Below are 225,748 nucleotides of genomic sequence, written 5' to 3' on the forward strand. Positions count from 1 at the left end.
TCGTGTCGCGCGATCCGCAGGATCGTCGCCTTGAAGTGTGTCGAGTGAGGGTGGTCAAAAAAGTCATTCGTATAAAGGTTTGTGGTGAGCTTCTTGGCTTGCCGCTTGTTCTGTTTTGACATTGTAAAGAGAAGATTTGTTCGAACTTCATGAGCCGAAAGGTTCGTGATTTGTCGCAGGAGACGCTCAATCTCCCGCATATGATGGGTTTGCCTAACCGCACCCTCGAACCGATCTCGAGAAGCTGGTCTTTTTGTGCCAATGACATCAAGCGCCAATCCCGCACAGGATTGCGCTTATGCGACGATCCCTTTGGGATCGCGCGGACGCTAATCCCGCAAGGGAGAGGCTGAAGCGACGATCTCTTCGAGATCGCGCGGGTGGGCATTGGCAATGAGAACGATCAAGTGTCTTAAGGGCAATTGGTGGATGCCTTGGCATGCACAGGCGATGAAGGACGTGATACGCTGCGATAAGCTACGGGGAGGTGCGAATACCCTTTGATCCGTAGATTTCCGAATGGGGAAACCCACCTAAGGTACTTGGAAAATCAGAGTAGCAGAGCGATCTGCTGCTGTGGTTTCCAAGTATCGATAATAGGTAACTTATCCTGAATACATAGGGATAAAGTGGCGAACGCGGGGAACTGAAACATCTAAGTACCCGTAGGAAAGGACATCAACCGAGACTCCGGAAGTAGTGGCGAGCGAACCCGGACCAGGCCAGTGGCGATTGAGAGACAAGCGGAACCTTCTGGAAAGTAGGGCCATAGTGGGTGACAGCCCCGTACGCGTAATGCAATCAATCGTCCTCGAGTAAGGCGGGACACGTGAAATCCTGTCTGAAATTGGGAGGACCACCTTCCAAGCCTAAGTACTCGTGCATGACCGATAGCGAACTAGTACCGTGAGGGAAAGGTGAAAAGCACCCCGACAAGGGGAGTGAAAGAGTACCTGAAACCGATTGCCTACAAACAGTGGGAGCCCGTAAGGGTCACCACGTACCTTTTGTATAATGGGTCAGCGACTTAGTGTGACGAGCAAGCTTAAACCGCTAGGTGTAGGCGCAGCGAAAGCGAGTCTGAACAGGGCGTTCAGTTCGTCGCATTAGACCCGAAACCGAGTGATCTAGCCATGAGCAGGTTGAAGGTAAGGTAACACTTACTGGAGGACCGAACCCATAACTGTTGCAATAGTTCGGGATGACTTGTGGCTAGGGGTGAAAGGCCAATCAAACTCGGAAATAGCTGGTTCTCCGCGAAATCTATTTAGGTAGAGCGTCGACCGAATACCCCAGGGGGTAGAGCACTGGATGGGCTAGGGGTCCTCACCGGATTACCAAACCTAACCAAACTCCGAATACCTGGGAGTACTAGTCGGCAGACACACGGCGGGTGCTAACGTCCGTCGTGAAAAGGGAAACAACCCTGACCTACAGCTAAGGTCCCCAAGTTATGGCTAAGTGGGAAAGGATGTGAGGATCCCAAAACAACCAGGATGTTGGCTTAGAAGCAGCCATCATTTAAAGAAAGCGTAACAGCTCACTGGTCTAAATAAGGGTCTTTGCGCCGAAAATGTAACGGGGCTAAAGCCATACACCGAAGCTTAGGGTTTGGTCCGCAAGGGCCAAGCGGTAGCGGAGCGTTCTGTAAGCTGACGAAGCCATACCCGTGAGGGGTGGTGGAGGTATCAGAAGTGCGAATGCTGACATGAGTAACGTAAGGGGAGTGAGAGACTCCCCCGCCGAAAGACCAAGGGTTCCTGCTTAAAGCTAATCTGAGCAGGGTTAGCCGGCCCCTAAGACGAGGCGGAAACGCGTAGTCGATGGGAACCACGTTAATATTCGTGGGCTTGGAGGTAGTGACGGATCGCGCAAGTTGTCCAATCTTATCGGATTGAACGGGCAGCGGAGCGGTTCCAGGAAATAGCTCCTCCTTATAAACCGTACCCGAAACCGACACTGGTGGTCAGGTAGAGTATACCAAGGCGCTTGAGAGAACTATGCTGAAGGAACTCGGCAAATTGCACGCGTAACTTCGGAAGAAGCGTGACCCTTTTCTACGCAAGTAGAGGAGGGTGGCACAGACCAGGGGGTAGCGACTGTTTATCAAAAACACAGGGCTCTGCGAAGTCGCAAGACGACGTATAGGGTCTGACGCCTGCCCGGTGCTGGAAGGTTAAGAGGAGGGGTGCAAGCTCTGAATCGAAGCCCCAGTAAACGGCGGCCGTAACTATAACGGTCCTAAGGTAGCGAAATTCCTTGTCGGGTAAGTTCCGACCTGCACGAATGGCGTAACGACTTCCCCGCTGTCTCCAGCATAGACTCAGTGAAATTGAATTCCCCGTGAAGATGCGGGGTTCCTGCGGTTAGACGGAAAGACCCCGTGCACCTTTACTATAGCTTTACATTGGCATTCGTAGTGGCATGTGTAGGATAGGTGGTAGGCTTTGAAACCTGGGCGCCAGCTCAGGTGGAGCCACCCTTGAAATACCACCCTTATTACTATGGATGTCTAACCGCGGCCCGTTATCCGGGTCCGGGACAATGTATGGTGGGTAGTTTGACTGGGGCGGTCGCCTCCTAAAGAGTAACGGAGGCGCGCGATGGTGGGCTCAGAACGGTCGGAAATCGTTCGCTGAGTGCAATGGCATAAGCCTGCCTGACTGCGAGACTGACAAGTCGAGCAGAGACGAAAGTCGGTCATAGTGATCCGGTGGTCCCGCGTGGAAGGGCCATCGCTCAACGGATAAAAGGTACGCCGGGGATAACAGGCTGATGACCCCCAAGAGTCCATATCGACGGGGTTGTTTGGCACCTCGATGTCGACTCATCGCATCCTGGGGCTGGAGCAGGTCCCAAGGGTATGGCTGTTCGCCATTTAAAGCGGTACGTGAGTTGGGTTCAGAACGTCGTGAGACAGTTCGGTCCCTATCTGCCGTGGGTGTAGGAATATTGAAAGGATCTGTCCCTAGTACGAGAGGACCGGGATGGACGGATCTCTGGTGGACCTGTTGTGGCGCCAGCCGCATAGCAGGGTAGCTATATCCGGACGGGATAACCGCTGAAGGCATCTAAGCGGGAAACCCACCTTAAAACGAGTATTCCCTGAGAACCGTGGAAGACGACCACGTTGATAGGCCGGGTGTGGAAGAGCGGCAACGCTTGAAGCTTACCGGTACTAATAGTTCGATCGGCTTGATCGTTCTCATTCCTTATGCTCATCGTGAACACGATGATCTGACCAGCGCTCACGCATGAGCGGCCCTTACGGGCCTATGCTCCGCGAGGGCGCCGGAAAACCGGCGACGCGCAGTCGCGCTTGCGGGCTTGCGCCCGAAAGCAAAACACAAACGTCGCCTTGGCACGAAAAAACAGCTTCTCGATATAACGTGCGTTTTGCCGACCTGGTGGTTATGGCGGAGCGGCTGCACCCGATCCCATTCCGAACTCGGCCGTGAAACGCTCCAGCGCTGATGGTACTTCGTCTCAAGACGCGGGAGAGTAGGTCGCTGCCAGGTCTGCAAAACGCACGTTGAACTCTCATCCGCAAACCGGATGAAACTGAAATCTTCTCTCTACGAAAAGGCCCGCCAAGGGATCACGGGCCGCGCAAGCGGCCCTTTCATTTGGTCAGCCATATACCTATCTGTAAGCCATCCTGTTCATAGGCTTACGTCCAGATAAGCAAGCAAACGCTTGCTTCAGATCCGGAGCAAGCAAGAGCTTGCCCTGGAGAGTCCGGAGCAAGCAAGAGCTTGCCCTGGAGGTGACGCGGGGTGGAGCAGCCCGGTAGCTCGTCAGGCTCATAACCTGAAGGTCACAGGTTCAAATCCTGTCCCCGCAACCAACATCAAAAACAGCCCGCTTCACGCGGGCTTTTTGCGTTCGGACCGTGATCGATGGCCGCGACCGGATATTCAACGATCGAGGAGGGCAGCAAGGCTGGCGTGCTCGACTTTATTGACAGGTCCGCGAACCGGGGGGTGATGCCGCCTCGGCGCATTTCGGCGAGAGCTACACGTCGAGCATTGGGAGTTCGCCAGCCCGTCATGGCAAGCGATCTGCACGACAACAGCATGATTCGAGCGGCGGAGAGATCGTCGTACGAAGGCGCGAACCGTTGATTTAAACAACCCGCGCCTTGCCGAAGCTTTTCGTCGCGGGCCGCGTCAGCCAGCTCGCCGCAATGACGCCTGGAAGACCAGCGAGGTCCAGCTGTTGCTCGAGGCGAGATGGCAATAGAGCAGCGCAAGCGCGCCGGATTTCCTGAGATCGAGAAACGCCTCGTCGCTCAATTTGTTGAAGGCCGGCTCGTCGATCACCTGAAAGTCGGTGAGGTTGAGGGTCTCGCCGCCCTCCAGCGTCACCTTGCTCTGCCGCGGCGCGAACAGGCCGTGCGCGTCGATCTTGTCGATCATGGCGCGAGTCGCATTGAAGTCGGTCTGGAACTGGCTGCAGAAGGCGAGCGCCTGCTTCGAGGCCTCGGCCGGCTCGTTGCCGTCGAAGAAGGGCGCGATCTCGTCGCTGTCCTTGGACGAAGGCATCTGCTCGACGACGCGTTCGCTGGCACGGTCGATGCACAACGTCAGGCGGCCGGTCGTTTTCGATTCATCGGCGAGGATGAAGGGGTAACGGCGGACATAGGCGGGAATGTAATGCGGCTCCGCCCATTTGCCGTCGGCGCCTACGAACAGGTTCTGGTCCTGGCGCAGACCGGTGATGATGACAGGCGCCTTGGCGTCGCCAATGAAAACGATCGGATAGGAGCGCATCGCCGCCGGCATTTCCGATGCGACGACGGGGATGGCGTGCGCGGTGCGGGCAAAGGAGAAATCGGCCCGCGCCGTAAGGCCGAGTGAGCCGTGCCGCAGCGGATTGAGCGCCTCGGGTTTTTTGTAGAACAGCGGCAGCGTGTTGGTCGCGGTGCTTCCGGCCGGGGCCGTGTCTGTTTTCGCGTCAGTCATCCCTAGTGTTCTCCTCTTATACCATTCCGGTTTAGGCCAGTGGCTGCCGGTGCGCAACGCGTTGACGGCTGCTTCACCCTACGTGGCCAAGATAAATCTATCTGTTTGTTTGATCGTGCTCTTTTGTACTTCTGGAGATCGAGCTCTATAGACAGCACGCCATGAAGCGGCGAGATTGGCTGACGGGATAGACATCTCAAGAGAGCCGTCTGAAAGACAGACGAACCAGGGCAGGCGCATGGCTTTCGGATTTCGAGCAGGGGCAGAGCTTTTCCGTCGAAGCCGGCGGTCAGACGCTCACGATGGAACTGAGCGCGGTGCAGCCCATTGCCAACAGCCCGCGCGACGGCGGTGGCTTCACGCTGCTGTTCAGGGGGCCGCGCGACGCGGCGCTGCCGCAGGCTATCTATCGGTTCAACGGCAAAAGCGGCGCCCATGAGATCTTCATCGTGCCGATCGCTGCCGATGAGGCAGGGCGGCTTTACGAGGCGGTATTCAACTGATTTTTTTCGACCGGATCGGCCACGGGGACGCTCCGGCCATCAGGGCGATTTGGCAGCGCGGCGGCTCGACATATGATCGACTATATCGAGATTGCGGACGTATTTGACGGAGCGGCGTGTAGCGCACTGTGCGCGGAAATTCGGGCGGCCTTGGGCCGTCCGGCCGGCCTGCTGGGGCGTGCCGACCAGAAGATGGCATGGCCGGAGATCCGAAAGACCGTGCGCGCCGATGTTTCGCAGGCCACTGAAGAGCGAGTGAGTGCCCTGTTGGCGCAGCAGAAGGCGGCTCTGGAGCGGCATTTCGGGCTGCTGCTCGGCCAGGTCGAGAAACCTCAGTTCCTTCACTATCGGCAAGGCGATTTCTTTGTGCCGCACCAGGATGGCAACACGCCGCTCATTCACGACGAGTCGCGGTTCCGAAAGATCTCGGTGGTGATCTTTCTCAACCGTCAATCGGACAACCCTTCGCCAGAAAGCTATGCAGGCGGCTCGCTGGTCCTGCATGGGCCTTACAGCGGCCCGGACCTGCGCATTGCCATGCCGGCATTGCCGGGCTCTCTCGTCGCCTTTCGCTCGGAAACGACGCATGAAGTCACCCCGGTCACGTGCAACGAACGTTTCACCATCGTCTCCTGGTATCGCGGCACGTGACGACCGGCACGGCCCTTACGGCGAACGGATCATCAGGTCGTAGACGCCCTTGTCCTCGGCAACGGTGAAGCCGAGGCGCTTGTAGAGCCGCCGCGCTGGATTGTTCTTCTCGACATGGATCGAGACCGACTTGCCGACGGCGGCGGCCTCATCGATGAGATCGGCGAGCAACGCACCGCCAGACCCCTTGCCGCGATGCGCCGGCAGGAAGGCGATATCTATGATGCAATGCTCGCTCGCCGAGCGCTCGATATACAGGCGACCGATATCTTGCCTTGCCTGCTCGATCACCAGCCAGTCGGCGTTGGGATAGTATTTCTGGTAATGCGCGTGCTGCGCTTGAAACTGCATGTCGAGGAACGCCGTTTTCTGCGCGTCGCTCCACGGCGTGACGGCAAGTTCTTCGGCGCGGGTCGAGGCGTAGAGCGCCGACAGGAACGGCAGATCGGTGTCCGCCATCGGGCGGAACGTCAGATCAATCCGCGCCGCGCGCACCCAGCAAAATATAACAGGCCCGTTGTCCACAATCGGAAGCTGGATCATGGAGTGGCGCTTACGGACGCGCCGGATAAACGCCTTGCATAGCAATGATGAACGTCATCGCCAGATAGGGAGGCAGGTTGTTGTGAGGCAACGTACTGCCCGTCATGCTCAGTGCCTGGGGGTCCATCTGGACCAGATTTTGCGAAGTGTTGTTCTGATACAGCGTTCCGCCCCCCGATTTCCCCAGAACAACCGCATCGGTAAGAGTTCCCTGGGCGCCACTCTCGGTGGATATCGCGACAAAATGATTATGTTGCGGCATTTCCGTTTGCAGAAGGGTGATGGACGTTTCGCCACCCGTCTCGCCGAGAAACCGCTCCGACAAGCCATTGCCCTGTCCTTGCCCCATGGGCGCGGAGCCAGCCATATTCGGCAACGCGAAGGTCGACTTGCCGTCGCCGCCGTAAACTGTGCCCAGCAGCGAAAACAGCGCCGTATTCTGCGAGATTGGCAGGAGCTGGCCATCGCAGGTCGCCCACCCCGTCGGGGCGAAATCTCCGGCAAAAATTCGAATTTCGGCGACGAACGGATTGGTCATGGCAAGTCTCTAGCTTTGCTGGGGGAAGATGCCAAATAGCGAGATGATGAAACTGACGGCGAGGAACGGCACCATATTGTCGTGAGGCTGGCTGCCGCCGGCCGGCGAAATGGCTCCGGCGGCCATGTTGCCATCAGGTGCGATACCCACATAGGGCGTCAGCAGGCTCGATGTCGCCAGGACACCGCCGGACGGACCCGGATTCTTGGCGATATTCGACGAACCGGTCCAGGTATGGGAATGGTTCGGCATTTGTTGGGTTGAAACAGTGACGGATTCGACCCCGCCCAGTTCTCCGATGATATAGGTCTGGCTGACCAGCGGGCCCTTGCCAGCATGGACGGGGATGCGGGATGCGAGGTTGGGCAGGGCGAATGTTTCCTCCCCGTCGCCGCCATAGGTCGTACCGATCAGATTGAACAAGGTTTCGTTCTCGGAGATCGGCATCAACTGGCCTTGGCAGAACGCCCAGCCATTCGGAGGGAAATTGCCACCGAACATCCTGATCTCGCCGACAAAAGGTTGGCTCATCGAAGCGTCCTCTTAATTTCGCGACGGGAATATGCCTTGCAGGGCAATGATGAAATTCAAGACGAGATAGGGCGATCTGTTCTCATGCGGCTGGCCGCCACCGACGAAAGTGATGTTTTCCTTCGCCATAGCCACCGCGCTGCCAGGCGGCTGATAGATCGGGCTGGCGTTCGCCCCCAACAGCGCGCCGGATGGATTGTTGACGTTGCCGGCAGTGTTCGATGCGTTGACGAAATGGTTGTGTGTCGGCATTTCGCCGAGCGTGAGCGTGTGAAACTCTTCGCCGCCCTGGCCGCCGACAATTGCACCAATAGGGCCGCCCGTATGAACCGGCGCACGTCCCCTCATATCCGGAAGGGCAAAATTTGTCTGGCCGTTGCCGCCGTACCTGGTGCCAAGAAGTGAGAACAATGGCTGGTTCTGGTTAAGCGGCAACAACTGGCCGTTACAAAATGCCCAGCCGCGCGGTGCATAGTTCCAGGAAATGATCTTGACTTCACCTAAATAAGGCTCACTCATCCCCGTTCCCTCCGTTGGCCGCTTACTGTCTGAATTCTTGTATTATGCCTAAGTAAGACAACAAGTCGATATCAAATTCATAAAATATATTTCCTAGGACGAAATCCAAGGTTGCTGACTACGGTGTCGCGGCAGGCAGCAGTGGCAGCGGCTGGTTGAAGAACGTCCGGGTGTCCGTCAGTGCCGTTGCCCCGCCATTGACGGTTTCGATACCGGCCTCGCTCGCCTGCGGTACGTTGATCGTGCCGTCGGCGCCGCCGAGGCCGTCCGCGAGGAAGCGGATGGCATTGGCGTTGTTGACGTTGGTGATGGTGTTGGCATGAACGTCGGCATTGATGATAGCGCCGGCAAATGTGGCGGTGACCGTGATGCCGCGGCTGTCGGCATTGTCGCGAATGGTGTTGTTGGTGACCGTCGCGTGCACGGTGCCCGGCTGCACGAGCTGCGTGATCGAGACGCTGTCGCCACCGCTTATGCCGTTGACGCCGATGCTCTGGATAATGTTGTTGTCGATCAGCACCTTGGCGACGCCGAGGCTTTCATGCCCAACCCTGATGCCGTTGCCGGTTCGCGATCCCGAGGTTGCTACGCCTTGCGTACCGATGACGTTGTTGGCGATTGTGCCGTCAAGCGTCCGTGCGAGGTCGCCGCTGCTGAACACGTTGATGGCCGTCGAGTCGCTGTTGGTGACGGTGTTGTTCCGGACGGTGAAATTCAGATTGCCGCCCGTGCCGGCGCCGGAATTGCTGCTCTGGGTAAGGTTGATGCCGTTGTTCAGATTGTTGAATAGATTTCCCGTGGTCTCGCCGATGTGAGCGTTGACGGTGCCGTCATTGGCAATGACGAACAGACCGGTTCCAGGGATGACTCCCGGTCCGGGATAGGCGTTGTTGCCGGTGAAGGTTGCGCCGTCGACGGTCAGCGTCATCGTCGGCGCGCCGGCGACACCGGCGCCGTCCGCCTCGAAGATGAAGTCGCTGCCGGCATTGTTTGAGGCGCCGTTGTTCGAGAACGTGCCGCCGCTCACCACCAGGTTCGCCAACGTGCCGCCGGAATTGATGACCTGCACGTTATGGGTGAATGAGTTGGAGACCGTGAGGTTGGTGAACGTGGCGACGTGCGAGGCGTTGCCGGTAAGTTCGTTGAACAGGATTCCGGACTCGGTGTTGGCATCGGCATTGCTGTTCAGGGTCAGACCGTTGAGCACCACACCGTTGACGCGCAGGCCCTTTATGCCGTTGCCCGCATTGTCGCTGATGATCATGTTGCTCAGGCTGACATCCTGAGTGTCGGTCAGGCTGACGCCATCGCCGGTCGAGTTCTGGATCGTGCCGCCGCTGCCCCCCGTCGCGCCGGTGCCGGTCACCACCAGATTGCCGCTGGTGCCGGTGTTGTTGAGCACGATGCCGTTGGCTGCACCATTGGACGCAATGCTCCTGAACGTCACGTCGCCGGCGCCGATCGTCGTGTTGGCGACATTAAGGGCCGTGCCCGTGCCGGACACGATGGTGTTGCCGGTGCCCTGCACCGTCATCGTGCCGCCGGTGGTGGCTGCCGGACCGGGGCCGGTGGCGCTGAAACCGGCGCCGCTGGTCGTGGCGATGACCAGCCCGCCATTGGTGAAGTTGATCGTCGCGCCGGCATTGTCGCTCAGGCTGACGCCAGCCGCCGTGGTCGAGGTGATCGATTTCGACGCGCCGGAGAAGGTGATGATGCCGGCGACATTGTCGTCCAGCAGGATGCCGATCTGGCCCGCCGCATTATGCGTGATGTTGCCCGACAGGGTGATGTTGCCGGCGGTCAGGGCGCGATCCTGGATGTTGACCGCCTGGCCGGTGCTGCCGCTGGTGATCGCGCCGGCATAGGTGAACGCCGCCGTGCCGCCGCTGTTGGCGGTGCCTAGGCCATCGCCGATACGGATCACGGCGCTTGTTCCGCCCACCAGCGCGCCGGTGCCGAGGTCGATCGCTCCCGAACCGGTGACGGAATCGAGGATGACGGCGCTGGTGCCGCCGGCGCCTTTGTTTGTGGAAGCGAAGGTCACGCCGCCCGCCGCGATAGCAACGCTGTCAAGGTTGACCGCGACGCCGCTGCCGGTCGAAATCGTGTTGCCCGAGCCGATAACGGTCACGGTGCCAGTACCGTTGCTCGTGGCGTTGAAGCCGGTGCCGGAGGTGGTGGTGATGGCTAGGCCGCCGCCGGTGAAGTTGACCGCGGTGTTGGTGTTCGCCGTCAGGTCGACGGCATTGTTGGCTCCGGTGGTCAGTATCTTGCTGGCGCCGGAGAAGTTGATCGTGCCGCCGGTGTTGGCGTTGACGAGGATCCCGTTGGCCACGCCGCCGGTGGCGCTGAGAGTGCCCGACAATGTCGTGGTGCCGGCGGTGCGGGTGGAGATGCTGACGACGTTTCCGGCCGTGGTCTTGGTGACCGAGCCGGCATAGCTGACATTGGCCGAGCCGCCGGTGACCAGGAAGGCCGCGCCGGTCGCGCCGCCGAGCGCACCGGAGCCGAGGCTGACAGTGCCGGCGCCGGTGACATTGGTCAGCGACACGTTGTTGGTGCCGCCGGTCGAATTGGTCGAGGTGAAATTGATGCCGGTGGTGGCGATGCCGTTGAGGTTGACCGCCTGCGCGGAAGTGGAGCTCACCGTGCCGGTCGTCACATTGACCGTGCCGCCATTGATGGCGCTGAATCCGGTGGTGCCGTTTGTGACGATGTCGAGGTTTGCGAAGCTGACGGTCGAGGCCGTGGCGCCGTTGTTGATTGCGACTGCGGTGCCGGTCATCGGCGTCGTGGTGCCGAGATCGACCGCACCGGTGAAGCTCACCGTATTGGCCGCCGTCGCGCCGGAAATGCTGATGCCGCTCGCAGCGCCGTTGGCGATCACCGAGCCGGCGAAGGTGAAGCTGCCGCCAGCGCGGGTCGAGATCGTGGCCGCCGCGCCCGACGTGCTGATGATGGAGCTGGCGCCGTCGAAGCTGATCACCGCGTTGCCGCCGGTCACCGAAAGGCCGCTGCCGCCCGATATATCGACATTGGTACCGGCAATCGTGCCGCCAGCGCCCGACGCGCCGCCGAAGGCGATGCCGGTGCCGGTCGCTGCGGTGGTGATGTTGACGTTGGTCAGCGTCGTCGTGCCGGCGGTGTTGTCGAGTTTGAAAGCAATGCCGGTGGCGCCGGTGCTGGTGACGTTGGTGATGGTGCTGTTGGACGCGTTCAGCCACACATCGCTGGCGTTGCCGGAGAAAGCAACGTTGTTGATCTTCGTGCTGTTCGGCGGCGTGATCTCGATACCCTGCGTGGCAAAATTGCGGATAGTCATGTTGCTGATGACGGTATTCGCAGCACCCGCGCCATTGTCCTTGACGCCACGCGCGGCACCCGCCGGGCTGCCATCGAGGATGAAGCCGTCGATGATGTTGCCGCTGGCGCCGAGCGTAATGACATTGTTGCCGGCGCTCGTCGTCAGCGTCGCGGCGCCATTGGGCGTCTGGTCGATGATCGAGATGCTGTTGCTGGCCAGCTGGATGGTGGAGGGCACCGTCAGCGCCAGGTTGATGTTGCCGTTGCCGAAGCCGCGCACCTGCTCGCCGATGGCGAGCGCCAGCGTATCGTTGCCATTGCTGCCTGCCGCGGTGATGACGCCGCCATCGTTGACGAGGACGAGAATGTCCGTCGACACTGCTGCCGCTTCGGCGGTGGTCAGCGTCGCCAGATTGTTCTGGTCGCGGCCGCTGCCGTCGCCGGTCGCGGAAGCGCCGACGAAATAGACCTTGCCGACACCGAAGCCCAAGCCCGGGGTCGACTGGAAGTTCACGTCCTGGAAGTTGTAGGTGCCGGCAACCGGCGCACTGGAGGCGTCGATGCCTACATTGGCGCCGATGGTCGAGAGCTGGTCGGTCGCCGATTCGCCGTCGCCATAGGTGAAAGCGAGGTTGGTGGCGCTGTTGAGGAACACGCCGGTGTTAACCCCGGCTATGCTCGAACTGGCGCCGCCGACCACGGCATCACCGAGGCGCACCGTCTGGCCGCCGATGGCGCCGCGCAGGTCGACGGCGATCGAGGTGCCGGCGGCGGCGGCATTGGTGACATCGAAGTCATTGGCCGTCACCGCCGCATTGATGGTGGCACCGTTGAGGTCGAAGGCCACGCCCGTGGTGCTGTTCAGGCCGATGTCGAGATCGTTGAAGGACAGCGCCGCGCCAAGCGTGCCGGAAACATCGACACCACGCGTGGTCATGCCTTGCAGGTTGACCGTGCCGAGAATGATGGCCCCGCCGCCCGACGAGGCGATATTGGTCAGCGAGATGCCGGTTGCGGCGGCAGTGGCCGAAACACTGTCGAAATTCATGCCCGCAGCGCCAATCGTAACGCCATTGAGGTTCAACGCGGTGCCGCCGGCCGTCGTGGTGATGCTGTTGTCGCTGAGGAGCGCGCCGACGCTGACCGTGCCACCGCCGCTGGCGTTGAAGCCCGTGCCGGAGGTGGTGGTAATCACCAGGCCACCCGTATCGAAGTTGATCGTCGCGCTGGTGTTGGTCGTCAAGTCGACCGCCGTATTGGCGCCAGTGGTCAGCGTCTTCGTGCCACCGCTGAGAGTGATGGTCCCGCCGGAGTTGCCGTGGACATAAATACCATTGTCGAAACCGCCGGTGGCGCTGAGCGCGCCGGACAGTGTGACCGTGCCGCCGGTGACGCCGGAGATGTCGACGATCTTGCCGGCGGTGGTCTTGGTGACCGTGCCGCCATAGCTGACGGTCGCAGCACTGCCATTGAGCAGGAATGCGACGCCCGAAGCGCCGCTCAATGCGCCGGATCCGAGGCTGACTGTTCCGGTGACATTGGCCAGGCCAACATTGTTGGTGCCGCCGCCCGACGAGGTCGAGTCGAGCGCAATGCTGGCGGCGACGCCGGAGAGGCTGATCGCCTGGCCGAGGGTCGAGTTTACCGTCTCGGCACCGCCGGTGGCGGTGATGCCCATCGTGCCGCCGGTGCCCACGATGGCCGTGCCGGAGGTGGTGTCGATGGTCACACCGCCGGTGAAGCTTGTCGTGCCGCCGCTCTGCGACAGGCCGACGCCGCTCGTCGTATCGATGTTGGCGAGGCCGGTGACGTTGACCGTGCCTGATACCACATGGATGCCGCCGCCGGCCGTGGCGGTGTTGTTGACCGTCACCGCGCCGAAGGTGAACGTGCCGGTGTTGGCGCCGGTGCCGTCTATGCCGAAGCTGCTGGTGCCGGTGATGCTGGTCGCGCCGGAGACATTCACCGCCCCGGTGACGCCGTTGAGGATGATGCCGCTTGTGCCGCCGCTCGAGGTGATGCTGTCGAAATTGACGCCGCCGGCGCCGAGTGTGCCTTGCAGCGATAGCGCTGTCTGGCCCGTAGCGTTGATCGTCGTCGAGCCGGCATTCGCGACGGTCAGGACATTCAGCCCCGAGAGGCTGAGGCCAGTGGCGAGGGACGTCGTGATGTCGAGGCCGCCATTGAAATTGACGGCGCCGCCGGCGGTGCCGCCCGAAATCGAGACGCCATTGCCGCCGGTGATCGTCACCTGGTCGGTGAAGGTCACCGCGCCGCTGGTGCGGTTGGCGATATTGATGCCGCCACCGGTCAGCGTTCCCGGAGTGGCGCTGTTGGGCAGGATGCCGCGTGACACCGAAATGGTGCCGCTGCCGCCGTTGACGTCGAGCAGCGTGCCGGCAACGTTGATGTTGTTGTTGATGATAGACAGATTGCCGTTGAGGCCGGCGACCTGGATGGCCGTCTGACCAGCGGCGACGTTGCTGATCGTCACGCCTTCGATGGTGATGCCGCTGGCATTGCTGAAGCCGACCGCGCTCTGGTCGATCAGGAATGCGGCACCGGTCGCGCTGCTGAAGTCGAAAGCGGTGTGGCGCACGGCGTTGTCGCCGAGCAATTGCATCAGGTTGGCCGTCCCGCTGACGACGGCCTCGTCGCCGGTGATGTTGCCGCCGGTGGCGCCAAGAGCACCTTGGACGTTGGCCGGCTGGATCGTGCCGGTCGAAACCACATTGCTGTTGCCGAAGCCGGTGATCGTCTGGCCGGAATCGAGCGTGAAGGCGGTGGCACCGAGATTGATCGTGCCGACAAAGGCGAAGTTCTGCGTGCCGGTCAGCGCATCGGCGGCGGCGAGCGAAATGGTGTTGACGCCCATGCTGAGATTGCCGGTCGTGCCGGCGGCGATGAAGCCGCCCGACTGCGAGACCAGCGTGACCGAACCGGGCGCGGTGGCGAGGTTGGCGCTGCCGGTGAAGAACACGTCGTCGAAATCGTAGTTGCCGAGCGTCGGATCGAGACCGACCGTGTTGACGGTGAAGCCGCCGGCGGCGGCGATGATGAAGGATTCCAGCCCGTCGGTCGAATCGCCGTCGCCGAAGGTGAAGTTGGCATTGGCGGAGGTCGCCGTGGTCTGGCCGGACGACAATTCGACGCCGATGCCGACATTGTCGATCTTCGAGCCCTGCAGGAAGGTGATGACCTTGTTGCCGGTGGTCGACGACAGGTCGATGCCGCGCGAGGTCAGGTCGCCCAGGCCGGTGATCGTCGTCAGGCCGAAATCGGCCGTCGTCGAGGAGCCGCTGAAGTCGATGCCGGTCTGGTTGGCGCCGACATCGTCGATGGTGGTCGTGCCGAAGCTGACATCGTTGTTGGTGCCGGCGAAGTTGATGCCGGCAGTGCCGCTCGTGGTGCCCAGCTTGACCTGGGTCGTGCCGAAGGTCACCGTGCCGGCATTGCCGACAATGTTGATGCCGATGCCGCCGGCGCCCGTCACGGTCACCGCCCCGAAGGTTGCCGATGCGGTGCTCGCGACACCGGAGATGGACAGGCCGGTGCCCAAGGCATTGGTGATCGATAGCGGGATGGTAACATTCAACGTTGCGGTGCCGATCAGGCCACCGACCACCGCGCCGCCGCCACCGCTCGCCGACAGGGTCGGGCCGGTGAAGCTGAACGCACCGCCTGCCGGGGGCAATGTCGAGCCGATGGCGAACAGATTTCCGGTGCCGGTTGACGTGACGCTGCCGCTGAACTGGGCCGAGCCGCCGATGGTGCCGTCGATCTTGACCGCCGTTCCTGGTGCTGTTGCCGAGCTGGAGATGTTGGCCGAGACCGTGATCGCGGCGCTGCCGCCAAAAACCACGACGCCGTTGCCGGTGCCGGAATTGGTGATGGTGCCGCCGATGTTGATCGTGCCGGTGTTGTTGGTCAGGCTGACGTCGTCGCCCGAAACCAGCGTCGTCACCAGATTGTTGACATTGACCGTCGCGGCGCTGCCTTGCACCACGAAGCCGGGGCCACCGCCAACAACCGTGTCGATCGTCGTCGTGCCATTGAAGGTAACGGCGTTGGCCACGTTGGTGAGGCGGATGGCGTCGCCATTGACGCGATTGATGTCGACCGCGCCGAAGGTGACGCTGCCGCCGCTGGTGTTTTCGATGAGGATGCCGGTCTGCACGGCGCCGCCTGAGCCGTCGACGGTGATGCTGTCGAAAATGACGCCGCCTGCGCCGATGGTCAAACCGCCGGCGCCACCGAGATGGATGCCGTTTTCGACAGGGCCGAGCCCAGATGCGGTCGTGTTGGTGCCGGTGACGGTGAGCGTGCCGCCATTGATGGCGCTGAAGGCAAGGCCGCCATCGGTGGTGAGGTCGAGCCCGCCGGTGAAATTGATCGTGCCGCCGGCATTGCCGGTCAGGTCGATGGCGTTGGCCGCGCCGGTGCTGGCGGTGATTTGGCCGGCGAAGGTGGCCGACCCGCCGGTCATGCCGCTGATCATGACCGCGCTCGCGGCACTCGTCTGATTGATGGTGCCGTTGTAGGTGAGGTTAGGCGTTGCTCCAAGAATGCTGAGCGCCGTGCCCGTCGTGCCGGCGATCGAACTCGCATTGTCGAAGGTCAGCGTGCCCGTGGAACCGCCCGTGACGCTGACGCCGATACCGGCGCCGGTGATGTCCAAATTGTTGAAGGTGCCGGTGCCGCCGAAGTTGCTGGCCAGCAGGCCAGTGCCGCTGACGCCGCCCATCGTCGTGTTGGTGATGTTGATCGCACCCGTTGCGCCGGTCAGGTCGATGCCGGTTACGGCGCTGCTGATCGTCACCCCGGTGATGGTGGCCGCGTTTACATTCGATCCGTTGATCGCCGAGCCCGAACCCGCATTGCTGACGCTGAGGTCGGCGACGCGGTTGCCGTTGGCGAGATCGATGGTGCTGCCGGCCGAGTTGTTGAGAGTGGCGGCGCCATTGCCGAACGGATCGACCTGGGTGCCCGACGTAACCACCTCGGCGCCGGTGACGTTGGCGGGCGGCCCGCCGAGAGCGACGGTGTTGCCGTTGGCGAAGGAGACGATCTGCTGGCCGTCGGCAAGCGTGAAGCCGTCGGCATCGGTGTTGATGGTTCCAGCGCCGCTGTTGACAAGGACGAAGATGGTGTTGGCGTCGGTCGTCAGACCGTCGGCGGCGTCGGCGTTGATAAGGTCGCCAACGCTCGCTCCGGAGCCGGTTCCGGTGTTTGCTGCGCCGACGAAGATGACGTTGGCGGTGTCGAACAGCTGCGGGCCGACCAAATGGGTGGCGTTGAAAGCATAGGTGCCGTTGCCGGCTAGCAGGCCGCGCATGTCGAGCGAGGCGGTCGTCCCGGTGATCGAACTGGTGCCGACACCGGCGCCGAACGAGAAGGTCGTGTTTGCGCTGGTGCCTGCCGCGCCGTTGGTGCCCATCTGGACGCCGGTGCCGGCGGAGATCACACCGGTGCCGATCGTCACCGAGCCGCCGGTGGCGCCGGAAAGGTCGATGCCCGTGGAAGTGCCAGCTCCGGCAATGTCGAGCGACGTGGCGGTGAAGGTCGACTGGCTGCCCGACAGGTCGAGCCCGGTCTTGCCTGTGGGCAGGCCGGTGATGTCGATGTTGGCGAAGCTGATCGTGCCGTTGGCGCCCTGGACGTCGATGCCGCTCTGGGTCGGCTGGCCGATGCTGGCGTCGCCGAACGTTACCGCGCCGGAATTGCCATTGAGGAGGATCCCGTTCACGCCGGCCTGGTTGATCGTCACCGTGCCGAACGTGGTGGCGCCGGAACTGTTGTTGATCGAGATGCCGTCGCGCGATGGCTGGGTGATGGTGGCCGCGCCGCCGAAATCAACCGTGGCGGCGCTGTTTGTGATGAAAATGCCGTCGAAAAGGGTGTTGGAGGTCGTCGTGGTGCCGGTAACGGAGAAATTGCCGCCGACGTTGCCCAGGCCGATTCCACTCTGTCCGCCGGACTGGCTCACCGTGTCCAGCGTGACATTGAGCGCCATCGGGTTGATTAGCCCGAAAGTGACGACATAGACGGCCTGGAGGCCGTTGCCCGAAACCGTGCCGCCGGTCGTCGTCAGGCTTCCGCCGCCCGTCGAGTTGACGAAGATGCCTAAGCCGCCATTGTCCTTTGCATCGAGCGTCTCGAATCCATAGTTTCCGCCGCTGACGATGAACAGGCCGTGGCCGGTATTGTTCGAGAGTGTCGTCGTGCCGGTGAAACTGTAAGTTCCGCCACCATTGTCGATGAGCAGGCCGCTGCCGGTATTGCCGCTTGAGTTCAAATTGTCGGCGGAAACATTGTTGATGGCGCCATCGAACAGCACGCCGTTCAGGCTGGCGCCTGAAACATTCAGCCCCGACATCGTGACATTGCTGACTCCGCTGCCATGCACGCCATTGCCGTTCGCCACACCGGCGATGTTGAAGTCGAGCAGCGACGTGTTGTTGGCCAGCGTCACGGCGTCGCCGGTGCCGGTATTGGTCAGCGTGGCTGCGCCGCCTGGATCCGAGACGACCTGGTCATGCTTGACGTTGTCACCGGTGACGTTGACGGGAATGCCGCCGAGCGAGAAAGTACGCCCATTGCCGAACGAAGCCATTGTCTGTCCGGCACTCAGCGAGAAGCCGCCAGAGGCGTCGATGGGCGTCCCGTCATTGACCAGCACGAAGATCGCGGTGCCGTTGGTGATAAGGTCAGCCTGGTTAATCGCAAGCAGACTAGACGTGGAAGAGCCGTCACCCAATGATCCGACGCCGCCGACGAAAATCACATTCTGCTGGTCGAACAGCTGCGGACCGCTGAAGGTCGTCGAGCCGAAAGCATAGAGCCCGAGCGTCTGGTTGAGCCCCCGCGCGTCGAGCGAGGCGGTGATGCCGGCAATCGAGCCGCCGCCGAAACTGAATTGGGCATTGGCCGAATTGGCCAGCGAGCCGGAAATGCCGAAGCGCACGCCGGTATCGACATTGGCGATCGCGCCGCCATCGGTGATGACGATCGTCGCCCCGCCCGCGCTCGGCGAAGACAGATCGATGCCGATCGAGCCGGCGGCGCCTGTGCCAGTGATGTTGAGCGACTGCGCCCTGAAATTGGTCTGGCTGCCGGAGAAATCGAGGCCGACGCCGGAGCCGAGGCCAGCAATGACGATGTTGCCGGCAATTATCGATGTGTTGGCGCCCGCAAACACCATGCCGTCGGTGCCGGGATTGGTGATGTTGATGTCGCCGAAGCGGATCGCGGCCGGCGAATCCGTGATCGCGATGGCCGGCCCGGTCGTGTTCGAGATCGTCGTCGCGCCGTTGACGGTGAGGCTGCCCGAAAGATTCTCGAGCACGACGCCCGATGTGCCGCCGGTCTGGGTGATCGAATCCAGCACGATATGGGCGGTGATCGGATCGATGAAGACACCGACGCCGTCGTCGCCGAGCGCCTTGTTGCCCGACACCTGGCCGCCGGTGATGGTGATCGAGCCGGCGACCCCGGTGCCCTTCACGGTAATGCCGGCATCGTTGTTGTCGAGCGCGTTGAGGGTGGCGAAAGTGTAGGTGCCGTGGCCGGTTATATCCAGGCCGTCGTCGCCATTGCCCTGCAGCAGAGTCGTGCCGGTGAAGTTATAGGTGCCGTCGCCTTCGATGTGCAGTCCGTCGAGGCCGTTGCCGGTCGCGGTGAAGTTCGAGCCATTGACGCCGGTCGATGTACCGGTGAAGTCGGCGCCGTGGCCGCCGGTGCCGGTGACCGTGACGTTGGTCAACGTGGCGCCGGTAATGTTGTTGCCGAAGATGCCGTCCTTGCCGCCTGTGATGATGATGCCGCTCAGCGTGTTGCCGTTGGCGAGCGTCAGGACGTTGGCGGGGTTGGTGCCCTGGAGGGTGCCGTTGGAGCCGCCGAAATTGTAGGTGCCGATGCTGCCGTCGACGAGCCGCGCCTGGACGCCCCCGCCACCGCCGATGACGGTCTGGCCGTTGACGAGCGTCACACCGGCTGTCGTAATGTTGCCCTTGCCGCCGAGCGCGACGATGACGCCGTTCGCGCCGGCGCCGGCGACTGCATTGTCGAGCGTGGTCGGGTCGCCGATCGTGCCGAAGCCGAGCGCGTCGTTGTCACCATCGGCGAAGAAGAACTGGCCGAATGCCGTGTTGGTGGCGGCATTGATCGCCACCCGCGTCGACGTGCCGGTAACTTTGTCCTGGCTCTCGATGCGAACGCCGATGTCGCCGCGCACGCGCTCGTTGACGCGTTTGCGCAGGCCGGGGCTGACCGGATAGACCGGCTCGGCGCCGTCATCGGCCGAAGACGAGCCCTTGTCGAAAGCGTTGAGTGGCACCGTCAGCCGGATGCTGCCGGCGAACTGGGTGTCATCGCGGTTGTCGTTGCGCACCTCGCCGGTGAAGGTCAGCGACGTGCCTTTGCCGACGACGTCGCCGATCGAATATTCCAGGCCGGCCTTGCCGCCGGTGATGCTGCCGTCGTCGCCGTCGGGATCGCCGAAATGATAGGCGCCGACATCGAAACGCAGTGAATGGTTCTCGGGCAGGTTGAGCGGCACCTGAACGCCGACCTCGCCCTCGATGCCCCAGGCCGCGTAATCGCGGTGGGCAATGGCCGATATCTGCTCGATCAGCTGATGACCGACCAGCGACAGGCTCGACTCTTGCCCGGCCGTGCTGCGGTCGCCACTGATCGGCAGGTAGACGTTTACGTGCGCGTCGTATTTTGAGGTGATGGCCTCGAGGCCGAGCGTCGAGGCGACGAACTGGTGGCTGTCGTGATTCTGGATGTTGAGATAGGCGTAGCCGCCGATCATCAGGTCCGGATTGACGATGCGGCGAACGCCGAGGCCGACATCCTGGCCGAAACCGTCGTCGAAATCGTATTTCGAGCGCACATCGAGAAAGAGAACGGATTCGAGGTTCTGCTTCAGCGGCAGGAAACCCTCGATCGCCGTGTTGCCGCCATTGTTGTTGGCGCCGATGATGGCGCGGACCTGCGGCTGCCACAGTCCGGTGTCGCCGGCATGGGCGGCTATGCCGGAAAGGGCAAGTGCCAGAGTGGACAGCGCAGTCGTCTTCCAGAGATGTCTGGAAAAACCTGACCGGCGATACTTGGTATTCGCCCGGAATCTTCTTCCGTGCGTCGCCATGTCATTGATCTGCCGAGTTTTCTCGGTCGTCTCCATCTCTTGCGAACCCCGACGAGTACACGCTCCGTCGATAATACTATGCGGATTCCAGTGTATAGCGAGCATCGATTGTTTGCTTTACACATACAAGATTTCAAAGTTGTTTATTGTGGTAATCCAGCAACAGTAATTTAGCCGGCGCTCATGTACCGTATTGGCTTCCCCGCCAGGCTCGGCTGTTGTATCAACGCGCTCGGCGAAACCCTGACACGAGGATCGGGTGGCTTCATTGCTGAGAACCGTTTGTGGGCGGGCCGCCTGGGTCGGCGCACTATGGCTGGTCGTGTCGGCAGGGTCGGTGCTTGCCGAAGAGCCGAAGTCAACCAAATCTGCCGAGACGAAGCCTGCAGAAGGCAATCCGTGGGCGCTAAACTGCGCCAGCGGATCGGCCGGCACCGAGCTTCAATGCCAGGTCTCCCAAAACCTTACCGAGGCCAAGACGGGGCAGCGCGTTCTTACCGTTACGGTTCGCCGCGACAACGGCAATGGCAACCTCGCCATGCTGCTGGCCTTGCCGCACGGGCTGTTCCTGCCTTCCGGCGCCTCGTACCAGATCGACCAGGGGCAGAAGACGACCATTGCCATCCAGACCAGCGACCAGAACGGCGCCTATGCCGCGACCCCTTTGTCGGCGGACCTCGTCAAGGCGCTGAAATCGGGAACCAACCTGAACATCGGCATGGAGTCGGTGACGCGCAAGCCGGTGACCATTCCGGTCTCGCTTGCCGGATTCACTGCCGCAATCGACAGGCTTCAAGCGTTGAAATAGCCGGCCTATCTCGGCAGATGCGTAAGCATCAGCTTACGTTATGGACTGGCCGGGCTCACACGTGCTTGCGGCCGCCTGTCTCGCGGAACCAGCTGTCGGGGTAAGGATACCACCAGTCCTGGATCGCCGGTCTGTGGTCGATGATGACCATCTTGGAGCGTCGGAAGGCGTCGAGTCCCTGGCGTCCCAGCTCGCGGCCAAGGCCTGATGCCTTCCAGCCGCCGAAGGGCAAGGCGTCATTGTCGATCAGCGGGTTGTTGACCCAGACCATGCCGGCCTCGAGCCGCTCGGCCGCCTCATGCGCCTCGGCGAGGTCGGTGGTGAACACCGAGGCGCCGAGGCCGAACGGGCTGTCATTGGCAAGCCGGATCGCCTCGTCGAAATCCTTGACGCGGCAGATCGCGGCGACCGGTCCGAAACACTCTTCGCGCACGATCGCCATATCGGGGGTGACGCCGGTCAGGATCGTTGGCTCGTAGAACCAGCCAGTGTTGTGCGCCGACGGAATGCGCCCGCCGGCAACGGCTATAGCGCCGTTGCTGATAGCATCATCGACCAGCCGCATCACTTTCGCCCGGGCGGCTTCGCTGACCAGCGGGCCGATCTCGGTCTTGTCCATGCCATTGCCGATGCGAAGCGCCCGCGTCTTCTCGGCGAACAGCTCGACGAAGCGATCGTGAACCGAGTCGACGACAAAGAAGCGTTCGGCCGAGGTGCAGACCTGGCCGGTCAGGTGGAAGGCGGCGGTGACGCTGCCGGCTGCCGCCACGTCGAGCGGCGCGTGCTCGCTGATGATCAGCGGATCGCTGCCGCCGGCTTCGATGACGCAAGGCTTCATGCGCTCGGCGCAGGCGACTGCCACGGCTTTGCCGGCGGCGACCGAGCCGGTGAAGGCGACAGCGTGGGTGCGCTCGGAGGCGATCAGCGCCTGCGCGGTGGCGGCCGTGCCGGGCAGGCAGGAGACCAGCCCTTCGGGCAGCGAGCGGAACACGGTCATGTAATCGAGTGTCGACAGCGTCGTGGCTTCGGCCGGCTTGATGATGCAGCCATTGCCGGCGGCAAGCGAGGCCGCAACGGTCCAGCACATCAGCAGGATCGGGAAGTTGTAGGGCATGATGTGGACGGAGACGCCATACGGCTCGTAGCGCGCATACTGGAACGAACCGGCCTGGGTCGTGCCGGCGATCTTGCCGGCATCGTCGCGCGCCATCTCGGCGTAGTAGCGGAAGATCGGTGCGCAATTGGCGATCTCGCCGATCGCTTCGGGATAAGGCTTGCCCATCTCGCGCACCATCAGCTCTGCGCAGCGGGTGAAGTCTGCCGCCTCGATAGCGTTGGCGACGGCGTGCAGGTGTTTGGCCCTGCTCTTGGCATCGAGCTTCTTCCAGGCGGCTTGTGCCGTGGTTGCGGCACACAGCACCGCATCGATCTCACCGTCCGTTGCGGCGGAGATCGAGCCGACGGTCTCCAGCGTCGCCGGATCGATCACCGGTTTTGCCGTGCCGGTCATCGGCCGGTAGTCCGGATTGACGAAGAAAGCCGGCCGGTCAGCGGAGAATTGCATGGTCGTCCTTTCAGGTCCGCTCAGCGGATCATGTAGACCTTCTTGATGGTCTCATGGACGGTGCAGACGCCTTTCCAATTCTGAGGAAAGAACGCCGCCGTGTCCGGCTCGATCTGGATGACCTCGCCCGATTCGTGCACATAGGTGCAGCGGCCCTCGAGGAAGTGGCAGAACTCGTCGCGGGTGACATGGCAGTGCCATTTGCCGGGGGTGCAGACCCACAGGCCGCATTCCGAACGGCCCTCCGGCCCCTTGTAGAGCAGCTTGCCCGAGGTGTGGGACTCGCCCTCGATCATGGTCGGGATGACGCCCCAGTCGACGAGGTCGGTGATGGCAAGTGGGGATTGCATGATTGGCGTGGTCATGGCGATTTCCTTTAAAAAAGTGCTCAGCGGCACATGAAGGCCTTGGTCAGTGTTTGTGTGATGGGTGGAGGTGCCGGCCCAGCCGGCGGGGAAGAACACCAGCGTGCCGGCCTCGACCGGGATCTCTTCGCCATTCTCGCGGACATAGGTCCCGCGGCCCGACAGGAAATGGCAGAACTCGTCGGCGGCAAAGGTAACCTTGCGGCTGCCTGGCGTGCACGACCACAGGCCGCATTCGCTTGAGCCGTCCGGGTTCTGCGAGAGGATCCTGCCCGAGGCGCGCGGCGAGCCGGCAAGCGTGTTGCTGCCCCCGCCCCAGTCCTCCAGTTTCACGGTCGAGGCCTTTGGCCAGTGCGGTGTCGGCATATTGGGAAGCTCCGTTGCTGTTCAAGCCAGCATGTAGACGTTGCGCATGGTCTCATGCACGGTGCATTCGCCTGTCCAGCCGGCAGGGAACATGACCACGGTCCCGGCTGCGACTTCTACCACCTCCCCGGCATCCGACCGGTACGTCGCGCGGCCGGCGACGAAATGGCACAATTCGTCGCGCGGAATCGAGAGTCGCCAGCGGCCGGGCGTGCACACCCAGATGCCGGATTCCGGCTGGTTGTTGGGTCCTTTGTGGACAAGCCTGCCGGTCGAGTGCGACGCGCCGTCCAGCGCGTCGGACTGGGCGCCCCAGTCGACGAGGTCGGTGCGGGTGGAGGCTTGGTAAAGGTGCGGGGCGGAGGAGGTCACAGCAACTTCTCCAGCAACCCTGCGGCCTTTTCCGGCCCGTTCTGTGCCCGCATCTGCGACGAGGTCTTCGCCAGCTTGGCCTTCATCTTCGGGTCGGTCAGGCAAGCCTCGATCCTGCTGACCAACTGGGCGTCGCTCCAGTCGTAGCGCGGCATGCCGAAGCCGTGGCCGGTTTCCTGGACGCGGGTGGCGTTGTCGTGGCCGTCCCAGACATAGGGCATGATGATGGCCGGCTTGCCGAAATAGAGGCACTCGGTGAACGAGTTGTTGCCGCCATGGTGGATTACGGCATCGACCTGCGGGATGACTGAAGGCTGCGGAAACCAGCTCTCGACGATGACGTTGTCCGGCACATCCGTGTACAGGTCCTTGTAGCCGCCGACATTGACCAGCGCGCGGTAACGGGTCTTGCCCAGTGTTGCGATTATGCGCTTCAACAAATCGACATCGCCGGCGCCGAGGCTGCCGAAGGAGACATAGAGCAGCGGCCCGTCATTGTTCTCGGCGAAGGTCGGCAAGGCGTATGGCTTTTCCTGCCGCACGCAGCCTTCGAGATACTGGAATTTCGTCGTATCAAGCGGATGGCGGCGCTTGAACTTTGCCGCTTCGGGATAGAGCAGCAGATTGAGATAGGGCGAGGCCTCGAAGAACTGACTGACCGGGTATGGCGCTTCATTGTTTGCGGTGAGGAAGGCGTTGAAGTCGTCGTGGATGGGCTTGATCACCGCATTGAAATGATCGCGATAGCGCTGTTGGCCGACATGGTCGTTCTCGCCGCAACCGGAGAGATGCGGCGGGATGTCCTCATCCTCGATCTCGTTTTCCGAGCAGGAGATGACGCGCACCCAAGGCTTGCCGAACTGTTTGATGGCCGGAAACAGGATGACGTTGTCGACGCAGATGACGTCAGGCTTGATGGCGGCCAGGACTCGCGGCAAATCCTTCTGCGCCCATTTGGCGCTGTCGACGATCGCGGTCCAGCAATCCTTCACGTAATTGTCGACCTGATCGTAGGGCGATTTGCGGAAGTTCGGGATGTGGCCGTTGATGAAGTCTTCCCAGAATTTCGCCATCTGCTCGGGCGGCATCGGCTCCGACAGGTTCACCGGATGCGCTTCGAAGCCGTAACCCTTGTAGACATCGACAAAGCCGGGGTCGGACAGGAACACTGCCTTATGGCCGCGCGCCTCGACGGCTTGCGCGATGCCGACCGAATTGAGCGCCGGGCCGTAGGCCGCTTCGGGAAAAAACGCGATCGTCTTCTGCGCCATCAAGCTCTCCTATTCCTGAAAAATTCTGACATTGGCGGCGTCCCAGCCGAGTTCGACCTGATCGCCCGACGAGACCGGCCGGCGGTCGGCGGCATCGGCGGTGACGCGCACCAGAAATGGTTTTGGCGACACAGGCGTGCGGACATGCAGCTGCAGGTCGAGCCCGTGATAGGCCAGCGCCTCAACCGTGCCGGCGGTGCGGTTGGCGGTCTCGGCTGACGGGAACAGCCGGATGCGCTCGGGTCGCACCGAAGCGACAGCGGAAGCGCCGGTTGTGAGCTTGGCGGGAACCTTGCCGGTGATGCGCGCGCCGTTCGCGGCGATCACGCCATCCGCAGACACCTTGCCCGGTACGAAATTCATCACGCCGATGAAGTCGGCGACGAAACGGTCGGTGGGATGCTCGTAGATCACGTGCGGCGTGTCGCATTGCAGCAGCTGGCCGTCCTTGAGCACCGCCATGCGGTCGGCCATGACGAGTGACTCTTCCTGGTCGTGGGTGACGATGACGAAGGTGATGCCGACTTCGTGCTGCAGGCGCTTCAGCTCCATCTGCATGGCGCCGCGCAGTTTCTTGTCCAGCGCGCCCAGCGGTTCGTCGAGCAGCAGCAACCGAGGCCGTTTGACCAGCGCGCGGGCGAGCGCGACGCGCTGCTTCTGGCCACCCGACAATTGCTCAGGCTTACGGTCGGCGAAGGGGACAAGCTCGGTGGTGGCCAGAATGGCCTCGACGCGGGAACGGATTTCAGCTTTCGGCAAGCGCTCCATCTCCAGCCCGTAGGAGACATTGGCGCGCACGCTCATATGCGGGAACAGCGCGTAGGACTGGAACATCAGATTGACCGGCCGCTTGTTGGGCGGGGTCCGGGCGATGTCCTTGCCATCGAGCAGTATGCGGCCGTCGGTTGGCGTCTCGAAGCCGGCCAGCATGCGCAGCAGCGTGGTCTTGCCGCAGCCGGAGGGTCCAAGCAGCGCGAAGAACTCGTTTTCGCGGATGTCGAGCGAGATGCCGTCGACGGCGGTGACCCGGCCGAACTTCTTCGAAACGTTATCAATGGCCAGCAGCGTGCGCGGTTCGCTCATTGGCCGATGATCCCACGGTTGAGCCGCTGCGACAGGGTCAGCGCGGTGATGGATACCGCCATGACGATGGTCGCCAGCGCGTTGATCTCCGGCGTGATGCCGAAGCGGATCATGGCGTAGATCTGCATCGGCAGCGTCGTCGAGGCGCGGCCGGCACCGGCGGTGAAGAAGGCGATGATGAACTCGTCGACCGACAGCGTGAAGGCAAGCAGCGCGCCGGCGATCACTGCCGGCGCGATGACCGGCAATGTCACACGCCGGAAGGTGGTCAGAGCCGAGGCGCCGAGGTCGGCGGAGGCCTCGACGATCGACCAGTCGAAGCTCTTTAGCCTTGCGCGCACCACCGAGCAGACGAAAGCGAGGTTGAAGACGACATGGGCGAGGATGATGGTGTGCAGGCCCATGGTCAGGTTTAGCATGGAGAAGAACGACAGCAGAGCGATCGCCAGGACGATGTCGGGGATGATCATCGGTGCGAAGATCAGCGCCTCGAGACCCCTGCCGTATTGCCGGCGCATCTCGATGCCGATGGCCAGCAGCGTGCCGAGCAGCGTGGCGATGGCCGTGGAGACCAACGCCACGATCAGCGTGTTGAGCGCAGCGGAAAGGATGGCGGAATTGCCGGCCAGCGAGGCATACCATTTCAGCGAAAAGCCCGACCATGCCGTCGGCAATCCGCCTTCGTTGAAGGACAGCGCCACCAGCACGGCGATGGGGATGTAGAGGAAGGCGAAGACGAGGGTGAGGATCGTCCGCATGCCGAGCGTACGGGTGAAGGAATGGGTCATCGCCGGCCTCCGACAATTGGAAGGCAAGCGAACGACCAGAGTCCTTCTCCCTGTTCACGGGTAGAAGATACCGGCAGGCAGATGAGGGGCAGCGCTGAGCGTCGCAAAGGTTGACGCCGCCCCTCATCCGCCCCTTCGGGGCACCTTCTCCCGGTGAACGGGGAGAAGGCAAGAATTGCGCAGCGCTCAGCCATCGGCGTCGCCCCTTGCCTCAGTCGCACGCCCCGCGGCGCGGTCGGCGGCGAGCGCCTGCGCCATCAGCACCAGAAGCATGATGGCGATCAGCGCCATCGCCAATGCCGCGCCAAACGGCCAGTCATTGGCGGTCAGGAACTGGTCGTAGACGAGGTTGCCGATCATCTGGAAGCGGCCGCCGCCAAGCAGCGCCGGGGTGACGAAATTGCCAATCGACAGCACGAAGACGAAGACGGCGCCCGCAGCGATGCCGGGCACGGTCAGCGGCAGGATGACACGTCGGAAGGTGGTGGCGGCCGAAGCGCCGAGATCGCGCGATGCTTCGGCCAGTTCCGGGTTGAGGCGCGACAGCGGCGCGTAGCAGGCGAGGATGACGAAGGGCAGATAGTTGTAGACGAGGCCGGCGATGACCGCGCCTTCGGTATAGAGCATCGAGGGCGGTTCGCCGGTGTAGCCGAACCAGCGCAAGAGCTGGGTGATCAGCCCTTCGCGGTTCAGCAGCACGATCCAGGCATAGGTGCGGATCAGATAGTTGGACCAGAACGGCAGCACGGCGAAGAACAGGAAAATTGGCTGCCACCGGCGCGGTGCGGCCGCGATCGCATAGGCTGCGGCATAGCCAATCACCACCGCAATCAAGGTCGCGGTGCCGGCGATACGTGCTGAGTTGAGGAAGATGCCGGCATAGAGCGGGTCGAAGACCAACCCGAAATTTTCCAGCGTCAAAGTGTAGTCGATGCCGCCATAGACGCCGCGCCGGAAGAAGGCGAGCGCCAGCACCAGGGCGCATGGAATAACCATCAGCGCGGTCAGCCAGACCAGCGCCGGGGCCATCAGCAGAGAGGAACGAAGGCGGGTCTGGGACAATTTCTCGGGTACCGCTCAGGGCCGGCGGCAGAAGTGCTGCCGGCCGTGAAGTCTGCGCCGCTTACTGCGCGGCCTTGATCTCGCTGACGATCTTGGAATAGTCGCGCTGGGCTTCGCCGACGTCACGCAACTGCTCGAACTTGACGAGATCGGCCACCGGCATCGCCATGTTGGGGAATTTGGCCAGGAAGTCGGCCGGCAGGCTTTCCATCGCCGGCTTGTTCGGCACCTTGTAGTCGATGTTCTGCGCCGCCCAGGCGTGGTTCTTGGCGTCGAGCATGAAGTTGATGAACTTGAAGGCGTCGTCCTTGTGCTCGGACGCCTTCATCACCACCATCGTGTCGACCCACAGGTCCGAACCTTCTTTAGGGATGACGTATTTGATCTCCGGCTTGTCGGCGATGCCGTAATTGCACCAGCCGTCCCAGGCCTGCACCATCAGCGCCTCGCCGGAAACCAGCTTGGAATAGAAGGTGGTGTCGTCATAGGCGAGCAGGGTCTTCTTGGCGGAGATCAAGAGGTCCTTGACCTCGGCCATCTTGGCCGGGTCGGTCTCGTTGACCGAATAGCCCTTGTCGAGCTGCCCGGCGGCCAGCAGCCAGCGATCGGTCGCCAGCATGGTGGTCTTGCCCTTCATCTCGTCGGAAGGGGCGAGCAGGTCGCTCCAGCTCGTGGGCGCCGTCTTGACAAGGTCAGAGCGGTAGCAGAGGCCCGTCGTGCCCCAGGTGTAAGGCACGGAAAAAGCGTTGCCGGCATCGTGCGGCAGCTTGGTCGCTTCGGGATAGAGGTTGGCGAGGTTGGGGATCTTGGCATGGTCGATCGGCTCGGTCAGGCCAAGCTTGTTTAATACTTCGGCGAAGGGCGAGGAGACGAAGACCACGTCATAGCCCTTGCCGCCGGCGGCAATCAGCTTGCCCATGATCTCTTCATTGGTGGCGTGCACCACCACTTCGCCGGCAACGCCGGTGGCGGTCTTGAAAGCGGCCATGGCGTCGGGTGCCATGTACCCATCCCAGTTCGAAATAACGAGGTCGGCTGCGGCGGCCGGCCCCGAGAGCGTCAGGGCGAGACCGAGAGCGATTGAGGATGTATTGAGCGCACGGCGCCGCAGGCTGGTAGCGGTCATGGCAGTCTCCCATTCGGTTTGCTCGTCGAAATCATTTGCCGGACCAAGGCCGGCGACGCGCGCGCCTGCCTCGATCCTGTTCCCTCGGTCTTTTCTCGCCGATTGTGCCGACAGTACTATTGCAGAAAAAAGTACGTCAATCCATAATCTGTCAACCGACGGAGGAATTTGGCCGATTGTCCCTGTTCCGGCGATCAGCCAGACCAATGCGCCACATTCGTATTCGAGAAAAGTCATGCAAGCCGTAGCCAGACGACCTCGCACCAACCATCTCGATCTGGCGCAGCGCATCCTGGATGTGGCGCGGCAGCGTGGCTTCGAGCCTGGCGCCCGCCTGCCCGAACAGCAGATCGCCTCGCTGTGCAATGTCTCGCGCACGCCCGTACGCGCCGCACTCGGCCTGCTCGCGGAACGGGGCGTGGTGCGTTGGGAGGCCGACAGCGGTTATCATCTGACGGTCGACCTCGCCGCCCAGCCCGCCATTGCCGCCGAACTACCCAATGCGGAGGAAGACGAGCTCGCCGAAGCCATCCTGCGCGACCGCTCGGCGCGACGGTTGGACCAGACGGTGACCATCGCGGGGCTGATGCGACGCTACGACGCTGATCGCAAGACGGTACTAAAAGCACTTAACAAACTGACCGACGAGAATCTTCTGGATCGTGCGCCTGGGCAATCCTGGTTGTTTCGCCGCGCGCCGGACGATCCGGAGGCGCAAGGCGAAAGCTACGAGTTCCGCCTGGTGCTGGAGCCGGCGGCCATCCTGACGCCAGGCTTTCGGCTGGACGGGGCGCGGGCAGCAATGTTGCGGCAAGGCATGGAAGCGCTTGCAGCGCTGCCGGACGAGACATTCGACACGCGCGAGTTCCAGCGGCTGGACATGGATTTTCATGGCATGATCGCCGAGGGCTGCGCCAACCGTTTTGTGTCGGATGCATTGGCCGATCATCTCCGCCTGCGCCGGCTGCCGGGCATCTATTCCGGCGTCAACGTGTTTCGGCTGCGGCAATCGTTGCGCGAACACTCGGGCATACTCGACTATCTTGAAAGCCGGCAGTATGAGGTGGCTGCCGATCTGCTTCGCATCCACCTGCGGCTCTCCCGCAGCCAGCGACCGCAAGCAGCCAGCCGCGGAGCTCCCGCACTGTTCGGCATGATCAGCCGGCCGGATTGAAGAGGAATAATTGACGCGTAAAGCCAGCCCGACCATCGCGCTGTTTCCCGAAGCCAGTTTCGGCGCCGCGTTGAATTGCGTCGGTATCGCACAGGCATTGCGCGCACGGGGCGCTCGCCCCGTCTTCATCTGCCATGCCGGCTTCTCCGGCGTCTTTACCGACTATGGCTTCCAGGAATACCATCTGCCGACGGATGAGCCGCTGAGCGACAGCGAGCGGCAGAGCTATTGGCAGGCCTTCGTGCGCCGGCACCTGCCGCATTTCCGGCTGAGCCCGATCGACCAGCTCGAGACCTATGTCGCGCCGACCTGGCAAGCGATCGTCGACACCGCCGTCAACGCCGAGGCGCCGCTGCGCCAATTGCTGGCGCGGCTGAAGCCGGATGTGGTGGTGCTCGACAACGTCATCATGTTCCCGGCGATCGCCGCCGCCGGCTGCCCGTGGGTGCGCGTCGTCTCCTGTGCCGAGACGGAACTGCCGGATGCCGAGGTGCCGCCCTATCTCTCGGGGATGGGTGCCGACGACCCGCAACGTGCGGCGTTCGAAGCGCGCTATCTCGCGGCCTCCGCACCCGCGCATGAGCGCTTCAACCGTTTTCGCGCGGATGCCGGCCTGGCGCCGTTGCCCAAGGGCCTGTTCCTCGAGACATCACCCGACCTCAATCTGCTGCTGACGCCAGCGATCGTACGGCGTGAGCGGGCCGAGCCGCTCGACCCCAAACGCTTCGTTTATCTCGAAGGCTGCGTGCGCTCGGAAGGGCCGTTCGAGGTGCCGGTGTTTCCGCGCAATGGCGGGCCGCTGGTCTATGTCAGCTTCGGCAGTCTCGGCGCGATGGATGTCGGGCTGATCGAACGCATGCTCGCCGTCTTCGACCGGCTGCCGGCGCGCTTCATCATCAATGCCGGCGGCCTGCGCGACGCCTACCGCGCGGTGCCGGACAATGTCTATCTCGACGCCTGGTTTCCGCAGCCTTCGGTGGTGGCGAAGTCGGACCTGTTTATTCATCACGGAGGAAACAACAGTTTTTGCGAGGCGCTGCGCTTCGGCGTGCCGTCGCTGATCATGCCCTATTGCTGGGACGGACATGACAATGCGCAACGCGCGGGAGAGACGGGCGTGGGCGACCATATCGGCCGCGACGCCTGGACCGAAGGGGGATTGGAGAGAGCCATTCTCGGCCTGCTGGCCGACGATGCGATGCGCGCCCGCCTCAGGGACAATGCTGCCAAGATGGCGCTGACCCCTGGAACGGATGTGGCCGCGCAAGCCATACTCTCTCTCATAGGTACGTGAACCAAAATGCAGGACAAAAATACCAACACCGCTCTCTTCACCGGCAACGATCCCAAGGCCTGGCTCGCCCAGCACGGCATCACGGAGGTCGAGTGCCTGGTGCCCGACATGAATGGCGTGCTGCGCGGCAAGGCGCTGCCGACAGCAAAATTCCTCAAGGCGCTGGAAGACCGCGCACTTTACCTGCCGAGCAGCGCTTTCCTGGTCAGCATAGATGGCCGCTACTCCGGTTCGATCGACGAAGGCTTTGCCTATCAAGACCCGGATATGCGCATGGTGCCTGATATGTCGACGCTGTGCCTGGCGCCGGGCGGTGGCGCTGGCAAAGCCTATGTCTTCGCCGACGCCTTCCACATGGAAGGCAAGCCCTGGATGGCCTCGCCACGACATGTGCTGCGCGCCGTGCTCGATCTCTACCGGAAGCGCGGTTGGCGCGCGGTGGTGGCGCCGGAAGTCGAATTCTATCTGACCGCGCCCAATCCGAATCCCGACCAGCCGCTGACGGCACCGGTTGGCGCCAATGGCCGCGCCGAGGGCTCGCAGCATCCCTATGACATGGTGGCGCTGGAAGAATTCGAGCCGGTGATAAGGCGCGTCTATGATTATGCCGCAGCCGCCGGCCTGCCGCTCGACACGCTGATCCATGAATCGGGCACCGGGCAGCTGGAGATCAATCTGCTGCACGGCGACGCGGTGCCACTCGCCGACCAGGTGCTGCTGTTCAAGCGGCTGACGCGCCAGGCAGCGCAGCAGAGCGGCATGCACGCCACCTTCATGGCCAAGCCGATCGCCGCGCAGGCCGGCAGCTCGATGCATCTGCACATGTCTGTCGTCGATGAAACGACAGGCGCCGCGCTGTTTGCCGACAGAGATGATGCAGACACCGAAATGTTCGGCCATTTCATCGGCGGCCTGCAGAAATATGTGCCCGAGATCATGCCGCTATTCGCACCCAACGTGAACTCGTTCCGCCGTATCCGTCCAAACCACAGCGCGCCGGCCAACATCGAATGGTCGCACGACAACCGCTCCTGCGGCCTGCGCGTGCCGGCCGGTGGCCGCGCCGCCCGGCGGGTAGAGAACCGCTTGCCGGGTGCGGATTGCAATCCCTATCTGGCGATCGCCGGTTCGCTGCTTGCCGGCTATCTCGGCGTCGAGCAGAAGCTGGCGCGCTCGGCTGAGGCCTCGGGCAATGCCTACAGGATCAAAAGCACGCTGCCGAAAACGATGGAGGAGGCGCTTGATCGTTTCACTGCTTGCGAGCCGGTGCGGGTATTGCTCGGCGAGGATTTTTTCCAGACCTATCTGCGCGTCAAGAGCGTCGAACTCGACCTGTTCCAGAGCGTGGTGACGAGCTGGGAACGCGACCATTTGCTGCTGAAGGTGTGATCATGGCCTCCGGCTCAACGGGTTTCAATTCGAGCCTCGATATCGGCAATTCCTATTATGTCGCCACCGCCAATCCGGCGCCGGACCATCCGGCGCTGGCGGGAGATGTCGACGCCGATTTGGTGGTGGTGGGCGGCGGCTGCACCGGCCTGTCGGCCGCCCTACACGCCGCCGTGCGCGGCCTGAAGGTGGTGCTGCTCGAAGGCGGCAAGATCGGCTGGGGGGCATCGGGCCGCAATGGCGGCCAGATGATCCCCGGCCTGCGCAAAGGCGCCAAGGGGCTGGTCAAGCTCTACGGCCCCGAGCGGGCGAAGGCGCTGTTCGACCTCGCCTTCGAGGCGCGGGGCCTGGTGCTCGACATCATCGAGCGCCACGCCATCGACTGCGATCTGCGGCTGACCGGCCATCTCGTCGGTGCCGTTAATGGCTCCGACCTCAGGGATCTCGAAGACGAGGCCAAATGCCTCGAGAGCGTGATGAAGTTCCGCGACGTCGAGATCCTGTCGGCGGCGCAGGCACGCGGCAAGGTGGACACGCCCTATCATGGCGCGATGTATGAGCCGCTCGGCGGCCATATGCATCCTCTGAACTACACGCTTGGCCTTGCCCATGCCGCCGTGGCGGCCGGTGTCGTCATCCACGAAAATTCCGTCGCGGTGAAGCTGGAGCGCGAGCCTTCGATCCGGGTCTCGACGGCGCAGGGGTCGGTAAGGGCCAATCATGTCGTGCTGGCCGGCGACGCGTTGCTGCATGGGCTGGAGCCGCGCGTCAACAGCCGCATCATGCCGGTCGGCAACTACATCGTCGCCACCGAACCGCTGGAGGGCAAACACAATGTCATCCCGGCCAATGTCGCGGTGTCCGACACACGCTTCGTCGTCAACTACTACCGCATGTCGGCGGACGGTCGGCTGCTATTCGGCGGCGGCGAGCGCTACACGCCATCGCCGCCGGCCGACATCGCCGGCTTCGTGCGGCCGCACATGGAGGCCACCTTCCCGCAACTGAAGGGCTGCCGCATCGATCATGCCTGGGGCGGTCTGGTGTCGGTGACCACGTCGCGGCTGCCGCATGTCGGGCACTATGGCGAGGTCTATTTCGCGCATGGCTATTCCGGCAAGGGCGTCATCCTGTCAACGCTGTCGGGCAAGCTGCTGGCCGAAGCGATTACGGGCGACGCCTCGCGGCTGGACCTGTTCTCGACTTTGACCCCGATGCCGTTCCCGGGCGGTACGGCGCTACGTGGTCCGCTCTATGTGCTGGGGATGTTGTGGTACGCCATGCGCGACCGTATCAAGCATTGAGGTTACTACCGGCGGGTGGATCATCAGAGGATTGCATGCGTGATTTTCAACTCACCGGACGCTCGCCGGTTCGCGCGACAGAAGCGATGGCGGCGACATCGCATCCGTTGGCGACGCTGGCGGCTATCGACATGCTGCGCTCCGGCGGCAACGCCATGGATGCCGCCGTCTGTGCGGCGGCAGTGCAAGGGGTGGTCGAGCCGCAATCGACCGGCATCGGTGGCGACTGTTTTGTGCTCTACTCCCCCAAAGGCGAGGGCGAGGTGCTGGCTTTCAACGGCTCGGGGCGGTCGCCTGCTGCTGCAAATGCCGATTGGTATCTGGAGCAGGGCCATAGCCAATTGCCTGGAACCGGTCCACACGCCGTCACCGTGCCGGGCGCCATCGACGCGTGGTGCCGGCTGCTTGAAGATCACGGCAGGAAGGGCATCGACGCCGCGCTGGCTCCGGCCATTCGCTATGCCGAACAAGGCTATGTCGTTCATGATCGCGTCGCCTTCGACTGGGCTGACGAGGTCGCCCTGCTTTCAGCCGATGAACATGCCGCGCGCATATTCCTGCCCGAGGGAAGGGCGCCGCAAGCCGGCGATGTGCATCGGCAGCCGCACTTGGCGGACACCTTGCGCATCATCGCCAACCGAGGCCGTGCAGGGTTTTATGAAGGTGCGGTCGCGGACGATCTGGTGGAACGTCTTCGCGCGCTGGGCGGGCTGCATGCATTGGAGGATTTCGCCGAGACCCAAGGCGACTACGTCACGTCGGTGAATACGTCCTATCGCGGCTACGATATCCATCAGATGCCACCGAACAATCAGGGCATGACGGCGCTGATCATGCTGAATGTGCTTTCGGGCTTCAGCCTTGGTTCGTTGGAGCCGAACAGTGCCCAGCGGCTGCATCTCGAGATCGAAGCCGGCCGGCTTGCCTACCAGGACCGCGATACTTTCATCGGCGACCAGGATTTCGTCCAGGTCCCCGTCGAACAACTGCTGTCGGCAGCCTATGCGGAGCGGCTGCGCGCCGCCATCGATCCGGCCCTCGCCATGACGCATCTGCCGCGGCTTGAGCTGCCGCGCAGCGACACCGTCTATATCTCCGTGGTCGACCGCGACCGCAATGCAGTCAGCTTCATCAACTCGACCTTCGGTTCCTTCGGCAGCGGCGTCGTCGGTCCCAAGACAGGCGTCGTGCTGCAGAATCGCGGCAGCAGTTTTCGCCTCACGGAAGGCCATCCAAATCGTATCGCGCCGCGAAAGCGACCGATGCACACCATCATGCCTGGCATGGCGACGCGAGGGGGTAAGGTGGTGATGCCGTTCGGGGTGATGGGCGGCGGCTACCAGCCGTTCGGCCATGTCCATCTGCTGACCAACATGATCGATTTCGGGATGGACCCGCAGCAGGCACTGGATGCGCCACGGGTGTTCTACAAGGACAATGCCGTGCTGGCCGAGCGCGGGATTCCGGCTGAGGCGATCGCCGGCCTGCGTCAGCGCGGCCATCAGGTTTCGATCGCCGAGGAGCCGCATGGCGGCGGGCAGCTGGTGCTGATCGATTGGGAAAAGGGCACGCTCACCGGTGCCTCCGATCCGCGCAAGGACGGTTGTGCGCTGGGCTACTGATCTGCGTTGCTGGAATGCGCATTCAGAACCAGATCAGCCAGACAAGCTGCAGGATTACCAGTGCAATGGCGTCCCAGAAGATGAGTTCGCACATCGAGAACCAGCGCCGCGACCGGTTGAAGCTGTAGAACAGCCGCCAGACCAGAGCAGCGGCGGCCAGCGGCACCAAAGCGAGCAGCGTGCTCACGGCAGCCGCGCTCCCGACACCGCATCGAATGTGTGCAGCGCTGCCGGCGGAAAGCGTAGATAAAGCGGCTGGCCGGGATCGAAAGCGCGATCGTCATTCACGGTCCTGACGATCAGCGCGTTGGCCTCGCTCTTGGCGAAGATCAGGACGTCCGGCTCGACCGGTTCGACGACGTCGACGGCAAACTGGATGGCATCGCTTGCGGAGGCGTCGACCAGCTGGATCTGTTCCGGGCGAATGCCGAGCACGATCGGGCCGTCAGGCTTTCCCGGCAGCGGGCAAGTGAAACCGCTGGCGTGGAAGACGCCGGCGCGGACATCGCCATCGAACGTGTTCATCGCTGGACGGCCGATGAATTCGGCGATGAAGCGATTGGCAGGCCGCCGATAAATCTCGCGCGGGTCGTCGTACTGGATCAGTGCGCCTTCGCGCAACACCGCGACCCTGGTCGCCAGCGTCACCGCCTCTTCCTGGTCGTGTGTGACGAAGACGAAGGTCTTTTTCAGCTCGCGATGCAGACGCTTCAGCTCGGTGCGCATGTGGAGCCGCAACAAGGCGTCGAGATTGGACAGCGGCTCGTCCATCAGACAGAGGCTAGGTTGCCAGACCAGGGCGCGGGCCACAGCCACGCGCTGCGCCTGGCCGCCCGACAATTGCGAAGGGCGGCGGTCTAGGTAACGGGTGATCTCAAGCAGCTCGGCCATGGCGCGGACGCAGCGGTCGAGCTCGGCAGCCGGCATCTTTCGGATGCGCAAGGGATAGGCGATGTTCTCGTAGACGCTCTTATGGCTGTAGAGCGCATAGTTCTGGAACACCATGCCCATGCCGCGCAGGCGCGGCGGCAGGTCGGTGACATCGAGGCCCTCGACCATGATGCGCCCGGCGGTCGGCCGCTCCAGCCCGGCGAGCAGCCGGCAGGCTGTCGTCTTGCCGGAACCGGACGGGCCGAGCAGAACCAGGAATTCGCCGGGCTCGAAAGCAAGATCGAGCGCCTGCAGCGCCACCGTCCCGTCCGGGAAGGCCTTGGTGACGCCGTCGAAAACAATTGCCATACAAGATCCCTTCAACCCTTGACCGCGCCGAAGGTGAGGCCGCGGACGAGCTGTTTCTGGACAAGGAAAGTGAAAAGCACGATCGGCAGCGTTGCCACGATCGCGACTGCCGCGACTTGTCCCCAGAGCGTGCCATGCGGCGTCACCAGTCCGGGTATGCCGACGGTCAGCGGCCGCCCGTCGAAAGCGACGAGGATGAAGGCATAGAGGAACTCGTTCCACGACAGGATGAAGCAGAGCACCGCTGTGGCGCCGATGCCGGGTGCGGCCAGCGGCGCGACGACGAAGAAGAATGCGCCGAGCCGCGAGCGGCCGTCCATCATCGCGGCTTCGTCGATCTCCCTGGGGATTTCGGCGAAGAAGCCGCGCATCATCCAGACGACGAGCGACAGGTTGAAGGAGGTGTGGGCGATCACAACGGCGTAGATGGTGTCGATCAGGCCCAGCGAGGTGAAGAACAGGAACAGCGGCACGGCGATTGAGATCGGCGGCGCCATGCGCGTGGTCAGGAAGAAGAAGAACAGGTCTTCCTTGCCGGGAAAATCCGAGCGGGCAAAGCCATAGGCCGCTGGCGCGCCGATGACGATGCAGAGTATGGTCGACGACACCGAGATCAGCACCGAATTGATCGCCAGCGGCCAGTATCCCTTGTCGATGAAGACGGCGGGATAGTTGGCAAGCGTCGGCGAAAAAATCCATTTCGGCACAGAAGACAGAAGATCGACGCGGTTCTTGAACGACGCCAGCACCATCCAGACATAAGGCGTCAGCGACACCACGACGGCGACGAGCAACACCGCCCAGGCAAAGCTTTTCCAGGCGCGGTTGGTGGATTGATCGATCATCGCCGCGCCCTCAAAACGCCGCCGCCTGCTTGCGGCTCGACCAGTAGACGGCCTTGTAGAAGACCGAGCACAGGATCAGCACGACGAGGTAGATCATGAAGGCGACCGCGGCGCCGTAGCCGAGGTCCCAGTTACGGAAATTGACGCGGTAGGCGTAGATCGAGACCAGCTCGGTCAGCGTTCCCGGACCGCCGCCGGTCATCAGGAAAACCTTGTCGAACTCCTTGAAGGCGTCGATGCCGCGCAGCAGCAGCACGAGCGCGATGACCGGCCGCAGCAGCGGCAGCATGACGTCTCGGAAAATCTGGAACGGTTTGGCGCCATCCATCATTGCCGCCTCGAACGGCGCGCGCGGCAGGCTCATCATGCCGGCGAGCATGATCAGGGTGACGAAAGGCGTCCACTGCCAGACATCGATGGCGACGATGGTCGGAAACACCAGGTCGGGTGCCGAAAGCACCGCCGAATTCTGCGCCAGCAGGCCGACCTTGCGCATGTAGAAGGTGAGCATGCCGAAATCGCCCTGCAACAGCAGCCGCCAGATCAGCCCGACGGCGACCGGCGCGATCATCATCGGGATGAGCAGCAGTGTGGTGAGAAGCCGCTGGCTGGCGACGAAGCGGAAGATCAGGAAGGCCAGCGCAAAGCCGAGCAGGAATTCCAGGCCGACGGCGATGATGACGAATTTCAGCGTCAGCAGGAACGATGCCCAGAAGAATGGGTCGTTGCGCATCAGCTTGCGGAAATTGTCGAAACCGACGAAGGCGCCGGCATGGCTGGCGTCGGCGAAGCTGAGGTCGGTCAGCGCGGTGTAGGCCATGTAGTAGAACGGGCCGACCAGGAAGACGACGACGAGCAGCGTCGCCGGCAGCATCAAGAGCGGCCCCACCCCACGGTCGAGAAGCGGCATTCCGCGCGGCGATGGAGTGCGGTTCGTCACGGGCGTTTCCTGCGGACAAGAACGGCTACCCGCTTGTGCGGGTAGCCTCTGCGCGACATCTCAAGGCCTATCGTGCCGGATAGGTCATGGGTGCGCAAGAACCGAGCAATGTCGAGATGTCGGTGGCGGCGGTGTCGAGGGCGGCCTGCGCCTCCTTTTCGCCGGCGAGGTAGGATGACAGTTCGCGCACTAGTATGTCGGTCATCTCGGCCGATTGCGGCAGCGTCGCCTTCGGCACCGCATGCTCGTTGGCCTCCATCGAGGCCTTGGCGTAGGGCAGTTTCTGCACCTCCGCCGAGGCATAGACATCGGGCCGGCCCGAGGCGCCGCCATTGAGATGCTGCTCGAGCTGGCGGTCATAGCCCATCATCCACTGGACGAAGAGGAAGGCGGCCTGTGGGTTCTTCGAATAGATAGGGATGAGATAGGTCCAGCCTTCGACCTGGCCGATCTTGCCGCCTTCGCCTTGCGGCACGAGATCGAAGCCGACCTTGCCGACGACGGTGGAGGCGGTTGTGTCGACCGACACGGCATAGGTGGCGTCGTTCCACATGATCAGCTCGGCGACCTTGGCTTGCTGCATCAGCGCCATGACATCGTCCCAGAAATAGTTGAGGCTGTCCGGCGGGGAGAATTGCAGCAGGCTCTTGTAATATTCGAGCGAGGCGACGGCCTTGGGGCTGTTGACGATGACCGGGCCGCAGGCCGAGCCGCTCTTCACGTCGAGCACGTCGCCGCCGAAGGAATAAAGGAAATTGAGCCACTCATACCACAGTGCCTCATGGCGCTTGCCCTGCAGGGCGGTGCCGTAAAAACCCTGGTCGGGGCGATAGAACCATTCGGCGATATCGCGGTATTGCTTCCAGTCCTTGGCGGGAGCGAGGTCGTAGCCATACTTGGCCTTGAAGCCTGCCTGCTCCTTGGGATCGGCGAGCAGGTCCGAGCGATACCACATGAACATGTTGAGCACTGTGAAGGGGAAGCCGTACTCCTTGCCGTCATACCAGGAGATTTCGTGCCAGGCGGTCTGGTAGAGCTGCTTCTCCGGCTCGAAGCTCGGATCGCGCAAAGCCGGGTCGGCCATCATCTTGGCGATTTCGACCAGATGGTTGTTGGTGGCGAACTTGCCGAGTTCGCGATGCGGCTGGATGATGACGTCGTAGCGGCCGCGGTGCGAGTTGAGATCGAGCTGCACCTTGTTGACGGCTTCCGAGTGCTCGTACATCTCGACTTCGACATGGATGCCGGTCTGTTTTTCAAACTCCGGCGCCATCTTCTTCAGCGCTTCGAGCGGCGGCAGCGCCTCGCCGACCATGCGGATGGTCTGGCCGCTATAGCGTTTCGACGCCTCTTTCAGATCCCACGCGGCCGCTTGTGTCACTTGCCACGTCAGGGGCCACACAAATACGACTGCGACGAGCAGTCTGGACGCGGTACGTCTCAGCGGCTTGAGCATTCTTCCCTCTCCCTAGAAGTCGTGCCTGGCGGGCCGGCGCCCGTTTTGTCATAAAATGTGTGGTACTGCAAATCAAAATGTGGCACCTTGCAACAAATGGTTGGGAGGTGTTAACAGACCGGCAGCAAACCGGCTTTCCCGACCAGGCGAGGGACCTTTCGGATGGACTTCATCTTCATGCTGACGCGCAACGATCGCACGGTCGAGGACTGTCTCGACCTGGTCGGTTTGATTGAGCCGGTCGGCCTGAAGCATGTCGGCTTCAAGGATATTGGCGTCGCGCCGGATGTGCTGCGCAAGCTCGCTGTCGCCATTGGCCGGACAGGCGCCACCACTTACATGGAAGTTGTCTCGACGACGGCTGAGGCCTGCCTTAATTCCGCGCGCATCGCCAGGGATCTCGGCATCCAGCGCCTGCTCGGTGGTACCCAGGTCGACGAGATCATGGCGTTGCTGGAGGGGAGCGGCACCGAATACTACCCTTTTCCCGGGCGGCCGGTCGGCCATCCGACCAAGCTCGGCGGTTCGGCTGAGGATGTCGAGGCCGACTGCCGCGCCTTTGCCGAGAAGGGTTGTGCGGGATGCGACATCCTCGCCTATCGCGCCACCGAGGCCGACCCGGCCGAACTGGTGCGCGCAGCCCGGCGCGGGCTTGGTCCGTCGCGGCATCTGATCGTCGCCGGCGCTGTGGCATCAGCCGATCGCATCAAGGCAATCAAGCTGGCCGGCGCCAACGCTTTTACCATTGGCACAGCGGTTTTCGATGGCTCCTATTCGCCGACGAAAGGTTCTATCCTCTCGCAACTGCGGGATGTCCTCGCGGATTGCGAGCGTGTCTAATGCCAGTCATCGGCATCGATCTCGGCACACAAAGCCTAAAGGCGATCGTTGTCGATGACGAATTGCGGCTGCGTGGCGAGGCCGCTGTGTTGTACCAGCCGGCCTTCCCGGCGCCCGGCTGGGCCGAACAGAACCCGGCGCTGTGGCTGGCGGCGCTCAAGCCGGCCATTGCCGGCGCGCTCGACAAGGCTGGGCTTGCGCCGTCCGACATCAAGGGTATTGCCATTGCCGGCCAGCTCGACGGCTGCGTCGCGGTCGATCGCAATGGTGAGGCGCTGGCTTCGTGCATCATCTGGATGGACCGGCGGGCGGCAGGAGAGATCGCCGGCATCGACCCGGACTTCATCCGTGAGCGCACCGGTCTCGTTCTGGACGCCACCCATATGGCGGCGAAAATCCGCTGGGCCGCGCGCAACCTGCCCGAAGCGCGCCGAGTGGCGCTCTGGCATCAACCTGTATCATTCGTGGTCGCAGCGTTGTGCGGTCGTGCCGTCATCGATCACGCGCTGGCCTCGACGACCATGCTCTATGGGCTGAAGGAGCACAATTATGCCGGCGATCTGCTGGCGGCCTTCGACATCGATGCAGATAAATTGCCCGGCATCGACGATGCATCTGAGATCGCCGGCGCCTTGACCCACGCCGGCGCCGAGCTCACCGGTCTTCCTGTGGGCACGCCGCTGGCGGTCGGCACCGGCGATGATTTTTCGGCCGCCATAGGCGCCGGGGTTGTCGTGCCCGGTGTCGTCGCCTGCAATCTCGGCACGGCCGAAGTGGTCGGCGCGGTGTCCGGCACGCTTCGCCTCGACCCCGGCGGCCTGGTCGAGACCCATGGCTTTCTCGGCGACGGCTATTTCATCTCCAATCCCGGATGGCTCTCGGGCGGGGCGGTGACGTGGTTTCTAACAACCTTCGGCGTCGATTCGCCGGCGGCGATGTCGGAACTGGCGGCGACGGTGGTTGCCGGCAGCGACGATTTGCTGTTCTTGCCCGCGTTGTCCGGTGCCATGGCGCCGCGCTGGATCGCCGAAGCGCGTGCCGCTTTCTACGGCCTGACATCCTTCCACGGCAAAGCCGCTTGTGCCCGTGCCGTGCTGGAGGGCTGTGCCTTTGCCATGCGCGACGTGGTCGACCGGCTGGACGATCTCGATATCGCGACGGATCGCATCCGGCTCTCAGGCGGTGGCGCGCGCAGCCGGGTATGGGCGCAAATCCGTGCCGATGTCAGCGGCAGGCCGGTCGAGATCGCGGGTGCGGCCGATGCCTCGCCGATCGGTGCGGCAATCCTTGCCGCCGCAGCCATCGGCCTTACCTCCTCAGTGCAGCAGGCGGCTGAAAGGCTGGCCGGCCACGTCGAGACGATCGACCCTGATCCTTCCGCCAAGGCCGCCTACGACAGAAGTTACCGCCGGTATCGCACCTTGTTCGATGCCCTGACCCCGCTTCATGCTGACTGACCGGACTGCATCCTATGTCCAGACAAATGCTCGATCGCCTTATTGCCGGCACGCTGCCTGACCCGGATAGCCAGGGAATGCTGTCGGTGCCGCTGAAGACCATCGTCATAGGGCGCGGTCTCGGCGATGAAGCCGATGCGCTGGTCAAGCCGCTGCCGCTCGGCCGCAGGCTCGCCGTTGTCATGGATCCCGACACAAGGCTGGCTCTCGGCGAGAGAGTGTCGATTGCGCTGCGCGGCTCCAGCGATGTCGACAAGATCATCCTGCCGCGCCATCCGCATCCCGACATGGACACCGTGCGATCGGTGATCGCCCGCACGAAAGACGCCAGCGGTCTGGTCGCGGTCGGATCGGGCTCGATCAATGACATCACCAAATATGCCGCCCATCTGACCCAAAAGCCCTATGCGGTGTTCGGCACCGCGCCGTCGATGAACGGCTACACCTCGGTGTCTGCGGCAATCACAGAGGACGGCCTGAAGAAATCGCTGACGGCGAGCCTGCCGGTCGGTGTCTTCCTCGATCTCGATGTCATGGCGCGAGCGCCGCACCGGCTGATCGCTGCCGGGTTCGGCGATTCGATGGCGCGGCCGACCGCGCAGACCGATTGGCTGATGGCGCATCTGTTGCTCGGCACGCCCTACCGGGAGGCGCCGTTCATGCTTCTGGCCGAGGACGAGGAGGCGCTTATCGCCAAAGCCGGCGAACTCGGGACCGGCGACCTTGAGGCGACGGAAGTGCTGGTGCGCACGCTGGTCATGTCGGGCCTTGGCATGACTTTGTGCGGCGGCTCCTATCCGGCCAGTCAGGGCGAACATCTCATCGCCCACTATATCGACATGCGGGGCCAGGGATTGCCCGAGGCGCATCACGGCGAGCACATAGCGGTGACGACGTTGACGATGGCGCGGCTACAGGAACGCGTGCTGGCGCTGCGGGAGCTGCAGCTCGCGCCGTCCGCCGATACGCCAGACCGCTTCATCGAAATCTTCGGCGAAACGCTCGGACGTTCCTGCTGGGCGGCATTCAAGCCCAAGCTGCTGGACCGCGAACGGGCGGACGCTGTCAACACCATGCTGGCCAGGCAGTGGCGCTCGCATCGCGAAAGGCTGCTGCGGGTGGCACGCCCGGCGCGCGAGATCGCGGCAGCACTGCGTGCCGCCGGCGCCCCGACCACGCCGCAAGAGGTCGCCATACCGGCTGGCTTCTACGACGAGGCGGTCGCCAATGCGCGGCTGATCCGCGACAGGTTCACCATGCTCGACGTCGCTGCTGCCTCGCTCGAAACGGTTGCGGCGGGAGCCTGAGCGGGTGCTGCGTCCGCTCACCGACTTCACCGCGCCGGACCGGCGCAACATCGCTGTCGTGCTGACCGACATAGACGACACCTTGACCGACAAGGGGCGGTTGCCGGCAAAAGCCTATGCGGCGCTCGAGCGGCTGAAGCAGGCCGGCTTCATTGTCGCGCCGGTTACCGGCCGCCCTGCCGGCTGGTGCGACCTGATCGCCCGGCAATGGCCGGTGGACGGCGTGATCGGCGAGAACGGCGCCTTCTATTTCCGCTACGACGACGCCAAAAAGCGGATTGTTCGCCACTACGCCAAGAGCGCTGCCGAACGGCAGGCCGATGCCGCACGCCTCAAGGAGATCGAGCAAACCGTTCTGAGCGAAGTTCCGGGTGCGGCGGTCGCGGCCGACCAGGCCTATCGCGAGGCCGATCTGGCGATCGATTTTTGCGAGGACGTGGCGCCGCTGCCCAAAACCGAGGTTCTGAAGATCGTCGGCATCTTCCAGCGCTATGGCGCGACGGCGAAAATCTCGTCCATCCACGTCAATGGCTGGTTCGGCAAATACGACAAACTGTCGACAAGCCGGCTATTCTTGCGGGACTGTTTCGGTATAGATATCGACCACGACAAGGACAGCATTGTCTTCGTCGGCGATAGTCCAAACGATGCACCAATGTTCGGCTTCTTCCCCAACAGCGTCGGCGTCGCTAATGTGCTGGACTTCGCCGGCGAGCTTCCTGCGTCTCCCGCCTTCGTCACAAGCGGGCGCGGCGCGGAGGGATTTGCCGAGCTTGGCGACGCGCTGATTGCTGCAAAGGGAATGGAATAGTCATGGACCAAGGCCGACTGACGAAGAAGGAGCGGCACGCGCTTATCCTTTCGGAAGTGCGCCGGTCGGCGTCGATACGCATCTCCAAGCTCGCACGGCGCATCGGCGTCGCCGGCGAGACCATCCGCCGCGATCTCATCGAACTCGGCGATGCCGGACTGATCAACCGCACCTATGGCGGTGCGACGATCTCGCTGGTGACATCAGAACCGGTGATTTCCGAGCGTGGCCTGACCCTGATCGAGGAGCGCGCCCGCATCGGCCGCGGCGCGGCAAGCCTTGTCGAGAAGGGCCAGATCGTGATGATCGATGGCGGTTCGACCACCTATGAGGTGGCGCGCAACCTTTCGCAGCTGAAGCGCGACCTGACCATCATCACCAATTCCACCGGAGTGGCCTCTGTGGCCGGCGCCAATCCGACCTTTCGGGTGCTGCTCTGCCCCGGGACCTATGATAGCCGGGAAGGCAGCGTGTTGGGCGAAGACACCGTCGAGTTCCTGCGCCGCTACAATGCCGACGTCGCCATTATCGGGGCATCGGGGATAAGCGCCGATGGTCCGAGCGACATGATCTCGGGCGCCGCAGCCGTTAAACGCGCGATGATATCGCGTTCATTGTCGACGGTGCTGGTGGTGACCCACGACAAGTTTGGCCGCAGCAGTCTCGAACGCATCTGCGGGCTCGATGACATTGCCGATATCGTCACCGACAGCGAACCGAAGGCCGACCTGCGCACTGCTGCCGAACAGGCGGGCACGGAGCTGCATGTGTTTGCCGCCGGCTGATCAGCAACTGCTTATTCGGCGGCATCCCGGTTGGTCAGCGCGATGTGGCAGCAGCCGGAGCCGTGGCCCGGCGTCCAGGTGACATTGTCGAAGCGCACGCCCGTTGCCTCGAACAGACCACGGTCGAAAGCGCCGGCGATGCGGCAGAGCGTGGCGAGTTTTTCATCACCGACACCGGCCTCGACCCAGGCGTCCTTCAGCGGACAACGCTTCACCTTGAAGGCGATGTGGTCCGGCCCGCGCTCGACATCGGTCGGATACATCAGGCCGCCATCCGGGCTGACGGCCAAAAATGCCTCGCCGATGGCCGGCGCGTCGTTAGGTCCGAAACGGACGAAGGCGGCCGCCGCCACCTCCTTGCCGCGCTGCTCGATGGTGCGGATCATGATCGCCTCGGCCTTTTCCGCGCCGAGTTCGCCGGTCAGCTCGTCGAGAAACAGACGGTAGAGATCGGCGCGGTTACGGAAGGCGGAATCGAGTTCGCGCGAGAGTTTTTCGGCTCTGGCTTCTGGTTCGGTCATGGCACTTGCCTGCTGCTTCTGTCCAATCTTGGCGCCGCCGCAACCAGCGCCTTGCCGATTGCCGATTGCGGCGCGTCGACTACGTTGCGGGCGTCGCCGCTCTCGGCGATCCGCCCGGCGTCGAGAAGAACGACGCGGTGGGCGATGGCCCGTACGACGCCGAGATCATGCGAAATGAAGAGATAGGCGATCCGTTCCCTGGCTTGCAGGTCGAGCAGCAACGCAAGGATCTGTCCGCGGACCGAAACGTCGAGCGCCGACACCGCCTCGTCGAGCACGATCAGCGACGGTTTGGTTGCGATGGCGCGGGCGATGGCGACGCGCTGGCGCTGGCCGCCGGAGATTTCGTGAATAGCGCGCGGGGCGAGATCGGCTGCCAGCCCGACGCGATCCAGCAAGGCAGCAATGCGGGCCGGCCTCTCGGCGCGGGAAGCGATGGCATGGATGCGCAAGGGATCGTCAAGCACGCGAGCCACCGTGGCGCGCGGGTTGAACGCGGCGAGCGGATCCTGGAACACCATTTGCAGGCGCGCGCGCTTGGTGCGCAGGGCCGCACCCTTCAAGAGCAGAAAGTCGTCGCCTTCGAACTGGACGGTGCCGGCGTCGGGCTCGATCAACCTAAGCACCAGCCGCGCGATCGTCGACTTGCCGCTGCCGGAGGGCCCGGCCAGCGCCAGCGTCTCGCCGGGTTCGATGGCGAAGGAGACACCGTCGACGGCCGCGATGGCCTTGCCGCCACGACGGTATCGCTTGGTAAGACCGGAGACGGTGAGCAAGTTCATGCCGGCGCCCGTCGTAGCAGCGGATCGGCGTCGAGGCCGACATGGGCGTCGAGCAGCGTTCGCGTATAGGCATGGCGCGGGGCGTTTATGATTTGCTCCGTCGGGCCGAGTTCGATCAGTTCGGCGTTCCGGAATACAGCGATACGCTCTGCGAGTTCGGCGGCCAGCGCGATGTCGTGGCTGATGAACAGCAGCGTCATGCCGTCCTCCGCCACCAGTTGCCGAATGAGGCTGACGATTTCCGCTTGCACAATGGTGTCCAGCGCGCTGGTCGCCTCGTCGGCGATCAGCAGTTTCGGACCGGCTGCAATGGCCGCGGCAACAGCAACGCGCTGCTTCTGGCCGCCGGAGAGCTGGTGCGGGAAAGCACGCATGGCGGTTTGTGGGTCGGGCAGCCGGACACGTTGGAGCAGGGTTTTGGCTTTGGCGTAAGCTTGTGGCCAGTCGAGGCCGAGGTGGGTGCGGGCGACTTCGGCGATCTGTTTGCCGACGGTCATGACGGGGTCGAGGCTGGCGGAGGGGTCCTGGAAGACGAAACCAATGTCGCGACCGGGAAGGGGGAGCGTACTGGGTTCGGTTAATTTGAGAGGTCGGCGTTCCGTCACACCCCCCTCTGTCCTGCCGGACATCTCCCCCTCAAGGGGGGAGATTGGCAGCTTTGCGGCCAGCGCTCTTCCTGCAATGCCAGTGATTGGCGAAAGCGCAGATGAGAGCTTAATCTCCCCCCTTGAGGGGGAGATGTCCGGCAGGACAGAGGGGGGTGCCTTGACGCCTGCCTCTCCTGTCGATCTCAGGAACCAATCGATCCCTCCCTTAACCTTGGCTGACCCCGGCAGCAGTCCAGCCACCGCCAGCGCCAGCGTGCTCTTGCCCGAACCGCTTTCGCCAATGATCGCCAGCCGCTCGCCGGCAATAACATCCAGGCTGACCCCCTTCAGCGCCGTCACCTCGCTGCCATCTCGCCGATAGCGCACTGACAGATCGCGTATCTCAGCCAGTGCGGTCACGACAGGCTCCTCCGCACCGCCGTCGTTTCGACCACGCCTTCGCCGGTGAGATAGACGCCAAGCACGGTCAGCACCAAGGCGATGCCCGGAACGATCGACAGAAAGGGCGCGGTGCGCAGCACAGTGCGGCCCTCGGCGATCATGCCGCCCCAAGTGACGCGATTGGGGTCGCCGAGACCGAGGAAGGACAGCGCTGCCTCGGTGAGGATCGCGGCGGCCACGATCACCGAGGACAAGGCCAGCACCGGCGGCAACGCGTTGGGCAACACCTCGCGAAAAGCGATCTCAAGCGGATGCATGCCGATGACGCGAGCGCCGGCGACGTAATCACGCTCGCGGATCGACAGCACTTCGGCGCGCGCTACACGCGCCGGTCCGGTCCAGGCGCCAAGCGCTATTGCCGTGACGACGACGCCGAGCGACGGCCCGACGACGCTGACGAAGGCCAGCGCCAGGAGAAAACTCGGCACGGTCTGGAAGGCATCGGTGATGCGCATCAGCCCCTCGTCCACAAGGCCGCCGGCAAAGCCGGCCAGCGTGCCGACGACCGCGCCGATGAAGAGTGCCGCCGCTGCCGCCGCCAGGCCGACCGCCAGCGAGGTGCGGGCGCCGTGGAACAGTTCGGCCAGCACGTCACGGCCGAGCCGGTCGGTGCCGAGCGGCAGCGACCAGTCCTGGAAGGGCGGCAGCAGTGCTGGTCCGGCAATGGCCTGCGGGTCGCCGGGGAAGAGCAGCGACGCAAACAGCGCCATGGCGAACAGAAGCGCCAGGATGATCGCGCCGGCGACCGCTTCCGGCCGGCGCAGGAACCGCGGCAGCGCGCTCACGCGCTGGCCTCGCCGGCGCCGACGCGCGGGTCGAGGAAGGCGTAGGCGATGTCGACGGCAAGGTTGACGGCAATGACGAGGACGGCGCTGGTGAGGATGATGCCGAGCAGCAGCGGCGTGTCGCGCGAAGCGACCGCTTCCTGCGCCAGCCGGCCGAGCCCGGGCACGGCAAAGACGCTTTCGATGACGACGCTGCCGCCCAGCATCTGCGCCGATTGCAGGCCGAGCATGGTGACCAGCGGCAAGAGCGCGTTGCGGGCGACATGGGCGAGCACGATGCGGCGGCGTGACAGCCCCCTGGCGCGGGCGGCGAGCACAAAATCCTGCCGCCACGCCTCGGCCATGCCGGCGCGCATCATGCGCAGATAGAGCGCGAGATAGATGAAGCCGAGCGCGGAAACCGGCAGGACGAGGTGGACGGCGATGTCGGTGGCGCGGTCAAAACCGGTCTTGTCCGAGGCCAGGCTCTCGATGCCGCCGATCGGCAGCCAGCGCAGGCCGACGGCAAAGACGACGATCAGCACCAGGCCAAGCCAGAAACCCGGCACGGCATAAAGCGCCAGCGAGCCGATCGACAGGAAGCAGTCGCGAAAGCTGCCGGGTCTGGCGCCGGCGTAGATGCCGAGCGCCGAGCCCAAACCGAAGGAGAGCGCGGTGGCGGTCACCATCAAGAGCAGTGTCGTCGGCAGGCGTTCCAGGATGACATCGCGAATTGGCCGCGAGAAGGTAACGGACTGGCCGAGGTCGAAATGCAGCAGCGCCCAGAGATAGTTCGCGAGCCGTGTCAGCTCGGACTGGTCGAGGCCCCAGCGATGACGCAGCAATTCGATCATGCCGGCGTCGCCGCCGGTCGAGACGATGTAGGCGTCGACCGCGTCACCGGGGGCGGCTTCCAGGAGGAGGAATGTGCCGATGATGACGATCAGCAGCACGAAGATGCTGCCGACGAGGCGACGGCGCATGAGGGTGAGGGCGCGGGTCATGGGAAAGGCATAGCGCTGCGCCAGTCGGGAGAGGTGCGGTGTCTAGGCACCCCCCTCTGTCCTGCCGGACATCTCCCCCGCAAGGGGGGAGATTGGATGTCGCCTCTGCCTTCGCCAATCTTCGATGCCGAATGTACGCGACAGCGAAGCTGCTGATCTCCCCCCTTGCGGGGGAGATGTCCGGCAGGACAGAGGGGGGTGTGATGAAACGCGGCCCTACGCCATGCCTTCACACCAATTTCTTTGCGAACTTTCATCCGCGCAAATGTGTCACGATTCCAGATAGGTGTCCGCCCAGTTCGACGCCGCCCATCGCGGGTTGTTGGCGATGTTGCCCACGGTATCGCGCGCGACGCTGATGAAGCTCCATTCGGCGACGTTGATCAGCGGCAGGTCCGCCGCGACCTGTTTCTGGAATTCCTTGTAGAGGTCGGTGCGCGCTGACGTATCCAGCGTCTCCGAAGCCTTGGCGATCAGCGCGTCGAGCGCGGCGTTCTTGTAGCCGCCCTGGTTGGAGAACGGCACGCCGTCGGGAATGCCGCTCTGCACCAGGATGGTGGTCGAGATCGCCGGGTCGCCGCGGAACACCGGCGGGCCGACGGCGAGGTCGAAGGTGTGGTCGGTGTAGACGGCCTTGATGTGCGCGGCCGAGTCGTTGTTGACGATCACGGCGTCGATGCCGATTGCCGCCAGCGCCTGGCGCAGATAGTCGCCGAACTGCTTCGTCTCGTTGAAATAGGGTGCCGGCAGGAGTTTCAGCGCAAAACGCTTGCCGTCATCGGCGCGCTTGTACCCCGCGTCGTCGAGCAAGGCGTTGGCCTTGGCGACGTCGAATGGATAGATCGGCACGTCGGCAGTGTAGAATTGCGGATCGTTCTTCGGCACCGGGCCGGTGGCGGTGGCGGCATAGCCGAGGAACACCGTCTTGACGACGAAGTCCTTGTCGATGGCATGCGCGATCGCCTGGCGGACCTTCACGTCGGCCAGTTCCTTGCGGCGATGGTTGATCTCGACGACGAGCTGATAGGTCAGCCCCTCATAGCCCTTGGAGATCACCTTCAGGCCCGGCACCTTGGAGATGCGGTCGAGGTCGGCCAGCGGCACGGCGGAGAAGGCGGCGAGCTGGATCTCTTCCGCCTCGAGCGCCGCTGCAGCCGACGTGCGGTCGGGTAGCACCTGGTAGATGATCTCGTCGAGATACGGCTCGTCCTTGGCCCAGTAATCCGCATTCCTGGTCAGCTTGTAATACCGGCCGGCCTTGTATTCGCCGAACTTGAACGGCCCGGTGCCGATGGGTGCATTGTTGGCCGGGTTTTCCTCGATCTTGCCGACCTCGTAGATGTGCTTCGGAACCACGCTTGACAGCGCCGGCAGCGCGTTGCGGATCAGCTGGAACGGCGTTGGCTTGGCGAATTTGAAGACGGCGGTCAGATCGTCAGGGGTGTCGACGCTGGCCAGATCCTTGAACACGGTGCGGCCGAGATTTTGCAGCGGTTTCCAGATCTGCAGCGCTGAGAAGGCGACGTCGGCCGAGGTGAACGGCTCGCCGTCATGCCATTTGACGCCCTCGCGTAGTTTGAACGTCACCGACAGGCCGTCGGCCGCGCCCTCCCAGCTGAGTGCCAGCCGCGGCTGGAGCCCGTCCTTGCCTTCGAACGAGGCTTCGGCCAGCGTTTCGACGATCTTGCTGGAGATGAAGAAGACGCCGTTGGAGGCGACGATGGCCGGATTGAGGTTGCGCGGCTCGGAATCGGCGGCAAGCACGAGGCGGCCGCCCTTCTTCGGCGTCTGCGCCCAGCTGAATGTGGGCATGGCGGTGGAGGCCAGCAGTAAAACTGAGCCGCCAAGCAGCGTGCGTCTGGAAATATCCGACATGATCAACCTCCGTCCTCTCCGCGACCAGATGGGCGCACCCCTCGAAGCTGGCGGCACCCGCCAGCATCCTCGCGGCGATTATGGCCCTTGCCAAGGGTTTCGCCAGAGACGGAATTGGCGCATCTTTGCTTGGCTTTGAAATTTTCGTCCGCTGGACCAGTTTAGAGGTGGCCCTTTCATTCTGGTATTCTGGTAGGACCAGATTGCCTTAGTGTGCAGCAATGACGAGTGGTGACAGCCTGCCGAAGCAATCTAAACCTGTTTCTGGCTGGACCAGAGTTGACGAAATGGTGCAGATTTGATCGAAGCCAAGGGATTGGACGCAGTACGGCCGGCGATCCCACTGATATAAGGAAGAGAAAGATGAACATTGCCCCGGGCAAGAGCGCCGTCAGCAATATCCCGTTCGACCAGGCGAGGGTCGACCGGCTGATGGAAGAGGCCGGCATCGATGTTCTGCTCGCGACGTCCAAGCACAACACGCAGTATCTGCTCGGCGGCTACAAGTTCATCTTCTTTGCCGCCATGGATGCGATCGGCCATAGCCGTTACCTGCCTGTCGTCGTCTATGAAAAGGGTGGGCCCGATCATGCCGCCTATATCGGCAACCGCATGGAAGGCGCCGAGCACCAGAACAACCCATTCTGGACGCCGACGCTGCATGCCGCCTGCTGGGGCACGCTCGATGCTGCCAATCTTGCGGTTGAGCACATCAGCAAGATCGGCAAGGCAGGCGCCCGCATCGGCATCGAGCCGGCCTTCCTGCCGTCGGACGCCTATGCGCTGATCCGCAGGGCGTTACCGGATGCCAGGCTGATCGACGCGACCGGCATGCTGGAGAGCATGCGCGCCATCAAGACGGACGCCGAGCTGGAAAAGCTGCGTATTGCCTCCGAGCTAATCACGGATTCCATGCTGGCGACCATCCAGTGGGCGCATGAAGGCAAGACCAAGGCCGAGATCATCGAGCATCTGCGGCGCGAAGAAACCAATCGGGGCGCGCATTTCGAATATTGCCTGCTGACGTTGGGCGCCAGCCACAACCGCGCGGCGTCACCGCAGGCTTGGAAAAAGGGCGACGTGCTGTCGATCGATTCCGGCGGCAATTATCACGGCTATATTGGCGACCTCTGCCGCATGGGCATTTTGGGCGAACCGGATGCCGAACTGGAAGATCTGTTGGCCGAGGTCGAGACAGTGCAGCAGGCGGCGTTCTCGAAGGTGAGGGCAGGCACCATCGGCGGCGACATGATTTCGCACGCGGAGGGCGTGCTGAAGGCGTCGAAGGTCGCGCCCTATACGGATTTCTTCGCCCACGGCATGGGGCTGATCACGCATGAGGCTCCGTTCCTGATGACCAACCATCCGGTGACCTATGAAGGCACCTATGCCGCCAAGCCGCTGGAGACAAACATGGTGCTGTCGGTGGAGACGACCATGCTTCACCCGACGCGGGGGTTCATCAAGTTGGAGGACACGTTGGCGGTGACGGATACGGGATATGTAATGTTTGGGGATCGGGCGCGGGGGTGGAATAGAGGTGGGATAGCCTAGCTCGGCGCTACCCCCTCACCCGGATTGCCATCCGAATTCCGAAGGGCAATTCGGGGCTATCCGACCTCTCCCCGAGGGGAGAGGAGTTTGCGCCGGCGCTGGCTTCTGCCTCTTCTCCCCTCGGGGAGAAGGTGGCCGCGAAGCGGCCGGATGAAGGGGGCCTTTCGCGATTACTTCCCCGCCGGGATCAGCCTGAAATCCGGCAGCTCCCGCAGCACCAGTTCGGGTCCAGCCGGCGAATAGACAACGAAGAGCTGCATCGGCCCATCGCCCGTGTTCAGCGTCGAATGGAAACGGCTTTCCGGCACATAGATGGTGCAGCCGGGGCCGACCTTGGCGACGACCGGATTGCCCTCCTCGTCCTCGACCATCTGCTCGCCATTGCCCGACATAACGAAGATGATCTCTTCCGCGCCGGGATGGTTGTGGCGCGTGTGTCCCTTGCCTGAGGGCAGGTCGACGACACCGCCGGAAAAGCGCTCAGCGCCATTCACTTCAGGCGCGACTGTCAGCGACAGCTTGCCCCAGTCAAAGCCGAAGGCGCTCACGTCCTTCGGGTATACGAACACCTTGCTCTTGTCGGTCATGATCTCATCCCTTCTTTTTCTTCTGGTCGTGCAGCGTGACGGCCTTGAAATCCGCCGTCTGCCTGGCGATCGCGGCTTCAGCCGGCAGCCGTTCCATCGAACTCGCGCCATAAAAGCCATGCAGGCCCTTGCAGCGGTCGAGGATGTAGCGGGCATCATCCGGCATCGAGATTGGCCCGCCATGGCAAAGCAGGATGACATCCTTGCGCACCGAGCGCGCCGCGTTGGCGATGGCGTCGATCTCGACCACGCAGTCGTCGAGCGACTTGGCCGACGTGGCTCCGATCGAGCCGCCGGTCGTCACCCCCATATGGGCAACGACGATGTCGGCGCCGGCTTTTGTCATGGCGCGCGCCTCGTCGGGGTTGAAGACATAGGGCGTGGTCAGAAGATCGAGCCTGTGCGCCTCGGCGATCATGTCGACCTCCAGCCCGAAGCCCATGCCGGTTTCCTCAAAACTCTGGCGCATGCTGCCATCGAACAGGCCGATGGTCGGGAAATTCTGCACGCCGGAAAAGCCCATCGTCTTCAGCTCGGCAAGCAGCAGCGGCATGATGACGAAGGGATCGGTGCCGTTGACACCGGCCAGCACCGGCGTCTTTTTGACCACCGGCAGCACCTCGTAGGCCATTTCCTTGACGATCTCGTTGGCGTTGCCATAGGCGAGCAGGCCGGCAGCCGAGCCGCGCCCGGCCATGCGGTAGCGGCCGGAATTGTAGATGATGATGAGGTCGATGCCGCCGGCTTCCTCGGCCTTGGCCGACAGGCCGGTGCCGGCGCCGCCCCCGACGATGGGCACGCCGTCGGCGATCATCGCCTTGAACTTCTTCAATATGTCTTTGCGCGGTATTGCGGGCATTTGTTGGCTCTCACTATCTGGCGATGTCGAGGAAGGCCGCGGTTGCGGCTTTGGCAAATTCCGGATCGTTGATGTGCAACGGCAGGCGTGTGACGCGGCGCGCGGCGTTCGGCTTGATGGTGCGCTCGACGGCATCGAACAGCACGGCGTCGGCTTCGGGGTCGAAGAAGGCGCCGCCCTCGATGTCGAGTGCCGAGACGCCTTTTTCGGGGATCAGGAAATGCACAGGGCCCTCGCAGCGAGCGAGCCTGGTGCCGATCCACTCGCCTATACCGCGGCATTCGTCCACCGTGGTGCGCATCAGTGTGACGTTGGGATTGTGCTCGTAGAACAGCCGGCCCCTAAACTTCTCGGGAATGGTCGGCGGCGCCCAGGAATTGACCATGTCCAGCGCGCCGACCGAGCCTACATAGGGCAGCTTGGTGCGGGCGATAGCGCCGAAGCGGTCCTCCGTCGCCGGCAGCACGCCGCCGAACAACAGGTCGCAGACTTCCGTCGTGGTGATGTCGATGACGCCGGCGAGCAGGCCCGAGTCCGCGAGCTTCTCCATCGAGCGGCCGCCGGTGCCGGTGGCGTGGAAGACCATGCAGTCGTAGTTGGCGCGCAACTGATCCGCGATGGCGGTCACGCAAGGCGTGGTGACGCCGAACATGGTGAGCCCGAGTGCCGGCTTGCCAGTGGCGACTGGCGCCGGCCTGGCGGCCATGCCGGCGATTGCCTGCGCCGCATTGTGCAGCACGACGCGTGACAGCCGGTTCAGTCCCGCCATATCGGTGACCGATGGCATCATGATGATGTCGGAGACGTCGACATAGGCCGCGGTGTCGCCGGAGGCGAGCGTCGAGACCATGATCTTGGGCAGCCCAAGCGGCAGCGCGCGCATGCCGGCAGTGATGATCGACGTGCCGCCGCCGCCGCCAATGCCGATCACGCCTGATATGTCGTCGCGCGACGGAATGAAATTTGTGAAGGCGGCGCTCATGCCGGCCACCGCCGTGCCGCGATCGACGATGCCGAGCACGCCACTGGCTCCATCCGGATGATGCGCCGCGACCTCGCTGGCCGGGATATCGACCGGCACGGTGGCGCCGCGCGTTCCGATGTCGACACGGGCAACCGAACTGCCGGTGGCGGCAATAGCATCGGCCAGGAAGGCAAGTTCCTCGCCCTTGGTGTCGGCTGTGCCCACCACGTAGATGCGCTTCATCGCGTTTCTCCCGTCACCGGCCGACCGGCGCCGGGCCGCCTGTCGCCCTTTGCCGGCCTTTCGGTAGGCAAAGGTCATTGCAATTTTTTGAGACGCGCGTATCGTATTGACATGGAAGTCTCACGTCAACAAGCCGCTGGGAACGACGACGCCAACGAGGCTGCCGAACGCGGCCCGCGGGCCCGCACAAAACGGCTGATGCTGGAGACGGCGACGCGGCTGATGCAGGCGGGCGTCACCCCGTCTGTCAGCGAAGTCGCGGAGGCGGCGCAAGTGTCGCGCGCCACCGCCTATCGCTATTTCCCAAGCCAGGCAGCCCTGGTGCAGGCGGTGGTCGACGAGGGGCTTGGGCCGATCCTGACCTGGCAATCGACGTCCACCGATGCCGGGCGCCGCGTCGCCGAACTGTTCGACACCGCCATGCCGCGCATCGAGGCTTTCGAGGCAACTTTCAAGGCGGCGCTGAAACTGTCGCTCGACCAATGGGGGCAGCGGCAGGCGGGCACGTTGGACGGCGAACCGCAATTCACGCGCGGACATCGCGTCCAGCTGCTGAAGGACGCCATCGCACCGCTCAAGGGCCGGCTGCCGCCGCGCGAGTTCAAGCGACTGGCACAGGCGCTGTCGATGATGTTCGGCGTCGAAGTGCTGATCGTGCTGAAGGATATATGGGAGCTCGATAGCCGCGGCATGCGGTCGGTCGCGCAATGGGCGGCGGGCGCGCTGGTGCGCACGGCGATGGCGGAATCAACGGCTGAAACCGATGCGGCCCTGCCAGCGGCATCGGCGAAATAGCGCCAATCTGGTTCGACCAGATTTGAACGACCACTACTGATGTTAACCAGGATGTAGATGCCGAAACAAGGCTCTCCTATATCAAGGAGTAGGAAAATTAAGGGAAAACAGTCGGATACATGAAGAATCCGGTTATACAAGCTCCGATAGCGATCCAAGAAAGAGCTTGACGGCTATCCAAAATTGGTAATACCAGATTAGGAAAGAAAAGGCGGATCGAGAATGACAGCCGCAGTCCATTTCGGCAGGGCGAGGAGAATCATACGGATGGCGCGTGTTCCGTCCGCACGAGGTGGCGCATCGTGACGCAGACGTCGCCTCGCGCCAGTGACGGCAAGGGGATTGCGCTGCGCCTCGATGGGCTCAGCAAGGCCTATGGATCCGTGCGCGCCATCAACGACCTGAGCTTCGCCGTCGACGAAGGCCGCTTCTTCGTACTCTTCGGGCCGAGCTCCGTTGGCAAGACGACGACGCTGCGCACTATCGCCGGCCTCGTCCAGGCCGACTCCGGCACGCTTGAGATCGGCGGCCGCGACATGGCCCATGCGCCGATCGCCGGCCGAGGCATCTCGATGGTCTTCCAGTCTTTCGCGCTTTACCCCCACCTCACGGTCTATGACAATCTCGCCTACCCGCTGCGCGAGGAGAAAGCCGCGCGCGCCGAGATTGACAAGCGGGTGAAAGAGACCGCCGAGATCCTGAAGCTGACACACCGCCTGAAGGCCAAGCCGGCAACCCTGTCCGGCGGAGAGCAGCAGCGCGTCGCGCTCGGCCGCTCCCTGATCCGCCGGCCAAAGATTCTTCTGCTCGATGAGCCGCTCACCAATCTCGACGCCAAGCTTCGGCACGAGACGCGCGCCGAGCTGAAGCGGCTGCACCGCCAGTTCGGCATGACCGTGATCTATGCCACGCCCGACGAGATCGAGGCTCTCTCGATGGGCGAGACGATCGCCGTCATGCGCGATGGGGGCATCGTCCAGATCGGCACGCCAGACGAGCTTTACGAGCAGCCGATCAATACCTATGTCGCCAGCAAGATCGGCTCGCCGCACATGAATCTGTTCACGGCCTCGGTGCGCGCCGACACCAGATCTTTCGACACGCCGCTCGGGACTCTGGTTCCGGCGACGGCGCCAAAGACTGCCGATGCCAACGAGGCCGCGCTGATCGGCATTCGCCCGAGCGACATTCGGCTCGCCGCCAAGGGCGAAGCCGGGGTTGCCTCGAAGGTGCATCTGGTCGAACCGCTCGGCGACATAACGATCGTCTCGGTCGAGGCCGGCGGCGAGATGTTGCGCATGGTGCTGCCGGAAGCGATCGCCGCCAGCATCAGGACCGGCGATTCGGCATCGATCGCCATCGATAACAGGAAAATCCACGTCTTCCGCGCCGCGAGCGGCCAGGCAATGACCTGACTCGAACGGCGAGAAGCAATCCGGTTAACCAAGGGAGGAAACGCGAATGACGGCGATGACCAAACTGAAAGGGCTAGCGACAGCCGCAAGCTTCGCTGCCACACTACTGGTGGGAGGCGTGACCTATGCCTCTGCCGAAGAAGTGACGTTGACGATGGCGGTGCCGGATTGGCCCCCGACCCGCATTATGAAGAAGTTCTTCGACGAGCAGTACAAGCCGAAGTCTGGCAATACTGTGAAGCTCGATGTGGACTTCATTCCGTGGCCGGATTTCTACACCCGCGTCAACGCCTCGTTGACCTCGGGCGAAAAGAAGTACAACTTCATCGTGTCGGACTCGCAGTGGCTGGGCGCCTTCGTCGAAGGCGGCTACTTCCGCAAGATCAACGATCTCATCGATGCCGACCCGGAACTCAAGGCGACGATGGAGTCGATGCATCCCGCCGTGCTCAACGCCTACTCGACCTATCCCAACAGCACGCCGAACTACTACGGCTTCCCGCAGTTCCCGGACGTGCTGGTCACCTACGGCCGCAAGGACGTGCTCTGCAACAACGACGAGCAGGCCGCCTACAAGGCGAAGTACAATGAGAAGCTGCCCTGCACCGGCGAAGAAATCGACGCCATGGACTGGAACACGTTCGAGCATGTTGGCGAATTCTTCCAGCGCAAGAAGGGCGACAAGCTCGCCGGCCAGGTGCTGGATGACGATTTCTATGGCATCGCCTATCAGGCAGGCAAAGGCTACGACTTCTCGACGAGCTCGGTCCACACGTTCGTCTGGGAGCATGGCGGCGGCATCTGGGATGAAACCAAGGCCCCGACCGGACATGCCGAAGGCGTCGTAAACTCCCCGAAGTCCATCGAGGGCATGGAGCATTTCCTCAAATTGCTGAAGTTCATGCCGCCGGTGGTCAAGACCGGCACCATGGACATCTTCGTCTCGGACCAGTTGTTCCGTGAAGGCAAGGTGGCCATGAACATCGACTGGATCGGTCTCGCCGAAGCCTCGCTCGATCCCAAGACGTCGAAGGTTGCCGACAAGCTGGTGTTCGGATTGGCGCCAGGCCTGCGCGGTGCCGACGGCAAGGTGAATCGTACGTCACAGATCGGCGGACAGCCTTTCGTTCTCACCACCTGGACGACGCCTGAGCAAATCAAGGAAGCGGTTGGCTTCGTGAAGTGGTGGCTCTCGCCTGATATCCAGCACCAGTTCGCCGCCGGCGGCGGCCAGTCCGCGATCAAGTCGGTCTACAGCGATCCGAAGTATGTGACCTATCGTCCGTGGGACCGCGCCTGGGCGAACTCGCTCGACTGGCAGAAGGACATGTGGCACGTGCCGCAGTTCTTCGAACTGCTCACCCAGCAGCAGGACCAGTACGACCTAGCCATCACTGGCAAGCAGGACGCCAAGACCACCTTGGATAACATCGCCAAGTTCCAGGAGGACCTCCTGAAGAACGATGGTCTTATCCAGTAACCTTCCGACATAGCTGCGGGGAGCGGGCAAAAGCCGCTCCCCGTCATTGCCACTTCAGGCGCTCCATATTTCGGACTCCCATGACCGCTGTTTCAAGCACGCTGCTGACACCACGCCTTACCGCGGTTGTTGCCCACAACTGGAAACTCGCCATCGCTGTCGCTGTCGTCGTGTCGGCCATATCAATGGCGGGCTTGCCTGCGGCTGTCTCCTTCTGGGTGGTGGGCGCCGCGGTGGCGTTGGTCGCGGCCGCATTTACCGTCAACGCGTATCGCCGCCACTACTTCGGCGCCTTGCTGGTCGCTCCGGCAATCGCCGTTCTGTTTGTGATGAATATCTTCCCCCTGCTGTGGTCGCTGGGCCTTTCGTTCTTCGCCTACCAGGCAAACCAGCAGACGATCCGCTTCGTCGGACTCGGGAACTACATCCGGATCCTTACCAACGATCTCGCTGCTCACGCGACTTGGGGCGCGCTGATCAATACCGCCATGTTCGTCGTGTTCACCGTCTCCGCGCAGATGATCGTCGGCTTTCTGCTGGCCATCCTGTTCGCCAAGCAATTTCCGCTGCGCAAGTATTTGTTGATCCTGGTGCTGACACCGATGATGCTTTCGGTTGTCGCCTCTGGCGTGTTCTTCACCTACTACTATGACCCGACATTCGGGATTCTCAGCTACGTCATCAATTCCATCTCCGGCAACCAGTTCATCCTGATGAGCAACAAAGTCGGTGCCGTGGCGGGAATCGTTTTCGCCGACGCATGGATGTGGTCGCCCTTCGTCATGCTCCTTGTGCTGGCGGGCCTCGTCTCGGTGCCGAAATACCTTTACGAGGCCGCTGCCATCGACCGTATTTCCAGCTGGCGGCAATTCTGGATGATCACCTTCCCCTACATCCGCGGCCTTCTGATGTTGGCCCTTCTCTTCCGCACCATCGAGGCATTCAAGCTGGCGGATCTCGTCATCCTCCTCACCAAGGGCGGCAACGACACGCTGACGATCTCCTATCACTTGATCCGCATCGCCAACGAGCAGAACAAGACGAGTGAGGGCGCGTCGATCTCCTATCTGATGCTGTTCATGGTGATCGTTCTCACCAACCTCTACCTGTACCTCGCAAACCGCCGTACGCAGGGAGCCTAACCCGTGACCGAATCGATATTGGGAAAGCTCGGCTTCCGCAGGGCCAGCGGAGTAGACGAGGCCGGCTGGGGGCGGACGCTCGCCGTGGCCGTCGTCGCCTTTATCTATTTTCTGCCGGTGCTGTTCATCATATTCACCGCCTTCAAACCGCAGGGCGACGCGCTTCTGGTGCCTCCGACGCTGTCGCCCACGTCGCTGTTCGGCTTGATTCCGGATCATTTTGTGTTCAAGCCCACGCTCGAAAATTTTGGGTCCGTCTTTTCTCGCTCGATGACGTCGGGCGGTGCCCCGGAAGCGACAGGATTCGACCGTTATTTCTTCAACTCGATCTTCATCGCCTCGGCTTCGGTGCTGCTGGCGCTGGTCATCGGCACCCTGGCGGCCTTCGGCTTCTCGCGCTATCCGCTGAAAGGCAATGACACCTACCTGTTCATCATCCTGACCACGCGCATGCTGCCGGCGATTGTGGTGATCATTCCGGTGATCCTGATGTTCCGCGTAGTGGGCCTGTCGGGCTCGTATCTCGGCATCATCATGCTCTACACCGCCTTCAACCTGGCCTTCACCATCTGGATGATGAAGAGCTTCTTCGATGAATTGTCGCCAGACGTCGAGGATGCCGCCCGCCTCGACGGATCGTCCGGAATGCGGGTGTTCTTCAAGATTTGCCTGCCCCAGGTCATTGCCGGGCTCGCCGCCACGTTCGTGTTCGGCCTGATCCTCACCTGGAACGAGTTCCTCTTCGCCCTCTTGCTCTCGGGGCCCGACACGAGGACGGTCCCGGTCGCCATGAACCAGGCCGTGTCGTCGGGTGGACGCGGCACCGACTGGACTTTGCTTGCCGCCATCGAAACCCTGTTCCTCGTCCCAGTCTTCCTGGTCACCTTCTTCTTGCAAAACCATCTGTTGCGCGGTGTTACCTTCGGCACGGTGAAGCGCTGAGATGTCAACCATCGAACTCCGCAAAGTCACCAAGCGCTTCGGCTCCTTCACCGCGGTCAAGGACGTTGACCTGTCGGTGGCCGCCGGTGAGGTCGTCTGCCTTCTCGGCCCGTCCGGCTGTGGCAAGACGACGACCTTACGCGTCATCGCCGGGCTGGAAAGCGTCACTGACGGCGAGGTCGTCGTCGCCGGCAAGGTGATGAACAAACTGCCGCCCGAAAAGCGCGACATCGCCATGGTGTTCCAGTTCTACGCGCTCTACCCGTCGGCATCGATCGCCGAGAACATCGCCTTCCCGCTCTATCATGACGGCATTTCCGGGGCTGAGCGGACTGCCCGCGTCAACCGCGTCGCCGCGATCCTTCACTTGGAGCACGTTCTCGACCGGCTGCCGAACCAGATATCCGAGGGCGAAAAGCAGCGCGCCGCCATGGCCCGCGCCATCGTCCGCGACCCCAATTGCTTCCTCTTCGACGAGCCCTTGTCGCGTCTCGATGTCGAACTGCGCCAAACCATGCGTGGCCAGATCAAGGAAGTGCTGCAGGGCCTCTCCAAAGCGACCGTGATCGTGACCCATGACCAGCTCGAAGCGCTCACCATGGCCAACCGCATCGCCATCATGAAGGACGGCCTGATCGAGCAAGTCGGCTCACCGCACGAGGTATTTGCCAAGCCCGCCAATGCTTTCGTGGCGAGCTTCATCGGCACGCCGCAGATGAATCTTCTCGAGGCCGACCTCAAGGCCTTCGCCGATGGCACGGCGGACATGACCGTGGCCGGCATTAGTCTGGCGATCCGCACGGACGCGGCGGTCGCGCGCCTGCAGCCCGGCAAGGTGACGATCGGTGTCCGCCCCCGTGCTTTCACCGTGACCGATACGGGGGACCGTGGCACCATCTCCGCCAGAGCCGAGCTCATCGAGCCCATGGGCGCCGAAACCCTTATTCATGCCCGCACGGCGGCAGGCGCCGACATCCGCGTCGTGGTGACGAGAAGCCAGTGGGTCAAGGTCGGCGAGGCGCTGAATCTACGCCCCGATCCCAGGCAAACCCATGTCTTCGATGGCGCCGGAAAGGCGGTGCGGTCATGAGCGACAGTTCTTCCGGCATGAGCCGCGCCGGCGCGTTCCGCCTCGAGCTCTTCATCATTGGCCTCGGCGTCTTGGCGCTGGTGCTGATCTTTCAACCCTTTTCCATCGGCCTGTACGCGGTCGGCAGCGGTCTCGTGGTGCTTGCCGGGCTCATCAACAACCTGCTGCCGTTGGCCCAGCCGGGCGTCAAGGCGCGCAGTGTGGTGACCGTAGCGCTGGTCGTGGCGCTGGTCTTCTGCATTGCGCTGCTGGTATCGATCACGGCGGCGCATCTCTACGGCGTCTTCTTCCTCAATCCACCGGACCCCAACACTCTCGCCGGCAAGGCGCAGCTCGCCACGCCGCCTTTCTACAAGCAGGCTTTCGTGTGGGAAATCGCCGCCGCGGCGGTGATTCTCGCGCTGATCGTCACCGCTCTCAACAAGACAGCGCGATGATCAGCAGCTGACGCTATCCGGCAGGTCGCGCTCGCGCCCGTCCGCGACGGTCGGTGTGCGTCGCCCTCTCAACTCTCACGCTGTCATCCTCCGGCTTGACCGGAGGACCCGACGCCGAGATCAAGGATCGTGTCGACCGCGCCGCCAAAACACTCAGGATCGAACATCTGCTCGACCGCAAGACCGATCGTCTGTCCGGCGGCGAGATGCAGCGCGTTTCGATCGGCCGCGCCATCGTGCGCAAGCCGCGCGTGTTCCTGATGGACGAACCGCTGTCGGCGCTCGACGCCAAACTGCGCGAGGCGCTGCGCACGGAACTGAAGAACCTGCAGATCCAGCTTGGCGCCACCTTCCTGTTCGTCACCCACGACCAGATCAAGGCGATGTCGATGGGCGACAAGGTGGGCGTGCTCAACCATGGCCGCATCATCCAGACCGGCACGCCGCACGAGATCTATAACAATCCGCGCGATACCTATGTGGCCAGCTTCGTCGGCTCGCCGCCGATGAACCTGATCGATGGCAAGCTGGTCAACGGCCGCGCGGTGATGGCGCCGCTAAATTTCGAACTGCCTTTCTCTGGGGGTGCCAAGGCGGGCGGTGCGACCGACGGTCGCCCGCTCGTCTTCGGTATTCGACCTGAGGATGTGTATCTTGAAAGCGGTGCGCCGGTCGAGGCACGCGTCCACGATGTCGAGAACCATGGCGTGGAAAGATCCTGACTCTGCGGGTCGGCGACACGACGCTGCGCGCCACGGTGCCGGCCAGAACCGATGTCCAGATCGAGCAGCCGGTGCGCTTTGCCTGGAATCAGGACAAGGTGGTGCTGTTCGACAAGGGCAGCGGCGTGAGCTTGCGGCACGCCAGCTAGTTGCGGTCGAACGACGGCGCCGCCTGACTATTTCTGGAAGTAGGTCTCGTAAGGCGTATCGTTGATCAGCAGGATCACGCACTCCGTCTCTGAGAGGCAGGCGTCGTCGTGCATCTCGTTGGCCTTCTGGGTCCAGTAGGATCCCGGCGGCAATTCGACCTTCGTCGCTTCGCCGCCGTCCATTTGCCAATGCGCCCACAGTCCCTTGATGACCACCGCGCGATAGTCGGCGGTGTGCGCATGAACCGGCGCGCGCCAGTTGCCGGGAACTTTCAGCAAGGTGCCCGCCGGGCCTTTGGCCCGGTCACCCCACAACGGGCCAAGGCGATGCGGCTGGTCTGGCACTTCGGCGACATAGGGGATCTTGTCGGCCGGGAGATAGCTGTCCTCGAGGGCAAAGGCGCGAGCGGGAAAGACGCAAGAAACGGCGAGCGCCAGAAACGCGCTGTCTTCGGCGGCCTGGTGGTCGACAATGCCGGTGTGGCCAGCGCCTTCGCCTATTGTGGCGCTGCGACCTTGCTGGCGGCGATCGTTGTGTTCGCGCGCGGCCCTAAGCGCGTCGAATAGCCGATAGCCATCCTTGGCTGAAGCAGCGGGCCCGAGAACTATCAAGGTTTTCGGGGCGTTGCTTTTGTGGTGAGAGGCCACCGTAGGGTCAGACCGCGCGGCCGTCGAAGTCGAAGACCGGCAGGCCGGTGGGATCGAAATCGGCGACGCAGTTGAGGTTGATGTAGGCGCTGCGTTCGCTGCCCTGACTGACATCCTCGGCAAAGGGATGGATGCCGCAGGTGCGGCAGAAGCGATGCGCCATTGCATGATTGCCGAATGTGTAGGTGCCGAGATCGTCGCCCCACGCCAGCACCGTCAGGCTGTCATGCGGGATGGCGGCCAACAGCGCGCCCTTGCGCGAGCAGATCGAACAATTGCACCGCACGGCGCCGGTCAGCTGCGCCTTGAATTCGAACGCAACCTTGCCGCAGTGGCAGCTGCCTTTGTACAGCATCAGTCCCTTCCTATCGCTGGCAGGTGCAAAGGCACGCTGTCCGGGCTATTCCTTCCGCTGACCTAGCGGCCCATATGCCTTAAAGACGCTCCACCTTGACGGAATCCGACATCGACATGCAATCAATCCGCGATCGTCTCGAGATCATCCTGTCACGTCTTGCCAGTTGCGCGGCAGGCGAGAAGGTGTTCACCAAACTCTATGCCGAGGCGGCGCGCGCAGCGGCCGAGGCCACCGATGCGCGCAAGAAGGCCGGCGTATCGCTCGGGCCGCTTGACGGCACCATCGTGTCGATCAAGGATCTGTTCGATGTCGCCGGCGAGCCGACCACGGCCGGGTCGCTGATGCTGAGGGACACCGCGCCCCGTCGGCACGACGCTGCGGTCGTCAGCCGTCTGCGCCAGGCCGGCGCCGTCATCATCGGCAAGACCAACATGACCGAATTCGCCTTCACCGCTATCGGCGACAACATGCACTACGGCACACCGGGCAATGCCGCCGACACCAGCCGCATTCCAGGCGGTTCGTCGTCGGGCGCCGCCGTGTCCGTTGGCGAGGGGACGAGCGACATTTCCATCGGCTCCGACACCGGCGGTTCGGTGCGCATCCCGGCATCGCTGAACGGCGTCGTCGGTTTCAAGCCGACGGCGCGGCGCGTGCCGCTGACTGGTGCCTATCCCCTTTCCGCGACGCTGGATTCGATCGGGCCGCTGGCGCTGAGTGTTGCTGCGTGTGCCCTGGCTGACGCCGCGATGACGGGCGAGCAGATGCCGCAACTGCACCTGCCGTTAGCGCTTGCCGGGCTTCGTGTCGGCATTCCGCGCGGCCTGCTTTTCGAAGACACGGAAACGGAGATTGCCGCCGCGTTCGATCGCAGCCTTGCCGGGATCGAGCAGGCAGGCGCGTGGCTCACGGACATTTCGATCGACGACCTCATTGCCGATCTGCGCCTGGCCACCAAACGCGGCTCGATCGCGGCCATGGAAGGTTCTGAAATCCATGCCGACTGGCTGGCGACGGGCGCATCGGTGCCGGTCGATCCCCATGTCAGCGGGCTGCTGTCGCGGGCGGCGGCCATACCGACGCCGGTTTATATCAGGGCAATGCGTCGTCGCGCGGCACTGTGCATAGCCATGGACGAGCGGTTGGGTTCGGTCGATGTGCTAGCTCTGCCGACCACGCCGGTGACAGCGCCGACTATCGTTTCGATGGCCGAGGATACGGCTCTGCGTGAACGCACCGAAGGTCTGCTGCTGCGCAATACCCAGGTCGCCAACCAGTTCGACCTCTGCGCGATCTCGCTGCCGATGCCCGGCATGACGCTGCCGGCCGGACTGATGCTGGTGGCGCGCAATGGCCACGACCACCATCTGCTGCGCATCGCGGCTGAAGTCGAGCGGCTGCTCCGATAGGCAGCGAGCCGTAGGTCGGCAGTCAACGTGCCGCGCAGCGCTTGCGCTCGCTTTTCTTGGAGGAGCGTTCGATTTTGGTAACGACCAGCATCGGCGGATCGTTCGGCTGGCCGCGATGCTGGATCGATCCTCGGACGACGAGTTTTCCAGCATAAAGCTTGTCGGAGAGGTCAGGTGCCGATCTGTCCAGCGGCGGCAATTCCGTAGTGTTGAGCTCCACGCCTTTAACGACATTGCCGGTGGTCAGATCCAGCGCATTGCCTGACGGGCAGGGCGCCATCATGCAGACGATCCCATTGCTGCAATAGACATAATCGCTGCTTTGTGCCGCCGCGAGCGAAGGTAAGGCCACGATCGACGACACTGCGAGAACCAGAGATGCGAAGCGAAAACCGGACATGGTTCACGCGTCCGCCGGGAACCGTCTGCGGTAATGCTCGACCACGTCGGGATTGCGCAGATTGACAGGCAGCCGGTTGGCCAGCACCAGCAAGGTCTCGCCGGCCGCGCCCACGCCCATGCGCATCATCGATTGCTCGGTAATCCCCGCCATATGCGGGGTGACGATAACATTGTCGAAACCGAAATAGGGATGGTTTGCCGGCAGCGGCTGCGTGGCAAAGACGTCGAGTGCGGCGCCGCCGATCCGGTCTTGGCGCAAGGCCTCGATCAGCGCCTCGTCGTCGATCACCGGTCCGCGCGAAATGTTGATCAAAAGCGCGTCCGGCTTCATGCGGGCAATGCGTTCGCGGCTGATCAGGCCGCGCGTTTCCGGCGTCAGCGGGCAGCAGAGCACGATGATGTCGCTCTGTTCGATCAGCGCATCGATCGACAGGAAGCCGATCCTGTCGGGTGCCGGCTGCATGCTGCGGGTCGTCGCCACGACGTCGAGGCCGAAGCCGTGCGCGGCGATATGGGCGACCGCCTGACCGATGGCGCCGAAGCCGATGATGCCGATGGTCTTGCCGGCAAGCTCGCTGGCATGGCTGGCGTGGTCGCGGCCGGCATTCCAGCCCTTGGCGCGCAAGTCGCGGTCGACCGAACGGAAGCGCCGAAGCAGGGCAAGGGCCGCGAACATCACATATTCAGCGACCGAACGCGCATTGACCGCCGGCACGTTGGCGACCAGCACGCCGGCCACGGCCGCGGCCTCCATGGGCACCATGTCGAGCCCGGCACCGTGGCGGACCGCTGCTCTGAGTTTCGTGGCGTTTTCGAACAGCGACGGCGGCAGCGGTGCGCGAACGATGATGACGTCGGCATGCTTCGCCTCGGCGGTCAGCGTTGCCGCATCGAGCGCTGAGGCGACGACGAGTTCACCGGCGCCCGCCAGCATTGCGGAGGCACGCGGATGCAGCGTGTGCGTCGACAGGATTCTGGGCATGGGGCTCTCGTGTTTGTCGCAAGCGAAAGCGCTGCGCGCTTTCCCGGGAAAACCGTTTCACACTTTTCCTGGAATTGCTCTAGGCTTTCTCAAATGCCAGGCTTTGCGCTTGCGCCTCGCGGCCCTCGATGATCCCCTTCCAGTAGCTTTCCGCGCCTTGCAGGTGGGCGCTCATCAGCGCCTGGGCGAGATTGCCGTCGCGACGCAGCAGCGCCTCGTAGATCTGGATATGCTCGGCATGCGAGCGCACTGAGCGCTCGGGATCGTTGAAGTAGATCGGCAGCCGCTGCTCGCCCATCAGGTAATAGACGCTGCAGATATTGTGGAAGACGCCGTTCTTGGTCGCCCGCACGATTTCGAGGTGGAATTCGCGGTCTTCCTTGGCGAGGCCTTCGCCGGCGGCGATGCACTCCTCCGAGGCTTTCAGGATCTCCCGCAGGCGTTCGAAATTCTCTTCGGTGGCACGCGAACAGGCAAGTTCGGCGGCCTTGATCTCGTGGATCTTGCGCAGTTCGACGGTCTCGTAGATCTGCACCGGATCGAGCGGCAGGCCCGCGCGGGCGAAAAGAGCCAAGGCTTCTACACTGGCCTGCCTGGTGTCGACATAGATGCCGGATTTGGCGCGGCGCTCGACGATGCGCATGGCCTCCAGAATGGCCAGCGCCTCGCGGATCTGGCCGCGGCTGACACCGAAATGCTCCGCCAGCTCGCGCTCCGAGGGCGTGCGGCCGCTCTCCTTGTCCGAATGGGCGAACAGATAGGCGGCGAGTTCGGCGAGAAGGTTCTTTTCTTTCATCGTCAACCGCGTTGCGCGTGCGCCTCCAGGAACCGCTCCGAAATGGTGAATCCCAGACCCGGCTTTTCAGGGATCGCTATCATACCGTCCCTTGCTTCGACAGTCTCTTCGATAAGATCGTGGATCATGGGGTTGGCGCCGAGCGAATATTCGACGGTAAAACTGGCAGGCGAGGCCGCACAAACATGCAGGCCGGCGAAGAAGCATGGCGCGCCGGCCCACAGATGCGGGGCAAAGCGCAGATTGAAGGCACTGGCGATGGTGCCGATCTTCATCGCCTCGCTGATACCGCCGCAAAAGGCCGGATCCGGCTGGAAGATGTCGGCGGATTTCAGCACCGCGAGATCGCGGAAAGCGTAGCGCGTCGCTTCGCTTTCGCCGGTGGCGATCGGGATCGAGCCCGAGGCGCGCACCTCGGCCATACCAGCCTTGTCGTCGGCGATAACAGGCTCCTCGAACCAGGCGAGGTCGAGATCGCTGGCCAGGCTGATGAAGCGCTTGGCCTCGGCCACCGTATAGGTGCCGTGCGCGTCGACCATCAACTCGACGTCAGGACCGAGCGCCTGCCGTGCGGCGCGGACGCGGGCGGCGGAAATGTGCGGGGCGCCGTCCATGGCGCCGACGCGCATCTTCAGCGCCCTGAAGCCGCCTTTGGCGATGTAGGATTTGAGCTGCTCGCCGATAGCCTCGGCGGCAGCCCAGCCGCCGGAGGCGTAGGCCGGCATGCGGTCGAGCTTGCGGCCGCCGATGAGCCGCCACACCGGCTGTCCCAACGACTTCCCCAGAATATCCCAGAGCGCGATATCGACGGCGCTGATTGCCGCAATGCTCATGCCGCGCCGCGCCAGCTGCGGCATGGCATGGCCGGCGCGCGCGGCACTGTCATGGCGCACGCCGTTGTAGAGCATCTCCCAGATCATGCCGATGTCGGCGGGGTCGCGGCCGATCAGCTGCGGCCCGACCTCGTGATTCAGCATGTAGACCAGCGCACCATAGCTGCCGGCGCTGCCGGCGGCGTTCTTGCCCTCGCCCCAGCCGATCAGCCCGTCGTCAGTCTCAATGCGCAGGATGGCGGCGTCGAACGTCGTCACCTGGCCAAAGTCGCTGCGATGCTGCTTCGCGGCCTCAATCGGCACGCGGACCCACCACGCCTGGACCGTTTTGATGCGCATCCCGATCGGCTACTTGATCAGCGGCAGCAGCGTTTCGGCCGTGATGCGCATCTGGTCGGTGTAGAATTTCTCCGTCAGCACGCTGGAGCCGTGATCCTGGATGAACTTCAGCTGTTCGGGAGAAATGTCGACCGGATTCCGGTCGACCATGTCGGGATAGGGCGCGGCGGGTGTGCGGTCGACGGGCGCGACGAATTCGTTGGTCAGCGCGCCGTCATAGCCGACTTCCTTCAGCGTCTGCACGATCCGTGGCCAATCGATCTGGCCAAGGCCGGCGGCAAAGCGGTTGTTGTCGGCGACGTGGAAGTCGAACAGCCGTTTGCCGACCTGACGGATCGCGTCATGGACGTTAAATTCTTCCATATGGATGTGATAGGCGTCGAGGCAGACGCCGCATTCGGGGCTGACCGCATCGGCCAGGGCCAACGCCTGCGCGCCGCGGTTGAACAGATAGGTCTCGAAGCGGTTGAGCGGCTCGACCGCGATCTTGACGCCGACCTTCTTGGCATGGGTGAAGCATTCGCGGGTGGCGTCGACCACCCACTTCCATTCCTCTTCCTCGGTGCCGTCCGGCACCACTTTGCCGACGGTCGCGGGCACCAGCGTTATGATCTCGCCATCAAGTTCGCTGACCATGGTCAGCACGTCCTTGACGTACTGCACCGAGCGTTCGCGCTGGCCCTGGTCCCTGGCGGCAAGGTTGCGTTCGCCCAGCATCAGCGTCACCGACCCCCAGCAGCGGATGCCGTATTCTTTCAGCAGCGCGCGGGTCTCCTTGGTCTTGTATTGCTCGGGCTCGCCGGAAATCTCGATCGACTCGTAGCCGAATTTCTTGATGCGCTTCAGCGTCACCTCCAACGGTTCCGCGCGCATCCAGTTGTGCGTCGAAAGATGCATGGTCTATCCTTCCCAGAATTCGTCTGTGCCAGTTCGCCTGCGACGCGCCCCACAAGGCGCGTCGCGTGTTTCCTCCCCAAGGCGCTCCAGCGTTTTTGCGCAACTGGTTCGACCAATTGGGCCCTAATGGAGGTCTACAGCAATTTTTGTCGCGCGGCAAGAACCGCCGCCATGCGATATCGACATCTGTGTACCGTATTGATTATGCTGGTATATATCGCCAAAAATGGAATGCCCTGGCAGCTTTGCGCGTGAGTCAAATGGCTTGACCCATTTTCGGTATTTGGTAATACCAGAATGCCGATACGAGAATGCACATCACGAGAGACCAAAGAGGCTGGCCCTGCTTTCATCAGACGCTATGCTTGGTCCTTGGAAAAATGAATTGGGAGGATGCCGATGCCGTCGACAATGAAGGGTCCGGGGCTGTTTCTGGCGCAGTTCGCGGGGGATACCGCGCCGTTCAATTCGCTGGCCTCGATCACCAAATGGGCGGCCGGTCTCGGTTACAAGGGCGTGCAGATCCCGACCTGGGATGCACGCCTGTTCGACCTCAAGAAGGCGGCATCTTCCAAGACCTATTGCGACGAGGTGAAAGGCATCTGCGCGGATGCCGGCGTCGAGATCACCGAACTGTCGACGCATCTTCAAGGGCAGCTGGTGGCGGTGCACCCGGCCTATGATGCCCAGTTCGACGGCTTTGCACCGCCTGCGGTGCACAACAACCCCAAGGCCAGGCAGAAATGGGCGGTCGAACAGATGGAGTTCGGCGCCAAGGCCTCGAAGAATCTTGGCCTGAAAGCCTCGGTGACGTTTTCCGGCGCCCTAGCTTTCCCGTACCTCTATCCCTGGCCACAGCGGCCGGCCGGGCTGATCGAGGAGGCCTTCGCCGAGCTCGGCACACGCTGGAAGCCGATCCTGGACGTCTATGACGAAAACGGCGTCGATGTCGGCTACGAGATCCATCCTGGCGAGGACATCTTCGACGGCGCAACCTTCGAGATGTTCCTAGATGCGGTTGGCGGTCACAAGCGCTGCAACATCAACTACGACCCGTCGCATTTCCTTTTGCAGCAGCTCGACTATCTCGAATTCATCGACATCTATCACGAGCGGATCAAGGCCTTCCATGCCAAGGATGCCGAGTTCAATCCGACGGGGCGGCAAGGCGTCTATTCCGGCTATCAGAGCTGGACCAATCGCGCGGGGCGATTCCGCTCGCTTGGCGACGGGCAGGTCGATTTCGGCGGCATCTTCTCCAAGCTTACCCAGTATGGCTACGATTCCTGGGCGGTGCTGGAGTGGGAGTGTTGCCTCAAGCATCCGGAGGACGGCGCGGCCGAAGGCGCGCCCTTCATCCAGCACCACATTATCCGGGTGACGGAAAAGGCCTTTGATGATTTCGCCGGCGGCACCACCGACAAGAAGATGCTGCGCGCCATGATGGGTATTTGACACAAGCAGGAGAAAGACATGGTCGGCGCATCGAAGTCGGAAGCGGGGCGCGGCCCGATCCGCTATGGTATGGTCGGCGGCGGCCAAGGCGCCTTCATCGGCGCGGTGCACCGGATCGCGGCGCGCATGGACAATGACTTCGTGCTGGTGGCCGGCGCCCTGTCGGCCAATCCCGAGCGCGCCAAGGCTTCCGCCGCCGAACTCGGTCTCGACCCGGCGCGCAGCTACGCCTCCTATGCCGAGATGGCCAAGGCCGAGGCCAAGCGCCCGGACGGCATCGAGGCGGTGGCGATCGTCACCCCCAACAATGTGCACGTGCCGGCGGCCAAGGTCTTCCTCGAGGCGGGCATCCACGTCATCTGCGACAAGCCGCTGGCGACGACTTTGGCCGAGGCCAAGAAGCTCGCGGCCGTGGTTGAAAAGACCGGCAAGGTGTTCGTGCTGACGCACAATTACACTGCCTATCCGATGATCCGGCAGGCGCGCGAGATGGTGGCCAAGGGGCAGCTTGGCGACATCCGCATCGTTCAGTCCGAGTACCCGCAGGACTGGCTGACCGAGGATCTTGCCGCCACCGGCCAGAAGCAGGCGGCGTGGCGCTCCGACCCCAAGCAGGCGGGCGCGGGCGGCGCGCTCGGCGACATCGGCACGCATGCCTACAATCTGGCGCGCTTCGTCTCGGGTCTGGAGCTCGATTCCCTGTCGGCCGATCTCGACGCTTTCGTGCCGGGGCGACTGCTCGACGACAATGTCAATGTCATGCTGCGCTTCAAGCCGGTCGGCAAGGTGCATCCGGCCAAGGGCATGATCTGGGCAAGCCAGGTGGCGCCCGGCCACGAGAACGGGCTGAAGCTGCGCATCTATGGCTCGAAAGGCGGGCTGGAATGGGTTCAGGCCGATCCGAACTATCTCTGGTACACGCCGTTCGGCCAGCCCAAGCAGCTGCTCACCCGCAACGGCGCCGGCGCGCTGCCAGTTGCGGGACGCGTCAGCCGCGTTCCGTCTGGCCATCCGGAAGGCTATCTCGAAGGCTTCGCCAACATCTACCAGGAGGCGGCGCGGGCGATCCGCGCGGCACGCAAGAAGGGCGGCAGACCGGGCAAGGACGTGGTGTTCCCGACCATCCAGGACGGCGTCGAAGGTATGGCGTTCATCGAGGCCTGCGTGAAGTCATCGAAGAAGAACGGGGCGTGGACGAAACTTTAGGGAACGCGGCGCCAAGTCTCTTCTCCCTTCGGGGAGAAGGTGGCCGCGAAGCGGCCGAATGAGGGCGCATGGTGCGAGGTGCGAAAGAAACCAGCGCGCGCCGTCAAATGGGGAGGGGCTGTCGATGAAAATCGGCATGTGCATGTTTTTGTGGACGACTTCCGTGTCTAAGAAACACGAGCCGTTGCTGCGCGACATCAAGGCGACCGGCTTCGACGGCGTCGAGATACCGATCTTCTCAGGCACGCCAGAGGACTACAAGAAGCTTGGCGATTTGCTCGACCGCATCGGGTTGGAGCGCACGGCTGTTACGGCGATGGGCGACCCGGCGATGAATCTGATTTCGCCGGATGCCGCGACCCGCAAGGCCGGCATCGGCTACATGAAATGGGCGATCGATTGCGCCCAGGCGCTCGGCGCGAGTACGCTGAGCGGGCCGCTGCATTCGACGCTCGGCGCCTTCTCCGGCAGCGGGCCGACCGCTGCCGAGAAGAAGCGCTCGATCGCCTCGCAGCGCGCCATTGGCGATCATGCCGGCAAGCGGAACGTTACCATCGGGTTGGAGGCGCTCAACCGTTTCGAGTGCTATCTGCTGAACACGATGGCCGATCTGTCCGAGCACGTCGATGCCATCGACCGGCCGCACATCAAGGCGATGTACGACACCTTCCACGCCAATATCGAGGAAGCCGACCCGATCGGCGCCTATACGAAGCACCGCAGGAATGTCGTGCACATCCACATTTCGGAGAACGATCGCGGCGTGCCGGGACGCGGGAACATTCCGTGGAAAGAGACTTTCGCGGCCATCCGCAAGAGCGGCTATGACGACTGGCTGACGATCGAGGCGTTTGGCAGGTCGCTGAAGGATCTGGCGGCGGCGACCAAGGTGTGGCGGGATTTTTCCGAGACGCCGGAGGCAGTTTATCGCGAGGGATACAGGCATATCAGGGATGGGTGGAAGCGGGCGGCTTAGCCGCTCACTTCCCTCATCCACGGGCGCAGCGGACGCGGAGACTCGAGGACCCATGCCGCGACTGTCGCGCGCCGCAGCGGTGCAGGTAGGAGATGCGAATGGACGCCTCTTTTTGCACCGCTGGATTCTAGCGCAGACGTCACCGAATGAATCCTCGAGTCTGCGCCGCGTCGCTTCGCTCCTTGCTCCGCCCATGGATGAGGAAGCGACTGTCCTTTTCGCAAATCGCCGCGGTATGCGATCTGCCTTAACTCGGCACTTTCGCTCCACCAGATTTTTTCGGATGTCTTACCCCACCTCGATCACAGCCTTGATCAACCCCGATTTCTCATGCGCCCAGCGGGCGAGATCGTCCGGCGTGCCGGCCAGCGTGGTGCGGTGGGTGACGAGTTTTGCCAGAGGCACGGCGCCGTTGCGTATCGAGGCGGCGACGTGGTCGAAATCGACTTTCAGCGCGTTGCGGCTGCCGATCAATGTCATTTCGCGCTTGTGGAATTCCGGATCGGAAAAGACGATGTCATCCTTGACGACGCTGACCAGCACGAGCGTGCCGCCATGCGCGACATGGGCGAAGGCCGACTGCACCGAGGCGGTGTTGCCGGTGGCGTCGAAGACGACGTCGAACCCTTCGCCGCCGGTTGCCTCGCGCACCAGTTCGGCTGCCGCTTTTTGTGAACCGTCGAGCGTGGCCAAGCCGAGTTCGCCTTTTGCAAAATCCAGCCGCTCCGTGCTCATGTCGAGCAGGCTGACATCGAGCCCGGCGATGCGGGCAAACAGCGCTGCGCCAAGGCCGATCGGCCCGGCGCCGATGACCAACGTGCGGGCGCCTGGTTCGGCGCGGGCACGCCGCACGGCATGCGCGCCGATGGCGAGGAATTCCACGGCCGCCGCATCGGCCAGCGATAAGCCGTTTGCCGGATAAAGATTCCGTGCCGGCACCAGGATCTGCTCGGCCATGGCGCCGTCGCGATGTACGCCAAGCACTTCGATCCTGACGCAGCAATTCGGCTTGCCGTGCCGGCAGGCGATGCATTTTCCGCAAGCGAGATAGGGATTGATGATGACGGGCTCGCCCACGGCAAGGTCGACATCTTCGCCGATCTCGACGACGGTGCCCGACACTTCATGGCCCATGATGCGGGGATAGGCAAGGAACGGGTGCTTGCCTTCGAAGATGTGGTAGTCGGTGCCGCAGATGCCGACATGGCTGACGGCGACCAGCGCCCAGCCGGCAGGCGGCGCTCCTGGCGCCGGCCGGTCTTCCAGGACAAGCTCGCCGGGCGAGCGGCAGACAACAGCTTTCATTCGGCAATTCCAGTGTTCAAAAAGGCGCCGGTCCGTTGTTGAGCGGACCGACACGGAAGGTCAGGGAGGATTACTTGCCGCGACGGCGCAGCCCGTCGAAATAGACGATGATGATGATCAACGCGCCGGTGATGATGCGCTGCCAGAACGAGTTGACGTTGAGCAGATTGGCACCGTTGTTGATGGTGGCCAGGATGAAGGCGCCGAGCAGCGGGCCATGCACCGAGCCGACGGCGCCGAATAGCGAAGTGCCGCCGATCACCGATGAGGCGATCGCCTGCAACTCCCAACCTTCGGCCTGGGTCGGGTTGCCGATGCCGATGCGCGCCGCCAGCAGCACGCCGACGAAGGCCGCGCATAGGCCCGACAGCGTGTAGGCCATGTAGATGGTGCGCTGGACATTGACGCCCGAGAGGCGCGAGGCCTCGGCATTGGATCCCACAGAGAAGAGATAGCGGCCCCAGCGGCTGTGGTGCAGGAAGATGTAGGCCGGGATGCCGACCAGGATCACCATCCAGAACAGATTGGGGATGCCGACAAAGGAACTGCGCGAGAACGCGGTGAAGCTGTCGCTGTTGATGTTGATCGAGTTGCCGTTGGTCATCAACAGGCCGATGCCGCGCAACGAGGTCAGCGTCGCCAGCGTGATGATGAAGGGCGGCAGGCCCATCTTGACGATGCCGAAGCCATGGAACAGGCCGATGGCAACGCCGACCAGCAGCGTCACCAGAATGGCGACCCAGATCGGGAAGCCGGCATTGATCATCATGGCGACAATGACGGTGGCGAAGCCGACCACGGCGCCGACCGAGAGGTCGATGCCGCCGGTGATGATGACGAAGGTCTGGCCGACCGCCATGATGGCGATCATCGAGCCCTGCCGCAAAAGATTGGCGATGTTGTTGGAGGAGGCGAAGCTCGGCGTCGCCACCGACAGCACGATCCAGAGCAGAACCAGCAACGCCAGAAGCGTCAGCCCAAACAGGACGTTGTAGTTCCGTTTCGGTTTTTCGATCGCGATGGTTTCGATGCTCATGGTTCCTCCCGTTTCTTGTTTTGTCAGCCGATCGCCTGTGTCAGCACGTCTTCGTGGCTGGCGGCGCGAAAGCCATGGCTGGCGACCAGTTTGCCGCGCCGGAACACGTGCAGCGTATCGGCGAGTTCATAAACCTCGGGCAGATAGGACGAGATCAGGATGATGCCGGCGCCCTTGGACAACAGTTCCCCGAACAGGCGGTAAATCTCGGCCTTGGTGCCGACATCGACGCCGACGGTCGGCTCATCGAAGATGAACAGCTTGGCGCCGTGCGCCAGCCATTTGCCGATGACGATCTTCTGCTGGTTGCCGCCGGACAGGCTGGAGGCCAGTGCGCCGCGTGTCGGCGTCTTGATGCGGAGGCCGGCGATCTGGCGATCGGCTTCAGCCCTTTCCTTCGTGTTCGAAATCAGCACGTTGTTGGAGATGCGCTTGTAGATCGGCAGGTTGAGGTTGAGGCCGACCGGCAGGTTCAGGCACAGGCCCTGGTCGCGGCGGCTTTCCGGCGCCAGCGCCATGCCGAGCTTGATCGCGTCGTGCTCGGAATTGATCAGCACCGGTTTGCCTTGCCAGCGGATCTGGCCGGCCGACTTCTTGTGGCGGCCATAAAGCGTGGTGACAAACTCGCTGCGGCCGGCGCCGATCAGGCCATAGAGCCCGACGATCTCGCCGGCGCGCACCGTCATCGAGACGTCTTCGAAACCCTTGCCCGACAGGTTTTTCGCTTCAACGATCACGGCACCGGGGGTGAAATGCTCCTTGTGGTAGACTTGCTCGATCGAGCGGTTGATCATCATCTTGACCAGCTCGGCGTCATTGGTCTCGGCAATGTTGCGGGTGCCGACCAGCGTGCCGTCGCGCAGCACCGAGACGCGATCGGCGAGTTCGAACACCTCTTCCATGCGATGGCTGATGTAGATGATGGTGACGCCTTCGCCCTTGAGCCTGCGGATCAGCGTGAACAGCTGGTCAGCTTCCTTGCGGGTGAGATAGGCGGTCGGCTCGTCGAAAATCAGGAACTTGGTGCCGCGCACGGTGGCGCGGGCGGCGGCGATCAGCTGCTGCTGGCCGATGGTGAGGTCACCCAGCATGACATGCGCGGGCAGATCGAAGCCGAGACCGTCGATGATCTTCTGCGCTTCCTTGACCATGGCGCGCTGCTGCAGGATGCCGAAGCGCGAATTCTCCTCGCCGAGGAACATGTTGGCGGCGACGGTGAGATGGCGGCAGAGCACGACCTCCTGATGCACGGCGTTGATGCCGAGCGCCATCGCCTCGTGCGGGGTTGCCAGCGCTGCCGGCTTGCCCTCCCAGATGACATCGCCGGAAGTGCGCGGCATGACGCCGGTCAGAAGCTTGATCAGGGTGGATTTGCCGGCGCCGTTCTCGCCGACGATGGCGTGGATCTCACCTGCCTTGAAGGCAAGGTGAACGGGCTTCAACGCATGCGTGCCGGGATAGCGCTTTTCCAGTCCGTGCAGTTCGAGGATCGTCCTGCCGGGCGCTAGCGTTGGGGCCGGGTGCAGTTCCTGCGCCGTGGGCGTCATGACAATCCTCCCAGGTTGGCCTTACGGTTGGCACGTCGCGATGCAGTCAGCCACATCGCCGAGGTGATTCCAAGCCGGTGGATATTCAAGCTGGTATCCGGTGTTTCCGGGGCGCGAGGCCCCGGAAACGATTTTTGCCTGACGGGCTCAGAGCTTCGGGTTGAGCAGGGCGTCGATCTTGGGGTCTTTCATGTTTGCCTTGGTCACCAGGTTGGCGCCGGTGTCGACATTGGCCTCGACCTTCTCGCCCTTCGAGGCGGCGAGCGCGGTCTTGATGCCGTCATAGCCCATCCGGTACGGATCCTGGACGACGAGCGCGGAAATGACGCCGTCATTGAGGAACTTGATCAGCTTCTCGTCACTGTCGAAGCCGACCAGCGCCAGCTTGCCGCCAAGGTTGTTCTCGGCGACAGCCTGACCGACGCCCTGCGCCATGATCAGGTTGGACGCGAAGATGCCCTTGAGGTTCGGGTTGGCGGTGATCAGGTCGGTGGCGATGTTGAGACCGGTCGTTGCCTGGCCGTCGGCATATTTGTCCGCGACGAGCTTGAGCCCCGGATATTTCGCGGCCAGCTGCTCGGTGAAGCCCTGCTTGCGCTGCTCCAGCGAACCGGCGCCCGGCGCGTTGGTGATCAGGGCGACGTCGCCCTCGATCTTGCCGCCATTGGCTTCGCCGATGGCTGCCGCAAGACCGTCAGCGGCGACGCGTCCGCCCTGCACATTGTCGGTGGTCAGGAACGAGGTGAACGCCTTGGAGTCGGCGCCGGAGTCGATGCCGATGACCTTGACCTTGCTGGCCGCTTCATCGATCGGCTTGCCGAGCGCCTTGAATTCGGTCGGCGCGATGACGATCGCGGCCGGGTTGCCGGCGACGGCATTCTCGAGGATCGAAACCTGGCCGTTGACGTCGGTTTCAGCCTGGGCGCCGAGTTCGGGTACGTTGACGCCGAGATCCTTGCCGGCCTTGCGGGCGCCGGCCAGGACGATCTGCCAGTAGAAGGACGTGGTGTCCTTGACGATGATCGGAATGGTCACGTCCGCCGCCGAAGCCGGCGCCGTGTGCAGCGTGCCTGCAAGCATCGAGGCGGCAGCAAGTGCCACCAGGGAACGGCGGTTGAGAATGCTGGTCACGAATTTCATTAGGAATCCTCCCTAGATCGCCCGGTGAAGGTTGCGGAAGCTCCATTTGGATAGGCGCGGCCCAAACAGAACTTTATCAATAAAAAACAGTTGCCGCTTTTGATAGTGCATCGGTCCGGCCGACGCAAGCGGTGTTTCATATCGGCCTGCGCATGGCTCGGCGGGGAAACCTCCCTGCCGATCCTCAGTGCCACGTCCAGACGCTCCCGATCCTCCTTGATCATCATGGAATATTAATTCCAACGTCGAGTCAATATGGAATATTCATTCCTTCTTGAGGGTCGTGATCGTGGCGTTTCGTCAGCCGAGCTCCTGCACGATGGTGTAGGGAGCGTAGCGGGCGAATTCCGCTTGCGGCACCTGGACGTTGAACAGGTCGAGGTTGCGCGTGAGGTTGGCGGGCTTGGCCGTTCCGGTCAGCACGCTGGCCACGACAGGCTCCTGCAGCGGAAACTGCAATGCAGCCGCCGCCAGCGGATATCCGCCCTCATCAGCGATTCTCTCCATCGCGCCGACACGCTCGAGTATGTCCTGCGTCGCCGGCAGATAATCGAAATGCGCGCCGTGCACCGGCCCGGTCGCCAGGATGCCGGAGTTGAAAACGCCGCCGATGATGAGCGAAGTCTGTCGCTCACGACACAGCGGCAGCAACTCGGCTTCAGCCGAGCGGTCGAGCAGCGAATAGCGGCTGGCCAGCAGGATGCAGTCGAGCGGCGCTTCGCGCAGCACGTCGAGGCAGATCTGCACCTCGTTGACGCCGAGCCCATAGGCGGAAATCACGCCGGACGTTTTAAGCTCTTCCAGCGCCTTCAAGCCGCCGTCCATCAGCTGGCGAAAGTGCAGCTTCGTCTTCTCGACGCCATGTGTGTAGGTGCCGATGTCGTGCACAAACAGGATGTCTATCCGGTTCAGCCCGAGCCGGGCATAGGAGAACTCGACCGAGCGCATGATGCCGTCATAGGAGTAGTCGTAGTCGAGCGCGAAGGGCAGCGGGTCGACATAGGAATGATCGGGAACCTGGTCTTCCGGCACCGGGCGGAACAACCGTCCGACCTTGGTCGACAGCACATAGGAATCCCGCGGCTTGTAGCGCAGGAAATCGCCGGTCCGCCGTTCCGACAGGCCGAAGCCATAGAAGGGCGCGGTGTCGAAATAGCGCAGGCCGGCATCCCAGGCTGTCTGCAGCGTCTCCATCGCCGCTTCGCGCGGACAGGCCCGGTAGAGCCCGCCGATCGCCGCCCCGCCGAAGCTTATCTCGGTTACCTCGAGCGCAGTCGTGCCGATGCGGCGTTTGTCCATCCACAGCCTCCCCTTGTGAGCCGTCTTTGCAGCCCGCTTTTTTCGTCGGTGGTTAGAGCGTCGCGCCGAGGTGCCACGGCACGAACTCGTTGTCGCCGTAGCCGAACGCCTCGCTCTTGGTCTTGCGGCCCGATGCCGTCTCGACGATGAGTTCGAAGAGTTCCCGGCCCATGCCGGCGATGGTCTTCTCACCCGAAGCGATGACGCCGCAATTGACGTCCATGTCCTCTTCCATCTGGTGGTACATGGTCGAGTTGGTGGCGACCTTGATCGACGGCGTGGGCCGGCAGCCGAAGCAGGAGCCGCGGCCGGTGGTGAAGACGATGATGTTGGCGCCGCCCGCCACCTGACCGGTCGCCGAGACCGGGTCGTAACCGGGCGTGTCCATGAACACCAAGCCACTGCCGGTGACCTTTTCGGCATAACCGAAGACGCCGTTGAGCGGAGTCTGGCCGCCTTTGGCCACGGCGCCCAGCGACTTTTCCAGGATGGTGGTCAGGCCACCGCGCTTGTTGCCGGGCGAGGGGTTGTTGTCGATCGAGGCGCCGTGCTTGGCGACATGGTCCTCCCACCATTTGACGAAACCGTCGAGCTTCTTGGCGATCTCCGGCGTTGCCGCGCGATAGGCGAGCAGATGTTCGGCGCCATAGATCTCCGTCGTCTCCGACAGGATGCCGATGCCGCCGACGCCGGCCAGGATGTCGACCGCCGCTCCCAGCGCGGGATTGGCGGTGATGCCCGACATGCCGTCGGAACCGCCGCATTGCAGGCCGACGACGATCTCCGAGACCGGGATCGGCTCGCGCTGATACTGGCCGACTTCCTCGGCGATTTCGGCGAGCACGCCCATCGCCTTTGCGACCGATTTGCGCGAACCGCCGGCGTCCTGGATGTTGAAATGGCGTTTTCCCGCCGCCGCACCCTTCTGGCCGTAAAGGGTAAGCTGGTTGACCTCGCAGCCGAGGCCGACCATCAGCGCGCCGCCGAAATTCGGGTGGCGGGTGTAGCCGGCGAGCGTGCGGTGCAGCACCATCATGCCGTCGCCGGTGCCGCTCATGCCGCAGCCCTGGCCATGGACGATCGGGACGAAGCCGTCGATCCCCGGATATTTCGGCAGCAGCACGCGGTTGGCCTCGTCGGCGATGGCGTGGCAGACGGTGGCCGAGCAATTGACGCTGGCGATGATGCCGATGAAGTTGCGGGTGCCGGCACGGCCATCGGCGCGACGATAGCCCATGAATGTCCGGGCGCGGTCAGCTTCGGTGGCGTGCTCGGCCTCGCTCGGCGGCACCACCGGCAGGCGGCCGGATTCAAAAACCAGATTGTGCGAATGGACGTGGTCGCCGGGCGCGATGTCCTGGGTGGCGCGGCCGATGGCCTGGGCATACTTGACCACCGCCTCGCCGGCGGCGATAGGCTTGATCGCCACCTTGTGGCCGGGCTCGATCAAGGCCGTGGCGACGGCGCCGCCGGGCAGAGGGGTGCCGATCTCGATGCGGCCATTGGCGACCGCGACATTGTCGGCGGGGGACAGAAGAATGCTGTTCGAGGCGTTCACGGGCAGTTTCCTGGGTCTGTTCCTGGGGATGCGCGGATTGACACGCGTCTGTTTACATATAATGTCTTTTATCGTGAAAAAACATTTGTGCGTCAATTGTTTTTTCAGGAGGAGACCATGCGTCCGATGGACGCTTGGCTTGTGGGGAGCGGCGTCTGACACGCAGAGCGTTTTGCTTTGCCGGGTGAGCGCCAGGACATATGTGATATCGCGCTTCAAGCCAGCCACAGCAAGCGCCGGCGCGCAACGGGGCAGGGATGTCGAAGAGCAACAACGTCTACAAGGACGCTTACAACAGGGGTCTGCGGCTGCTCGATGAGACGCAGAGCCTGCCGTCGGAGCCGGAGCTGGGCACTTTGCTTGGCGTCAGCCGTACCACCGTGCGCACCATTCTGGCGCGCATGGAAGAGACCGGGCTGATCGCGTGGAACAAACGCAGCAAGACAGTGCTCAGGACGCCGAAGCCGGATGATTTCTTCCCCGAGGAGGAGACAGACACACTGGCCCAGATCATCGAGCGGTCGTTTATGCGCAGGTTGCTGGCCGGCGGCGCCGAGGCCGGCATGCAGATCAACGAGCTCGAACTGGCGCGCGAGATCGGCGTCGGCACCACCAGCGTGCGAGAGTTCCTGATCCGCTTCTCCCGATTCGGCCTGATCGAGAAGCGGCGCAACAGCCACTGGGTGCTGAAAGGATTTACGCGAGCCTTCGCGCTCGAACTCACTGAAATCCGCGAGATGTTCGAGATACGCTCGGCGGCGGCCTTTGCCGCCTTGCCTGGGGACAGTCCGGTCTGGGCGGATCTCGACCGGCTGGAAGACGAGCACCGGCTTCTGGCCAGCGAAATCGCCGTCCGCTTCAACGAATTCTCTGAGCTAGACGAGCGCTTCCACCGGCTGATCCACCGGGCGTCGCACAACCGCTTCATCGTCGATTTCTACGACGTCATCGCCATGATCTTTCACTACCACTACCAGTGGAACAAGGCGCAAGAGCGCGAGCGCAACGAAGTCGCGGTGAGCGAGCATCTCGCCTACATCGCGGCGCTGAAATCGCGCGATCTCGGCAAGGTCGACGCCGCCTGCCGCAAGCATCTGAAGTCGGCACGCCACACGCTGTTGACGTCGATTCCGGAAATCGGCGGCCGCCCGGCTTCCTGAGCGCGACGTCCGAAGGGAGGTTATGCGCACAAGATCTTTGCCTATGCATGTCGTTATCCCAAACCGCAGCGCACTTTTTGGCGACATGGATTGAACGCGCCGCGTTGCCGCAGCGATGATTTGGCGATTTTCCGCCGACATGCCGCGTGCTAGATATCCAAGCGTTGCTGCGTGAAGAGGCAGGTCTTTGGACTTCCGGCGTAAGAGATGGAGCATGACGGCCGCCTTTGTCGCGGCCTGTGTGCTGCTGCTCCAGTCGACGCTCGGCGTGTTTGCCTTCGGCATTGCGCCGGATGCCTCGCAACTCGACGTTTTCGGCAACGTCATCTGTACACATGAGGGGGCGGTCCAGCTTCCCGGCGGGGATCCGCACCAGCCGCACATGCCGGCATGCTGCATGCTCGGCTGCAGCATGGCCTCCGTCGCCTATGCGCCGCCGGTAGGCGTCGGCGTGGCGCCGGTGAGCCTGTCTTTTGAAACAGTCGCGTTTCTCCCGCCGGCAGTCAGGCATCACGACGTCACGCGTGAGCGCTCTCCGGCCAATCCGCGCGCCCCGCCGCTTGCCGGCTGAAAAACCGCCGCTCGCTTGGCGTAACCCGCGCGGGCGATAATCATCCAATGATAAACACGTTCGCAGCCTAACAACGGTGCGACTTCATATTCATGGAGGCTACCCATGTCCCGTTTTCGTCATGCCGGCGCGTTGCGCTGCAGCACCCCTATCTTCACCACTATCGAGCAGCGTCTCGGCAGCGCCCTCTTTGCCTTTGCACTGTTGTTCGCCGGCGCCCATTCCGTCCTTGCGCATGAGTTCAAGGCCGGTGACATCGAGATCGAGCATCCCTGGTCCCGTGCCACGCCAGCCGGCGCCAAGGTCGCCGGCGGCTATTTCACCATCGTCAACAAGGGCAGCGCGCCGGACCGGCTGCTGTCGATTGCCTCCGATATTTCGGGCAAGGCCGAACTGCATGAAATGGGGGTGAAGGATGGCGTCATGACCATGCGCCCGGTCAGTGGCGCCCTGGACATTCCGGCGGGCGGCAAGATCACGCTGGGTCCCGGCGCCTACCACGTGATGTTCATGGATTTGAAGCAGCCGCCTAAAGAAGGCCAGATGTTTGCCGCCACGCTGACTTTCGAGAAGGCCGGAACCGTGACCGTCGAGTTTGCCGTGCAAGCCATAGGCAGCGCGCCACCCCTCGAAGACAACGACTGACCAATCAATTTGCCAACCGATTTTTCGAGAGGGACCATCATGAACAAGTATCTTTTGCCGGCCGCTGCATTCCTTGTCCTGGGGACAAGCGCTGCCTTCGGCCATATCACGCTCGAAACCCAGGAAGCGCCGGTCGGTTCGACCTACAAGGCCGTGCTGCGCGTGCCGCATGGCTGCGAAGGCAAGGCGACGATTGCCGTGCGCGTGCAGATCCCGGAAGGGGTGATCGGGGTGAAGCCGATGCCCAAGCCCGGCTGGACGCTGCAGGTCAAGAAAGGCAAGTACGAGAAATCCTACCAGCTCTATGGCGAGGCGGTGACCTCGGGCGTCAAGGAAGTCGACTGGAGCGGCGGCAGCCTGCCGGATGAATTTTATGACGAGTTCGTCTTCCGCGGCACGTTGGCCGCCGATCTGCCGGCCGGGCAAAAACTCTATTTTCCGGTGGTGCAGGAATGCGATGGGGCCACCACGCGTTGGATAGAGATTCCGGCGGCTGGTCAGGATGAGGATGCGCTGGAAGATCCGGCGCCCGGCCTCAACCTGCTGCCGAAGAAATGATGCATTGGCGGCGCGCTGCTTCGAAGCGGCGCGCCACTGTTTTGGTGGATGGCATGAACGTGGCCTGTTTTCAGCGGATAGAACGGACAGCCGGCAGGTGCTTCGGCCTGCTGGCCGCGATCCTGCTGCTTGCCGTCCTTGCCACGCCAAACCAGGCCTTTGCCCATGCGGCGCTGATCAAGGCCGAGCCTGCCGACGGCGCGGTTCTGGAGCGAGCGCCGACGCAATTTTCGCTGACCTTCAGCGAGCCTGTGTCGCCGCTGGTGCTGACCTTGGTGCGGCCCGACGGTACGCCTGTCGCTTTGACCTCGTTTCGGTTGAGCGACCAAACGGTTGAGATCGGCAATCCACAAAAGCTCGGGCCGGGCACCCATGTCTTGAGCTGGCGGGTGATTTCCGCCGATGGCCATCCGGTCGGCGGCTCGGTGCTGTTTTCCGTTGGCGCGCCAAGTGCGGCGCCGGCGGTGGGGGAAGCTGTCGATATAGATTTGCGGTCAGCGATCTGGACCGGCAAGGTTCTTCTCTACATCGGGCTTTTCCTCGGCATTGGCGGCGCCTTCGCGCTGACATGGCTGGCGCAAGGCCAGCGCTCAGGCCAGCGCTTCGTCATTGCCGCCATCCTGTGCGGGCTGGTCGCAGCACCCCTGTCGCTCGGGTTCCAGGGGCTGGACGCGCTGGGCGCGCCACTCGCCCGGCTGGCGCAACCGGTGGTCTGGCGGACGGCGCTTGGCACCAGCTTCGGCTGGACGGTGCTGATTTCGCTGGCGGCGCTCGGGCTTGGCCTGCTGTCGTTGGTCGGATCGCGTGCTGGCGCCAGGCCGTTGGCGCTCGCCGGGCTGGCCGGTGTGGGTGCAGCCCTTGCCGCCAGCGGCCATGCCAGTGCAGCCGAACCGCAATGGCTGACGCGGCCTATGGTGTTCCTGCATGGCGCCGGCATCGCTTTCTGGGCTGGAGCACTGCTGCCGCTCGGCCTGGCGTTGAGCAGCCAATCGGTGGAAGCCGGGGCGTTCCTGCGGCGGTTTTCGCGCGCGATCATGCCCGTGGTGGTAGTGCTTGCCGCCGCCGGTGTGGTGCTCGCCATCATCCAGGTGCAGACACCGGCGGCACTGGTCAACACCGCCTATGGCCGGCTGCTGCTGATCAAGCTGGCGCTGCTGGTGTTTCTGTTCACGCTGGCGGCGGTCAATCGATGGCGGCTCACCGCCTTGGCCGAGGCCGGAGCGACGGAAGTGCGGCGACGGCTTAGCCGCTCGATCTCAGTCGAAATGCTGATCGTGCTCCTGATCTTCGGCGTTGCCGCCGGCTGGCGCTTCACGCCGCCGCCACGGGCCCTGGCAATCGCCGCGGCACAACCGACGTCGACCCATATCCACACTATGAAGGCGATGGCCGACATCGACATCACGCCCGGCCATACCGGGGAGGTCACCGCCTCCATCGTCATCATGGATGGCGATTTCGGCCCGCTCGACGCCAAGGAAGTGTCGCTGGTGCTGTCCAAGCCCGATTCCGGGATCGAGCCGATCAAGCGTCCGGCGACCAAGCCAGGCGACGGCACCTGGCGGGTCGATAATCTCGTCATTCCGATTCCAGGCCGCTGGACGGCGCGGCTCGATATTCTGGTTTCGGATTTCGAAGTGATAAAGATCGAAGCGCCGATCGATATCCGCGCCGACTAATATACCAAATGGCTATGCTTTCGTTTTCCGCATAAGCTACGAGTCGCCTTGTGCGGTTCATTGGCTTTTACTGGTGCATTGATATGTTCGGGATCGAGCGATGCCTCTGACGGTGCACTCTTTGTGGCAAAAAACAATTCGATCAGCCGTCGTATCAGCTCGGTCTATAGCGAAAGTATGTTGCGGTCTTCTGGTCTTCTTTCTTGTCGGCGGGTGCGATCTCACAGGTAAAAAAAGCTTGACGCAGCCGAGTTTGACCCGTGAGGAGCGCCTGAAGTTTGCCCGAGATTCCTACGCCAAAGAGCAATGTAAAAAGCAATGGGCGGTACTTTGGCCCTTGGCGCGAGAAGGCGATGGCGAAGCCCTGTCGGAGCTTGCCTATGAGCTCGAGCTCGGGCTCAAGATGCCGGCCACGGATTCGGATATGAAAGGCGATGCGCATGATGCCAATGTCACTGTCATTGCCATCTACGGTGCGGCAAAACACCCTGACGGCAAAAGCAATCTCAATTATATCTTTGACCCTGCTCGATGGAATAAGGACGATGTCAAGGTTGTATCCATTCGTTCAGGCTCGATCATTTATAGTTCAATCAACCCTCCTCCTCCGGCTTCAATGACAAAGTTGAAAAATTGCCTCTTTCAGGCAAATTCCTCCGCTGCCGGCGATTTATGCGTCGCCCAGGCCATCGAATTGGGGCTCATTCCAAGCTTTCCCGAATACAGCACGGCCATGGACGCAGTCCTGGCTACATACCGCGCGGAGAGCTGCACTCCTCGTCCCTGGTAAGAGAATAGTACCCGACGCCTGAGCGCAACTTGGCTCCCGGAAAGCCGCGTCGGGCTCTCAACTCGCTCAGCCGAGTTCCTGGGCTAACCCGATGAGATGCCCTTCCGGCCCGCGGATGTAGCAGAGCCGATACACCTCCTGGTAACGGACGACTTCACCGACCAGCTGCGCGCCACGCTTGCGGAGCCTTTCCAGCGTGTCGTCGATGTCGTCCACGGTAAACATGACGCGCAGGTAGCCCAGGGCGTTGACCGGGGCGTTGCGGTGATCGGCGACGACAGTCGGCGTGAGGAAGCGGGAGAGCTCGAGCCGGCTATGGCCATCCGGTGAGCGCATCATGACAATCTCGACGTGCTGATCGCCGAGCCCGGTGACACGTCCGGCCCACTCGCCTTCGATCGTCGCCCGCCCTTCCAGTTCGAGGCCGAGCTCGCGAAAGAAAGCAATCGTCTCGTCGAGGTCATCGACGACGATTCCGACATTGTCCATCCGTTTGACTGCCATAAGTTCAACCTAACGTCATATGTTCGATCGGCAAGGCGGCGCCTGGTCACCAACTGACCCTTCCTGACTCGGTCTGACACAACGCAGACGCAACACAATTCGGCGAGGCGGTTGACGTGGCGCGAAAGGCCCGTCAATCATCTCGCCGAAAAATGGGCATCCCGAAAAACGCGGCCTCAACAAAATCCGAAAGCAGGGAAGAAACGATGGAAAAAGCCGAAATAGGCCTGATCGGCCTTGGCACAATGGGCTCCAACCTCGCGCTCAACATTGCCGAGCACGGGCACCGCATCGCCGTCTTCAACCGCACCAAAGCGCGCACCGATGCCTTCCTCGAAGGCGCCGGTTCGCTCAGGGACATGGTGGTGCCCTGCTACAGCCTGGAAGAACTGGCAGCTGCGATCAAGCCGCCGCGCCCGGTCATCATCATGGTGCTGGCCGGCAAGCCGGTCGACGAACAGATCGAAGCGCTGCGCGGCGTGCTGTCGGCCAACGACATCGTCATCGATGCCGGCAACGCCAATTTCCGCGATACGATGCGGCGCTTTTCGGAACTGTCGGGCTCGGGTCTCACCTTCATCGGCATGGGCGTATCCGGCGGCGAGGAAGGCGCGCGCCATGGACCGTCGATCATGGTCGGCGGCACCGAAGACTCCTGGAAGCGCGTCGAACGCGTGCTGACCGCGATCTCGGCCAAGTTCAAGGATGAACCGTGCGCTGCCTGGCTTGGCACAGACGGCGCCGGGCATTTCGTGAAAACCATCCACAACGGCATCGAATATGCCGACATGCAGATGATCGCCGAGATCTACGGCATCCTGCGTGACGGTCTCGGCATGGGGCCGAAGGAGATCGGCAAGGTCTTCGAGGACTGGAACAAGGGCCGGCTCGATTCGTATCTGATCGAGATCACCGCCAAGGTGCTGGCCGCCGACGATGCAAAGACCGGCAAGCCGGTGGTCGACATCATCCTCGACCGTGCCGGCCAGAAGGGCACCGGCAAATGGTCTGTCATCGAGGCGCAGCAGCTCGGCATTCCGGCGACGGCCATCGAGGCGGCGGTGGCGGCCCGCGTGCTGTCCTCGATCAAGGATGAGCGGCAGGCGGCCGAAAAAGCCTATGGCAATATCGGCGTCACCAAGATCTCCGGCGACAAGGCGGCACTTCTGAAAGACCTGGAGCTGGCGCTGCTCGCCGGCAAGATCGCCGCCTATGCACAAGGTTTCGCGGTGATGAGCGCCGCCTCGAAGGAGTTCAACTGGAACTTGCCGATGCCGACCATCGCCAAGATCTGGCGTGCCGGCTGTATTATCCGCTCGCAGATGCTCGACACCATGGCGGAAGCCTTTGGCTCGGGCGGCGCGTCCACCAACCTTTTGATGGCGCCGGCTTTCACCACCATGATGCAGGAGGCGCATCCGTCGCTTAGGCGCACCGTTGCCAAGGCATCGGAAGCAGGCTCGCCGGTGCCTGCACTGGCGTCGGCACTTGCCTATTTCGACAGCTACCGCCAGGGCCGCGGCACCTCGAACCTGATCCAGGCGCAGCGCGATTTCTTCGGCGCGCATGGCTTCGAGCGCATTGGCGAGCAGGGGGCTTTCCATGGCCCATGGGGCAGCGGCGCTGCCGGCTAGGGTCAGGTGAGGCGGCCTCTCAGGTCGTGCCAGTCAGCCCTGATACGCGACGACGTCGCCTGGCTTGACCACTGTCTGCAAAGAGCCAGGTGCCGCGCCGCCTATCCAGCCCAGCACGGCGCGGGCAAGCTCGGTGCCGGCGAGGCGGAAGTCTTCGTTGACGATCAGCAACTCCCGGCGGAACAGATGCAGCAGTTCCGACGATTGCTTGGACACGACATCGACGTCGCGGCCGAGTTTCAGGCCGGCATCCTCGATGCCGGCGACGATGGCCAGCGTCGCTGCGGCGGCGCTGCTGACGAAACCGTCCGGCCTGACGTCGCGGCGCATCAACTGCGCGGTCCGCGTCCTGATCTGATCGATCGACTGGTCGATCGAAACAGCGTTGAACGGCACTTCGCTGGCGTCGACCTCGCTCAGTGCGTCGGCAAAGCCATTGACCGTGTGGTCGTAATAGGTGAGCCCGACCGGCGGCGCTACCAGCGCCAGCCGGCGCCGGCCGACGCTGGCCAGATGGCGTACCGCTTCGGCGGCGAAGGCGTAATTGTCGAAGTCGTGATAGGGGTGGACAAGCCCCATATCGGTGCGGCCATGCGTGGCAAAGGGTATGCCACGCTCCAGCATGTAGCGGGCGCGCGGATCGTTGGGCTGCGTGCGTGAGATGATGACGCCATCGGCCGAGCCGGACTCGACCAGATACTTTACCGGGTCCAGCGGATCCTGCGAGCGCGAGTAGGGCGTGACGATCAGGTGATAGGGTGTGTCGGCAATGACCTCCGAGACGCCGTAGATGATGTCCGAGACAAAGCTCATGATCTCGCGCTCGGTATTGAGCACGAGGCTGATAACATTGGTCTTGCCAGTCCGCAGGCGCACGCCGGCGCGGTTCGGCCGGTAGCCGATCTGCCTGGCGACGAGTTGAACCCGCCGCCTGGTCTCGGCGCCGATCTCGGGTGCATCCTTGAGCGCGCGCGAGACGGTGGTGACGCCGAGCCCTGTCATGAAGGCAAGCGTCTTCAGCGTCGGCCGCTCATGCGCCGACGCCTCGTCGTCCTTCTCCGTCTGGTCCCTGTCCATTCGTCCCGCCCCGTCAGGCGCATAGCAGCCGGCGGACCAGCCGACAATCGCTTCGATGACGATGTGGCACGGTTCTTCGCCGTCAGGCCTCACTATACTGAAACGTTACAGATTTCCAACATCGCAGCGCGTGGTCTCTCAAGCCATGGTTTTGGCAGGGTTTTGGCGGCCAGAAAGGTTGCGCGAGAATCAGGTTCGAGACGGTTTTCTTGCGCTGCAGCATGATTTTGCAGCGCAGCACCCGGTTTTGCGCGGAGTTTGCCGGTTTGCACGCAACGAATTTGTTCGCGCCTCGAAAAAACATTCGAGCGCGTTTATCTCAGGGGTTGCACGCTCCGCATAATTGCCGTATCGAAAATCTGTAACGTTTCAGATTCTGGGAGGAACCGAAATGCGCTATAGACTTTTGACCGCTGCCCTTGCCGCGACGGCCGCGCTTCAGCTTGCCGGCCCGGCGGCCGCCACCGACCTGGAAGTCACCCATTGGTGGACGTCGGGCGGCGAGGCGGCGGCGGTTGCGGAATTCGCGAAGGCTTTTGACGCGACCGGCAATCACTGGGTCGACGGCGCCATTGCCGGATCCGGCGGCACGGCACGGCCGATCATGATCAGCCGCATCACCGGCGGCGATCCGATGGGCGCCACCCAGTTCAATCACGGCCGGCAGGCCGAAGAACTGGTGCAGGCCGGCCTGATGCGCGACCTCACCGATGTCGCCACCAAGGGCAAGTGGACGGAAATCGTGCGGCCGAAGAGCCTGCTCGACAGCTGCACCATCGACGGCAAGATCTATTGCGTGCCGGTCAACATCCACTCCTGGCAGTGGTTGTGGCTGTCGAACGAAGCGTTCGAGAAGGCCGGCGTGCCGCTGCCGAAGGACTGGAATGAATTCGTGGCGGCAGCGCCCGCCCTGGAAAAGGCGGGCATCATCCCGCTCGCTGTCGGCGGACAGGCCTGGCAATCTTCCGGCGCCTTCGACGTGCTGCTGGCGGCGGTCGGCGGCACCGATGCATTCCTCAAGGTCTACAAGGACAAGGACGCCAAGTTCGCCGCTGGGCCCGAGATCGCCAAGGTCTTCAAGGCCGCCGACGATGCCCGCAAGATGGCGAAGAACACCAATGTGCAGGACTGGAACCAGGCGACCAATCTGGTCATCACCGGCAAGGCCGGCGGCCAGATCATGGGTGACTGGGCGCAAGGCGAGTTCCAGGTTGCCGGCAAGGTCGCCGGCAAGGACTATGCCTGCCTGCCGGGCCTCGGTCTGAACGAAGTTATCGCCACCGGCGGCGACGCCTTCTATTTCCCGCTGCTCAAGGATGCCGACAAGTCCAAGGCGCAGGAGGTGTTGGCAGAGACGCTGCTCGACCCTAAGACTCAGGTCGCCTTCAATCTCAAGAAGGGCTCGCTGCCGGTGCGCGGTGACGTCGATCTCAATGCGGCGAACGACTGCATGAAGAAGGGTCTGGCCATCCTCGCCAAGGGCGCCGTCATTCCGTGGACTGACCAACTGCTTTCGCAGGACACCCAGAAGCAGAAGGAAGATCTCTTCGCCGAATTCTTCGCCAAGCCGGACCTGACCATCGAAGACGCGCAGAAGCGCTTCGCCGACCTCATCGCTTCGGCAGACTGACGTTGGAGGCAATACACTTCGCTCCCGGCCTTGCGAAAGCAGGGCCGGGATCGCACCGCCCTTACCCAGCCGGCTGACGAGATGAGCAAGAGCGAACGCCCCAACCCGCTGTTCCGGAACCTCAATGCGAAGGTCGCTTCGATCCCGATGATCCTCACCGCGTCGGTGGTTTTCGTCGGCGGCACCGTCTGGACGGTGTTCTATTCCTTTACCAATTCGAAGCTGCTGCCACGGCTAAATTTCGCCGGGCTCGACCAGTATTACCGGCTGTGGGCGACGCCGCGCTGGCTGATCTCGATCGAGAACCTTTTGATCTACGGCGCGATCTCGCTGGTGTTCTCACTGGTCATCGGCTTCCTGCTTGCAGCGCTTCTCGACCAGAAGATCCGTTTCGAGGACACGTTCCGCACCATCTTCCTCTATCCGTTCGCGCTTTCCTTCATCGTCACCGGCCTGGTCTGGCAGTGGCTGCTCAATCCGGATTTCGGCATCCAGCATGTGGTGCGGGACCTCGGCTGGACGAGCTTCAACTTCGACCCGCTCTACAATTCCAGCATCGTCATCTACGGCATTTCGATTGCGGCGCTGTGGCAAGGCACCGGGCTCATCATGTGCTTGATGCTGGCCGGCCTGCGCGGCATCGACGAGGACATCTGGAAGGCGGCGCGGGTAGACGGGATCCCGATGTGGAAGACCTATCTGTTCATCGTCATCCCGATGATGCGGCCGGTTTTCATCACCACGCTGGTCATCATCGCGTCGGGCATAGTCAAGGTCTACGACCTCGTTGTCGCCCAGACCAGCGGCGGCCCCGGAATCGCCTCCGAAGTGCCGGCCAAATATGTCTATGACTACATGTTCTTCGCACAGAATCTTGGCCAGGGCTTTGCCGCCTCGACCATGATGCTGCTCTCGGTGGTGATCGTCGTCGTGCCGTGGGCCTACCTTGAATTCGGAGGCAGGAAGCGTGGCTGACCCGGCCGTCCCTTTGCCCGCCAGCGCGGGTGCCGCCGAGCGCGAAGCCTCGGGGCCGCGCGGGCCGAAGCCGCGGCATGTCTTCTCGCGCCGCAACATCTTCCTCTATGGCACGCTGATCGTGGTGGCAGTCTACTATCTGCTGCCGCTCTATGTGATGGTGGTCACCTCGCTTAAGGGCATGCCCGAGATACGGATGGGCAATATCTTCTCGCCGCCGCTCGAAATCACGTTCGAACCGTGGGTGAAGGCGTGGGCGACGGCCTGCACCGGCCTCAATTGCGACGGGCTTTCGCGCGGCTTCTGGAATTCGGTGCGCATCACTGTGCCGTCAGTGCTGCTGTCGATCGCGATCGCCTCGGTGAACGGCTATGCGCTGGCCAACTGGCGCTTCAAGGGCGCCGACACATTCTTCGTCATCCTGATCGTCGGCGCCTTCATCCCTTATCAGGTGATGATCTATCCGATCGTCATCATCCTGCGCGAGATCGGCCTCTACGGCAGCCTCAGCGGCCTGGTGATCGTCCATTCCATCTTCGGCATGCCGATCCTCACGCTTTTGTTCCGCAACTATTTTGCCTCGATGCCGGAAGAGCTGTTCAGGGCGGCACGGGTCGACGGCGCCGGCTTCTGGGGCATCTTCCTGCGGATCATGGCGCCGATGTCGCTGCCGATCTTCGTCGTCGCCATCATCCTGCAGGTGACCGGCATCTGGAACGACTTCCTGTTCGGCGTCGTCTACACCCGCCCCGACACCTATCCGATGACGGTGCAGCTCAACAACATCGTCAATTCGGTGCAAGGCGTGAAGGAGTACAACGTCAACATGGCCGCCACCATCCTGACCGGCCTTGTGCCACTCATCGTCTACTTCATTTCCGGCAAGCTTTTCGTGCGCGGCATCGCCGCCGGTGCGGTGAAAGGGTGATGGCGATGACGGCAGCCAACGGCACCAGCGTTTCGATCCAGGACCTGTCCCTGAATTTCGGCTCTGTATCGGTGCTGCAGACCCTCAATCTCGAGGTCGCAGAGGGCGAGTTCATCGTGCTGCTCGGTCCCTCGGGCTGCGGCAAGTCGACCTTGCTCAACTGCATCGCTGGGCTGCTCGATATTTCCGAAGGCCGCATCTTCATCAAGGGCAAGAACGTCACCTGGGAAGAGCCCAAGGATCGCGGCATCGGCATGGTGTTCCAGTCCTATGCGCTCTATCCGCAAATGACGGTGGAGAAGAACCTGTCGTTCGGCCTGCGCGTTGCCGGCGTGCCCAGGGACGAGATCGCCAAGCGCATCGCCCGCGCCGCCGAGATCCTGCAGATCGAGCCGCTTTTGCAGCGCAAGCCCGCGGCCTTGTCCGGCGGCCAACGCCAGCGCGTGGCGATCGGGCGGGCGCTGGTGCGCGACGTCGACGTCTTCCTGTTCGACGAGCCACTATCCAATCTCGACGCCAAGCTGCGCTCGGAACTGCGCGTCGAAATCAAGCTTCTGCATCGCAAGCTGCAGAACACCATGATCTACGTCACCCACGACCAGATCGAGGCGATGACGCTGGCCGACCGTATCGCGGTCATGCGCGGCGGCGTCATCCAGCAGCTCGACGCGCCGCAGACGATCTACAACCGGCCGGTCAACCGTTTTGTCGCGGGCTTCCTCGGCTCGCCGGCGATGAATTTCCTCGAAGGGGAGCTGGAAGCCGGTGCTGCTCCGGCGTTCAGGACCGACGGTGTTTCGGTGCCGCTCGACCGCTATACCTTTGACGGCACGGAGCGCCCGGCCGGCGCTTGCGTGCTGGGCATCCGGCCTGAACACATCGCTTTCGGTGACGCTGCAAAGTCGATGCCGTTTTCCGCCGGCGGTTCGGTCGAGATCGTTGAGCCGATGGGTTCCGACACGCTGGTGTGGACCAAGCTTGCCGGCCGCAACTTCTCCTTCCGCGTCGAAGCGGAACGGACGCTGCGCAGCGGCGATCCGATCCAGTTCGGTTTCGATCCGGCGCGCGCCTCGCTGTTCGACGCTGCGACCGGCAATCGCCTGTGACCCTCTAGAATCATCCGCAAACCATCCTCCCAAGAACGATCCCCCTAAAACGATCTCGCGAAAACGATCCCCCGAAAACATCCCCAAGCCTTAACCACCCAAGAAACGGACAGAGACGATGAACTGGTCATTCCAACTCTACAGCGCCCGCAATTTCCAGCCGTGGGACGGCATCCTGAAAATGCTCGGCAAGCTCGGCTACAAGGAAGTCGAAGGTTTCGGCGGCGTCTATGACGACCCCACGGCGTTCCGCGCCGAACTCGACAAGAACGGGCTTTCGATGCCGACCGGACATTTCTCGATCGATGCGCTGGAGAATGATTTCGACGGCGTACGCAAAACAGCCGACGCACTCGGCATCACGCTCGTCATCTGTCCCTATCTGCTGGCCGAGCAGCGGCCGGCCGACGCTGCCGGCTGGCGCGGCTTTGGCGAGCGTCTGGCCAAGGTCGGCGAGATCGCAAAAAAAGCCGGCTACGGCTTTGCCTGGCACAACCATGATTTCGAGTTCAAGACACTCGCCGACGGCTCGGTGCCGCAGGATCACATCCTGTCGGCTGCGCCCGACATCGGCTGGGAGATGGACGTCGCCTGGGTAGTCCGCGGCGGCGTTGATCCGCTGCCGTGGATCGAAAAGCACGGCAAGCGCATCAGCGCCGTCCATGTCAAGGACATGGCCAAGTCAGGCGAAGGCCTTGACGAGGACGGCTGGGCGGATGTCGGCCACGGCACCATCGACTGGGCCGGCCTGATCAAGACACTTCGGGCGAAGAGCGCGGCCAAATATTACGTCATGGAACAGGACAACCCCAACGACATCGAGCGCTTCGCCAGCCGCTCGCTCGCATCCGTCAAGGCTTACTAGGAACAATCATCATGGCAAAGAAACTGGGTATCGGCGTCATCGGCTGCGGCAACATCTCGAAAGCGTATTTCTCGCTGGCGCCGCTGTTTCGCGGCATCGAGATGCGCGCCTGCGCCGACATCAACATGGACGCGGCCAAGGCACGGGCGAAGGAGTTCAAGCTGCGCGCCGAGACCGTCGAAGAACTGCTCAAGGATGACGAGATCGACATCATCGTCAACCTCACCATCCCGGCGGTGCACTACGGGGTGTCGAAGCAGATCCTCGATGCCGGCAAGCACGTCTATTCGGAAAAGCCGTTCGTGCTGTCGGTCAAGGAAGGGCTCGACCTCAAGGGCCGGGCCGAGAAGAAAGGGCTGCGCATCGGTTCGGCTCCGGACACGTTCCTGGGCGGGGCGCACCAGCTGGTGCGCAACCTCATCGACACCGGCGCGCTCGGCAAGATCACCAGCGGCACCTGTCATGTGATGGGCCACGGCATGGAGCACTGGCACCCCAATCCCGATTTCTTCTTCCAGCCGGGCGCCGGGCCGGTGCTCGACATCGGGCCTTACTACATCACCAACCTGATCCAGCTGATCGGGCCGGTGAAGCAGGTGGCGGCCTTCGCGACGACGCCTGCCAAGGAACGCACGATCTCGTCGAAACCGCGCGCGGGCGAAAAAATCCCGGTCAACACGCCGACGACGATCCACGGCCTGCTGGAGTTCGAGAACGGCGCCGTGATCACGCTCAACACCAGCTGGGACGTCTGGGCGCATGGTCACGCGCCGATGGAACTCTATGGCGAGACGGGCACGGTGTTCGTGCCGGATCCGAATTTCTTCGGTGGCGACGTGCGCATAACCAAGGCGGCAAAACCGGTGAAGAAACTGCCGAAATGGCAGCATCCGTTCGGCGTGCCCAACGAAATGCACGGCCAGGGCATGATGGCCAACTACCGCACCGCAGGCCTTGCCGACATGGCGCTGGCGATCGCCGAGGGCCGGCCGCATCGTTGCTCGATGGAACTGGCGCTGCATGCCGTCGACGTCATGACCGGCCTGTTGCGGTCGGGCGAGACCGGCAAGTTCGTCGCCATGCAGACCAGCTGCGAGCGGCCGGCTGCACTCGGCGTCAAGGACGCAAAAGAACTGTTGGCGAAGCAGAAATGAGGTAGAAGGGTGTCGGCGCGCTCGCGCCGACACCCATACAATCCAGGATCTGTACCCATGCGCTGGCAGCCGGCTGAACACCGCTATGAGAAAATGCTCTACAACAGATGTGGGCGATCCGGCCTGAAACTGCCGGCGATCTCGCTCGGCCTGTGGCACAATTTCGGCAACGACACGCCGCACAAGACCAAGCAGGCGATCGCGCGCAAGGCCTTCGATCTCGGCATCACCCATTTCGATCTCGCCAACAATTACGGTCCGCCGCCGGGCTCGGCCGAGATCGCCTTCGGCGAGATATTGCGCACCGACTTCGCCAGCTATCGCGACGAGCTGATCATCTCGACCAAGGCCGGCTATGAGATGTGGGCAGGGCCTTACGGCGAATGGGGCAGCCGCAAATATGTGCTGGCGAGCCTCGACCAGAGCCTGAAGCGGATGGGGCTCGACTATGTCGACATCTTCTATTCGCACCGCTTCGATCCGGATACGCCGCTTGAGGAAACGATGGGCGCGCTCGACCATGCGGTGCGTTCCGGCAAGGCGCTCTATGCCGGCATCTCGTCCTACAATTCGCAGCGCACGCGCGAGGCGGCCGACATATTGAAGCAGCTCGGTACGCCCTGCATCATCCATCAGCCGAGCTATTCGATGCTCAACCGCTGGGTCGAAGAGGACGGACTGCTCGATACGCTGGAAGGGCTCGGTGTCGGATCGATCGTGTTCTCGCCGCTGGCGCAAGGCATGCTGACCGACAAATATCTCGGCGGCATCCCCGAGGGTAGCCGCGCCAGCCAAGGGAAGTCGCTGCGGCCCGCCTTCATCAACGAAAAGACCATCGCCAACATCCAGGCGCTGAACGCGATCGCCGGCAAGCGTGGCCAGACGCTGGCGCAGATGGCGCTAGCCTGGGTGCTGCGCAAGGGCCGGGTGACCTCGGCGCTGATCGGCGCCAGCCGGCCCGAACAGGTCGAGGACTGCGTCGGCGCGCTCAAGGTGCTCGAGTTCAGCGATGCCGAGCTCGCCGAAATCGACACTTACGCACGCGAGTCCGACATCAATCTGTGGGCGGCGTCGGCCGAGCGCAAGGGACCGCCACGGAAGTAAGCGGAACAGCCGGCACCGGACATGAATCAAAACGGCGGGAAAGATCCCGCCGTTTTGCGTTAATCAAGCTTCGGGCTCGTTCAGGGCTTCTTGGCCGTGCCGAGACCGGCCTTGGGGGCCGCCGCGGCTGCCGGAGCCGGGGTCTTCATCTTGGCTTCGATCCAACCGGTATAGTTGGCCAATCGCGTGTAGATGCCATAGGCATTCTTGTGGCCGCAAGCGGCGGTGCCGTCGGACGGACCTTCGCCCCAGGAGACGACGCCGACCTGGACCGGACCGCTGGCGCCGGTCATGAACAGCGGACCGCCGCTGTCGCCGTTGCAGGCGTCGCGTTCGCCGCTGTCGGTGCCGGCGCAGATCATGTTCTTGGTCAGCGGATCCGACATATCGGCGGCGATCGCATTGGCGGCGGCATCGATGCCCTTTTCCGAATAACGCATCCGGTGGGAGAGATCTCCAAGTGCCGCCTTCAGGTCATGCGCATAGATCGACTTGATGCCGCTGTTGCAGGCAGCGCTCGGCTCGAGATCGAGATCGGCCACCATCAGCGCGGTCGGGAAGGTGCCGTCCTGCATCTTGCCCCAGCCGATGACCGTGGTCTTGCCGCTGTCTGGCGTCGGCTCATTGGTGATCTTGATGACCGGCGCGTCGGCGGGCTCCGCCAGCCGGAGCAGGCCGAGATCATTGTCCAGCGTCTGTTCGCTGTAGCCCTCGTTGACGATAACCTCGACCACCTTGTAGCGCTTGCCTTCGGTAAGATCGGTGGCGCCGGTCAGCACGGTCACCGTATCGGGCGAAATCGGTCGGCCCTTGTCGTTGAGGCAGTGCGCCGCCGTCAGCACCCATTGCGGCGCGATCAGGCTGCCGCCGCAGAATTGCGCGTTTGGCTGCGAGGCCGGGCTGGGATCCAGCCGGGCGCTGGTCAGCAGCGCCACCTGGAACGGATAGGCCCCTTTGTCGGCTTCCTTGCCGCCATAGACGCGGTCGGCGCCGTCGGGGTTCTCGGCCTTGGCCTTGTCCCGGGCTTCGGCAACGCGCTGCATCGGCGAGACCGCCGCTTCCGGCCTGACGGCGTCGTCGGCTGCATAGAGCGCGTTGACGGCGGGGAAAGCGGCCGCGATGCCGAGCAGCGATGCAGCGGCAAGCGGCCTGAACCGATGGATAATGTTCACCTTGAAACCCTCCTGAGATGAAAATTGCCGAGCCATGCCGCCATGACGCATAACCAACAGAAGCGGTAGCGGTACCTCGATCGCCTTCTGCCAGAACGAACGACATCCGCGCGGTCATAAAACCGAAATACCACTTTTGCTAATCGTGCCCCATCGGGCAGAGCCCACCCAAACCCTATAGCCCCCCACGGGCTACGTGGAAGCGATTTGTCATTGCCAATGTTGGATTATTTTAGGCAGTATATCGACGCGGGTGCGTTTGGCGGAGGGCTTTAACGAGGCCGCCCGGACCGATGATCCGATACGGGCGGGTAACCAAACTAATTTTTTAACTCCACCACGATCTCGACAATATTTCTGTATTTTGCTCCACTCCTTGCTGACTTTTGGGAGAGTCTCACCATGACGAAACTGACAAGCACTATCATTGCGTCCGCACTGCTATCCACCGCACTGTGGACGATGCCTGCCTTCGCCGCCGATCCCGGCTCAGCGAATGCCGGCAATGGCGAAAGCATGCGCGATCTCGGAACGGGCGACTACCAGCCCGGCCGTGCAAAGCCGATCGCTCCGCCGAAACTGACCGAAGATGAAGCCAGCCGGGCAGCGCCGCTGACCGACGAGGGCACGGCGGTCAAATCCTATGGCATCGTCGGACGTTCCACCGATGGCAAGGACATCAAGATCGATGCAGGCGAGACGCTGAAGGACCTTGTCATCAAGGAATTGAACGCGCCCGCTAACGCACCAGCGGCCAACAAGACCGGATTGACGGGCGGCGACGAAGCCGGCCGCCAGGTGTTCGGGGCCGACGATCGCGAGCAGATCAAGAACACCAAGACCTACCCGTTCACCGCGATCGGCTATATCGAAGGCAAAGCCAAGAGCGGTTATGGCAGCTGCTCGGGAACCCTGATCGGTCCGCGCACGGTGCTCACCGCCGCGCATTGCCTCTACAGCAATGAAGACAAGGCTTGGCTCGACGACGTCATCTTCGTGCCGTCGCTCAACGGCAACACCGCCGACGATGCACCGTTTGGCGCTTTCAGCTACGAGAGCGTCTATATCCTGCAGGGCTTCATCGACAATTATCAGGGTTACTACGGCTCGGTCATTCCGTGGGACCTCGGCATCATCACGCTGAAGCAGGATGTCGGCACCAATCTCGGCTGGCTGGGTTATGCCAACTATGAGAACCTCGGCGATTTCACCGCCAACATCGTTGGCTACCCCGGCGACAAGCCGATGGGTACGATGTGGAAGGCGACCTGCGAAGTGAAAGCCGAAAACATCGGCGCGGAGTATTTCCAGTACGACTGCGACACCTATCCGGGGTCGAGCGGCAGCTCGGTCTACGCCTATGACAATGGCGCCAAGCAGCGCGTCGTCACCGGCGTGAACGTGGCCGAAAGCCCCAACGCCAACACAGCGGTGCGCCTGAACGCTGCCAACGTGGCGTGGATCAACAGCCTGTACAAATAAGGCCCGATCTTTCGCCGGCAAACAGCGGCGAGAACCAGCATTAGCAAACCGGCGGCGGGACGTTCCTGCCGCCGGTTTTTTGTATCGAAACACCTCCCTTGCACTGTGTTGCAGCGGTGCTTACGCTAGGCGATCCAAGGGGTTGGGTAAGATGGCGCGGGCAAGAATGATCTTCGGGGTCAAAGCGATGGCGGCTGCATCCATGCTGGCCGCACTGACATGCTTTTCCGCTATGGCCGATCAAGGCGGTGCCACACCCGATGGCGCCTGGGCCGAGCGGGTGCAAATCCTCTATAAAAGCGAAACACGTTCGGTGCTGCGCAAGAATGTACGGGTCTGGGATTCCCACCCGGAATTGGGTCTTGATTTCACCTGGGAGCCGGCAGCCGGCGTGTCGCCGGACCGCACCGTCGCAGCCGACGGCACCGTCAACGGCAAGGGCAGGCTGGTCTGGCGCGTACGCGGCTCGGCGAGCTACGACCCCAAGACGATCTATTCCAGCTATTTCGGCGAGATCAGGAATGGCCGCCCCGATGGACAAGGCCGGCTGGAGCTGCGTTCAGGCGAGATTCTCGACGGCCGTTGGGTCGCCGGCCAGCTCGACGGCCATGCGATCCATGTCGATGCCGACGGCAATCGCTATGAAGGGCAATTCAGGGCCGGTGTGCCGAATGGCGAGGGCAGGCTGGAGACGAAGACAGGCAAGATATTCGTCGGCTCTTTTGCCGATGGGCTGAAGGACGGCAAGGGCCGCACCCGGTTGGCCGGCGGCACCGTCTACTGGTCGCAATGGGCGATGGGCAAGGAGATCGGCGGTGCGCGCCCCGATGTGCTGGCCGATGCCAGAGTGGGCGGGTTGCTCAAGGCGCAGACCGGCGGCGGTTCCGCCGACAAGGTCGAGATCGGCATTGCCGTCGACCAGCGCATGACGCAGCAGGCCGACATGCAGTACCAGCATCTCGTGCGCGACGAAGACATCGCGATCTATCCGGTGTCGGACCAGTACAACGATGCCTGGAACGGCACCGGAGAGATTCGTACCGGCAATGTCTATGAAGGCATGGACTGGGAGACGGCGCCGGCCTTCGCCGAAGTCGACCTCAAGACCACCGACCGGTCGAGGGTCAAGATCGACAGCCTGGAAATGAAGGTGGCCGCGAGCGAGGCCTACCGCAAGCCGATGCTGTCGATCAGCGAGCATTATGGCTGCGTCGGCTTCCGCCCCGACTTCTCGATCGTCAACAATGGCTGGGGCGACGTGAAAGACATGAAGATGTCGATCCAGTTCACCAGGACCGACGAGGAGGACAACGCGACCGGCGAGCCGAGCCGCATGTTCACGAAGGACATCGGCACTTTCGGCGATGGCGTCGACGTCTCGATCAAGGACGTGCTGATTGAAGCCGGCGTCGACACAACCACGCTCGAGACCGAGCGCTTCACCTGCCCGTCAAGGGACAGCCTGGATGTCTGCCGCGCCCAGGTGGCCAACAAGGTCAAGTTCGGCGACGTTGCCGATTACATCAGCGGCAGCGTCGAGAAAATGAGCGTGACCGGGATTGGCAAGCTCGATTATTCCTGGGCGGACGATCAGGGCGCTGTCTACCAGCAAAGCGAGCCGTTTCGCGTCATCGTCTCGCTGGTCAGCATCGAGGTCCCAGAATCGCTCGCCGAATGCGGCGATGGCGGCGGCGCGTCGCCCGAAGCGCTGCGCTACCAGAACATCGAATTTCCGATCGGCAAGACCGATTACAGCATCCCCATGCCGGTGCGCGGCAACAAGAATCTCAGCGCCTACACGGCACGGCTGAAAATGTGGTCGTCAATGTCGTCGATCCATCGCTTCAGCATCGCCGCCCATTTCGCCGATGGCAGCACACGCGAAAGCAAGCCGGCCACGTTCTTCTATTTCAGGCCGAAGCAGTCGCTGTTCGAAACCAGCACCAAGCCGGCGGTCTGCTATCTGCCGGAAGATCTGCAAGGCTGTTGAGGTCCTGTCACGTCCTTTCGGGAATCGCGTCATTTCGAGCCCATCTCGAAAAAATTGGGCAGCGGGATCAGCCGGGCAAAGATCGTGCCCTGGCTGAACACCCTGAGTTCCAGCATCGACCCGGACGATCGTTCGGCTTTCTGGTCGAACAGGAAATTGCCGAGCGAATAGATCTCCGCAACATCGCCGCCGCCGAGCGGCAGGATCGCCTCGCTCGATACATGTGGATGACCGCCGACGATTGCCGTGACACCGCGCAGCCGCATCTGGTCGGCAAGCATCTCCTCGCGCGGCGACGGCTCCGTCTTGTACTCGCGGCCCCAATGGACGAAGGCAATCACCGGCCGCTCGGCATTGTCGTGCAGCAGCCGGTCGAGCAAAGCAGGCGTCAGAAGGTCGGTGTTCCTGGAGCCGTTGGTATCGATGTCGGTCAGCCCGACCAGGTCGAGATCGGCAAGCGCCAGCGTCTCGCCCTGCCCGAAATGGGCGATGCCGGCCGCATCGAGTGCGGCCAGCGTCTCGGCATAGCCTGACGGGCCGAGGTCGTAGGCGTGATTGTTGGCGAGGCTGACAGCGGCGACATGCAATTTCTTGAGCATGTCGATGGCGAGGTCTGCGGGCATGGCCAGCGTCATGTCGTCGATCGCCTCAGGGACGTTGGGCAGGATCACGCCTTCGAGATTGACGATCAGCGGCCGCGAGCGGGTCAGGGCCAGCACGCTTTCGACGATCTTCTCGGCAACACCGTCGCGGACCAGGATCTTCTTCATGGCGCGGCCGAAATTCACGTCGCCCGCGAAATAGTAGAGCTTGTCGTCGGGACGGGCAGGATTGTTGAAGCCGGGGCCGAAGGCGCCGAACAGCGCCACGACATAGCTGGTGGTGCGCTCGACATAGTCGCTTGAATGCGCCTGCGAGTTCTCGTTGGCGACGACCAGCGGCGCAGCACCGAACAGTTCGCGCTGCAGCCTGGTCTGGATATAGAGCGCACCGACCGAATCGGCGTGATCCGGCTGGCGCAGCGCCGCGATGCCGTCGAGCGAACCGGCGGCGAGCATGTTCAGCGTCTGCTGGTCGAAACGCCTGGCTTCGTGCTGCGGCAGATAATGTGAGAAATCGGTGGATTCGACGATCAGCGTGTCCTTGTCGACGATCGCTTTCAGCGCCTGCGCCAGCCGGTCCCAGTCGCCGCGCTTCGCCTTGACCGACATCGCCACCGGCACGATGGTTGCCTCGGGAAAATAATGGTGCAGGAAGGGCAGCATGGCTTGAACGCCGTGCTCCTTGGCGAAGAGGCAGGAGTCCTCGACCATGTCGCTGTTCGCCTGGATAAGGCGCAGGGCTGCCGTGTCGGCCAGGACCGGGCCAAGCACAGTGTCGAAGCCGCGCGTCGTGGTGGCGAAGAGTTTCTGCGTCTTATGGAAATGGTCCGGCGACAGGATGACGATGCGCTTGTAGCGGAAGCCGGACGCGGCGTGGAAACCGAGTGCGACGAGATCTGCGACGAGCAGGTGGTGGGGGACTGTGATGCCGGTGAGGCGTTGGTTGGACGGCTCGATTCTGGCGACGGCGGCGATGGCGTCGGTGAAGAGTGTGGGGTCGGAGTAGAAGGACGGGAAGTTTGTGTCGCCGGGCGGGCAGGTGATGGGGGCGGCAGACGCTTGAAGCACTGAGAGGATAAGCAAGGCGATGGCAAAGATCAGAATGCTGGTCCGTGCCCAGGCACCCCCCGCTGTCCTGCCGGACATCTCCCCCGCAAGGGGGGAGATTGGATGTCGCCTCGACTTTCGCCAATCACCAACCTTGAAAATAGATCTCCAGCAATGAAGAGACTGATCTCCCCCCTTGCGGGGGAGATGGCCGGCAGGCCAGAGGCGGGTGCCTGGGTGCCGACCTCTCACGGCTCAGCCAGCACAATGTTCTCCACGCCGCCGACATAGTAGAACGGCTTCTGCTTGGACGCGGTCAGCCGCAGCACTTCGCGCGAGATGTAGTCGGCGAGGCCGAACAGCGTCACGCCGCCGTCGGAGGTCTTGGCCCGGCCGCGCAGGCCTTCGAGGATCGAATAGGTGAAGACGCCATGGCCGAGCTCGGGCAGTTCGGCGGCGGTGTTGTTGGCAGCGGTGGCCGAGAAGACGACGATGCGTGCGTCCTGCGCGTCTTTTTCCAGGCGCGGGTTGAAGGCGTTGGCGGCGTGGCAGGTGTCGAGCAGCATGAAGCGCATGCCCTTGGCCCGCTCAACCGATTTCTGGATGTCGCCCCAGTCGACCAGCGAGGAGCGCTTCCAGCGGTCGGCATCCTGTTTGCGGCCGTCCGTGGGGATGAAATAATAGTCTTCGTCGATGTTGATGCCGTGACCGGCGACGAAAATGATGGTGGTGTCGTTCTCGCCGGGTCTGTCGAGGAAGTCGGCGAGCTGGTCGTCGATGGTGTCGGAATCCGGTTCCAGGATGGTGTCGGCGCTGGCGACCTTGAACACGTCCTTGCCGGAATCGGGCGCCTCATCCAGCGCTTCGCGGTTGACCAGAACCAGCGTCTCCATCGCCGAAAACAAGGGCGCGGATTTCTGCGAGATCACCTTGAGGAATTCGGTGGCGTCATCGACGGGATAGCGCAGATCGCAGGCGTGGCCGGCGCATGCATCGGTGAGGAAAGGATATTTGTCGACGCCGATCACGGCGACGTAGAGCTTGCCCTTGTTGGCGGGCTTTTCGGTTTTCCTGCCAAGTGCTGTGACACTGCGCTCGGTCAGATAGCCGAACTCGTTGGTGCCGGTGATGCGAATGGTGTTCTCGCCATTCTCGACCGGCACTTCGACGATGGTGCTCTTGCCGCCATCGGCCGAGCGCGCCGTGACATTGCCGACATTGCGGCTGTTCGACAGGATCGAAAACCCGGCGACGTCGGCGCCGGCTTCCTGCACGCCTGATATTTCGACGGCGACATAGCCTTCGCGGACACTGCTCTGGTCGGCGGCAAGCTTGATGCCGAATTCCGGCGGTTTGCGCTCGAGCAGCTTTTCCAGCTGGCGGTCAACGCCGGGACGCATTTCCTGGACCGCCTGTTCGGCGCTGCGCAGGATGATGGCCCGGCGCACCATTTCCGGGCTCCAGAGATATTTCTTCAGCTGGCCGGCGCTGATGAAACGCCCTTCGTGGTCGCGGCCCTGATTGACGTGCCAGCCGATCAACTTGTCGCCATCGGCGGAGGAATAATAGTAGCCCTGGGGCATCCAGGCGATCCATTCGGAGTCGGCGAAGAACATCGACACGATCAGTTTGTGGCTCTTCAAATTCCACAGCCGCACGGTCTGGTCGGCGCTGCCGGTGACCAACAGCCCTTCCTTCTCGACGGCAACCATGGCGTTGATCTCGCCGGTGTGGCCGGTGAATTCACTCGATACCTCGGCGGTCGCGGTTTTGTATTCCAACAGCGTGCCGTCGCTGCCGCCGGTGATCAGGCCAAGCCCATTGCCGATCAGCGTGTAAGCCGAATGGACGAAGCCATTGGCGGCGGAATTCTCGATGCTGTGCATCACCTTTCCGCCGCTCGCGATTTCGAGCACGGCATTCTCCAGGCCGTCCTTGCCGCCGGGGACGGCGCGAAGCAACCACCCACCGTCGGTCAGTGCCGCGCGGGCATAGGCGCCCTGTTCCGCAAACGCCACCGGGTCCTCGAAGAACCGCTCGGCCGTCGGTAGCGCCAGCACCTTGTCCAGCGTGCCCTGCAGCTCGGGACAGGACACGCGTTCAGGGCAGGGGTTGGTGTTGCCCCAAGCGATGGAGCTGCTCGCCGCATCGATCCCGATCGCCGTCACCGGTTCGCCGACCCCTTGCAGCAGCGCCTTGCGCTCGCCGGTCATGGGGTTCCAGACCTGGATGGCGTTGCGGGTGCCGCCGGCTGTCGCCACCAGCGAGCCGTCGGCATTGCCGGCGCCAGCAAAGACCGTGCCGTCATGGCCGTTATAATCGAGCAGTTGCTCGCCGCTGTCGGTATTCCAGACCGCCGAGCGATGCTTGTCGGCGCAGCGATAGCTGCATGACGCAACAAGCCGCGAACCCGTGGCGAAGCTCAGAGCGCCGATCTGGAAATCCTGCTTCGGCATGGCGCGGACGAATTTGCCGGTGCTGGCCTGCCAGAGCTGGACGTCGCCGTCCTTGCTGCCGGTGGCGAACAGGTTGCCATCCAATGACACGGCGAGTGCGGCGACGCCGACATCGCGCAGCGGTTCGGTCTCGGCGGGCAAGGCGATCTCCTCAGCCTTGGCGACATCCCAGAGCCTTATGCCATTGTCGGTGGTCGCTGCCGCCAGCCGGGTTCCCGCAGCGGCGAAGGCGAGCTTTTCCACACGCCAGGAATCGGCATCGAGTTTTTCCGCCAGCGTCCAGCCCGACGCGGATTTGTCGTCCGCCCGCCAGAGGTAGACGAAACCATCGCCACCGCCGGCGGCGAGCGTGTTTCCGTCGGGTGAAAAGGCGACATCATAGATGGGATAGTCGGCGGCCTTGAGCAGGGTTTTGATCTTGCCGGTGGTGAAATCGAACAGCCTGACATCGCCATAAGGGGGCTTGTCGCCGATGCCGGCGCCGAAATAACCGCCGGCGGCGATCGTCTTGCCATCCGGCGACACGGCAATCGCAAAGACCTTGCCGTCATTGCCATTGCCAAGATAGCCGCGAATGGTGCGCAGCGTCACCCCGCTCTGCCAGTCCCAGATGCGGATGGTCTTGTCGTCAGATGCGGAGACCAGTCCCTCGCCGTCCGGCGTGAAGGCAAGATCGGTGACCCTGGCGCTGTGGCCGCCGGTGTTGAGATCGAGATGGAAATCGAGGTCCTCGGCACCGGCGGTTGATGTTAACGCCAGAAGACCGACCAGGATTAGCCACCGGATAGCACGCAAGGGATGGGAGCTGCCCGGCACCTTGTTGCGCCGCTATTTGGAGTCGGCGGGCGGCGGCGACCCGTGGCGCACATAATTCTCGATCGCCTGGGCATAATTGGCGGAACCGGCCTTGCGTTCTTTTTCGATGTAGCCGGCAAAATAGCTCCAGAACGACACCGCATAGTCGCGGAAATAGGCATCGGCGACATCGCGCGAACAGAGCTTGCCCTCGACGCAGATCGAGAGACGATTGAGGAAATAGACGATGCGATCGAAATTGTCGTTGAAGTCGGCGATCGGCATGGTGCCGCCGCCGGCAGTCATCGCCTCAATGCCAATGCGTTGCCGGAAGACCCGTTCCTCGGTCGGCGACGGCGTGGCGCTGAGCAGATTGTCGTATTTGGCGTTGAGCGACGAGAGGCGCTCCTTGAGCGCGCGCTGCGCCTGCTGAAAATCCTTGCTTTCCCAAAGCTCGACCAGCGACATCGTCTGCTCGACGCGCTTCTGTTCCTGGTTTGCCAGAAACTGGAAGACCGAGAAGCCCAAGGTGAAGACGATCGCCAGGCGCACGGCGAGACCCGACCAGGCATAGATCAGCATGCGCCAGTCGCGGTCGGTGAACGGGTTGGCTTCCTTCTTGATCTCGTGACTGCTCGGCCACGGAAAGCCTTCGGTGGTTTCGGGCAAGGTCGCCGGCTTCTTGGCCGGTGCCGGCGCCGATGTGGCTGGCGATTTTTGCGTTGCAGTGCCCCCCGGCTTTTTCATCCGCAGCTGTCCAGTTGGATAATGGCGGTGGGATCGAGCACGATGCCGGGTGTCTCCAGCTTCTTTTTCAGGCAATCGAGCTGCGTGCGCGAAATCATGAACTGCACGTCCGGTTCGGCAGCCGCCTTGCTGGGTGACGGCAAGGGCTCGACCACGCCGCGCGAGGCGCAGCTGGAGAGATCGACGACAACGGCCGTGTTGCCGGTCTTGGCGATCTGGTCGTACTGGTCGAGAAAGCAGGTGGCGAGCTCGGAGTTGGTGACGATCTGCTTGGCGCACAGGCCGCAATTCTCGTCCGCCGAGGCGCTGGCAACCAGCAACAGGCTTCCGGCAAGGCCGGCCGTCGCTGCACGCCAGGAGAGCACGGGGATAGTCACTGATGTCCTCATCTGTTGCATTCAGCCGCGGCGCATAGAAGTGTCGCGAGCCGGGAATGTTCATATATCACGCCGGCAAGAGCCGGCGAAGCGATGTCAGGTCAGGCGCGGGGCACCGTCTCCATCGGGAAGATCATCACCGCGCCTTTGGGACCGCTCTTCTCGGCAAGCCGCATCACGGAGCGCGTTGCCGGCGCCATGCCGATGTCGGCCAGCATGTCGGAAAAACCAGGCGTTCCCGATGCGGCACGCGTCACGGCGCGCAGGCCTTCCTGGGCAAGAAAGCTCAGATCCTCTTTCTCGCTCTGCGGCGGCGCCTCGGTCAGCACGGCAATCATGCGCTCCATGCCGAAGCTGGTGTCGGTGAAGGCGAGCAGCCCTTCCTTCAGGCCCTGATCGGCCTGCTGGTTGATCGGCGCCAGCCGCTCTGCGACGATATGGGTGATCGAATAGTCGCTGCCGATATACAGCACGTTGATGTCGACGAACTCGTCGGACCCGTTCTTGGCCGCAATGTGTACCTGATCGCCCGGCGAAACGCGCGGCACCGTCGAGGATTCGATCGGCTCCAGCACATCGCTGTCCTGGCGCTTGATCAGGAACTGGACGCTGACCTCGTCCGGCCGGTAGTCGGACGCCGCGGCGAGCCGCGACAGGCCGGTGGCGCGGAAGATCGTGGTCAGGGTCTTGGCTGTGTTTTCCGCAAGCTTGTCGCGGCCATCCTGATGGATGACGATGCGTGGCGGCTTGCTGCCGTCCTTCAGGCTGATGTCGCCGGACGCCGGCAGGAACCACAGCGCCGGTTCGTCGCTGGCGTTGGCGGCAGCGCCGTCCATGGATTTTTCGCGCAGCACCGCAAGCCGCAGATCGGCGCTCTTGCCGGGCTCGACCAGCGCGATGTGGAAGCCGGACTTCGGCTTCGCCACCAATTCGTCCAGAACCGAATTGACCAGCTCGGTTTCTTTTTCGAGCCCTGCGGTCGGCGCCGGCTTTGCCACCAGCAGCTTATAGTCGACCGCGAGTTCGGCAACGCGCGCATAGGCGCCGGCGGGCACCGCCGTCGGCGCAAGCGCCGGCTTGCCGTCGAATTCGACCGGTGCGAGCCGGCTTTCGAGGTTTTTTGCCGATTTCACTTCGAGATAGCCGACGGCGTCGGAGAGCTTCGACAGCGCCGAAGGCAAAATGGCGAGCTTGCTGCCGGGGGTCAGACCCTGCAGCAGCCCGGCGCCGATCGCGACATCGCCGTCCTTGACGGCAATCGGCCATTGCATGACGGCGTCGGTTTTGTCGGTGCCGAACACGCGGGCGTCCAGTTCGCCCTCGAACAGGGGCGTCGGCCTTGTGCGGCCGTCGGCCGAATATTGCTGCAGCACGGCCTGGCCGAGCTGGCGATAGGTGACGTTCGGGTTCTCGGCCAATTTCGACAGGATGGTGAAGGTGAACAGGCCGAAGCGCGGCGCGTCGGGCGTGCCCTTGGGCAGCGGCATTTCCGGCGTCGTCTCGACCGTCTGCGCGGCATAGAAGGCGACCAGCTTGCCCCTGGCGATCGGCTCTGCGCCGGTCGGCGTCAGGTTGAAGGCCGGCTTGCGGCCGCCATTCTCGTCGAAACCGCGCGATGCGCTTGCCGAGATGTCGTCATAGGCCTTCACCGCGGCTGCTCTCGCCGCGTCGTCGCCGCCGACGAGGTCGGCGAACTCGACCTTGCGCTCCAGTTCGTCATCGACTTCCGCGGCGCGCGTCGCGGTGCCGGAATGGCAGCAGTCGAACACCACCCAGACAAAGGCGCCCTTGTCGCGGATGGCGTCGAGTGCGGCGCCGACCTCGTTGTCGACCAGCGCGTTCGGCACGCCCTCTTCGCGGTTGATCCATTTGTCGATATCGGACGGCAGGAAAATCTCGTCGAGGCCGTCGGTCTCGTCACCGGCCTTGGCTTGCGGCTGCTGGGCGCCGTGGCCCGACAGATGCAGATAGACGAAATCGTCGCGTTGCACCTTGCCGGCGAGGTCGGCAAGGGCGGCCTTGATCGCCGCATGCGTCGGCGGGCCGTTGGCGCCTTCGACGTCCTTGGCGAGCAGGATCACATTCTCGGCCGAGAACTTCACCGGATCGGGCGTGTTCTTCAGGAGATAGTCGCGCACCAGGCCGGCATCGTTCTTCGGCCCGATCAGCCAGTTCTTCTGCGGTAGGTTCGGATAGTCGGTGCAGGCAACCAGCAGCGCGTGATAGGTGCGCGAGGCGGCGAGAGCGCGGAACGAAACCGTACCGGCAGCCACAAGCGCCGACGTGCCGACGAGCAGCGTCCGTCGTGTCAGTTTGATCATAATTGCTTCCCCAAGCCCGATCGAATTTGCAAGTGCGGCACCTTTCGTCGCGAATTTTGTCAGTATTTTGAATGTGGTCGGTGCCGTCAATCGGCGGTGGTGGTCATGGTGTCGATGGCGATAACGGAAACAAGTGGCAAAAAGCCCGCTTCATCGCTATCTCAGGGGAATTGAGACCGCCGCATTGATTGCGAGCGGCGCTGGATCAAACAGGATAGAACATGATGTCGTCCGAGAACCGCTTCACACTTTTCGGCATCATGCTCTAAACGATCGGAAAACGGGATCATGGCGGCAAGGGATGTGCTGACGAAGAATCAGCTGAGCGTGCTCGAGAAGCTTGAGGCCGCCAGCGGACCGCTCAGCGCCTATACGCTTCTCGACCAGCTGCGCGAGCGCGGTTTCCGCGCGCCGCTACAGGTTTACCGGGCGCTCGACAGCCTGGTGAAGTCAGGCTTCGTGCACCGGTTGGAAAGCCTCAACTCCTTCGTCGCCTGCGCCGAACCGCACGACCATACGCATTCGATGACAGCCTTCGCTATCTGCGACACATGCGGGCAGGTGATGGAGATGTCCGACCATGACGTCGGCCACCGGCTGGACGAATGGGTGCGCTCGACCGGGTTTGCTGCGAAGAAGGCGGTCATCGAGTTTCGAGGGACGTGTGCCAAGTGCCTGGCTGAGGCGGCTTAGCTTGCTTCCTACTTGAGCCGAGGCGGTGCGCTATTCTCGAATTCGTTCAAGAATGTCTCATAGACGACGTACCGCGTAGGCCCAGGTGGTAGCTGCTCCATAAGCAGGGGTTTCACCTCGTCGAGCCAAGATAATTTGCCAAGCCCAGACCCGATTTTTGGCAAGGCGATGGATTCTACCCGGTTTTTGTCGGCCCATTTCACAAGCCCGCGAACTGCTTTCCGTAAATAGGGAAGTGGCGTGATACATATTTGGCTGGGTTGCCAGATAAATGAAGCCCGGCTGATTGCCGTCTGGCTCCAATGTCCAGATATGACCCCCAATAAACCTGCCGGTCCGAGCATATTTCTTGAACGCAGCCTGCACATTCGGCCACTTTTTCGAAATCTTCAGCGCAAGTCCGGTGCCAAGGCCCTCTTGATTGCCCTCTGCCACGCCTTGAGCGATATAGCTTTCCTGGGCGGCCAGCAGGTCTCCGGTGACAAAGACAATCATCGCACCTTCAATGCGCCTCGTCCCAGTTGTTGGCGGCCCGCGCATCGACATGCAGCGGCACCGACATCGAGATGGCCGGCATCGGCGCGTTCTCCATCACCCTGCGCACCACGGGGATCGTCGCCTCGACTTCCGCTTCAATCGTCTCGAAGATCAATTCGTCATGCACCTGCAAGAGCATGCGGGCGGACAGGCCGGCCTTTTCCAGCGCCTCGTCCATATGCACCATGGCGCGGCGGATGATATCGGCAGCGGTGCCTTGCAGCCTGGCGTTGATCGAGGCGCGCTCGTTGAAGGCACGGATCGACGGGTTTGACGACCGGATCTCAGGATAGTGGATGCGGCGGCCGAAGATGGTTTCGACGAAGCCATGCTCGCGGGCATAGGCTTTTGTTGCCTCGATATAGTCGCGGATGCCGGGGAAACGCTCGAAGTATTTCTTGATGTAGGCGCCGGCCTCCTCGCGCGGGATCGACAGCTGGTTGGCCAGCCCAAAGGCCGAGATGCCGTAGATGATGCCGAAATTGATCGCCTTGGCGCGGCGGCGCACTTCGGAAGGCATGCCTTCGACCGGCACGTTGAACATTTCCGAGGCGGTGATGGCGTGGATGTCGGCGCCATTGGCGAAGGCCTGCTTCAACTGCGGGATCTCGGCGACGTGGGCAAGCACGCGCAGTTCGATCTGGCTGTAGTCGGCCGAGACCAGTTTCTGGCCCTTGTCGGCGATGAAGGCCGTCCTGATCTTGCGTCCCTCCGCGGTGCGCACCGGGATGTTCTGCAGATTGGGGTCGGAGGAAGACAGCCGGCCCGTGGTCGTCGCGGCCAGCGCATAGGAGGTGTGGACGCGCCTGGTGTCGGGATGGATGAAGCCCGGCAGCGCGTCGGTATAGGTCGATTTCAGCTTGGTCAGCTGGCGCCAGTCGACGATCTTGCGCGGCAGTTCGTGGCCTTCGGCGGCGAGGTCTTCCAGAAGCTGCGCGGAAGTCGACCATTGCCCGGTCTTGGTCTTGGAGCCGCCGGGCAGGCCCATGCGGCCGAACAGGATGTCGCCCAGCTGCTTTGGCGACCCGATGTTGATGCGCTCGCCGACAAGACCGTAGATCTCCTCCTCCAGCCGTGCGGCGCCTTGCGCCAGCTCGCCGGAGAGCCGCGACAGGATCTGGCGGTCGACCGAGATGCCACGCTGTTCCATCCGGGCCAACACCGGCACCAGCGGCCGCTCCAGCCGCTCATAGACCGAGACGAGGCCCTTGGCGGCAAGCCGCGGCTTCAGCACCTGCCACAGCCGCAGCGTCACGTCGGCATGGCCGGCGGCGTAGGTGATCGCCCGGTCGATGTCGACCTGGTCGAACCCGACCGAGCTTCTGCCGGAACCGGCGAGATCCTTGAGCGGCGTCGTGGCATGGCCGAGCCATTTGTCGGCAAGCGAGGACAAAGTGTGGTGGCCGGTGCCGGCGTCGAGCACATAGGAAATCAACATCGTGTCGTCGAAGGGTGCGATATCGATGCCGTGGCGGCTCATGACGACGATGTCGTATTTGGCGTCCTGGGCGATCTTGAGCACCGATTTGTCTTCCAGCAGCGGCTTCAGCAGCGCCAGCGCCTCGCGGACCGGAATCTGGTTCTCCAGCGTGCCGCCGCCGAGCAGGTCGCCGGCGCCGCTCTTGTGGGCGAGCGGCACATAGGCGGCGCGGCCGGGGCCGATCGCCAGGGAGAAACCGATGAGGTCGGCCAGCATCGGATCGGAAGACGTGGTTTCGGTGTCGAAGGCGACGATCCCGGTCTCCTTGGCTTGGGCCAACCAGGCCTTGAGCGTCGCCGTGTCGCGGATGGCAACATAGGCGGCGGGATCGATTTTGGCCGCAGCGGCCGTTTCCAAGCGAAGTGCGGCAAGCAGCGAAGGGGCGTCGCCGGCCCTGGCGGTTTCGGTTTTGGCTTCATCCTGTGTTGCCGCAGGCGCCGCTATGCCGGAACCGACATCGGGGCCGTGCGCGGTGTCGGCGCGCTCGACGGTGACGGCGACAGCCTGCACATCGCCGGCTTCGGTGCTGGTCGCTTCAGCAACGCGCCGGGTCAGCGAGGTGAATTCCATGGTTTTGAGAAAGCCGATCAGCTTCGGCCCATCCGGCGCATGCAGCACGAAATCGTCGAGCCCGTCGGTCACCGGCACGTCGTTCTTCAGCGTCACCAACTGGCGCGATATGCGCGCCTTGTCGGCATTGGCGATGATCGATTCACGCCTTTTTTCCTGCTTGATCTCGCTGGCCCTTGCGAGCAACCCGTCAAGGTCGCCGAACTGTTCCAGCAATTGCGCCGCCGTCTTCGGCCCGATGCCGGGTACGCCCGGCACATTGTCGACGGAGTCGCCGGTCAGCGCCTGCAGGTCGATCATCTTTTCCGGCGGCACGCCCCATTTCTCGATGACTTCGGGGATGCCGATCTGGCGGTCCTTCATCGGGTCGTACATGCCGACCGTGGGTCCGACCAGCTGCATCAGATCCTTGTCGGAGGAGATGATAGTGGTGTCGCCGCCGGCCTCGCACGCCAGCCTGGCATAAGTGGCGATGAGGTCGTCGGCCTCGTAGCCTTCGATCTCGATGCAAGGCAGGTTGAAGGCCACGGTTGCCTGGCGGATCAGACCGAATTGCGGGATCAGGTCTTCGGGCGGCGCGTTGCGGTTTGCCTTGTATTCCGGGTAGAGATCGTTGCGGAAGGTTTTCGACGAATAATCGAAAATGACCGCTAAATGCGTCGGCACAATGCCTACATCGGTGTTGCGGGCGTCCTGCATCAGCTTCCACAACATGTTGCAGAAGCCGGAGACCGCGCCGACCGGTAGCCCATCGGATTTGCGGGTTAGCGGCGGCAGCGCATGATAGGCGCGAAAGATGTAACCGGAGCCGTCGATAAGGAAGAGATGATCGCCTTTTTTCATGCCGGCAGGGATAGCGCGGCGGGACGGCGCGGTCCATGGCAAAGGCGGGCTTCCAACAGGTGTTGCGGCGACATCCTGACAGAGCCTGCCTGCCGATAGGCCCTGCTGCTGTTTGCCTCGGCGCTCACGGCGATGTTACAAAAGTGTAATTTTTGTGCCCTTGAAACGCCACGATCCGAGACACAAATAAAGGTCATCGGCAGTTTTCGCCGAGTCCGGAGCAAGGCCCGTCCCCCGCCTATCCCGGACAATTGCGGCAGCCTATCCCCCCTCTCCGGGCTGCCGCATCGTTTCGAGTAAAAGACCGCCGTGGTTCCCCTCCACCACGGCGGTTCTTTTTTGCCTTCTGACAAGTGTTTACGGTCCGTGGTCCAACGATCGCGGGCTTTTCGTTTTGATGCGCTGCCTTTACGGTCCCGGCACCGAAAAGAAAGGCCCGCAGTAATGTCCACCATTTCCTCCGTCCTAGACCGCCTCGACAAAAATCTCGACCATAGCCTGGAGCGCCTGTTCGGCCTGCTTCGCATCAAGTCGATCTCGACCGATTCCGACTATGCCGCCGACTGCCGCAAGGCCGCGGAGTGGCTGGTGGCGGACCTCAAGCTGATCGGCTTCGACGCTTCGGTGCGCGACACGCCGGGACACCCGATGGTGGTTGCGCACCATGAAGGCCCCGCCGGTTCGCCGCATGTGCTGTTTTACGGCCATTACGACGTGCAGCCGGTCGATCCGATCGAGCTTTGGGAGAACGACCCGTTTGCGCCGGCGGTCAAGGAGATCGAGCCCGGTCACAAGGTAATCACCGGCCGTGGCTCGGCCGACGACAAGGGGCAGCTGATGACCTTCGTCGAGGCCTGCCGCGCCTGGAAGCAGGTGCATGGCAATCTGCCCTGCCGCATCACCATCCTGTTCGAGGGCGAGGAGGAGTCCGGTTCGCCGTCGCTGAAGCCGTTCCTCGAGGCCAATGCCGATGAGCTCAAGGCCGATTTCGCTCTGGTCTGCGACACCGGCATGTGGGACCGCGAAACGCCGTCGATCTGCGTTTCGCTGCGCGGAATGGTCGGCGAGGAGGTCACGGTCAAGGCTGCCGATCGCGACCTGCATTCGGGCCTCTATGGCGGCGCCGCCGCCAACCCGATCCGCATCCTGGCGAAAATCCTCGCCGACATCCATGACGAGAACGGCCACGTCACCATTCCGGGCTTCTATGACGGGGTCGAGGAAACGCCGTCGCAGATCCTGAAATCATGGGAAACTCTGGGCAAGACCGCCGAAACCTTCCTCGGACCGATCGGCCTCTCGATCCCGTCGGGCGAAAAAGGCCGCTCGGTGATGGAACTGACCTGGGCGCGGCCGACGGCCGAGTTCAACGGCATCATCGGCGGCTACACCGGCAAGGGGTTCAAGACGGTGATCGCGGCGGAAGCGTCGTCGAAAATCTCCTTCCGCCTCGTCCACAAGCAGGACCCCGAGAAGATCCGCGCCGCTTTCCGGAAATTCGTCAAGGCGCGCATTCCCAGGGACTGTTCGGTCGAATTCCACCCGCATGGCGGCGGGCCGGCAATTCAGCTTTCCTACGACTCGCCATTCCTGGCCAAGGCCAAGACTGCGCTGTCGGATGAATGGCCGAAGCCAGCGGTGACGACGGGCAGCGGCGGCTCGATACCGGTGGTCGGCGACTTCCAGACCTATCTCGGCATGGAATCGCTGCTGGTCGGGTTCGGCCTCGACGACGACCGCATCCACTCGCCCAACGAGAAATACGAGCTGACCTCCTTCCACAAGGGCCAGCGCTCGTGGGCGCGCATTCTCGATGCGCTGACGCGCTGAGGAGGCTGGGAAGTTTTCTTGTTGATTTTTCAGCGGATCGCGGCGAGGACGGGTTACGCCGCGATCCGGAGACAACTATGCCCGACATCCGCTTCCACAAGAACGATCTGCCCGACCTCGCCCACTACAATGTCGACGCGGTGGCCATCGATACCGAGACGCTGGGGTTGAACCCGCACCGCGACCGGCTGTGCGTGGTGCAGATCTCGCCCGGCGATGGCTCGGCCGACGTGATCCAGATCGCGCCCGGCCAGAAGAAAGCGCCGAACCTCGTCAGCCTGCTGCGCAACCGCGGCATCACCAAGCTTTTCCATTACGGCCGTTTCGACCTCGCCGTGCTGTACAATGCATTTGGGGTGATGCCCGAGCCGGTGTTCTGCACCAAGATCGCCTCGCGGCTGACCCGCACCTATACCGACCGGCACGGGCTGAAGGACATCTGCTTCGAACTGCTCGGCGTCGGCCTGTCGAAGGCGCAGCAATCGTCGGACTGGGCGGCCGAGACCCTGTCGCCCGAACAGCTCGAATATGCCGCTTCCGACGTTCTCTATCTGCACCGTCTGCGCGAGGTGCTGGCTGGACGCCTGGCGCGGGACGGGCGCACCAAGGAAGCCGACGCCTGCTTCCGCTTCCTGCCGACGCGTGCCAAGCTCGATTTGATGGGTTGGGACGAAGAGGATATTTTTGCCCACAGCTGATGGCCTTCGGATAACGCTTCCGGCAGCCTTGCAACCAGACACGCGTCGTGGCGTTCTGTCGACTCAATGAGGGGGATGACGTGGCAGACCGCAAACCGATAGCGACCGCCCCGACGGATGGATCCAAGGTCACTGTCCTGTGGAAGGACGGCGCCGGCGTCGTCAGCGAATCCGTCGGGCAATATCGCGACGGCGCCTGGTGGGTCTACACCGACAGCGATACCCAGAAAAAAGTCGACCCGACCAGCTGGCGGCCAGTCTCCAGCGACGATGACGACGATCAATGAGCGCCGCTGGCGGGTGCAACTGCTTTCGCATAGCGTGAAGTCGTTGATATCGAGGCCGATTCGGGGTCTTCCGCTCCGTAGCCTCTCTTCCTGGAGGAACGCGTCATGGGCATCGAAAGCCTTCTCATCTTCATCATCATCGGCGCCATTGCCGGCTGGCTCGCCGGCCTCATCGTCTCGGGCTTCGGCTTCGGCCTGATCGGCAACATCGTCGTCGGCATTATCGGCGCCCTGATCGCCGGCTGGCTGTTTCCAAGGCTCGGCTTCGCTATCGGAGGCGGCATTCTGGCTGCCATCATCAACGCAACGATCGGCGCCGTCATCCTGCTGGTGCTGGTCAAGGTTCTGAAGCGAGCGTGACGCTCGAAGTTTTTACTTAACGCAATTCCTCAGCGGAAAGCCTGCGCTTTCCTGGAATTGCTCCAAAAGGAGCGCGCCGTGAAACAGAACACTCTCTATCTCCTTGTCGGCGCGCTCGTTGTCGTGGTCATCGCGCTCGGTGCATATGTCTATCACGAACAGACCAAGCCCAAGGGCGTCGAACTGAAGATCGACGACAAGGGCATCTCGATCCAGCAGAATTGAAATATTCGGGGTAGCCAGGGCCTCTGCCTTTTGCGGCAGACAGGCCGCGAGGATGCGCCTTTCGGACCCAGTTGGCGGCAGCGGATTTTAGAAATTTCTTAAGGAATTTCAGAAGGGTGCATACCCTGCTTTAACGCGCCCTTAAACCGCCGCATCTACCCTCCAACCCGAGCGCCATTGGCACCGGGAAGACAGCGCAACGCATGGCGAACCGCAGAGACAGTCGCATCGAACCCAGCTTCGAGGGATCGCCAAAGGCGAAATCCGCGGCCGGTTTCTCGGTGAACGAGGAGGATCGGGTCGTGCCGGCCAATCGCAAATCATCTTCGGCGCGCAAAACCTCCAAGGCAAAATCATCGTCACGCGGCAAGCGAGGCAAAGCCCGGCGCGGCCTTTTCGGCGTAATGGCCCGGATGTTCTACTGGTGCTTCGTGCTCTGCATCTGGGGCGGCATCGCGGTGGCCGGCATTGTCGTCTATTACGGCGCCAAGATGCCGGCGGCGACCACCTGGTCCATCCCCGACCGTGCCCCCAACATCAAGATCGTCTCGGTCGACGGGCAACTGCTTGCCAACCGCGGCATGAGCGGCGGCGAGGCGGTCGGCCTGCACGAAATGTCGCCTTATATTCCCGAAGCCGTCATCGCCATCGAGGATCGCCGCTTCTATTCGCATTTCGGCATCGACCCGATCGGTCTGTCGCGCGCCATGGTGACCAACGTTCTGGGCCGGCGTTTCTCGCAGGGCGGCTCGACGCTGACCCAGCAGCTGGCCAAGAACCTGTTCCTGAAGCCCGACCGCACGCTGGAGCGCAAGGTGCAGGAAGTGCTGCTGGCGCTGTGGCTGGAGCACAAGCATACCAAGGACCAGATCCTCGAAATGTACCTCAACCGGGTCTATTTCGGCTCCGGCGCCTATGGCGTCGAGGCGGCCTCGCGCCGCTATTTCGGCAAGAGCGCGCGCGATGTCACCTTGTCGGAAGCGGCCCTTCTTGCCGGCCTCTTGAAAGCGCCGTCGCGGCTGTCGCCGGCGCGCGACCCGAAAGCGGCGGAGGAGCGTTCGCAGCTGGTGCTCGCCGCCATGCGCGACGAAGGCAAGATCAGCGCCAAGGAACTGGCCTCGGCGATGAGCGCGCCGGCAACGCGCGCGCCATCCTACTGGACCGGTTCGGAAAACTACGTCGCCGACACCATCATGGAAGAGCTGCCCGATCTGATCGGTGACGTGCGCAGCGACATCGTCGTCGACACCACCGTCGACCTCAACCTGCAGAAGCTCGCCGAAGAGTCGATCCGCCGGCTGATCGACGAGAGCGGCAAGAAGCTCAATGTCAGCCAGGGCGCGCTGGTCTCGATCGACAATTCCGGCGCCGTGCGCGCCATGGTCGGCGGCTACGACTATTCGGCCAGCCAGTTCGACCGCGCCTCCGAAGCACGCCGTCAACCGGGCTCGGCGTTCAAGCCGTTCGTCTATATGGCCGCACTCGAAGCCGGCCGCACCCCGGACAGCGTGCGCAACGACGCGCCGATCAAGATCGGCAAATGGACACCGGACAATTACGGCGGCAAGTATTTCGGCAAGGTGACGTTGGCGACCGCTTTGGCGAAGTCGCTGAATTCCGTCGCGGCACAGCTGACCATGGAGGTCGGGCCCGACGCGGTGGTCGAGGCGGCGCATCGGATGGGCATCCAGTCCGACCTGATCGCCAACACCTCGATCGCGCTCGGCACCTCGGAAGTGACGCCGCTGGAGCTGACATCGGCCTATGTGCCGTTCGCCAATGGCGGCTACAAGCCCGACATCCATTTCATCCGCCGCATCACCACGACCGAAGGCAAGGTGCTCTATGACGACAATGGCGGCAGCGCGCCGCGCGTCGTCAAGCCGAACATTGTCGGCATGATGAACTCGATGATGACCGGCACGGTCGAGATCGGCACGGCGAAGAAGGCGGCCTTCGCCTGGCCGTCTGCTGGGAAGACTGGAACCAGCCAGAATTCGCGCGACGCCTGGTTCGTCGGTTACACCGCAAACCTCACCACCGGCGTATGGTTCGGCAATGATGACGGCACGCCGATGAAGAAGGTCACCGGTGGCGCGCTTCCGGCACAGGCCTGGCACGAATTCATGGTTGCCGCGCATGAAGGCGTGCCGGTTAGGCCGCTGCCCGGGACCTGGAAATCGACGCCGCCCGATACCATCGTGCCCGACGATATTCCGTCAGTCGATAACAACCAGGCGGCGCCGTTGCCTGCCGTTGCCGTCAGCCGTTCGGAGCCTGCTGCCGCTCTGGCACCTGCCACTGTACCCGCACAAGCACCGGTCCGCCGTCCGGCCGAAACGGTCGATGCCGACGGTTTCAACATGCCGGGCGACGGCGGCACCACGGCCTCGATCAAGCATCCAGTACCGCCGGGCAGCGTCGGCGGCCCGGCCAAGAAGCGGAAAACCTCAATCCTGGATATTCTCGGCGGCGGCTGAGCGGCTCGTCATCCTGGCTTCAAACCAATGGCGAGCTGGCAATCCGTTCCTCATATGAGAGCTGCGGTGACAATTCGGCCTCTCGCCACCTCCGCGGCATTCGGCTACATCTCCGGCCGGAGTGACAGACATGGCTGAGACCGACACCAGAAAAACCATCGTGCTGACCGGAGCCAGCCGCGGCATCGGACATGCTACGGTCAAGCGCTTTTCGCGTGAGGGCTGGCGCGTCATCACCTGTTCGCGCCAGGCCTTTGCCGAGGATTGTCCGTGGCCGGCCGGTCCGGAAGATCACATCAAGGTCGATCTCGCCGACCAGGAAGATGTCGGCATCGCCGTCTCGGAGATCCGTCACCGGCTCGAGGCGCATGGCGGCCAGTTGCACGCTCTGGTCAACAATGCCGGCATCTCGCCAAAGCTCAAGGACGGCAACAGCCGCATGGATTCGATCGACACGCCGATGCATGTCTGGCGCGATGTGTTCCAGGTGAATTTCTTCGCGCCGATCATGCTCGCGCGGGGCCTCTTCAAGGAGCTTGCTGCAGCGAAAGGTTCGATCGTCAACGTCACCTCGATCGCCGGCACGCGCGTGCATCCTTTCGCCGGCACCGCCTATGCGACCTCGAAGGCGGCGCTCGGCTCGCTGACGCGCGAGATGGCGCATGATTTCGGCCCGCACGGCATCCGCGTCAATGCGATTGCGCCGGGCGAGATCGACACCGCGATCCTGTCGCCTGGCACCGACAAGATCGTCGAGACGATCCCACTCAGGCGCCTTGGCGCCACCTCGGAAGTCGCCGACATCATCTTCTTCCTGTGCTCGCAGCAGGCGTCCTATGTGACGGGCTCGGAAATCCACATCAATGGCGGCCAGCACGTCTGAGCACTGACAGACTGCTCATTCGGCGATGGTGAGAACAGCCTTGCCGCTGAAGCTGCGCTGGCGCAGGGCGTCCAGGGCCTGGGTGATGTCTGTCCACGGCACGGTCATGGACACACGGGTTTCCAGCCGGCCGGCCGCGACCAGAGCGAGCAGCGAGGCGATGTCCGCGCCAATGGCTGGACCGGATGTGTAGTAGGCGAAAGTCTGAAGCCTCGCTCCCTCATGGCCCGGAACGAACTGTCTGAAGCCAACCGGCGTGAGTTCGCCGCTGCTCGAACCGAACATGACGATGGTGCCGCCGGGGGCGACGCGTTCGATGGCATGGGCGAGGCTTTGGCCGCCGACCGACTCGGTGATCAGAGAGAATGGCCCTTCGGCCAGTTCGATCGACTCGACGAGTTCGTGAGCACCAAGACCGCGGAGATCCTCGGCGTGCCGGGCGGCGGCGATTGCAGTCACCGCGGCGCCTTGCTCGCGGGCGATCTGGATCTGGAAACGGCCGACCGCGCCGCCGGCGCCGGTGATCAACACCTGCTGTCCCGCGAGGTCGCCGCCATGGCGCAAGACCCTGAGAGCCGTCGTGCCCGCCACGGGAAGCGTGGCGGCGGAAACGAAGCTGACCTCATCCGGGATGACGGCGAAGCGGTCGGTCGGAACGGCGACCCGTTGCGCCCAGCCGGCCTCGTCGACCAAAGCCACAACCCGGGCGCCGACGGCAGGCCCGGAGCCATCGGCTGCCGCCCGTTCGACAATCCCTGCGATGTCCTGGCCGGGTATCCAGCCTTTTGGGCGTATGGTGAGCAGGCGCAGTTCGCCGCGGTTCAACGAGGTTGCGTGGACGCAGACAAGCGCTTCGTTGGGGAGGGGCCGAGGGTCCTCGACCTCGGCGAGCGTCAGTCTGGTGGGGTCGTCGGGAGACATGACGAGCGCGCGCATGGGAAGCCCTCCTGCCGGTTTGTGAAATGCCAGCCACGAACCAGAGCTTATCGACTTCCCGGATCAAAGAATTTAGCTATCATGGCGAATAGTCGCTAAAAGCCGTCAATCATGAGACAGCCTCTCCGCTACCCCTGGGTCAATTTCGACGTCGATGATGTGATCGCTCCTGCAATTGCGGTTCGCGTCGATGTCACCGAAACCAAAGCGGAAGTGGCTGCCCATTGGCATCGGAAGGGCCAGCTCGTCTTCGCGCTCGGCGGTGGCGTCACCTGCCGCGTGCCCAGCGGTCTGTGGATGGTGCCGCCGCATTGCGGGGTGTGGATTCCCGGTGGCATGGAACACAGCAATATCGCGACGGCCAATGCGCGGATTTTCTTCGTCTATATCGAGCCGGGAGCCGCCGATCTGCCGGACCGGTGCTGCACGCTGTCGATCTCGCCGCTGCTGCGCGAACTGATCGTCGAGCTGGCCGATCGCGTGGAGGAGGATGAGGCGAGGGACGGGCTCCTGACCACGATCCTGCTCTCCGAACTGCCGCGCATGCCGGTCCAGCAGCTGCATCTGCCGATCTCCGCCGAGCCGCGCTTGCGGCGGATCGCCGATGCGTTGGCGCAAGACCCTGCCGACCGCAGCACGCTTGCCGAGTGGGCCAGTCGCGTCGCGCTCTCAGATAGCAGTCTCGCCCGTCTTGTGGTGAAGGAGACCGGACTGAGCTTCGGCCGCTGGCGCCAGCAATTGCACCTGATCGTCGCCATACGGGAGCTGGCCTCCGGTGCGAGCGTCCAGCAGGTTTCGGGCGATCTCGGCTACGCCTCCGTCACCGCCTTCATTACCATGTTCAAGAAAGCGCTCGGCAAGCCGCCGGCAAAGTATCTCGCCAGCGTCGCGCATAATGGCGGCTCCGCCTTCGTGGCGTGATCAACGCGCCTGTGGGCAAGCCTCAGGCCGGGGAGGGCTCAATGGCTTCGGGGCGCGGCATCGGCTTTTGCTCCAGCACTTCTTGCACGATGCCGCGGGCGATCTCGCGTTCGCCCATGATGACGGTGTCGGCGCCGAGCCCCTTCAGATGCTCCACCTCGGCGTCGGAATGGGCCCGCGCGATGACGTTGATGCCGGGGTTGGCTGCGCGTGCCCGGAGCACAATCTGCCCGGCCTCGAAGGCGTTGGGTATGGCAAGGATCAATCGCCTGGCGCCCTGCGGATTGGCGGCGGCGAATACACCTGCATTGGCCGCGTTGCCGGAGACGATTTCGACGCCGTCGTCTCTCAGCCTCGCCAGCGTCTTGTCGGCGTCCTCGATGACCAGGAAGGACAGCGATGCCTGTTTCAGCGCCGCACCTACCAGGCTGCCGACGCGGCCGTAGCCGATCAGGATTGGTGTGGCCCGAAAGCGTTGTGCGTGGCGGTGGGCCATCCTCTTTTGCCGCGGCGGCCACCGAGGCCACTTGTCCGGGCTGCGTCGCCGGGCCGACCGGCTTGGCCTCTTCCGGTGGTGCTGCCTTGGCGGCACGCGCGTCCAGCCATGGCTTCATCCAGTCGAGGGCGAGGAACATCAGCGGATTGACCAGGATCGACAGGATGGCGCCTGCCAGGATCAGGTCGCGTCCCTGTTGCGGCAACAGCTTCAGCCCGACGCCGAGCTCCGCCAGGATGAAGGAGAATTCGCCGATCTGCGCGAGGCTGGCCGAGATCATCAAGGCGGTTCCCAGCGGATAGCGGAAGGCGATGACGATGACGAAGGCGGCCAGCGACTTGCCGATGACGATGATGGCCAGCGTCGCCAGGATCGGCCAGCCATTGCTCATCAGGCTGAACGGATCGAACAGCATGCCGACCGAGACGAAGAACAGCACCGAGAAGGCGTCGCGCAGCGGCAGCGATTCCTCCGCCGCGCGGTGGCTGAGCTCGGATTCGCTCATGATCATGCCGGCGAAGAAGGCGCCAAGCGCCAGCGAGACGCCGAACAGTTTGGCGGCGCCGTATGCGACGCCGAGCGCGATCGCCAGCACCGCCAGCCGGAACAGTTCGCGCGAGCCGGTATGGGCGACGTAATGCAGGATCCACGGAATGACCCGGCGGCCGACCACCAGCATGACGATGACGAAGGCGGCGACCTTGGCGAGCGTGAGGCCGACGACGCCCCAGATGCCGTAGCTGGCCGGCAGCGACAAAAGGCTCGCATGGTCATCGACCTGCGGCTGGCCGCCGAGCACGCCGGCCAACGCCGGCAAAAGCACCAGCGCCAGCACCATGGCGAGGTCCTCGACGATCAGCCAGCCGACGGCGATGCGGCCGCGCTCGGTCTCGATCAGCCGTCGCTCCTGCAACGCGCGCAACAGCACCACTGTGGACGCGACGGAAAGCGCCAGGCCGAAGACCAGGCCGGCGCCCATCGACCAGCCGAGCATCCAGGCAAGGCCGGCGCCCAGCGCGGTGGCAAAGCCGATCTGGACGATGGCGCCGGGTACGGCGATGGCGCGGACGGAGAGAAGGTCCTTCAGCGAGAAATGCAGGCCGACGCCGAACATGAGCAGGATGACGCCGATTTCGGCCAACTCATTGGCAAGGCCGGCATCGGCGACGAAACCCGGCGTGTTCGGTCCGACCAGCACGCCGGCGACGAGATAGCCGACCAGCGGCGGGATGCGAAAACGGTTGGCGAGCGCCCCGAAGATGAATGCCAGCCCCAGACCGGCGACGATGGTGGCGATAAGGGGCGTGTCATGCGGCATTGTCTATGGAGCGCCTTTCGGGAAATGTCGGGTGTGCGCCGCCCGCAGCCGCCGCCTTTGCAATATGGTGGAGGGGGTGCGGGCGACGCAACCCGCGAGACGTAAATTGGTGGCCAGAGGCGCCGAAAAACGAAAGGCGCGCGCAGCGAAAACGCTGCGCGCGCGAATGATCTATGAGATAGCGTCAGGCTGCCTGCTGCAGCATGGCCTCGATGTCGATCAGCGGGCGGTTGGTCAGTGTCTTTGGGATCTCCGCCTGCACCTTGTCGGTGACTTCCTTGTGCAATTTCTTGCGCATGGTGCCGAGCACCAGCGGCGGCGCGACCAGCACGATGTCGTCGAAGATGCCGTGATGGGCGAGCTTGTAGAGCCGGTCCGCGATCTCTTCGGCAAAGTGTTCCTTGCCCTGCCGGTGCCAGTCGGTTTCCTCAACCGCGCTGCGATGCACGGAGGGGCCGTCATTGTAGCGGCCGGGACTGTCGCTGCCTTGTTCGCGCGTTGCCGGATTGTCCTGTTTCATCTCCTGGAAGAGCTGCAGGTTCGGATAGAGATTGTCGCCCTCGTTCTTCAGGAACAGCGCTTTCTCGCCATCGGCCACCATGACCAGAAGGCCATGTTTCAGGTTGATCTTGCTCATTTGCGGGCTCCTGTTTGAAGGTTCAAATCCAGCCGACGATTGTCTGTTACGGCAGGGGCAGAACGCGTGGCGAAGCGGGAACGTTCCACTTCGTTCGCCGAGATCGCACGCAGCCATACCAAGCCCGATCTATCGTCTATCGGAGCAATGTCCGAGGTGACGGCTTTTAATCTACTAGATTGGTAGAATTTAGAAAAAATAATTTTGCAGCTTGGCCGGTTCCCGGATAAAAGAGCCGCAGAACAAAGTCTGCGGCAGCAGCTTGAATCCGCCTGATATGCGGATGTGGAATATTTTTCTCTTGGCCCTTTGGCTTGCGGAAAACCGATTGCCTCCCGTCAGGGGATGCGCGAGTGGGTTCCTTCAGCTTTTTCGCGTCCGCGCCTAAAACTGCCGAATTGTTCTGGAATCTGTTCGTCATGCCGCACACCAATCCCAAGCTCACCGCGTTCCCGGTCTTCATGCGGGTCGAAGGCGAAGCCGTGGCCATCGTCGGCGGCGGAGGCGAAGCGTTGGCCAAGGCGCGGCTACTTGATCAGTCGAGTGCTGTGCTTCGCATCATTGCCGATGTTGCCGACGCCGAATTGCTGAGCTTCATCGCCACGACCGGCGCCATCCGTATCGACGCCCCCTACGACGCCGCGCATCTCGAAGGCGCGGTCCTGGTGTTTGCCGCCAGCGGCGACGAGACGCTCGACCGCCGCGTCGCCCACGATGCGCGCCGCCTTGGCATTCCGGTCAATGCCGTCGACCGGCCGGAGCTATGCGATTTCTTCACCCCGGCGCTGGTCAACCGCGCCCCGGTCGCCATCGCCATCGGCACGGAAGGCGCGGGTCCGGTGCTGGCGCAGATGCTGCGCAGCCGCATCGACCGCATGCTGTCGCCGTCGCTCGGGCCGCTGGCAGCGCTTGCCGCCTCGTTCCGGGGTGCCGCCGAAAAGCTGCTGCCGAAAGGCAACGCCCGCCGCCAGTTCTGGAGCAGTTTTTTCCAGGGTGCACCGGCGCGCGCCGTCGAAGCCGGCGAGCTTTCGCAGGCGCATGACGCCGCCGCCGATCTGTTGCTGTCGAAGGCTCCGGCTTCGGGCCATATCGCGTTGGTTGGCGCCGGGCCAGGTGCTGAGGATCTTCTGACGCTGCGCGCGCATCGGCTTTTGATGGAAGCCGACGTCATCGTCTATGACGCGCTGGTGCCGGAGGCGATCGTCGCCATGGGCCGCCGCGACGCCGAGCGGCTGCCGGTCGGAAAACGCAAGGGATGCCACACCAAGAGCCAGGCCGAGATCAATGCGCTGCTGGTCGATCTCGGCAGGCAGGGCAAGCGCGTCGTGCGGCTGAAGTCGGGCGACCCGCTGGTGTTCGGCCGCGCCGGCGAGGAGATGGCCGCACTGCGCGATGCCGGCATCGCCTATGATGTCGTTCCCGGGGTCACCGCCGCCTTTGCCGCCGCCGCCGATTTCGAGCTGCCGCTGACGCTGCGCGGCGTCTCCTCGTCGATGGTGTTCACCACCGGCCATGATCTGAAGGGCAATTCGCTGCCGGATTGGGCCAAGCTCGCCATTTCCGGCGCCACCGTAGCCGTCTATATGGGCCGCTCGGTCGCCGCCGAAGTCGCCGGACGGCTGATCGAGGCCGGCCTGTCGCCGGACACGGCGGTTGCCGTGGTCGAGAATGCCAGCTTGCAGAACCGCCGCCGTTTCCACGGCACACTGGCCGATTTGCCGTCGCTGGAAGAGCGCGCCGATCTGGCCGGTCCGGTGATGACCATCATCGGCGACGCGGTTGCCGGCGCCAACTTTGAACGTTCCGAGCCGCTCGCGGCACATAACTATGAGGGCGCCGCCAACGCGGCCGACGCAGAGGTCGAGCCATGAAGATACTGACCGCAAACCGCCTCTCCGACGGCATCGCCGTCTGGTATGCCGATGGCGGCTGGGCCGAGACGGTCGACCATGCCGACCTTGCCCATGACCAAGCGGCAGAGGACAGGCTGGAAGCAATCGGCGCCAAGGCCAACGCCAACAATCAGGTTGTCGACGTGAATCTGATCGACGCTGAAGTCGTCAATGGCGTCGTCGTGCCGGTGCGGCTGCGCGAAAAGATCCGCGCCGCCGGCCCGACCATCCGGGAAGATCTGGGCAAGCAGGCTGCGCGGGCAGCTTAACAAAATACGGGCGGACGCGCCCTGAAAGACGAAACATGTACCGCTACGATGAGTTCGACCACGATTTTGTCCAGGCCCGCGTCGCCGAGTTCAGCGACCAGGTCGAACGCCGCCTGTCCGGCGAGATCACCGAGGATCAGTTCCGGCCGCTGCGGCTGATGAACGGCGTCTACCTGCAGCTGCACGCCTACATGCTGCGCATCGCGGTGCCCTATGGCACGCTGAACAGCGCGCAACTGCGCATGCTCGGCCACATCGCGCGCAAATACGACAAGGGCTACGGCCACTTCACCACGCGCCAGAACATCCAGTTCAACTGGCCGGCGCTGTCCGACATTCCGGCGATCCTGGCCGATCTCGCCAGCGTCGAGATGCATGCCATCCAGACCAGCGGCAATTGCATCCGCAACGTCACCGCCGACCATTTCGCCGGCGCCGCCGCCGACGAGGTCGCCGATCCGCGCCCCTATGCCGAGATCCTGCGGCAATGGTCGTCTGTGCATCCGGAATTCTCGTTCCTGCCGCGCAAGTTCAAGATCGCGGTGACCGGGGCCGAGCGCGACCGCGCCGCCATCCAGACGCATGATATCGGTCTGCATCTGAAGAAGAACGCCGCCGGCGAGCTCGGCTTTGCCGTCTATGTCGGTGGCGGCCAGGGCCGCACGCCGATGGTGGCGCGCAAGATCCGCGACTTCCTGCCGGAAGCCGACCTGCTTTCCTACTGCACGGCGATCCTGCGCGTGTACAACCTCTATGGCCGCCGCGACAACAAGTACAAGGCGCGCATCAAGATCCTCGTCCACGAGACAGGCGTCGAGGAAATCACCCGCCAGGTCGAGGCCGAATGGCAGGAGCTGAAGGACGCCGAGCTGAAGCTGCCGGAAGCCGACATCCGTGCCATCGACGCCTATTTCGCGCCGCCGGCACTGACCGCCCGGCCGGAAGGCGACGCGGCGATCAAGCTGGCGCGGCTCGATTCCAAAAGCTTCTCGGATTGGCTCGACCAGAATGTCGTGACGCATCGCCATCCTGACTATGCCGCGGTGACGATCTCGCTGAAAGGCATCGGCGAGGTGCCGGGCGATGCCACCGACAGCCAGATGGAAGCGGTCGCCGACATCGCCGAGAAATACGCGTTCGACGAACTGCGCGTCAGCCATGAGCAGAACCTGATCCTGCCGCATGTGGCGCGCGCCGATCTCAAGGCTGTCTATGATGCGCTGGTCGATATTGGTCTGGCGACGGCCAATTCCAACCTGATTAGCGATATTATCGCGTGCCCTGGCCTCGACTATTGCGCGCTGGCGACGGCGCGCTCGATCCCGATCGCGCAGGAGATTTCGCTTCGCTTCGCCTCGCTGGAGCGGCAGCGCGAGATCGGCGAATTGAAGCTGAAGATTTCCGGCTGCATCAATGCCTGCGGCCACCACCATGTCGGCCATATCGGTATCCTCGGCGTCGAGAAGAAGGGCTCCGAGCTCTACCAGGTGACGCTTGGCGGATCGGCCGACGAGAACACCTCGGTTGGCGAAATCATCGGCCGCGGCTTCTCTTCGGAAGAGATCACCGACGCCATCGAGCAGATCGTCGACACCTATCTCGGCCTTCGGCTCGGTCCCAGTGAACGTTTTATCGACGCCTACCGCCGTGTCGGTCCCGCGCCGTTCAAGGAGGCGCTCTATGCTGGCGAAACCAAGGCCGCTTGACCGCATCCTCGACGTCGACGACAGCATCGCCGCCAAAGCGGCGGGCTTCGACGCGCTGTATGGACATCTGAGCCCGCTCGACATCATCGAACGCGCGGCGAGCGAATTGTTTCATGACGAGATCGCCGCCGTGTCGTCCTTCGGCGCGGATTCCGCCGTCCTGCTGCATATGATCGCCAAGGTCGACCGCACGCTGCCGGTCATCTTCCTGGACACCGGCAAGCATTTCGAAGAGACGCTGGGCTACCGCGATGCGCTGGTCGCCGATTTCGGGCTGACCAACATCAGGGTGATCAAGCCCGAAGACGCAGCGCTCGAACGGGTCGATCCGACCGGCAATCTGCACCAGAGCAACACCGATGCCTGCTGCGACGTGCGCAAGGTCGAGCCGCTGGCGCGCGGCGTCGCCCCCTTCCGGGCCTGGCTGACCGGCCGCAAGCGCTTCCAGGCGGCGACGCGAGCCGCGCTGCCGGTGTTCGAGGCGGTCGGCCCGCGCGTACGCATCAATCCGCTGGCGCACTGGACGACATCCGATCAGGCCGACTACATGCGCGCGCATGCGCTGCGCGAAAATCCGCTGGTTGCGTACGGCTATCTGTCGATCGGCTGCTTCCCATGCACGCAGCCGGTGCAGCCGGGCGAAGATGCGCGCAGCGGACGCTGGGCCGGTCATGCCAAGACCGAGTGCGGCATCCATCTGTCGGGACTGGAAGTGTCGCTGACCGACGCATCCCTTTAAGCTATGGTGATATTCAGGTGAGGTTGGCCTGCAACGGCGGCTTCCGCCCGGAGGCCGCCGGTTTCGTGTGGACCGGCTTTCGCGGACTTCGATTTTGGGGCTTTTAGGAATTTTCGATGACTGAACCGACGACAGCGGAGACCCGCCTCTGGACCCGGACGGGTTTTCGCGAGGACGAGTGGACACATGCCGAAAGTGCGGATGCACTGGCGGGCAATGGCCGCTTCATCCTGCCGTTGCAGGCATTTCTCGGCCTCGATGCCGAAGTGCGGCGCTCGGCCAAGGAGCGGCTTGGCGTCGCGCTGCAGCCCGGCGACCAGCTGGAAAAGATTGTGGATCTGCTCGACCAGCTGTCGCTGGTGGCGCTGGCCTTCCCGGCCTTCAGCGACGGCCGCTCGTTTTCCAAGGGCGAATTGCTGCGCAGCCGCTACCATTTCGAGGGCGCGGTCCGCGCCACTGGCCAGGTGCTCGTCGACCAGCTGCCGCATATGCTGCGCCTCGGCTTCGACGAGTTCGAAATCTCCAACCCGGTTCTGCTGAAGCGCCTCGAAGAAGGCCGCACAGGCGGGCTGGGCCTTTACTATCAGCCGACCGAAGCGTCGGAGCCGAAGGGGCCGAAATACTCCTGGCGGCGCGTTCGCAACATCTGACGCAGCGGTAATTTCGCCTGTCTTTACAAAGACTGTGATCGGGCCTTCTCCTGGCTGTCCGGACGGAAAATATCCGCCGGGCGCGAGGGAGGAATCGGCGCTCATCGGCGGCAACACCAATGCACCGTCCATCATGATCGCCGAAAAGGCGCCTGACATGATCAGGGCTGCAAGGTCTGGATGCGCGAGGAGCGCAAGGCTGCCTGAGCCGGTTTTTGGAAGATGCCGCCGCGCCTTCGGTGCGGCGGTTTTTTTCTTTCTCTTACGGCATTCCCAAGCGAAAGCCCGGAAAACCGCCTCACACTTTGCTGGAATTGCTTTTAGGCCAAGGCCCGCGCTTCGCGAAACGAGATCAGCTTGCGGCGGTTCTCGTCCCACAACGCCAGCTTGACGCAGCGCAGGCTGTCGAGAAGCGTGACGCGGCCGATGCCGCGCAGTTCGGGATAGTCGCGCAGCACTTCCTGCAGCCGGTAGCCCGGCACCTTGGCCGAGAGATGGTGCACGTGATGGACGCCGATATTGCCGGTGAACCAGTTCAGCACCGGCGGCAAATCATAATAGGACGAGCCGTGCAGGGCGGCACGCTGGAATTCCCACTCTTCGTCCTTCGCCCATTCCGTCTCCTCGAACTGGTGCTGGACGTAGAACAGCCAGATTCCGGCCGATCCGGCCAGGATCACGATCGGCAAATGGACGATCAGGAAAGCGCCGGGGCCGACCAGCCAGATAAGCAGCGCTGCCGCGACCGCGATGCCGAGATTGGTGGTCATCGACGACACCCAGGGCGTCAGGCCGCCGCGCATCATGCCGACCGGCAGCCTCTGCTCGAAGATGAACAGCCAGATCGGGCCAAGGCCGAACATCACCAGGGGATGGCGGTAGAGACGATAGGCAAGGCGTCCCCGCCAAGACAGCTGCCGGTATTCAGCAACCGTCAACGTCCTGATATCGCCCATGCCGCGCTCGTCAAGATTGCCGGCGCTGGCGTGATGGGTGGCGTGCGCGCGCCGCCAGCAATCGTAAGGGGTCAGCGTCAGCACGCCGAGCGCGCGGCCGATCCAGTCGTCGGCAGTGCGGTTGGCGAAGAAGGAGCCGTGGCCGCAATCGTGCTGGATCATGAAGATCCGCACCAGAAAACCGGCGGCGGGAAGGATCAGGATCAAGCCCCACCAGTGGCCATAGGAATAGGCTGCCGAAGACAGCGCCCACAGCGTAACGAAAGGAATAAGGGTGATGGCGAGTTCAAGAGTGCTGCGTCGCCGGTCGGGCTTCTTGTAGCGCGCCAGGATCTTCAACCAGGCGCGCTTGCTGTTGGCGGCCGTCTCGGGGGAAATCATGTTCATCAGGAAGCATAGGCGGGGCGTCCCGCTGCCGCAAGGAAAAGCTCACGCAAAATTACTGCGCGTAATTGTCGCGCGATAGCATCGCTATTGACGGCGTTGGCCGCCGGCCATGCTGGCTTCTATGCCGTCCAGCCGGTCGAGCAGGTCCCGGAAACGGGCGGGAATGTCGGCCTCGGTGCGGAAGGCCGGCAAGGTGCGCAAGAAGCGCGTCGTCGCCTCGGTGCCGAACTGGCGCCTGATGTCGGCGGCGAGCTCTTCGCTTCTGTTGCCAGTATTGCGGTCCATTGTCTCAAATCCTGTGTCGGTTTCAAAACTCCTCCAAGCTTTGAATGGTTCCCCATAGCGGGGTATTGGCAAGCAAAGGCTGCCGTTACGGTAAAGTTTGAATTAATTTTGAACGTCCTTGCGCCCCGCACCAAGTCCGACGGGCAGCCCGCAACATTGCCTGCTGTGGGCGTCCTCCTGGGCTTGCCCCTTGATTTTTGGCCGCCAAACCTCGATATCGGGCGCAAATCCAAACCATTCGAATGACGGGAAATGGCGATGAGCGACCAGACAAAAGACGAACGCGCGCCCGAGGATATCGAAACGGCCGGGGCCGAGCGCACGCAAGGCGGCATCGACGGCGACTATGAAGCGCTGGTGCGGTTGCTGAAGGAAAACGAGGAGCTGAAGGACCGCGCGCTGCGCGTCGCAGCCGAGATGGAGAATCTGCGCCGCCGCACCGCCCGCGACGTGCATGATGCGCGCGCCTATGCGGTGGCCAATTTCGCCCGCGACATGCTGTCGGTGTCGGACAATCTGCGCCGCGCGCTCGATGCTATCCCCGCCGAGGCGAAAGCGGCCGGAGATGCCGGCTTCAAGGCGCTGATCGACGGCGTCGAGATCACCGAGCGCGCCATGCTGTCGACGCTGGAACGGCATGGGGTGAAGAAGCTTGAGCCGGAAGGTGAGAAGTTCGACCCGAATTTCCACCAGGCGATGTTCGAAGTGCCCAATCCCGATGTGCCGGCCAACACCGTCGTCCAGGTCGTGCAGCCGGGCTATTCGATCGGCGAGCGCGTGCTGCGGCCGGCCATGGTCGGGGTCGCCAAGGGCGGCCCCAAGATCGCGGCCACCGAAGCGCCGGTCGAGCCGGGGCCGGTGAACGAGCAGGCCGAGAAGGATGCGTGAGTAGGGTAGGCAGTAGGGAATAGGGAAGAGGGAATAGGGAAGAGGGAATAGGGAAGAGGGAATAGGGAAGAGGGAAGAGGGAATAGGCAGGCGTATCAATCGCGCGGCTTCGTGTTATTCATACTTTCCCTAATTCCCAATCCCTACTACCTCATGTCCCTGACACCCATCGACCTCCTCGACTATGCCGGCGTCGCCGTCTTTGCCGCGACCGGGGCGTTGGCGGCTTCGCGCAAGCAGCTCGACATTATCGGCTTCCTGTTTCTGGCCAGCGTCACCGGCATTGGCGGCGGCACGCTTCGCGACGTCATCCTCAACCTGCCCGTCTTTTGGGTCGCCAACTCCGGCTATGTGCTGGTTTGCGCGGCGGTTGCGGTGCTGGTTTTCTTCATCGCTCACCGCGTCGAATCCCGCTGGAAATGGCTGCTCTGGCTCGACGCCATCGGATTGGCGGCCTTTTCCATAATGGGCGCGGCCAAGGGGCTGGCCATCACCGGCTCGCCGGTCGTCTCCGTTGTTATGGGCGTGCTGACCGCTACGTTCGGCGGCATCCTGCGCGATCTGCTGGCCGGCGAGCCATCGGTGCTGCTCAGGCCCGAAATCTACGTCACCGCCGCACTCGCGGGCGCCGGCCTCTACACACTTGGCGATCTCGCCGGCCTGCCGCCGCTGGCCTCGGATGTCGCCGGCTTCGCCGCGGCTTTCCTGGTGCGCGGCGGCGCGCTGAAATTCGGCTGGACCTTTCCGTCCTACAAGAGCCGCCCGGGACGGCGACCGGAGGATATTCCATAGGGAGAGGGATTAGTGAGTAGGGAATAGTCGGTAGTCAGCAATTCGCGGCAGCCTTCACTACTGCCTACTGCCTACTGCCTACTGCCTCACGCCGCAAAGCGCTGCGCTTCCCCGCCATAATAGTTGACGTAGCGGGCGCCGATTTCCTTGACCGGCATCACCACGAACACATCGACGGTGGAGAACTCACGGTCGATGACGCAGCCGTCGCCGATGCGGGCGCCGACGCGCAGATAGCCCTTGACCAACGGCGGCATGGCCGCAATCGCCGCCTTGGCGTTGACCGCCTCGATCGGCATCAGGTCCATCGAGCAATAGCGCCCGGAGACCGCCCGCACATCCCAGGCGGAGTTGGTCCGGCAGTGATGGGCAAGGTAGGTGAGCGCCTCGGCATGCGCAGCCGGCACCGTGCCAGGGAACGAGGCACAACCGGTCATCACGCCGATCTCATAGTGGTTGATGTAGGCCCAGATGCCTTGCCACAGCGCCTCGATGGTGCGCTTCGAGCGGTATTCCGGCAGCACGCAGGAGCGGCCGAGCTCAAGGAAGCGCTGGCCGGGATGGCGGGCGATCAGCTTGGTCAGCTCGAACTCGCCTTCGGAATAGAAGCCGCCGGCGGTCGCGGCAATCTCTTGCCGCAGCAGGCGGTAAGTGCCGACGATGCGGCGATGCTCGGGGCCGGAGATCGAAGTGTCCAGCACGAGGAGATGGTCGCACAGCGGGTCGAAGCGGTCGGCGTCGCGCCGGTCCTGCGCCTGGAACAGGTCCTTCCTGGCGCCAAGCTCGTCATAAAACACCCGGTAGCGCACTTCCTGCGCGGCGGCGATCTCGGCCTCATTGCGGGCAAGCCGCACTTCGAGATTGCCGATACGGCCCAGCGGTGCGCCTGTTGCGACGGCATCGGCGTTCCGCGCGGCGAGCAAAGCGCCGCCTGCGCTGGGCCGAGTGTCACATTCCGGCATAACTGTGTGCACGAGTGATTCTCCTTCGAGCCATCCCTCTTGGCACGGGGATACGGTGTAGGTGCAACAGGATTGTGACAGTACCGTGATACGGCGCGACGGGCAATACTTCGTCGGCTGGCGAAAACCCTCATTCGGCTACCTACGTGACGCGAGGATTGCGCCAATGTCGCCTTGAAGCGCGTCGCGCTGGGACAATTCACGCGACCCGCTTCAAGTCTTTGTTTTGTGCATGTCGTCTTCTCAAAACCGGGGCCATTTTTGAGCGACATGAATTCAGGCGGCCACCTGGCCCTCGACGGCATGGACCAGCGCGTCGGGATCGAGCGGCTTGGTGACAAAGCCGCTGGCGCCATGGGCGAGCACGGTGTGGCGGGTCTTTTCCTGGCTGTCGGCCGAAAGCACCATGATCGGAACCGGCGGCACAGCCATTTCCTCCTCGTGGCGGCGGATGGCGGCGATCGCGTCCAGCCCGTCCATGACCGGCATGTGTAAATCCATCAGCACCACATCGAAGCGATTTTTCAGCCCGGCCTCGGTCACCGCCTCGACCGCGGCCTTGCCATTGCCGACCACTTTCACGCGATGTCCCGCCTTCAAAAGCGTGGCGCGGGCAAGCATGGCGTTGATGTCGTTGTCTTCGGCGATCAGCACCGACAAACCTTGCTGGCGCCCGCCATGGGCACGAAGCGAGGACGCGCGGGTCTTTTCCGGCTTGGGCGGCGGCAAGGCAGGGGCATGACTGGTCAGCAGCACGCGCAGCAGGGTTTCGCCGCGCACCGGCCTCGCCAGGAAGGTGGCGTAGCCGCTGGTGCGGAATTCGCCAAGCATGCCGCGGTCGGTCGGCGCGATCAGCGTGATCGCCTCGCAATCGGCAAAGCCACTCTGGCGCAGGCGCTTGAGCAGTCTGCCGTCGCCGTCCTCCAGGGCCGCGTCGATCAACAGCACATCGCAATGTTCGCCGAAGGGCGTCGCCTGGGAAGCGGTTGCGGCGACGTCGACGGCGCCGCCATGGGCGCGGATGGTGCGGGCGATGGCGTCGGCCTCGACGGCGTTCTTCGACACGATCACGGCGCGCCGGCCGGCCAGGATGTTCTGCCGGCTCTGCGGTGCTTCGGTTGCTCCTGCCGCCGGGATCTCGAAGACGAATTCCGATCCCTCGCCAAGCCGGCTCGACACCGAAATGGCACCGCCCATGGCGGCGACCAGGCGCCTCGATATGGCCAGACCGAGGCCGGCGCCGCCATGGGTGCGGGTCGAGGTGCCGTCGGACTGTTCGAACTCCTCGAAGATGCGCTCCATATCCTCTTCGCGCAGGCCAGGGCCGGTGTCGGCGACGGTGAAGCAGATGCGCTCGCTGGTCTCGGTGCGGGCCCGTGCAACCGAAACCAGCACGCCGCCGGTGTCGGTGAACTTGATCGCATTGCCGATCAGGTTGAGCAGCACCTGCCTGACTCTTCCCGGATCGGCCATGATCATCTGTGGCACGTCGGGCTCGACATGACAGCCGAGGCCGATGTTCTTGGCGAAGGCTTTCGCCGCCATCAGTTCGATGATGTTGTCGGCAATTTCACGCAACGATGTCGGCTGCGGTTCCGGGTCGAAGCGGCCGGCCTCGATCTTGGAATAGTCGAGCAGGTCTTCGATGAGCGCCAAAAGCGCGCTGGCCGAGGTCGAGATGGCGCCGACATAGGTGCGCTGCTCGGGCGACAGATTGGTGTCAGCCAGAAGCTTGGCCATGCCCATGATGCCGTTCATCGGCGTGCGGATCTCATGGCTGACGGTGGCGAGGAAGCGCGACTTGGCCTGGCTGGCATATTCGGCGCGCTCGCGCGCGGTGATCAGCGAGGATTCGGCGCGTTTGCGCGCGGTGATGTCGCGGGCAATCGCCCGGTGCGAGACGGCGCCGCTATCCTTGTCGCGTACCGACAGTTCGATCCACGAGAACCAGCGCGGACCGTTCGGGGTGCGTATGGAGACGTCGGTGGAACTCAGGCATTCATGATCGGAAAAGGCGGCGTCGGGGACGATGCCGACATCGATGCCGTGTTCGGCGAGGGTCCTCCCGGCAAGGTCGCGTTGGTCGGTTCCGACGAGGCTGGCGAAAACCTTGTTGGCGTAGACGATGTGGCCGTCGCGGTCGCGGTGGACGACGAGATCGCCGAGCGCATCGATCAGCCCGCGAAAACGCTCCTCGCTCTCCTGCATCTCCCACATGCGGTCGGCCAGCGTCTCGATCTCGGCGCGGCTGCGGGCCGCGGTTTCGTCGAGCAAGGCCGCCGCGCGGCGGACGGTGCGCCGGCTGCGCAGGTGCATGGCGACGCCGGCAAGGCCTGTCGCCAGCAAGCCAAGGGTGATGAAGATCGGAGCGCCGGTGAGGTGGGAGAGGCCCGCCAGCACGACACTGGCGACCACCGTCAGGAACGGCAGGCCCTCGGACGTGGCGCGCGGCAAATCCGGCGCCAGAGGCGGCGGCGCAACACGCTGCCGCTTCGCCGTCGCCGGACTCGGCCCGTCGACGCTTTCGGCACGGCTCTTCTCTTTCCTGGCGGACTCCGCGATCATGCGGAACTCCTTGCCAGATAGAGATTATGGAAAAGCGCGGCGGATCGTTCGAATTTTAGCGGTCATGCATTTTTGGCGGTTTTCCGCATCGCCTGATCTTTTCCGAAACCTGATTCCCTTTCGGGATCATGCTTCGGGAGCCTCACATATCGACAACCACGCGGCCCCTGATCTTGCCCTCGACGATGTCATGGGCGGCGGTGATGATGCCGTCGAAGCCGATGGTCGTCGACAGGCCGGCGAGCTTCTTGAGATCAAGATCGCTGCCGATGCGGCGCCAGGCTTCCAGCCGCACAGCCTTTGGCGCCGTCACTGAATCGATGCCGAGCAGCGAGACGCCGCGCAGGATGAAAGGGGCGACGCTCGACGGCAGATCCATGCCACTCGCCAGGCCGCAGGCGGCGACCGCGCCGCCATAGGCGGTCATCGACAGCACATTGGCCAGCGTGTGGCTGCCGACGGCATCGATGCCGCCGGCCCAGCGCTCCTTGGCCAGCGGCTTGGCCGGCTGGGAGAGTTCCTCGCGCGAAATCACTTCGGCGGCACCGAGGTCGATCAGATAGGAGCTTTCGGCGTTGCGGCCGGTCGAGGCGATGACGTGATAGCCAAGGCTGGACAGGATCGAGACCGCGACCGACCCAACGCCGCCGGCTGCACCCGTCACCACCACCGGGCCGCGATCCGGCAGGATGCCGTGCCGCTCCAGCGCCATGACGCTAAGCATGGCCGTATAGCCGGCGGTGCCGACCGCCATCGCATCGTGCGCGCTGATGCCGTCGGGCAACGGCACCAGCCAGTCGCCGTTGACGCGCGCGCGCCCGGCATAGGCGCCGAAATGCGTCTCGCCGACGCCCCAGCCATTGAGGATGACCTTGTCGCCCTTGCGCCAGTCGGCATGCGATGAGGAGAGGACGGTTCCGGCGAAATCGATGCCCGGCACCAGCGGCCAGCGGCGGATCACTGGCGCTTTCCCAGTGATGGCCAGCCCGTCCTTGTAGTTGACCGTCGTCGCCTCGACCGCGACAGTTACGTCGCCTTCCATCAGATCGGCTTCGCCGAAATCGACGATCTCGACCGATTGCTTCTTTTCGGCGTCGCGCGAAACGAGGATGGCTTTGAAGGTTTCAGGCATCTCTTCTCCTCGGCTTCGCAAAGGCTGGCGGTCGGCATTGGCTGGCTCTGGCCGAACTGTGCGGCGACCGTCCGGCGAGGTCAATTGGTCAAAAGAGTCGGGCCGTCAGGCTTCTGGGCCTTGCGGCTTGGCCTCGCGCCGCCAGCCGATGAACTCGTCGAAGACGACCAGCGCCGCGCCGACCGAAATGAAGGCATCGGCAAGGTTGAAGACGGCGAAGGACCATACCGGCGTGTGGAACAATATATAGTCGATGACGTGGCCGTAGACGGCGCGGTCGATCAGATTGCCGATCGCGCCGCCGATGATCAGGGCAAAGCCGATGCGGGCCAGCACATGGCCGGAGGGCGTGCGCGTCGCCAGATAAAGCACGAAGGCAACGACCACGACCGCGATGACGACCAGGCCGGTGTCGCCGAAGGACGAGAACATCGAGAAGGCGATGCCGGTATTGTAGGTGCGAAACAGCGCCAGGAATGGCACCAGGTCGAGCTTTTCCTGGAAGACGAGGCCGGTCTCGATCAGATGCTTTATCCACTGGTCGAGCGCGATTGCCACCACCACCAGCAGCGCATAGGGAGACCATGATTTCACGATGTGGCGTCCTCGGGGGCAAGTTTCAGCGCGCCGCGCCGGATCTCGAACAGCATGATTCCGGTGGCGACCGCCAAATTGAGTGAATCGGCGCGGCCGGCCTGCGGAATCCGCAGCAGCCGGTCGCAGCTTTCCGCCAGATTGTCGGGCAGGCCCTGCTGCTCATTGCCCATCATCAAGAGCACCGGTCCTCGGGAGAAATCGACCGAGCGGTAGTCGACCGCACCCTTCAGATGGGTGCCGACCACCAGGCCCGAGAAGCTGTTTCGCCAAGCCAGAAATGCTTCCGGCGTCGCCTTGGTCACCGGCACGGCGAAGATCGAGCCCATGGTGGCGCGCACGGTCTCGACAGAAAAAGGATCGGTAGTCTCGCCGACCAGGATGACGCCCTTGGCGCCGACGGCATCGACGGTGCGGATGACGGTGCCGAGATTGCCGGGATCGCGCACCCGGTCGAGCGCCACCCAGACGTCGCCGTCGTGAGCGCGGATGTCTCTTAGCGGCAGCAGTTTTTGCCGGAAGACGCCGACCACCATTTGCGGATTGTCACGGCGGGTGATGGCGACCAGCACTTTTTCGGACACTTCGAGCACGGTGCCGCCGGCGGCAACCGTGCGCGCCGCCACCTTTTCGACCGCCGCATTGCCGCGTCCGGCCTTGGCGAAAACCAGCGTCCTGATCGACCAGCCGAGGTCGAGGGCGTCGATGACCAGCTTCAGCCCTTCGGCCATGAAGGCGTTCTGCTGGTCGCGGAATTTCTTCTGGGCGAGCGCCTTGATGTCCTTGATCAGCGGATTGGCAAGGCTGGTGACTTCCTTGACCTGCCCGGGCGCACCTGCGTGCCGCTCATTCATTCGGGACTCCCGGGCATTCAGGTCTCCCGGGCATTCAGGCCACCCAGCGCGAAAACAGCGATGTCGACAGCGCCCGGCCGGCGGATTGCTCGCGGATGATCAGTTCGCCTGATTCAACGGTGCCGCCCATGCCGGCAAAGGTGTCGCGCATCAAGGCATGGATGGCGAAGAAGGAGGCGCGGATGGAATAGGCGGTCAGCACCACGGTGAGCGGTTTCGGCGTCAGGATCGCGCGGCAAAGATCGGTCAGGCCGGGCAGGTCCTCGAACAACTGCCAGACCTCGCCCTTGGGGCCGCGGCCATAGGCGGGCGGGTCGAACAGGATGATGTCGTAGCGGCTGCCGCGGCGCTCTTCGCGCTCGGCGAATTTCACAGCATCGTCGACGATCCAGCGGATCGGCTTGCTGCCGAGACCGGCCATTTCCTGGTTTTCGCGCGCCCAGCCGACCGCCTTCTTGGAGGCATCGACATGGGTGACCTCGGCACCGGCGCGGGCGGCTACGAGAGACGCGAGCCCGGTATAGCCGAACAGGTTCAGCACCTTGACCGGGCGGTTGGCCGCCGCGATCAGGCTGGCCATATGGTCCCAGTGCGAAGCCTGCTCGGGGAAGACGCCGACATGGCGAAACGAGGTGAAGCGGCCGAGATAGTCGATGCCGTCATGCTTCATCGGCCAGGTCTCGCCCAGCGGTACCTTCGGGAACCGCCAGCGGCCGATGCCTTCCTCGTCGGTGTCGCCGGTGAAGATGGCGTCGGCTCGGTCCCAGTCCCTGGCGGGCAAGGCCTTTTGCCAGATCGCCTGTCCCTCGGGCCGCACGATGCGGTAGGGGCCGTATTGTTCGAGCTTCTCGCCGGCACCGCTGTCGAGCAGTGCATAATCCTGATTGGGCGCCACTTCGAGGATCACCGGCAGGCGCTCAGTGGGCAGGATGCCTTCGCGACGCGCCAGGATACGGGGGGCGGGCTTCGGATCAGACCGGTCGTCCGGTTTTGTTTCGTGGCGTTGCTGTCTGGCTTCGGGTCGGATTGGTACGGTCTCCGGCTGCGGCCGCGCATGTTCGGTCCTGCCTTTTGCGGGCGGACGGTTGTCGCGGCGTTTGTCGCGAAATGACTTCAAGCAGGAGCGTCTCCGGAGGCGGCAGGCCGCTTTTGGCATAGGGTCACCGGCTGCGCAAACAAAATGGTCCAGCGTGCGAATGTCTGAGGTGGTGGACCTCGCTGAGGAAACAGGCAAATCTCGAATCATGTCCCGTTCCGAACGCCTGCTCGACCTGATCCAGATCCTGCGCCGGCATCGCCGGCCGGTGAGCGGTCGCACGCTTGCCGGCGAGATGGACGTTTCGATCCGAACGCTCTACCGCGACATTGCCACGCTGCAGGGGCAAGGCGCGCCGATCGAGGGCGAGGCTGGGCTGGGCTATGTGCTGAAACCCGGCTTCATGCTGCCGCCACTGATGTTCACCGACGAGGAGATCGAGGCCATCGTTCTGGGATCGCGTTGGGTTGCCAGACAACCGGACAAGCGGCTGTCGGCCGCCGCCACCGACGCGCTGGCCAAGATCGCCGCTGTGCTGCCGGATGATCTGCGCGAGGACCTCGATGCGACCGCGCTTTTGGTCGGGCCGCACGGCGATGCTGTCGAAAGCATCGACCTTGGCCTGGTGCGCCAGGCGATCCGCAACGAGAGAAAACTCGGCTTTCTTTACCGCGACGCCGGCGGCGCCGCCTCCGAGCGCTTGATCTGGCCATTCGCGCTCGGCTTTTTCGACAAGGTGCGGGTGGTGGTGGCCTGGTGCGAGACGCGGCAGGATTTCAGACATTTTCGCGCCGACCGGATGTCGGGGCTCAACACCACGTATATCCGCTATCCGCGTCGTCGGCAGGCGCTGCTGAAGGAATGGCGCGCGACGCTGGACACCAAGTTGTCAGCAGCCTTGTGCGACAAGCGATTGTCTTCAGATAGCGTCGCGCTTGCCCCAGGAGAATAAGATGGACTTCGTCTCGATCCGCATCATTACCGATCAGATCAAGCCCTTGGTGGCATTCTACGACACGATCACCGGGCTTACCGCAACCTGGTTCACAGACGATTTCGCCGAACTGGCAACGCCGTCCTGCACACTGGCGATCGGCAGCACCCGCACGCTGGCCCTGTTCGGAACTGATGTGGCGCAGCCGGCCGCCAATCGCTCAGCGATCATCGAGTTTCGCGTCGCCGATGTTGATGCTGAGTACAGCAGGCTGGCGAAAATTATCGGCGATTTCGTACAGACGCCGACGACGATGCCATGGGGTAACCGGTCGCTGCTGCTGCGCGATCCCGATGGCAATCTGGTGAACTTCTTCACCCCGGTCAGCGCGGAAGCGATCAGGAAGTTCGATCGCAGAACCGGCGCAGACGCTACTGCTTGAGCGCGTTGTAGACGGCAATGCCGGCGGCAAGGTCCTCAAGCGCGGCGCCGACCGACTTGAACAGCGTGACCTCAGTGGGGCTCTGCCGGCCCTGTTTTTCCCCGCGCGCCAGCTCATGCAGATCGGCGACGATGGCTTCCGGCTTCAGCACGCCGGAGGCGAGCGGCTGGACGATGTCGCCGGCTTCCTTGGTGGCGCCGGCGCGGGTGTCGACATAGACGCGGGCGCGCGCGATCGCGTCGTCGTCGCTCTCGCGCATGGTCGGCGTGAAGCCGCCGACCAGATCGACATGCGCGCCCGGCTTGAGCAGCGCACCCTTGACCAGCGGCGTCGTCGTGATCGTCGCCGATGAGACGATGTCGGCCTCGGCGAGTTCGGCGTCGAGATCGCTTGCGGCCTCGGCGTTGAAACCGTCCGCGCGCAAATCAGCCGCGACCTTTTCGGCATTGGCGGGCGTGCGGTTCCAGATGCGGATGGTCTTGATCGGCCGCACCGCGGAGTGCGCCTTGGCGAGGAACGGCGACAGCGCGCCGGCGCCGACCACCAGAAGCCGCGATGCGTCCTCGCGGGCGAGATAGGAGGCCGCCACCGCCGAGGCGCAAGCGGTGCGCCACTGTGTCAGCCGTTGGCCGTCGATCAGCGCTTCGGGCTCGCCGGTGGCGCCGTTGAGCAGGAGGTAGAGCCCCATCACCGCCGGTTTGCCGATGGCGTTGTTGTCGGGCGATACGGTGACGATCTTGACGCCGATATGACCCCCGACCGACGTGCCGGCCGCATGGAAGTCGGTCCACGCCGGCATCAAAAGCAGCGTGGATGTGGCACCGTCGGGCCGCTCGACCCCGTGATGATGGCGGACGGGTTGCACAGCACCCTCGCGGAAGGCCGCGCGCAATGTCTCGACCAGCCCGGGAAAGGTCAGCGCCTGGTCGACAGCGTCGGCCGAAATGGTCAGCATGCAAACTCCGCGAAGATAAAAGCGCCGGCTTCAGGCCGTTGGCTTCGGCAGCGCCGGCCCGGCGGCCGCGCCCTGCTGCACGGCGGGTATACGGCTGACCGCCTGGCGCAAATTCTCGGCCTCGACCCCGCGCTGGCGCGCCAGCTTGCGGTAGCGGCCCTGCTTGACCCAGGTCGCCAGGCTGCCGACGACCATGCCGATGGCGAGCGCCACGAACAGGAAGATGAACAGCGGCAAGGTCAGCGTCAGTTTCGGATTGCCGGGGTTGAACGGGTCGAGCGTGAAGGCGACCAGCTCGCGGTTGGCGACGGCCAGCGCGATCAGGATGACGGCGAGCGGCACGAAGACCACGATAAGTATGAAGCGGTTCAACATAGAAATTCCCTGGAGAAGGCAGGCCTTGATAACGCCGGCGCGTTGGTCCGCGCCTACTTGCCGCCATTCAGCCTTTCACGCAATTCCTTGCCGGTCTTGAAGAACGGCACCCACTTCTCCTCGACCTCGACGGATTCGCCGGTGCGCGGGTTGCGGCCGGTGCGGGCAGGGCGATTCTTCACCGAAAAAGCGCCGAAGCCACGCAACTCGACCCGATTGCCTTCCGCCAGGGCATCGGTGATCTCGTCGAAGATCGCTCCCACGATGTTTTCGACGTCGCGCAGGAAAAGATGCGGGTTGCGCGTGGCAATGATCTGCACAAGCTCGGATTTGATCATCAGAAAGGTCCCCGTGAAAGCGCTGCGGTCAAATTATCAGGATGATTTTATTTGCTTTTTTACTCGCCCCAACCGGCAGATCAAGGGTGCCAGACGGAAACGAGACCGTCAAGAAACAAGCGATCCGCGCCAATTTCGTGAAGCACGTCGCTGCCGGCCTCCGACAGGCCGAGCGCGCTGCCGACGCTGCGCGCTATTGCTTTCGAGAACAGGAAGCCGCCACGCCGCTCGGTGTCCTTCCATTCCACCACCTTGAGCTTGGCGTCGACACCCTTGGTCGCCAGCCAGTCGATCGCCACGCTCTCGCCGCCGACAGCGTCGATCAGACCGTTGGCAAGGCCCTGGCGGCCGGTGAAGATCGAGCCGTCGGCAAGGGCCAGTGCCTGATCGCGGGTCATTTTGCGGCGCTCGGCGACGATGCCGACGAACCAGTCATAGCTGTCGAGGATGAGCTTGCGGACCATGGCTCGCTCGTCTTCATTGGTCGGCTTGAAGGGCGAGGGCGATGCCTTCAGCGGCGAGGATTTCACTTCCTCGAGCTTGATGCCGACCTTGTCCATCAGACCGCTGACATCGGGATACTGGATGAGCACACCGATCGAGCCGACGATCGACGTCTTGCGGGCAACGATATGGTCGCTGGCACTGGCGATCATGTAGCCGGCCGATGCGGCCAGCGTGCCGACCTCGGCCACCACCGGCTTGTCGGCGGCAAGCTTGCGCACCTCCTCGTAGATCGATTCGCCGCCGACCGTGGTGCCTCCGGGCGAATCGATCGCCAGGATGACGCCCTTGACCTGCGGGGATGTGCGGATGGTTTCCAGCCGCTTGATCAGTTCCTCGTCCTCGGTGATGGTGCCTTCGATCCTGACCTTGGCGATGTGGTCGACGGAAGAACCGCCGAGGTCGCCCCCATAGAACCAGCTTGCAAGCGCAATCACCCCAAGGGCCACGATGGCAATGGCGGCGCCGCGCCAGAAGGTCAGCTTGCGCCGCAAGCGGCGGCGGTCGATCAGGTCGTCGGCTCTCAGTGCCATGGTCTGCCTCACAGTCGGTGGGAAGCGATGCTTTTAAAGCAAGCGTCCGCGCCCGGCTACCTCTTCGTCAAGAGCCTGCGACGAAGCGACCTTCACGACGGAGGCATTTCAGGAAAAAATGACGCGGCGCGTTCGTTTCTGCTATGAAGTGACGAAATTGTGTCGCCTGAGTTCCGTCTGTAAAACAGCGGCCGTCACATTTTTGCGGTTTTCCTCCGCTTGTGCTTGCTTGCGGGGGCCGGCAACCCACCTATAGCAGGTGTTTTGGCGGACAAGGGTTTATTAGAAGTCAGTCATGCTTGCGCGATCGAACGAACCGACCAATGCCGATGCGGCCTTGGCGCCCACGGCGCCAGCGGGCACGCGCGGCGACGCCTTCGACCGCGCCCAGCGCCACTCGCGCCGCGTGCGCGTGCTTAAGTTTGCCGTGCCGGTGCTTGCCGCCGGGATCGCGGTTGCGTTTCCGGTCTATTCCTATCTGGCGGCGCCGATCAACATTTCGATACAGGCAGACGGCACCGCTTTCGCGGATGGCAAGCTGGTGATGGCCAATCCGAAGCTCAACGGCTTCACCAAGGACAAGCTGCCCTATTCGCTGACGGCCTTGCGCGCCATCCAGGATGTCGGCAAGCAGGACATCATCGAACTCGAAGGCATCCATGCCAAATTGCCGCTGACGGCCGACAATGTGGCGACCGTCGACGCCAAGCGCGGGATCTACAACAGAAACGCCAACACTATGGACATGACCAGCGACGTTACCGTCACCACCACCGACGGCGTCGCTGCCATCTTCAAATCGGTCTTCCTCGATATGGGCAAAGGCTCTATGAAGACAGGTGATGCGGTCGATGTCAGCCGTAACGGCTCGCGGATCACCGCGGGTTCAATGTCGGTCGAAGACAATGGCAAGGTCATCGTTTTCGAGAACAAGGTAAGCGTTCACATCGATCCGGCCACTATGAAGGCGGCAGAGGCAAAGAGCGGAGAAACGAATGCGTCCCAGTAATTCGGCACGGCTTGTCGCCGCAGCTTCGGCCTTGCTGTTGCTGGGTATGGCGCCGTCCTGGGCTCAGTCCAGCGCCAGCAGCCAGTCCGGGCTCAAACTGTCGGGCGACCAGCCGATCCAGATCGAGAGCGACAAACTTGAGGTCCGCCAGGCCGACAGCATGGCGCTGTTCAGCGGCAACGTCACCGTCACGCAAGGGCCAACGCTGCTCAAGGCCGGCAGCATGGAGGTCTACTACGTCAAGGACCCCAACGCCGCCAAAGGTGCTGCCGCCGGCGCTTCGGCGATGACCGGTTCGGCCAATATCGACCATCTGGTGGTCAAGAACAAAGTCTACATCAAGTCGAATGACCAGATCGCCACCGGCGACAACGCCACGTTCGACATGAAGACGCAGGTGCTAGTTCTGTCGGGCAAGGAGGTCGTCTTGTCCCAAGGACCCAACGTCCTCAAGGGCTGCAAGCTCACCGTGCAGATGAAAAGCGGCCTTGCTCAGGTCGATGGCTGCGGCGGGCGCGTCATCATGTCGATGACGCCGCCACCGAAATCCGAGGCCCCGAAGCCCGAATGACTGGCGTGTCTTCGCTGCTGACCCGCCTTCCGGGACGGGCGGCCAGTAAACTTGCAGCACCGGCCACAGTCACCGTTGATTCCTCGAAGTTCAAGGGCACCCTGATCGCCAAGGGTCTGACCAAGAGCTACAAGGGCCGCAAGGTGGTCAGCGGTGTCACCATCGGCGTGCGCGCCGGCGAGGCTGTCGGGCTGCTCGGGCCAAACGGCGCCGGCAAGACCACCTGTTTCTACATGGTCACCGGCTTGGTGCCGGTCGATGAGGGCACGATCGAGATCGACGGTTTCGACGTCACCTCGATGCCGATGTACCGCCGCGCCCGCCTCGGCATCGGCTATTTGCCGCAGGAAGCCTCGATCTTCCGCGGCCTGAATGTCGAGCAGAACATCCGCGCCGTGCTCGAAGTGGTTGAGAAGGACCGCAAGGTGCGCGAGCGCAATCTCGACGAACTGCTCGAGGAATTTCACATCAGCCATCTGCGGAAGTCGCCGTCCATGTCGCTGTCGGGTGGCGAGCGGCGGCGTCTTGAGATCGCCCGAGCTTTGGCGACGCGCCCGGCCTACATGCTGCTCGACGAGCCGTTCGCCGGCATCGACCCGATTGCCGTCGCCGACATCCAGCAGCTGGTTCGTCATCTAACGGCGCGCGGCATCGGCGTGCTGATTACCGACCACAATGTGCGCGAAACGCTCGGCCTCATCGACCGCGCCTACATCATCCATGCCGGCCAGGTGCTGACTCATGGCCGTGCCGACGAGGTGGTGGCGAACCCCGATGTGCGCCGGCTCTACCTCGGCGAAGGTTTCACGCTCTGAGCGTGAAATTTGTTTCCTGACGTGATTTTTGCCGCCCCGCCGGGCTTTTTTCTCCGATTTTGCGTGAGATAATGCTTCGGTAGGGGCCTTTTGCCATCGTTCGCCTTGACAAGCAAAAGCCGGGCCAGTTTCTATGGAAGGTCGGAAAAATTCATTTTCCGGCAGCTTCTGATGTGTAGGCTTCCGGGTGCAGAAGGGCGTTTGAAACCGAACCATGGCGTTGGCGGCGAAACTACAGCTACGACAATCCCAGTCGCTGGTGATGACGCCGCAGCTGATGCAGTCGATCAGGCTGTTGCAGCTCACCCATGTCGAGCTCGACCACTTCATCGACGACGAGATCGAGCGCAATCCGCTGCTGGAGCGCGCCGAGCCCCAGGATGACGCCGCAAGCGACCAGGTGCAGAAGGGCGATGCCGCTCCTGAGCCTGCCGCCGATGGCGACTGGTTCGAAAACGAGACGGCGTGGAGCGCCGAAGCGATCTCCGACAAGCTCGACAGCTCGCTGGAAAATCTGTTCCCCGACGATCCCGGCACCAGCGAGCGGCTCGGCCCGGACCTGACGGCGCAGTGGAAGTCGGCCACCGGCAATAGTTCGTCCGGTTCTTCCGAAGGCTTCGACGTCGGCGACATGGCAGCCGCGGCGATCACGCTGCGCCAGCATGTTGGCGAGCAGATCGCGCTTGCCTTTGCCGATCCGGCCGCAAGGCTGATCGCAGCCGAACTGGCCGACGGCCTGGACGAGGCCGGCTACCTGCGCGCCGATCCCGCCGAGATCGCCAAACGGCTCGGCGCCGATCAGGCGATGGTGGCCAATGTGCTGGCAGCCTGCCACACATTCGAGCCGGTCGGCCTGTTTGCGCGCGACCTTGCCGAATGCCTGTCGCTGCAGCTTGCCATGCGCGATCGTCTCGATCCGGCGATGAAGACGCTGATCGGCAACCTAGAACTGTTGGCGCGGCGCGATTTCCAGACGCTGAAGCGGCTTTGCGGGGTCGACGAGGAGGATCTCCTCGACATGCTGGCCGAAATCCGCGCGCTCGACCCGCGCCCGGGCATGGCGTTTTCGGGCGGCGCCAGCGACGCCATCGTCGCCGATGTCGAAGTCCGCGCCGCCAATGACGGCAGCTGGACGGTCGAGCTCAATGCCGAGACGCTGCCGCGCGTGCTTGTCGATCACATCTATTTCGCCCAGGTCTCGCCGCATGCGAAGAATCAGGCGGAGAAGGATTTCCTGGCCGAGTGCCTGCAGAATGCCAACTGGCTGACGCGCAGTCTCGACCAGCGGGCAAAGACGATCCTGAAAGTGGCGTCGGAAATCGTGCGCCAGCAGGACGCTTTTCTCGTCCATGGCGTGCGTCAGCTCAGGCCGCTCAACCTGCGCACGGTGGCCGATGCCATCGGCATGCATGAATCGACCGTCAGCCGGGTGACGGCCAACAAATACATGCTGACGCCGCGTGGCGTGTTCGAGCTGCGTTATTTCTTCACGGCTTCGATCGCGGCGTCGGGCGGCGGTGATGCGCATTCCTCGGAAGCGGTGCGCGACCGCATCAAGCAGCTGATCGACGAGGAAAAGCCCGCCGATGTGCTGTCCGATGACGCAATCGTCGATATGTTGAAGGAAAGCGGCGTCGATATTGCCCGGCGCACGGTGGCCAAGTACCGGGAGGGTATGAATATTCCCTCGTCGGTGCAGCGGCGGCGTGAAAAGCGCGCTCTGGCGAGCGCGGGGCGCTAGGTCTGCTTGCCCGGCAAGGCTTTTGCTATGGCTGGATTCCACAACTTTCCGACCTTAAAGCGCATCGCGCTGAAACGGATTCATACGACGCGCTTTAAGTCTTTGTTTTGATGCATGTCGTTGTCCCAGAACCGCAGCGCACTTCTGGGCGACATGCATTAATTGACAAGCTGCAATGAAGTGTCTAGAAGCCCGCCCGCATGAGACGGGCTCGCGGCCCGCATGCGGATGGTCCGTCACGATGAAGGCCACGGGACGGCCAAGAAGGCGGATTGTGATCAACCGGAAAGTTCGGATCTAAAATCGGCGCGAGTTGACGCCGCAAAGCTTGTGCGCACGGATCACGAGTATAAACTCTGGCCAGTTTGAAGCCTGAGCAAGGAAGGTCAGTTTTCAGATGAAATTGCGCATATCGGGTAAACACATGGATATCGGCGATGCGTTGCGTACGCGCATTACCGATCGTGTCGGCGAGGCGATTGGAAAATATTTCGATCGCGGTTTTTCAGGGCACGTCACGGTCATCAAATCGGGGTCGCGTTACTCGGCCGATTGCATGATCAGGCTGGATTCCGGCGCTTCGCTGCAGGCAACCGGCGATTCCCAGGATCCGACACTTGCCTTCGAGGCGGCCGCGGACCGCCTCGAAACCAGGCTGCGGCGCTACAAACGCCGTCTGAAATCGCACAATTCAGGCACTGGAAATGGTGAAATCACCGACATCGCCTATACGGTGATGGCGCCGCTGACCGATGATGATGAGGACATTCCGGAGGACTACGCCCCGGCCATCGTCGCCGAATCAACCATGACGCTGCAGACCATGTCGGTGGCGTCGGCGGTTATCGAACTCGACACCAAGGACAGCCCGGTTTTCGTATTCCGCAACGCCGGAAACGACCACCTCAACATCGTCTATCGGCGGCCGGACGGAAATATCGGCTGGATCGACCCGTCGACGACCAAAGTCGCACAGGCGTGACGACAACGACAATGGTCACACAGGTGACGACAATGGTCGCACAGGGATAATAGCCAGCCGCGCGAGGGGCGAGGACTGGCGACGGCAGGCGAATAAGGGATTTCAAGCATGGATCTGAGCGATCTTCTCAACGTTCCGGCGATCTTGCCGGCGTTGAAGGCGAACTCCAAAAAGCAGCTTTTGCAGTTGCTGTCCGAGAGAGCGGCGGCGATTTCCGGCATTCCGGAGCGCGAAGTGTTCGACACCATCCTGCAGCGCGAACGGCTGGGCTCCACCGGCGTCGGCAACGGCATCGCCATTCCGCACGGCAAGCTCGCCGGGGTGAAGCGCATCGCCGGCGTCTTTGCCCGGCTGGAGACGCCGGTCGATTTCGAGGCCCTGGATGACCAGCCGGTCGATCTGGTGTTCTTGCTGCTGGCCCCGGAAGGCGCCGGCGCCGATCACCTCAAGGCACTGTCGCGCATCGCCAGGGTTTTGCGCGACGCCGACACGGTGGCCAAGATCAGGGGCACGCGCGACGCGGTCGCCATCCACGCTCTGCTGTCGGACACGCAAGCCTCGCACGCCGCCTGAAGTTCTTTGGAATTAAGTCTTCCAGGGGCCGCCGAAGGCGGCCCTCTCCATTTCAACCGCCAGCAGTCGCCTTAGTGAATGGCGACAGTGGTCAGGTCGTTTTCCATGGCGCCGGCCAAAGCCCGGTCTTTCGCATCCGAAAGCAGGATCGGCTGGCCGTTGGCGGCAAACAGGGCCCACAGGACCATACCAGGCGCTATTTCGCCGAGGTTGGGGAAGCGCCCGAGCAGCTCGTCGCTCGAGACCTTCCGGAGATAAGCGACCGAGCCTTCGCCGAGATGGGCGAATTCGCCGCTGGTCATGGTGATGGTTTCGTCAGTTCTGGTCATTTCAAGCCTCCTTGGCGCGAGGACGCCGCTCAAGGCCATCCCGCATGAGAGCCATCGGTAAAGATCAGTCTTTCACCGATATATTTATTTTCCGTACCAGCCGTTCGGTATCCGGCCGATCGAGATCGATCGACAAAAGGCCGTTCTTCAGTTCCGCTGCGATCACCCGCATGCCGTCGGCCAGCACGAAACAGCGCTGGAATTGGCGCGCGGCGATGCCGCGATGGAGGAATTCGCGCTCGGTGTCGTCGGTTTGACGGCCGCGCACGACCAACTGGTTTTCCTCCGTGGTGACATCGAGATCGCTTTCGGCGAAACCCGCGACAGCCAGCGTAATGCGCAGCCTTTCGGCCTTGCCGTCAGCACCGCTGAGGCGCTCGATGTTGTAGGGAGGATAACTGTCACCGGATTTCGCCAGTCGTTCCAGGGTCTTTTCCATGGCATCGAAACCAAGGAGAAGCGGGCTGGAGAAGGGCGTCATTCGGCTCATGTTACACTGTCCTCTTTGGAGCGACATAAACTGGAAAAACCCGGATGGCATTTTTCCCGATGGTCTTGATATGGTCCGCGCCGCGGCCAAGTTCAAGCCGCCGAACACCCCCGCCAAAAAGACTCCCCCGCATAAGGAAATGAAATGCCCCAGACCCGCAAGATCATCATCGACACGGATCCCGGCCAGGACGATGCCGTCGCCATATTGCTGGCGCTCGGCAGCGCCGAGCTGGAGATCGTCGGCATCTCTGCTGTTGCCGGCAACGTGCCGCTGAAATTGACCGAAAAGAACGCCAGGAAAATCTGCGAACTGGCCGGCCGGCCCGACATCAAGGTCTATGCAGGCGCCATCCGCCCGTTGGCGCGCGAGCTGGTCACCGCCGAGGAAGTGCATGGCAAGACCGGCCTCAACGGCCCGCAACTGCCCGATCCGAAGATGAAGCTGCAGGGCCAGTATGCGGTCGACTTCATCGTCGAGACGCTGATGAAGGAAGAGGCCGGCACGATCACGCTGTGCGCGCTCGGCCCGCTCACCAATGTCGCGCTGGCGCTGATCCGTGAGCCGAAGATCGCGCCGCGCATCAAGGAAATCGTACTGATGGGCGGCGGTTTCTTCGAAGGCGGCAATGTCACGCCGACCGCAGAATTCAACATCTATGTCGATCCGCAAGCCGCCGACCTGGTGTTCAAATCCGGCATTCCGATCGTCATGATGCCGCTCGACGTTACCCACAAGGCGCTGACCACGGCCAAGCGCACGCAGGCCATCCGCCAGCTCGGCACCCGGGTCGGCACCGCGACGGCCGAGATGCTGGAGTTCTTCGAGCGCTTCGACGAGGAGAAATACGGCACCGATGGCGGCCCGCTGCACGACCCCTGCGTCATCGCCTATCTGTTGAAGCCGGAGCTGTTCAAGGGCCGCAACTGCAACGTCACCGTCGAAACCGCCTCCGAACTCACCATGGGCATGACCGTGATCGACTGGTGGGGCGTGACCAAGCGGCCGAAGAACGCCATGGTGATGCGCGACATCGACCATGACGCGTTCTTTGCGCTGCTGGTGGAGAGGTTGGCGCGGCTTTAAGCCTGCCTTGATACAGATCGTTCGCTCAGGGCTTAGCGCTTCTGGGCGATACCTGTGCACTTATTCGCGAAGCAGGCGGTATGTTTCGGTATCGTTGCGGCGACGCTGCCGCTCGATCGAAACCTTGGAGCCAATGGCTCTCGGCACTGTCGTGTTGTCATGTGCAAACACCAGGCCGTCATTTTCATCGAGGCGAATTCCATACAAGTAACGGAACCCGCTGCCGATCGCGACCTCGGGACTTGCAGGAGCGTTGAGAACGTTGACCACTGTACCGGTCAGGCGTTCGACATTGACGATGGGGCTGCTTTGCCTCGCAATCGGGATGCCAATTGCAAGGGCGCAAACGCCCACGACGAGGATGGTGATGAGGATGCCCCTGAGGTTCTCCTGCAGGGTCATCCAGGCAAGGGAATGCCGAGCCTTGGCCATGCGTATCACCTGACAGCAAGGACGCTGCGTTTCATTGGTATCGTGACCGGCGGTCGTTCAATTTGCGAACCTGTAGAAGGTCGATCCATTCTCGCGCGTGACGCGCTCCAATCTTGCCGGCGCGCCGATCAGATGCGGGAGGTCGTCTTCGACAAGAATGGACGAACCGGTTTCGAGTGCAACCAGATAAAGCGTGCGGCCGTTGTCTGAATGGGTACTTTTGACCGTTGCGTCGATTAGCTCGACCGACCGGATGGGGCTCGCATCATTCGTCCATTTGTAGAGAGCCGAAGGAACCATCACCGCAAACAGGACGACGATCAGGACCACGCCGGGCGCGTCCCTTTTTATGCCAGCGTAAGTCCATGACATCGACGTGAATCCCCCCACGCCGATTCATGTGGTGGCGTGAAGACTGACTTTCAATCAGCCTTCACGTACCGGCTCCGTTGGGAACGACCGTTGGCGGTCGTCACTTCGCCTTCGAAAAAGCCAGCCACAGGCCGCCGCCGACCAGAAAGCTGCCGCTGATCCTGGACATCAGCTTAATGCGGCTTGCCGAGAGCAGGCGGCCGGCGCGGCTGGCGGCGAGAGCATAGGTGGAATCCGAGGCGGCGGCAAAGATCATCGCGGTGAGGCCCATGACGACGATCTGCAGGGTGTAATTGCCCTGCGGGGCGATGAATTGCGGGAAGAAGGCGCCGAAGAACACCAGGGTCTTGGGGTTGCTCAGCGCCACCAGCAGGCCCTGCAGGAAGAAGCCGCCGCGCGGCTTTCTCGCGGTGCCGTCGGCATTCAGCGCGCCCTTGGAACGGAACATCTGCACCCCCATCCAGATCAGATAGGCGGCGCCGATCAGGCGTACCCATTCGAACCAGTGGCCCATGCCCGATATCAGCGTGTTGAGGCCGATGCCGACAATGGCGATCATCACGGCGAGCCCAGCCTGCGTGCCGGCGACATTGGCAAGGCCGGCGCGGTAGCCATGGCGGATGCTGTTGGCGATGATCAGCGTGACAGTCGGACCGGGCACCAGGATGATGACGATGCAGGCAAGGACATAGGCGGCGTAGAGTTCCAGCGACATGGGGGATTTCCTCGAGGATGCGCTTAGGCGGCTGGCTGCAATCAATGCATGGCGGCGGGGCTGGTGCAAGCCGGTCGCAGACCGTGCCGCCCCTCGCGTCAGGACGCCCCCACCTGCCAAGGCAAGGTCGCCTCATAGGCCGCTCCGGCCCTGAGCACGGCGAGGTCGCCGCGCGGCCGGCCGATCAGCTGCATGCCCAAGGGGCGGCCTTTGTCGTCGAAGCCGACCGGCACGTTGAGCGCCGGACAGCCGCCGAGCGTGGCGAAGGCCGAAACCTGCATCCAGCGATGGTAGCTGTCCATGGTCCGTCCGGCGACCTCACTTGGCCAATGCGTGCCGACTTCGAAAGGAAACACCTGCGCCGTCGGCAGCGCGATGAGATCGAAGTGCTCGAACAGCGACAGCAGCGTCCGGTGCCAGGAGGTGCGGATGACCGAGGCCGCGCGGATCTGCGGCGCCGTCAGTCGCATGGCGTTCTCCACCTCCCAGACGGCTTCCGGCTTCAGCAGGGCGCGCTTGTGTGGGTCGTCATAATGGACTTTCAGCGCCGAGCCGCTGCTCGCCTGCCGCAGCGTCACGAAGGCTTGCCACAGTGCCTCGAAATCGAAATCCGGCAGCAAGGGCTCGGTCAGGAAGGATGCCTCCGCGAAGCGGCCGAGTGCGGCCTCGCACAGGTCGAGGATGCCAGGCTCTACCGGCAGGTGACCGCCGAGATCACCGAGCCAGCCGACGCGGCCGCCGCTTGCCGGCGTTGCCAGCCCTTCGAGGAACGAACCAGGCTTTTCCCAGGACAAGGGCGCATGCGGATGGTAGCCCGCCTGCACATCGAGCAGCAGCGCCATGTCGCTGATGCTGCGGCCCATCGGTCCGTCTATGCCCATCTGGGCATGAAAGACTTCAAGATCCGGCCCGCCGGGGACAAGGCCCTGCGACGGGCGGAAGCCATAGACATTGTTCCACGCCGCCGGATTGCGCAGCGAGCCGCCGAAATCGCTGCCGTCGGCGACCGGAACCATGTCGAGTGCAAGGGCGACCGCAGCGCCGCCGCTCGACCCGCCGGCGGTGAGCGCCGGATCGAAGGCGTTCAGCGTCGGGCCGAACACGTTGTTATAGGTGTTGGATCCCAGCCCGAATTCGGGAACATTGGTCTTGCCGATGATGATGGCGCCGGCCTTGCGGATGCGCTCGACGAAGAAATCATCCTCCTGCGGCACGAAATCGGCGAAGATCGGCGAGCCGAAACTGGTCCTCAAGCCTCGAGTCATGGCGAGGTCCTTTATCGCCACCGGCAGGCCAAACAGCGAGCCGGCCGGCCCGCCTTGCGCCAGATCGGCGTCCGCCGCGTCGGCCTCGCGCAGGATGTCGGAGCGCTCGCGCAACGAGACGATGGCATTGACCAGCGGGTTTACCGCGTCGATGCGGTCAAGGAATGCGGCGACCAACTCGCGCACGGACAGGCGGCGCAGCCGGATCGCCTCGGCCAGGTCGACAGCGGACATCCGGCAGATGTCGCCGGCGGGGGGCACGGCGTGCTTCGTTGCGGGGCGCAGGGCTGTCATCCGGCGTTGTTGCGCAGGGCGGTGTCGACATCCGCCGCCAGCGGGATGGCCGGCTGGGCGCCGGGCTTCAGGCAGGCGAGCGAGCCGGCGGCTGCGGCGCGAGTGAGAGCCTGCTCCAGCGGCAGGTTGGACGCCAGCCCGGCAGCGAGATAACCGCAAAAAGTATCGCCGGCCCCGACCGTGTCGACCGGCGTGATTTTCAGCGCCGGCACGGTCAGGAAATCCTCCGGGGTCGCCGCCAGCACGCCGTCGCCGCCGAGCGTGACGACGATGGTGCGGCCGGTTTTGCCGGCGAAGTCGCGCATGCGCGCCGGGCGGTCGCGGCCTTTCAGCGACAGCGCCTCGCCGTAAAGGTCGAATTCGGTTTCGTTGGCGACGGCGTAGTCGGCCTTGCCGAGCAACGCTGCCGCCTCGCTACGGAACGGCGCGGTGTTGAGCACGGTGACCGCGGCGGCGGCGCGTGCGGCGTCGAGCGCTGCATCGACAGTCTGTAACGGGATCTCGTGCTGCAGCAGGACGACGTCGCCCTTCGCAAGGAAAGCCTTGGCGAGATCGCCGGGCAGCACCGAATCATTGGCGCCCGGCACCACGGCGATGACATTCTCGCCATCGGCGCCGACGAGGATCAGCGCCGTGCCGGTGGAGGCGAAGCTCTGGCCGACGCCGGAGAGATCGACCTTGCCGGCCACGAGCAAAGCGAGGGCTTCGGTTGCGAAATTGTCCTTGCCGACGGCGCCGACCATGCGCACCTTGGCGCCGGCGCGCGCCGCAGCCAGCGCCTGGTTGGCGCCCTTGCCGCCGGGCGCGGTGGCGAAGCCGGAGCCGCGGACCGTCTCGCCCGGCGAAGGCAGGCGGTCGACATTGGCGATAAGGTCGAGGTTGATCGAGCCGACAACGATGATCAAGAAAGCCTCCTGCGGAATGCGCGGGAAGCTAACCTGTAAGCCGGCGGCTTGCCAGAGCGTGCGGATGTTTTGCGCCGGGAGCTCGCAAAAAGAACAACACCGGCGAAGGGATTTCGCCGGTGTTGTTTGATGCGGGCAGCTTCAGGACGCGGTCTGGCCCGCTTCCCAACCGAGCATGGCGCGTTTGCGGGTCAGGCCCCAGTGGTAGCCGGTGAGTGCGCCGGACTTGCCCAGCGCCCGATGGCAAGGGACGACGAAGGACAATGGGTTGGCGCCGACCGCCGCCCCCACCGCCCGGCTGGCGTTTGGCGCGCCGATCCTGGAGGCGATCGAAGAATAAGTGCAGGCCTTGCCCATCGGGATCCTGAGCAGCGCGTCCCAGACGCGCAGCTGGAAGTCGGAGCCGATCATCACCACGCGCAGCGGCTGGTCGGCGCGCCACAATGTCGGATCGAAGATGCGCGCCGCATAGGGCTGGGTGGCGCTCATGTCCTCGACATAGGTGGCGTTCGGCCAGCGGCCCGACATGTCGGCGAAAGCCGCCCGCTCGCCGCCCGGATCGTTGAAGGCGAGCCCCGCAAGGCCACGGTCGGTGACCATGATCAGGGCGATGCCGAAGGGCGAGATGTGGTAGCCGTAGCGGATGGTCAGGCCGGCGCCGCGCGTCTTGTAGTCGCCCGGCGACATCGCCTCGTGGGTGACGAACAAATCGTGCAGCCGGCCGGGGCCGGACATGCCGAGTTCGAACGATGTTTCGAGGAGCGGCATGCCGGAATCGAGCAGTTTGCGGGCATGGTCGAGGGTGACCGCCTGCAGGAAGGCTTTTGGCGACAGGCCGGCCCAGCGGGTGAACAGTTTTTGCAGGCCCGTGGGTGTCTCGCCGACATCGGCTGCCAGGGCTTCCAGCGAGGGCTGGTCGCGATAGTCGAGGCTGATCTTCTCGATGGCGCGGCGCACGACCTCGTAGTCGCTGCCCTCGGGGGTGATGTCGTGCTGCAGGATCGCTGTCGGTTTCATCTGCGTATTCATGGTCATCTGGGCGTTCATGGCAATATCTCCTTGACCGCGAATATCGGTCTTTCCGCCCCTTGCAACCACCCGAAACTTGCCTTGTTGCCGCCTGTTCCCAGATAAATACTGGATTGCGCCCCGGGAGATGCCAATGGCCGGCGAAAGGGTGAATCTGAGCGGAGCAAGGGAGACCTTGCTGATGACGCTTTATGGCAAGGCACTGGAAAGCCGGCTGCCGCATTCGCTGCTCGGGGATCGCTTCGCCGACGAGGCCGTGCGCAAGATCGACTATGATTTCTCGCGCCTCAAGGTCGACACCAATCTCGGCATCGGCCTGGCGATCCGGGCCAAGACGTATGATGTCCGCGTTCAGGACTTCATCGCCAGAAATCCCGGCGCCATCGTGCTGCATCTCGGCTGCGGGCTCGATACGCGCATTTTCCGTGTCGATCCACCCGAAGGCGTGGAGTGGTTCGATGTCGATTTTCCGGATGTCATCGCGCTCCGGCGCAAGCTTTACCCGTCCCGGGACCACTACCACCTCGTCGGCTCTTCGGTAACCGACCCAGACTGGCTGGCAGAAGTGCCGAGCAATCGTCCGGCCGTCGTGGTGATGGAGGGGTTGACGCCTTATCTCCCGGTAGAGGAGGGGCCACGGCTGCTGTCACGCCTTGTCGCGCATCTTGCCGGCGGCGAGCTGATGTTCGACGCCTACAGCCACTTCGGCCTGAAGATGCTGCGCCTCAATCCGACCATCAGGGCGACGGGCGCCGAGGTTCACTGGGCGATCGACGACCCGCAGGTACTGGAGCGTGCCGTTCCGAAGCTGCGCTTTGTCGACGATATCTCGGCCTACAGCGCGGAACGCACAGCGCATATGAGCTGGTCCGCAAAACTGTTCATCGGGCTCTGGAGACACATTCCCGCATTGCGCAAGGTCGGCAGGATTTTACGCTACCGGTTCTGACGCGCCGACTCTAACGCGTCCTGGCTTTTGTCAGAGCACGTGAAAATGCAGTGGCAAAACTCTCGCGGGAGTCAGGGTCCAGGAATGACCCGATCGGCACATTCTGTCCTTGTGCTTCCACCGTCATCCTGGTGATGCCGATCTCGGCATGGCGAGCGACGGAAAAGCGCGCCCAGAACGGGTTGAAGCGATGCGCTTCCGACTTTCCCGAGGGCGCCGTCTTGCGGATGTCGAGGCTGGTGCGCGACACCGACACTTCCTCGCGGGCACGGGCGGCACGATAGTTGGCGCGGAAGGCGATGTAGACGGCGATGACGTCGAGGCCGAAGAAGCCGAACACCGGCCAGGCGCCGCGCGACAGGAAAAACGCCCCGGTCACCACCCAGCCGAACAGCAGCGCGCCCATCAGCACGGCAAAGCCGGTGCGGCCCAGCGAGCGGTGCGGTGTCAGCAGCGCCTGGAAGAATGGCTCGTCGGCCTGAAACGAGGCGTTTGTGTCGCTCATGCCGGGATATTATAGGAAGGGAATGGCCAGCCCCAAGTCCAAAAATCTTTCCCTATCCAAAAGTGAACTGCCGCCCGGGCGGCGCGACGGCTCGAATGCCAAGCCGCGACCGCGGCCGGCCCGTTCGCTCTACAGCGCAGCCGAGGTGCATGAGATCTTCCGGCGGTTTTCGGTGCAGCGGCCCGAGCCGAAGGGCGAGCTCGAGCACGTCAACGCCTTCACGCTGCTGGTGGCCGTGGTGCTGTCGGCGCAGGCGACCGATGCCGGCGTCAACAAGGCGACGCGGGCGTTGTTCAAGGTCGCCGACACACCTGAAAAGATGCTGGCGCTGGGCGGAGCCAGGGTCGGCGAGTACATCCGCACCATCGGACTCTGGCGCAACAAGGCCAAGAATGTCGTGGCGCTCTCGGAGGCGCTGATACGCGATTACGGCGGCGAGGTGCCCAGCGAGCGCGATGAGTTGGTCAAGCTGCCGGGGGTCGGGCGCAAGACCGCCAATGTCGTGCTCAACATGGCGTTCGGCCAGCACACGATGGCGGTCGACACCCATATTTTCCGCATTGGCAACCGCCTCGGCCTGGCGCCAGGCAAGACGCCCGAACAGGTCGAGCAAGGGCTGCTGCGGATCATCCCGGACGAGTATATGCGCCATGCGCATCACTGGCTGATCCTGCATGGCCGCTATGTCTGCAAGGCGCGCAAGCCCGATTGCCCGGCCTGCGTCATCGCCGATCTCTGCAAGGCCGAGGTGAAGACGACAGACGTGCCGGCGCCGCTCGTGGAAATCGCGGCGCCCGGCGTCCCGACAACTAGCTTTCCTCCACGAACACCTCTTCGCGCTTCTTCTTGACCGACGGCAGGAAGACGACGACGAGCACGGCCAGTGCGACGAGCAGCAGGCCGGCGCTGATCGGCCGCGTCACGAAGGTCGAGGGGTCGCCGCGCGACAGGATCATGGCGCGGCGCAGGTTTTCCTCGAGCAGCGGGCCGAGCACGAAGCCGAGCAGCAGGGGTGCGGGTTCGCAGCGCAGCTTGGTCAGGATGTAGCCGAGCAGGCCGAAGAATGCGACCGCGTAGAGATCGAAGGCGTTGGTGTTGACGCTGTAAACGCCGATCGAGCAGAACGCCATGATGATCGGGAAGAGCACATAATAGGGGATCGTCAGCAGCTTCACCCACAGCCCGATCAGCGGCAGGTTCAGCACGATCAGCATCAGATTGCCGATCCACATCGAGGCGATGATGCCCCAGAACAGCGCCGGCTGCTCGATCGCGACATTGGGGCCGGGCACGATGCCCTGGATGATCATGGCGCCGATCATCAGCGCCATGACCGGATTGGCCGGAATGCCCAGCGTCAGCATCGGAATGAAGGAGGTCTGGGCGCCGGCATTGTTGGCCGATTCCGGTCCGGCGACGCCGGCAATGGCGCCCTTGCCGAACTCCTCCGGGTGTTTCGACACGCGCTTTTCGACCGTGTAGGAGGCAAAGGCCGCAAGCACCGCGCCGCCGCCGGGCAGGATGCCGAGCGCCGAACCGATGATCGTGCCGCGCACGATGGGCGCGGCCATCGCCTTGAAGTCGTCGCGGGTCGGCATCAGGCCGGAGACCTTTTTGATCATCACCGAGCGCTCGTGCTCGTTTTCGAGATTGCGCAGGATCTCGGCAACGCCGAAGACGCCGACCGCCACCGCCACGAAGTTCAGCCCGTCGGCATATTCGCGGATGCCGAGCGTGAAGCGCGGCGTGCCGGTGTAGATGTCGGTGCCGACAATGCCGAGCAGCAGGCCGAGCACGACCATCGCCAGCGCCTTGACGATCGAGCCATGGGCGAGCGCGATGGACGAGACGAGGCCGACGATCATCAGCGAAAAATATTCGGCCGCGCCGAATTGCAGGGCTATTGCCGTCAGCGGCGGGGCAAAGACGGCGACGAGGAAGGTCGACACCGTGCCGGCGAAGAACGAGCCGATCGCGGCGATCGCCAGAGCCGCCCCGGCGCGACCGTTCCTGGCCATCTGGTAGCCGTCGATGGCGGTCACGGCCGAGGAGGATTCGCCGGGCATGTTGATGAGAATGGCGGTGGTCGAACCGCCATACTGGGCGCCGTAGTAGATGCCGGCCAGCATGATGAGGGACGAGACCGGGTCGCCGATCTGGAAGGTGATCGGCAGCAGCATGGCGATGGTTGCGGTGGCGCCGATGCCGGGCAGGACGCCGATCAGCGTGCCGAGCAGAACGCCGATGAGGCAAAAACCCAGATTGGCCGGCGTGGTGGCCGTCGAAAAGCCGAGTTCGAGGTTCCTGAGGAGGTCCATCTCAGCGCCTCACAATGCCAGCCATTGGGGCAACCAGGGGCCGAAGCGCTGGAATGGCAGCCCGAGCGCGTAGCTGAAGACCAGCACCGAAAACAGCGTCAGGCCGGCCGACAGCAGAAGTGCCGTCAGCGGCTTCATGCGGGCGCTGGCAAAAGAGGCGATCAACGCCGTCAGGAAGATCGACGGGACGAAGCCGAGGCCGCGCACGGTCATGCCGAAAAAGATCGGCGCCGGCAGGATGAACAGCATGCCGCGCCACGCAATGGGGCCGATCGGCTCGCCCTCGACGCGCACCGCCTGGACGAGGATGATGGCGCCGAGCACGATCAGCACGATCGCCAGCACCAGCGGGAAATAGCCCGGTCCCATGCGAAAGGCGGTGCCGATTTCGAGGCCGAGCGATTGTATCGCGAAAAAGGCGCCGAAAAAGATGAACAGCGCGGCGCACAGGCCGTTTGTCCTGTCGATGGCGAAAGGTTTCATGGCGGTCCTCCCCTGACCCTTGCAACGGGCTTGCCGTTGCAAATGTGAAAACGGACGTCGAAGCGAAAACGGGGCGCCGGCAGCGCCCCGTTCAAGCCTCAGTCGGCGTATTGGCCGGCGGCTTCGATGATCGGCTTCCAGCGCGTGATCTCGCCTTCCAGCTTGGCCTTCAGCGCTGCCGGCGTCGCGTCGGACTCGGACGACGGCTTGGTGCCGAGTTCGGCAAAGCGGGCGATGACGTTGGGGTCCTTCAGCGCGACCTGGAGCGATTTCGACAGTCGGCCGGTGATCTCGGCCGGCGTGCCCTTCGGCGCATAGAGGGCGTGCCAGATGCCGACCTGCACCGCGGGCAGGCCGGCTTCGATGGTCGTCGGCACGTCCTTCAGCACGTCGAGGCGTTCCGGCGTGGTGACGGCATAGGCCTTGATCGTGCCGCCCTGGATCTGCTTGGTGGTGTTGGTGGTCTGGTCGCACATAATGTCGACCTGGCCGCCGAGAAGGTCGGTCATGGCCGGGCCGGTGCCCTTGTAGGGTACGGTGACCAGCGGCGTGCCGATGGCGCTCATGAACAGCATGCCGCACAGATGCGAGGCAGCGCCGATGCCGGCATTGGCTACAGTGATGGTGTCCTTGTTGGTCTTGGCGTATTCGACCAGCCCTTTCAGGTCGGCCGGCTCCAGGTCCTTGCGGGCGACGATGGCCATCGGCACCTCGGTGACGAGGCCGACATACTCGAAGGCGTTGAGCGTGTCGTAGGCGAGTTTTCTGTAGAGGGTGGCGCTGGTCGCCATGCCGATGTGATGGAGGAGCAGCGTGTAGCCATCCGGGTCGGCGTTGGCGACGCGGCCGGCGCCCAGCGTGCCGCCGGCGCCGCCGACATTCTCGACGATGATCTGCTGGCCGAGATCCTTCGACATGGCTTCGGCGACGAGCCGCGTAACCGTGTCGGTCGGACCGCCGGCCGCAAACGGCACGACGACGGTGATGGTGCGCTCGGGATAGGTCTGTGCGCTGGCGGTGAACGAATAAAGCGTGACGGCCGCGGCGGCGGCCAGGGCGGCTACAATTTTCCTCATCGTAATTCTCCTCCCAGGATATCAATCTCCGATCGCTGTGCAGGTCAGGCAGCGAGGGTGCAACAAAGGCAAGCTAACAGATTGTCGCCTGACGCAAACTGCAAAATACAGTCGTGCGCAACCATGGCGATCAGTGGGGAGTATGCCCGGAGGAGATGGGTTTGGTGTTGGCGTTGCTTCAATAACCGTAGCCGCGCGCCATCGCCGCCGCGAAGATCGGGATCAGCAGGAAGATGAAGGCTTCGGCGCGCACATAGGTCTTCACCGAGGCGAGTTCCGCAACCGGCACCTGAAAGCCGGGATTTGCACTGGCTTGCCGGTTCCAGGAGATGAAGCGGATGGTCGGGATGATCGACAGCAGGCCAACGATGCCGAATGCCGCCATCTTGGCCCAGAACACCCAGTTGTAGACGTAGAATTCCCAGCCCTTCAGGCCGTAGATGACGCGGCAGATGCCGATGATGATGATCAGCATGGCGATGATGCCATAATGGCGGTCGATGCCGGCAAGCCGCTTGAGCGTGGCGGCGGAGAGGTCGCCGCGGATCAGGACAAATTCGGCGCCGATGATGCCGGCCAGCGACAACACCAGCAGATGATGGAAAATGGCAAGCACGAGATCGGTGGTGTCCATGGCGTTCTCCTCCCATTGGCGGTATCGAGACCGGCCCTTGCCGGACCGGTTGCGAAAGGTAGCATCGTTCGGCAGAATTCCCAGAGGCGGACCTGGGTTGGACCATCGGCGTCGCCATCCTGACAGCTGGGGTTTTCTGAAATGACCGGACTGAAGCGCGCCCTGAACCCGATGCCGGACGACATCCGCATCGCCCTGACCGAAAAAGGACTGACAGCGGCCTACGAGGCGCGGCCGGACTACCAGAAGAACGATTATCTCGGCTGGGTCGCCCGCGCCAAACGCAGCGACACCAGGCAGAAGCGGCTCGACCAGATGCTGGACGAATTGCGGCGCGGTGGGCTCTACATGAAGATGGTCTGGCACGGCTGAAAGTAAGCCGACGCTGTTCGCTTCGACCGCCTGGTCGCGCCGGGCCGTTCGGAAGCTTCCCTGGCTGAATGATGATCCGGCTTGGCCCTTGTCCGGGCGCGCTGGTTTGCTAAGCGCTGACCGTCAACGGAGGCAGAGTTTCATGGGCAGTCCAAAAACAGCCGGCGTCCCGGTTCTCGAAACGGAACGGACCATCATGCGGGCGCACCGGATCGAAGATTTCGAGGACTATGCTGTCATGTGGGCCGACCCCGTCACCACCCGTTTCATCGGCGGCAAGCCGCGGACGCGGGAGGAAAGCTGGATGCGGTTCCTGCGGCATGCCGGCCTGTGGTCGCTGCTCGGCTACGGCTTCTGGGCGGTCGAGGACAAGGCCAGCGGTCGCTTCATCGGCGAGGCCGGATTCCACGATCTGAAGCGCGACATCGAGCCGTCGCTCGAGGGCATTCCGGAAGCCGGCTGGGCGCTGGCGCCGCAAGCGCATGGCAAGGGTCTTGCCAGCGAAGTCGTCAGAAGGGCCCTGGCCTGGGGCGACGAAACCTTTGCCGGCGCGAGAACCGTCTGCATCATCGATCCGGAAAACACCGGCTCGTTGAACGTCGCGGCAAAGTGCGGCTACACCAAGGTCTTGGAAACCACTTATCACGATGGGCCGACGATCCTGCTCGAACGGCGGGTGTGAAGCGCTTCATCGACGCAATTTCCACGTTCTGCTAGGGTTGGCTATTCTAATCTAGCTACGCAATTCCTGTGGGAAAACCGCTCACACTTTTCCTGGAATTGCTCTTTGGGGGAGCCGACCATGCGTGCGATCAATGCGATACTTCTGAAGCTTTTCTGGGCGGGGCTGCTGCTCCTGGCGGCCGTGCAACTGGCGGGCGCCGATGCGACGGTGCCGACCGCCGACATCGAGGGCGGTGCCGACAATCATCTGGCCAAGCGCTATGAGGGGTCGTTCATCGTCTCCTACGAAAAATTCGCCTATACCGATTTTACAGTGCCGCTGTCGCCGCTGAAGCCGAGCGCCGATCCGGATGCCCGTGACACGATGAACAACCGTGTGTTCGCGCCGGACAAGAAGGCCGAGGTCGAAGGCGCGCTGACCCGCATCGCCTATGTGCTGCCGGCCGAGCGCTCCCCGCTCGAAGTGCTGCGCAACTATCAGGATGTGATCGCGGCCGCCGGCGGGGAAGTCCTGTTCGAATGCAAGAAGGAAGAGTGCGGCGGCGCCGCCGACCGGTCGTCGAGCGGTGGCGGCGGCGACATGAGCCTGATGATGTATTTCTTCCATGAAAGCGACGTCAAGGACGCGGCCTTTTCCAATGGCGCCTGTGCGGTAACCACCGGTATCAACGACCAGCGCTTCTTCGCCGCCAAGGTGCCGCAGGATGGCGGCGACGCCTATGTCACGGTTCAGGCCTATTCGCTGATCGACGACCTCTACTGCAAGGAACTCAACGGCCGCACCATCGCCGTCGTTCAGGTGCTGGAGCCCAAGGCGCGCGACAAGAAGATGGTGGTGGTCGAAGCGGCCAAGATGGCGGATTCGCTGTCGGCCACCGGCTCCATCTCGCTCTACGGCATCTTCTTCGACACCGACAAGGCCGACATCAAGCCGGAATCGGAACCGACGCTGAAGGAGATCTCGACGCTTCTGACCAACGAGCCCGGCATGGCGGTGATCGTCGTCGGTCATACCGACAACCAGGGCGCCTTCGACTACAATATCGATCTGTCGTCGCGGCGGGCGCAGTCGGTAAAGGCGGCGCTGGTCTCGAAATACGGCATCGATGGCGGCCGGCTGACCGCCGCCGGCGCCGGCATGATGGCGCCCGTCGCCAGCAATGATGACGAAACCGGCCGCGCCAAGAACCGCCGCGTGGTGCTGGTCAAGGCGAACTGAGGCCGATCACGGTTTCAGCGCCGGCTAGGCGCGCTGCCTGCTCCAGCATCGAGCCATCCTCGCCGAAGGCGCGGGTGGCGCGAGCGGCGGCCTCCAGCAGGTCCGGTGTCATGCGGCGCAGGAACGCCGTATCGACGCGTGTCGACGGGCCGGCGAGCGTCAAGGCGCCGAGCAGAACGCGGCCCGGTCCGAACACCGGCACCGAGACGCCCGCCGTCTCAGGGTCGCGATCGCCGATCGACAGATAGTGGCAGGCCTTGCGGATGGTCTCGTATGGTTCGCCCGGCTGGCCTGAAAACGCTGCCAGCACGCGGCCGCCCGAGCCGGTGAGCAACGGCAGCAGGTCGCCTTCCCGGATCGTGTAGCGGATAGGATGCTTGGATTCGACGCGGTAGAGACAGGTGCGGGCGTCGCCCGAGCGGACATAGAACGCCACGCTTTCCCAGCTGCGCTCGGCGAGATCGCGCATGATCGGCAGCAGGATGTCGACCGCCACCACGGAGCGCTGGTAGAGCGCGCCGAGCCGGAAGGTGGCGGGTCCGATGCGGTAGCGGCCATCGTCGAGCCGCTCCAGCAACTGCCCGCGCAGCAATGAGTTCGCCAGCCTCAAAATGGTGCTTTTGTAGAGCCCGGTGCGCGCCGCGATCTCGGCCAGGCTGAGCGAGCGGTCGGCGGTCGCGAACGCGTCGAGAATGGCGATCGCGCGGTCGAGCGCGGCAACGCCATCGGCCGGCAACGGCTGGGATCGCGCTTCGGTCATCTCACGAACAGTTTCATTCCAGTTTACCTGCTCGGACAAAGGCCGGCCGAAGCGATTGTGCCGCACATCCATGGTTCTGTCTAGTAGAACAGCGTTCCTGTTGACAGAACGTACCGAAATCGGCATGAATTTTTGCCGAGCGGGTCTGTTTTCAGGCTACGTTTCTGGCAGGCACCGGAGGAGGTGTCGTGATTTGGAGGAATCCCATGCTGAACAGACGCAGATTTTTGATGAGCACCGCGGCCGCAGGCGCTGCCGGATTCGTCGCAACGCATTTGACGCCCGCTTTCGCTCAGGATGCACCGCAGATCCAGATCTTCGTGCCGGCCGCGCCCGGCGGCGGCTGGGACCAGACGGGGCGCACCATCGACCAGGTGCTGCGCAGTGAAAAACTGATCTCCGGCTCGCAGATCACCAATGTCGGCGGCGCCGGCGGCACTGTCGGCCTGCCGCAGTTCATCAGCCAGTGGAAGGGCAAGGGCAATTCGCTGATGGTGGCCGGCATGGTCATGGTCGGCGCCATCATCGCCAACAAATCGGCCAACAACCTTTCCGAAGTGACGCCCATCGCCCGCCTCACCGGCGAGTTCGAGGCGCTGGTGGTGCCGGCGGATTCGCCGTTCAAGACGGCCGGCGATTTCGTCGCCGCGCTCAAAGCGGATCCGACCAAGGTTCCCGTGGCCGGCGGCTCGGCCGGCGGCTCCGACCACATCCTGTTCGGGCTGATCGCCAAGACGGTCGGCGTTCCGGCAACCAACCTCTCCTATGTGCCTTTCGCCGGCGGCGGCGAGGCGCTGTCGGCGCTGCTCGGCAACCAGGTGGCGGCCGGCATTTCCGGCTTCGGCGAGTTCTCCGAGCAGGTCAAGGCGGGCGCGCTTCGGCTGTTGGCGATCTCCGCCGACAAGCGCCAGGACGGCATCGACGCACCGACGATGAAGGAAGCCGGCATTGACGTCGAACTGTTCAACTGGCGCGGCGTCTTCGCACCGCCAGGCGTCTCCGACGCCGACAAGGCGGCGATGGTCACGATGATCGAGACCATGGCCAAGAGCGATGCCTGGGCAGCCGAGTGCAAGAACCGTAACTGGACGCCCATCCTGCTTACCGGCGACGACTATGCGAAATTCCTCGTCGACGACACCGCCCGCATCACCGCGATCCTCAAGGATCTCGGCCTCGCCTGATGTCTTCAGGGGCGGCCACGGCCGCCCCTCCGACATTCGCCTGCGGCATGGACATATCATGCGCTGGGAGTGAAACTGCGGATGCGGCCGGCGGGAGGATGCCGGCCATCTCGGGAGGACATCGATGAGCACCAGCGACCAGCAGCCGGCGCCCCCGCGCCTTGCCATGCCCGAATTGTTGATCGGCATCGGGCTTCTCGCCTGTGCTGCGGCCGTGGCGTGGCAGACCCTGGCGATCCCGGTTTCGCCGCTCTATTCCAAGGTCGGGCCGACCGTCTTTCCCTACATCACCATGACCGGCATGATCGTGCTTTCGCTGCTGCTCATCGTCGCCGCGCTGCGCGGCGGCTGGCAGCCGCAGGAGGAAAAGGAAACGCCGACCGACTGGAAGGCGATGGGCATCGTCGTTGCAGGCCTGGTCGCCAATCTGGTGCTGATCCAGCCGCTCGGCTTCACCGCCGCCTCGGTCATCATGTTCGTGCTCGTCTGTTATGGCTTCGGCAGCAAGCACACGCTGCGCGATGCGCTGACCGGCTTGATCCTGGCGCTTGCCGCCTATTTCGGCTTTGCCAGGGCGCTCGGCGTCAACATTGGCGCCGGCTTCATCGAAAACCAGCTGAACACGGTGATCGACGCGATCATCGCCACTGTAAGGGGCTGACGCCATGGAGACGCTCGGCCATCTCGCCCACGGATTTTCCGTCGCTTTCTCGCCGATGAACCTGTTGTGGTGCCTGGTCGGCACCACGCTCGGCACCGCCATCGGCGTGCTGCCCGGCCTCGGGCCGGCGCTGACCATCGCGCTGCTGCTGCCGATCACCTACCAGGTGGCGCCGGAGGCGTCCTTCATCCTGTTTGCTGGCATCTATTACGGCGCCATGTATGGCGGCTCGACGACCTCGATCCTGCTCAACACGCCGGGCGAAAGCGCCACCATCGTCACCGCGCTGGAAGGCAACAGGATGGCCCGCTCGGGTCGCGGCGGCGCGGCACTGGCGACCTCGGCGATCGGCTCCTTCGTCGCCGGCACCATCGGCACGATGGGCGTCGCCTTCCTGGCGCCGGTGGTGGTGAAGTTCGCGCTGGCCTTTGGTCCGGCCGAATATTTCTCGCTGATGGTGCTCGCCTTCATCACGGTTTCGGCGGTGCTCGGCTCGTCCTCCGTGCGCGGCCTCACCAGCCTGTTCATCGGCTTCGTCATCGGCATGATCGGCGTCGACCTGCAGACGGGACAGCCGCGCTTCACCTTCGGCATGAACGAACTGCTCGATGGCGTCGATGTTATCATTGCCGCGGTCGGCCTGTTTGCCGTCGGCGAGACGCTCTACATGGCCTCGCGCCGCTATGCCGGCAAGGACGAGATCGTGCCGCTCAAGGGATCGCTCTACATGACAGCGGCCGAATGGGGACGATCGTGGAAGCCATGGCTGCGCGGCGCTTTTATCGGCTTCCCGATCGGCGCCATGCCTGCCGGCGGCGCCGAGATCCCGACCTTCCTGTCCTATGCCATCGAAAAGAAGCTGTCGAAGCACAAGGAGGAGTTCGGCACGGTCGGCGCCATCGAGGGCGTTGCCGGACCGGAAGCCGCCAACAATGCGTCTGCCGCCGGCGTGCTGGTGCCGATGCTCACCCTTGGCCTGCCGACCTCGGCGACCGCCGCAATCATGCTGTCGGCCTTCCAGAGCTACGGCATCAATCCGGGACCGCTGCTGTTGACGACCCAGGCCGATCTGGTCTGGGGCCTGATCGCCAGCCTGTTCATCGCCAACGTCATCCTGGTCGTCCTCAACCTGCCGCTGATCGGGCTGTGGGTACGGCTGTTGAAAATCCCGGCGCCGCAGCTCTATGCCGGCATCCTGGTGTTCGCCACCGTCGGCACCTACGGCATCTCGCAATCGCCGATCGACCTCGTCATCCTCTATCTCCTGGGGGCCGCCGGCTTCCTGATGCGGCGCTTCGATTTCCCGACAGCGCCGGTCATCATCGGCATGATCCTGGGGCCGCTCGCCGAAACGCAGTTCCGCCGGGCGATGACGATCTCGAACGGCGACTGGTCGGTGTTCTACACCCACAAGCTGTCGCTGGTGCTGCTGATCCTCGCCTTCATCGGTCTAGCCGGGCCGCATATCTGGGCCTTCATCGAGCACCGGCGCCGTCGCGGACCGGAGCATGTGCCGGGCGATGCCTGAGCAACCTGGAGCATCATGACCGATCTGCTTGCCGGCATCCGCATCCTCGACCTGACCAATGTGCTGGCGGGCCCTTATTGTGCCTATCAGCTGGCGCTGCTCGGCGCCGATGTCATCAAGGTCGAGACGCCGCAAGGCGGCGATCTGGCGCGCCAGCTCGGCGCCTCGCCGGCGCTCAACAAAGCCGGCATGGGCGCGTCGTTCCTGGCGCAGAATGCCGGCAAGCGATCGGTGGTGCTGGATCTCAAAAGCGAAGCCGACCGCGAACGCTTCCTCGATCTCGTCGCCTCGGCCGACGCGCTGGTCGAGAATTTTCGACCGGGCGTGATGGGGCGGCTGGGTCTCGGCTATGAGGTGCTGAAAGCGGTCCGCCCCGGTCTCGTCTATTGCGCCATATCCGGTTTCGGCCAGAGCGGGCCGATGCGCGACAATCCGGCCTACGACCAGATCATCCAGGGGCTGTCCGGTATCATGAGCATCACCGGCACGCCGGAGACAGCACCCTTGCGGGTCGGCTATCCCGTCACCGACACGCTGGGCGGGCTGGTCGGGGCCTTCGCCATCGCCGCGGCGCTGGTCAAGCAGAAGACCTCGGGCGAGGGCGCGTTTCTCGATGTCTCGATGCTGGAATGCACGCTGTCGGCGCTGGGCTGGCCGGTGTCCAACTATCTGACCGCCGGTGTCGAGCCGCAGCCGATGGGCAATGAGAACATGACGGCTGCGCCCTCCGGCGCGTTTCGCACCGGCGACGGCCTGCTCAACATCGCCGCCAACAAGCAGGAGCAGTTCGTCACGCTTTGCCGGCTGATCGGCCAGCCGGAACTGGCCGACGATCCGCGCTTTGCCGAGCGCGAGACGCGCAAGCAGAACCGCGCCTCCTTGAAAGGGCTGATCGAGACAGCGCTTGCGAGCGCCTCGGCGGCTGCCTGGGAAGAAAAGTTCAACCGCGCCGGCGTTCCGGCGGGCCGGGTGCTGACGATCCCGCAGGTGCTTGGCGAGCGCCAGGTGGTCGAGCGCGACATGACCGCGCGTTTCCGGGGTCTGCCCGGCATGGCGCAGCCGCTGACCGTGGTGCGCGGCGGCTTCATGGTCGATGGCGCGGCACCCTTGCCGGTCCTGCCGCCGCCTGTGCTGGGCGAGCATATGGACGAGGTTTTTTCCACCCTGCCGCCGCGCGCCAGGAGAAGCGCGTGAGCGAGAGAAAAACCGGCCGCGAACGCGGCGAGGAATGGTGGCAGACCGGCATCATCGAGATGAGCCCCGGCATCATCCGGCTGCGCGGCTATGAAATCCAGGAGCTGATCGGCCGCGTCAGCTTTCCGGCCACGATCTGGCTGATGCTGCGCGGCGAATTGCCGAGCGAGGAGCAGGCGGCGCTGCTCGGCATTGCGCTGGGGGCGGCCGTCGACCACGGGCCGCAGGCGCCGTCGATCGCCATTGCCCGCATGGCCATCACCTGCGGCGTCGGCATCAACAGCGCCATGGCGTCCGCCGTCAACGTGCTGGGTGACGTGCATGGCGGCGCCGGCGAACAGGCGCTGTCCTTCTATGGCGACATTGCCGTGGCACTTGACCAGGGTGTTGCGCTGGACCAAGCCGTAGCCGCACGGCTCGACCGTTTCTTCGCCGAGGAGAAAGGCTATGTGCCGGGATTTGGCCATCGCTTCCACCCGGTCGATCCGCGCGCGCCGCGCCTGATCGCAGTGACGCGCGAGTTTGCCGCGCGCGGCGTCGTCAGCGGACGCTTTGCCGACATCGCCGAGGCCGTCGAATCAGAGGTGGCACGGCGCAAGGGGAAGAAAATACCGCTCAACATCGACGGCGCCACCGCCGTCATCTATGGCGAGCTCGGCTTTCCGCCGCCGTTGACGCGCGGCCTGTTCGTGCTCTCGCGCTCGGTCGGCATCCTGGCGCATGCATGGGAACAGTCGCAGCAAAGCGAGCGCAACAAAGGGCCGCTGCCGCGCGAATGGCTGTGGGCCTATACGGGCACGCCGCTGCGGCCATTTCCCGCTGAGGGGGATGAGGGTCCCGCTGAAGGGGACGAGGGCAAGTGAGGTTGGTCAGGCCGGGTCCGGCACTGCCGGCTGAGGCGGCGCCAGGTTGGCCATCAGCGTCGAGAGATCCGGCTCATCGATGAGCAACGCCGCGTCCTGCGGCTTGAGCCATGCCCGCTGGCGGCTCTTGGCCTCCTGCCAGTTGGCCAGTTCCTCGGACACCTCCAACAGATAGACGACGACGTCGACGCGCACAAAATTGTGCTCCAGCCGTTTCCAGTAGGAATAGCTGCCGGCAGGCGCCTTGCGGGTCTTGCCGAGCACGCCGGCTTCTTCGCGCGCCTCGATGGTGGCGGCCTTGCGCCCGCTCTTTCCTTTCATCGGCCAGCCCTTGGGCACGATAAAGCGCTTCGTCGCTCGCGACGTCACCAGCATCACTTCGAAATTGCCTGAAACGTCCAGGCGAAAGGGAATGGCGGCGACCTGGCGAATGCGTTCGCCTCGCCTTGCCTTGCGTACCGCCTTTTTCTTCGTCGTCGCCATGTGCTGAAAATCCGGTCGGCGGGCGCACCGCCGCACGCCGCCTGCAAACCCTGATATGCCCGCGAGGCAATGAGCATTTTTAGTAAATAAGTCGACTAAGTAAATCGCAAGCGACCGATATCAACGGCAAACACGCACAATCTGGTTGTTGACGATCTGAATCGGACAAGCTTGCCGGACGACGGGCACTTCGGGGCGCGGCTGCGGCACGATCCGACGGTCCTGCTCGCGATATTGCTGCTGCTGTTGCTGGAACTGCTGCCGCTGCAGGCTGTTGCGCAATTGCTGCAGCTGGTTCTGCTGGATCAGCCGGTTGGCGCTGGGATTGACGGACTGAGCCGCAGCAGATTGCATGATGCCGGCGAGCGTTGCCGCCGCCAGCATTGCCGACATGAGAACTGTCGATAGGCGAAGCGTCGACATCAGTTCATTCCCGTACAGATATAACCTCCTCTCTATATAGGGCGTTCGTCTCGATCTGCCATGGGCGGGTCTGCCATGGGCCGATCTGCCACGGGTTGGCGAAATCCCTGAGGAAGCGGCCTGGCCGCACTTGACAGAAAAGATCGATTGACCGCTCTATCGGGAGCGGATCTCGGGCTCAATCGCTGCTGACTCGAGGCACAATCGGGAGCATATTGATGAAAAGCAGGCAAGTATATTTCGCGGCGCTACTGGGCAGCATCTGTATTCTTGGCCCGGTGGCAGTCGCGGCGCAAACCAAGACCGACAAGGCGGCGCCTGCCGCCGCAGCGCCCGCCCCTGCTGCCGGCCCGACATTGCCTGGCGGCGCCTCGGCGCTGTCCGAGACACATGGCGACTGGACGGTCAACTGCCAGGTAACCGGCACGGCCAAGGTTTGCAGCCTGTCGCATCAGCAGTTCAACAAGCAGTCCAACCAGCGCCTGCTGGCGATCGAGCTGTCGAGCAAGAGCGGCGAGGATGCCGCCGGAACGCTGGCGCTGCCGTTCGGCCTGGCGCTCGCCAAAGGAGTCAGCCTGACCATTGACGACCAGAAGCTGGAAGGCAGCTTGCCGTTCAACACCTGCCAGGCCGTCGGCTGCCTGGTGCCGGTGGCGTTCGATGCCAGCGTCACGCCGCTGCTCAAGGCAGCCACCACGCTGAAGATCGACGCCTTCGCGGCCGACACCGGTCAAGCGGTGAGTTTCACTATCCCGCTCAACGGCTTCGGCGGCGCACTGGCACGGACCGCGGAACTCTCGACGGACTGAGCGGAAAACGTCCGGTCACTCAACCTCGCGCAGCCGGTACCCCACCCCGGTTTCGGTGGTGATGTAGCGCGGCTGGTCGGGCGACTTTTCGATCTTCTGCCGGAGCTGGCGGACATAGACCCTCAGATACTGCACGTCGGTCGAATCGCCCCACACCTGCTTCAGAATGAAATGGTGGGTCAGCACCTTGCCGGCATGCTGCACCATAATGCGCAATATGTCGTACTCCTTGGGGGAGAGCTTTATCTCCTTGCCTTCGACCTTGACGATGCGCTTGACCAGGTCGACGCTGAGATCGCCGGTGTGGAACACCGGCTTTTCGCCCTGCTGCTGGAATTTGTGGCGCAGCGCGACGCGGATGCGGGCGACCAGCTCGTTCATGCCGAACGGCTTGGTGATGTAGTCGTCAGCGCCGAGTTCGAGCGCCGCGACGATGCCGGCTTCGTCGGTGCGGCTGGACAGGATGACCACGGGCACGTCGAGGCCGTCGTCGCGCCATTTGCGCAGGAGATCGAGGCCACCCATGCCGGGCAGGCCGAGGTCGAGCAGGATCAGATCCGGCTTTTGTGCATCGACGAGTTCGATCGCAGCCTTGGCGTTGGGCGCTTCGCTGACCGCATAGCCCTGGCTGCCGAGGCCGACGCGCAGCAGTTTGCGGATCGGCGGCTCGTCGTCGACGACCAGTATGCTGACGTTGGAATTTGTCATGCCGGATCACCAGAGTTTTGCCCGTCCACACCTGATACGTCCGTATCGGACGATTGTACCAACCTCGGCATGCGGATTGTGAAGACTGCGCCCAGGCGATCGCTGCGGTTCGCCGCCATGATCGTGCCGCCCATCGCCTCGATGAAGCCCCGGCAGATCGACAGGCCGAGCCCGGTGCCGGCCTGGATCTGATCGCGCTTGCGCACCCGGTAAAAGCTGTCGAAGACGCGCTCCAGGTCGGCGGGCGGAATGCCCGGTCCCTCATCCATGATCTGCAGCGCGACGGAGCCATTGTCGGCCCAGCCCTGCAGCCGGATTGTCGATCCCTGTGGCGCGTATTTCGCGGCATTGTCGAGCAGATTGAACAGCATTTGTTCGAACAGCACGGGATCAAGCTTCAGCATCGGCAGGTCGGCCGGAATATCAACCTCGGTCTTGTGCCCGGCAGTGATCTTGCGTGCCCGCTGCAAGGCCGAGCCCACGACATCGCCGACATAGTGCAGGGCGAAATTCGGTTCCATGGCGCCCGATTCAATCTTGGTCATGTCGAGCAGATTGGCGATGAAGCGGTTCAGCCGTTCGGACTCGTCGAGCACGGTGGTCAGCAGCTCGGCCCGATCGTTCTCGGGCAGTGCCGGCGCAAATTCCCTGAGCGTGCCGGCCGCGCCCATGATGGCCGCCAGCGGCGTCTTCAGATCATGCGAGATCGACGTCAGCAGTGCCGAGCGCAAGCGGTCGGCCTCGGCCGCCAGCCTGGCGCGGTCGACATCGGCGACCAGCTGGATGCGCTCGATGGCAACCGCCGCCTGGTCGGCCAGCGCGTCGAGCAGGCGCTGTTGCTCGGGCGTCAGCAGCGGGCCTTGCTTGTCATTGTCGAGGCCGACGACGCCGACGGCCGTGCGTGCGGTGCGCAAGGGGAGGTAGAGGCGTTTTGCCCCGGGCAGGGTATCGGCGCCACGGCCGGCAGCCCGGTTGTGTTCCCAAGCCCAGCGTGCAGCCGCGATGTCGGCCTCGGCCAGCGTGTCATCGGGGGGATAACCGGCCTTGACGGTGATCGTGCCTTCTTCCGGCAAAAGCAGCACCACGCGCAGCTTCAGCATCGAGGCGATCTGGAAGGCTGTGGCCCACAAAACGTCGTCGAGCGTGCCGGCGCCGGCGAGCTTCTTTGAAAAGAGGTAGATGTCCTCGGTGGCCCGGGCGCGTGAACGGGCGGCGGCTGCCTGACGCTGCACACGCGCCGTCAGATTGCTGGCGATGACGGCAACGACGAGGAAGACGGCGAAGGCAACGATGCTCTCCGGATCGCGGATCGTCATCGTGTAGCGCGGCTCGAGAAAGAAGAAGTTGAAGGCAATGGCGCTGAGGAAACAGGCGTACAGCGCCGGCCACAGGCCAAAGGTCACTGCCGATGTCAGCACCGCCAGCAGCAGCACGCTGGCAAGGTTGCGAACGTCGAGGAACTGATCGAGGACGGCGCTGACGGCAAGCGCGCCGGCGACATAGACGGTCGAGAAAAGATAAGGCCAGATTTGAAATGGCGTCTGCTCGGCCGCCGCCTTGACCCTCGACGTGGCCTCGTTGTCGCGCTCCGTTCCTGAAATGACATGGACGCTGATATCGCCGGCATTGCGGATCAGATCGTAGGTGAGCGAACCCTCGATCAGTTCGCGCCAGCGCGAGCGGGTCGGCCTGCCGACGACGATATGGGTGAAGTTGTTGGCCATGGCGTGGCGGACGATGTCCTGGGCGACGTTCTGGCCCGGAATGGTCGTCACCTCGGCGCCGAGCTGCTCGGCCAGGCGCAACAGTGTGGCCAGCCGGTCCTTGTCTTCCTCCGACATGGCGGCCGAACGCGGCGTGTCGACATGCAGCGCCGTCCACGGTGCGCGCAGCCGGTCGGCCAGCCGGCGCGCATAGCGGACACGAGACGCTCCGCCCGGACGCGCATCGACGCAGACGAGCACCCTTTCGCCCGCCGCCCAAGGGCCGGGAATCGCGTGTGACTGCATGTGGTTGAGCAACTGCTCGTCGACGCGCTGGGCGGTGCGGCGCAGCGCCAATTCCCGAAGCGCGGTCAGATTGCCCGGCGAGAAATAGTTTTCGACTGCGCGCTGGGCAGTGTTGGGGAAATAGACCTTGCCCTCTTTCAGCCGCTTGATCAGGTCGTCGGGCGTGAGGTCGATGATCTCGATGTCATCGGCCTGGTCGATGATGGAGTCCGGGACCGTTTCGCGCACCCTGACCCGGGTGATCTGCGCCACCACGTCATTCAGGCTCTCGACATGCTGGATGTTGAGCGTGGTGTAGACATCGATGCCGCGCGTCAGGATTTCCTGGACGTCGAGATAGCGCTTGGGGTGGCGGCTGCCTGGCGCATTGGTGTGGGCGAGTTCGTCGACGAGCACCAGCGCCGGCCGGCGGGCGAGAATGGCATCGATGTCCATCTCGTCCAGCACGCGGCCTCTGTAGTCGACCTTCTGGCGCGGGATGACCTCGTAGCCTTGGACCAGCGCCAGGGTTTCCTTGCGGCCGTGGGTTTCGACGATGCCGATGACCACGTCGATGCCGTCGGCAAGCATGGCGCGGCCGGCCATCAGCATTTCGTAGGTCTTGCCGACACCGGGTGCAGCACCCAGAAATATCCGCAGGCGGCCGCGCTCTTCCCGTTCCGCATGCTCGAGCAGCGCGTCCGGAGAGGGTCTGGTATAGTTGCTTCTGGCGTCCGGCATCAGGCTCGATCATGAACGGCGCCGAGGATCGTGTCGATCCCTGGCCCCTGGCTTCAGAGATTGTCTCTCACTGCGTCCAGTGCCAGGTTGAGCGCCAGCACATTGACGACCGGCTCGCCGAGGAAGCCGAGTTCGCGGCCTTCGACATGGCTGTCGACAAGCGCCTTGACCTTGGCTTCGTCGAAGCCCCTGGCCTTGGCCACCCGAGCGACCTGGAAATAGGCGGCGTCCGGGCTGATGGCGGGGTCGAGGCCGCTGCCGGACGTCGTCACCAGATCCATCGGCACCGGCTGGTTCGGGTTCTCCGCCTTCAGCTTTTCGGCGTCGGCCTTGATGCGGTCGATCAGCTTGGGGTTGGTTGGACCGAGATTGGAGCCGCTGGACGCCGCGGCATTGTAGCCGTCGCCGGCGGCCGAGGGCCGGCCGTGGAAATATGTGTCGCCGGCAAAGCCCTGGCCGATCAGCTCGGAGCCGATGACCGTGCCATTCTTCTCGATCAGGCTGCCATTGGCTTGATGCGGAAACAGCGTCTGGGCGATGCCGGTCATCCCCAAGGGATAGATCAGGCCGGTCAGGACAGTAAAAAAGACGATCATTGTGATTGCGGGGCGTATCTGGGAGAGCATGGAGATATCCTTAAGCGAGGCCGAGGCCGGTGACGATCATGTCGATCGCCTTGATGCCGGCGAACGGAACGATGATGCCGCCGAGGCCGTAGACCAGGAGGTTGCGGCTGAGCAGCGCGCCGGCGCCGATGGCGCGGTATTTGACGCCTTTCAGCGACAGCGGGATCAGAGCGATGATGATCAGCGCGTTGAAGATGATGGCCGACAGGATGGCGCTCTGCGGCGTCGCCAGATGCATGATGTTGAGCGCTTGCAGGGGGCCGATGGTATGTCCCGGCGCAACGTAGAAGACGGCAAACATGGCCGGGATGATGGCGAAGTATTTGGCGACGTCGTTGGCGATCGAGAAGGTCGTCAGCGAGCCGCGCGTCATCAGCAGCGCCTTGCCGATCTCGACGATCTCGATCAGCTTGGTCGGGTCACTATCGAGGTCGATCATGTTGCCGGCCTCGCGGGCGGCAACCGTGCCGGTGTTCATGGCGACGCCGACATCGGCCTGCGCCAAGGCCGGCGCGTCGTTGGTGCCGTCACCGCACATGGCGACCAGCTTGCCCTTGGCCTGTTCGTCGCGGATCAGCTTCAGCTTGTCCTCGGGCGTGGCCTGGGCGAGGAAATCGTCGACGCCGGCTTCGGCTGCGATCGCCGCCGCAGTCATCGGATTGTCGCCGGTGATCATCACGGTGCGGATGCCCATTTTGCGCAGTTCGGCGAAGCGCTCGCGGATACCACCCTTGACGATGTCCTTGAGGTGGACGACGCCGAGCAGGCGGCCGTCACGCTCGACGGCCAGCGGCGTGCCGCCCGACTTGGCGATCTCGTCGGCGATCGCCTGGATATCCTTGACGGTGTCGCTGCCGGGGCGCGTGCCGTGAGTGGCCGATGTCGACTGGCTGACATAGGCGAGAACCGAATCGACGGCGCCCTTGCGCACCGACGAGCCATCGATGTCGACGCCGCTCATCCGGGTCTGCGCGGTGAAGGGCACGAAGCTGGCATGCAAGGTTGCCATGTCACGGGCGCGGATGGCGTATTTCTCCTTGGCCAGCACGACGATCGAGCGTCCCTCAGGCGTCTCGTCGGCTAGCGAGGCGAGCTGCGCGGCATCGGCCAGTTCCTGTTCGGTGGCGCCCTTGACCGGGCGGAATTCGGTGGCCTGGCGGTTGCCGAGCGTGATGGTGCCGGTCTTGTCGAGCAAAAGCGTATCGACGTCGCCCGCCGCTTCGACGGCACGGCCGGACATGGCCAGCACGTTGAAGCGCACCAGGCGGTCCATGCCGGCAATGCCGATGGCCGACAGCAGGGCGCCGATGGTGGTCGGGATCAAGGTGACGAACAGCGCGACCAGCACCGTCACCGGGATATAGCCGCCGGAATAGGAGGCAAAGCTCGGGATCGTGGCGGTGGCCAGCACGAAGATCAGCGTCATGCCGACGAGCAGGATGTTGAGCGCGATCTCGTTGGGCGTCTTCTGGCGCGAGGCACCCTCGACCAGCGAGATCATGCGGTCGAGGAAGGTGTGGCCGGAGGCGGCTGATATGCGCACGCGAATCCAGTCGGACAGAACCTGCGTGCCGCCGGTGACCGCCGAACGGTCGCCGCCGGATTCGCGAATGACGGGTGCGGACTCGCCGGTGATTGCCGCCTCGTTGACCGAGGCCACGCCTTCGATCACTTCACCGTCGGACGGGATGATGTCGCCGGCTTCGACCAGCACGATGTCGCCAACCTTCAGGCTGGTGCCGGGCACCAGCTTGAACCTGGAGCGGTCTTCGCCGGCAAGCAGCTTGGCCTGGGTTTCGGTGCGCGCCTTGCGCAGCGAATCGGCCTGCGCCTTGCCGCGGCCTTCGGCGACGGCCTCGGCGAAGTTGGCGAACAGCACGGTGAACCACAGCCAGATGATGATCTGCAGCGTAAAGCCGAAATCGCCGCCGCCGGTGGCGAGATCCTTGACGAACAGGACCGTGGTAAGAAGCGAGACGATGGCGACGACGAACATCACCGGGTTCCTGACCAGCGTGCGGGGGTCGAGTTTCCTGAAGGCGCCGCCGATGGCCGGCCACAGGATGCGGGCATCCATGATGCTCGCGGATTTGGACTGGCTCATTTGGTGGCTCCAGTATCTGAACTGTTGGCCGGCACCGACCGATCGGATGCCGAAAAGAGGGGCGGCGGACCATAGGCCAGCAGCCAGATCACGATCATGACTGCCGCGAGGCCGAGGAAGGTAGATACGCTGGGGAAGGGAGGGGGCGTTTCCTCCCCCTCATTGCCGGCTCGTGGGCCGGCTCGCGGCCGGGCCTTCATGCGTTTTGGGTAGAACCAGGACATGACAAGCCTCAGAATGTCTGGCCGTTGATGGCAGCCAGGTGCTCGACGATCGGTCCGATCGCCAGTGCCGGGAAGAAGGTCAGGCCGACGACGATCAGGATGACGCCGACGAGCAGGCCGACGAACAGCGGGCCGTCGGTCGGGAAGGTGCCGGCGGAAGCCGGAACCGTCTTCTTCGTCGCTAGCGAGCCGGCAATGGCAAGCGCTGGAATGATGACGAAGAAGCGACCCACCCACATGGAGATGCCGAGCGTGATGTTGTACCAGGGCGTGTTGCCGGAAAGGCCGCCAAAGGCCGAGCCGTTGTTGGCCGCCGCCGAAGTGTAGGCATAAAGAACCTCGGAGAAGCCATGCGGACCGCCATTGGCCATCGAGGCGACGGCGCTTGGCAGCACGACCGCTATTGCCGTGAAGACCAGCATGACCAACGGCAGAGCGAGGATGGCGAGCATTGCCATCTTGACCTCCTTGGCCTCGATCTTCTTGCCGAGATATTCGGGCGTGCGGCCAACCATCAGGCCGGCGACGAACACGGTGATGACGATGAACATGACGATGCCGTAGAAGCCGGCGCCGACGCCGCCGACGATGACTTCGCCGAGCTGCATGTTGAGCATCGGGACCAGGCCGCCAAGTGCTGTGAACGAGTCATGCATGGCGTTCACCGCACCGCAGCTCGCAGCCGTGGTGATGACGGCGAATAGTGCCGAAGCGGCAATGCCGAAGCGGCTCTCCTTGCCTTCCATGTTGGCGCCGTCGACGCCCAACGCATGGACCAGCGGATTGCCCGCGGCTTCCGCCCAGTAGCAGATAACGACGCCAGCGATGAACAGCACACCCATCGTGGCCAGGATCGCCCAGCCCTGGCGCTGGTTGCCGACCATGCGGCCGAAGACGTTGGTGAGTGCAGCACCCAGCGCGAAGATCGTCACCATCTGGATCATGTTGGAGATGGCGTCGGGGTTTTCGAAAGGATGCGCGGCATTGGCGTTGAAGAAGCCGCCGCCATTGGTGCCGAGCATCTTGATGGCGACCTGCGAGGCGACCGGCCCAAGGGCGAGCGTCTGCTTGGCGCCCTCCAGCGTGGTGGCGTCGACATAAGGCCCGAGCGTCTGCGGCATGCCGAGCCAGACATAGACAAGGGTGAGCACGATGCTGAGCGGCAGCAGGATGTAGAGCGTGCAGCGGGTCATATCGACCCAGAAATTGCCGATCGATTTGGCCGAGGCGCGGGCGAAGCCGCGGATCAGCGCCACCGCAATGGCAATGCCGACGGCGGCGGACATGAAGTTCTGAACAGTCAGGCCGGCCATCTGCACGAGGTAGGACAACGTGCTTTCGCCGCCGTAATTCTGCCAGTTGGTGTTGGTGACGAAGCTGACGGCAGTGTTGAAGGCGAGATTGGGTTCGACCGATGCCATCCCGGCCGGATTGTAAGGCAGGACGCCCTGCAGGCGTTGCAGAAAGTACAGCACCAGGAAGCTGGCAAGGCTGAAGAAGATGATTCCTGCCGCGTAGGTCGTCCAGTGCTGCTCCTCGCGCTCGCTGGTTCCCGAAATGCGGTAGAGGCCGCGCTCAACGGGCCCGAGTATGGGCGAGAGAAAGGTGCGATCGCCATTGAAGACGCGGTACATGTAGCCGCCGAGCGGCTTCACCAGCAAAACGACGATCCCGCAATAAACCAGGATCTGTATCCATCCGTTGAGTGTCATGGCTTTCCGTGCCTTGCTTCAGAAGCGTTCTGGGCGAACGAGGGCGTATGTGAGGTAGACGAGCAGGAACAAGGTCACGCCGCCACCGAGGATGTAATCGACAAACATGTTGCGATCCTTCCGCTTAAAGAGCGTCGCAGGCTTTGATGTAGGCGAGGGAAAGGGCGAAAAACAAAACCTCGATCCCGATGACGACAATGTCCATTGTGTTGGTCCTTGCTTGTACTTGGCGCCAGTTGCTGGCAGGCCGTAAATTCCATGAGAACGACCCGCCGTAGCTTCGAAGGCTACGGCGTCCGGAGCGTTTTGCTCGTGGTGGAATATGGACCCGATCGCCATAAAGGTTCGAGACGGGGCCGGGAGGAAAGATATAAAATTCCTATAAAGATTTCCGGGAGATGGCTCCGTTCCGGGCCGCTAGAAACCGACGCCATGATATCGCGACCCCTCTTGCGGCGCCGCCGTCTTTCGAAACAATGGGAACGCAAAACGAGGGAAAAACAGATGCTCGACATGGCACCATCGAAACAGGGGGCGACATGGCTTTGCGCGCTTGCACGGGCGCTGGAAGCTGATGACGCCGAGGCGGCCGCCAACCTGTTCGTCGAGGATTGCTACTGGCGCGATCTGCTGGCTTTCACCTGGAACATCACCACGATGGAAGGCCGCGATGAGATCCGCGACATGCTGCAAGCGACGCTGGCGGAAACGAAGCCCTCACACTGGACGCTGTCCGGCGAGGCGACCTCGGATGAGGGCACCGTCGAGGCCTGGTTCACGTTCGAAACGGCGGTCGCGCGGGGCGAAGGGATTGTGCGCCTTACGGACGGCCGCTGCCGGACCTTGTTCACGGCGGTGCGTGAGCTCAAGGGGTTCGAGGAACAAAAGGGACCGGCGCGGCCGCTTGGTATCCGTCACAAGGCCGATCCGAAGCGCGAAACCTGGGCGGAGGCGCGGGCGCGCGAGACGCGCGACCTCGGCGCCACCGAGCAGCCCTATTGCCTGGTGATCGGCGGCGGGCAGGGCGGCATCATGCTCGGCGCGCGGCTGAGGCAGCTCGGTGTGCCCACCATCATCATCGAGAAAAATGCGCGCCCCGGCGATTCCTGGCGCAACCGTTATCGCTCGCTCGTGCTCCACGATCCGGTCTGGTACGACCATCTGCCCTACATTCCGTTCCCGGAGAACTGGCCGGTGTTCACGCCCAAGGACAAGATGGGCGACTGGCTGGAGATGTACACCAGGGTGATGGAGCTCAACTACTGGGTCGCCACCAAATGCCTCAGCGCCAGCTATGACGAGGCCGAGAAGGTGTGGACTGTGGTGGTCGACCGCGTCGGCCGGCAGATCACGCTGAAGCCGAAGCACATTGTCTTTGCCACCGGCGCCTATGGCCCGCCACGCCAGATCGCGCTGCCCGGCGCCGAGACCTTCAAGGGCGAACTCCTGCATTCCAGCCAGTATGCAAGCGGCGAGAAATTCCGCGGCAGACGTGTCGCTGTCATCGGCGCGGCAAGCTCGGGGCACGATGTCAGCGTCGACCTCTGGGAGAGCGGCGCAGACGTCACCATGATCCAGCGGTCGCCGACGACAGTGGTGAAATCCGACACTCTGATGGAAGTCGGCTTCGAGATCTTCTCGGAAAAGGCTTTGGCGCGCGGCATCAGCACCGACAAGGCCGACCTGATCGTCGCGTCCACGCCGTTCGCGCTTGTACCCAAGGGCCAGCGGGATCTTTACGAGGTGATCAAGGCACGCGACGCAGACTTCTACGACCAGCTACGCGCCGCCGGCTTCGCCATCGATTTCGGGGAGGACGAGACCGGGCTGTTGATGAAGGCCTACCGCACCGGCTCCGGCTACTACATCGATGTCGGCGCCTGCGAACTGATCATCAATGGCGAGATCAAAGTGAAGAGCGGCGTCGGCATCAGTTCATTGACGCCGACCGGCATCCTGTTCGACGACCGCAGCGAGCTGGCCGTCGATGCGATCGTCGCCTGTACCGGCTACCAGTCGATGAACGAGACCGTGGCGGCCATCGTCTCGCGCGAGGTCGCCGACAAGGTCGGGCCATGCTGGGGCCTCGGCTCCGGCGTCAAGGGCGATCCCGGTCCTTGGCAAGGCGAGCTGCGCAACATGTGGAAGCCGACGGCGCAGGACGCGCTGTGGTTCCACGGCGGCAATCTGGCGCTGTCGCGGTTTTACTCGAAATATGTGGCGCTGCAGATCAAGGCGCGGATGGAAGGGATTGCGACGCCGGTGTTTGGGGCGGTGAGTAACGCAGGGCGCTAGCGATCTCCTCCCCCCTCGAGGGGGAGATGTCGCCGAAGGCGACAGAGGGGGTCGCCGCGCGTGGAGCGCTGACCTCCAGCTGCCGCGAGGAGCTTGCGTCCGGTCGAACCGACCCCCTCTGGCCTGCCGGCCATCTCCCCCTCAAGGAGGGAGATTATCCACGCCCGAAATGCCGTGCCGCGACCTCGACATGCGTATGTGCCGCATGCGGCTCGAAGCGCTCGGTCTCGTTGTGGTCGGGCGCCTCGTTCGGCCACCAGACACCGCCGATAACAATGCCTTCTGAGACCAGCCGCTGATCCGCGATCAGCGCCGCACCGACCGCATCGACGAAGGTAAAGCGCCCGGGGCGCAGTCTCAGCACCGCGACATCGCCGACACCGCCAACTTTCAGCGTCCCAAGCTCCGGCCTGGCGATCGCCTCGGCTGGCCTTTGCGTGGCGGCGCGCAGCACCTCGACCAGCGGCATGCCCAGCGCCATCAGCTTCGACATGCAGACCAGTATGTCGAAGGCCGGACCGTCGACGCAGTAGAGATGCACGTCGCTGGAGATGACGTCGGGCGCGAGGCCCTCGGCCAGCATCGCTTTCGCCACGGCGAAGTCGAACGATCCCATGCCGTGGCCGATGTCGAAGATGACACCGCGTTCGCGGGCCAGCCGCATGTCCGGCCGCACCGCGCCGGAAGCGAACACCGGCGCGTTGGGGAATGGCCGAAAACAATGGGTGAGGATGTCGCCGCGGCGCAGCCGTGGCAGCACCTCGGAACGGCCGGGCGGCGGCTCGTCTATATGCGCCATCAGCGGCAGGCCGGCCTGGTCGGCGGCTTCCAGCGCAAGATCGACCGGGGCGATGCCGCTGGCGCCGCCGGCATGCTTGCCGGAGCGCACTTTTACCCCAACGACGACATCGGCGTGCTCGCGCACCGCAGCCACCGTCTCGCGTGGCTCGCAGAGCCTGAGATCGCTGCATTCGCCGACCGAGACGCTTTGTGAGAAGCCGAATATGCCGGCAAAGGAGATGTTGACGTAGGCGAGAATACGCACCTTCGAGCGCTCGATGACATGGCGGCGAAAGCCCAGAAAATTGCCGGCGCCGGCGCTGCCGGCATCGATGAAGGTGGTGGTTCCGCTCTTGGCCGCCAGCCGGTCGGCGTCGACGCCCAGCGAGGTGCCGCCCCAATAGACATGGCTGTGCAGGTCGATGAGGCCGGGCGTGACGATGCAATCACGAGCGTCGACTATCTTGGTGGCGTGCTCGGCATCGATCGCCGCCTCGATGGCCACGATGCGTCCGCCCGCAACGGCGACATTGCGCGGCGCGTCCAGGCCCGAGGCCGGATCGATCAGGCGGCCGCCCTTGATCAGGAGATCGAACTGCATCGGCGCCTGCCTCTCTCTTTGTTTCGGGGCATGATCTTTGGACAAAACGGTTTCCGTTTGTCCGAGAAAACCGGTTTCCACTTTTCGGGATCATGCCCCGACTGGTCAAACCGGCCGGTAAGCGACGGCTTCGACCTCGATCTTGATGTCGATCATCAGCCGCGATTCGACCGTGGTGCGGGCCGGCGGATTTTTCGGGAAGTGCTTGGCGTAGACGGCATTGAAGGCGCCGAAGTCGCGCGCGTCCTCGAGCCAGACCGTGGTCTTGACGACATCGTCCATGGTGCAGCCGGCCAGCGCGAGTGCTGCCTTCACATTCTGCAGCACCTGCTCGGTCTGCTCGGTAATGCCGCCCTTGACCACAATGCGGTCGCCGTCGACCGGCACCTGACCTGAGATGTAGACGAAATCCCCGGCGCGCACGGCCGGCGACAGCGGCACGTGGGATGTTCCAAAACACTCTTTGGGCAAGGGAAACTCCTGTTCAGAATGGCGGGCCGCGCCCCGTTTTCGCCGACCGCTCTACGCCTGTCCCGGTGATCCTCATAGGGGGCTTTTTGGAAAGCAACATTTTTCCAAACGCGTGTTGCTTTATCGCAGGCTCGCCAGCATCTTGCGCGTCGCATTTTCCCGACAGGAGATTTCAATGACCTTCGACAAGAACCCATTTCCAGAGAGCGATGCCGATCGTCACGCGCTCTGGGAAATGCTGGTGCGGCGCGACATCGACGCCTTTATCGGTCAGGACTGGTCGATGGTCGAGGATGATTTCCTCGCCGACAGCTTCTTCGGCATGCATGCGCATTTCCTCAGCGATGCCGACGCCTGGCGTCTGCAATTCCCGAGCCTTGCCGTCTATCGCGACGAATGGCTGCGCCAGGCCAAGGAGACGGCGGCGGCCAAATTCGCCGAGCCGCTGCGCGAGGCGCTGTTTCGCGTCACCAACATGCGCGACATCGACGTCGATGGCGACCGCGCCGTGCTGCACAAGAAGTTCAACGGCTCGGTGGCCAAGGCCGATGGCAGCGTCGACAAGCTGAAATGGCAGACGCTGTATTTTTGCAGGAAGGTGGCGGGCCACTGGAAGATCGGCGGCTTCGTCGGCTACATGCCACATCCCTTGGGGATCTGAGTCTTGCCGCTTATGCTATTGCCGGCCTTCGCGCACGAAGACGTCCGCTTCCGGGCTGCAGCTGTAAAAGCTCGCCAACCGAACCCACTCGAGCTCAAGCGAGTTGAACGGGACAGGTTCGTCCAACAGGGCTAGCGGGAGCGGTGGTCGAACACAACCGCCATGGTCTTACCAATTGCCGCCATGACGACGAGTTCGACGAGATCGTCGTCGCTGTCGACACAGGTTGGATCCATGCGGCGGATGGCGTCGAGCGCCGCCCTGGTCGAGACGGTATCGCCGGCGCGGAATCTGGAAAGCGCAGAGGAAACAAGGTTCTGGGTTGTCACGTCGATGACAGGTACGCTCGGCACTACGTTCATGGCTTCCTCCTGCCAAGAACCCTCTCCCGAAGGAAATAATACGCCGAACGACGGCGTGTGCCAGCGGAATCGTGGTCCGACCAGATTGCCTGGAGGGCACGTTTGCGTGTTTGATAGGGTCGAGCCCACAGCGTCCAGGACCGGATATGAAACTGTACTTCAGCCGCAATCCCAATCCGCGCCTTGCGGTAGCAACGGCACGTCATCTGCAGGCCAAGGTCGAGTGTGAGTTCGCGGCACCCATGGCGCCCGGGCAGGCTGAGCGGTTTCGTCAGCTCAATCCCAATCTTACCCTGCCGATATTGGCATGGACGGGCGGCAGCCTGTGGGAAGCCGACGCCATAGCCTGCCTTCTGTCGCGCGAAGCGGGTTCGGATTTCTGGCGCGGCGGCGGCGACCAACCCGACATGATCCGCTGGCTGAGCTGGGGCAAGGAAAATTTCGTGCGGGCCTGCGACACCGTGCATTTCGAGCGCGGAACCAAGCAGCGCTACGGGATTGGGCCTGTCGACCAGGGCAAGGTCGAGGAGGGGCTGGCGGAGTTCCGCATCGCGGCAGCGATTCTCGAGGCGGAGCTCGCCAAGCGGCCATGGCTTGTGGGCAAGTCGCTTTCCTATGCCGATTTCCGCATGGCGACGTTTTTGCCGTTCAACGATGCAGCCGGCCTGCCGCTGGTGGACTATCCCTCTGTTCTGGGTTGGTATCGCCGGCTCGAAGCCATCGATGCCTGGCGCGATCCCTTCGACGGGCTGGAAGCGCCGCTTCTGCCGCCGGTCAACTCCGCTTGATGTGCCTTCCCTTTGGGCAGATGGGCTGATGTGTGGCGCTTTGGCAGCATAGGTGTGGAACAGCGGGCGAGTTGCCATGGCGCGCTCGACGGCTCGCGGCCGGGTTGATAAGCCCTGTCCGCAAGGAGAGTCGTGACATGACCGTAGCCATCGAGATGGGACAGACGACGGCGGGTGCGTCGGCGGCGCTCGACCTTGAGGAGCTGCTGGCCACCCGGCTTCTGGTGCAGGGCAATTCCGGCTCCGGCAAATCGCACCTTTTGCGCCGGCTCCTGGAGCAGAGCGCGCCCTGGGTGCAGCAGACCATCATCGACCCGGAAGGCGATTTCGTCTCGCTGGGCGACCATTACGGCCATCTGGTCATCGATGCCGAGGAGCATACGGAGCGTGGCCTGCAAGCAGCCGGCGAGCGGGCGCGCATCCACCGCGTCTCCACGGTGCTCAATCTCGAAGGGCTCGATGCCGAGAACCAGATGCGGCGCGCCGCTGCCTTTCTCGGCGGGTTGTTCGAGGTTGCCCGCGAGCATTGGTATCCGATGCTGGTGGTGGTCGACGAAGCGCAGCTGTTCGCGCCCGCCGTGGCCGGCGAAGTGTCCGACGAGGCGCGAAAGCTCTCGCTCGGCGCCATGACCAATTTGATGTGCCGCGGCCGCAAGCGCGGCCTTGCCGGCATCATCGCCACGCAGCGGCTGGCAAAGCTCGCCAAGAATGTCGCGGCGGAGGCGTCCAATTTCCTCATGGGCCGTACCTTCCTCGATATCGACATGGCGCGCGCCGCCGACCTTCTGGGCATGGAACGGCGTCAGGCCGAGGCGTTTCGAGACCTGGAGCGCGGGCACTTCATGGCGTTGGGCCCAGCGCTGTCGCGCCGTCCGCTGGGCGTGCGCATCGGCCAGACCGAGACCAGCCCGCGCAACGGTACGCCGCGGCTGATGGCAATGCCGGAAACAGCGCTTGAAGACGCGCGCGCCATCATCCTGGCGGCGCCGCCGCCCGAGACGATGCGCGCGCCGCGCCGGATGGCGTCGCCGGAGCTGCTCGACCAGCTGATGGCGGCCAAATCAGCGGCGATGGAGATCCGCCCGGAACCTGCGGAACCGGCGGTAAGCGCCGAGGATATGGCCGAGCGGCGAGAGCGGGTGGACCGTGTCCTGCGCGCCATCCTGGCGCAGCCCGATGCGGGTTTCCGCGTCATCGGAGTGCTTTATCAGGAGTTCGTCGTCCGCTGCCGCATCGAAGGCCTCGCTTCGGTGGTGCCGGACCTCTCAGAATTCCGTCGCATGCTGACGCGTGCCCGCGCCGGGCTCGGCGCCGACATGGCAGGAGATGACGCCTGGCAGGACGTTTCCGTGCGCGCCTCGCTGCTGCCCGAGGACATGCAGGGCGTGTTCATGATGATCGCCCGCGCCGCCAAGGAGGGCTGGCCGTGCCCGAGCGACGCGGCGATCGCGCGCGCCTACGGCTCGCATTCGCTGCGGCGCGCCCGGCGGCTGCTCACCTATATCGAGGAGCAGGGCCTCATCGTCTGCCAGCTCGACGGCACCGGCCGCCGCACGGTGACGCTGGTCGAGCTCGCCTGGGCGACGGCGCCGGGCGACCCCAATGCCGCGGAGGCGGAACAGGGCAGCCTGGCGCTCTGAAAGGCGAACAGGCAGCTACCTGACTTGCTTGCGCGGTTCTGAACAAGATGTGTTTCGCCGATCGGCGCGCGACGATTTATGATGGGTTTCCGAGAATCGCAGAACGGTTCGGGCGGGAGGGTTGTCCGGTGCGGTTGAAATCTCTGGCTGTCTTTGTCTTTGGCCTCCTCGCCATCGCCGGCATCGCCTTGACGATGTCTGCCCGGTCTTTTGCCGCGTCCTCCGATTTACCGGCGTGGCTGCAGGCCCACGTCGGCAATGACGACGGCGAGATTTCGCAAGTGGTGCTGGAGCGGGCGCGCGCGCTTTACCTGAAGAAGGTCGCGCAAGGCGCGGTCCACAATGGCTGCTATTTCGCCATGGATGCGACGCGCCCCGGCGATCTCGGCAATGGCGTGCTGGGGCGGCGCTACTACGTCATTTGCGAGGCCAAGCAGTCGTTCAGGGCGATCTCGTCGGGCCATGGCGGCGGCCGCAATCTGAAGGGCGTGGTCGATTTCTCCAACGGGAAGCGCTGCGCGAAAAACTTCGGCAATGCGCTGGACTCGTCCTTGACGACCGGCGGCGCCTATATGACCGGCGAGGCAAAGACCTCATTCAAGGGTTTTTACCGCATCGGCGCAAAAAAGGACCAGGCGCTGCTGCGCACCTTCATCCAGTTCGACGGCGAGGGCGAGACGGCGAATGCCAGGCAGCGGGTGATCGGCGGCCACGCGGCGCGGCTGTTGCGCGGCATGTGCCTGCGCAAGAACCCGAACAGCTCCTATGCCGACCATGACGGCTTCGTCCCATACGGCAAGCTGGTGGATTACGCCGGCGGCCGCAGCAATGGCTGCACCAGCTGGTCGCCGTCCGACGCCGATCAGATCATTTCGATGGTGAAGAGCAATCCGACGACGCTCTATATCTACCCGGAATCGCGCGACATCGCCGCCGTTGGTAAATCGGGCGCCTATTGGAATGCGTCCTGCCTGAAGGAGATCGGCAAGCCGAAATTCTGGCCGCGAAAGAGCCTTGAGCCGATCATCGCGCAATACGCCAAGGACAACCCGCCACCGCCGCCGCAACCGTTGCCGATCTGCACCGGGCCGTGAGGGATAAGTCCTCGGCTCGGCATTGTCGGCGGCGCGGACTGGCTGGGCGGCGCCGCCGATCCGATGGGCTCTACTGATTGATCTCGGGTTCGACGAGCTTTGCCAGATTGCGCAGCAACTCCTGCCAGCCGAGATAGCAGGCTTCAGCCGGAATAACGTCCGGAATGCCGGCCTGCGTGATGTCGAGTTCGGTGCCGACCGACACTTTCTTCAGGAGCACGGTCACTTCGATCTGGCCGGGCAAATTGGGGTCGTCGAACCTGTCGGTGTAGCGCAGGCGCTCGCCGGGAACGAGTTCGAGATATTCGCCGCCGAAGGAATGGCTGCCGCCCGTCGTGAAGTTTCGGAACGACATCTTGAAGGCGCCACCGACTTTCGCGTCGAAGCTGTGCACCGTGCAGGTGAAGCCGTTCGGCGGAAGCCATTTCGCCAGCGCGTCGGCTTCTGTGAATGCGCGGTAGACCTTCTCCGGGCTGGTCGTCAGAACGCGGTGCAAACGTACGGTGCTTGGCATCTCTTCGGTATCCTCTGTGGTTTCGTTGTCCGATGCCCCAAGGACGGGTGAACCTCACCCGGTCCGACATAGCCTGTCAAATTTTCTTGAGCCCTTTGCCCGCGGCCATCCGCCCGCGACTTCGACCGCCGCCTCAGGCAGGCGGTCGTGTCGCGTCAAATTGCATGCATCATTGACAGGTTACCTAACTTTTCGGCGCGCATCTCACAATTTATTAAAATTGTAAGTCTCTCCTACAAAGTTGTATTAGGATCAGCTTAACGCCTTCGGCATTATCTATTAAATGGTGGGCGACGATCTCCTTGGTGTACTATAGAATGATTCCCTGGAACGACGGATCAATTTAAGAGTTGATCCGAAATGGTCGCTCGAAGGTTGTCGAACGACCAAGGCAGCACGCGCAAGGAGTGTCGGAATGACCACAGTCCTCAACGCCAAAGGCATTCCACTTCCCTATACCGGCGCTTCCACCCATTGGTTCTCGGCGACTGGAGGCGCGTCTTACCGCTACGGCACCTCGGGCAACGATTCCTTCTGGGGCGACACCAACGTCAAGGTCACCATGTATGGCGGCGCGGGCGACGACTATTACCATCTCTATTCGACGATCAACAAAGCGGTCGAGAACTACGGCGCGGGCGTCGACACGATCGATACCTGGATGAGCTACAAGCTGCCCGCCAATTTCGAGAACCTCGTCGTCACCGGCGACGGCCACTATGCCTTCGGCAATGCTCAGGACAACATCATAACGGGCGGCGCTGGCAGCCAGACGCTGGACGGCGGCAAGGGCAATGACGTGCTGATCGGCGGCGCCGGCGCCGACACCTTCATCGTCACCAAGGGCAATGGCAGCGACCTGATCTCCGATTTCGGCGCGACCGACACGGTGCGCCTCAACGGCTATACCTTCACCTCGTTCGAGGCCGTCCACGCCAATATGGTCCAGGTGGGATCGAACGTGCAGCTGAACCTCGGCTCGAGCGAGGTGCTGGTGTTCCACAACACCACGATCGACAAGTTTCAGCCCGGCCAGTTCGAGCTGCCGATCGACAAGACGGGCATGACGCTGTCGTTCAACGACGATTTCAACACGCTGAGCCTGTGGAACGGCCAGAGCGGCATCTGGGATTCCAATTTCTGGTGGGGGGCGCAGAACGGCAGCTCGCAGCCCCAGAACGGCGAGCTGCAATGGTATATCGACGCCAATTATGCGCCGACCAGCTCGGTCCATCCGTTCAGCGTCGCAAGCGGCGTGCTCACCATAACCGCGGCGCATGCGCCCGACGACATCAAGCCGCTGATCAACAATTACGAATACACTTCCGGCATACTGACGACGCACGACACCTTCTCGCAGACCTATGGCTATTTCGAAATGCGGGCCGATCTCCCGGAAAATGCCGGCGCGTGGCCGGCCTTCTGGCTTCTGCCCGAAGACGGTTCATGGCCCCCGGAACTCGACGTGATCGAAATGTATGGGCAGAACCCGAATGCGCTTCTCATGACCGCGCACACAAATGAGACGGGAACCCACACCACGGTCGGGTCGACGGTGAATGTCTCCAACACCGACGGCTATCACACCTATGGCCTGTTGTGGACGCCGGACAAGCTGGTCTGGACCTATGATGGCGTCCAGGTCGCGGAAGCGGCGACGCCGTCCGATATGAACAAGCCCATGTACATGCTGGTCGACCTTGCGGTCGGCGGTCAAGCCGGCGCGCCGCCCGACCATCTGGCGACGCCCGCGCAAATGAAGATCGACTATATCCACGCCTATACGCTGAACGATTTGCAGCAGAGCCATCTGAGCACGACAGCCGAGCACGCCGTCTAGATGTCACGGGACCGCGCGCCACTCAGGGATGCGGCCATCGGCCTGCGCCCGGTTTTCCTGCGCGGCATCGCCGATATCGGCATCTTTTCGTTGCTGATCAACATCCTGCTCCTGGTGATCCCGCTCTATCTGCTGCAGGTCTATGACCGGGTGTTGCCGTCCTCCAGCGTCGAGACGCTGCTTTATCTCTCGGTCATGGCGGTCGTCGCGCTCGCCTTCCTCGGCCTGCTGGACGCGGTCCGCGCCGTCTACGCGCAACGTGTTGCGGCCACCGTCGACCAGAAACTGGGCGCGCGGACATTCGCCGCCTCGCTTGGCGCCAGACATGCCGGCAGCGGGCTGTCGCCGCTGAACGACCTTGCCACGACTTGCGCCTTCATCAGGTCGCGCGGCGTGGCGGTGTTGTTCGACCTGCCGTTTGCGCCCGTCTTCCTGGCCTTGCTCTATTTCATCCATCCCGTCCTGTTCTGGCTGACGCTCGCCGGCGCCGTGCTGCTGTTTCTCTTGGTCGTGGCCAACCAGCTTGCCATCGGCAGGAACGATGCCATGTCGGCGGAACGCTCGGCGGTGGCCAGCCAGGCGGAGCAGGCCTTCGCCCGCAACACCGACACGCTGCGCGCCATGGGCATGGTGCAAAATGCCGCCGCGGTCTGGGGACAGCACGTTGCTGAGGCGCTGACCCTGCATGACCGTTCCGGAAGCGCCAATGCGATCTTCAGCGCGACGTCGCGGGCGCTGCGCATGATGCTGCAACTGGCGATCCTCGGCGCCGGCGCGTGGCTGGTGCTGCAAGGGCAGATGACCGCCGGCATGATCTTCGCTTCGTCGCTGGTGTCGTCGCGCGCGCTGCAGCCGCTCGACCAGCTGATCGGATCCTGGCGGCAGATCGTCGACGCCAGGCGATGCTGGAAGCGGCTGGACACCGCCCTTGCGGCGCAACCAGCGCAGGGGCGCAAGCTCGCACTGCCCGATCCATTGGGCGCGATTTCGGTGCAGGATCTGTTCTTCATCGCGCCGACTGCGGCTTTCGGCACTGAGCCCATCCTCAAGCGGTTGAATTTTGCCATCGGCGCCGGCGAAGCGGTGGCGATCGTCGGCCCGAGCGGGGCCGGCAAATCGACGCTGGCGAAATTGCTTGTGGGCGCGCTGCAGCCGACCGGCGGCGCGGTCAGGGTCGACGGCGCCGACCTGAGGAGCTGGGACGAAACCCAGCTTGGCAGGCATATCGGCTATCTCGCGCAGGAGGTGGAGCTTTTCCCGGGATCGATCGCGCAAAATGTCGCCCGCTTCGAACCCGACGCCGATGACGCCGCGATCGTCGAAGCGGCCAGGCGCGCCGAGGCGCATGAGCTGATTCTCACGCTGCGCGACGGCTATCAGACCATGATAGGCCCGTCGCATACCGTGCTGTCGGGCGGCGAGCGCCAGCGGATAGGGCTGGCGCGCGCCTTCTACGGCAAGCCACGCATGCTGGTGCTGGACGAGCCCAACGCCCATCTCGACGGCAGTGGGGAGGCGGCGCTCGAAGGGATGCTTTCGGCCGCGCGAAGTGTAAGCGTCACGACAGTCGTCATCACGCATCGCCCTTCGATCGCCGCGGCCTGCGACCGCGTCATAGTCCTGCGCAACGGCATGGTCGAAGCTTTCGGCCCTGCGAGCGAGGTGCTGAGGCAACCGGCGGCCGGCAAGGCCGGGAGCTCGGTGGTGACAGGCTCGTTCGTGCCGACCGTGCGCCCGCACAGCGTCCGCTTCGGGTCATAGACGATGATGCAGCAGAGCCTCGCCTTCGAAGGTCGACCGCGCACCGACTTCCGCCGCATGGCCGTCGTCGGCTACGTGGCCATAGCGCTCTTCGTCGGCTGCTTCGGCTATTGGGCGGCGAACGCGCCGCTCTCCGGCGCGGTGATCACCTCCGGCACGATCTCGGCGACGGGCGGCAACATCCTCATCCAGCACCCCGAGGGCGGCATCATCGAGCAATTGCTGGTGCATGAAGGCGACCGCGTGCAACAAGGCGAACCGCTGGTCCTGCTCGACCGCAGGGCGGCCGAGACCGACCTCAACCGGCTGACCAGACAGACGATCGCGCTCAGGGCAAGTGCCGCGCGACTTGAGGCCGAGCGCGACGGATCGGACAGGCTGGCGCCGATCGCCGAAGCAGCACCCGCGCCGTTCCAGCGCGATTTCGACAATCTGGTGCACGAACAGCAGAAGGAGTTCGAGGCCAGGCTCGCCCGGTTCCGCTCCGAGCAGTCGATCCTGGCGCAGCGCGTCGCCATGCATCGTGAGTCGGCGGTGGGACTGGAGGCGCAGAAACTCGCCATCCAGCAACAGGCCGAGATCGTGAAGAAGGAACTCGGCATCAAGACCGGCCTGCTCGACAAGGGTCTCACCAACCGCAGCGAATATTCGCAGCTTCTGCGCAGCGAGGCCGATCTGGTCGGCCAAGCCGGCGCGCTGGAGGCGGATATCGGAGCGACCAAGACGCAGATCGTCGAAGCCCAGGCGCAGGTCGAGCGCGCGACCACGCAGCGCGTCGAGGACGCGCTGACCAAGCTCGACGAGGTTCGCACCAGCCTGGCCGACATCGGCGAACAGATCACCGCAGCCGAGGCGGTGCTGGGGCGCACGACGATCAAGGCGCCGGCAACCGGCATCGTGGTATCCTCGATCTACAACTCCAAAGGCAGCGTGATTGCGCCGGGGCAGAAGATCATGGAGATCCTGCCCACCGCGTCGGGCCTCATCGTCGACGCGAAGCTGCGGCCGAAGGACGTGGACCTGGTTCGCGTCGGCCAGCCGGCGAAGCTCAGGCTGTCCGCCCTGAACGCGCGCCTCACCCCTGAGGTCCCGGCTACGGTGACGCAAATTTCCGCCGACAGGCTGATCGATGAAACCACGCATGAGGCGTATTTCCGCGCCAGGCTGAAGATCACCGACACGCTGCCGCAGGGCGTGAAAGCCGAGCAGCTTTACCCGGGAACGCCGGTCGAGGCGTTTATCAGCACCGGCGACCGAACCTTCCTCGAATATCTGGCGCGGCCGATGCTGGACTCGTTCGCGCGGGCGTTCACGGAGCGATAGGCGCCAACTCGTCCTCCCAGTTGACGCCGCCGTAGAACAACCTGAGAATCACCACCTGGTCGCCTTCTACGGTGAAGGCCACAGTCAGGCGGCGCTCGAAGCCAACGATGCGAAGCCCCGGCCGCACATCATCCCTTAGGGTTCCGCGTTCCGAGGCATAGTCGAGACCCAGGCAAAATCGCTCGATCCGCTCGATGTAGCGAAGGGCGGTGAGGTTGCCGGATGCGTGAGCGACCGTATCGTATATCCATAACAGGTCCGTCTGGGCTTCCGGCAAGAGGACAACATGCCGGCGCTTCACACGTTCCCCTTGAGGCGAGCTGCGTGATGTGCGCGAATGCTGTCAAAAGACTTGTCGGCCGGGATGGCCTGGGAGGGGTCTGCCTTCCACCTATCATAGGTCGGCGCGACCTCCTCACGCAGCCAGCGCTCCACAGCGGCGTCGCGTTCCTGCAATGCGCGAAGACCGGCGCGGATCACTTCACTGCTGGTCGCGTATGTGCCGGACCGAACGAGCTGGTCGATGAAAGCAGCCTGCTCGGCCGGCAGGCTGAAGGTGCGTTTTTCGGTGGCGGACATGGATCCCTCCTATCAGGTTGGTATGATATTATCATACCAGCGGCGAGATCGCACGCCCCAATATAGGCTTAGGGACCGCTCCCCTTGCCGTCGGCAAAGACACCGGACATTCGGTTCGGATGCCTGAGATGGGTCGGCGTGATGCCGGTCTGCTGGCGGAAGACACGGCTGAAATGGCCGGCATTGGGAAAACCGCAGCGGTAGGCGATGTCGCCGATTGCCAAGTCGCTCCCCTCCAGCAGCGACTTGGCCTGATGTACGCGCAGCGCAAGATAGGCGGCCATCGGGCCGATGCCGAGCTCGGCGCCGAACAGCCGCTCAAGCTGGCGCCGGGATAAATGCAACCGGCCCGCGATCTCGGCGACCGACAGCGTCTCCTGGAGATTGCTTTCCATCAGAAGCAGCGCCCGTTTCACCGCTCGGCTCGACGCGGCCGGAAAGAGATCGCCGACTGGCTGCACATCCAGGCTCGAGCGGATGCGGTCGAGCACGAGGATCTTGGCGGCTTTTTCCGCAGCCTTGCGGCCGATGAACTGCGACACGAAATGGCCGGCAAGGTCGGCCGCACCCGTGCCTCCGGCGCAGGTCGAGCGGCCCCTATCGACGGAAAACAGGCTGTCGGCATGGGCGTTCACATCAGGGAATTGGCTGCGGAAATCCTTGATGTGAAACCAGCTGACGGCAGCACTGTAGCTATCGAGCAGACCGTAGCGCGCGAGCACGAAGCTGCCGGTGCAGAGTGCCGTCAGCGGCACGCCCTTTTCGGCCGCCCGCAACAGGAAGGCCTCCTTTTCGGAGCTGAGGCTGCGGTTGGTGTCGAGCAGGCCACCGACCACGACGACATTGTCGAACTCCTGCGGATTGCCGATCGCCTTGGTCGGCAGCAACTCGACACCGCAACTCGCCCGGATCGGCAGGCCACGCTCGCCGACGATCTCCCAGTCGAACTCGATCCGGCGGCTGCGGTCGCCTTCATCGCCGGCCAGCCGCAGCGTGTCGATGAACAGCGACAGCGGCGACAGCGTGAAGTCGCGAACCAAGAGAAACGCAAACCGCCTGGCCATTGTTGCTCCGAAACGTTCCTTCGGGTGGATGGAAGCAAAGATGTCGCACAGGCGAGCACGCGGCGCTTTTCAGGAGAAGCCACCGGATGTCGGAGATGAGATCGACGGCCTCAGTGCGGAGCTGGAAATTCTCTGGGTTGTGTGGTGGTCATGGGATGTCGTCATCTACGCTCACACAAGACAGGCAGATGGACCAGCGGAATTGATCAGTATGGCACGGCGTGAGAAAAACCCTATCGTGTTTGTGTAACCTGCAGCACCAAAGCGGAGCCCAACCATGACCCTCACCAATCGCGATATCATCGAGCTGACGGCATGGCGCCGCAAGCTGCACCAGCAGCCGGAAATCTCCAACGAAGAGGAAAAGACCGCCAAGGAAGTCGTCGGCTTCCTCGCCGATACAGGGCCGGACAAGGTGCTGACCGGCCTTGGCGGTCATGGCGTGGCGGCGGTCTATGACAGCGGCCAGGCGGGGCCGACGGTGCTGTTCCGCTCGGAGATCGATGCGCTGCCGATCGAGGAGCTTTCGGGCGTCGAGCATGCCTCGCAGGTGCCGGGAAAATCGCATATGTGCGGCCATGACGGCCACACCGCGATCCTGGCCGCACTCGGCCGCCAGCTCGGACGAGAACGGCCGGCGCGCGGCCGCGTCGTCTTGATGTTCCAGCCGGCGGAGGAGACCGGCAATGGTGCGGCCGGCGTCGTCGCCGATCCACGCTTTGGCGAGATCGCGCCGGATTTTGCCTTCTCGCTGCACAATCTGCCGGGCGTGCCGTTCGGCGAGGTGCGGCTCAAGCCCGGCGTCGTCAACTGCGCCTCGCGCGGCATCCGCATCGTGCTGGAGGGCAAGACCGCGCATTCCTCCATGCCCGAAACCGGCGTGTCGCCGATGCCGGCGATCAGCCAGCTGATGCCGGCGCTTCCGGCACTCGGGCGCGGCACTTTCGCCGATGACGATTTCAGCATGGTGACCGTCACCCATGCGACCATGGGCGAGGCCGTGTTCGGCATTGCGCCCGGCTACGCCGAAGTTTGGGCGACGCTGCGCACAAGGCGCGACGAGCGCATGGCGGAGTTGGTCGCAGCTGCGGAAGCCCTGGCCGCCAGGATCGCGGGCGAGCACCACCTTTCCGTGCGCTGCGACTATCACGAAATCTTCGTCGCCAGCGTCAATGCGCCGGACGCGGTGGAACATCTCAACCGCGCGCTCGACGAGGAAGGTGTCGCGCGCAGCGAAGAGGCCCTGCCGATGCGCGCCTCGGAAGATTTCGGCATTTTCGGCCACAAGGCGAGCTCAGCCATGTTCTTTCTCGGCGCCGGCGAGCGCCATCCTTCGCTGCACAACCCCGATTATGATTTTCCCGACGATCTGATCCCGATCGGTTCGAAAATCTTCATGCGCACGGCGCGCAACCTGCTGGGGTGAGCGGCCCTGCAAAATCCGCATCCTGAAGCTGCCTTTTTCCCGCTGGAATCGTCTTGTAGTCGCGTCCTACATTAGGAGGGGCTTGCGGATGAGAATTGCAACGGTCGTCGCGTTGACTGCGACAGTGGCAGGGTGCGTATCGTCTCCGGTCCAGTATGGAGCCTCGCTCTCGACCCAAGACCCGAAATGGGCAACGCCGGAATGCCAGCAGGCCCGCACGGATGCCTTGAATTACGACCAACGCGAGAAGGAGCATCCAGGATGGGCCGCCGGCGTCGTGCTTGGGCCTTACAGCATGGGGCTCGTTGCGGCCATCAAGGAGCATGAGCAGAAGCGGCGCCGGCTGCTCGCACGCGAGGTGCATTTGCAGTGCTCAAGCCTGCCCTTGCCGAGGGATCTGGACTTCGATCCAAAGATCTACGCGCCAAAGCCGACGCATTATCCCTGAGGGTGGCTTGACGGCGGCGATCATGATGCGCCCTTGGCCAGAGGCCAGTCGACCGGCCCGCGCAGCTCGGGTAACAATGACCGTCTTTGGCGAAAGGGGTCCAATGCGGCAAGTGCCCATCGTGATGCAGCCGTTTGGCGGCATGGCGAACAAGATGTTCCAGTACATGTTTTGCCATGTGCTGGCGAAGCGTATCCCCGGTGGCTATGTCTGCGACGCCGACCTGCCGGAATGGTCCATTGCCAGGGTGCGGCCGCCTTTGTTGTGGAAATACCGGCTGCTTCGGGTCGACGGCTATCACCGCTACGACCTCGACGGGATCATAGCCGCGTTCCGCGACAGGCGGGCGCGGAGCATCCGCTTCAAGGGCTTTGCGCAGCGGCTGGGTTATTATGACCGGGACGAGGTCTCCGGGCTTTTCGACGGGCGTGCCGTCGCCGCGCCGACCCATGGCGACGATTTCCTCGTCATCCATGTGCGGGCCGGCGACATCCTCGACGGCTTCCACCGCAACTATTGCCCGATGCCATTCGGCTTCTTCGAGACGCTCATCAAGGATAGCGGCCGCAAGCCGGTCTTCGTCGGCCAGACCCATGAGGACAACGATTATTGCCGGCGCCTGCGTCAGCGTTTTCCCGATGCTGTCTTCGCGCCGAAGGCGTCGCCATTGACCGATTTCGAGACGCTGCGCCGGGCGAGCCATCTCGTCACGGGGGTGAGCAGCTTCTCCTGGCTGGCCGGTTGGTTGTCTTCGGCGCGGACGATCCATCTGCCGGTGGCCGGCATATTCGACCGGTGCATCAGGCCGGATATCGACCTGCTGCCCCTTGACGACCCACGCTATCGGTTCCACCAGTTCGACATGGGCGACTGGACGGGCTCTTCGGAGCAGCTTGCGGCATTTTATGGCGATGCGATCCCGTTCCGGCAGGTCGAGCCTCAAGCAGCAGCGGGTGGCGCGGGGAAAGCGTTGCGATGAGAAATTCCGTTTTCCGTCAACAGGCCGGTGATCTGCGCGATCATGAAGCTGGAGCAGCCCTATGTGATCGAGTGGGTCGCCTGGCACAAGCTGCATGGCTTCGACCTGATGATCGCCGACAACTGCAGCGCCGGCCCGCAGTCGGCGGTGCTCCAGGCGTTGCGCGATGCCGGCTGGATCCGGCTCGTCGACTGGCGGCACGACACGGTGCTGCCGCAGCGGCGGGCCTATTCCTATCTTTACTGGCAGGCATTGCTCCACGGCTATCGCTATCTGGGCTTCATGGACGCCGACGAGTTCCTCGAGCCGCTCGACGGGCCGCCCTGGAGCGGAGCGGAACTGGTCCGCTCGCTTTTGAGCCGCCCAGGCGTGCGCAGCGTCGCCTTTCGCTGGGTGAATTTCGGCAGCGACGGCAAAGAGGCCTATGACGACGAACTGGTGACGGTGCGGTTTCAAAGGCGCGGCACGCATGACGCCCCGACCGCGCGCTGGAAGAAGTCGTTTGCCCGCGTGTCCTCGGTGCTGCGCAAGGCGCTGCGGGATCCCGGGCAGTTCATGCCGCACCCGCACGGTTTCCGCATCTCGCTGCGCAGGACGCTGGTCGACGGCATGACGCTCGACAAGCACCCGGCGGCCATGCCGATGGAATGGAAGATCGGCTGGATCCGCCACTATGCCGTGAAATCGAGGCAGGAACTGGCCGACAAGCATGCCCGCGGCGGCGGCTTCACGCCGTCGAGCGAGGCGCCGTCGCTGGACGAGTACCGGGTATCGAGAGATCAGAACGATATTCTCGATCCGCTCGACGATGCGACGGTGGGCGCCTTGCGGGCAAAGGTTTCGGAAATCGTCAGGTCGCTCGACCCGGCGGTCATCGCCCAGACGCGGCCGCTTTTCACGCAGCGGGGTCGAGGATCAGCGGCGCGGTAGCCATGCCGTGAAACGACATCGTGGCGCGGCGCTCGGCATTTGCGGCATCGAGCCGCCATCCGGGCGCACGGGTGAACAGGGCTTCTATCATCGCCGCGATCTCGATACGGGCGACATGTTGCCCGAGGCAGACATGCAGGCCGGTGCCGAAGGTCATCGACATGGCTGGCGGGCGCGTGAGGTCCAGCCGGTCGCCATCGGCGAAGACGGCATCGTCGCGATTGCCGCTGCCGAGCACCGGCACGACCGCTTCGCCAGCCGCAATCCTGACGTCGCCGAGGTCGATGTCCTGCGCCGCGATGCGGGCGACGGCGTATTGCACCGAGGCGCCATAGCGCAGCAGTTCGGCCGCCGCGCTGCTCCAGTCGACAGCGCCGCGCTCGAGCAGCGCGCGCTGTTCGGGAAAGCGATCCAGCGCAACAATTGCGTTGCCGAGAGCGTCGACGACAGTCTCCTGTCCGGCAAACAGCATGAAGACGATGTTGGCCACCATGTCCCCGCGCGACCAGCGGCCTTGCGCAACCTCCCGCACCATGCCGGCAACCATTCCGTCCGGCCGGTAGGCCTGTCGAGCCAGCCGCTCCTCGACAAAAGCCTGGCATTCGCGATAGGCCTCGGCGCTTGCTGCCGGCGGCTGCGCTCTTCGCAGGTCGAATGCGCTGGCCATGCGGCGGGTCACCGATTTCAACGCCCAAGGGTCCTCGATCTCGATGCCGAGGATTTCCTGCAGCAGCCAGAAGGACACCGGCACGGCGAGCCCGGCGACGGCGTCGACGCGGCCATCCGCCAGCGCACGCTCGACCAGCTCGTGGCTCAGCGCGCGAAGACCTTGCGTCAGAGCTTCGATGGCCGGCCGTGAGAAAAAGCCAGCGACCGGCCGGCGCAAGGCGCCATGCTGAGGCGGATCGGCGAGCAGCACCGAGCGGCTGAGCAGAGCCATGGGCGCATGGTCGACGAGCTTGCGGCGGACCTCTTCATATGTACCCGGCGGCGCCTGAAGAAGAGCGGGATGCTTCAGCGCGCCCGACACCAGCTCATGGCTGAACACATAATGCGCGTCGGCCAGCTCGGGATAGGGCGCGACGCCGCGCGCAATGCCGCCGGCGGCGCGCATGCGGGCGAAATGCGGAAACGGGTCGTCGCCGAGCGCGAACGGATCGAAATGCGGAGCTGTCATGACGGCTCGAATCTCATGCCTTGAGATTCTTGGCTGAAATGACCCTGAAGCCGCCTGACGTGGCGTCCTGCGGGAAGAAGTCCGGCATGACGTAGAGGAACTCGCATCCGTAGACGCGGTAGTGCATGCGCAGCAGCGGATCGCGGATGATCTCTTCCAGCGGCGGTCTTGTGCCGGTCTGGTTCCAGCGGTCGATGGTGGCGCGGAACCGCGCATCGGCCTTGACATGATCATACTCTTCGCCCGAGGAGCCGGCATAGGACGAGCAGCGGCCATCGCCGATCAGCCAGCTGGCGCCCAGGCGGCGGCCGTGGCTCTCCATCTCCTTCAAGAGCCGCACCGCCGTGTTGGAGCCGCGATGGCTCGGCCGGACGCAGAGATTGTAGGCGTAAAGTGCGTAAACCGGCTCGCTGCGCGGCAGCGATGCATAGGCATCAAAATTCCTGGGGAAATCGGCGCGCACCAGCGGATCCTGGCTGGTCTCGGTAAAGCAGATGGTGCCAGCAAGCAGATCGCCATCGATCGCGCCGAACATGGTGTGTCCGAGTGCCAGCCGGTGGCGGATGGTCGTTTCGCTCGCCTGCAGCGGTGCGGCCCAGGCGGCAGCCTCAAGCTCCATCAGCAAAGGGATGTCTTCCAGGTCTAACCGGCGGATGGGTATCGCAACATCGTCTAAATTCATGTGTCGGCTGCCTCGACTTCTAACGCGTTGATGGCGCATGGCAGTTTCTTGCCAATGCGGTTTGCAGCTTCACGGAAACGTCAACCTGTTCTATCTCCTGTTTGACGCATGCCGGATCGAGAACCATTTCACGGCTTTCACAAGCCTGTCTAATTATCATGGTTCCCCTTTGCAATTACATACGGACAACGGAAACGCATGATATTTTACGTCGCGCACCGGGAGCACGCCTACACGCAGGCGGTGGTGCTTCTGTATCACCGGACTGACCTGGAGGCGTGGTTCCGGCTGGTGCGCTACGAGGATGCCGGGCTGCTGCGCGGCGTTCGCGCCGGGGTGGTCATCTGGTCCGACATGGACCGGCTGACATCGGACGAATTGAGCCGCGCGGCCGGCATCAGCGCCGAACTGGCTGACAACACCGGCCTGACGCAGCTCAATCACCCGACCGCCAGCCTGCAGCGCTTCGACCTGCTGCGCCTGCTTCATGCCGACGGCAGCAACGCTTTTCGTGTGTTCAGGCCGGACGAGCTGGAAGAGGCGATACGCTATCCCGTTTTCATCCGCGACGAGACGGGCGCACTCTACAGGGAGCCGCCGCTGCTGCACGACCGGCCGGCGCTGGACGCCGCGATCGCCCGGCTGGACGGTAGCGATCTGGTGCGGCCGATGGTGGTGGAGATGATCGGCACCCCCGGAATGGACGGTTATTTCAGGAAGTACGCGGCGTTTCGGGTCGGCGATACGATCTACGGCCAGCATTGCGCCATGTCGAAATCGTGGTTCGTCAAGAATTCGCCCGAGCAATTGCTGCAGGCGCATATCGAAGAAATCAGGACCTATGTCGATACGAATCCTGACGCCAATGCGGTCATGCAGGTCTTCGAAAAAGCCCGCATGCAGTATGGCCGCATCGACTACACTTTCGTGGACGGCAGGCTTGTAGTGTTCGAGATCAACAGCAACCCCACCGTGCTCAGCGACCCGCCGACGCCGTTCGCCATCTATGACCCCAAGCCCTTTGCCGATCTTCAGGCCGACGCGCTGCTCGCGCTGCCGCAGGCAGCCGAGGCGGACTCGCTGGCTGCAATCGACACCGCCCACCGGTCGGCGCTGGCCAAGTTGCGGCGCCATTACCAGATGAGGCGGTTGAAGTTAACGCTGCGAAAAGTGCTCAGGAAGAGGAAATAGCCGCCGCCTCCTCCGCAACCCGAAAGTACACCACGTCACGTTTCGTCGGATCTTGTCACAGCCTGCCTGGAACCAAATCACGGGCTAGATTGTTCAAGTTGGTTACGACGCCGACGCCGCCTGCCGGTTGGGCAAGCGGCGCACTTGAGGAGCTCCCCATCATGACCATCTCATCCAGCTTTCGTTCGCTCGCGGTTGCGGCAATAGCCACCGTTGCTGTCAGCGCTGCCAGCGCCGCGCATGCCGATAGCGGCACGATCCGCTTTGCCGTCTACAAGGCGGCCTTCTTCGTCGGCGGTTCCGGCGGCGAGGGGACGCTGACCTTCCACGGCCGCTCCTATCCCATCACGATCGGCGGCGTTTCGGGCGGCTTCGCTTTCGGCGTTTCCAAGACCTACTTCAAGGGCACCGTGCGGCACATCCGCAGGGTGCGGGATGCGACCGGGGTTTATGGCGCGGCCGGCGGTGGCGGCGCGCTCGGCAAGGGGGCGCAGGTGATCGTCATGACCAATGACAAGGGCGCCACGCTCGAGCTTACGGGCCGGCAGGTGGGGCTGCAGGTGAATGCGGATTTGAGCGGGTTGGCGATTTCGTTGAAGTAAGGGGCGTTGCGTCTGGGTGGGCAAGGTCGTCCAGGATGATGGCAATCGCGTAGGGCGGTCCCCACTCCGTCTCGGCTGGCGCTGGCCTCGGCCCCCTACCTCTCCTCCACAATCCGCAGATACGCCGCCGTCACGAACAGCACGATCAGCCCGAACAAGATCCGCCGTGCCCCCTCCGGCATCTGCAGGATGGTCAGCAGTGTTGTCAGCACGGTCAGGATCAGGGCGCCGATGATGCTGCCGGTGTAGCCGCCGCGGCCGCCGAAGATAGAGGTGCCGCCGATGACGGCGGCGGCGACCGAGGGCAGCACCAGCGGTTCGGCGAGCGACAGCGAGGGGGCCTTGATCAGGCCGATATAGAGCAGGCCGGTGATGCCGGCGAGCACGCTGGAGGTGACGTAGAGCGCGGTGATGACCTGCCAGTATTGCACGCCCGACAGGCGGGTCGCGCGCTCATTGTCGCCGACGGCGTAGAGCAGGCGGCCGAAGCCGGTGCGGGCGAGCGTGAAGACGATGAGGGCGGCGAGCGGCACGAACAGCAGCAGCGCGTTGGGGAAGCCCCATGTCACGCCGGTGCCGAGCCAAGCCAGGAAGTCGGGGATTTTTGCGCCCGACGCGATCACCGTGCGCTGGTAGACCTGCAGGCAGCCGGTGCCGATCAGGCTGGTGCCCAGCGTCATGATCAGCGGGTGGACGCGGAAGACGCCGACGCCAATGCCATTGACGAGGCCGATCAGCACCGCCGGCATCATCGCCAGGAGGAACGCCACCGCCGGGTCCTGGTTGACCACTTGCGTGGCCATGATGAAGGCGCTCATCGTCGCCACCGTGCCGACCGACAGGTCGATGCCGCCGGTCAGCATGGTCATGGTCTGGCATCCCGCCAGGATCGCCAGCGGTATGGCGAATTTAATAGTGTTGGCGATCCAGCGCTCGTTGACGATGCCGGGGCGCAGGATCTGCAGGATTATAACCAGGATGGCGAGCAGGACGATCAGCGGGATGAGCGGGCGATCGGCCATGAAGCGCTTTATGCGGCGGGCGAAGGGGACCGGGGTGATGGCGGTGGTGCTCATGGGGCGGCTCTTGCTCGCGATGAGGTTTGCAAGGTGCGGCAAGTTGGCGAGGACAGTGCTCTACGGCGCCCCCCTCTGGCCTGCCGGCCATCTCCCCCACTTGTGGGGAGATTGGCAGCTTCAGCGCCTCGCTCATTCTTGCAAGGTTGGAGATTGGCGAAGGTCGTCGCGACATCCAATCTCCCCCCTTGTGGGGGAGATGTCCGGCAGGACAGAGGGGGGCGCGAAGGAACGCCGACGTCTCTCTGCGACAGCCCTCCCATCATTGCCGCCCCCGCATCGTGATAAACGCGCCGAACATCACCACCGCCACCATGATCAGCCCCTCGATGATGGCGGTGACATTCGGGTCGATGGCAAGCAGCGTCAAATCCGTGCGCACCAGGCGCAACACGAAGACGGCGACGATCGGGCCGAGCAGGCCGCCCTTGCCGCCGCCGAGCGCGACGCCGCCCAGCACCACGGCGGCGACGCTGGCGAGCAGATAGGGGCCGGGGATGGGGGCGCCGATGCCGGTGCTCATGGTCAGCGCCAGGCCGCCAAAGGCGGCGAACAGGCCGGACAGCGCATAGGCGATGATGCGAGTGCGCTTGACCGGCACGCCGGAGCGGAACGCCGCCAGTTCGCTAGAGCCGATGGAGTAGATGGAGAGGCCGAGGCGCGAGCGCCTCAGTGGTATCCAGATGACGCAGAGGCACACGATCAGCACCAGCAGCGCCTTGGGCAGCCAGGCGTCTATGGCGTCGGGCAGGCCGGGGATCGGTACGGTGCCAGAGATCAGCGCCTTCAGCCATTCGGCGATGCCGCCGCCCGGCGCGTCGAGTACCAGCAGGGCTGCACCCTGCAGCACGAACAGCATGGCCAGCGTCACGACAATGTCGGGCACGCGGGTGACGACGATGAGCAGGCCGTTGAGTGCGCCGAGCACGAAACCCATGGCCAGCACGAAGGGCACCACGAACAGCGCGTATTCCTCGCTCGCGCCATTCATCATCGACGCCGCGGTGACGCTGGTCAGCGCCATCATGGCGGCGACCGACAGGTCAATGCCGCCGGCGATGACGACGACGGTCTGCGCGGCGACTGCGAAGGCATAGGGCAGAACGGCTCGGGCGAGCGAGCCGAAATCATTGCTGCCATAGGCCGGCTGGATGATCCTGGTGGCGATGAACAGGACGATGAGCAGGGCGAACAGGCCGACGACCCAGGCTTGGCGGCGCAGGAAATGGCTCATGGCGCGGCCTCCGGCGAAGCCGAAGTGTTCGCGGTCGGATCAGCCAATATGCCGATATCGGCCTTGGCGCCGCGCGGCAGGCCGTAGGCGGCGCGCATCAGCGCCGGCTCGTCGGCCTCCTCGACCGGAAAAATGTCGACCATGCGGCCGCCGAAGATGACGATGACGCGGTCGCAGACGCGCTGCACCTCCTCCAGCTCCGAGGTGTAGAACAGCACCGACTTGCCGTTGCCGGCGAGTTCGCGCAGCAGCTTGTAGATCTCCTGCTTGGTGCCGACATCGATGCCGCGCGTCGGGTCGAAGCACAGGATGGTGCGGGCATCCGCCGCGATCCAGCGGGCGATGGTCACCTTCTGCTGATTGCCCCCGGACAGGCGCTGCACTTCGCCCTGGGCGCGGGTGTCGATCTGCAGCCGCTCGATGGCGCTGAGCACGGTCGCGCGTTCGCGGCGCATGTTGATCGGACCCCAGTTGCGCAAGGCAGCGCTGAAAGGCAGCGCGATGTTTTCGCGCACCGAGCGCTGCATGGCGAGCGCTTCCGAGCGGTCCCCCGGCACATAGGCAATGCCGGCGCGGATGGCGTCGATCGGATGCGAGAATTTCACCGGCTGGCCATCGACTTCGATCGTGCCGCCGGAGGGCCGGATCGAGCCGGCAAGGGCGGCGAACAACTCGTCCTGGCCCTGGCCTTCGAGCGCGACGACGCCGGCGACTTCGCCGTCGGCGAGATCGAAGGAGACATCGCTGAGCTTGGCGCCGACGCGCAGGTTTCGCACCGAAATGCGCGGCCGGGTGGTCGCGGGCGCGGCCTTCTCGGCAGCGCTGCGGGCCGCGACATGGGTTTTGACGATGCGGGTGCCGAGCATCAGCTCGACGATCTTTTCTTCCACGCCCGGCACGATGTCGACGACACCGACGGTCTCGCCGTCGCGCAGCACGGTGGCGCGGTCGCACAGTGCGGAGATTTCGACGAAGCGGTGCGAGATGAAGATCACGGCGCGACCGGCATCGCCCTGGCGGCGCACCACTTCCAGCACTTTTTCGGCGAGGTTGGCGGGCAGGGCCGCCGTCATCTCGTCGAGCAGCAGCACGTCCGGCTCGACGGCGAGCGCCCGCGCCAGGTCGAGCACGCGCAGCACGGCCAGCGGAATGTCGCGCGCGGTGTCGCGCAGATCGAGGTCGGTGATGCCGAGCTCGCGCACCCAGGCGCGGAACGGCTCGACCGGCGTGCCGGTGAGCCTGAGATTGGAGAGAACGTCGAGATCGGGGATTAGCGACGGCTCCTGGTAGACCGGCAGCAGCCCGGCGCGGCGCGCGGCGGCGGGCGAGCGAATGTCGCGCGCTTCGCCACGGATCAGGATGCGGCCGGAGTTCGCCGGAATGGCGCCGGTCAGGATCTTCACCAGCGTCGACTTGCCGGCGCCGTTGGCGCCCATCAGCGCGTGGACCTCGCCAGGCAGCACGGAGAGCGACGCGTTGCGAAGCGCTGCAACCGCGCCGTAGTTCTTGGCGACGCCGGTGGCGTCGAGGAGGGGGCTGGTGGTCAAATCGATGTCCGCTCAGAAATTCTCTTGCTGGCACTCTACGGCGCCCCCCTCTGTCCTGCCGGACATCTCCCCCACTTGGGGGGAGATTGGCAGTTCCGGCGCCGCCCCTCGTCTTGCGACGTAGAAAATTTGCGAAAGCCGAGATGACAGCCAATCTCCCCACCTGTGGGGGAGATGTCCGGCAGGACAGAGGGGGCGCCGTAGAGCGCTAGTCTGTGTGACGAGGACGGCCGTTCGCCGTCCTCGCCAGTTCATTCAAACCAGGCTTACTCCCCCGGCCCCTTGCAGGCCACGATCTGGTCCTTCGTGTAGGTCGTCCACTCCGGGATCGAGATCGAGACCGGCCATTCCGGGCTGAGCGACGGGTCGGCGGCTGCCTTCAGCTTGGCCTTGCCTTCGTCGGTGGCGTTGTCCCACAGCTGCGGGTCGACCAGCACGGTCTGCTGCGCCGGCTTCTTGCCGTCGAGGATCTGCAGCGCCAGCGTCACGCCCGCGCCGCCGATCGAGCCGGGGTTGGTGACGGCTGCACCGACGAGACCTTTCACCGAGCTCAGCTGGCCGACGAAGCCGGCATTGTCGGCGCCGACCACCGGCACCAGCGGCGCCTGCGATTCGACCAGCGCGTCGACGATGACGTTGTCGATGCCCGACGTCCACACGCCGTTGAACGGCGTGCCGGTGGCCAGGAACGACAGCATCTGCTGCTTGGCCTGATCCTGCTGCCAGCCGGTGAAGACTTCCTGCGCCACCTTCACGCCGGGGTTTTCGGCCAGCGCCTTCTTGAAGCCTTTGTCGCGATCGCTATCGGCCGAGGCGCCGGCGGCGCCGCGCATGTAGAACACTTCGCCCTTGCCGCCCATCTGCTGGAACAGCCATTTGGCGCCGAGATAGGCATACTGTTCCTGGTTGTTGGAGATGATGTAGGCCGACGGTTCGGTCACCGCCTGGTCGACGGCAACGACGACGATGCCGGCCTTGGTGGCTTCTTCCAGGCCCGCCTTGATGCCCGCGGGATCAGCGGGGTTGACGACGATGGCGTCGACCTTGGCGCTGATCAGATTGCGGATGTCTTCGAGCTGGCCGGCGGCATCGGTGTTGCGGTGGGCGATGTTGAGCTTCGTCACTTCGCCCGAAGCCAGCGCCTGCGCCTTCATGGCGCAGACCATTTCCTCGCGCCAGCCATTGCCCTGCACGGTGTTGGAAATGCCGATCGTATATTTGGCTTCGGCCGACGACACGCCCATCGATGCCAGCAAGGCAGCGCCCGCAAGCAACGGGACCATGGTCAGTATTTTCTTCATGTCAGTACTCCTCCACATTGTTGTTTTTCGTCTCAGGGTCAGACCCTTCGGCAGGATCGGACCAAGTCATTCACCTCGTCATTTGACGAAGGGGCGCAGCACGTCGCGGGCGAGCAGGAAGCCCCGCTTCACCGCATCGTCGTTGCCTTCAAACCGCCTGTCCTCATGTTCGATGATGACCGAGCCGTCATAGCCGGCGCGGTAGAGGCCGGAGAAGAAGCCGCTCCAGTCGACATCGCCCAATCCCGGCATGCGCGGCACCTGCCAGCCTATCCCGGCGGAAAGAATCCCGCGCTCATACAAACCATCATGATCGATCATCAAATCCTTGGCGTGGACATGCAGCATGTAGGGGCCGAACTCCTTGATGAAGCGGCCCTGGTCGATCATCTGCCAGACCAGATGCGAGGGGTCGAAATTCATGCCGACCTCGCCGCCCCAGGCCTCGAGGATGCGCCGCCAGATGTAGGGCGAATAGGCGATGTTGTGCCCGCCCGGCCACTCGTCATAACTGAAGATCATCGGGCAGTTCTCGAAGGCGAGTTTTACCCCGTGGCCGCGCGCATAGGCGACGGTCTCGGGCCAGACTTTCAGCGCGTCCTGCCAGTTGACGTCCACGGTCTTCGAGGCATCGCCGCCGCAGAAGGTGTTGACCACCGGCACGCCCATATTGGCGGCCAGCACGATGACCTTCTTCAGATGCCCGATGACGGCCTCGCGATGGGCAGGGTCCGGATGCAACGGGTTGGGATAGTAGCCGAGGCCAGAGACCGTGAGTTTCTTCTCTGCCAGCGATGCGGCAATCTCCTTGGCCTGCGCAGGCGAGGTGGAGGCGGCGTCGATATGACTGGTGCCGGCATAGCGTCGCGTCGCGCCGGAGGTTTTCGGCCAGCAGGCGATTTCCAGCGCCTCGAAGCCAACCGAGCTTGCCCAGCCGGCGACCTCGCCAAGCGGCGTCTCCGCAAAAGGTGCTGTTAGCACTCCTAGTTTCATTCTGCCTCCTAGACCCCGACGACTATAATGCCGATTGTTTGGATCGCTTCAACCTCGCGACCTCATCTTGTTCAAGACTGTGCCGGACAGCCGCCATCGGATCGTCCGACAGCAGGTCGCCCAGCGCCGATGTGACGGCCGCGCGGAACGTATCGTCGGCGGCAAGGCCGGGGTCGAATATCCCGTCGATGGCAAGGATGGCGGACACCAGCGCGCTGGCATCGTGACCGGTCGCATCGGCGATCGCGGCGACCTTGCCGGCATAGGGATCCGACACCGGCCAGCGTCTGCCGAAACGTTCCGAGGCCTGGATCAGATAGGCCATCCAGCCGGCGACCGGCACCGACAGCAGGCCAACGCTGGCGCTCTGTCTCAGCCGGTCGCGGATCGGGTTGAGCAGGCGCTGGACGATCTTCTGCGAACCGTCGGTGGCAATCTGGTGGTTGCGGTGGCGGATCGCGGTGTTCTTCAGCCGGGCAAGACTCTGCTCGACATAGGCAAGCGGCAGGATGCCCGGCACCGGCATCAGCGTCGGCACAGTCTCTTCGACCAGCATGCGCCTGATGAAGTCCGACAGCAGCGGGTCGGCCATGGCATCCGATGTGTGCTCGAGACCAGCCAGAACGCCGAGCGTGGCGAGTGCCGTCTGGGCGCCATTCAGCACCCGCATCTTGAGATGCTCAAACGGCGTGACGTCGTCGACAAAGGTGGCGCCGACCAGATCCCAGCGCGGCATGCGGCCGGCGAATTTTTCCTCGATCACCCATTGCCGGAACGGCTCACCGACAGCGACGGCGGCATCGTGGTAGCCGAACCATTGTTCGACACTGTCGAGGTCATCCTGCGTCACCGCCGGCGCGATGCGGTCGACCATGGCCGCGGGGAACGCGACATTGGCCTCTATCCAGCGGGCCAGCCCTTTGCTCCGCCGTTCGGCAAACGTCCGCACGACATTGTTCAGGATAGTACCGTTGGTCGGAATGTTGTCACAGGAGAGAAACGTTATGGGTCGCTCATGTGTGGCCCTGCGCTGCTCCAGCGCCCGCACCAACAGGCCGGGGACGCTGCGCGGCTTCTCGGGGTTGGCGAGGTCGTGGACGATATCAGGATGGCCAAGGTCGAGTTCGCCGCTGGACGGGACGTGGCAATAGCCTTTTTCCGTCACTGTCATCGTCACCAACTCGATATCGGGTGAGATCAGCACGCCGAGCGCCAGTGCCGCACTCTCCTGGCTGTCGACCACCCGGACGATGCTGCCGATGACGCGCGCCTCGATGTGGCTGTTCTCGCGGATCAGCCTTGTGTACAGCCCGCCCTGCCGTCCCAGCGTGTCGGCAAGGCTGGGCGGACGGATGTTGATGCCGACGATGCCCCAGCGGTCGAAGCGCAGCGAGATGAGATCGTCGGTGTATTCGGCCTGATGGCAGCGGTGGAAGGCGCCGACGCCGAGATGCGCCATGCCGGGCGAGAGGAGCGTACGGTCATAGGACGGTGTCTGGACCGAGGCCGGCAAGCGGTCGAGCAGCGCCGGCCCAAGCGTTTCGGTGGAAGCGCTCACCGGTTCGCCCCGATCACCGCCTGTTCCTGGTCGATGACCGCGCCGGTCATCGGTCCGGCGGCATCGGAGAGCAGGAAGACGGCGAGGCTGGCGATGTCGTCCGGCGTCAGCAGCCGGCCGAAAGGCTGCGCGGCATTGGCCTTGTCGAGCCAGCCAGGGCCGTTGCCCAATGTCTCCGCCTGCATGATGCGTTCGGCCGGCGTGTCGGTCCAGCCGACATTGATGCCGTTGACGCGGATGCGATCGAAACGGTGGGCGTTGGCGGCGTTCCTGGTCAGCGTCGCCAGCGCGCCCTTGGTGGCGGAATAGACGGCGAGTTCCGGCGAACCGCAATGGGCGTTGATCGACAGGATGTTGAGAATGGCGCCGCCCTGTCCGCGCTGCTTCATGTCGGCAATCGCCGCCTGCATCAGGAAGAACGGCGCGCGCGTGTTGACGGCAAACAGTGCCGCCCAGTCGTCGAGGCTGGCGTCGAGGAAGGAGGCGCGATCGGTCAGGCCGGCGGCGTTGACCAGCGCATCGATGCGGCCGAAGCGCTCGATGCAGGCTTGCGCCAGAAGGGTGGGGGCGTCAGGATCGGCAAGGTCGGCGGCGACGAAGATGGTCGGCGTGCCCATTTGCGAAAGCTCGGCCGCCACAGCCTCGCCACGCGTCTTCTCTCGGCCGGTGACCAGCAGCCCGGCGGCACCGGAACGCGCCAGCGTCTCGGCAATGGCGCGGCCAATGCCTTGCGTCGACCCGGTGACCAGAGCCACCTTGCCGTCAAGCCGGATCTCCATTCCTCCTCCCGGGAATAAAGTTTCTATTTTGAGAAATATGGAACGACAATTCCCGATAGTCAATTGGACCAGTGACGCCTCATTCGCCGCGCCGCGCCGCCACGCCATGGACCAGCGCCATCCCAACGGCGAGCGAGGCCGCCAGTGAGCGGAAGCCGGCAAAGTCGGATTCCACCACTTCCAGCCAGCTGTCCGAGAGCGGGATCAGCGGGCTGAAGGTGCTGTCGGTGACGGTGACGATGCGCGCCTTGCGCTCATGCGCCACCGCGACGAGATCGGGCGTGATCGAATTGTAGGGGCTGAAGGAGACAGCGAGCACGGCATCCCGGCCGCCGATGCAGCCGATCTGGTCGAGTGCGGAGGACCCGACATTGTCGACCAGCACGTTGCGCACGCCTTGCTGCGAGAGCGTCAGCGAGAGATAGGCGGTGACGGGAAAGGCGCGCTTGGAGCCGATGACATAGATCAGCTCGGCCGCCGCCAGCAGCGCCACCATCTTGTCGAAACTCTCGACGTCGAAGCCGGCCTCGATGCGCCCCAGCGAGGCCTGCGATGCGCCGACCATGCCGTGCAGGAAATGCAGATTTGGCTCGGTCTCGGTGCGCGGTTCGCCGCGCCCTTCCGGCCATGAGCCCTTGATGTGCTCCTTGAACAGGCCCTGGAAATCGGAAAAGCCGGAATAGCCGAAGATCTGGGCAAAGCGCACCAGCGTCGAGGGCTGCACGCCGGCCTGTGCCGCAACCTGCGCGATGGTGCCGAGCGCGACGTCGCTCGGATGCTGCCACAGGAAGATTGCCACCTGGCGCAGCCGCTTGGGGAAATGCACCGTGCCCGACGACAGCACCGCGCGCAGCTCCTCATAGGTCTGCGGCTGGATGTAGCCAAGCGCGGCCAGCGAGCGCCCGCGCTTGCGCGTCGCCGCCTCGTCGGTGCTGGACCGTCCGGATGCCTTGCTTGCCCCACTCATGATTTCAGGCTAGCGCGATACGATCGTTTTACAATATGAAAATTGGAAATCATGTTCGAAAGTGTGACTGATGCGAGCGGTCAAAAGCAGCGCTCTACGGCGCCCCCCTCTGTCCTGCCGGACATCTCCCCCACGGGTGGGGAGATTGGCAGTTTCGCCTTCGGCGCCCTCTTGCGACGTCTGAGATTGGCGAAGGCCGCTGTGGTGCCTGATCTCCCCCCTCGTGGGGGAGATGTCCGGTAGGACAGAGGGGGGCGGGACAGAACTCGACGACGGCAAAACTGTCTTCCCAGGAGGAAACATGGTCTACGCAACATCGGACGGATCGGCGGGCAAGCGGCTGCGGGTCGGCATGGTCGGCGGCGGCCGCAACGCTTTCATCGGCGCGGTGCATCGGCTCGCCATGCGCCTCGACGACCAGATCGTGCTGGTCGCCGGCGCGCTGTCGTCGGACCCGGAAAACGCCGCCGCATCGGCCGCCGTGATCGGCATCGCGCCCGAGCGCAGCTATGCCGATTATCGCGCCATGGCACGAGCCGAAGCGGCGCGGCCGGACGGCATCGAGGCGGTGGTCATCGTCACGCCCAACCATCTGCACGCGCCGATCGCCACGGCCTTTCTCGAGGCCGGCATCGACGTGATCTGCGACAAGCCGCTGTCGACGACGCTGGCCGACGCAGAAGCATTGGTGGCGCTGGCGCGGGAGAAAAAGCGACGCTTCGTCGTCACGCTCAACAACACCGGCTACGCCATGGTCCGCCAGGCGCGCGAGATGGTGGCGGCGGGCGCGCTTGGCCGCATCGTGTCCGTGCATGGCGCCTACATCCAGGACTGGCTGACCAAGCCGATCGACGCCGAGGGCCAGAAGCAGGCGGAGTGGCGCACCGATCCGGCGCGCGCCGGGCAGTCGGCGGTGCTGGCCGATATCGGCGTGCATGCCTTCAACCTGGCAAGCTATATCTCCGGCTGTGAGGCCGAGGCGGTGTCGGCCGATCTGTTCACCGCCGTCCCCAGACGCCGGCTCGACGACAATGCGCATGTGCTGGTGCACTGGACGGGCGGGGCGCGCGGCACGATCCTCGCCAGCCAGACCTCGCCCGGCCACTACAATGATCTCTCGGTGCGCATCTATGGCGACAAAGCCGGGCTCGAATGGTCGGGCGGCCGGCCGGAAGAACTGCGCTTCTCCATCTACGGCGAGGAGACCCGCACGCTGGTGCGCGGCGGCCATGGCTCGACCACTGAGAGCCAGCGCGTGTCGCGCATGCCGGCGGCGCATCCGGAGGGATATATCGAGGCCTTCGCCAATTTCTACCGCGACGCCGCCGACATCATTCGCGCGCACCGTTCGGGCGGGTCGGTTGATCCGGCGCGCGCGGCACAGGTGCCCGATGTCGTCGATGGCGCGCGCGGGGTGAAGTTTGTGGCGGCGGCGGTGGAGTCGAATGCTGCGGGTGGGGCTTGGACGGCGGCACGGTTCGGGTGAGGCGAGCTATCCCTTGATCGCCGAGCCGACGATGGAATCGACGAAGAAGCGCTGCAGGAAGACGAACAGGATGAGCGGCGGCAGCACGGCCAGCGTGGCGCCGGCCATCACCAGGCCGGTGTTGACCGCGCCCCTGTTGTAGCTCAGCAACCGGCTCAGGCTGATGACGATCGGATAGGCGTCGGCATTGCCCTGCAGCACGGTCAGCGGCCACAGATAGCTGTTCCAGTGATAGACGAAGGCGAAGAGGGCCAGAGCCGCGATTGCGGGGGCGACGCTCGGCGCGACGATCTTGTAGAGGATCAAGAACTCCGAGGCGCCGTCCATGCGCGCGGCGTCGATGAGCTCGTCGGGCACGCCGGAGATGAACTGGCGCATCAGGAAGATGCCGAAAGCATTGGCGAGATTGGGCACGATGATGCCGGCGAGGCTGGCGTTGAGGCCGATCGAGCCGACCAGGCGATAGAGCGGGATCAACGTCACGATCGGCGGCAGGAACATGGTGGCGATCAGCAGAGAAAACAGCAGCGACTTCCCGGGGAAGTGGTATTTGGCGAAGGCGTAGCCGGCCATCATGCTGGTCAGCAGGATGCCGGCGGTGGTGATCGAGGCGATGACCAGGGAATTCCACATCGAGCGGCCGACATTGATCACGCCCGACACCTTCTCATAGGCGTCGAGGCTCGGCGTAAGGGGGATCCACACCGGCGGCACCTGCATGCTCTCGGCCGGCGTCTTGAGGCTCGACAGCGCCATCCAGACCAGCGGGAAGGCCGAGGCGACGGCGACCAGCAGCATCAGCGTCGCCAGCAGCGCCTTGCGGCCGGACGGGCGCCGGCGCGACAGCCGGCTCGACGATCCCGCGCTCATTCGTCGTTCTTCCGGTTGGCGAAGGCAAACAGCGCGCAGACGACGACAATCAGCGAAAGCATCAGCATCACCGCCATGGCCGAACCCAGTCCACCCTGCGCACGCTCGATGCCGACGCGGCGGATGTGGTAGGTCAGCACATTGGTCGAGCCGACCGGCCCGCCCTGCGTGATCAGGGCAACCGGCTCGAACACCTGCACGGCGTTAATGATGGCGATGACGGCGCTGAACAGAAGCGTGCGCCGCATCAGCGGCAGCGTGATGAAGCGGAACTGCTCGAAACGGTTGGCGCCGTCGAGCTTTGCTGCTTCATACAGGCTGCCGGGGATTTGCGTCAGTCCGGCGATCGCCAGCACGGTGAAATAGCCGACCTGCTGCCAGACATTGAGGAAGACGATCGAGATCAGCGCCGAGCGCGGCGACGACAGGAAAGGCTGCGGGCCGATGCCGATAAGGCCGAGCATCTGGTTGAGAGGGCCTTCGCTCGGCGAATAGAGTTTCGACCACACCAGCGCGACAGCGATCATCGGCACCATGTAGGTGGCAAACAGCACCGTGCGCAGTGCCGTGCCGCCGGCGACGTCGCGCTGGTAAACCATCAGGCCGAAGGCCACCGACAGAGGCAGGATGAGGACGACGGAGAGCGCGGTGTAGACGGCTGTGTTGACGAGTGCGGCCTTGAAATCGCGGCCGACGGAGGAGACCCCAAAAATCTCGCGGAAATTGTCGACGCCGACGAAGCCGGCGCTGGAAAACGGTGTCTGCGTCGACCAGTCCTGGAACGACAGCCAGACGGTGAGCAGCATTGGCAACAGGACGAAGATGCCGATCAGCGTCACGGCGGGCGCCAGCATGATGCCCGCCGAGGCACGGTACCTCTGAATCATTATTTGGCGGCGCGCTCCAGGATCGAAATGGCGTCGGCCTGCGCCGTCGCCTGCGCATCCTTGGCCGAGACCTGGCCATACTGCAACGCCTCGAGCGTCTGCTGCAGCGATTCCGAGAATTCCTGGCCGCCCGGCACCACCGGGAACGGCTTGGCGTCGGTGAGCACGCTGACATAGCCGGAGAGGAATTCCGAGCCGAGCTTGTCCTTGTGCGCCTCGATGTCGGAGAGGCGTGAGGGCAGGATGCCCATCGACATGAGGATATCCGACATCGCGGAAGCGCCGTTCTTGCCGGACTTTGGATTGTTCAGCCAGGCGAGGAAGTCCCACGCCGCCTTCTGCTCGGCGGCACCTGCATTGGCGTTGACCACGGTCATCCAGGAGTAGGAGATCGAATGCGGCTTGTCGCCGCTCGGGCCGACGGGAATCGGCGCCGTTGCAATGTCGGCGAATCTGTCGCCCATGCCGGCCTTCAGCGCGCTCTCCCACCAATTGGCCATGATGATCATGCCGGTCTTGCCGGAGACGAAATTGTCGAGGAAGGGGCCGGTGGTGTTGGCGTCGGCTGTCGCCATCGACGGCACGCTGGCGCCCGACTTGATCAGGTCTTCATAGAGCTGGAAAGTCTCCGCGGCCTGCGGGCTGTCGAGCACCGGCTTGCCGTCCTTGACCAGGTCGCCGCCATTGGAGACCAGCAGCGAGGCGAAGGGGTGGACGACGCCGGCCGCCCAGGAGTTGATCATGCCGAAGCCTTGCTGTCCCGCATCCTGGTTGGTCAGCTTCTTGGCCGCATCCTTGAACTCGTCCCAGGTCTTGGGTGGCGCCGCGATGCCGGCCTGCTTGAGCAGCGCCTTGTTGTAGTTCAGCGCATAGACGTCGATTTCGTTGGGGATGCCGTAGAGCGTGCCGCCGACCGAGGCGGCGCTGGTGATGCCCGCCGGCCATGCGGCCTTGACCTCGCTGGCCACCGCATCGGGGGCGGGCGCGACCAGCTTGTCGCGCGCCAGTTCCGGCAACCAGAGATCGTAGATGCCGCCGATCGTCGGGCCGTCCGCGCCGCCGCCTTGCGAGCGCAGCGTGGTCAGGAGGTCGCCGAAGGGGACGGCGCGCACGGTGACGCTGACATCCGGATTGGTCTTGGCATAATCCTTGGCCGCCGCTTCCAGCAGCGCGACCGTCTCCGGCGACCAGTGGGTGAGATAGGAGATGTTGACCGATTGCGCCCAGCCGGTGGTGGGCAGGATGGCGAGGCCTGCGGCCAGTGCCAGTTTCGACGTCCAGGCAAACGACATTCCTCATCCTCCTATCGGTTCACAATGACGTTATGACAAGTTAGCGCGGCGACGCAAGGGCTTGCTGGCGAAAAAGTCTCACATCGCACGGTCACAGATTTCTTTGCAGCGCTGGAATGTGGATATTTATCGTTAGATAACAAACGGATGCGGGTACTGCAATGTCGTGAGGGGGCCAACGCCGCCATTCCTGAGGCGCAGCAGACCTCTTGCGAATGCCGCTATGTCATTATAATGACTTTTCCCGAGCCAATGGCTCTCTCACGGCAGGAAATGCCGCGGGACGCCAAGGACAGAGAACAATGGGAGACTGGCAATGAGCATGCTTTCACTTGACCGGCGCGCAGCACTTGGCCTGATCGGCGGCCTTGCCGCCGCCTGCGCCGGCGTCTTCGCCTCATTGCCGGCGCGAGCCGCCGACAGCACGGTGACGCTGTGGAGCTGGCGCACCGAGGACGAGGCAGCGATGCGCCGCATCTTCGATGCCTTCGAGGCGAAGAACCCCGGCATCAAGGTCGCCATCCAGTTCACGCCCGATGCCGACTACCAGAACCGGCTGAGCACGGCGCTGCGCGGCGGGCGCGGGCCCGACATCGCCCAGCTCAAGGCCTATGGCGAATTGCAGCCCTTCGTCGAGGCCGGCTATCTCGACGCGCTGGACGACAGCGTGCCGGAGCTGAAGAACATGGAGGACGCGGCGCTTGGCGGCGCGCGCGGCCGCAGCGACGGCAAGCTCTATGGCGTGCCCTATTCGGTGCCGATGATGGGCGTCTTCTACAACCAGGATATCTTCGCCGCCCAGGGCATCGAGATACCGAAGACCTACAAGGATTTCACCGCTGTCTGCGAGAAGCTGAAGGCGGCCGGCATCACGCCGATCGCCACCGGCGGCGCCAACGGCTCGGCCTGGGAACTGGAGATCGCCGTCGGCGTCGTCGGCCCGACCGTCTATGGTCCTGAATTCTACGACGAGATGATGAGCGGCAAGGCGACCTTCGAGGATCCGCGCTATGTCGCGGCGCTGAAGCGCTTCGCCGAGCTGAAGCCGTATTTCCCCGACGGCTTCGCCGGCATCGACTACACCACCGCCACGCAGCAGTTCATCGGCGGCAAGGCGGCGATGTTCCTCGGCGGTTCGTTCGAGAACGGCAGCTTCAAGGCGCAGAACCCGAAGCTGAAATTCTCGATCTTCCCGTTCCCCGCCGACGATGCCGGGGCAAAACTCTACACCTCGGCCTTCTCCGACGGCTCCTATGGCCTGGTCTCCGAGAGCCAGAACAAGGAAGCCGCGACCAAGGTGCTGGGCTTCATGGCTTCGGCAGAGTTCGCGCAGATGTTCGCCGACGAGCTCGGCTGGCCGCCGGCCCGCACGGATGTGACGGTGAAGGATCCAGTGCTGGCCTCGATGATGGAGATGGCGAAGAATTCGACGCCCTATCTGACGCTGGTCGGCTTCCGCTGGCAGTCGCCGACGGCGTCTTCGGTGCTGCAGTCGGAGATCATCGACATGATCGAAGGCAACATCGCGCCGGAGAAGCTGGCGGCCGACATGCAGGCCGCAGTCGCCACCTGGTTCAAGCCGAAGCAGTAGGCGCGGCCGGTCGCAAAGCGGCCGGCCTCTCACGGACCAGAAAAGCGCATGAGCACCCTTCGCCGCACCAGCAGCCTTCGCCGCACGCAGCAGCGCATGGCCGTGCTGTTCACCCTGCCGGCGCTGGCGGTCTATGCGCTGTTCGTCCTCTATCCCCTGGGGATGTCGCTCTGGGGCAGCTTCTTCGTCTGGAAGGGGCTGCGCATGGTCGAGTTCGCCGGCCTGTCGAATTTCTCAAGGCTGTTCGTTTTCCCCAGCGGCGCGCGGCTCTACGGCGCGCTGTGGCACAACACCGCCTGGTTCTTCGGCATCATGCTGTTCCAGAACGGAATCGGGCTTTTGTTCGCCTGGCTGCTGTTCCTGCGCGACAGGGGTGCTGCGTTCTTCCAGTCGGTGTTCTTCTTTCCGGCGGTGCTGAGCCCGGTCATCGTCGGCGCGCTGTGGCGGTTGCTTTTGGCACCGGGCGGCGTCGTCGAATGGGCGCTGAACGGGCTTGGCCTGCACCAGGGCAGCCTGACCGTGCTCGGCAACAGCCACACCGCGCTCGCCATGCTGATCGCCGTCGATGCCTGGAACTGGATGGGCCTGCCGGTGCTGATCTACACGGCAGGTCTGCGGCAGATTTCCGGCCAGATTTTCGAGGCGGCAAAACTTGACGGCGCCGGCAATGCGCGCATGCTGTTCTCGATCGCGCTGCCGCTGCTGATGCCGGCGCTGGGCACGCTGACGACGCTGTCGTTCATCAACACCTTCAACCAGTTCGACATCGTCTATGTCATGCAGGGCGTGCAGGGCAATCCGAGCTATTCGACCGACACGCTGGTGACCTACTTCTACCGGCTGGCCTTCGGCGCGGAAGGCGCTGTCGGCATCACCGATATCGGTCTGGCGCTGGCGCTCGGCACCGTGCTGTTTTTGATCCTCAGCATCGGCACGCTCATGATGCTGCGCTTCTTCGACCGCCGCACGGTGCAGCTATGAGCGCGCTGGCGATTTCACAAAGACCGGCCATCTCTCGGCAGCTGGCGCGGCTGCCCGGCTGGACGGTGCTGGTCGTTTGGACGGCGGCCGTGCTGTTGCCGCTCTACATCCTCATCGTCTCCTGTTTCAAGACCACGGCCGAGATCTACGACAACAGGCTCGGCCTGCCGCAAAGCTTTGCCTTCGACAATTTCATCAACGCCTGGACGCGCGCCGATCTCGGCCAGAATTTCATCAACAGCCTGATCGTCACGGGCGGCGCCGTCATCCTCACCATCGTCGTCTCGGCGATGGCCGCCTATCCGCTCAGCCGCTACAAGCTTGGCTGGAATGCCATCATGCTCGGCCTGTTCCTGTCCGGCATCATGCTGCCCATCCGGTTGGCCTCGGTCGAACTGTTCACGCTGATGCGCAATCTCGGCCTGCTGGATTCGCTGACCGGACTGATCCTGGTCTATTCGGCGATCCGCATTCCCTTCGCCGTCTTCATCTTCGCCAATTTCATGCGCGTCTTGCCCTCCGAGTTGGACGAGGCGGCGCGCATGGACGGCGCCGGCGAGGTCCGCATCCTGTTCCAGATCATCCTGCCGATGGTCAAGCCGGCGGTGTCGATCGTGGCAATCTTCACCGCGATCGCGGTGTGGAACGATTTCTTCTTCCCGCTGATCTTCATCTTCGACGACCGCTACAAGACGGTGCCGCTGGCGATCAGCGTCTTCGTCGGCCAGTTCCGCACCGACTGGGGCCTGGTGTTCGCCTCGCTGGCGATATCCATGGCGCCCATCCTGATCATGTATTGTCTGCTGGCGCGGCAGATTCGCGAAGGCGTCGGCACCGGAGGGGGCATGAAATGATCGAAGACAGGATTTATGCGGCGAAATCCATCCTGGTGGTCGGCGCACACGCCTTCGATGCCGAGGTGATGGCCGGGCCGCTGGCGGCCGCTGCCGTCAAGCGCGGCGCCACGGTGACCTTCCTGCATCTGACCATGGGTGAGCAGGGCCATCCGTACCTGGTTCCCGCGCATTATTGCGTGCAGAAGGAAGAGGAAGCGGGCAGCGCGGCGGAGCGGCTCGGCGTCGCCATGCGTAGCTTTGGCCTGCGCGACGGCTTCCTGCCCACAGACGATCAGACGGCGCTCGAAGTGGGCGACATCATTCGCGAGCTGAAACCCGAGATCGTCATCACCCATTGGCATGGCAGCTGGCACAAGGACCATCGCGCCGCCGCGCATTTGACGAAGACCGGTATCTTCTTCGCCGGACTGCCGACCGTTGCCAGCGACCATCCGGCGCACACGCCGCAACTGCTGCTGTTCGGCGAGAACTGGGAGGACGATGACGGCTTCCGGCCCGAGCATCTCGTCGATGTCAGCGACGGGTTCGAGGCCTGGCGCGACGCGGTCATGGAGTATGAGCTGGCGCGCGGCCTGAGCAGCTTCCCCTATGTCGACTATTACAGTTCGCTCTACCGGCTGCGCGGCTGCCTGCGTGGCACGCGCCATGCGCAGGCCTTCGCGGCGGCGTCGCATTCGTGGAATGCCGGCAGCGGCCTGTTCTCGCTCCCCTTCGGCAAAGGGTCCGGTCGATGAGGCGGGTACTCGCCATCGATCTCGGCGGCACCAATCTGCGCGCCGCCGTATCTACGGGCGATGTCGGTGCGTTGGAGGCGCTGGGCAGCGAGCCGGCGCCGGCAACCCTTGGTGCCTTCATTGCGCGCATCGACGCGCTGTGCGCTGAGGCCGGGTCGGTCTCAGCGCTTGGCATCGCGGTGCCGGGTCTGGTCGAGGGCTCAATCTGCCGCTGGATCCCCAACTTGCCGTTCCTCGACGGCGTCGATATCCAGCCGCTGTTTCCCGAACTGCGCGTAGCGCTCGGCAATGACGCGCAGATTGCGCTGCTGGCGGAGGCTGTCGAAGGCAGTGCGAAAAACATGTCGGAAGCGATCCTGCTCGCCATCGGCACCGGCATCGGTTCGGCGGTGCTGGCCAATGGCCGCATCGTTGCCGGCGCGCATGGCGGCGCCTGCTCGTTCGGCTGGGCCTGCGCCGACGTGAGGGATCATGGTGAAGAGCGCAGCGGCTGGCTGGAGCGCGTCGCGTCGGGCCGGGCGCTTGATGCCCTTGCCGGACAGATCGGCCTTGCCGACGGCCGCCAGCTGATCGCCGCTGCCCAGGCCGGCGAACTGGCCGCACTCACCTTGCTTGAACTGCCGGCGCGACAGCTCGGCACCGCGCTTGC

Annotated in this window: 205 protein-coding genes, 1 tRNA gene, 2 rRNA genes and 3 pseudogenes (1 of these 211 only partly in view); 101 read left to right on the forward strand and 110 right to left on the reverse strand. The window is 63.5% G+C overall.

The features are described 5' to 3' along the window. Nucleotides 1-401: 401 nt before the first annotated feature. The 3 genes from ACYG9Y_RS00020 (at nt 402) to ACYG9Y_RS00030 (ending at nt 3,847) form a co-directional block, all read left to right on the forward strand. Nucleotides 402-3,203: ribosomal RNA gene (locus tag ACYG9Y_RS00020) — 23S ribosomal RNA — on the forward strand. A 200-nt stretch (nt 3,204-3,403) separates the two neighbouring features. Beyond that, a 5S ribosomal RNA gene (rrf, locus tag ACYG9Y_RS00025) occupies nt 3,404-3,518 on the forward strand. A 252-nt stretch (nt 3,519-3,770) separates the two neighbouring features. Beyond that, nucleotides 3,771-3,847: transfer RNA gene (locus tag ACYG9Y_RS00030), tRNA-Met, on the forward strand. A 322-nt stretch (nt 3,848-4,169) separates the two neighbouring features. Here ACYG9Y_RS00030 and ACYG9Y_RS00035 read toward each other — a convergent pair. Further along, nucleotides 4,170-4,964: a SapC family protein gene (locus ACYG9Y_RS00035; protein ID WP_023737477.1), complete on the reverse strand. Its 795-nt coding sequence runs from the start codon at nt 4,962-4,964 to the stop codon at nt 4,170-4,172. A 209-nt stretch (nt 4,965-5,173) separates the two neighbouring features. Here ACYG9Y_RS00035 and ACYG9Y_RS00040 point away from each other — a divergent pair, with 209 nt between their 5' ends. Together ACYG9Y_RS00040 and ACYG9Y_RS00045 are read left to right on the forward strand one after the other, a co-directional pair. Next, on the forward strand, nt 5,174-5,467 hold the full coding sequence (locus tag ACYG9Y_RS00040) for a DUF6916 family protein (RefSeq protein WP_031253179.1): 294 nt from the start codon (nt 5,174-5,176) through the stop codon (nt 5,465-5,467). Nucleotides 5,468-5,539: 72 nt separating this feature from the next. Further along, on the forward strand, nt 5,540-6,118 hold the full coding sequence (locus tag ACYG9Y_RS00045) for a 2OG-Fe(II) oxygenase (RefSeq protein WP_023672959.1): 579 nt from the start codon (nt 5,540-5,542) through the stop codon (nt 6,116-6,118). A gap of 15 nt (nt 6,119-6,133) precedes the next feature. Here ACYG9Y_RS00045 and ACYG9Y_RS00050 read toward each other — a convergent pair whose 3' ends face one another. From ACYG9Y_RS00050 to ACYG9Y_RS00070, 5 genes are all read right to left on the reverse strand, one after another. After that, a complete protein-coding gene (locus ACYG9Y_RS00050; RefSeq protein WP_031203583.1) occupies nt 6,134-6,661 on the reverse strand; it encodes a GNAT family N-acetyltransferase in 528 nt (175 codons plus the stop codon). A 10-nt stretch (nt 6,662-6,671) separates the two neighbouring features. After that, on the reverse strand, nt 6,672-7,199 hold the full coding sequence (locus ACYG9Y_RS00055) for a phage tail protein (protein ID WP_023672957.1): 528 nt from the start codon (nt 7,197-7,199) through the stop codon (nt 6,672-6,674). A 9-nt stretch (nt 7,200-7,208) separates the two neighbouring features. Further along, nucleotides 7,209-7,730: a phage tail protein gene (locus ACYG9Y_RS00060; protein ID WP_023672956.1), complete on the reverse strand. Its 522-nt coding sequence runs from the start codon at nt 7,728-7,730 to the stop codon at nt 7,209-7,211. Between the two features lie 12 nt (nt 7,731-7,742). Continuing rightward, nucleotides 7,743-8,249, reverse strand: a complete 507-nt coding sequence (locus tag ACYG9Y_RS00065; RefSeq protein WP_023672955.1) for a phage tail protein — start codon at nt 8,247-8,249, stop codon at nt 7,743-7,745. Nucleotides 8,250-8,367: 118 nt separating this feature from the next. Then, nucleotides 8,368-20,703: a beta strand repeat-containing protein gene (locus tag ACYG9Y_RS00070; RefSeq protein ID WP_156929729.1), complete on the reverse strand. Its 12,336-nt coding sequence runs from the start codon at nt 20,701-20,703 to the stop codon at nt 8,368-8,370. A 268-nt stretch (nt 20,704-20,971) separates the two neighbouring features. Between ACYG9Y_RS00070 and ACYG9Y_RS00075 the strand changes: the two genes are divergently transcribed. Beyond that, a complete protein-coding gene (locus tag ACYG9Y_RS00075) occupies nt 20,972-21,511 on the forward strand; it encodes an invasion associated locus B family protein (RefSeq protein WP_198018605.1) in 540 nt (179 codons plus the stop codon). A gap of 55 nt (nt 21,512-21,566) precedes the next feature. On the opposite strand, the gene ACYG9Y_RS00080 is transcribed toward ACYG9Y_RS00075, so the two are convergent. From ACYG9Y_RS00080 to ACYG9Y_RS00120, 9 genes and pseudogenes are all read right to left on the reverse strand, one after another. After that, nucleotides 21,567-23,075: an aldehyde dehydrogenase family protein gene (locus ACYG9Y_RS00080; protein WP_023737482.1), complete on the reverse strand. Its 1,509-nt coding sequence runs from the start codon at nt 23,073-23,075 to the stop codon at nt 21,567-21,569. A 20-nt stretch (nt 23,076-23,095) separates the two neighbouring features. Next, a complete protein-coding gene (locus tag ACYG9Y_RS00085) occupies nt 23,096-23,440 on the reverse strand; it encodes a cupin domain-containing protein (protein WP_023737483.1) in 345 nt (114 codons plus the stop codon). A gap of 123 nt (nt 23,441-23,563) precedes the next feature. Next, nucleotides 23,564-23,806 (reverse strand): annotated as a pseudogene (locus tag ACYG9Y_RS00090) (cupin domain-containing protein); the annotation flags it as partial. A gap of 21 nt (nt 23,807-23,827) precedes the next feature. Then, on the reverse strand, nt 23,828-24,178 hold the full coding sequence (locus ACYG9Y_RS00095) for a cupin domain-containing protein (protein ID WP_023672949.1): 351 nt from the start codon (nt 24,176-24,178) through the stop codon (nt 23,828-23,830). After that, entirely contained in the window at nt 24,175-25,449 is a 1,275-nt protein-coding gene (locus ACYG9Y_RS00100) for a glycosyltransferase (protein WP_023737484.1), read from the reverse strand. The genes ACYG9Y_RS00095 and ACYG9Y_RS00100 overlap by 4 nt, the downstream gene beginning before the upstream one ends. A gap of 9 nt (nt 25,450-25,458) precedes the next feature. Continuing rightward, nucleotides 25,459-26,532, reverse strand: a complete 1,074-nt coding sequence (locus tag ACYG9Y_RS00105; RefSeq protein WP_023737485.1) for an ABC transporter ATP-binding protein — start codon at nt 26,530-26,532, stop codon at nt 25,459-25,461. Then, on the reverse strand, nt 26,529-27,320 hold the full coding sequence (locus ACYG9Y_RS00110) for an ABC transporter permease (RefSeq protein WP_023672946.1): 792 nt from the start codon (nt 27,318-27,320) through the stop codon (nt 26,529-26,531). The genes ACYG9Y_RS00105 and ACYG9Y_RS00110 overlap by 4 nt, the downstream gene beginning before the upstream one ends. A 186-nt stretch (nt 27,321-27,506) precedes the next feature. After that, nucleotides 27,507-28,349: an ABC transporter permease gene (locus ACYG9Y_RS00115; protein WP_023737486.1), complete on the reverse strand. Its 843-nt coding sequence runs from the start codon at nt 28,347-28,349 to the stop codon at nt 27,507-27,509. 94 nt (nt 28,350-28,443) lie between these two features. After that, nucleotides 28,444-29,508 carry a polyamine ABC transporter substrate-binding protein gene (locus ACYG9Y_RS00120; protein ID WP_023698839.1) on the reverse strand — a complete coding sequence of 355 codons (1,065 nt, stop codon included), beginning with the start codon at nt 29,506-29,508 and terminating at the stop codon, nt 28,444-28,446. 235 nt (nt 29,509-29,743) lie between these two features. Here ACYG9Y_RS00120 and ACYG9Y_RS00125 point away from each other — a divergent pair, with 235 nt between their 5' ends. From ACYG9Y_RS00125 to ggt, 5 genes are read left to right on the forward strand one after another with little or no spacing between them, the layout of a single operon-like run. Further along, entirely contained in the window at nt 29,744-30,682 is a 939-nt protein-coding gene (locus tag ACYG9Y_RS00125; protein ID WP_023737487.1) for a GntR family transcriptional regulator, read from the forward strand. Between the two features lie 10 nt (nt 30,683-30,692). Beyond that, a complete protein-coding gene (locus ACYG9Y_RS00130) occupies nt 30,693-31,976 on the forward strand; it encodes a glycosyltransferase (RefSeq protein ID WP_023737488.1) in 1,284 nt (427 codons plus the stop codon). A 6-nt stretch (nt 31,977-31,982) separates the two neighbouring features. After that, complete coding sequence (locus ACYG9Y_RS00135) at nt 31,983-33,365, forward strand: glutamine synthetase family protein (RefSeq protein ID WP_023737489.1); 1,383 nt, start codon at nt 31,983-31,985, stop codon at nt 33,363-33,365. 2 nt (nt 33,366-33,367) lie between these two features. After that, nucleotides 33,368-34,669: an NAD(P)/FAD-dependent oxidoreductase gene (locus tag ACYG9Y_RS00140; RefSeq protein ID WP_031253182.1), complete on the forward strand. Its 1,302-nt coding sequence runs from the start codon at nt 33,368-33,370 to the stop codon at nt 34,667-34,669. A gap of 35 nt (nt 34,670-34,704) precedes the next feature. Further along, nucleotides 34,705-36,291, forward strand: coding sequence for a gamma-glutamyltransferase (gene ggt / locus ACYG9Y_RS00145; protein WP_023737491.1), 1,587 nt, complete (start codon nt 34,705-34,707; stop codon nt 36,289-36,291). Nucleotides 36,292-36,313: 22 nt separating this feature from the next. Here the strand turns inward: ggt and ACYG9Y_RS00150 are convergent, their stop codons facing one another. The 5 genes from ACYG9Y_RS00150 to ACYG9Y_RS00170 form a co-directional block, all read right to left on the reverse strand. After that, nucleotides 36,314-36,478, reverse strand: a complete 165-nt coding sequence (locus tag ACYG9Y_RS00150; RefSeq protein ID WP_023737492.1) for a hypothetical protein — start codon at nt 36,476-36,478, stop codon at nt 36,314-36,316. Beyond that, nucleotides 36,475-37,530, reverse strand: coding sequence for an ABC transporter ATP-binding protein (locus tag ACYG9Y_RS00155; protein ID WP_023672937.1), 1,056 nt, complete (start codon nt 37,528-37,530; stop codon nt 36,475-36,477). Before ACYG9Y_RS00155 ends, ACYG9Y_RS00150 begins: the two co-directional genes overlap by 4 nt. Before the next feature lie 11 nt (nt 37,531-37,541). Further along, entirely contained in the window at nt 37,542-38,375 is an 834-nt protein-coding gene (locus ACYG9Y_RS00160; RefSeq protein ID WP_023737493.1) for a carbohydrate ABC transporter permease, read from the reverse strand. A gap of 10 nt (nt 38,376-38,385) precedes the next feature. Beyond that, nucleotides 38,386-39,315, reverse strand: coding sequence for a carbohydrate ABC transporter permease (locus ACYG9Y_RS00165; protein WP_155921510.1), 930 nt, complete (start codon nt 39,313-39,315; stop codon nt 38,386-38,388). A gap of 67 nt (nt 39,316-39,382) precedes the next feature. Further along, nucleotides 39,383-40,696: an ABC transporter substrate-binding protein gene (locus ACYG9Y_RS00170; RefSeq protein ID WP_023737495.1), complete on the reverse strand. Its 1,314-nt coding sequence runs from the start codon at nt 40,694-40,696 to the stop codon at nt 39,383-39,385. Nucleotides 40,697-40,933: 237 nt separating this feature from the next. On the opposite strand from ACYG9Y_RS00170, the gene ACYG9Y_RS00175 reads away from it, so the two are divergent. The 5 genes from ACYG9Y_RS00175 to ACYG9Y_RS00195 are packed head-to-tail and all read left to right on the forward strand — an operon-like array spanning nt 40,934 to nt 45,971. Continuing rightward, the gene (locus tag ACYG9Y_RS00175) at nt 40,934-41,611 is read left to right on the forward strand and encodes a beta/alpha barrel domain-containing protein (RefSeq protein WP_023737496.1); all 678 of its coding nucleotides are present in this window, start codon (nt 40,934-40,936) and stop codon (nt 41,609-41,611) included. Next, complete coding sequence (locus ACYG9Y_RS00180; RefSeq protein ID WP_023737497.1) at nt 41,611-43,068, forward strand: xylulokinase; 1,458 nt, start codon at nt 41,611-41,613, stop codon at nt 43,066-43,068. The genes ACYG9Y_RS00175 and ACYG9Y_RS00180 overlap by 1 nt, the downstream gene beginning before the upstream one ends. Nucleotides 43,069-43,082: 14 nt before the next feature. Further along, nucleotides 43,083-44,375 (forward strand): iron-containing alcohol dehydrogenase, encoded by a 1,293-nt coding sequence (locus ACYG9Y_RS00185; RefSeq protein ID WP_084567111.1) that lies wholly within the window; start codon nt 43,083-43,085, stop codon nt 44,373-44,375. Nucleotides 44,376-44,382: 7 nt separating this feature from the next. After that, nucleotides 44,383-45,186 (forward strand): HAD-IIB family hydrolase, encoded by an 804-nt coding sequence (locus ACYG9Y_RS00190; protein ID WP_023737498.1) that lies wholly within the window; start codon nt 44,383-44,385, stop codon nt 45,184-45,186. A 2-nt stretch (nt 45,187-45,188) separates the two neighbouring features. Next, the gene (locus tag ACYG9Y_RS00195) at nt 45,189-45,971 is read left to right on the forward strand and encodes a DeoR/GlpR family DNA-binding transcription regulator (protein WP_023672930.1); all 783 of its coding nucleotides are present in this window, start codon (nt 45,189-45,191) and stop codon (nt 45,969-45,971) included. 11 nt (nt 45,972-45,982) lie between these two features. Here ACYG9Y_RS00195 and ACYG9Y_RS00200 read toward each other — a convergent pair whose 3' ends face one another. From ACYG9Y_RS00200 to ACYG9Y_RS00225, 6 genes are all read right to left on the reverse strand, one after another. Continuing rightward, complete coding sequence (locus ACYG9Y_RS00200) at nt 45,983-46,492, reverse strand: L-2-amino-thiazoline-4-carboxylic acid hydrolase (protein WP_023701464.1); 510 nt, start codon at nt 46,490-46,492, stop codon at nt 45,983-45,985. Beyond that, entirely contained in the window at nt 46,489-47,274 is a 786-nt protein-coding gene (locus tag ACYG9Y_RS00205) for an ATP-binding cassette domain-containing protein (protein WP_023737499.1), read from the reverse strand. The genes ACYG9Y_RS00200 and ACYG9Y_RS00205 overlap by 4 nt, the downstream gene beginning before the upstream one ends. Next, on the reverse strand, nt 47,271-48,281 hold the full coding sequence (locus tag ACYG9Y_RS00210) for an ABC transporter ATP-binding protein (RefSeq protein ID WP_023749076.1): 1,011 nt from the start codon (nt 48,279-48,281) through the stop codon (nt 47,271-47,273). Before ACYG9Y_RS00210 ends, ACYG9Y_RS00205 begins: the two co-directional genes overlap by 4 nt. Beyond that, on the reverse strand, nt 48,278-49,108 hold the full coding sequence (locus tag ACYG9Y_RS00215; RefSeq protein WP_023735154.1) for an ABC transporter permease: 831 nt from the start codon (nt 49,106-49,108) through the stop codon (nt 48,278-48,280). Before ACYG9Y_RS00215 ends, ACYG9Y_RS00210 begins: the two co-directional genes overlap by 4 nt. Then, nucleotides 49,105-50,091 carry an ABC transporter permease gene (locus ACYG9Y_RS00220; RefSeq protein ID WP_023737501.1) on the reverse strand — a complete coding sequence of 329 codons (987 nt, stop codon included), beginning with the start codon at nt 50,089-50,091 and terminating at the stop codon, nt 49,105-49,107. The genes ACYG9Y_RS00215 and ACYG9Y_RS00220 overlap by 4 nt, the downstream gene beginning before the upstream one ends. A gap of 270 nt (nt 50,092-50,361) precedes the next feature. Then, nucleotides 50,362-51,966: an ABC transporter substrate-binding protein gene (locus ACYG9Y_RS00225; protein WP_031253183.1), complete on the reverse strand. Its 1,605-nt coding sequence runs from the start codon at nt 51,964-51,966 to the stop codon at nt 50,362-50,364. Nucleotides 51,967-52,329: 363 nt separating this feature from the next. Between ACYG9Y_RS00225 and ACYG9Y_RS00230 the strand changes: the two genes are divergently transcribed. After that, nucleotides 52,330-53,520, forward strand: a complete 1,191-nt coding sequence (locus ACYG9Y_RS00230; RefSeq protein WP_023737503.1) for a M24 family metallopeptidase — start codon at nt 52,330-52,332, stop codon at nt 53,518-53,520. 170 nt (nt 53,521-53,690) lie between these two features. Here the strand turns inward: ACYG9Y_RS00230 and ACYG9Y_RS00235 are convergent, their stop codons facing one another. From ACYG9Y_RS00235 to ACYG9Y_RS00245, 3 genes are read right to left on the reverse strand one after another with little or no spacing between them, the layout of a single operon-like run. Next, a complete protein-coding gene (locus ACYG9Y_RS00235; RefSeq protein ID WP_023737504.1) occupies nt 53,691-54,107 on the reverse strand; it encodes a cupin domain-containing protein in 417 nt (138 codons plus the stop codon). A gap of 4 nt (nt 54,108-54,111) precedes the next feature. Continuing rightward, entirely contained in the window at nt 54,112-54,966 is an 855-nt protein-coding gene (locus tag ACYG9Y_RS00240) for a phosphoenolpyruvate hydrolase family protein (RefSeq protein ID WP_023737505.1), read from the reverse strand. Between the two features lie 13 nt (nt 54,967-54,979). Further along, complete coding sequence (locus ACYG9Y_RS00245) at nt 54,980-56,173, reverse strand: Tm-1-like ATP-binding domain-containing protein (protein ID WP_023737506.1); 1,194 nt, start codon at nt 56,171-56,173, stop codon at nt 54,980-54,982. A 111-nt stretch (nt 56,174-56,284) separates the two neighbouring features. On the opposite strand from ACYG9Y_RS00245, the gene ACYG9Y_RS00250 reads away from it, so the two are divergent. From ACYG9Y_RS00250 to ACYG9Y_RS00285, 8 genes and pseudogenes are all read left to right on the forward strand, one after another. Continuing rightward, on the forward strand, nt 56,285-56,968 hold the full coding sequence (locus tag ACYG9Y_RS00250) for a TetR/AcrR family transcriptional regulator (RefSeq protein WP_023737507.1): 684 nt from the start codon (nt 56,285-56,287) through the stop codon (nt 56,966-56,968). A gap of 302 nt (nt 56,969-57,270) precedes the next feature. Further along, complete coding sequence (locus ACYG9Y_RS00255) at nt 57,271-58,383, forward strand: ABC transporter ATP-binding protein (protein WP_031205525.1); 1,113 nt, start codon at nt 57,271-57,273, stop codon at nt 58,381-58,383. Nucleotides 58,384-58,429: 46 nt separating this feature from the next. Beyond that, the gene (locus ACYG9Y_RS00260) at nt 58,430-59,863 is read left to right on the forward strand and encodes an ABC transporter substrate-binding protein (RefSeq protein ID WP_023728574.1); all 1,434 of its coding nucleotides are present in this window, start codon (nt 58,430-58,432) and stop codon (nt 59,861-59,863) included. Between the two features lie 80 nt (nt 59,864-59,943). Continuing rightward, complete coding sequence (locus ACYG9Y_RS00265; RefSeq protein WP_023835039.1) at nt 59,944-61,005, forward strand: carbohydrate ABC transporter permease; 1,062 nt, start codon at nt 59,944-59,946, stop codon at nt 61,003-61,005. Between the two features lie 3 nt (nt 61,006-61,008). Beyond that, on the forward strand, nt 61,009-61,947 hold the full coding sequence (locus ACYG9Y_RS00270; RefSeq protein WP_023728572.1) for a carbohydrate ABC transporter permease: 939 nt from the start codon (nt 61,009-61,011) through the stop codon (nt 61,945-61,947). A gap of 1 nt (nt 61,948) precedes the next feature. After that, nucleotides 61,949-63,037 (forward strand): ABC transporter ATP-binding protein, encoded by a 1,089-nt coding sequence (locus tag ACYG9Y_RS00275; protein ID WP_023733630.1) that lies wholly within the window; start codon nt 61,949-61,951, stop codon nt 63,035-63,037. Then, nucleotides 63,034-63,474 (forward strand): hypothetical protein, encoded by a 441-nt coding sequence (locus tag ACYG9Y_RS00280; RefSeq protein ID WP_031205526.1) that lies wholly within the window; start codon nt 63,034-63,036, stop codon nt 63,472-63,474. Before ACYG9Y_RS00275 ends, ACYG9Y_RS00280 begins: the two co-directional genes overlap by 4 nt. A 116-nt stretch (nt 63,475-63,590) precedes the next feature. Then, nucleotides 63,591-64,345: pseudogene (locus tag ACYG9Y_RS00285) on the forward strand (ABC transporter ATP-binding protein); the annotation flags it as partial. A 27-nt stretch (nt 64,346-64,372) separates the two neighbouring features. Here the strand turns inward: ACYG9Y_RS00285 and ACYG9Y_RS00290 are convergent. Then, nucleotides 64,373-64,783 (reverse strand): DUF4437 domain-containing protein, encoded by a 411-nt coding sequence (locus ACYG9Y_RS00290; RefSeq protein WP_027048960.1) that lies wholly within the window; start codon nt 64,781-64,783, stop codon nt 64,373-64,375. A 217-nt stretch (nt 64,784-65,000) separates the two neighbouring features. Continuing rightward, entirely contained in the window at nt 65,001-65,348 is a 348-nt protein-coding gene (locus ACYG9Y_RS00295) for a GFA family protein (protein WP_023669842.1), read from the reverse strand. Between the two features lie 116 nt (nt 65,349-65,464). On the opposite strand from ACYG9Y_RS00295, the gene ACYG9Y_RS00300 reads away from it, so the two are divergent. Then, nucleotides 65,465-66,760 (forward strand): amidase, encoded by a 1,296-nt coding sequence (locus tag ACYG9Y_RS00300; protein ID WP_023737510.1) that lies wholly within the window; start codon nt 65,465-65,467, stop codon nt 66,758-66,760. Nucleotides 66,761-66,782: 22 nt separating this feature from the next. Here the strand turns inward: ACYG9Y_RS00300 and ACYG9Y_RS00305 are convergent, their stop codons facing one another. The 5 genes from ACYG9Y_RS00305 to ACYG9Y_RS00325 form a co-directional block, all read right to left on the reverse strand. Next, nucleotides 66,783-67,160, reverse strand: coding sequence for a hypothetical protein (locus tag ACYG9Y_RS00305; protein WP_023692018.1), 378 nt, complete (start codon nt 67,158-67,160; stop codon nt 66,783-66,785). Nucleotides 67,161-67,163: 3 nt separating this feature from the next. Further along, entirely contained in the window at nt 67,164-68,144 is a 981-nt protein-coding gene (locus ACYG9Y_RS00310; protein ID WP_023737511.1) for an NAD(P)-dependent oxidoreductase, read from the reverse strand. A 79-nt stretch (nt 68,145-68,223) separates the two neighbouring features. Next, nucleotides 68,224-68,940 (reverse strand): FadR/GntR family transcriptional regulator, encoded by a 717-nt coding sequence (locus tag ACYG9Y_RS00315; protein ID WP_023683008.1) that lies wholly within the window; start codon nt 68,938-68,940, stop codon nt 68,224-68,226. Nucleotides 68,941-68,942: 2 nt separating this feature from the next. After that, entirely contained in the window at nt 68,943-70,112 is a 1,170-nt protein-coding gene (locus ACYG9Y_RS00320; RefSeq protein ID WP_023700157.1) for a mandelate racemase/muconate lactonizing enzyme family protein, read from the reverse strand. A 9-nt stretch (nt 70,113-70,121) separates the two neighbouring features. Then, nucleotides 70,122-71,009 (reverse strand): sugar phosphate isomerase/epimerase family protein, encoded by an 888-nt coding sequence (locus ACYG9Y_RS00325; RefSeq protein WP_023669836.1) that lies wholly within the window; start codon nt 71,007-71,009, stop codon nt 70,122-70,124. Between the two features lie 399 nt (nt 71,010-71,408). Between ACYG9Y_RS00325 and ACYG9Y_RS00330 the strand changes: the two genes are divergently transcribed. The 3 genes from ACYG9Y_RS00330 (at nt 71,409) to ACYG9Y_RS00340 (ending at nt 74,646) form a co-directional block, all read left to right on the forward strand. Further along, nucleotides 71,409-72,464 (forward strand): sugar phosphate isomerase/epimerase family protein, encoded by a 1,056-nt coding sequence (locus ACYG9Y_RS00330; RefSeq protein WP_023726430.1) that lies wholly within the window; start codon nt 71,409-71,411, stop codon nt 72,462-72,464. A gap of 18 nt (nt 72,465-72,482) precedes the next feature. Next, nucleotides 72,483-73,670 (forward strand): Gfo/Idh/MocA family protein, encoded by a 1,188-nt coding sequence (locus ACYG9Y_RS00335; RefSeq protein ID WP_023737512.1) that lies wholly within the window; start codon nt 72,483-72,485, stop codon nt 73,668-73,670. A 124-nt stretch (nt 73,671-73,794) separates the two neighbouring features. Beyond that, a complete protein-coding gene (locus ACYG9Y_RS00340) occupies nt 73,795-74,646 on the forward strand; it encodes a sugar phosphate isomerase/epimerase family protein (protein WP_023737513.1) in 852 nt (283 codons plus the stop codon). A gap of 288 nt (nt 74,647-74,934) precedes the next feature. Here the strand turns inward: ACYG9Y_RS00340 and ACYG9Y_RS00345 are convergent, their stop codons facing one another. The 6 genes from ACYG9Y_RS00345 to ACYG9Y_RS00370 form a co-directional block, all read right to left on the reverse strand. Beyond that, nucleotides 74,935-75,951, reverse strand: coding sequence for a zinc-binding alcohol dehydrogenase family protein (locus ACYG9Y_RS00345; protein ID WP_023737514.1), 1,017 nt, complete (start codon nt 75,949-75,951; stop codon nt 74,935-74,937). 70 nt (nt 75,952-76,021) lie between these two features. Next, complete coding sequence (locus ACYG9Y_RS00350) at nt 76,022-76,987, reverse strand: ABC transporter permease (RefSeq protein WP_023692012.1); 966 nt, start codon at nt 76,985-76,987, stop codon at nt 76,022-76,024. A 23-nt stretch (nt 76,988-77,010) separates the two neighbouring features. Then, on the reverse strand, nt 77,011-78,534 hold the full coding sequence (locus tag ACYG9Y_RS00355; protein WP_031253184.1) for a sugar ABC transporter ATP-binding protein: 1,524 nt from the start codon (nt 78,532-78,534) through the stop codon (nt 77,011-77,013). Nucleotides 78,535-78,681: 147 nt separating this feature from the next. Continuing rightward, nucleotides 78,682-79,674, reverse strand: coding sequence for an ABC transporter substrate-binding protein (locus tag ACYG9Y_RS00360; RefSeq protein ID WP_023728566.1), 993 nt, complete (start codon nt 79,672-79,674; stop codon nt 78,682-78,684). Between the two features lie 300 nt (nt 79,675-79,974). Then, the gene (locus ACYG9Y_RS00365; RefSeq protein ID WP_023737517.1) at nt 79,975-80,973 is read right to left on the reverse strand and encodes an aldo/keto reductase; all 999 of its coding nucleotides are present in this window, start codon (nt 80,971-80,973) and stop codon (nt 79,975-79,977) included. 52 nt (nt 80,974-81,025) lie between these two features. Next, nucleotides 81,026-82,531 carry a UxaA family hydrolase gene (locus ACYG9Y_RS00370; protein WP_023728563.1) on the reverse strand — a complete coding sequence of 502 codons (1,506 nt, stop codon included), beginning with the start codon at nt 82,529-82,531 and terminating at the stop codon, nt 81,026-81,028. Nucleotides 82,532-82,788: 257 nt separating this feature from the next. Between ACYG9Y_RS00370 and ACYG9Y_RS00375 the strand changes: the two genes are divergently transcribed. The 6 genes from ACYG9Y_RS00375 to ACYG9Y_RS00400 all read left to right on the forward strand — a co-directional run bounded on the left by ACYG9Y_RS00375 (nt 82,789) and on the right by ACYG9Y_RS00400 (nt 87,934). Then, entirely contained in the window at nt 82,789-83,691 is a 903-nt protein-coding gene (locus ACYG9Y_RS00375; RefSeq protein WP_023683019.1) for a GntR family transcriptional regulator, read from the forward strand. Between the two features lie 214 nt (nt 83,692-83,905). Beyond that, a complete protein-coding gene (locus ACYG9Y_RS00380) occupies nt 83,906-84,262 on the forward strand; it encodes a DUF2946 family protein (protein ID WP_023737518.1) in 357 nt (118 codons plus the stop codon). Between the two features lie 105 nt (nt 84,263-84,367). Next, nucleotides 84,368-84,907, forward strand: coding sequence for a copper chaperone PCu(A)C (locus ACYG9Y_RS00385; protein WP_023737519.1), 540 nt, complete (start codon nt 84,368-84,370; stop codon nt 84,905-84,907). Nucleotides 84,908-84,946: 39 nt separating this feature from the next. Next, the gene (locus tag ACYG9Y_RS00390) at nt 84,947-85,465 is read left to right on the forward strand and encodes a YcnI family copper-binding membrane protein (protein WP_023683022.1); all 519 of its coding nucleotides are present in this window, start codon (nt 84,947-84,949) and stop codon (nt 85,463-85,465) included. A 53-nt stretch (nt 85,466-85,518) separates the two neighbouring features. Next, nucleotides 85,519-87,144 carry a copper resistance CopC/CopD family protein gene (locus ACYG9Y_RS00395; protein ID WP_023714137.1) on the forward strand — a complete coding sequence of 542 codons (1,626 nt, stop codon included), beginning with the start codon at nt 85,519-85,521 and terminating at the stop codon, nt 87,142-87,144. Between the two features lie 100 nt (nt 87,145-87,244). After that, the gene (locus ACYG9Y_RS00400; RefSeq protein ID WP_155923308.1) at nt 87,245-87,934 is read left to right on the forward strand and encodes a hypothetical protein; all 690 of its coding nucleotides are present in this window, start codon (nt 87,245-87,247) and stop codon (nt 87,932-87,934) included. 66 nt (nt 87,935-88,000) lie between these two features. Here ACYG9Y_RS00400 and ACYG9Y_RS00405 read toward each other — a convergent pair whose 3' ends face one another. Beyond that, a complete protein-coding gene (locus ACYG9Y_RS00405) occupies nt 88,001-88,438 on the reverse strand; it encodes a VOC family protein (protein WP_023683025.1) in 438 nt (145 codons plus the stop codon). A 206-nt stretch (nt 88,439-88,644) separates the two neighbouring features. On the opposite strand from ACYG9Y_RS00405, the gene gndA reads away from it, so the two are divergent. Continuing rightward, nucleotides 88,645-90,072: an NADP-dependent phosphogluconate dehydrogenase gene (gndA, locus tag ACYG9Y_RS00410; RefSeq protein WP_023737520.1), complete on the forward strand. Its 1,428-nt coding sequence runs from the start codon at nt 88,645-88,647 to the stop codon at nt 90,070-90,072. A 33-nt stretch (nt 90,073-90,105) separates the two neighbouring features. On the opposite strand, the gene ACYG9Y_RS00415 is transcribed toward gndA, so the two are convergent. Continuing rightward, the gene (locus ACYG9Y_RS00415) at nt 90,106-91,149 is read right to left on the reverse strand and encodes a LacI family transcriptional regulator (RefSeq protein WP_023683027.1); all 1,044 of its coding nucleotides are present in this window, start codon (nt 91,147-91,149) and stop codon (nt 90,106-90,108) included. Nucleotides 91,150-91,540: 391 nt separating this feature from the next. Between ACYG9Y_RS00415 and ACYG9Y_RS00420 the strand changes: the two genes are divergently transcribed. The 7 genes from ACYG9Y_RS00420 (at nt 91,541) to mgrA (ending at nt 98,911) form a co-directional block, all read left to right on the forward strand. After that, nucleotides 91,541-92,779, forward strand: coding sequence for an ABC transporter substrate-binding protein (locus ACYG9Y_RS00420; RefSeq protein WP_023683028.1), 1,239 nt, complete (start codon nt 91,541-91,543; stop codon nt 92,777-92,779). An 81-nt stretch (nt 92,780-92,860) separates the two neighbouring features. Continuing rightward, the gene (locus ACYG9Y_RS00425; RefSeq protein WP_023669803.1) at nt 92,861-93,754 is read left to right on the forward strand and encodes a carbohydrate ABC transporter permease; all 894 of its coding nucleotides are present in this window, start codon (nt 92,861-92,863) and stop codon (nt 93,752-93,754) included. Further along, complete coding sequence (locus ACYG9Y_RS00430; RefSeq protein WP_023669802.1) at nt 93,747-94,682, forward strand: carbohydrate ABC transporter permease; 936 nt, start codon at nt 93,747-93,749, stop codon at nt 94,680-94,682. Before ACYG9Y_RS00425 ends, ACYG9Y_RS00430 begins: the two co-directional genes overlap by 8 nt. Before the next feature lie 5 nt (nt 94,683-94,687). Next, complete coding sequence (locus ACYG9Y_RS00435; protein WP_023686606.1) at nt 94,688-95,788, forward strand: ABC transporter ATP-binding protein; 1,101 nt, start codon at nt 94,688-94,690, stop codon at nt 95,786-95,788. A gap of 118 nt (nt 95,789-95,906) precedes the next feature. Next, nucleotides 95,907-96,653: a sugar phosphate isomerase/epimerase family protein gene (locus ACYG9Y_RS00440; RefSeq protein ID WP_023712315.1), complete on the forward strand. Its 747-nt coding sequence runs from the start codon at nt 95,907-95,909 to the stop codon at nt 96,651-96,653. 11 nt (nt 96,654-96,664) lie between these two features. Next, nucleotides 96,665-97,807 (forward strand): Gfo/Idh/MocA family protein, encoded by a 1,143-nt coding sequence (locus ACYG9Y_RS00445; RefSeq protein WP_023714132.1) that lies wholly within the window; start codon nt 96,665-96,667, stop codon nt 97,805-97,807. Nucleotides 97,808-97,864: 57 nt separating this feature from the next. Beyond that, nucleotides 97,865-98,911 (forward strand): L-glyceraldehyde 3-phosphate reductase, encoded by a 1,047-nt coding sequence (mgrA, locus tag ACYG9Y_RS00450; protein WP_023683033.1) that lies wholly within the window; start codon nt 97,865-97,867, stop codon nt 98,909-98,911. Between the two features lie 80 nt (nt 98,912-98,991). Here mgrA and ACYG9Y_RS00455 read toward each other — a convergent pair whose 3' ends face one another. Continuing rightward, the gene (locus tag ACYG9Y_RS00455) at nt 98,992-100,083 is read right to left on the reverse strand and encodes a S1 family serine peptidase (protein ID WP_023714131.1); all 1,092 of its coding nucleotides are present in this window, start codon (nt 100,081-100,083) and stop codon (nt 98,992-98,994) included. Between the two features lie 402 nt (nt 100,084-100,485). Here ACYG9Y_RS00455 and ACYG9Y_RS00460 point away from each other — a divergent pair, with 402 nt between their 5' ends. Together ACYG9Y_RS00460 and ACYG9Y_RS00465 are read left to right on the forward strand one after the other, a co-directional pair. Further along, nucleotides 100,486-101,565: a trypsin-like serine peptidase gene (locus ACYG9Y_RS00460; protein ID WP_023737521.1), complete on the forward strand. Its 1,080-nt coding sequence runs from the start codon at nt 100,486-100,488 to the stop codon at nt 101,563-101,565. 151 nt (nt 101,566-101,716) lie between these two features. Continuing rightward, nucleotides 101,717-103,555 (forward strand): MORN repeat-containing protein, encoded by a 1,839-nt coding sequence (locus tag ACYG9Y_RS00465; protein ID WP_023714129.1) that lies wholly within the window; start codon nt 101,717-101,719, stop codon nt 103,553-103,555. A 29-nt stretch (nt 103,556-103,584) separates the two neighbouring features. On the opposite strand, the gene amrB is transcribed toward ACYG9Y_RS00465, so the two are convergent. The 5 genes from amrB to ACYG9Y_RS00490 form a co-directional block, all read right to left on the reverse strand. After that, nucleotides 103,585-105,303, reverse strand: a complete 1,719-nt coding sequence (amrB, locus tag ACYG9Y_RS00470; RefSeq protein ID WP_084014252.1) for an AmmeMemoRadiSam system protein B — start codon at nt 105,301-105,303, stop codon at nt 103,585-103,587. Nucleotides 105,304-105,452: 149 nt separating this feature from the next. Beyond that, nucleotides 105,453-108,455: a caspase family protein gene (locus tag ACYG9Y_RS00475; RefSeq protein WP_023737522.1), complete on the reverse strand. Its 3,003-nt coding sequence runs from the start codon at nt 108,453-108,455 to the stop codon at nt 105,453-105,455. 33 nt (nt 108,456-108,488) lie between these two features. After that, nucleotides 108,489-109,202, reverse strand: coding sequence for a DUF4760 domain-containing protein (locus tag ACYG9Y_RS00480; protein ID WP_023737523.1), 714 nt, complete (start codon nt 109,200-109,202; stop codon nt 108,489-108,491). Continuing rightward, nucleotides 109,199-109,579 carry a hypothetical protein gene (locus ACYG9Y_RS00485; RefSeq protein WP_245260181.1) on the reverse strand — a complete coding sequence of 127 codons (381 nt, stop codon included), beginning with the start codon at nt 109,577-109,579 and terminating at the stop codon, nt 109,199-109,201. Before ACYG9Y_RS00485 ends, ACYG9Y_RS00480 begins: the two co-directional genes overlap by 4 nt. A 101-nt stretch (nt 109,580-109,680) precedes the next feature. After that, nucleotides 109,681-111,900, reverse strand: a complete 2,220-nt coding sequence (locus ACYG9Y_RS00490) for a caspase family protein (protein ID WP_023737524.1) — start codon at nt 111,898-111,900, stop codon at nt 109,681-109,683. A 288-nt stretch (nt 111,901-112,188) separates the two neighbouring features. Between ACYG9Y_RS00490 and ACYG9Y_RS00495 the strand changes: the two genes are divergently transcribed. Continuing rightward, nucleotides 112,189-112,593: a Fur family transcriptional regulator gene (locus tag ACYG9Y_RS00495; protein ID WP_023686595.1), complete on the forward strand. Its 405-nt coding sequence runs from the start codon at nt 112,189-112,191 to the stop codon at nt 112,591-112,593. Between the two features lie 8 nt (nt 112,594-112,601). Here ACYG9Y_RS00495 and ACYG9Y_RS00500 read toward each other — a convergent pair whose 3' ends face one another. Both ACYG9Y_RS00500 and polA read right to left on the reverse strand, forming a co-directional pair. Then, nucleotides 112,602-112,961 carry a macro domain-containing protein gene (locus ACYG9Y_RS00500; RefSeq protein ID WP_198021315.1) on the reverse strand — a complete coding sequence of 120 codons (360 nt, stop codon included), beginning with the start codon at nt 112,959-112,961 and terminating at the stop codon, nt 112,602-112,604. A 134-nt stretch (nt 112,962-113,095) separates the two neighbouring features. Then, nucleotides 113,096-116,023, reverse strand: coding sequence for a DNA polymerase I (gene polA / locus ACYG9Y_RS00505; protein WP_023737525.1), 2,928 nt, complete (start codon nt 116,021-116,023; stop codon nt 113,096-113,098). A 444-nt stretch (nt 116,024-116,467) separates the two neighbouring features. Here polA and ACYG9Y_RS00510 point away from each other — a divergent pair, with 444 nt between their 5' ends. The 7 genes from ACYG9Y_RS00510 to ACYG9Y_RS00540 all read left to right on the forward strand — a co-directional run bounded on the left by ACYG9Y_RS00510 (nt 116,468) and on the right by ACYG9Y_RS00540 (nt 122,786). Beyond that, nucleotides 116,468-117,853, forward strand: coding sequence for a M20/M25/M40 family metallo-hydrolase (locus ACYG9Y_RS00510; protein ID WP_460223095.1), 1,386 nt, complete (start codon nt 116,468-116,470; stop codon nt 117,851-117,853). Between the two features lie 77 nt (nt 117,854-117,930). Then, nucleotides 117,931-118,551 (forward strand): ribonuclease D, encoded by a 621-nt coding sequence (locus ACYG9Y_RS00515; protein WP_023669784.1) that lies wholly within the window; start codon nt 117,931-117,933, stop codon nt 118,549-118,551. Between the two features lie 80 nt (nt 118,552-118,631). Further along, the gene (locus tag ACYG9Y_RS00520; protein ID WP_023683046.1) at nt 118,632-118,838 is read left to right on the forward strand and encodes a hypothetical protein; all 207 of its coding nucleotides are present in this window, start codon (nt 118,632-118,634) and stop codon (nt 118,836-118,838) included. Between the two features lie 105 nt (nt 118,839-118,943). After that, nucleotides 118,944-119,198: a GlsB/YeaQ/YmgE family stress response membrane protein gene (locus ACYG9Y_RS00525; protein WP_023683047.1), complete on the forward strand. Its 255-nt coding sequence runs from the start codon at nt 118,944-118,946 to the stop codon at nt 119,196-119,198. A 78-nt stretch (nt 119,199-119,276) separates the two neighbouring features. Then, nucleotides 119,277-119,423: a hypothetical protein gene (locus ACYG9Y_RS00530; protein ID WP_023686592.1), complete on the forward strand. Its 147-nt coding sequence runs from the start codon at nt 119,277-119,279 to the stop codon at nt 119,421-119,423. 203 nt (nt 119,424-119,626) lie between these two features. After that, nucleotides 119,627-121,903, forward strand: coding sequence for a transglycosylase domain-containing protein (locus ACYG9Y_RS00535; RefSeq protein WP_023737528.1), 2,277 nt, complete (start codon nt 119,627-119,629; stop codon nt 121,901-121,903). A gap of 130 nt (nt 121,904-122,033) precedes the next feature. Next, nucleotides 122,034-122,786 (forward strand): SDR family NAD(P)-dependent oxidoreductase, encoded by a 753-nt coding sequence (locus ACYG9Y_RS00540; protein WP_023669777.1) that lies wholly within the window; start codon nt 122,034-122,036, stop codon nt 122,784-122,786. A gap of 15 nt (nt 122,787-122,801) precedes the next feature. On the opposite strand, the gene ACYG9Y_RS00545 is transcribed toward ACYG9Y_RS00540, so the two are convergent. Beyond that, complete coding sequence (locus tag ACYG9Y_RS00545) at nt 122,802-123,722, reverse strand: zinc-binding dehydrogenase (RefSeq protein ID WP_023737529.1); 921 nt, start codon at nt 123,720-123,722, stop codon at nt 122,802-122,804. Between the two features lie 111 nt (nt 123,723-123,833). Between ACYG9Y_RS00545 and ACYG9Y_RS00550 the strand changes: the two genes are divergently transcribed. Continuing rightward, nucleotides 123,834-124,643 carry an AraC family transcriptional regulator gene (locus tag ACYG9Y_RS00550; protein WP_023737530.1) on the forward strand — a complete coding sequence of 270 codons (810 nt, stop codon included), beginning with the start codon at nt 123,834-123,836 and terminating at the stop codon, nt 124,641-124,643. Nucleotides 124,644-124,665: 22 nt separating this feature from the next. Here the strand turns inward: ACYG9Y_RS00550 and ACYG9Y_RS00555 are convergent. From ACYG9Y_RS00555 to ACYG9Y_RS00565, 3 genes and pseudogenes are all read right to left on the reverse strand, one after another. Continuing rightward, a pseudogene (locus tag ACYG9Y_RS00555) lies at nt 124,666-126,457 on the reverse strand (cation:proton antiporter domain-containing protein). A 184-nt stretch (nt 126,458-126,641) separates the two neighbouring features. Next, nucleotides 126,642-127,094, reverse strand: coding sequence for a baeRF12 domain-containing protein (locus tag ACYG9Y_RS00560; RefSeq protein ID WP_023737531.1), 453 nt, complete (start codon nt 127,092-127,094; stop codon nt 126,642-126,644). Between the two features lie 166 nt (nt 127,095-127,260). Next, on the reverse strand, nt 127,261-127,515 hold the full coding sequence (locus tag ACYG9Y_RS00565; protein WP_156929730.1) for a hypothetical protein: 255 nt from the start codon (nt 127,513-127,515) through the stop codon (nt 127,261-127,263). Here ACYG9Y_RS00565 and cysG point away from each other — a divergent pair. The 5 genes from cysG (at nt 127,514) to ACYG9Y_RS00590 (ending at nt 132,350) form a co-directional block, all read left to right on the forward strand. After that, complete coding sequence (gene cysG / locus ACYG9Y_RS00570; RefSeq protein WP_023704213.1) at nt 127,514-128,965, forward strand: siroheme synthase CysG; 1,452 nt, start codon at nt 127,514-127,516, stop codon at nt 128,963-128,965. The two genes, ACYG9Y_RS00565 and cysG, sit on opposite strands and share 2 nt — an antisense overlap. After that, nucleotides 128,962-129,255 carry a DUF2849 domain-containing protein gene (locus tag ACYG9Y_RS00575; RefSeq protein WP_023737532.1) on the forward strand — a complete coding sequence of 98 codons (294 nt, stop codon included), beginning with the start codon at nt 128,962-128,964 and terminating at the stop codon, nt 129,253-129,255. Before cysG ends, ACYG9Y_RS00575 begins: the two co-directional genes overlap by 4 nt. Before the next feature lie 35 nt (nt 129,256-129,290). After that, a complete protein-coding gene (locus ACYG9Y_RS00580) occupies nt 129,291-130,961 on the forward strand; it encodes a nitrite/sulfite reductase (RefSeq protein ID WP_023683051.1) in 1,671 nt (556 codons plus the stop codon). Then, nucleotides 130,936-131,700, forward strand: coding sequence for a phosphoadenylyl-sulfate reductase (locus tag ACYG9Y_RS00585; protein WP_023691979.1), 765 nt, complete (start codon nt 130,936-130,938; stop codon nt 131,698-131,700). The genes ACYG9Y_RS00580 and ACYG9Y_RS00585 overlap by 26 nt, the downstream gene beginning before the upstream one ends. Nucleotides 131,701-131,816: 116 nt before the next feature. Continuing rightward, nucleotides 131,817-132,350 carry a DUF934 domain-containing protein gene (locus tag ACYG9Y_RS00590; protein WP_023691978.1) on the forward strand — a complete coding sequence of 178 codons (534 nt, stop codon included), beginning with the start codon at nt 131,817-131,819 and terminating at the stop codon, nt 132,348-132,350. A 320-nt stretch (nt 132,351-132,670) separates the two neighbouring features. Here the strand turns inward: ACYG9Y_RS00590 and ACYG9Y_RS00595 are convergent, their stop codons facing one another. Further along, nucleotides 132,671-133,693: a fatty acid desaturase gene (locus ACYG9Y_RS00595; protein ID WP_023691976.1), complete on the reverse strand. Its 1,023-nt coding sequence runs from the start codon at nt 133,691-133,693 to the stop codon at nt 132,671-132,673. 84 nt (nt 133,694-133,777) lie between these two features. Next, nucleotides 133,778-133,978, reverse strand: a complete 201-nt coding sequence (locus ACYG9Y_RS00600) for a hypothetical protein (protein ID WP_023669766.1) — start codon at nt 133,976-133,978, stop codon at nt 133,778-133,780. A 258-nt stretch (nt 133,979-134,236) separates the two neighbouring features. Here ACYG9Y_RS00600 and grpE point away from each other — a divergent pair, with 258 nt between their 5' ends. Further along, on the forward strand, nt 134,237-134,866 hold the full coding sequence (gene grpE, locus ACYG9Y_RS00605; protein WP_023737533.1) for a nucleotide exchange factor GrpE: 630 nt from the start codon (nt 134,237-134,239) through the stop codon (nt 134,864-134,866). 159 nt (nt 134,867-135,025) lie between these two features. Next, nucleotides 135,026-135,658, forward strand: a complete 633-nt coding sequence (locus tag ACYG9Y_RS00610) for a trimeric intracellular cation channel family protein (RefSeq protein ID WP_023737534.1) — start codon at nt 135,026-135,028, stop codon at nt 135,656-135,658. Between the two features lie 86 nt (nt 135,659-135,744). Here ACYG9Y_RS00610 and olsB read toward each other — a convergent pair whose 3' ends face one another. From olsB to ACYG9Y_RS00640, 6 genes are all read right to left on the reverse strand, one after another. Continuing rightward, nucleotides 135,745-136,620, reverse strand: a complete 876-nt coding sequence (olsB, locus tag ACYG9Y_RS00615) for a l-ornithine N(alpha)-acyltransferase (RefSeq protein ID WP_023683057.1) — start codon at nt 136,618-136,620, stop codon at nt 135,745-135,747. Nucleotides 136,621-136,896: 276 nt separating this feature from the next. After that, nucleotides 136,897-139,185 carry a response regulator gene (locus tag ACYG9Y_RS00620; protein WP_023737535.1) on the reverse strand — a complete coding sequence of 763 codons (2,289 nt, stop codon included), beginning with the start codon at nt 139,183-139,185 and terminating at the stop codon, nt 136,897-136,899. 142 nt (nt 139,186-139,327) lie between these two features. Next, nucleotides 139,328-140,317, reverse strand: a complete 990-nt coding sequence (gene acuI / locus ACYG9Y_RS00625; RefSeq protein ID WP_023737536.1) for an acrylyl-CoA reductase (NADPH) — start codon at nt 140,315-140,317, stop codon at nt 139,328-139,330. Nucleotides 140,318-140,422: 105 nt separating this feature from the next. Continuing rightward, complete coding sequence (gene lspA / locus ACYG9Y_RS00630) at nt 140,423-140,911, reverse strand: signal peptidase II (protein ID WP_023669760.1); 489 nt, start codon at nt 140,909-140,911, stop codon at nt 140,423-140,425. Then, a complete protein-coding gene (locus ACYG9Y_RS00635) occupies nt 140,908-141,765 on the reverse strand; it encodes a TrmH family RNA methyltransferase (RefSeq protein WP_023683061.1) in 858 nt (285 codons plus the stop codon). The genes lspA and ACYG9Y_RS00635 overlap by 4 nt, the downstream gene beginning before the upstream one ends. Before the next feature lie 34 nt (nt 141,766-141,799). Continuing rightward, on the reverse strand, nt 141,800-142,882 hold the full coding sequence (locus ACYG9Y_RS00640; RefSeq protein ID WP_023704208.1) for a class I SAM-dependent rRNA methyltransferase: 1,083 nt from the start codon (nt 142,880-142,882) through the stop codon (nt 141,800-141,802). Nucleotides 142,883-143,009: 127 nt separating this feature from the next. Here ACYG9Y_RS00640 and ACYG9Y_RS00645 point away from each other — a divergent pair, with 127 nt between their 5' ends. Both ACYG9Y_RS00645 and ACYG9Y_RS00650 read left to right on the forward strand, forming a co-directional pair. Next, nucleotides 143,010-143,753 carry a helix-turn-helix transcriptional regulator gene (locus tag ACYG9Y_RS00645; RefSeq protein WP_023737537.1) on the forward strand — a complete coding sequence of 248 codons (744 nt, stop codon included), beginning with the start codon at nt 143,010-143,012 and terminating at the stop codon, nt 143,751-143,753. A 1-nt stretch (nt 143,754) separates the two neighbouring features. After that, nucleotides 143,755-144,177, forward strand: coding sequence for a VOC family protein (locus ACYG9Y_RS00650; RefSeq protein ID WP_023714120.1), 423 nt, complete (start codon nt 143,755-143,757; stop codon nt 144,175-144,177). Here the strand turns inward: ACYG9Y_RS00650 and lhpI are convergent. From lhpI to sppA, 4 genes are all read right to left on the reverse strand, one after another. After that, nucleotides 144,167-145,132 carry a bifunctional Delta(1)-pyrroline-2-carboxylate/Delta(1)-piperideine-2-carboxylate reductase gene (gene lhpI, locus ACYG9Y_RS00655; RefSeq protein ID WP_023683067.1) on the reverse strand — a complete coding sequence of 322 codons (966 nt, stop codon included), beginning with the start codon at nt 145,130-145,132 and terminating at the stop codon, nt 144,167-144,169. The genes ACYG9Y_RS00650 and lhpI overlap by 11 nt on opposite strands. 30 nt (nt 145,133-145,162) lie before the next feature. Next, the gene (locus tag ACYG9Y_RS00660) at nt 145,163-145,507 is read right to left on the reverse strand and encodes a lipopolysaccharide assembly protein LapA domain-containing protein (protein ID WP_023669750.1); all 345 of its coding nucleotides are present in this window, start codon (nt 145,505-145,507) and stop codon (nt 145,163-145,165) included. A 53-nt stretch (nt 145,508-145,560) separates the two neighbouring features. Beyond that, nucleotides 145,561-145,845 (reverse strand): integration host factor subunit beta, encoded by a 285-nt coding sequence (locus ACYG9Y_RS00665; RefSeq protein ID WP_006200394.1) that lies wholly within the window; start codon nt 145,843-145,845, stop codon nt 145,561-145,563. Between the two features lie 80 nt (nt 145,846-145,925). Then, nucleotides 145,926-146,882, reverse strand: a complete 957-nt coding sequence (gene sppA / locus ACYG9Y_RS00670) for a signal peptide peptidase SppA (protein WP_023686570.1) — start codon at nt 146,880-146,882, stop codon at nt 145,926-145,928. Nucleotides 146,883-147,177: 295 nt separating this feature from the next. On the opposite strand from sppA, the gene lptC reads away from it, so the two are divergent. The 6 genes from lptC to ptsN all read left to right on the forward strand — a co-directional run bounded on the left by lptC (nt 147,178) and on the right by ptsN (nt 152,573). After that, nucleotides 147,178-147,891, forward strand: a complete 714-nt coding sequence (lptC, locus tag ACYG9Y_RS00675) for an LPS export ABC transporter periplasmic protein LptC (RefSeq protein WP_023669748.1) — start codon at nt 147,178-147,180, stop codon at nt 147,889-147,891. Next, a complete protein-coding gene (locus tag ACYG9Y_RS00680) occupies nt 147,878-148,462 on the forward strand; it encodes an LptA/OstA family protein (protein WP_023683069.1) in 585 nt (194 codons plus the stop codon). Before lptC ends, ACYG9Y_RS00680 begins: the two co-directional genes overlap by 14 nt. Continuing rightward, nucleotides 148,459-149,277, forward strand: coding sequence for an LPS export ABC transporter ATP-binding protein (gene lptB, locus ACYG9Y_RS00685; RefSeq protein WP_023669746.1), 819 nt, complete (start codon nt 148,459-148,461; stop codon nt 149,275-149,277). Before ACYG9Y_RS00680 ends, lptB begins: the two co-directional genes overlap by 4 nt. Before the next feature lie 214 nt (nt 149,278-149,491). Continuing rightward, nucleotides 149,492-151,018 carry an RNA polymerase factor sigma-54 gene (rpoN, locus tag ACYG9Y_RS00690; protein WP_023683070.1) on the forward strand — a complete coding sequence of 509 codons (1,527 nt, stop codon included), beginning with the start codon at nt 149,492-149,494 and terminating at the stop codon, nt 151,016-151,018. A gap of 397 nt (nt 151,019-151,415) precedes the next feature. Continuing rightward, nucleotides 151,416-152,000, forward strand: a complete 585-nt coding sequence (gene hpf / locus ACYG9Y_RS00695) for a ribosome hibernation-promoting factor, HPF/YfiA family (RefSeq protein WP_023683071.1) — start codon at nt 151,416-151,418, stop codon at nt 151,998-152,000. A gap of 108 nt (nt 152,001-152,108) precedes the next feature. Beyond that, entirely contained in the window at nt 152,109-152,573 is a 465-nt protein-coding gene (gene ptsN, locus ACYG9Y_RS00700) for a PTS IIA-like nitrogen regulatory protein PtsN (RefSeq protein ID WP_023669743.1), read from the forward strand. A 71-nt stretch (nt 152,574-152,644) separates the two neighbouring features. Here the strand turns inward: ptsN and ACYG9Y_RS00705 are convergent, their stop codons facing one another. Together ACYG9Y_RS00705 and ACYG9Y_RS00710 are read right to left on the reverse strand one after the other, a co-directional pair. Next, complete coding sequence (locus ACYG9Y_RS00705) at nt 152,645-152,902, reverse strand: BQ00720 family protein (protein ID WP_023683072.1); 258 nt, start codon at nt 152,900-152,902, stop codon at nt 152,645-152,647. 64 nt (nt 152,903-152,966) lie between these two features. Further along, nucleotides 152,967-153,392 (reverse strand): Hsp20 family protein, encoded by a 426-nt coding sequence (locus ACYG9Y_RS00710; protein ID WP_023669741.1) that lies wholly within the window; start codon nt 153,390-153,392, stop codon nt 152,967-152,969. Nucleotides 153,393-153,536: 144 nt separating this feature from the next. Here ACYG9Y_RS00710 and ACYG9Y_RS00715 point away from each other — a divergent pair, with 144 nt between their 5' ends. Then, nucleotides 153,537-154,478, forward strand: coding sequence for a nucleoside hydrolase (locus ACYG9Y_RS00715; RefSeq protein WP_023669740.1), 942 nt, complete (start codon nt 153,537-153,539; stop codon nt 154,476-154,478). A 60-nt stretch (nt 154,479-154,538) separates the two neighbouring features. Here the strand turns inward: ACYG9Y_RS00715 and ACYG9Y_RS00720 are convergent, their stop codons facing one another. The 6 genes from ACYG9Y_RS00720 to ACYG9Y_RS00745 form a co-directional block, all read right to left on the reverse strand. Further along, a complete protein-coding gene (locus ACYG9Y_RS00720; RefSeq protein ID WP_023737538.1) occupies nt 154,539-154,910 on the reverse strand; it encodes a hypothetical protein in 372 nt (123 codons plus the stop codon). Between the two features lie 57 nt (nt 154,911-154,967). Further along, a complete protein-coding gene (locus ACYG9Y_RS00725; protein WP_245260358.1) occupies nt 154,968-155,240 on the reverse strand; it encodes a hypothetical protein in 273 nt (90 codons plus the stop codon). Between the two features lie 142 nt (nt 155,241-155,382). Further along, complete coding sequence (locus ACYG9Y_RS00730; RefSeq protein ID WP_023737540.1) at nt 155,383-155,997, reverse strand: LysE family translocator; 615 nt, start codon at nt 155,995-155,997, stop codon at nt 155,383-155,385. Nucleotides 155,998-156,095: 98 nt separating this feature from the next. Further along, nucleotides 156,096-157,556: an amidase gene (locus ACYG9Y_RS00735; RefSeq protein WP_031253187.1), complete on the reverse strand. Its 1,461-nt coding sequence runs from the start codon at nt 157,554-157,556 to the stop codon at nt 156,096-156,098. Further along, nucleotides 157,553-158,461, reverse strand: a complete 909-nt coding sequence (locus ACYG9Y_RS00740; RefSeq protein WP_023737542.1) for a ribokinase — start codon at nt 158,459-158,461, stop codon at nt 157,553-157,555. Before ACYG9Y_RS00740 ends, ACYG9Y_RS00735 begins: the two co-directional genes overlap by 4 nt. 141 nt (nt 158,462-158,602) lie before the next feature. Continuing rightward, nucleotides 158,603-159,508, reverse strand: coding sequence for a methylated-DNA--[protein]-cysteine S-methyltransferase (locus ACYG9Y_RS00745; protein ID WP_027049741.1), 906 nt, complete (start codon nt 159,506-159,508; stop codon nt 158,603-158,605). A gap of 115 nt (nt 159,509-159,623) precedes the next feature. Here ACYG9Y_RS00745 and ACYG9Y_RS00750 point away from each other — a divergent pair, with 115 nt between their 5' ends. Next, nucleotides 159,624-160,439: a class I SAM-dependent methyltransferase gene (locus ACYG9Y_RS00750; RefSeq protein WP_023737543.1), complete on the forward strand. Its 816-nt coding sequence runs from the start codon at nt 159,624-159,626 to the stop codon at nt 160,437-160,439. Between the two features lie 10 nt (nt 160,440-160,449). Here the strand turns inward: ACYG9Y_RS00750 and ACYG9Y_RS00755 are convergent, their stop codons facing one another. Next, entirely contained in the window at nt 160,450-160,944 is a 495-nt protein-coding gene (locus ACYG9Y_RS00755) for a DUF2244 domain-containing protein (RefSeq protein WP_023669732.1), read from the reverse strand. A 22-nt stretch (nt 160,945-160,966) separates the two neighbouring features. Between ACYG9Y_RS00755 and nth the strand changes: the two genes are divergently transcribed. Next, the gene (gene nth / locus ACYG9Y_RS00760; RefSeq protein ID WP_023737544.1) at nt 160,967-161,794 is read left to right on the forward strand and encodes an endonuclease III; all 828 of its coding nucleotides are present in this window, start codon (nt 160,967-160,969) and stop codon (nt 161,792-161,794) included. Here nth and ACYG9Y_RS00765 read toward each other — a convergent pair. From ACYG9Y_RS00765 to ACYG9Y_RS00780, 4 genes are all read right to left on the reverse strand, one after another. After that, a complete protein-coding gene (locus ACYG9Y_RS00765; protein WP_023683079.1) occupies nt 161,754-163,262 on the reverse strand; it encodes a tripartite tricarboxylate transporter permease in 1,509 nt (502 codons plus the stop codon). The two genes, nth and ACYG9Y_RS00765, sit on opposite strands and share 41 nt — an antisense overlap. 9 nt (nt 163,263-163,271) lie before the next feature. Beyond that, complete coding sequence (locus ACYG9Y_RS00770; RefSeq protein WP_023686558.1) at nt 163,272-163,745, reverse strand: tripartite tricarboxylate transporter TctB family protein; 474 nt, start codon at nt 163,743-163,745, stop codon at nt 163,272-163,274. A 98-nt stretch (nt 163,746-163,843) separates the two neighbouring features. After that, the gene (locus tag ACYG9Y_RS00775) at nt 163,844-164,821 is read right to left on the reverse strand and encodes a tripartite tricarboxylate transporter substrate-binding protein (protein WP_023737545.1); all 978 of its coding nucleotides are present in this window, start codon (nt 164,819-164,821) and stop codon (nt 163,844-163,846) included. A gap of 178 nt (nt 164,822-164,999) precedes the next feature. Beyond that, on the reverse strand, nt 165,000-165,455 hold the full coding sequence (locus ACYG9Y_RS00780; protein ID WP_023735112.1) for a DUF2214 family protein: 456 nt from the start codon (nt 165,453-165,455) through the stop codon (nt 165,000-165,002). A gap of 141 nt (nt 165,456-165,596) precedes the next feature. On the opposite strand from ACYG9Y_RS00780, the gene ACYG9Y_RS00785 reads away from it, so the two are divergent. From ACYG9Y_RS00785 to ACYG9Y_RS00795, 3 genes are all read left to right on the forward strand, one after another. Beyond that, nucleotides 165,597-165,827, forward strand: coding sequence for a YdeI/OmpD-associated family protein (locus ACYG9Y_RS00785; RefSeq protein WP_023683083.1), 231 nt, complete (start codon nt 165,597-165,599; stop codon nt 165,825-165,827). Between the two features lie 142 nt (nt 165,828-165,969). Beyond that, nucleotides 165,970-166,509 carry a GNAT family N-acetyltransferase gene (locus ACYG9Y_RS00790; protein ID WP_023737546.1) on the forward strand — a complete coding sequence of 180 codons (540 nt, stop codon included), beginning with the start codon at nt 165,970-165,972 and terminating at the stop codon, nt 166,507-166,509. A gap of 120 nt (nt 166,510-166,629) precedes the next feature. Next, nucleotides 166,630-167,730: an OmpA family protein gene (locus ACYG9Y_RS00795; protein ID WP_023737547.1), complete on the forward strand. Its 1,101-nt coding sequence runs from the start codon at nt 166,630-166,632 to the stop codon at nt 167,728-167,730. On the opposite strand, the gene ACYG9Y_RS00800 is transcribed toward ACYG9Y_RS00795, so the two are convergent. Then, a complete protein-coding gene (locus tag ACYG9Y_RS00800; protein ID WP_023737548.1) occupies nt 167,717-168,490 on the reverse strand; it encodes an IclR family transcriptional regulator in 774 nt (257 codons plus the stop codon). The two genes, ACYG9Y_RS00795 and ACYG9Y_RS00800, sit on opposite strands and share 14 nt — an antisense overlap. 206 nt (nt 168,491-168,696) lie before the next feature. Between ACYG9Y_RS00800 and ACYG9Y_RS00805 the strand changes: the two genes are divergently transcribed. From ACYG9Y_RS00805 to ACYG9Y_RS00825, 5 genes are all read left to right on the forward strand, one after another. Continuing rightward, on the forward strand, nt 168,697-169,674 hold the full coding sequence (locus ACYG9Y_RS00805) for a Bug family tripartite tricarboxylate transporter substrate binding protein (RefSeq protein WP_023691946.1): 978 nt from the start codon (nt 168,697-168,699) through the stop codon (nt 169,672-169,674). A gap of 124 nt (nt 169,675-169,798) precedes the next feature. Beyond that, nucleotides 169,799-170,335 carry a tripartite tricarboxylate transporter TctB family protein gene (locus ACYG9Y_RS00810; protein WP_023700086.1) on the forward strand — a complete coding sequence of 179 codons (537 nt, stop codon included), beginning with the start codon at nt 169,799-169,801 and terminating at the stop codon, nt 170,333-170,335. Between the two features lie 4 nt (nt 170,336-170,339). Beyond that, entirely contained in the window at nt 170,340-171,863 is a 1,524-nt protein-coding gene (locus ACYG9Y_RS00815) for a tripartite tricarboxylate transporter permease (RefSeq protein WP_023686551.1), read from the forward strand. 15 nt (nt 171,864-171,878) lie between these two features. Further along, the gene (locus ACYG9Y_RS00820; protein WP_031253189.1) at nt 171,879-173,057 is read left to right on the forward strand and encodes a CaiB/BaiF CoA transferase family protein; all 1,179 of its coding nucleotides are present in this window, start codon (nt 171,879-171,881) and stop codon (nt 173,055-173,057) included. Then, nucleotides 173,054-173,920, forward strand: a complete 867-nt coding sequence (locus ACYG9Y_RS00825; RefSeq protein WP_031196006.1) for a citryl-CoA lyase — start codon at nt 173,054-173,056, stop codon at nt 173,918-173,920. The genes ACYG9Y_RS00820 and ACYG9Y_RS00825 overlap by 4 nt, the downstream gene beginning before the upstream one ends. A gap of 6 nt (nt 173,921-173,926) precedes the next feature. Here the strand turns inward: ACYG9Y_RS00825 and ACYG9Y_RS00830 are convergent, their stop codons facing one another. Beyond that, entirely contained in the window at nt 173,927-174,403 is a 477-nt protein-coding gene (locus ACYG9Y_RS00830; protein ID WP_023669717.1) for an NUDIX hydrolase, read from the reverse strand. A gap of 120 nt (nt 174,404-174,523) precedes the next feature. Then, nucleotides 174,524-174,826, reverse strand: a complete 303-nt coding sequence (locus ACYG9Y_RS00835; protein ID WP_023683090.1) for a hypothetical protein — start codon at nt 174,824-174,826, stop codon at nt 174,524-174,526. Nucleotides 174,827-175,044: 218 nt separating this feature from the next. Between ACYG9Y_RS00835 and ACYG9Y_RS00840 the strand changes: the two genes are divergently transcribed. Then, a complete protein-coding gene (locus ACYG9Y_RS00840) occupies nt 175,045-175,635 on the forward strand; it encodes an invasion associated locus B family protein (protein WP_031253190.1) in 591 nt (196 codons plus the stop codon). Between the two features lie 15 nt (nt 175,636-175,650). On the opposite strand, the gene ACYG9Y_RS00845 is transcribed toward ACYG9Y_RS00840, so the two are convergent. The 6 genes from ACYG9Y_RS00845 to ACYG9Y_RS00870 form a co-directional block, all read right to left on the reverse strand. Then, nucleotides 175,651-176,343, reverse strand: a complete 693-nt coding sequence (locus ACYG9Y_RS00845) for a response regulator transcription factor (protein WP_023737549.1) — start codon at nt 176,341-176,343, stop codon at nt 175,651-175,653. Then, on the reverse strand, nt 176,340-179,072 hold the full coding sequence (locus ACYG9Y_RS00850; protein ID WP_352608780.1) for a sensor histidine kinase KdpD: 2,733 nt from the start codon (nt 179,070-179,072) through the stop codon (nt 176,340-176,342). The genes ACYG9Y_RS00845 and ACYG9Y_RS00850 overlap by 4 nt, the downstream gene beginning before the upstream one ends. Before the next feature lie 53 nt (nt 179,073-179,125). Further along, nucleotides 179,126-179,698: a potassium-transporting ATPase subunit KdpC gene (gene kdpC / locus ACYG9Y_RS00855; RefSeq protein ID WP_023737550.1), complete on the reverse strand. Its 573-nt coding sequence runs from the start codon at nt 179,696-179,698 to the stop codon at nt 179,126-179,128. Between the two features lie 10 nt (nt 179,699-179,708). Beyond that, complete coding sequence (kdpB, locus tag ACYG9Y_RS00860; protein WP_023737551.1) at nt 179,709-181,802, reverse strand: potassium-transporting ATPase subunit KdpB; 2,094 nt, start codon at nt 181,800-181,802, stop codon at nt 179,709-179,711. Nucleotides 181,803-182,034: 232 nt separating this feature from the next. Then, nucleotides 182,035-183,738, reverse strand: a complete 1,704-nt coding sequence (gene kdpA / locus ACYG9Y_RS00865; RefSeq protein WP_023699137.1) for a potassium-transporting ATPase subunit KdpA — start codon at nt 183,736-183,738, stop codon at nt 182,035-182,037. An 18-nt stretch (nt 183,739-183,756) separates the two neighbouring features. Further along, entirely contained in the window at nt 183,757-183,846 is a 90-nt protein-coding gene (locus tag ACYG9Y_RS00870; protein ID WP_023691936.1) for a K(+)-transporting ATPase subunit F, read from the reverse strand. Between the two features lie 396 nt (nt 183,847-184,242). On the opposite strand from ACYG9Y_RS00870, the gene ACYG9Y_RS00875 reads away from it, so the two are divergent. Continuing rightward, nucleotides 184,243-186,033 carry a flavin-containing monooxygenase gene (locus ACYG9Y_RS00875; RefSeq protein ID WP_023737552.1) on the forward strand — a complete coding sequence of 597 codons (1,791 nt, stop codon included), beginning with the start codon at nt 184,243-184,245 and terminating at the stop codon, nt 186,031-186,033. 154 nt (nt 186,034-186,187) lie between these two features. Here ACYG9Y_RS00875 and ACYG9Y_RS00880 read toward each other — a convergent pair whose 3' ends face one another. Next, on the reverse strand, nt 186,188-187,414 hold the full coding sequence (locus ACYG9Y_RS00880; RefSeq protein WP_023737553.1) for an amidohydrolase/deacetylase family metallohydrolase: 1,227 nt from the start codon (nt 187,412-187,414) through the stop codon (nt 186,188-186,190). Between the two features lie 105 nt (nt 187,415-187,519). Next, on the reverse strand, nt 187,520-187,885 hold the full coding sequence (locus tag ACYG9Y_RS00885) for a RidA family protein (RefSeq protein ID WP_023683098.1): 366 nt from the start codon (nt 187,883-187,885) through the stop codon (nt 187,520-187,522). 175 nt (nt 187,886-188,060) lie between these two features. On the opposite strand from ACYG9Y_RS00885, the gene ACYG9Y_RS00890 reads away from it, so the two are divergent. Continuing rightward, nucleotides 188,061-188,546 (forward strand): hypothetical protein, encoded by a 486-nt coding sequence (locus tag ACYG9Y_RS00890; protein ID WP_460223096.1) that lies wholly within the window; start codon nt 188,061-188,063, stop codon nt 188,544-188,546. A 131-nt stretch (nt 188,547-188,677) separates the two neighbouring features. Here the strand turns inward: ACYG9Y_RS00890 and ACYG9Y_RS00895 are convergent, their stop codons facing one another. Next, nucleotides 188,678-188,908, reverse strand: coding sequence for a hypothetical protein (locus ACYG9Y_RS00895; RefSeq protein WP_023669703.1), 231 nt, complete (start codon nt 188,906-188,908; stop codon nt 188,678-188,680). A 146-nt stretch (nt 188,909-189,054) separates the two neighbouring features. On the opposite strand from ACYG9Y_RS00895, the gene ACYG9Y_RS00900 reads away from it, so the two are divergent. From ACYG9Y_RS00900 to ACYG9Y_RS00910, 3 genes are all read left to right on the forward strand, one after another. Continuing rightward, complete coding sequence (locus ACYG9Y_RS00900) at nt 189,055-189,696, forward strand: glutathione S-transferase family protein (RefSeq protein ID WP_023714111.1); 642 nt, start codon at nt 189,055-189,057, stop codon at nt 189,694-189,696. Nucleotides 189,697-189,833: 137 nt separating this feature from the next. Further along, nucleotides 189,834-191,336 (forward strand): helicase HerA domain-containing protein, encoded by a 1,503-nt coding sequence (locus ACYG9Y_RS00905; RefSeq protein ID WP_023737555.1) that lies wholly within the window; start codon nt 189,834-189,836, stop codon nt 191,334-191,336. A gap of 128 nt (nt 191,337-191,464) precedes the next feature. Beyond that, nucleotides 191,465-192,430, forward strand: coding sequence for a hypothetical protein (locus tag ACYG9Y_RS00910; protein ID WP_023714109.1), 966 nt, complete (start codon nt 191,465-191,467; stop codon nt 192,428-192,430). A gap of 70 nt (nt 192,431-192,500) precedes the next feature. Here the strand turns inward: ACYG9Y_RS00910 and ACYG9Y_RS00915 are convergent, their stop codons facing one another. Beyond that, a complete protein-coding gene (locus ACYG9Y_RS00915) occupies nt 192,501-192,944 on the reverse strand; it encodes an SRPBCC family protein (RefSeq protein WP_460222058.1) in 444 nt (147 codons plus the stop codon). Nucleotides 192,945-193,359: 415 nt separating this feature from the next. On the opposite strand from ACYG9Y_RS00915, the gene eglC reads away from it, so the two are divergent. From eglC to ACYG9Y_RS00930, 3 genes are read left to right on the forward strand one after another with little or no spacing between them, the layout of a single operon-like run. Next, nucleotides 193,360-194,784 carry an endo-1,3-1,4-beta-glycanase EglC gene (gene eglC / locus ACYG9Y_RS00920; RefSeq protein ID WP_023737556.1) on the forward strand — a complete coding sequence of 475 codons (1,425 nt, stop codon included), beginning with the start codon at nt 193,360-193,362 and terminating at the stop codon, nt 194,782-194,784. Next, entirely contained in the window at nt 194,785-196,545 is a 1,761-nt protein-coding gene (locus ACYG9Y_RS00925) for a type I secretion system permease/ATPase (RefSeq protein ID WP_023737557.1), read from the forward strand. It abuts the gene before it with no gap. A 3-nt stretch (nt 196,546-196,548) separates the two neighbouring features. Then, complete coding sequence (locus ACYG9Y_RS00930) at nt 196,549-197,868, forward strand: HlyD family type I secretion periplasmic adaptor subunit (RefSeq protein WP_023737558.1); 1,320 nt, start codon at nt 196,549-196,551, stop codon at nt 197,866-197,868. Here the strand turns inward: ACYG9Y_RS00930 and ACYG9Y_RS00935 are convergent. The 3 genes from ACYG9Y_RS00935 to ACYG9Y_RS00945 form a co-directional block, all read right to left on the reverse strand. Continuing rightward, nucleotides 197,855-198,169 carry a type II toxin-antitoxin system RelE/ParE family toxin gene (locus ACYG9Y_RS00935; RefSeq protein WP_023737559.1) on the reverse strand — a complete coding sequence of 105 codons (315 nt, stop codon included), beginning with the start codon at nt 198,167-198,169 and terminating at the stop codon, nt 197,855-197,857. The genes ACYG9Y_RS00930 and ACYG9Y_RS00935 overlap by 14 nt on opposite strands. Next, entirely contained in the window at nt 198,166-198,447 is a 282-nt protein-coding gene (locus ACYG9Y_RS00940) for a type II toxin-antitoxin system ParD family antitoxin (RefSeq protein ID WP_023669694.1), read from the reverse strand. The genes ACYG9Y_RS00935 and ACYG9Y_RS00940 overlap by 4 nt, the downstream gene beginning before the upstream one ends. Nucleotides 198,448-198,515: 68 nt before the next feature. Then, on the reverse strand, nt 198,516-199,511 hold the full coding sequence (locus ACYG9Y_RS00945) for a GlxA family transcriptional regulator (RefSeq protein WP_023737560.1): 996 nt from the start codon (nt 199,509-199,511) through the stop codon (nt 198,516-198,518). A 277-nt stretch (nt 199,512-199,788) separates the two neighbouring features. On the opposite strand from ACYG9Y_RS00945, the gene ACYG9Y_RS00950 reads away from it, so the two are divergent. The 4 genes from ACYG9Y_RS00950 to ACYG9Y_RS00965 all read left to right on the forward strand — a co-directional run bounded on the left by ACYG9Y_RS00950 (nt 199,789) and on the right by ACYG9Y_RS00965 (nt 203,294). Continuing rightward, complete coding sequence (locus ACYG9Y_RS00950) at nt 199,789-200,937, forward strand: amidohydrolase (RefSeq protein WP_023737562.1); 1,149 nt, start codon at nt 199,789-199,791, stop codon at nt 200,935-200,937. Nucleotides 200,938-201,025: 88 nt separating this feature from the next. Continuing rightward, nucleotides 201,026-201,385 (forward strand): hypothetical protein, encoded by a 360-nt coding sequence (locus ACYG9Y_RS00955; protein ID WP_023737563.1) that lies wholly within the window; start codon nt 201,026-201,028, stop codon nt 201,383-201,385. A 103-nt stretch (nt 201,386-201,488) separates the two neighbouring features. Beyond that, nucleotides 201,489-202,364: an alpha-1,2-fucosyltransferase gene (locus tag ACYG9Y_RS00960; RefSeq protein ID WP_023698639.1), complete on the forward strand. Its 876-nt coding sequence runs from the start codon at nt 201,489-201,491 to the stop codon at nt 202,362-202,364. Nucleotides 202,365-202,406: 42 nt separating this feature from the next. Beyond that, nucleotides 202,407-203,294, forward strand: a complete 888-nt coding sequence (locus ACYG9Y_RS00965; protein ID WP_156929732.1) for a glycosyltransferase family protein — start codon at nt 202,407-202,409, stop codon at nt 203,292-203,294. Here the strand turns inward: ACYG9Y_RS00965 and ACYG9Y_RS00970 are convergent. After that, nucleotides 203,260-204,471: a cytochrome P450 gene (locus ACYG9Y_RS00970; RefSeq protein ID WP_023737565.1), complete on the reverse strand. Its 1,212-nt coding sequence runs from the start codon at nt 204,469-204,471 to the stop codon at nt 203,260-203,262. The genes ACYG9Y_RS00965 and ACYG9Y_RS00970 overlap by 35 nt on opposite strands. Before the next feature lie 13 nt (nt 204,472-204,484). After that, on the reverse strand, nt 204,485-205,153 hold the full coding sequence (locus ACYG9Y_RS00975) for a hypothetical protein (RefSeq protein WP_031202403.1): 669 nt from the start codon (nt 205,151-205,153) through the stop codon (nt 204,485-204,487). A 198-nt stretch (nt 205,154-205,351) separates the two neighbouring features. On the opposite strand from ACYG9Y_RS00975, the gene ACYG9Y_RS00980 reads away from it, so the two are divergent. Further along, on the forward strand, nt 205,352-206,344 hold the full coding sequence (locus tag ACYG9Y_RS00980) for a hypothetical protein (RefSeq protein ID WP_023737566.1): 993 nt from the start codon (nt 205,352-205,354) through the stop codon (nt 206,342-206,344). Between the two features lie 161 nt (nt 206,345-206,505). After that, entirely contained in the window at nt 206,506-206,946 is a 441-nt protein-coding gene (locus ACYG9Y_RS00985) for a lipid-binding SYLF domain-containing protein (protein WP_023737567.1), read from the forward strand. A gap of 95 nt (nt 206,947-207,041) precedes the next feature. Here ACYG9Y_RS00985 and ACYG9Y_RS00990 read toward each other — a convergent pair whose 3' ends face one another. From ACYG9Y_RS00990 to ACYG9Y_RS01025, 8 genes are all read right to left on the reverse strand, one after another. After that, nucleotides 207,042-208,022, reverse strand: a complete 981-nt coding sequence (locus ACYG9Y_RS00990; protein ID WP_023737568.1) for an ABC transporter permease — start codon at nt 208,020-208,022, stop codon at nt 207,042-207,044. A 262-nt stretch (nt 208,023-208,284) separates the two neighbouring features. After that, nucleotides 208,285-209,256 (reverse strand): ABC transporter permease, encoded by a 972-nt coding sequence (locus ACYG9Y_RS00995; protein ID WP_023737569.1) that lies wholly within the window; start codon nt 209,254-209,256, stop codon nt 208,285-208,287. Then, nucleotides 209,253-210,803, reverse strand: coding sequence for a sugar ABC transporter ATP-binding protein (locus ACYG9Y_RS01000; RefSeq protein WP_023737570.1), 1,551 nt, complete (start codon nt 210,801-210,803; stop codon nt 209,253-209,255). Before ACYG9Y_RS01000 ends, ACYG9Y_RS00995 begins: the two co-directional genes overlap by 4 nt. Nucleotides 210,804-211,069: 266 nt before the next feature. Beyond that, complete coding sequence (locus tag ACYG9Y_RS01005) at nt 211,070-212,104, reverse strand: ABC transporter substrate-binding protein (RefSeq protein WP_023683115.1); 1,035 nt, start codon at nt 212,102-212,104, stop codon at nt 211,070-211,072. Nucleotides 212,105-212,182: 78 nt separating this feature from the next. Continuing rightward, nucleotides 212,183-213,097: a sugar phosphate isomerase/epimerase family protein gene (locus ACYG9Y_RS01010; RefSeq protein ID WP_023737571.1), complete on the reverse strand. Its 915-nt coding sequence runs from the start codon at nt 213,095-213,097 to the stop codon at nt 212,183-212,185. Nucleotides 213,098-213,119: 22 nt separating this feature from the next. Next, the gene (locus ACYG9Y_RS01015) at nt 213,120-214,655 is read right to left on the reverse strand and encodes a mannitol dehydrogenase family protein (RefSeq protein ID WP_023737572.1); all 1,536 of its coding nucleotides are present in this window, start codon (nt 214,653-214,655) and stop codon (nt 213,120-213,122) included. Then, nucleotides 214,652-215,434 (reverse strand): SDR family oxidoreductase, encoded by a 783-nt coding sequence (locus ACYG9Y_RS01020; protein ID WP_023737573.1) that lies wholly within the window; start codon nt 215,432-215,434, stop codon nt 214,652-214,654. Before ACYG9Y_RS01020 ends, ACYG9Y_RS01015 begins: the two co-directional genes overlap by 4 nt. A 79-nt stretch (nt 215,435-215,513) precedes the next feature. Beyond that, entirely contained in the window at nt 215,514-216,401 is an 888-nt protein-coding gene (locus tag ACYG9Y_RS01025) for a MurR/RpiR family transcriptional regulator (RefSeq protein WP_023737574.1), read from the reverse strand. Between the two features lie 301 nt (nt 216,402-216,702). Between ACYG9Y_RS01025 and ACYG9Y_RS01030 the strand changes: the two genes are divergently transcribed. Further along, entirely contained in the window at nt 216,703-217,887 is a 1,185-nt protein-coding gene (locus ACYG9Y_RS01030) for a Gfo/Idh/MocA family protein (RefSeq protein ID WP_023737575.1), read from the forward strand. 6 nt (nt 217,888-217,893) lie between these two features. On the opposite strand, the gene ACYG9Y_RS01035 is transcribed toward ACYG9Y_RS01030, so the two are convergent. The 3 genes from ACYG9Y_RS01035 to ACYG9Y_RS01045 are packed head-to-tail and all read right to left on the reverse strand — an operon-like array spanning nt 217,894 to nt 220,936. Continuing rightward, nucleotides 217,894-218,757 carry a carbohydrate ABC transporter permease gene (locus tag ACYG9Y_RS01035; RefSeq protein WP_023671061.1) on the reverse strand — a complete coding sequence of 288 codons (864 nt, stop codon included), beginning with the start codon at nt 218,755-218,757 and terminating at the stop codon, nt 217,894-217,896. Beyond that, the gene (locus ACYG9Y_RS01040; RefSeq protein WP_023737576.1) at nt 218,754-219,644 is read right to left on the reverse strand and encodes a carbohydrate ABC transporter permease; all 891 of its coding nucleotides are present in this window, start codon (nt 219,642-219,644) and stop codon (nt 218,754-218,756) included. The genes ACYG9Y_RS01035 and ACYG9Y_RS01040 overlap by 4 nt, the downstream gene beginning before the upstream one ends. Continuing rightward, nucleotides 219,644-220,936, reverse strand: coding sequence for an ABC transporter substrate-binding protein (locus ACYG9Y_RS01045; RefSeq protein ID WP_023698622.1), 1,293 nt, complete (start codon nt 220,934-220,936; stop codon nt 219,644-219,646). The genes ACYG9Y_RS01040 and ACYG9Y_RS01045 overlap by 1 nt, the downstream gene beginning before the upstream one ends. 316 nt (nt 220,937-221,252) lie before the next feature. Here ACYG9Y_RS01045 and ACYG9Y_RS01050 point away from each other — a divergent pair, with 316 nt between their 5' ends. The 5 genes in view from ACYG9Y_RS01050 to ACYG9Y_RS01070 are tightly spaced (at most 48 nt apart) and all read left to right on the forward strand, a layout consistent with a single transcriptional unit that may run on beyond the window. Further along, the gene (locus ACYG9Y_RS01050; RefSeq protein WP_023698621.1) at nt 221,253-222,527 is read left to right on the forward strand and encodes an extracellular solute-binding protein; all 1,275 of its coding nucleotides are present in this window, start codon (nt 221,253-221,255) and stop codon (nt 222,525-222,527) included. Between the two features lie 48 nt (nt 222,528-222,575). Further along, nucleotides 222,576-223,508, forward strand: a complete 933-nt coding sequence (locus tag ACYG9Y_RS01055) for a carbohydrate ABC transporter permease (RefSeq protein WP_027049764.1) — start codon at nt 222,576-222,578, stop codon at nt 223,506-223,508. Continuing rightward, nucleotides 223,505-224,362: a carbohydrate ABC transporter permease gene (locus tag ACYG9Y_RS01060; RefSeq protein ID WP_023698619.1), complete on the forward strand. Its 858-nt coding sequence runs from the start codon at nt 223,505-223,507 to the stop codon at nt 224,360-224,362. The genes ACYG9Y_RS01055 and ACYG9Y_RS01060 overlap by 4 nt, the downstream gene beginning before the upstream one ends. Then, nucleotides 224,359-225,099 (forward strand): PIG-L deacetylase family protein, encoded by a 741-nt coding sequence (locus ACYG9Y_RS01065; protein ID WP_023698618.1) that lies wholly within the window; start codon nt 224,359-224,361, stop codon nt 225,097-225,099. The genes ACYG9Y_RS01060 and ACYG9Y_RS01065 overlap by 4 nt, the downstream gene beginning before the upstream one ends. After that, on the forward strand, nt 225,096-225,748 hold the 5' portion of the coding sequence (locus ACYG9Y_RS01070; protein WP_023698617.1) for an ROK family protein. The gene runs 223 nt beyond the window's last position; the window shows 653 of its 876 coding nt (coding positions 1-653); the start codon lies at nt 225,096-225,098; its stop codon lies off the right edge, out of view. Before ACYG9Y_RS01065 ends, ACYG9Y_RS01070 begins: the two co-directional genes overlap by 4 nt.

Source organism: Mesorhizobium sp. W050 (assembly GCF_054719535.1).

Excerpts from the sequence above, each read along its gene's own strand:
- ACYG9Y_RS00925 (WP_023737557.1), top strand. The coding sequence starts at position 194,785 with ATGTCACGGGACCGCGCGCCACTCAGGGATGCGGCCATCGGCCTGCGC.
- ACYG9Y_RS01055 (WP_027049764.1), top strand. The coding sequence starts at position 222,576 with ATGAGCACCCTTCGCCGCACCAGCAGCCTTCGCCGCACGCAGCAGCGC.
- ACYG9Y_RS00065 (WP_023672955.1), bottom strand. The coding sequence starts at position 8,249 with ATGAGTGAGCCTTATTTAGGTGAAGTCAAGATCATTTCCTGGAACTAT.
- ACYG9Y_RS00350 (WP_023692012.1), bottom strand. The coding sequence starts at position 76,987 with ATGAGCATCGAAACCATCGCGATCGAAAAACCGAAACGGAACTACAAC.
- ACYG9Y_RS00770 (WP_023686558.1), bottom strand. The coding sequence starts at position 163,745 with ATGAAACCTTTCGCCATCGACAGGACAAACGGCCTGTGCGCCGCGCTG.
- hpf (WP_023683071.1), top strand. The coding sequence starts at position 151,416 with ATGAAATTGCGCATATCGGGTAAACACATGGATATCGGCGATGCGTTG.
- ACYG9Y_RS01030 (WP_023737575.1), top strand. The coding sequence starts at position 216,703 with ATGGTCTACGCAACATCGGACGGATCGGCGGGCAAGCGGCTGCGGGTC.
- ACYG9Y_RS00945 (WP_023737560.1), bottom strand. The coding sequence starts at position 199,511 with ATGGCCAGGCGGTTTGCGTTTCTCTTGGTTCGCGACTTCACGCTGTCG.
- gndA (WP_023737520.1), top strand. The coding sequence starts at position 88,645 with ATGGAAAAAGCCGAAATAGGCCTGATCGGCCTTGGCACAATGGGCTCC.
- lptB (WP_023669746.1), top strand. The coding sequence starts at position 148,459 with ATGACTGGCGTGTCTTCGCTGCTGACCCGCCTTCCGGGACGGGCGGCC.
- ACYG9Y_RS00950 (WP_023737562.1), top strand. The coding sequence starts at position 199,789 with ATGACCCTCACCAATCGCGATATCATCGAGCTGACGGCATGGCGCCGC.
- ACYG9Y_RS00110 (WP_023672946.1), bottom strand. The coding sequence starts at position 27,320 with ATGACCCATTCCTTCACCCGTACGCTCGGCATGCGGACGATCCTCACC.
- ACYG9Y_RS00905 (WP_023737555.1), top strand. The coding sequence starts at position 189,834 with ATGACCGTAGCCATCGAGATGGGACAGACGACGGCGGGTGCGTCGGCG.
- ACYG9Y_RS00325 (WP_023669836.1), bottom strand. The coding sequence starts at position 71,009 with ATGCATCTTTCGACGCACAACTGGATGCGCGCGGAACCGTTGGAGGTG.
- ACYG9Y_RS00535 (WP_023737528.1), top strand. The coding sequence starts at position 119,627 with ATGGCGAACCGCAGAGACAGTCGCATCGAACCCAGCTTCGAGGGATCG.
- ACYG9Y_RS00765 (WP_023683079.1), bottom strand. The coding sequence starts at position 163,262 with ATGGACCTCCTCAGGAACCTCGAACTCGGCTTTTCGACGGCCACCACG.
- ACYG9Y_RS00330 (WP_023726430.1), top strand. The coding sequence starts at position 71,409 with ATGCCGTCGACAATGAAGGGTCCGGGGCTGTTTCTGGCGCAGTTCGCG.
- ACYG9Y_RS00805 (WP_023691946.1), top strand. The coding sequence starts at position 168,697 with ATGCTGAACAGACGCAGATTTTTGATGAGCACCGCGGCCGCAGGCGCT.
- ACYG9Y_RS00515 (WP_023669784.1), top strand. The coding sequence starts at position 117,931 with ATGCCCGACATCCGCTTCCACAAGAACGATCTGCCCGACCTCGCCCAC.
- ACYG9Y_RS00230 (WP_023737503.1), top strand. The coding sequence starts at position 52,330 with ATGAACATTGCCCCGGGCAAGAGCGCCGTCAGCAATATCCCGTTCGAC.
- ACYG9Y_RS00335 (WP_023737512.1), top strand. The coding sequence starts at position 72,483 with ATGGTCGGCGCATCGAAGTCGGAAGCGGGGCGCGGCCCGATCCGCTAT.
- ACYG9Y_RS00995 (WP_023737569.1), bottom strand. The coding sequence starts at position 209,256 with ATGAGCCATTTCCTGCGCCGCCAAGCCTGGGTCGTCGGCCTGTTCGCC.
- ACYG9Y_RS00495 (WP_023686595.1), top strand. The coding sequence starts at position 112,189 with ATGGCGGCAAGGGATGTGCTGACGAAGAATCAGCTGAGCGTGCTCGAG.
- ACYG9Y_RS00545 (WP_023737529.1), bottom strand. The coding sequence starts at position 123,722 with ATGCGCGCGCTCGTCATGTCTCCCGACGACCCCACCAGACTGACGCTC.
- ACYG9Y_RS00360 (WP_023728566.1), bottom strand. The coding sequence starts at position 79,674 with ATGAAATTCGTGACCAGCATTCTCAACCGCCGTTCCCTGGTGGCACTT.
- ACYG9Y_RS00225 (WP_031253183.1), bottom strand. The coding sequence starts at position 51,966 with ATGTCGGATATTTCCAGACGCACGCTGCTTGGCGGCTCAGTTTTACTG.
- ACYG9Y_RS00420 (WP_023683028.1), top strand. The coding sequence starts at position 91,541 with ATGCGCTATAGACTTTTGACCGCTGCCCTTGCCGCGACGGCCGCGCTT.
- ACYG9Y_RS00810 (WP_023700086.1), top strand. The coding sequence starts at position 169,799 with ATGAGCACCAGCGACCAGCAGCCGGCGCCCCCGCGCCTTGCCATGCCC.
- ACYG9Y_RS00395 (WP_023714137.1), top strand. The coding sequence starts at position 85,519 with ATGAACGTGGCCTGTTTTCAGCGGATAGAACGGACAGCCGGCAGGTGC.
- ACYG9Y_RS00600 (WP_023669766.1), bottom strand. The coding sequence starts at position 133,978 with ATGGACCGCAATACTGGCAACAGAAGCGAAGAGCTCGCCGCCGACATC.
- ACYG9Y_RS00375 (WP_023683019.1), top strand. The coding sequence starts at position 82,789 with ATGTCGAAGAGCAACAACGTCTACAAGGACGCTTACAACAGGGGTCTG.
- ACYG9Y_RS00245 (WP_023737506.1), bottom strand. The coding sequence starts at position 56,173 with ATGAAGCGCATCTACGTGGTGGGCACAGCCGACACCAAGGGCGAGGAA.
- ACYG9Y_RS00305 (WP_023692018.1), bottom strand. The coding sequence starts at position 67,160 with ATGTCCGGTTTTCGCTTCGCATCTCTGGTTCTCGCAGTGTCGTCGATC.
- ACYG9Y_RS00445 (WP_023714132.1), top strand. The coding sequence starts at position 96,665 with ATGGCAAAGAAACTGGGTATCGGCGTCATCGGCTGCGGCAACATCTCG.
- kdpB (WP_023737551.1), bottom strand. The coding sequence starts at position 181,802 with ATGAGCCAGTCCAAATCCGCGAGCATCATGGATGCCCGCATCCTGTGG.
- amrB (WP_084014252.1), bottom strand. The coding sequence starts at position 105,303 with ATGTCCGGCAGGACAGCGGGGGGTGCCTGGGCACGGACCAGCATTCTG.
- ACYG9Y_RS00155 (WP_023672937.1), bottom strand. The coding sequence starts at position 37,530 with ATGGCAATTGTTTTCGACGGCGTCACCAAGGCCTTCCCGGACGGGACG.
- ACYG9Y_RS00565 (WP_156929730.1), bottom strand. The coding sequence starts at position 127,515 with ATGACGAACAGATTCCAGAACAATTCGGCAGTTTTAGGCGCGGACGCG.
- ACYG9Y_RS00650 (WP_023714120.1), top strand. The coding sequence starts at position 143,755 with ATGGACTTCGTCTCGATCCGCATCATTACCGATCAGATCAAGCCCTTG.
- ACYG9Y_RS00460 (WP_023737521.1), top strand. The coding sequence starts at position 100,486 with ATGACGAAACTGACAAGCACTATCATTGCGTCCGCACTGCTATCCACC.
- ACYG9Y_RS00800 (WP_023737548.1), bottom strand. The coding sequence starts at position 168,490 with ATGACCGAAGCGCGATCCCAGCCGTTGCCGGCCGATGGCGTTGCCGCG.
- ACYG9Y_RS00665 (WP_006200394.1), bottom strand. The coding sequence starts at position 145,845 with ATGATCAAATCCGAGCTTGTGCAGATCATTGCCACGCGCAACCCGCAT.
- ACYG9Y_RS00120 (WP_023698839.1), bottom strand. The coding sequence starts at position 29,508 with ATGACCGCTACCAGCCTGCGGCGCCGTGCGCTCAATACATCCTCAATC.
- ACYG9Y_RS00580 (WP_023683051.1), top strand. The coding sequence starts at position 129,291 with ATGTACCGCTACGATGAGTTCGACCACGATTTTGTCCAGGCCCGCGTC.
- ACYG9Y_RS00730 (WP_023737540.1), bottom strand. The coding sequence starts at position 155,997 with ATGTCGCTGGAACTCTACGCCGCCTATGTCCTTGCCTGCATCGTCATC.
- rpoN (WP_023683070.1), top strand. The coding sequence starts at position 149,492 with ATGGCGTTGGCGGCGAAACTACAGCTACGACAATCCCAGTCGCTGGTG.
- ACYG9Y_RS01005 (WP_023683115.1), bottom strand. The coding sequence starts at position 212,104 with ATGAAGAAAATACTGACCATGGTCCCGTTGCTTGCGGGCGCTGCCTTG.
- ACYG9Y_RS00620 (WP_023737535.1), bottom strand. The coding sequence starts at position 139,185 with ATGATCGCGGAGTCCGCCAGGAAAGAGAAGAGCCGTGCCGAAAGCGTC.
- ACYG9Y_RS00930 (WP_023737558.1), top strand. The coding sequence starts at position 196,549 with ATGATGCAGCAGAGCCTCGCCTTCGAAGGTCGACCGCGCACCGACTTC.
- polA (WP_023737525.1), bottom strand. The coding sequence starts at position 116,023 with ATGAAAAAAGGCGATCATCTCTTCCTTATCGACGGCTCCGGTTACATC.
- ACYG9Y_RS00415 (WP_023683027.1), bottom strand. The coding sequence starts at position 91,149 with ATGGACAGGGACCAGACGGAGAAGGACGACGAGGCGTCGGCGCATGAG.
- ACYG9Y_RS00185 (WP_084567111.1), top strand. The coding sequence starts at position 43,083 with ATGTCCAGACAAATGCTCGATCGCCTTATTGCCGGCACGCTGCCTGAC.
- ACYG9Y_RS00055 (WP_023672957.1), bottom strand. The coding sequence starts at position 7,199 with ATGACCAATCCGTTCGTCGCCGAAATTCGAATTTTTGCCGGAGATTTC.
- ACYG9Y_RS00050 (WP_031203583.1), bottom strand. The coding sequence starts at position 6,661 with ATGATCCAGCTTCCGATTGTGGACAACGGGCCTGTTATATTTTGCTGG.
- ACYG9Y_RS00915 (WP_460222058.1), bottom strand. The coding sequence starts at position 192,944 with ATGCCAAGCACCGTACGTTTGCACCGCGTTCTGACGACCAGCCCGGAG.
- kdpA (WP_023699137.1), bottom strand. The coding sequence starts at position 183,738 with ATGACACTCAACGGATGGATACAGATCCTGGTTTATTGCGGGATCGTC.
- ACYG9Y_RS00880 (WP_023737553.1), bottom strand. The coding sequence starts at position 187,414 with ATGCAGTTCGATCTCCTGATCAAGGGCGGCCGCCTGATCGATCCGGCC.
- ACYG9Y_RS01050 (WP_023698621.1), top strand. The coding sequence starts at position 221,253 with ATGAGCATGCTTTCACTTGACCGGCGCGCAGCACTTGGCCTGATCGGC.
- ACYG9Y_RS00315 (WP_023683008.1), bottom strand. The coding sequence starts at position 68,940 with ATGAAAGAAAAGAACCTTCTCGCCGAACTCGCCGCCTATCTGTTCGCC.
- ACYG9Y_RS00710 (WP_023669741.1), bottom strand. The coding sequence starts at position 153,392 with ATGAGCCGAATGACGCCCTTCTCCAGCCCGCTTCTCCTTGGTTTCGAT.
- ACYG9Y_RS00280 (WP_031205526.1), top strand. The coding sequence starts at position 63,034 with ATGAGCGACAGTTCTTCCGGCATGAGCCGCGCCGGCGCGTTCCGCCTC.
- ACYG9Y_RS01035 (WP_023671061.1), bottom strand. The coding sequence starts at position 218,757 with ATGAGCGCGGGATCGTCGAGCCGGCTGTCGCGCCGGCGCCCGTCCGGC.
- ACYG9Y_RS00340 (WP_023737513.1), top strand. The coding sequence starts at position 73,795 with ATGAAAATCGGCATGTGCATGTTTTTGTGGACGACTTCCGTGTCTAAG.
- ACYG9Y_RS00900 (WP_023714111.1), top strand. The coding sequence starts at position 189,055 with ATGAAACTGTACTTCAGCCGCAATCCCAATCCGCGCCTTGCGGTAGCA.
- ACYG9Y_RS00465 (WP_023714129.1), top strand. The coding sequence starts at position 101,717 with ATGGCGCGGGCAAGAATGATCTTCGGGGTCAAAGCGATGGCGGCTGCA.
- ACYG9Y_RS00435 (WP_023686606.1), top strand. The coding sequence starts at position 94,688 with ATGACGGCAGCCAACGGCACCAGCGTTTCGATCCAGGACCTGTCCCTG.
- ACYG9Y_RS00845 (WP_023737549.1), bottom strand. The coding sequence starts at position 176,343 with ATGACAAATTCCAACGTCAGCATACTGGTCGTCGACGACGAGCCGCCG.
- ACYG9Y_RS00750 (WP_023737543.1), top strand. The coding sequence starts at position 159,624 with ATGGCCGGCGAAAGGGTGAATCTGAGCGGAGCAAGGGAGACCTTGCTG.
- ACYG9Y_RS00140 (WP_031253182.1), top strand. The coding sequence starts at position 33,368 with ATGGCCTCCGGCTCAACGGGTTTCAATTCGAGCCTCGATATCGGCAAT.
- ACYG9Y_RS00405 (WP_023683025.1), bottom strand. The coding sequence starts at position 88,438 with ATGGCAGTCAAACGGATGGACAATGTCGGAATCGTCGTCGATGACCTC.
- ACYG9Y_RS00115 (WP_023737486.1), bottom strand. The coding sequence starts at position 28,349 with ATGGCCCCGGCGCTGGTCTGGCTGACCGCGCTGATGGTTATTCCATGC.
- ACYG9Y_RS00680 (WP_023683069.1), top strand. The coding sequence starts at position 147,878 with ATGCGTCCCAGTAATTCGGCACGGCTTGTCGCCGCAGCTTCGGCCTTG.
- olsB (WP_023683057.1), bottom strand. The coding sequence starts at position 136,620 with ATGCCGGAATGTGACACTCGGCCCAGCGCAGGCGGCGCTTTGCTCGCC.
- ACYG9Y_RS00265 (WP_023835039.1), top strand. The coding sequence starts at position 59,944 with ATGACCGCTGTTTCAAGCACGCTGCTGACACCACGCCTTACCGCGGTT.
- ACYG9Y_RS00795 (WP_023737547.1), top strand. The coding sequence starts at position 166,630 with ATGCGTGCGATCAATGCGATACTTCTGAAGCTTTTCTGGGCGGGGCTG.
- ACYG9Y_RS00940 (WP_023669694.1), bottom strand. The coding sequence starts at position 198,447 with ATGTCCGCCACCGAAAAACGCACCTTCAGCCTGCCGGCCGAGCAGGCT.
- ACYG9Y_RS01065 (WP_023698618.1), top strand. The coding sequence starts at position 224,359 with ATGATCGAAGACAGGATTTATGCGGCGAAATCCATCCTGGTGGTCGGC.
- ACYG9Y_RS00425 (WP_023669803.1), top strand. The coding sequence starts at position 92,861 with ATGAGCAAGAGCGAACGCCCCAACCCGCTGTTCCGGAACCTCAATGCG.
- ACYG9Y_RS00105 (WP_023737485.1), bottom strand. The coding sequence starts at position 26,532 with ATGAGCGAACCGCGCACGCTGCTGGCCATTGATAACGTTTCGAAGAAG.
- ACYG9Y_RS00985 (WP_023737567.1), top strand. The coding sequence starts at position 206,506 with ATGACCATCTCATCCAGCTTTCGTTCGCTCGCGGTTGCGGCAATAGCC.
- grpE (WP_023737533.1), top strand. The coding sequence starts at position 134,237 with ATGAGCGACCAGACAAAAGACGAACGCGCGCCCGAGGATATCGAAACG.
- ACYG9Y_RS01010 (WP_023737571.1), bottom strand. The coding sequence starts at position 213,097 with ATGAAACTAGGAGTGCTAACAGCACCTTTTGCGGAGACGCCGCTTGGC.
- nth (WP_023737544.1), top strand. The coding sequence starts at position 160,967 with ATGGCCAGCCCCAAGTCCAAAAATCTTTCCCTATCCAAAAGTGAACTG.
- ACYG9Y_RS00585 (WP_023691979.1), top strand. The coding sequence starts at position 130,936 with ATGCTGGCGAAACCAAGGCCGCTTGACCGCATCCTCGACGTCGACGAC.
- ACYG9Y_RS00510 (WP_460223095.1), top strand. The coding sequence starts at position 116,468 with ATGTCCACCATTTCCTCCGTCCTAGACCGCCTCGACAAAAATCTCGAC.
- ACYG9Y_RS00595 (WP_023691976.1), bottom strand. The coding sequence starts at position 133,693 with ATGAACATGATTTCCCCCGAGACGGCCGCCAACAGCAAGCGCGCCTGG.
- ACYG9Y_RS00790 (WP_023737546.1), top strand. The coding sequence starts at position 165,970 with ATGGGCAGTCCAAAAACAGCCGGCGTCCCGGTTCTCGAAACGGAACGG.
- ACYG9Y_RS00390 (WP_023683022.1), top strand. The coding sequence starts at position 84,947 with ATGAACAAGTATCTTTTGCCGGCCGCTGCATTCCTTGTCCTGGGGACA.
- ACYG9Y_RS00540 (WP_023669777.1), top strand. The coding sequence starts at position 122,034 with ATGGCTGAGACCGACACCAGAAAAACCATCGTGCTGACCGGAGCCAGC.
- ACYG9Y_RS00835 (WP_023683090.1), bottom strand. The coding sequence starts at position 174,826 with ATGTCGACGCTTCGCCTATCGACAGTTCTCATGTCGGCAATGCTGGCG.
- ACYG9Y_RS00895 (WP_023669703.1), bottom strand. The coding sequence starts at position 188,908 with ATGAACGTAGTGCCGAGCGTACCTGTCATCGACGTGACAACCCAGAAC.
- ACYG9Y_RS00300 (WP_023737510.1), top strand. The coding sequence starts at position 65,465 with ATGCAATCAATCCGCGATCGTCTCGAGATCATCCTGTCACGTCTTGCC.
- ACYG9Y_RS00875 (WP_023737552.1), top strand. The coding sequence starts at position 184,243 with ATGCTCGACATGGCACCATCGAAACAGGGGGCGACATGGCTTTGCGCG.
- ACYG9Y_RS00715 (WP_023669740.1), top strand. The coding sequence starts at position 153,537 with ATGCCCCAGACCCGCAAGATCATCATCGACACGGATCCCGGCCAGGAC.
- ACYG9Y_RS00250 (WP_023737507.1), top strand. The coding sequence starts at position 56,285 with ATGGAAGTCTCACGTCAACAAGCCGCTGGGAACGACGACGCCAACGAG.
- ACYG9Y_RS00085 (WP_023737483.1), bottom strand. The coding sequence starts at position 23,440 with ATGACCACGCCAATCATGCAATCCCCACTTGCCATCACCGACCTCGTC.
- ACYG9Y_RS00080 (WP_023737482.1), bottom strand. The coding sequence starts at position 23,075 with ATGCAATTCTCCGCTGACCGGCCGGCTTTCTTCGTCAATCCGGACTAC.
- ACYG9Y_RS00295 (WP_023669842.1), bottom strand. The coding sequence starts at position 65,348 with ATGCTGTACAAAGGCAGCTGCCACTGCGGCAAGGTTGCGTTCGAATTC.
- eglC (WP_023737556.1), top strand. The coding sequence starts at position 193,360 with ATGACCACAGTCCTCAACGCCAAAGGCATTCCACTTCCCTATACCGGC.
- ACYG9Y_RS00660 (WP_023669750.1), bottom strand. The coding sequence starts at position 145,507 with ATGTTGAACCGCTTCATACTTATCGTGGTCTTCGTGCCGCTCGCCGTC.
- ACYG9Y_RS00550 (WP_023737530.1), top strand. The coding sequence starts at position 123,834 with ATGAGACAGCCTCTCCGCTACCCCTGGGTCAATTTCGACGTCGATGAT.
- mgrA (WP_023683033.1), top strand. The coding sequence starts at position 97,865 with ATGCGCTGGCAGCCGGCTGAACACCGCTATGAGAAAATGCTCTACAAC.
- sppA (WP_023686570.1), bottom strand. The coding sequence starts at position 146,882 with ATGGCACTGAGAGCCGACGACCTGATCGACCGCCGCCGCTTGCGGCGC.
- ACYG9Y_RS00100 (WP_023737484.1), bottom strand. The coding sequence starts at position 25,449 with ATGGCGCAGAAGACGATCGCGTTTTTTCCCGAAGCGGCCTACGGCCCG.
- ACYG9Y_RS00480 (WP_023737523.1), bottom strand. The coding sequence starts at position 109,202 with ATGAAAAAGCCGGGGGGCACTGCAACGCAAAAATCGCCAGCCACATCG.
- ACYG9Y_RS00365 (WP_023737517.1), bottom strand. The coding sequence starts at position 80,973 with ATGGACAAACGCCGCATCGGCACGACTGCGCTCGAGGTAACCGAGATA.
- lhpI (WP_023683067.1), bottom strand. The coding sequence starts at position 145,132 with ATGCTGACCATTTCGGCCGACGCTGTCGACCAGGCGCTGACCTTTCCC.
- ACYG9Y_RS00850 (WP_352608780.1), bottom strand. The coding sequence starts at position 179,072 with ATGCCGGACGCCAGAAGCAACTATACCAGACCCTCTCCGGACGCGCTG.
- ACYG9Y_RS00590 (WP_023691978.1), top strand. The coding sequence starts at position 131,817 with ATGACTGAACCGACGACAGCGGAGACCCGCCTCTGGACCCGGACGGGT.
- ACYG9Y_RS00355 (WP_031253184.1), bottom strand. The coding sequence starts at position 78,534 with ATGACGCCCACGGCGCAGGAACTGCACCCGGCCCCAACGCTAGCGCCC.
- ACYG9Y_RS00160 (WP_023737493.1), bottom strand. The coding sequence starts at position 38,375 with ATGATCGATCAATCCACCAACCGCGCCTGGAAAAGCTTTGCCTGGGCG.
- ACYG9Y_RS00980 (WP_023737566.1), top strand. The coding sequence starts at position 205,352 with ATGATATTTTACGTCGCGCACCGGGAGCACGCCTACACGCAGGCGGTG.
- ACYG9Y_RS00275 (WP_023733630.1), top strand. The coding sequence starts at position 61,949 with ATGTCAACCATCGAACTCCGCAAAGTCACCAAGCGCTTCGGCTCCTTC.
- ACYG9Y_RS00320 (WP_023700157.1), bottom strand. The coding sequence starts at position 70,112 with ATGCGCATCAAAACGGTCCAGGCGTGGTGGGTCCGCGTGCCGATTGAG.
- ACYG9Y_RS00870 (WP_023691936.1), bottom strand. The coding sequence starts at position 183,846 with ATGTTTGTCGATTACATCCTCGGTGGCGGCGTGACCTTGTTCCTGCTC.
- ACYG9Y_RS00490 (WP_023737524.1), bottom strand. The coding sequence starts at position 111,900 with ATGATCAAACTGACACGACGGACGCTGCTCGTCGGCACGTCGGCGCTT.
- ACYG9Y_RS00060 (WP_023672956.1), bottom strand. The coding sequence starts at position 7,730 with ATGAGCCAACCTTTTGTCGGCGAGATCAGGATGTTCGGTGGCAATTTC.
- ACYG9Y_RS00220 (WP_023737501.1), bottom strand. The coding sequence starts at position 50,091 with ATGACCCGCGCCCTCACCCTCATGCGCCGTCGCCTCGTCGGCAGCATC.
- ACYG9Y_RS00575 (WP_023737532.1), top strand. The coding sequence starts at position 128,962 with ATGAAGATACTGACCGCAAACCGCCTCTCCGACGGCATCGCCGTCTGG.
- lptC (WP_023669748.1), top strand. The coding sequence starts at position 147,178 with ATGCTTGCGCGATCGAACGAACCGACCAATGCCGATGCGGCCTTGGCG.
- ACYG9Y_RS00345 (WP_023737514.1), bottom strand. The coding sequence starts at position 75,951 with ATGAAAGCTGTTGTCTGCCGCTCGCCCGGCGAGCTTGTCCTGGAAGAC.
- ACYG9Y_RS00035 (WP_023737477.1), bottom strand. The coding sequence starts at position 4,964 with ATGACTGACGCGAAAACAGACACGGCCCCGGCCGGAAGCACCGCGACC.
- ACYG9Y_RS00260 (WP_023728574.1), top strand. The coding sequence starts at position 58,430 with ATGACGGCGATGACCAAACTGAAAGGGCTAGCGACAGCCGCAAGCTTC.
- ACYG9Y_RS00205 (WP_023737499.1), bottom strand. The coding sequence starts at position 47,274 with ATGAACTTGCTCACCGTCTCCGGTCTTACCAAGCGATACCGTCGTGGC.
- ACYG9Y_RS00775 (WP_023737545.1), bottom strand. The coding sequence starts at position 164,821 with ATGAGGAAAATTGTAGCCGCCCTGGCCGCCGCCGCGGCCGTCACGCTT.
- ACYG9Y_RS01025 (WP_023737574.1), bottom strand. The coding sequence starts at position 216,401 with ATGAGTGGGGCAAGCAAGGCATCCGGACGGTCCAGCACCGACGAGGCG.
- ACYG9Y_RS01020 (WP_023737573.1), bottom strand. The coding sequence starts at position 215,434 with ATGGAGATCCGGCTTGACGGCAAGGTGGCTCTGGTCACCGGGTCGACG.
- ACYG9Y_RS00755 (WP_023669732.1), bottom strand. The coding sequence starts at position 160,944 with ATGAGCGACACAAACGCCTCGTTTCAGGCCGACGAGCCATTCTTCCAG.
- ACYG9Y_RS00780 (WP_023735112.1), bottom strand. The coding sequence starts at position 165,455 with ATGGACACCACCGATCTCGTGCTTGCCATTTTCCATCATCTGCTGGTG.
- ACYG9Y_RS00070 (WP_156929729.1), bottom strand. The coding sequence starts at position 20,703 with ATGGCGACGCACGGAAGAAGATTCCGGGCGAATACCAAGTATCGCCGG.
- ptsN (WP_023669743.1), top strand. The coding sequence starts at position 152,109 with ATGGATCTGAGCGATCTTCTCAACGTTCCGGCGATCTTGCCGGCGTTG.
- ACYG9Y_RS00890 (WP_460223096.1), top strand. The coding sequence starts at position 188,061 with ATGACCTTCGACAAGAACCCATTTCCAGAGAGCGATGCCGATCGTCAC.
- ACYG9Y_RS00180 (WP_023737497.1), top strand. The coding sequence starts at position 41,611 with ATGCCAGTCATCGGCATCGATCTCGGCACACAAAGCCTAAAGGCGATC.
- ACYG9Y_RS00820 (WP_031253189.1), top strand. The coding sequence starts at position 171,879 with ATGACCGATCTGCTTGCCGGCATCCGCATCCTCGACCTGACCAATGTG.
- ACYG9Y_RS00385 (WP_023737519.1), top strand. The coding sequence starts at position 84,368 with ATGTCCCGTTTTCGTCATGCCGGCGCGTTGCGCTGCAGCACCCCTATC.
- ACYG9Y_RS00975 (WP_031202403.1), bottom strand. The coding sequence starts at position 205,153 with ATGAATTTAGACGATGTTGCGATACCCATCCGCCGGTTAGACCTGGAA.
- ACYG9Y_RS00960 (WP_023698639.1), top strand. The coding sequence starts at position 201,489 with ATGCGGCAAGTGCCCATCGTGATGCAGCCGTTTGGCGGCATGGCGAAC.
- ACYG9Y_RS00235 (WP_023737504.1), bottom strand. The coding sequence starts at position 54,107 with ATGACCGACAAGAGCAAGGTGTTCGTATACCCGAAGGACGTGAGCGCC.
- ACYG9Y_RS00045 (WP_023672959.1), top strand. The coding sequence starts at position 5,540 with ATGATCGACTATATCGAGATTGCGGACGTATTTGACGGAGCGGCGTGT.
- ACYG9Y_RS00400 (WP_155923308.1), top strand. The coding sequence starts at position 87,245 with ATGCCTCTGACGGTGCACTCTTTGTGGCAAAAAACAATTCGATCAGCC.
- ACYG9Y_RS00310 (WP_023737511.1), bottom strand. The coding sequence starts at position 68,144 with ATGCCCAGAATCCTGTCGACGCACACGCTGCATCCGCGTGCCTCCGCA.
- ACYG9Y_RS00560 (WP_023737531.1), bottom strand. The coding sequence starts at position 127,094 with ATGAGCAAGATCAACCTGAAACATGGCCTTCTGGTCATGGTGGCCGAT.
- ACYG9Y_RS00955 (WP_023737563.1), top strand. The coding sequence starts at position 201,026 with ATGAGAATTGCAACGGTCGTCGCGTTGACTGCGACAGTGGCAGGGTGC.
- ACYG9Y_RS00735 (WP_031253187.1), bottom strand. The coding sequence starts at position 157,556 with ATGACAGCCCTGCGCCCCGCAACGAAGCACGCCGTGCCCCCCGCCGGC.
- ACYG9Y_RS00175 (WP_023737496.1), top strand. The coding sequence starts at position 40,934 with ATGGACTTCATCTTCATGCTGACGCGCAACGATCGCACGGTCGAGGAC.
- ggt (WP_023737491.1), top strand. The coding sequence starts at position 34,705 with ATGCGTGATTTTCAACTCACCGGACGCTCGCCGGTTCGCGCGACAGAA.
- ACYG9Y_RS00125 (WP_023737487.1), top strand. The coding sequence starts at position 29,744 with ATGCAAGCCGTAGCCAGACGACCTCGCACCAACCATCTCGATCTGGCG.
- ACYG9Y_RS00840 (WP_031253190.1), top strand. The coding sequence starts at position 175,045 with ATGAAAAGCAGGCAAGTATATTTCGCGGCGCTACTGGGCAGCATCTGT.
- ACYG9Y_RS01040 (WP_023737576.1), bottom strand. The coding sequence starts at position 219,644 with ATGATTCAGAGGTACCGTGCCTCGGCGGGCATCATGCTGGCGCCCGCC.
- ACYG9Y_RS00380 (WP_023737518.1), top strand. The coding sequence starts at position 83,906 with ATGACGGCCGCCTTTGTCGCGGCCTGTGTGCTGCTGCTCCAGTCGACG.
- ACYG9Y_RS00440 (WP_023712315.1), top strand. The coding sequence starts at position 95,907 with ATGAACTGGTCATTCCAACTCTACAGCGCCCGCAATTTCCAGCCGTGG.
- ACYG9Y_RS00970 (WP_023737565.1), bottom strand. The coding sequence starts at position 204,471 with ATGACAGCTCCGCATTTCGATCCGTTCGCGCTCGGCGACGACCCGTTT.
- ACYG9Y_RS00705 (WP_023683072.1), bottom strand. The coding sequence starts at position 152,902 with ATGACCAGAACTGACGAAACCATCACCATGACCAGCGGCGAATTCGCC.
- ACYG9Y_RS01045 (WP_023698622.1), bottom strand. The coding sequence starts at position 220,936 with ATGTCGTTTGCCTGGACGTCGAAACTGGCACTGGCCGCAGGCCTCGCC.
- acuI (WP_023737536.1), bottom strand. The coding sequence starts at position 140,317 with ATGCCTGAAACCTTCAAAGCCATCCTCGTTTCGCGCGACGCCGAAAAG.
- ACYG9Y_RS00200 (WP_023701464.1), bottom strand. The coding sequence starts at position 46,492 with ATGACCGAACCAGAAGCCAGAGCCGAAAAACTCTCGCGCGAACTCGAT.
- ACYG9Y_RS00745 (WP_027049741.1), bottom strand. The coding sequence starts at position 159,508 with ATGAACGCCCAGATGACCATGAATACGCAGATGAAACCGACAGCGATC.
- ACYG9Y_RS00830 (WP_023669717.1), bottom strand. The coding sequence starts at position 174,403 with ATGGCGACGACGAAGAAAAAGGCGGTACGCAAGGCAAGGCGAGGCGAA.
- ACYG9Y_RS00965 (WP_156929732.1), top strand. The coding sequence starts at position 202,407 with ATGAAGCTGGAGCAGCCCTATGTGATCGAGTGGGTCGCCTGGCACAAG.
- ACYG9Y_RS00785 (WP_023683083.1), top strand. The coding sequence starts at position 165,597 with ATGACCGGACTGAAGCGCGCCCTGAACCCGATGCCGGACGACATCCGC.
- ACYG9Y_RS00525 (WP_023683047.1), top strand. The coding sequence starts at position 118,944 with ATGGGCATCGAAAGCCTTCTCATCTTCATCATCATCGGCGCCATTGCC.
- ACYG9Y_RS00990 (WP_023737568.1), bottom strand. The coding sequence starts at position 208,022 with ATGAGCACCACCGCCATCACCCCGGTCCCCTTCGCCCGCCGCATAAAG.
- ACYG9Y_RS00815 (WP_023686551.1), top strand. The coding sequence starts at position 170,340 with ATGGAGACGCTCGGCCATCTCGCCCACGGATTTTCCGTCGCTTTCTCG.
- ACYG9Y_RS00720 (WP_023737538.1), bottom strand. The coding sequence starts at position 154,910 with ATGGCCAAGGCTCGGCATTCCCTTGCCTGGATGACCCTGCAGGAGAAC.
- ACYG9Y_RS00635 (WP_023683061.1), bottom strand. The coding sequence starts at position 141,765 with ATGAATGAGCGGCACGCAGGTGCGCCCGGGCAGGTCAAGGAAGTCACC.
- kdpC (WP_023737550.1), bottom strand. The coding sequence starts at position 179,698 with ATGCTCTCCCAGATACGCCCCGCAATCACAATGATCGTCTTTTTTACT.
- ACYG9Y_RS00645 (WP_023737537.1), top strand. The coding sequence starts at position 143,010 with ATGTCCCGTTCCGAACGCCTGCTCGACCTGATCCAGATCCTGCGCCGG.
- ACYG9Y_RS00135 (WP_023737489.1), top strand. The coding sequence starts at position 31,983 with ATGCAGGACAAAAATACCAACACCGCTCTCTTCACCGGCAACGATCCC.
- ACYG9Y_RS00195 (WP_023672930.1), top strand. The coding sequence starts at position 45,189 with ATGGACCAAGGCCGACTGACGAAGAAGGAGCGGCACGCGCTTATCCTT.
- cysG (WP_023704213.1), top strand. The coding sequence starts at position 127,514 with ATGCCGCACACCAATCCCAAGCTCACCGCGTTCCCGGTCTTCATGCGG.
- ACYG9Y_RS00240 (WP_023737505.1), bottom strand. The coding sequence starts at position 54,966 with ATGCCCGCAATACCGCGCAAAGACATATTGAAGAAGTTCAAGGCGATG.
- ACYG9Y_RS00500 (WP_198021315.1), bottom strand. The coding sequence starts at position 112,961 with ATGTGCAGGCTGCGTTCAAGAAATATGCTCGGACCGGCAGGTTTATTG.
- ACYG9Y_RS01060 (WP_023698619.1), top strand. The coding sequence starts at position 223,505 with ATGAGCGCGCTGGCGATTTCACAAAGACCGGCCATCTCTCGGCAGCTG.